Annotated in this window: 106 protein-coding genes; 54 read left to right on the forward strand and 52 right to left on the reverse strand. The window is 72.0% G+C overall.

All coding sequences use genetic code 11. From position 1 onward, the window contains the following. Positions 1 to 88: 88 nt before the first annotated feature. Positions 89 to 841 carry a YitT family protein gene (locus ACIP64_RS28375; RefSeq protein ID WP_401592108.1) on the reverse strand — a complete coding sequence of 251 codons (753 nt, stop codon included), beginning with the start codon at positions 839 to 841 and terminating at the stop codon, positions 89 to 91. 130 nt (positions 842 to 971) lie between these two features. Here ACIP64_RS28375 and ACIP64_RS28380 point away from each other — a divergent pair, with 130 nt between their 5' ends. Continuing rightward, positions 972 to 2,363 (forward strand): PLP-dependent aminotransferase family protein, encoded by a 1,392-nt coding sequence (locus ACIP64_RS28380; RefSeq protein ID WP_401592110.1) that lies wholly within the window; start codon positions 972 to 974, stop codon positions 2,361 to 2,363. A gap of 221 nt (positions 2,364 to 2,584) precedes the next feature. Here the strand turns inward: ACIP64_RS28380 and ACIP64_RS28385 are convergent, their stop codons facing one another. Continuing rightward, complete coding sequence (locus tag ACIP64_RS28385) at positions 2,585 to 3,982, reverse strand: FAD-binding oxidoreductase (RefSeq protein ID WP_401592112.1); 1,398 nt, start codon at positions 3,980 to 3,982, stop codon at positions 2,585 to 2,587. 459 nt (positions 3,983 to 4,441) lie between these two features. Between ACIP64_RS28385 and ACIP64_RS28390 the strand changes: the two genes are divergently transcribed. Both ACIP64_RS28390 and ACIP64_RS28395 read left to right on the forward strand, forming a co-directional pair. Continuing rightward, a complete protein-coding gene (locus tag ACIP64_RS28390) occupies positions 4,442 to 5,242 on the forward strand; it encodes a L,D-transpeptidase family protein (protein ID WP_401592114.1) in 801 nt (266 codons plus the stop codon). A 26-nt stretch (positions 5,243 to 5,268) separates the two neighbouring features. Continuing rightward, entirely contained in the window at positions 5,269 to 6,495 is a 1,227-nt protein-coding gene (locus ACIP64_RS28395; protein ID WP_401592116.1) for an Ig-like domain-containing protein, read from the forward strand. A gap of 230 nt (positions 6,496 to 6,725) precedes the next feature. Here ACIP64_RS28395 and ACIP64_RS28400 read toward each other — a convergent pair whose 3' ends face one another. Beyond that, on the reverse strand, positions 6,726 to 7,409 hold the full coding sequence (locus ACIP64_RS28400; protein ID WP_401592118.1) for a nitroreductase: 684 nt from the start codon (positions 7,407 to 7,409) through the stop codon (positions 6,726 to 6,728). Between the two features lie 161 nt (positions 7,410 to 7,570). Here ACIP64_RS28400 and ACIP64_RS28405 point away from each other — a divergent pair, with 161 nt between their 5' ends. Continuing rightward, positions 7,571 to 8,179 carry a TetR/AcrR family transcriptional regulator gene (locus tag ACIP64_RS28405; protein WP_401592120.1) on the forward strand — a complete coding sequence of 203 codons (609 nt, stop codon included), beginning with the start codon at positions 7,571 to 7,573 and terminating at the stop codon, positions 8,177 to 8,179. Positions 8,180 to 8,223: 44 nt separating this feature from the next. Here ACIP64_RS28405 and ACIP64_RS28410 read toward each other — a convergent pair whose 3' ends face one another. The 10 genes from ACIP64_RS28410 to ACIP64_RS28455 form a co-directional block, all read right to left on the reverse strand. Further along, the gene (locus tag ACIP64_RS28410) at positions 8,224 to 8,913 is read right to left on the reverse strand and encodes a sigma-70 family RNA polymerase sigma factor (protein ID WP_401592304.1); all 690 of its coding nucleotides are present in this window, start codon (positions 8,911 to 8,913) and stop codon (positions 8,224 to 8,226) included. A gap of 258 nt (positions 8,914 to 9,171) precedes the next feature. Then, positions 9,172 to 10,416, reverse strand: coding sequence for an ABC transporter permease (locus tag ACIP64_RS28415; RefSeq protein WP_401592121.1), 1,245 nt, complete (start codon positions 10,414 to 10,416; stop codon positions 9,172 to 9,174). A 147-nt stretch (positions 10,417 to 10,563) separates the two neighbouring features. Further along, on the reverse strand, positions 10,564 to 11,571 hold the full coding sequence (locus ACIP64_RS28420) for a YbhN family protein (RefSeq protein ID WP_401592122.1): 1,008 nt from the start codon (positions 11,569 to 11,571) through the stop codon (positions 10,564 to 10,566). Between the two features lie 65 nt (positions 11,572 to 11,636). Further along, the gene (locus ACIP64_RS28425; RefSeq protein ID WP_401592124.1) at positions 11,637 to 12,215 is read right to left on the reverse strand and encodes a hypothetical protein; all 579 of its coding nucleotides are present in this window, start codon (positions 12,213 to 12,215) and stop codon (positions 11,637 to 11,639) included. 129 nt (positions 12,216 to 12,344) lie between these two features. Next, on the reverse strand, positions 12,345 to 13,226 hold the full coding sequence (locus ACIP64_RS28430) for a patatin-like phospholipase family protein (protein ID WP_401592126.1): 882 nt from the start codon (positions 13,224 to 13,226) through the stop codon (positions 12,345 to 12,347). A 142-nt stretch (positions 13,227 to 13,368) separates the two neighbouring features. Then, entirely contained in the window at positions 13,369 to 14,757 is a 1,389-nt protein-coding gene (locus ACIP64_RS28435) for a nitrate/nitrite transporter (RefSeq protein WP_401592128.1), read from the reverse strand. Between the two features lie 71 nt (positions 14,758 to 14,828). Further along, a complete protein-coding gene (locus tag ACIP64_RS28440; protein ID WP_401592130.1) occupies positions 14,829 to 15,203 on the reverse strand; it encodes a nitrite reductase (NAD(P)H) small subunit in 375 nt (124 codons plus the stop codon). Further along, on the reverse strand, positions 15,200 to 17,779 hold the full coding sequence (gene nirB, locus ACIP64_RS28445) for a nitrite reductase large subunit NirB (RefSeq protein ID WP_401592132.1): 2,580 nt from the start codon (positions 17,777 to 17,779) through the stop codon (positions 15,200 to 15,202). The genes ACIP64_RS28440 and nirB overlap by 4 nt, the downstream gene beginning before the upstream one ends. Continuing rightward, complete coding sequence (locus ACIP64_RS28450; protein WP_401592134.1) at positions 17,776 to 19,011, reverse strand: NAD(P)/FAD-dependent oxidoreductase; 1,236 nt, start codon at positions 19,009 to 19,011, stop codon at positions 17,776 to 17,778. Before ACIP64_RS28450 ends, nirB begins: the two co-directional genes overlap by 4 nt. Then, complete coding sequence (locus ACIP64_RS28455; protein ID WP_401592136.1) at positions 19,008 to 21,122, reverse strand: molybdopterin oxidoreductase family protein; 2,115 nt, start codon at positions 21,120 to 21,122, stop codon at positions 19,008 to 19,010. Before ACIP64_RS28455 ends, ACIP64_RS28450 begins: the two co-directional genes overlap by 4 nt. Before the next feature lie 191 nt (positions 21,123 to 21,313). On the opposite strand from ACIP64_RS28455, the gene ACIP64_RS28460 reads away from it, so the two are divergent. Both ACIP64_RS28460 and ACIP64_RS28465 read left to right on the forward strand, forming a co-directional pair. Further along, positions 21,314 to 22,453, forward strand: a complete 1,140-nt coding sequence (locus tag ACIP64_RS28460) for a uroporphyrinogen-III synthase (protein ID WP_401592138.1) — start codon at positions 21,314 to 21,316, stop codon at positions 22,451 to 22,453. Further along, positions 22,450 to 23,208 (forward strand): sirohydrochlorin chelatase, encoded by a 759-nt coding sequence (locus ACIP64_RS28465; protein ID WP_401592140.1) that lies wholly within the window; start codon positions 22,450 to 22,452, stop codon positions 23,206 to 23,208. The genes ACIP64_RS28460 and ACIP64_RS28465 overlap by 4 nt, the downstream gene beginning before the upstream one ends. A gap of 15 nt (positions 23,209 to 23,223) precedes the next feature. On the opposite strand, the gene ACIP64_RS28470 is transcribed toward ACIP64_RS28465, so the two are convergent. From ACIP64_RS28470 to ACIP64_RS28525, 12 genes are all read right to left on the reverse strand, one after another. Continuing rightward, the gene (locus ACIP64_RS28470) at positions 23,224 to 24,972 is read right to left on the reverse strand and encodes a beta-galactosidase family protein (protein ID WP_401592142.1); all 1,749 of its coding nucleotides are present in this window, start codon (positions 24,970 to 24,972) and stop codon (positions 23,224 to 23,226) included. Between the two features lie 155 nt (positions 24,973 to 25,127). Further along, positions 25,128 to 26,186, reverse strand: a complete 1,059-nt coding sequence (locus tag ACIP64_RS28475; RefSeq protein ID WP_401592144.1) for a LacI family DNA-binding transcriptional regulator — start codon at positions 26,184 to 26,186, stop codon at positions 25,128 to 25,130. A gap of 158 nt (positions 26,187 to 26,344) precedes the next feature. Next, positions 26,345 to 27,685, reverse strand: coding sequence for an ABC transporter substrate-binding protein (locus tag ACIP64_RS28480; RefSeq protein ID WP_401592146.1), 1,341 nt, complete (start codon positions 27,683 to 27,685; stop codon positions 26,345 to 26,347). A gap of 111 nt (positions 27,686 to 27,796) precedes the next feature. Next, complete coding sequence (locus ACIP64_RS28485) at positions 27,797 to 28,735, reverse strand: carbohydrate ABC transporter permease (RefSeq protein ID WP_401592148.1); 939 nt, start codon at positions 28,733 to 28,735, stop codon at positions 27,797 to 27,799. Between the two features lie 2 nt (positions 28,736 to 28,737). Then, positions 28,738 to 29,658 carry a carbohydrate ABC transporter permease gene (locus tag ACIP64_RS28490; RefSeq protein ID WP_401592150.1) on the reverse strand — a complete coding sequence of 307 codons (921 nt, stop codon included), beginning with the start codon at positions 29,656 to 29,658 and terminating at the stop codon, positions 28,738 to 28,740. Between the two features lie 528 nt (positions 29,659 to 30,186). Beyond that, positions 30,187 to 30,831, reverse strand: a complete 645-nt coding sequence (locus tag ACIP64_RS28495) for a transglycosylase SLT domain-containing protein (protein ID WP_401592152.1) — start codon at positions 30,829 to 30,831, stop codon at positions 30,187 to 30,189. 322 nt (positions 30,832 to 31,153) lie between these two features. After that, on the reverse strand, positions 31,154 to 32,602 hold the full coding sequence (locus tag ACIP64_RS28500; protein ID WP_401592154.1) for a hypothetical protein: 1,449 nt from the start codon (positions 32,600 to 32,602) through the stop codon (positions 31,154 to 31,156). Between the two features lie 213 nt (positions 32,603 to 32,815). Then, positions 32,816 to 33,424 (reverse strand): hypothetical protein, encoded by a 609-nt coding sequence (locus tag ACIP64_RS28505; protein ID WP_401592156.1) that lies wholly within the window; start codon positions 33,422 to 33,424, stop codon positions 32,816 to 32,818. 32 nt (positions 33,425 to 33,456) lie between these two features. After that, entirely contained in the window at positions 33,457 to 37,122 is a 3,666-nt protein-coding gene (locus tag ACIP64_RS28510; protein ID WP_401592158.1) for a S8 family peptidase, read from the reverse strand. A gap of 116 nt (positions 37,123 to 37,238) precedes the next feature. Next, entirely contained in the window at positions 37,239 to 37,409 is a 171-nt protein-coding gene (locus ACIP64_RS28515) for a hypothetical protein (RefSeq protein WP_401592160.1), read from the reverse strand. Positions 37,410 to 37,518: 109 nt separating this feature from the next. Then, a complete protein-coding gene (locus tag ACIP64_RS28520) occupies positions 37,519 to 40,446 on the reverse strand; it encodes a helix-turn-helix transcriptional regulator (protein WP_401592162.1) in 2,928 nt (975 codons plus the stop codon). Positions 40,447 to 40,704: 258 nt separating this feature from the next. Then, positions 40,705 to 44,010, reverse strand: a complete 3,306-nt coding sequence (locus tag ACIP64_RS28525) for a GH92 family glycosyl hydrolase (RefSeq protein ID WP_401592164.1) — start codon at positions 44,008 to 44,010, stop codon at positions 40,705 to 40,707. A 309-nt stretch (positions 44,011 to 44,319) separates the two neighbouring features. Between ACIP64_RS28525 and ACIP64_RS28530 the strand changes: the two genes are divergently transcribed. Further along, positions 44,320 to 45,012, forward strand: a complete 693-nt coding sequence (locus ACIP64_RS28530; RefSeq protein WP_401592166.1) for a hypothetical protein — start codon at positions 44,320 to 44,322, stop codon at positions 45,010 to 45,012. Here the strand turns inward: ACIP64_RS28530 and ACIP64_RS28535 are convergent, their stop codons facing one another. Then, the gene (locus ACIP64_RS28535) at positions 45,013 to 46,251 is read right to left on the reverse strand and encodes a YbfB/YjiJ family MFS transporter (RefSeq protein WP_401592168.1); all 1,239 of its coding nucleotides are present in this window, start codon (positions 46,249 to 46,251) and stop codon (positions 45,013 to 45,015) included. A 143-nt stretch (positions 46,252 to 46,394) separates the two neighbouring features. Between ACIP64_RS28535 and ACIP64_RS28540 the strand changes: the two genes are divergently transcribed. Both ACIP64_RS28540 and ACIP64_RS28545 read left to right on the forward strand, forming a co-directional pair. Next, entirely contained in the window at positions 46,395 to 46,994 is a 600-nt protein-coding gene (locus ACIP64_RS28540; protein ID WP_401592170.1) for a TetR/AcrR family transcriptional regulator, read from the forward strand. Positions 46,995 to 47,046: 52 nt separating this feature from the next. After that, positions 47,047 to 47,757, forward strand: coding sequence for a class I SAM-dependent DNA methyltransferase (locus ACIP64_RS28545; protein WP_401592172.1), 711 nt, complete (start codon positions 47,047 to 47,049; stop codon positions 47,755 to 47,757). A 12-nt stretch (positions 47,758 to 47,769) separates the two neighbouring features. Here the strand turns inward: ACIP64_RS28545 and ACIP64_RS28550 are convergent, their stop codons facing one another. Beyond that, positions 47,770 to 47,985, reverse strand: a complete 216-nt coding sequence (locus tag ACIP64_RS28550; RefSeq protein WP_401592306.1) for a response regulator transcription factor — start codon at positions 47,983 to 47,985, stop codon at positions 47,770 to 47,772. Between the two features lie 38 nt (positions 47,986 to 48,023). Here ACIP64_RS28550 and ACIP64_RS28555 point away from each other — a divergent pair, with 38 nt between their 5' ends. From ACIP64_RS28555 to ACIP64_RS28610, 12 genes are all read left to right on the forward strand, one after another. Next, positions 48,024 to 48,656, forward strand: a complete 633-nt coding sequence (locus ACIP64_RS28555) for a hypothetical protein (protein WP_401592174.1) — start codon at positions 48,024 to 48,026, stop codon at positions 48,654 to 48,656. Positions 48,657 to 49,368: 712 nt separating this feature from the next. Next, positions 49,369 to 50,145, forward strand: coding sequence for an HpcH/HpaI aldolase/citrate lyase family protein (locus ACIP64_RS28560; protein ID WP_401592176.1), 777 nt, complete (start codon positions 49,369 to 49,371; stop codon positions 50,143 to 50,145). Beyond that, positions 50,142 to 50,873, forward strand: coding sequence for a CoA transferase subunit A (locus tag ACIP64_RS28565; RefSeq protein WP_401592178.1), 732 nt, complete (start codon positions 50,142 to 50,144; stop codon positions 50,871 to 50,873). Before ACIP64_RS28560 ends, ACIP64_RS28565 begins: the two co-directional genes overlap by 4 nt. Further along, entirely contained in the window at positions 50,870 to 51,529 is a 660-nt protein-coding gene (locus tag ACIP64_RS28570) for a 3-oxoacid CoA-transferase subunit B (protein ID WP_401592180.1), read from the forward strand. Before ACIP64_RS28565 ends, ACIP64_RS28570 begins: the two co-directional genes overlap by 4 nt. Further along, positions 51,526 to 52,680: a thiolase domain-containing protein gene (locus tag ACIP64_RS28575; RefSeq protein WP_401592182.1), complete on the forward strand. Its 1,155-nt coding sequence runs from the start codon at positions 51,526 to 51,528 to the stop codon at positions 52,678 to 52,680. The genes ACIP64_RS28570 and ACIP64_RS28575 overlap by 4 nt, the downstream gene beginning before the upstream one ends. Further along, positions 52,677 to 53,069: a Zn-ribbon domain-containing OB-fold protein gene (locus tag ACIP64_RS28580; RefSeq protein ID WP_401592184.1), complete on the forward strand. Its 393-nt coding sequence runs from the start codon at positions 52,677 to 52,679 to the stop codon at positions 53,067 to 53,069. Before ACIP64_RS28575 ends, ACIP64_RS28580 begins: the two co-directional genes overlap by 4 nt. Further along, positions 53,066 to 53,977 (forward strand): hypothetical protein, encoded by a 912-nt coding sequence (locus ACIP64_RS28585; protein ID WP_401592186.1) that lies wholly within the window; start codon positions 53,066 to 53,068, stop codon positions 53,975 to 53,977. Before ACIP64_RS28580 ends, ACIP64_RS28585 begins: the two co-directional genes overlap by 4 nt. A 47-nt stretch (positions 53,978 to 54,024) precedes the next feature. Further along, positions 54,025 to 55,380 carry an MFS transporter gene (locus ACIP64_RS28590; protein WP_401592188.1) on the forward strand — a complete coding sequence of 452 codons (1,356 nt, stop codon included), beginning with the start codon at positions 54,025 to 54,027 and terminating at the stop codon, positions 55,378 to 55,380. A gap of 21 nt (positions 55,381 to 55,401) precedes the next feature. Beyond that, the gene (locus ACIP64_RS28595) at positions 55,402 to 56,616 is read left to right on the forward strand and encodes an MFS transporter (RefSeq protein ID WP_401592190.1); all 1,215 of its coding nucleotides are present in this window, start codon (positions 55,402 to 55,404) and stop codon (positions 56,614 to 56,616) included. Further along, a complete protein-coding gene (locus tag ACIP64_RS28600; RefSeq protein ID WP_401592192.1) occupies positions 56,582 to 57,580 on the forward strand; it encodes a cyclase family protein in 999 nt (332 codons plus the stop codon). The genes ACIP64_RS28595 and ACIP64_RS28600 overlap by 35 nt, the downstream gene beginning before the upstream one ends. A 43-nt stretch (positions 57,581 to 57,623) precedes the next feature. Further along, positions 57,624 to 58,568 (forward strand): DUF6282 family protein, encoded by a 945-nt coding sequence (locus ACIP64_RS28605; RefSeq protein ID WP_401592194.1) that lies wholly within the window; start codon positions 57,624 to 57,626, stop codon positions 58,566 to 58,568. Positions 58,569 to 58,627: 59 nt separating this feature from the next. Beyond that, entirely contained in the window at positions 58,628 to 59,410 is a 783-nt protein-coding gene (locus ACIP64_RS28610) for an IclR family transcriptional regulator (protein ID WP_401592196.1), read from the forward strand. Between the two features lie 89 nt (positions 59,411 to 59,499). Here the strand turns inward: ACIP64_RS28610 and crcB (ACIP64_RS28615) are convergent, their stop codons facing one another. The 4 genes from crcB (ACIP64_RS28615) to ACIP64_RS28630 all read right to left on the reverse strand — a co-directional run bounded on the left by crcB (ACIP64_RS28615) (position 59,500) and on the right by ACIP64_RS28630 (position 61,480). After that, positions 59,500 to 59,874, reverse strand: coding sequence for a fluoride efflux transporter CrcB (gene crcB, locus ACIP64_RS28615; protein ID WP_401592198.1), 375 nt, complete (start codon positions 59,872 to 59,874; stop codon positions 59,500 to 59,502). Next, a complete protein-coding gene (locus ACIP64_RS28620) occupies positions 59,871 to 60,218 on the reverse strand; it encodes a DUF190 domain-containing protein (RefSeq protein ID WP_401592200.1) in 348 nt (115 codons plus the stop codon). The genes crcB (ACIP64_RS28615) and ACIP64_RS28620 overlap by 4 nt, the downstream gene beginning before the upstream one ends. Continuing rightward, on the reverse strand, positions 60,215 to 60,679 hold the full coding sequence (gene crcB, locus ACIP64_RS28625; RefSeq protein ID WP_401592308.1) for a fluoride efflux transporter CrcB: 465 nt from the start codon (positions 60,677 to 60,679) through the stop codon (positions 60,215 to 60,217). The genes ACIP64_RS28620 and crcB (ACIP64_RS28625) overlap by 4 nt, the downstream gene beginning before the upstream one ends. A 222-nt stretch (positions 60,680 to 60,901) precedes the next feature. Next, a complete protein-coding gene (locus tag ACIP64_RS28630) occupies positions 60,902 to 61,480 on the reverse strand; it encodes a DUF2218 domain-containing protein (protein ID WP_401592202.1) in 579 nt (192 codons plus the stop codon). A 189-nt stretch (positions 61,481 to 61,669) separates the two neighbouring features. Here ACIP64_RS28630 and ACIP64_RS28635 point away from each other — a divergent pair, with 189 nt between their 5' ends. Continuing rightward, a complete protein-coding gene (locus tag ACIP64_RS28635; RefSeq protein WP_401592204.1) occupies positions 61,670 to 62,416 on the forward strand; it encodes a dienelactone hydrolase family protein in 747 nt (248 codons plus the stop codon). Positions 62,417 to 62,685: 269 nt separating this feature from the next. Next, positions 62,686 to 67,497, forward strand: coding sequence for an amino acid adenylation domain-containing protein (locus ACIP64_RS28640; protein WP_401592206.1), 4,812 nt, complete (start codon positions 62,686 to 62,688; stop codon positions 67,495 to 67,497). Between the two features lie 123 nt (positions 67,498 to 67,620). Here ACIP64_RS28640 and ACIP64_RS28645 read toward each other — a convergent pair whose 3' ends face one another. After that, positions 67,621 to 68,061 carry a hypothetical protein gene (locus ACIP64_RS28645; RefSeq protein WP_401592208.1) on the reverse strand — a complete coding sequence of 147 codons (441 nt, stop codon included), beginning with the start codon at positions 68,059 to 68,061 and terminating at the stop codon, positions 67,621 to 67,623. A gap of 556 nt (positions 68,062 to 68,617) precedes the next feature. After that, complete coding sequence (locus ACIP64_RS28650) at positions 68,618 to 70,291, reverse strand: B12-binding domain-containing radical SAM protein (RefSeq protein WP_401592210.1); 1,674 nt, start codon at positions 70,289 to 70,291, stop codon at positions 68,618 to 68,620. Between the two features lie 480 nt (positions 70,292 to 70,771). Here ACIP64_RS28650 and ACIP64_RS28655 point away from each other — a divergent pair, with 480 nt between their 5' ends. The 5 genes from ACIP64_RS28655 to ACIP64_RS28675 all read left to right on the forward strand — a co-directional run bounded on the left by ACIP64_RS28655 (position 70,772) and on the right by ACIP64_RS28675 (position 91,435). Then, positions 70,772 to 77,107: an amino acid adenylation domain-containing protein gene (locus ACIP64_RS28655; protein ID WP_401592212.1), complete on the forward strand. Its 6,336-nt coding sequence runs from the start codon at positions 70,772 to 70,774 to the stop codon at positions 77,105 to 77,107. After that, complete coding sequence (locus ACIP64_RS28660) at positions 77,104 to 78,417, forward strand: ATP-grasp domain-containing protein (protein WP_401592214.1); 1,314 nt, start codon at positions 77,104 to 77,106, stop codon at positions 78,415 to 78,417. Before ACIP64_RS28655 ends, ACIP64_RS28660 begins: the two co-directional genes overlap by 4 nt. 94 nt (positions 78,418 to 78,511) lie before the next feature. Continuing rightward, positions 78,512 to 83,845: an amino acid adenylation domain-containing protein gene (locus ACIP64_RS28665; RefSeq protein ID WP_401592216.1), complete on the forward strand. Its 5,334-nt coding sequence runs from the start codon at positions 78,512 to 78,514 to the stop codon at positions 83,843 to 83,845. A gap of 97 nt (positions 83,846 to 83,942) precedes the next feature. Then, entirely contained in the window at positions 83,943 to 90,386 is a 6,444-nt protein-coding gene (locus tag ACIP64_RS28670; RefSeq protein ID WP_401592218.1) for an SDR family NAD(P)-dependent oxidoreductase, read from the forward strand. After that, on the forward strand, positions 90,383 to 91,435 hold the full coding sequence (locus ACIP64_RS28675) for a ketoacyl-ACP synthase III family protein (RefSeq protein ID WP_401592220.1): 1,053 nt from the start codon (positions 90,383 to 90,385) through the stop codon (positions 91,433 to 91,435). The genes ACIP64_RS28670 and ACIP64_RS28675 overlap by 4 nt, the downstream gene beginning before the upstream one ends. 78 nt (positions 91,436 to 91,513) lie before the next feature. Here ACIP64_RS28675 and ACIP64_RS28680 read toward each other — a convergent pair whose 3' ends face one another. Continuing rightward, on the reverse strand, positions 91,514 to 91,867 hold the full coding sequence (locus tag ACIP64_RS28680; protein WP_401592222.1) for a nuclear transport factor 2 family protein: 354 nt from the start codon (positions 91,865 to 91,867) through the stop codon (positions 91,514 to 91,516). 109 nt (positions 91,868 to 91,976) lie between these two features. Next, entirely contained in the window at positions 91,977 to 92,723 is a 747-nt protein-coding gene (locus ACIP64_RS28685; RefSeq protein WP_401592224.1) for an SDR family NAD(P)-dependent oxidoreductase, read from the reverse strand. Between the two features lie 122 nt (positions 92,724 to 92,845). Here ACIP64_RS28685 and ACIP64_RS28690 point away from each other — a divergent pair, with 122 nt between their 5' ends. Further along, positions 92,846 to 93,457, forward strand: coding sequence for a TetR/AcrR family transcriptional regulator (locus ACIP64_RS28690; RefSeq protein WP_401592226.1), 612 nt, complete (start codon positions 92,846 to 92,848; stop codon positions 93,455 to 93,457). Positions 93,458 to 94,073: 616 nt separating this feature from the next. Then, positions 94,074 to 94,535, forward strand: a complete 462-nt coding sequence (locus tag ACIP64_RS28695) for a pyridoxamine 5'-phosphate oxidase family protein (protein WP_401592228.1) — start codon at positions 94,074 to 94,076, stop codon at positions 94,533 to 94,535. A gap of 42 nt (positions 94,536 to 94,577) precedes the next feature. Here the strand turns inward: ACIP64_RS28695 and ACIP64_RS28700 are convergent, their stop codons facing one another. Then, on the reverse strand, positions 94,578 to 95,009 hold the full coding sequence (locus ACIP64_RS28700; protein WP_401592230.1) for a hypothetical protein: 432 nt from the start codon (positions 95,007 to 95,009) through the stop codon (positions 94,578 to 94,580). A 159-nt stretch (positions 95,010 to 95,168) separates the two neighbouring features. Here ACIP64_RS28700 and ACIP64_RS28705 point away from each other — a divergent pair, with 159 nt between their 5' ends. Both ACIP64_RS28705 and ACIP64_RS28710 read left to right on the forward strand, forming a co-directional pair. Further along, on the forward strand, positions 95,169 to 97,307 hold the full coding sequence (locus ACIP64_RS28705) for a HEAT repeat domain-containing protein (protein ID WP_401592232.1): 2,139 nt from the start codon (positions 95,169 to 95,171) through the stop codon (positions 97,305 to 97,307). Positions 97,308 to 97,312: 5 nt separating this feature from the next. Continuing rightward, a complete protein-coding gene (locus tag ACIP64_RS28710) occupies positions 97,313 to 98,089 on the forward strand; it encodes an alpha/beta fold hydrolase (RefSeq protein ID WP_401592234.1) in 777 nt (258 codons plus the stop codon). Between the two features lie 39 nt (positions 98,090 to 98,128). On the opposite strand, the gene ACIP64_RS28715 is transcribed toward ACIP64_RS28710, so the two are convergent. After that, positions 98,129 to 98,617 carry a cupin domain-containing protein gene (locus ACIP64_RS28715; protein WP_401592236.1) on the reverse strand — a complete coding sequence of 163 codons (489 nt, stop codon included), beginning with the start codon at positions 98,615 to 98,617 and terminating at the stop codon, positions 98,129 to 98,131. Positions 98,618 to 98,890: 273 nt separating this feature from the next. Here ACIP64_RS28715 and ACIP64_RS28720 point away from each other — a divergent pair, with 273 nt between their 5' ends. Together ACIP64_RS28720 and ACIP64_RS28725 are read left to right on the forward strand one after the other, a co-directional pair. Beyond that, on the forward strand, positions 98,891 to 99,451 hold the full coding sequence (locus ACIP64_RS28720; protein WP_401592238.1) for a helix-turn-helix domain-containing protein: 561 nt from the start codon (positions 98,891 to 98,893) through the stop codon (positions 99,449 to 99,451). A gap of 97 nt (positions 99,452 to 99,548) precedes the next feature. Then, positions 99,549 to 100,700, forward strand: a complete 1,152-nt coding sequence (locus ACIP64_RS28725) for a hypothetical protein (RefSeq protein WP_401592240.1) — start codon at positions 99,549 to 99,551, stop codon at positions 100,698 to 100,700. On the opposite strand, the gene ACIP64_RS28730 is transcribed toward ACIP64_RS28725, so the two are convergent. Both ACIP64_RS28730 and ACIP64_RS28735 read right to left on the reverse strand, forming a co-directional pair. Beyond that, positions 100,670 to 101,692 (reverse strand): LLM class flavin-dependent oxidoreductase, encoded by a 1,023-nt coding sequence (locus ACIP64_RS28730; RefSeq protein ID WP_401592242.1) that lies wholly within the window; start codon positions 101,690 to 101,692, stop codon positions 100,670 to 100,672. The two genes, ACIP64_RS28725 and ACIP64_RS28730, sit on opposite strands and share 31 nt — an antisense overlap. A 71-nt stretch (positions 101,693 to 101,763) precedes the next feature. Beyond that, positions 101,764 to 103,029 carry a cytochrome P450 gene (locus tag ACIP64_RS28735; protein ID WP_401592244.1) on the reverse strand — a complete coding sequence of 422 codons (1,266 nt, stop codon included), beginning with the start codon at positions 103,027 to 103,029 and terminating at the stop codon, positions 101,764 to 101,766. 194 nt (positions 103,030 to 103,223) lie between these two features. Between ACIP64_RS28735 and ACIP64_RS28740 the strand changes: the two genes are divergently transcribed. The 3 genes from ACIP64_RS28740 (at position 103,224) to ACIP64_RS28750 (ending at position 106,620) form a co-directional block, all read left to right on the forward strand. Beyond that, positions 103,224 to 103,541 (forward strand): hypothetical protein, encoded by a 318-nt coding sequence (locus tag ACIP64_RS28740; RefSeq protein ID WP_401592246.1) that lies wholly within the window; start codon positions 103,224 to 103,226, stop codon positions 103,539 to 103,541. Positions 103,542 to 103,727: 186 nt separating this feature from the next. After that, complete coding sequence (locus ACIP64_RS28745; protein WP_401592248.1) at positions 103,728 to 106,142, forward strand: SpoIIE family protein phosphatase; 2,415 nt, start codon at positions 103,728 to 103,730, stop codon at positions 106,140 to 106,142. Positions 106,143 to 106,224: 82 nt separating this feature from the next. Then, a complete protein-coding gene (locus ACIP64_RS28750; protein WP_401592250.1) occupies positions 106,225 to 106,620 on the forward strand; it encodes a hypothetical protein in 396 nt (131 codons plus the stop codon). A 79-nt stretch (positions 106,621 to 106,699) separates the two neighbouring features. Here ACIP64_RS28750 and ACIP64_RS28755 read toward each other — a convergent pair whose 3' ends face one another. From ACIP64_RS28755 to ACIP64_RS28765, 3 genes are all read right to left on the reverse strand, one after another. After that, entirely contained in the window at positions 106,700 to 106,963 is a 264-nt protein-coding gene (locus ACIP64_RS28755; RefSeq protein WP_401592310.1) for a hypothetical protein, read from the reverse strand. A 47-nt stretch (positions 106,964 to 107,010) separates the two neighbouring features. Then, the gene (locus ACIP64_RS28760) at positions 107,011 to 107,679 is read right to left on the reverse strand and encodes a hypothetical protein (RefSeq protein ID WP_401592252.1); all 669 of its coding nucleotides are present in this window, start codon (positions 107,677 to 107,679) and stop codon (positions 107,011 to 107,013) included. 84 nt (positions 107,680 to 107,763) lie between these two features. Beyond that, complete coding sequence (locus tag ACIP64_RS28765) at positions 107,764 to 108,411, reverse strand: hemerythrin domain-containing protein (RefSeq protein WP_401592254.1); 648 nt, start codon at positions 108,409 to 108,411, stop codon at positions 107,764 to 107,766. Positions 108,412 to 108,484: 73 nt separating this feature from the next. Here ACIP64_RS28765 and ACIP64_RS28770 point away from each other — a divergent pair, with 73 nt between their 5' ends. Continuing rightward, positions 108,485 to 109,108 carry a TetR/AcrR family transcriptional regulator gene (locus ACIP64_RS28770; RefSeq protein ID WP_401592256.1) on the forward strand — a complete coding sequence of 208 codons (624 nt, stop codon included), beginning with the start codon at positions 108,485 to 108,487 and terminating at the stop codon, positions 109,106 to 109,108. Between the two features lie 159 nt (positions 109,109 to 109,267). On the opposite strand, the gene ACIP64_RS28775 is transcribed toward ACIP64_RS28770, so the two are convergent. The 3 genes from ACIP64_RS28775 to ACIP64_RS28785 all read right to left on the reverse strand — a co-directional run bounded on the left by ACIP64_RS28775 (position 109,268) and on the right by ACIP64_RS28785 (position 112,559). After that, positions 109,268 to 109,747 (reverse strand): hypothetical protein, encoded by a 480-nt coding sequence (locus ACIP64_RS28775; RefSeq protein ID WP_401592258.1) that lies wholly within the window; start codon positions 109,745 to 109,747, stop codon positions 109,268 to 109,270. A 172-nt stretch (positions 109,748 to 109,919) separates the two neighbouring features. Next, on the reverse strand, positions 109,920 to 111,533 hold the full coding sequence (locus ACIP64_RS28780) for a peptidoglycan-binding protein (protein ID WP_401592260.1): 1,614 nt from the start codon (positions 111,531 to 111,533) through the stop codon (positions 109,920 to 109,922). Positions 111,534 to 111,716: 183 nt separating this feature from the next. Next, positions 111,717 to 112,559, reverse strand: a complete 843-nt coding sequence (locus ACIP64_RS28785) for a phosphotransferase family protein (protein WP_401592262.1) — start codon at positions 112,557 to 112,559, stop codon at positions 111,717 to 111,719. Positions 112,560 to 112,857: 298 nt separating this feature from the next. Between ACIP64_RS28785 and ACIP64_RS28790 the strand changes: the two genes are divergently transcribed. Further along, positions 112,858 to 113,532, forward strand: coding sequence for an RraA family protein (locus ACIP64_RS28790; RefSeq protein ID WP_401592264.1), 675 nt, complete (start codon positions 112,858 to 112,860; stop codon positions 113,530 to 113,532). A gap of 254 nt (positions 113,533 to 113,786) precedes the next feature. After that, positions 113,787 to 114,461, forward strand: a complete 675-nt coding sequence (locus ACIP64_RS28795; protein WP_401592312.1) for a flavodoxin family protein — start codon at positions 113,787 to 113,789, stop codon at positions 114,459 to 114,461. 45 nt (positions 114,462 to 114,506) lie between these two features. On the opposite strand, the gene ACIP64_RS28800 is transcribed toward ACIP64_RS28795, so the two are convergent. Both ACIP64_RS28800 and ACIP64_RS28805 read right to left on the reverse strand, forming a co-directional pair. After that, on the reverse strand, positions 114,507 to 116,342 hold the full coding sequence (locus tag ACIP64_RS28800) for a hypothetical protein (protein ID WP_401592266.1): 1,836 nt from the start codon (positions 116,340 to 116,342) through the stop codon (positions 114,507 to 114,509). After that, positions 116,339 to 117,400 carry an ATP-binding protein gene (locus ACIP64_RS28805; RefSeq protein ID WP_401592268.1) on the reverse strand — a complete coding sequence of 354 codons (1,062 nt, stop codon included), beginning with the start codon at positions 117,398 to 117,400 and terminating at the stop codon, positions 116,339 to 116,341. The genes ACIP64_RS28800 and ACIP64_RS28805 overlap by 4 nt, the downstream gene beginning before the upstream one ends. A gap of 338 nt (positions 117,401 to 117,738) precedes the next feature. Between ACIP64_RS28805 and ACIP64_RS28810 the strand changes: the two genes are divergently transcribed. From ACIP64_RS28810 to ACIP64_RS28820, 3 genes are all read left to right on the forward strand, one after another. Continuing rightward, the gene (locus ACIP64_RS28810; protein WP_401592270.1) at positions 117,739 to 118,080 is read left to right on the forward strand and encodes an antibiotic biosynthesis monooxygenase family protein; all 342 of its coding nucleotides are present in this window, start codon (positions 117,739 to 117,741) and stop codon (positions 118,078 to 118,080) included. A gap of 288 nt (positions 118,081 to 118,368) precedes the next feature. Beyond that, the gene (locus tag ACIP64_RS28815; protein WP_401592272.1) at positions 118,369 to 119,238 is read left to right on the forward strand and encodes a D-alanyl-D-alanine carboxypeptidase family protein; all 870 of its coding nucleotides are present in this window, start codon (positions 118,369 to 118,371) and stop codon (positions 119,236 to 119,238) included. A 214-nt stretch (positions 119,239 to 119,452) separates the two neighbouring features. Continuing rightward, entirely contained in the window at positions 119,453 to 119,902 is a 450-nt protein-coding gene (locus ACIP64_RS28820) for a peptidoglycan-binding protein (protein WP_401592274.1), read from the forward strand. 103 nt (positions 119,903 to 120,005) lie between these two features. Here ACIP64_RS28820 and ACIP64_RS28825 read toward each other — a convergent pair whose 3' ends face one another. Together ACIP64_RS28825 and ACIP64_RS28830 are read right to left on the reverse strand one after the other, a co-directional pair. Further along, positions 120,006 to 121,334 carry a VanZ family protein gene (locus ACIP64_RS28825; protein WP_401592276.1) on the reverse strand — a complete coding sequence of 443 codons (1,329 nt, stop codon included), beginning with the start codon at positions 121,332 to 121,334 and terminating at the stop codon, positions 120,006 to 120,008. A 96-nt stretch (positions 121,335 to 121,430) separates the two neighbouring features. Beyond that, complete coding sequence (locus ACIP64_RS28830; protein ID WP_401592278.1) at positions 121,431 to 121,901, reverse strand: hypothetical protein; 471 nt, start codon at positions 121,899 to 121,901, stop codon at positions 121,431 to 121,433. A 218-nt stretch (positions 121,902 to 122,119) separates the two neighbouring features. Between ACIP64_RS28830 and ACIP64_RS28835 the strand changes: the two genes are divergently transcribed. Both ACIP64_RS28835 and ACIP64_RS28840 read left to right on the forward strand, forming a co-directional pair. Further along, a complete protein-coding gene (locus ACIP64_RS28835; protein ID WP_401592280.1) occupies positions 122,120 to 122,557 on the forward strand; it encodes a hypothetical protein in 438 nt (145 codons plus the stop codon). Between the two features lie 73 nt (positions 122,558 to 122,630). Next, a complete protein-coding gene (locus ACIP64_RS28840) occupies positions 122,631 to 124,535 on the forward strand; it encodes a hypothetical protein (RefSeq protein ID WP_401592282.1) in 1,905 nt (634 codons plus the stop codon). Positions 124,536 to 124,565: 30 nt separating this feature from the next. On the opposite strand, the gene ACIP64_RS28845 is transcribed toward ACIP64_RS28840, so the two are convergent. The 3 genes from ACIP64_RS28845 to ACIP64_RS28855 are packed head-to-tail and all read right to left on the reverse strand — an operon-like array spanning position 124,566 to position 125,794. Continuing rightward, on the reverse strand, positions 124,566 to 125,045 hold the full coding sequence (locus ACIP64_RS28845; RefSeq protein WP_401592284.1) for a hypothetical protein: 480 nt from the start codon (positions 125,043 to 125,045) through the stop codon (positions 124,566 to 124,568). A 51-nt stretch (positions 125,046 to 125,096) separates the two neighbouring features. Next, complete coding sequence (locus tag ACIP64_RS28850) at positions 125,097 to 125,483, reverse strand: fic family toxin-antitoxin system, toxin component (protein ID WP_401592286.1); 387 nt, start codon at positions 125,481 to 125,483, stop codon at positions 125,097 to 125,099. After that, positions 125,480 to 125,794 carry a hypothetical protein gene (locus tag ACIP64_RS28855; protein WP_401592288.1) on the reverse strand — a complete coding sequence of 105 codons (315 nt, stop codon included), beginning with the start codon at positions 125,792 to 125,794 and terminating at the stop codon, positions 125,480 to 125,482. The genes ACIP64_RS28850 and ACIP64_RS28855 overlap by 4 nt, the downstream gene beginning before the upstream one ends. Positions 125,795 to 126,270: 476 nt before the next feature. Here ACIP64_RS28855 and ACIP64_RS28860 point away from each other — a divergent pair, with 476 nt between their 5' ends. From ACIP64_RS28860 to ACIP64_RS28900, 9 genes are all read left to right on the forward strand, one after another. Next, positions 126,271 to 129,000: a glycosyl hydrolase family 95 catalytic domain-containing protein gene (locus tag ACIP64_RS28860; RefSeq protein WP_401592290.1), complete on the forward strand. Its 2,730-nt coding sequence runs from the start codon at positions 126,271 to 126,273 to the stop codon at positions 128,998 to 129,000. Between the two features lie 149 nt (positions 129,001 to 129,149). Next, entirely contained in the window at positions 129,150 to 129,974 is an 825-nt protein-coding gene (locus ACIP64_RS28865) for an enoyl-CoA hydratase/isomerase family protein (RefSeq protein ID WP_401592292.1), read from the forward strand. Positions 129,975 to 130,579: 605 nt separating this feature from the next. Beyond that, a complete protein-coding gene (locus tag ACIP64_RS28870) occupies positions 130,580 to 131,332 on the forward strand; it encodes a thioesterase II family protein (RefSeq protein WP_401592314.1) in 753 nt (250 codons plus the stop codon). 255 nt (positions 131,333 to 131,587) lie between these two features. Beyond that, a complete protein-coding gene (locus ACIP64_RS28875) occupies positions 131,588 to 134,431 on the forward strand; it encodes an AAA family ATPase (protein ID WP_401592294.1) in 2,844 nt (947 codons plus the stop codon). Positions 134,432 to 134,460: 29 nt separating this feature from the next. Continuing rightward, entirely contained in the window at positions 134,461 to 134,961 is a 501-nt protein-coding gene (locus tag ACIP64_RS28880) for a PH domain-containing protein (RefSeq protein ID WP_401592296.1), read from the forward strand. Continuing rightward, on the forward strand, positions 134,958 to 136,559 hold the full coding sequence (locus tag ACIP64_RS28885; protein WP_401592298.1) for a PH domain-containing protein: 1,602 nt from the start codon (positions 134,958 to 134,960) through the stop codon (positions 136,557 to 136,559). Before ACIP64_RS28880 ends, ACIP64_RS28885 begins: the two co-directional genes overlap by 4 nt. Positions 136,560 to 136,811: 252 nt before the next feature. Further along, positions 136,812 to 160,193, forward strand: coding sequence for a type I polyketide synthase (locus ACIP64_RS28890; protein ID WP_401592316.1), 23,382 nt, complete (start codon positions 136,812 to 136,814; stop codon positions 160,191 to 160,193). A 75-nt stretch (positions 160,194 to 160,268) separates the two neighbouring features. Continuing rightward, positions 160,269 to 171,425, forward strand: coding sequence for a type I polyketide synthase (locus tag ACIP64_RS28895; protein WP_401592300.1), 11,157 nt, complete (start codon positions 160,269 to 160,271; stop codon positions 171,423 to 171,425). A 24-nt stretch (positions 171,426 to 171,449) separates the two neighbouring features. Continuing rightward, a partial coding sequence (locus ACIP64_RS28900; protein WP_401592302.1) for a type I polyketide synthase occupies positions 171,450 to 181,456 on the forward strand: 10,007 nt, incomplete at its 3' end.

Here is a 181,456-nt window from a genome sequence, read left to right on the forward strand (position 1 = left end):
GGTGCAGTCCTAGACAGCTCCACCACACCGGAGGTCTTCGCCGTGATCAAGACCCCGCAGATGTCAACAACGCTCGTGATCAATACAGCTAGGGCTTGCCTCGAACGATTCTGCCTGGTGGACAGAGTTCCGCCGAGGGGGAGTTCGCGCGGTCGCCGCTGCCCCGTGCCGAGTCGGGGCGGAAACGGCCGGTGCCATCGACTGGATGGTGTCCGTCGTCTGCGGCAACGGCGGGGAGACGAACCGCCACGCGCGGCAGGAAGTAGCCGACCAGGGGCCCCATGCACAGTGCGATGAGCACGGTTCCGACCCCGACGGTTCCGCCCAGAAGCCAGCCGGCGCCGGCGACGGTGACCTCGATGCCGGTGCGTACGGCCGCGATGTGCAGGCGGGTGCGCCGGACAAGTCCGGTCATGATGCCGTCGCGGGGGCCCGATCCGAATTGTGCGCCGAGGTAGAGCGCGTCGAAGAAGGCCAGTGCGACGAGGCCGACCATCAGGTATCCCATCTCGGCGAGTGTCCCCTGGGGGTGGGGGAGCACGGTGGCGGTGGCATCTGCGGCGAATCCCACGATGGCCACGTTGAGGAGCGTGCCGAGGCCGGGCAGCTCTCGCAGGGGAATCCATGCGAGGAGCACCAGCAGGGAGATCAGGTTGGTCGTCCAGCCGAACGAGATGCCCAGAACCTGGGCGGCGCCCTCCGTGAGCACGTTCCAGCTGGCCGCACCCAGCCCGGACTGGACGAGCGTCATCACGGCGACTCCGTATCCCACCAGGCCGACCAGAAGCTGAGGGATGCGACGCGCCTTTCGGCCAGCGCGAAGTTGGGCAAGTGCGTTCATATGGGTGGTGATGGGCTGGTCGTGACGCGACCGTGCGGGGGTGCGTGCAAGGGAAGCGGGAGGTGCCATTGGGTATGCCTGCGGCCCATCTGGACCTGGATTCCATAGCCAGATTGGTTAGGCTGGTCGGGTGAAAGTCTCTTCGCACGTGGTGGCAGGCATGCTGGGCCCCTGGCAGGAAGGTCCCGGGCCGACGCATCAGCGCCTGTCCGACCGGCTGCGGCTGCTGGTGCTGGACGGCCGTCTCCCCCTCGGGTCGGTCCTGCCCAGTGAGCGTGGCCTGGCCACTGCGCTGTCCACCAGCAGAACCACGGTCGGCACCGCGTACCGCACTCTGGTCGAGCACGGATACCTCGCCACACGGGCGCGCGCCAGGGCGGCGGTGCGGCTGCCTCATGACATGCCACCCGAGCGCCGCGCCGGCACGGACCCGGCGATCATCGACTTGTCCTTCGCCGCGCCCGCCGCGCCCGGCGAAATCCTGCACGCCGCCTTCGCGGCCGCTCTCGAGCAGTTGCCGCGGCACTTCGAGCGGAACGGCTACGACCGGAACGGCACCGCGGAGCTGCGCGAGGCGGTGGCCCACTGGTACGAACGGCGGGGACTGCCCACGGCGCCCGACCACATCCTGATCACCAACGGGGCGCAGCACGCGCTGGCCCTTCTTTCGCGAACGCTCCTGTCGCCACGGGACCAGGTGCTGATCGACCATCCGACCTACCCGCACGCGATCAGCACCTTCACCCAGGTGCGGGCTCGTCTCCTACCCGTCGCCGTGTCCGCTTCGGGCTGGGACACCGCGCAACTCCACGCGGCGGGCCGAAGCGCGAAGCTCGCCTATCTGATCCCCGACTTCCACAATCCGACAGGGCTGTGCATGCCCACGAGCGTCCGTCGGGGCCTCGGACTCGCGTGTCCCACGGTCATCGACGAAACCATGACCGACCTGGCCCTGGACGGCGCGAGCCCGGAGCCCTTTGCGCTCCACATGCCGACCGCCATCAGCATCGGCTCGGTCTCCAAGAGCATCTGGGGCGGCCTGCGCATCGGCTGGATCCGCGCAACTCCCTCTCTGCTGGAACGGGTTCAGCAGACTCGTCACGCCACGGATCTGGGCACCCCCCTCGTCGAGCAGCTCGCCACAGCCGTTCTCCTGAACGAGGGCAGGACCCGGCGGCCCGGCACGCTCGAGCAACTGCGGGCGCAACGCGACGCACTGCGCCAAGCGCTCACCGAGCACCTGCCCGGCCTCCATGCCCCGCGACCAACTGGCGGCCTGACGCTGTGGGCGACCTTCCCCCGGCCCATCAGCTCCCGGCTCGCCGCGATCGCCCCCGACTACGGAGTGAACATCGCGGCTGGACCGCGCTTCGGGATCGGAGGTGCCTTCGAACGCAACATCCGGCTGCCGTACGTGCTTCCACCGGACCGACTCACCCAGGCGATCCGCGGACTCGCACAGGCGGAACAGGCACTCACCCGAGGCGTCACCGGAGCTCACAGCCCCGCACCCGTCGCATGAGCGTCGACCGGTCGGGCGGTTTCGTCCATCCGAGCCCGTACTGCCGTCCCGCAGACGGAAGGGCGAAGGTCCGAGGACCGGTGTTCTGAAGCCGCACCGCTGCCCGGGCCGCGCATCGGGCCGGGCAGCGGCTCCTCGCGACCCGCGCGACGTCCCGGCGGAAGTCCTCGCGGCGCCGATACCTGCCCAGGTGCACGCACGCGCCGAGGCGGCCCCGGGCGTCAGCCGGCCGGGGTGATGTTGTGGTTGGTGCGGAAGGTGTTCCCGGGGTCGTACTCGGCCTTCAGCCGGCGCAGCCAGTGCAGCGTCGCCGCGTCGTAGGCCTGGGCCGGGCCGCCCTCCCCGGCGTCCGCGGGGGACAGGAAGCTCGGATGCTTGCCGGGCCTGAGCCAGGGGGCGAGGCGTTCGAGCACCTCCAGCCCGGCGTTCGAGTACGACTCCACCGGAAGGCCCGGAGGGACGACGGTCAGTGCGAACATCGCGAACTCGGTGTCCCTGGCCCCGACCGCGTTCCTCGTCCGGGGCGGGTTCGCGAAGGCGCCTCCCAGGTGACGGATGTCGACGATGTTGACCGAGGTGCCGCTGTCGATGCCGACGACGTCGAGCAGCGAATCGATCGTGGCCGGTTCGAAGTGCCGCAGCAGCGCGAAGTGCTCCACCGCGGCGGCGGGCTCCACGGGGTCGTTGCTGATCGAGGCGAAGTCCTCCGGGCCGATCTGGCCCACCGTGTCGGCGAGGACCGGGGCCGCGGCACGCAGCGGTGCGAGCAGGGCGTCGGCCGCGGCGGGGTCCCCGAGATAGGAGAGCCTGACCGAAACCGTCATGCCGTGCATGAATTCAGGAATGTTCGGCAAGGGGGGGAAATTGAAGATCGCGAGTGCGGAGGTGAGCTCGTCCGGAGCGTTTGCGGTGAGCTCCCGGTACGCTTCGAGAACCGCGTGGGCATCGGCGCCGGAGAAGAAGAGGGAGCCCGCGTGCAAACGCGTGACCGGGAACAGCGACATGGTCATGGAGGTCACGACGCCGAAATTGCTCTTTCCGCCCAGGAGGGCGCCGAAGAGCTCGGGCTCATGGCTGCCGGAAACCTGGTGGAGTTCGCCGTCCGCCGTGACGACGCCCATGGAGAGCACGTGGTCGCAGGCCCATCCGTGCATCCGGCCCAGGGTCAGGCTGGCGCCACCGCTCAGGGTGTAGCCGACGATGCCGACCCCCGGTGACGATCCGACCAGGGCCGCCAGACCGTACTCCGCCGCCGCCTCCGCCAGATCCCCGGAGAGGACTCCCGCCTCGACGCACGCGGTCCGAGCGGCGGCGTCGATCGCGATGCCGGACATCCGGGAGGTGTTGACGACCAGCGTGTCCTGACCGGCGGGCAGTGTGGGGCCGTGGCCCGTGCGCAGCACGGCCACGCCGAGGCCGGCCCGGCGTGCCATGAGGACGGCCTGCGCGACGTCCGCGGGACAGGTCGCGCCGACCACCACGGCGGGGTGGTGCGTGACCGAGAGATTGAAGACACTGATCTCCCTCTCGTACCCGGCGGAATCGGGCGTGAACACCGGACCCTCCATCGTGTCCGCGAATTCATCGAGCACGTCTTTCAGGTTGTTGTTCGTCTGCATTTTTTTCGTCGACCTTCGGGCGTGGCGAAATGTGTGCGGTGTCGCACATGGAGAACGCGGGAGATGAGTCGCGTCGATTCCCCCCGGGGGGTGCCTGCGACATCTCACGCCATACACCTACACCTCGTGCGGGCGCGGAGAAAGGGATACCTCGGTCCCGCGCGCCGAATCAGGTATTCGGCCGCATGGGGAACAGGTAGTTCTGCCTGTTGACGCGAGAGCCCGCCGCGGACCGTCCCACGCGTCCGGTGCGGACCCCGTCCGGGCAGGCAACCCGAACTGGAGTCCGGCCGGTTGAAGGGGTGTGCAACCGCCTCCGCGGCCCAGGACCGCCCCCACGACGTGGGCGGCGACGCCGGACATGCCGCACCGCTCCCGGACCCCTGCGGGTCCTTCGGGCCTGCGAGCCCCGCCACGGGGCCATGTCCCCGTGCCCTCCTCCCCAGAAAGCCCGCACCGATGCGCTTCCACCGGCCCTACATATCCACGACCGCCGCGGTCATCGTCTCCTCGCTGGGAGTCGCCGCGTACCAGCACGTACCCGAGAAGCTCCCCGCCCCTGCCCCAGGGACGGCATCGGCCGTCCAGGACGCCGCCGGTCCCGCGGTCCAGCAGCAGCCGGCGGCCGCCACCGCTGAGCCGCGGACCTCGGTGCCGCCGCCACCGCAGTACCCCGCCCGGCTGCCGGGGCTCGGGCCCCGGACCCTGGCGCGCATCCCGGCCGGAGCCCGGCAGGTCGTCCTGGTCACGGGAACGGGCAAGAAGTCGGCGGTCTCCCGGGTCGTGCTCTACCAGCGCGTCGACGGCGGCTGGCGTCCCGGCGAGGTGTGGGCCGCGCACAACGGCTACCGGGGCTGGACCGACGAGCACTACGCGGGCGACCTGCACAGCCCCATCGGGGTGTTCGGCCTCACCGACGCCGGCGGACGGCTGGCCGACCCCGGCACCAAGCTGCCGTACCACCGCTCGGGCGCCTTCAGCATCAGCGGTGCCGGGATCGAGGGCGAACCGCTCGCGGGCGCCTTCGACTACGTCATCGCCATCAACTACAACCGGCAGCCCGGCACGTCGCCGATGGACGGCACCCAGCCCATGGGCGCGAACCGCGGCGGCGGCATATGGATCCACGTCGACCACGGCGGCCCCACCCACGCCTGCGTCAGCCTCTCCAAGGCCCACATGCGGCAGTTGCTGCGGGCCCTCGACCCCGCAGACCACCCCGTCGTCGTCATGGGCGACGCGGCCTCTCTCGCCCGATGACCATTCCGCGGTCCACAGGAGCAAGCGTGTCCTCCCTTCCCCGTCTCACCGTGATCGCCCTCGCCGTCGCCGGCGCGTCGGTCCTCACCGCCTGCGCGGGTTCGCACACCGGCGACGCGCCCACCGCGCAAGGGGCGGCGCCCTCCCGCGCCTCCTCGACCGTGCCGCGCGCCGCCACCGCCTTCCGCCTCACCACGGGCGCCGCAGACGGCGAACGCCACGCGTCCGTCGGCGGCGCGGGCGATGTCGAGGTCTCCGGAGGGCGGATCTCGTCCGTCACCCTCACCACGGCCGACGGCCGGCCGGTGCGGGGCACCGTGGCCGGCGACCACCGCAGCTGGTCCCCGGAAGGCACCCTGGCGTACGCCACCTCCTACCGCATGGAGGTCGAGGCCTCCGACGACGCGGGTCGGTCGCAGACCCGCCGGCTGTCCTTCACCACACTCGCCAAGGACGACCGCCTGATCGGCACCTTCACCCCCGAGGACGGCTCGACCGTCGGCGTCGGCATGCCCGTGTCGCTGACCTTCAACAAGCCGGTCACCGACAAGAAGGCCGTGGAACGCGGCATACGTGTCACCAGCGACAGCGGCCAGGAGGTCGTGGGCCATTGGTTCGGCGACCAGCGACTGGACCTGCGGCCGGAGACGTACTGGAAGGCGCACGCCCACGTCACGCTGAGCCTGCGCCTGGACGGGGTGAAGGGTGCCGCGGACGCGTACGGAACCCAGGACAAGACGGTCCGCTTCACGGTCGGCCGCAGCCAGGTCTCGACGGTCGACGCCGCCGCCCACACCATGCGCGTCGTCCGCGACGGCCGCACGGTCCGTACGATCCCGATCACCTCCGGCGCGCCGGGCAGCACCACCTACAACGGGCAGATGGTGATCTCGCAGAAGCTCATCTCCACCCGCATGGACGGCGCCACTGTGGGATACGCCGGCCAGTACGACATCCCCGACGTCCCGCACGCGATGCGCCTCTCCACGTCCGGCACCTTCGTCCACGGCAACTACTGGGCACCGGACTCCGTCTTCGGGCACTCCAACGTGAGCCACGGCTGCGTGGGCCTCAACGACGTCCGCGGCGGCGGCGACCCGGGGCAGAACGCGGCGTGGTTCTACGACCACTCCCTGATCGGCGACGTGGTCGTCGTCGAGCACTCCCACGACCACACCGTCGCCCCCGACAACGGCCTCAACGGCTGGAACATGTCCTGGCAGCAATGGAAGGCGGGCTCCGCCCTCACATAGGGCTCCGCCGTCACGTGGGGCTACGCCGTCACCGACCGCCCGCGACACGTCCCGGGCGGTCGGCGGACTGTGCCGTCCCGGCTTCACAGGCGGTGAGCGTCAGGGATCGGTCGGCCCACCACTCGAGTGACGCGGGGCCTTCCCAACTGTCCGTGGCCCCAATGTGGGACGACGAAGGCGACGAAGCGATCCGCCCGACAGGGCCGTTCCGGGTCAGCAGCGTGGGGACCTCACGCTGAGGGGCCGCGGTGGTCGTCGACGAAGGTGACCGTCTCGTGGAGCGGCGCGCGGCCCGTACGGGTGCAGTCCACCGTGCCGTCCTCGAAGCCGATCGACATGCCGCAGAAGAGGATGAGGTCCTGCGGCGGTGAAAGGGTCTCCGCGACGGTCGTGCGGTACTTCGCCCATGCCATCTGCGTGCAGCTGTGCAGCCCCTCGGCGCGGAGCAGCAGCATGACGGTCTGCAGATACATGCCGAGGTCGGACCACTGGGCCAGGCCCAGGTCACGGTCGATGTAGCAGAACAGGGCGGCGGGTGCGCCGAAGAAGTCCCAGTTCGCCGCGGCGGCCCTCTGGCGGGCTTCGAGGTCCCCGCGGGCGATGCCCAGCGCGCCGTAGCGCTGCTCGCCGAACGCGGACCGGCGTTCGCGGTAGGGGGACTTCAGGGCGGGCGGATACTGCTCGTACTCCGGTTCGTCCCAGGCGCCGCCCGCGTCCACCCGCTCACCGGCGCGCTTCCTCAGCTCGGCCAGCGGGCCGCCGGTGACCACGTAGATGTGCCACGGCTGCAGGTTCGATGCGGAGGGCGCCCATGCCGCGGCGGACATCACGCGCTCCAGCACCTCCCTCTGGACGCAGCGGTCGGTGAATCCGCGTACCGCGCGCCGGGTCGTGACCGCTTCGTAGACGTCCACAGTCGCCCACCTCCCGTATGAGTGGTGTTCTGCCCTGTTGACAGCTCAAGCGCGCGAAATGTGACGAGGGGCGGTATCTCAGGGCGCTCGCCCAGGGTGTTTCGGCAGTTCAGCGCGGTAAGTCAACACGAAGATTCGTTTTTTTCGCTTAGGATGGATCCATGCCCAAGGTCACGCAGGAGTACATGGACGCCCGCCGTAAGCAGATCCTGGAGGCGGCCCGCCGCTGTTTCCTGCGCGACGGATTCCACTCGACATCCATGCAGGACCTGTTCGCGGAATCGGGCCTGTCGGCGGGCGCGGTCTATCGGCATTTCGCCAGCAAGGACGAGATGATCACGGCGATCGTCGAGGAGAACATACGCGACGTCCTCGCCATGGTCCACCGTGCCGCCGAGAAGCGTCCCAGTCATTCCGTCGGTGACCTGATGGCGGACATCCTGGATATCGTGAAGGCCAAGACGGCCGAGCAGAACATCGCCGGCCTGTCGGTGCTGGTGTGGTCGGAAGCCCTCCGGAACCCCTCGCTGGCCAGGCAGTTCGACGACCTGATGGCGCAGATGCGGTCGGCCGTCACGGGCGTGATCCGCGAGCACCAGCGGAGCGGCGGCATGCCGGTCGAGGCGTCCGCCGACGGGATCGCCGCCGCACTGATGTGCATCCTGCCCGGCTACATCCTGCAGTTGGCCATGGGCGACGCCAAGAGCATGGAGGAAGTTCCCGGCGCGTTGCGGGCGCTGTGGCCGGACTCGGCGGCGTCCGCCGACTGAGCGTCGGTGGACCGGGCAGTGGCTCGGGCGGGCCGGCGGTGCCGCTACGCCACGCGGTGGGAGCCCAGGGACGGGAACTCCGGGGCGCGGAGGGGGCCGCCGTCGGAGTGCGGGGCGGCGTCCTCGGTGAGTACCCGCTCCAGCACGGCCACGTCCCCCGTCCGGGCGGCCACCAGGAAAGCCGTCAGGAAACGCTGATGGACCTCCGCGGTCACGCGGGTTCTTTTCCTCGCGGCCAGGCGTTTGCGGGCCCGGCTGACCAGCTGGCGGGTATTGACCTCCGAATGCCCGATGAGATCGGCTATTTGCCCGTACGGATAGTCGAAGGCCTCCCGGAGCACATAAGCGGCTCGTTCCACCGGCGTCAGCCGTTCGAGGAGTACGAGCACGGCGACGGCGAGGGTCTCCCCGCTGACGAAGCCCACCTCGGGGTCGCTCAGGGTGTCGACAGGCTCCGGCAGTGACATGCCGACGTAGCTCTCACGCCGGACTCTCGCGGACTGCAGCACGTTGATGGCGAGTCTGGTCACCGTCGTGGTGAGGAAGGCCTCCGGGTTCTCGACCCGGGACCGGTCGCAGGTCTGCCAGCGGATCCAGGCTTCCTGGAGGACGTCCTCGGCTTCACTGACGTTGCACAGCATCCGGTACGCGATACCGAACATCATGCCGCGGGCGTGGAGGAACACGGCCTCTGTCTCGGGGCGGTCCGAGGTGTCCAGCGCAGGCCTGTCCATCGTGGGCACGGTGTTTTTCCTTGCTTTGCTTGCTTTGGTGCTGCGGCCGGCTCGCTGACGGCCCGAGTGGGTGACGGGGCCCGTGTTCTGACGGGCCGACGAGGATCGCGCGTGGTCCGCATGAGCCGGCCGCGGCGGCGGACGCGCGGCGCTGCCCCTCGCTTCGGGAGGGCGACGAGGGGCAGGGGGGAGCCCCCTGCGCCGCCTCGTCGGTCACCGCCGCCACGACCCCCGCAGGGCCGGCCGCCGTGGCCTGCGTCAGTCGTGGAGCGCGTGACGTGCGTGGTGCGCGTGACGGTCCTGAGGCACCCCCGACGGGGAGGCGGCGGCCGCTCCGGCCGTCGCTGCCACAAGGGCGCCCGCGGGTTCGTCCGCGGCGTGCGCGTCGGACTCGTGGGACTCGTGGGAGTCCTCCTCGACGGTGTCGCCGAGGACGGTGAGGGTCCGGCGGGCGAAGACGACGGACGTCAGGCCGAGCACGCACCACAGGACGAGAACGGCGATGTGGCTTCCGGAGGCGTTGCCGTCGAAGTAGGCGGTGCTGCGCATGAGATTGGCGCCGGCGCCCGGGGGCAGCCACTGGCCGATGTCGTCGACCGCCTTCGGGAGCAGTTCCGGCGCGGACGTGCTGCCGGAGAACGGGTTGCCCACGAAGACCATCAGCACGGCGCTGGCCCCGAGCCCCGGGTGCCCGAGGAGCCTGATCAGGCCGGCGCTGGTCGCGCTGATCGCCAGCAGGGTGAGGGACAGGGAGGCATAGGTGGCCAGGTGGTTGTGCGGCAGCGCGCCCAGGATGCCCTGGGCGACCAGGTAGGCCGCCAGGCCGCCCACGGCGCACACGGCGATCAGGTCGATGACCCGGCGCCACCCCGGCAGGTGCAGAGTCGACAGTGTGATCAGCGCAGCGATGAGGATGCCGCAGATGGTGAGCGGGAGAAGTGCCGCGGTGAAGACCACTCCCCGGGGGTCCTCCGCGGAGGTCGGCACGACGTCCACGGTCTTCACGGTGACCTTGGCCGGCGCCTTGGCGACGTCCTTGCGGCCGTTGGGCCTGTGCGACGCGTCGTGGACGTCGGGGACGAACGGCTTTTGCGGCAACTTGACCGCGTGCGCGGCCAGTTGCTGTCCGGATGTCCTGAGGAGCTGGGCCACGGACGTACTCGCCGCCGTGGCTTCCAGAACGGTGACCCTGCCGGGAGCGATGACGAAGGCGCCGTAGACCTCCCGGTTCATGATGGCGGACCGTGCCGACGTCTGGTCGGGGTAGAGGTGGAAGTCGAAGCCGCCGGGGACGTTGCGGGTCATGCCCTCGACCGCGCTCTGACTGGCCGCGCTCGTGCCCACGATTCCCACGGGCAGGTCCCGCGGGGCGATGCGCGATGCGGGCCAGGCGTATGCCAGCGCGGCAAGTGAGATCACCAGTGGCAACCCCACGATCATGAGGACGACCCGGCGCCAGGCCAGGACCCTCGCCAGCGGGTTCTTCACGGTCACGCCTCTCATAAGACGAATGATCATTTTATTTAGTAGCAGTCTGGTGCGTTTGCCGAAAATCGTCAAGACGAACATTCGTTTTCTTTCGGAGTATACCCACGACCCTGGACGCGGCCGACACGGGGCCGAGGTCGCAGCCGACCCCGGCGTCGCAGGTCAGTGAGTGGTCACGGCGGGCGTGCCGTGGGGATCTCCGGTGCTGACCAGGGGGGCCGGCTCCGGCGCCGTGCGCACGGCGCGCGCTGCCCGGCCCGGGCGCTGGCGGAACAGCAGGACCCATCCGGCGACGCTGACCAGCCCGGGGGTGATCAGCCGGTAGAGGAGATCGGCGGCGGTGGCGGGGATGGTGGAGACCCCGCCGTGGTGCAGGGTGAGCACCAGGGCCGCGTCGAGGGTGCCGAGGCCTGCGGGCAGCAGGGGCATGGCCGACGCGGCCGTCATCGCCGCGACATAGGCGAGTACCACCGTGGCGAGCGTGGGCGACGCCCCGACGGCATGGCACACGGCGAGCAGGCACACGAGGTCCGCGGACCAGTTGCCCAGGGCCAGGCCGAGTCCCCGCGCCCAGAAGCGGGCCGACGGGTCCATGGCGGCCAGCTCGTCGAGCAGCCCCTCGGCCGACTGGGGCTCCGCGCCGCTGCGGCGCAGCCGGTGCCACAGGCGGAGAAGGGCGCCCACGGGACGGCGCAGCACGGCGGGGTGGTGGACCAGCGCGAGCGCCGCGCAGGCGAGGGCGACGGTCGCGAGGACATGGACCGCGACCGGGAGAAGCTGTGAACCGTCCCCCGCCACGGTGTGTCCGACCCCGGCGAGGACGGCGAGGGCGATCGTGCTCAGGACGCCGGTGGCCGCGTGGACGAAGCCGATCTGCGGTGCGCTGGCGCCCCAGGCGCGCATGCGGCGGGTCCGGTAGGTGAGCGAGATCAGGTTCCCGCCGGGCAGGCTCGCGCTCAGGGCGTTCCCGGCGAACACCGTGGCGGCGGCCGAACCGATGGTGACCCGCAGTCCGCCGGTGCCGAGCGCGAACCGCTGAAGGCGGGCGAACGCCATCATGGAAACCGCCTCGGCGGCGAGCGCCGGCAGCAGCCATCGCAGGTGGGCGTGGGTCAGCTGTCCCGCCGCCTGGCGCGCGTAGGGGGCGACGCACACCAGCTCGGTTCCCACCACGCCCACCACGGCGCAAGCGGTCAGTACCGTACGCCGGCGCGAACGCGAGGCCGTACGCTCGCTCATCGCGCCGCGGGCCAGGCGGGCAGCAGGCGGACGGGACCTTCGAGATGCATGCGGCACCGCGTGTGCGCGGGCAGGGCCAGGCCCCACAGGCCCGCGTAGAAGTGCACGTCGACGCCGAGGCGACCGGCGAGATCGAGCCGGACCAGGGGGGCGGTGTCGGTGACGCCGTTGAGGGTGAGCAGGGCGATGAGCGGCTGGTGGGTGCCGCTTCCGCCCAGGGTGCTGGGTACCAGTCGCAACTCTCCCGCTGAACCGGCGAGTTGACGTCCCAGATCGGTCCGCTTCCACCAGGAGCGCCGCGAGGGGCCGGCTTCGTCGGCGTCGGACACCCGGAACCGGACCAGACCTCCCACCGGGCCCCGGACGGCGTCGCGGACGAGGAAGGCCTCGTCCACGCGCAGCGGCAGGTACGAGGACACATGACCGCGACGGCGGCTGCGCAGCCAGCTCCCGGTGCCGCGATGGTCACCGCTGACGCCGCTGCCGTCCGCGCCCTTCGGTGGCTTGGGCTCGACGGCCGAGCGGTCGGTGCCGTCGTTCGGGGACGGGGACGGGGGCGGAGAGGCATCGATCACGGGGTTACCTGAGGGCGTGGAGGGGGACGGGGTGGCCCGGAGAACGACCGGCGTCCGGCCGTCCGGGGTTGGTACGCGCGGCCCGGGGCCGCTGAGGGCACGGGACGCCCCGTGCGCGACGGGGCGGCTTCACGCCATGGCCGCGGGCTGCCGGGCGAGCCAGTCCCGGGTGAGTGAGTAACCGGCCCGGATCAGGCGCGGTGTGTCCCGGAAGTCGACGAGGCCGACGACCTCGGTGGTGGCCGCGGGCAGCCGGAGGACCGACCCGTGGACGGCGGCCAGGTCCCGTCTCTCACGCTCCACCAGGATCTGGCCCACCGCCCGGTAGGCGGCCATCAGTGCCGCGTGGGCGTGATGGCCGCTCTGCTCGGTGACGGCGCAGGGCAGCACGTAGATGGTGGTCGCGCCGAGCGCTTCCGCCTGGAGCACCGGCGTGTCCGCCGACACGCCGCCGTCGATGAGGCGGCGCTCCCCGACGCGCACCGGCGGGTACAGCCCCGGGAAGGCCGACGAGGCGAGCAGCGCCGGAACGGCGTCGCCCCGGGACAGGACGACGGCGGCTCCCGTGTCGATGTCGGTCGTCACGATGTGCACGGGCACGGCGGCGTCCTCGAGGCGCGCCACGCCCATCCCGTCCCGCAGCGTGCGCCGCAGCGCCGCGCTCGAGACCGCCGCCTCACCCCGGCCCAGGGCGGCCCTGATCAGGGTCCGCGGCGATATCGGTGCGACGTTCCGGCGCTTGAGGCCCAGCCACAGGGCTTCGAGCCTGTCGAGGCCCTCGATGCTCGGGTCGGCCGCGAAAGCGGCGCCGTTGAGCGCACCGGCCGAGGATCCCACGACGAGATCGGGAGTGATGCCCGCCTGGGTGAGTGCCCGCAGCGCCCCGACCTGTGCGGCGCACAGACTGCCGCCGCCCTGCAGCACGAACGCCACGGTGCCGGCCGGCGTTCCGTCGTCCCGCGGGACCTGACACGGGATCATGCCCGATCCGCCGGTGTGCACGGCAGCCATGGCACTGCGCCTCCTCCCCTTCCGGGAACGGTCATTCCAGGTGAGCGCTGCCCATCCTGCGCCTCCGGTGAAGGACGAGTCAAGACGAATATTCGTTTTTCTTTGCGTTCGGCTGCGAGGTGCGGCCGATGCCGTGCCGGTGTCAGACCCCGCGCATCGGCCCGGCCCCGGGCCGCAGATAGACCGCCCAGGTCACCACCGAGCACACGGCGTACGCCGCCAGGAAGGCCCAGTAGGCCGGGTCGCCGCTCTCGCCGTGCAGGAACGACTGCCGGAACGCGAGGTTCACCAGGACCCCGCCGAAGGCGCCGATCGCGCCGGCCAGCCCGATGAGCGCCGACGTGCGGCGGCGTGAGTCCCGCTCGGCGGTCTCCGCGTCCGCGCCTGCCGCGACCGCGGCGTGCGCCCTCGCCCGGAAGACCGCCGGGACCATGCGGTAGGTCGAGCCGTTGCCGATCCCGCTCAGCACGAACAAGGCGACGAAGCCCACCAGGAAGACCGGCAGCGACTCCCTCCGCGACGCGGCCAGCACCACGCCCACGCCCACCGCCATCGCGGCGAAGGTCCACAGCGTCACCCTGGCACCGCCCCAGCGGTCCGCCAGCCTTCCGCCCACCGGCCGCACCAGTGACCCCAGCAGGGGTCCCAGGAACGTCAGGTACGCCGCCTTCACGGGCGTGTCGAACTGCTCGTGGAACTGCACCTGGAGGACGAGTCCGAAGGCGAAACCGAAACCGATGAACGAGCCGAAGGTGCCGATGTAGAGCAGGGACACCACCCAGCTGTGCGGGTCCCTCGCCACCTCCCGCAGCGCCCGCCCGTCGTTCCTCGCCGACGCCAGGTTGTCCATCCTCAGCGCCGCGCCCAGCGCGGCCAGCACGATCAGCGGTATGTAGACCAGCGGGACCAGGCGCGGTTGCGCCGCGCCCGCCGTGGCGATCACCGCCAGGCCCACCAACTGCACCACCGGCACGCCCAGGTTGCCGCCGCCCGCGTTGACGCCGAGCGCCCAGCCCTTGAGCCGCTGCGGGTAGAACGCGTTGATGTTCGCCATCGAGGAGGCGAAGTTGCCGCCGCCGACGCCCGCCGCGCACGCCACGGCGAGCAGGGTGCCGTACGAGACCCCCGGCCGCAGCACAACCCCGGCCAGCACTGTCGGGACCAGCAGCAACAGGGCACTGAACACCGTCCAGTTGCGGCCGCCGAACCTCGCCACCGCGAAGGTGTACGGCAGGCGCAGGGCGGCGCCGACCGCCGTCGGCAGCGCGGTCAGCGTGAACTTGCCCGCCGCGTCGATGTGGTACTCGGGCCCGAGGAAGAGCAGCAGCACCGACCACATGCTCCACACCGAGAAGCCGATGTGCTCCGACAGGACCGACAGGACCAGGTTGCGGCGTGCCACCGCGGCCCCGGACCGCTCCCAGAACTTTTCGTCCTCCGGGCGCCAGTCCGTGATGGCGCGCGACCGGCTCGCGCCCGCGGCGGTGGCCGCGTCCTTGGCGGAGTCCTCTTCCGTGACGACCGTGCTCATGCGCTGTCACCCGTTCCTGTGCGTGGGGGAGTAGTGCCTCCGGCGCCGGCGGCGCGGGGCCTGTGCGTGCCTCACGCGGGAGGCCGCGAGGACGGGTCCGCGGTGCGGCGCACCGGCCAGACCCGCAGGACCGCGGGAGTGCCGTCGGGGGCGGTGGCCTCGTCCAGGCAGCGGCCGTCCCGCAGGTCGAAGACCTGCTTGTACATCGGGGAGGCCAGCGTCGGTACGTCGCCCCGGCTGCCGACGATGCCCCGCGAGAGCACGTGGGCGCCGCTGAACGGGTCCCGGTTGTCGACGGCGAACAGCTCTCCCGCCCGGTCGCGCAGGACCGCCGCCTGCTCCCCGTTCGCGAGGAGTACGGCAACGCCGCGGCCGGGGACCAGGTCCTCGTAGGCGCACGCTCGCGTCCAGGCCGTGCCGTCGAAGATCTCGACCACCGCGTTCATGCGGTCCGCACCTCCAGCCGGGGGCCGGCGACCAGCGCGGGGGCGAGCACGCGCCCGTCCTCGCCGGGGCGGGCGGGGCGGATCTGCTCGCGTTCCGGCACGAAGGTGACGGTGGGGTCGGGCGTGCCGGGCGCGTTGGCGAAGGACACGAAGCGGCGCAGCCGCTCGGGGTCGTCCAGCACGGCGGCCCATTCGTCGCGGTAGTGCTCGACGTGACGTGCCATCAGCGCGTCCAGTTCGGCGCAGATGCCCAGCGCGTCGTCCATGACGACGGCCCGTACGTGCTCCAGGCCGCCTTCGACGCGGTCGAGCCAGGTGGAGGTGCGCTCCAGCCGGTCGGCGGTGCGGATGTAGAACATCAGGAACCGGTCGATGGTCCGCACCAGCGTCTCCCGGTCCAGGTCGGACGCCAGGAGGTCGGCGTGCCGGGGCGTCATACCCCCGTTGCCGCCGATGTAGAGGTTCCAGCCGGCGGCGGTGGCGATGATGCCGAAGTCCTTGCCCTGCGCCTCCGCGCACTCGCGGGCGCAGCCGGACACCGCCGACTTGAGCTTGTGCGGCGAGCGCAGCCCGCGGTAGCGCAGCTCCAGCTCGATCGCCAGGCGGACCGAGTCCTGGACGCCGTAGCGGCACCAGGTCTCGCCGACACAGGACTTCACGGTGCGCAGCGACTTCCCGTACGCGTGGCCGGACTCGAATCCCGCGTCGACCAGGCGCCGCCAGATCGGCGGCAGTTGGTCGACGCGGGCGCCGAACAGGTCGATCCGCTGCCCACCGGTGATCTTCGTGTACAGGCCGAAGTCGCGCGCGATCTCGCCGATGGTGATCAGCCCGTCCGGGGTGATCTCGCCTCCCGGGATCCGCGGCACCACCGAGTAGGAGCCGTTGCGTTGCAGGTTGGCCAGGACATGGTCGTTGGTGTCCTGGAGGGCGGCCTGCTCCCCGTCCAGGATGTGGCCGTTGCCCGGGCCGGCCAGGATCGAGGCGACGACCGGCTTGCAGATGTCGCAGCCCTCCCCGCTGCCGTGTCCGTCGATCAACGCGGAGAAGGAGTCGATGCCGGTGACCCGGACGATTTCGTACAGCTCGGCGCGGGTGTGCGCGAAGTGCTCGCACAGGCCCCGGTCGACGACGGCGCCGCCCGCCTCCAGCTCCTCGGTGACGATCGTGCCGAGCAGCTTGACGCAACTCCCGCAGCCCGTACCGGCTTTGGTGCACCTCTTCACCTCGGTGACGGTCCCGCAGTCCGCCCGGCCGAGCGCGGCGCGGATCTCGCCCTTGCTCACGTTGTGGCAGGAGCAGACCACGGCTTCGTCCGGCAGGGAGACCTGCCCGGCGGGCGCGAGACCGGCGGGCAGGACCAGCTGCTCGGGGGGTGTCCGCAGCGGGCGGCCGCCGATCGCGAGGGGGCGCAGCACGTCGTAGGACTCGGTGTCGCCGATCAGCACGCCCCCCAGCAACTGCCCGTCGCGGCCGATGACCAGCTTCTTGTACAGACCGGAGCGGCTGTCGCTGTAAAGGACGTCGAGCGCGCCCTCGGCCGTGCCGTGCGCGTCGCCGAAACTGGCCACGTCGACACCGAGCAGCTTCAGCTTGGTGGAGGTGTCCGCGCCGGTGAACGCGGCCTCGTCGCGGTGCTCGCCCGCGAGGGAGCGGGCGGCCGTCTCGGCCATCGCGTATCCCGGGGCGACGAGGCCGTAGACCCTGCCGTCGGAAGCCTGTGCGCACTCGCCGATGGCATGGACGTGCGGATCCTCGGTGCGGCAGTGCGGGTCGACGACGATGCCGCCGCGCTCGCCGACCGGCAGACCGCTCTGCCGGGCGAGTTCGTCGCGGGGCCGGATCCCGGCGGAGAAGACGACCAGCTCGGCGGTGAGTTCGCGGCCGTCCGAGAGCTCCATGGCACGCACCCGGCCGTCCTCGCCGGTGAGGACGGCCTGGGAGCCGGCGCCGGTGTGCACGGTGACGCCCAGCTCCTCGATCTTGCGGCGCAGCAGGTGTCCGCCGCCCTCGTCGACCTGGACGGCCATGAGGCGCGGGGCGAACTCGACGACCTGCGTCTCCAGACCCAGGGAGACGAGCGCGCCCGCGGCCTCCAGGCCGAGCAGGCCCCCGCCGACGACGACGCCTGTGCGGGCGCGGGCGGCGCCCGCGCGGATCCCCTCCAGATCCTCGATGGTCCGGTAGACGTGGCAGCCGCTCGCGTCGTGGCCGGGGACCGGCGGCACGAACGGACGGGAGCCGGTCGCCAGGACGAGCGCGTCGTAGGGGTGCAGCCGGCCGGAGGCGGTGGTGACGGTCCGCGCGGCCCGGTCGATCGCGGTGACGGGGTCGGCGGGGCGCAGGTCGATGCCGTACCGGGACAGGAAACCGGCCGGGACGAGCGACAGCTCCTCGGCGCTGGTGCCGGAGAACCACGAGGTCAGGTGGACCCGGTCGTAGGCGGGGCGGGACTCCTCGGCGAGCACGGTGATCCGCCAGTCGCCGGCCCGCGGCTGCTCGACGAACGCCTCCAGGAAGCGCTGTCCGACCATGCCGTGTCCGATCAGGACGAGTTCCTTCGGGCGGTGCGTCATCGGGCGGCTCCGCGGGGGGTGAGGAGGTGGAGGGGAGGGTCGGGCATCGGGTCGTCGCGCCTCCAGGCGGAGGCGAGGTCGCCCGCGGCGGCCAGGTCGCCGAGCAGGATCGCGCCGACCAGGCGGTTGCCGCGCAGCACGAGCTTCTTGTAGCTGCCGCGGGTCGCGTCGGTCAGTCGCAGGACGTCCAGGTCGGGGTCGGCGGCCTGGTCCTCGGTGTCGAGGTGGGCCTCGCCGACGGCGGCGTACTCCAGCGGTCCCGCGCTGAGCCGGGCCGGGGTGCGCGAGCCCCGGTAGAGCGCGCCGGGGTCCGCCCCGGACAGGCGCGCGGCCAGTACGTCGGCCTGTTCCCAGGCCGGTCCGGACAGTCCGTGCACGGTGCCGCGGTGCTGGACGCAGTCGCCCAGGGCGTGCACATGGGGCGCCGAGGCGGCCAGCGCGTCGTCGACGAGGACACCGGCGGCGACCTTCAGGCCGGCGGCGTGGGCCAGGCCGGTGCGCGGCCGGACGCCGCAGGCGATCAGGACCAGGTCGGTGCCGAGACGGTAGCCGCCGGCCAGTTCGACGGCGTCGCCCTCGCCAGTGTCCACCACGGCCCGGGCGCGGTTGCCCACATACGCCTCGACGCCGAGGCGCCGCAGTCCGTCACGGAGCATCGCCGCTGCTCCGGCATCGAGTTGACGATCAATCAGGTGCGGGCCCTGGTGGACGATCTCGACGGCGAGACCGAGTGCGGCCAGTGCCCGGGCGGCACTGACGCCCAGCACGCCGCCCCCGACGACCACCGCGCGCCGCGCCGTGGCGGCGTCCTCGGCCAGCCGTGCGCAGTCGGCGAGTGTGCGCAGGGCGTGCACCCTTTCGCGCAGCCCGCCCCCGTCGGTGCGCCGCAGCCCGCGCAGGGGAGGCAGGACCGGGTTGGCCCCGGTGGCGAGGACGAGCTCGTCCCAGGGCTCGGTCCGGCCGTCGGCCAGGGTGAGGGTTCGCCGAGTCGGGTCCAGGGCGACGGTCTCGCTGCCCAGGCGCAGTTCGGCGTCGCCGGCCGGGAGCGCGATGGCCTCGGCGTCGTGGCGTCCGGTCAGCACGTCGGCGAGGAGGGCCCGATTGTAGGGCGCGCGGGGCTCGGCCCCGTACAGGGTGACGCGGCCGGTTCCGCCGAGCGCGACGTAGCGGGCGGCGAAGCGCGCGGCGGCCATCCCGGCTCCGACCACCGCGATGCGGCGGCGGCCCGTCATGGCCCTACTCCTGTAACGGACTCGGCCGAGGCGTCCCGGGCCGGCTCCACCCGTACCGCGCAGTTCTTGAACTCGGGCATCCTCGACGTCGGGTCCAGCGCCGGATTGGTCAGCGTGTTGGCGCGTCCCGCACCCGGCCAGTGGAACGGCATGAAGACCGTGTCCGGCCGGATCGTGTCGGTGATCCGTGCCGGTGCCACGGCCCGGCCGCGGCGGGAGGTGACCGCCAGCAGGTCCCCGTCCGCCACCGCCAGCCGCCGTGCGAGCAGCGGGTGCAACTCCACAAAGGGCCCCGGCGCCGCCGCGTTGAGGGCGCCGACCCGTCGGGTCTGCGCACCGCTCTGGTACTGGGGCAGCACCCGCCCGGTGGTCAGATGGAGCGGATAGTCGGCGTCGGGCACCTCGGCCGACGGGCGGTCGGTGACCGCGGCGAAGCGGGCGCGGCCGTCCGGTGTGGCGAAGGCGTCCAGGAAGAGCCGCGGTGTGCCGGGATGGTCCGTTGCAGGGCACGGCCAGAAGACCCCGTCCTCGGCCCGGATCCGCGCGTAGCTGATGCCCGCGTAGTCGGCCTGGCCCCCGGCCGAGGCGCGCCGCAGCTCCTCGAAGACCGTCTCCGGGTCGTCGGGGAAACCCCGGTCGACACCGAGCCGCGCGGCGAGTTCGCGCAGCACCCACAGATCCGTGCGGACCCCCGCGGGCGGCTCCACCGCCTTCTGCCGGAGGATCACCCGTCCCTCCAGATTGGTCATCGTCCCCGTCTCCTCGGCCCATTGGGCGCTGGGCAGGACGACGTCGGCGAGCTGGGCCGTCTCGGACAGCACGAGGTCGCTGACGACCAGCAGGTCCAGTGAGCGCAGCCGACGGGTCACCTGTGCCGCGCGCGGGGCGGAGACCACGGGATTGGAACCCATGAGCAGCAGCGCGCGCACACCGTCCGGTCCCGGCCTGCCGAGGCTGTCCAGCAACTCGTAGGCGGAACGGCCGGACCGGGGCAGCGTGTCCGGGGCCACGCCCCAGACACCGGCGACGTGCTCGCGCGCGGCCGGGTCCTCGATCGAGCGGTAGCCGGGGAGCTGGTCGGCCTTCTGGCCGTGCTCCCGCCCGCCCTGCCCGTTGCCCTGGCCGGTGAGGCACCCGTAGCCGGACCGGAGCCGGCCGGCCTTTCCCGCGGCCAGGCACACATTGATCCACGCGCCGACGGTGTCGGTGCCCTTGCTGTGCTGCTCCGCGCCGCGCGCGGTCAGCACCATGCCGGTCCGCGCGCGTCCGAAGACGTGGGCGACCTCGCGGATGTGTCCCGCGGTCACGCCGGTGAGTGCCTCGACGCGCTCCGGCCAGTGGGCCATCGCCTCGGCCCGTGCCCGCTCGAAGCCGGTGGTGCGCGTCCGGACGAACTCGGTGTCGACCAGTCCGTCCGCGATCAGGACGTGCAGCAGGCCGAGGGCGAGCGCGAGATCGCCGCCCGGCAGCGGCTGCAGATGGATGTCCGCCTGCTGCGCGGTGCGCGTGCGGCGCGGGTCGACGACGATCAGCGTGCCGCCGTTCTCGCGCAGTTCGCGGAAGTAGCGCAGCGCGGGCGGCATCGTGTCCGCGGGATTGGCGCCGACCAGGATCAGGCACTCGGTGCGGGCGATGTCCTCCAGCGGGAAGGGCAGCCCGCGGTCGAGTCCGAAGGCGATCCTGTTCCCGGCGGCGGCCGACGACATGCAGAAGCGGCCGTTGTAGTCGATGGTGGCGGTGCCCAGCACGATCCTCGCGAACTTGCCCAGCTGGTAGGCCTTCTCGTTGGTCAGACCGCCGCCGCCGAAGACCCCGACCGCGTCGGCGCCGTGCTCGGCCCCGACAGCGGCGAAGCCCTCGGCCACCCGGTCCAGCGCCTCGTCCCAGCCCGCCGCGCGCAACGTGCCGCGCTCGCGGACCAGCGGTGTGCTCAGGCGGCTCGCCGGTGCGAGCAGCGCGCCGGCCGACTGGCCCTTTCCGCAGAGCGCGCCCCGGTTGACCGGGAAGCCGGGCCGCTCGGCGACCCGCGCCCCGGCCCCGTGCGGCGCCTCCAGGCGCATGCCGCACTGGAGCGAGCAGTACGGGCAGTGGGTGTCGGTGGTGGTCGTCATGCGGACGATCCTGAACGCGGGGCGTTACACCGCTTTCACGCCCGCGTTGCGCCCGTGGTGCGCGTCGCTCACGCCGCGCCGGGGACGGGGTGCGGTCGAGGACATCTGGCGTAACACGGCACAGCACTTGTCTCACATCCGTGTGACGCCCGGGCAACCTTCCGGAAACCGCGCGGCCCGAGTCTGCACCCATGGGCACACCGGTTGAACCCACCCCGGCACCGCCGCCCGGTCCGCTGACGGGATACACCGTCGGTGTCACGGCGGCGCGCCGACGCGACGAGCTCGTCGCGCTCCTGACCCGGCGCGGCGCCCGCGTGGTGGAGGCGCCGGCGCTGCGCATCCTCCCGCTGGAGGACGACATCGCCCTCCGCCGTGCGACCGAACGCTGCCTGGCCGCCCCGCTGGACTACGTCGTCGCGACGACCGGCGTGGGCTGGCGCGGCTGGATGAGCGCCGCCGACGGCTGGGGCCGCGGTGCCGAACTGGCCGCCGCCTGCCGGAACGCCGTCGTCCTGACCCGCGGTCCGAAGGCGACCGGCGCGGTGCGCGCCAGCGGGCTCGACGAGGCATGGTCGCCCAGGAGCGAGGCCACCGACGAACTCCTCACCTGGCTGCTCGCCCGCCCCCTGGCCGGGCTGCGCATCGCGGTGCAGGAACACGGCCTGCCGCTCACCGCGTTCAGTGCCGCGCTCCGCGAGCGGGGCGCCGAGGTCGTCCCGGTACCCGTCTACCGATGGGCGCCGCCGGAGGACCCGGCACCCGTCCGGCGCCTGGTCGAGCAGACCGTCCGCCGCGAGGTCCACGCCCTGGTGTTCACCAGTGCGCCCGCGATCACCGCCTTCCTGGGGACCGCCCTGAGCGACGGGCTGCGCGAACGGGTCCTGGAGGCGATGTCCGGCGACGTGCTCCCGGTCTGCGTCGGCCCGGTCTGCGCGCGGCCCTTGCTCGACGCGGGGCTGCCGGCGGTGTGGCCCGAACGCGGCCGCCTCGGCGCGCTGGTGCGCACGCTCACCGAGACGCTGCCCGCGCGCGGCCGCCGCGAGGTGCGGATCGACGGCCGGACGCTGGTGCTCCAGGGCAGCGCGCTGCTCATCGACGGGGAGAGCCACTGGCTGTCGCCGAAGAGCGCCGCGCTCCTGCGGGCGCTGGCCGAGAAGCCCGGCTGGGTGCTCAGCCGCGCCGAACTGCTGCGCCGCGTATGGCCGGACTCCGACGCCGACGAGCACGCCGTGGAGGCCGCGGTCGCCCGCCTGCGTTCCTCGCTCGGCCCGCACGGCGACCTCGTCGGAACGGTCCCCAAGCGCGGCTACCGCCTGACGGCGACATGACGACGGCCGCCCCCGCGGCCCGGCCCGCGCCGACGCTCCTCGCCGTGGCCCACGGCACGCGGGACCCGGAGGGGGTGGCGGTGACGGAGGCGCTCCTCGCCCGGGTGCGCGCCCGCTCTCCCGGCCTGCGCGTGGAGTTGTGCTTCCTGGACCTGGTGGCGCCGTCGCTGCCGGAGGCCCTGGCGCGGCTGGACGGCGAGGTGGTCGTCGTGCCCCTGCTGCTGGGCGCGGGCTACCACCTGCGCGTCGACATACCCGCGGCCCTCGCCGCCGCGCCGCGTCTGCGGGCCCGCGTCGCGCCGGCGCTCGGCCCCGATTCCCTGCTGGCCGACGTTCTCGCCGACCGCCTCGCCGAGGCCGGGTGGCGTGCCGGCGACGGGCCGCTCGTCCTGGCGGCGGCCGGATCGACCGATCCGGCCGCCAACGCCGACACCGCGGCCATGGCCGCGCTGCTGCGCGACCGGCTTCCCGCGGTGCGGGAGGTCGTGCCCGCCTACCTCTGCGCCGCCGGTCCGACTCCCGCCGAGGCCGTCGCCGCCCTGCGCGCGGCCGGGCACGCCCGCGTGTCGGTGGCCGCGTACCTGCTCAGTCCCGGCTGGTTCGCCCGGCGCGCAGCGGACTCGGACGCCCACCTCACCTCCGCGCCGCTCGGCACCCATGACGCGCTCGTCGAACTCGTCGTGCACCGCTACCGGCAGGCTCTGGCCGAACAGGGCCCCTCGGGTCACCCGGCCCCGCATCGCGCGGCCGGGTGACCCGGTCCGGTCCGGCTACTCCTCCAGCGGTCCGAGGTCCGGGGTGTCGCACAGGTCGACGACCGCGCGGGCGGTGGCGTGCAGTTCCAGGACCACCAGCTCGTTGGTGCCGGGACGCAGGACGGGGCCGGGGACGTAGAGGCGCTTCTGCGGGCCGCGGGACCAGTAGCGGCCCAGCGCGAAGCCGTTGACCCAGGCGTTGCCCTTGGTCCAGCCGGTCAGGTCCAGGAAGGTGTCGGCGGGGCCCTCCACCTCGAAGACGCCGCGGTGGAACGTCGGCCCCACGGGCTGCGGCGCACCGGTGGCGAAGGCGAGCCCGGACAGGTCGTCCAGGGGCAGCGGCCTGCTGCGCCAGCCGGTCAGCTCGGTGCCGTTGGCGCTGACGGGGCCGGTCAGGCCCTTGCGGTCGTGGATGCCCTGGCCGTAGTTGACCCGGCCCTGGTTCTCGACCAGCACCGCCAGGGTCGCGCCGCCCGCGGGGACGGTGAGCGCCAGCGCATGCTCGTGCTGCTCGCGCTCCAGGACGCCGACCGGAGCGCCGTCGAGGAAGACCTGGGCGCGGTCCTTGACCTGGGCGAAGTGCAGCAGGGTCGGGCCCGCTTCGGTCAGCTCGGTCTCGTACAGGACGAAACCGAAGTCCTGCCCCAGTTCCTCCATGGTCAGCGGACGGGGACCGGCCACCGCCTCGCCCAGCCGGTCCGCGGAGCCGAGCAGCGACGCGGTCCCGGTGAGGGCGACGCCGAGGAGGTTGAGCTTCTTCGACGGCTCGGGCAGGGGGCCGCCGGGCACGGTGGTGTGCCGGGCGAGGACGTCGCGGAACGCGAGGTACTTCGGGGTGATGTCCCCGGCCTCGTCCAGCGGCGCGTCGTAGTCGTAGGAGGTGATGGTCGGCCGGTACGTGTGCTTGTCGTTGGCACCGTTGGTGAAGCCGAAGTTGGTGCCGCCGTGGAACATGTACAGGTTCACGCTGGCACCCGCGGACAGCAGTTCGTCGAGGTCCGCGGCGGCGCTGGCGGCGTCGCGGACGACGTGCACCCCGCCCCACCGGTCGAACCAGCCGTTCCAGAACTCGGTGCACATCAGCGGGCCTTCGGGCTGGTGCTCGCGCAGCGCCGCCAGGTTCTGCGCGGGCCGGCTGCCGAAGTTGACCGTGCTCAGGACGCCCGGGATGCTGCCGCGCGCGAGGTCGGTGGGCTGGTCGCAGGTGAACAGCGGCACGTCGACACCGCCCTGGCGCAGCTTCGTCTCCAGGTGCGTGAGGTAGGCCGGGTCCTCGCCGTAGGCGCCGTACTCGTTCTCGACCTGCACGGCCAGGACGGGGCCCCCGTTGGTGGCCAGGTACGGCGTGACGAGCGGCAGCAGCCGGTCGAGGAACGCGTCGACGGCCTCCAGGTAGCGCGGGTCGGCGGTGCGCAGCGCGATGTCGGGCGTGGCGAGCAGCCAGGACGGCAGGCCGCCGCCCTCCCACTCCGCGCAGATGTACGGCCCGGGCCGCAGCAGTACGTGCAGTCCCTCGGCCTGGGCGAGCGCCAGGAACGCGGGCAGGTCCAGCCCGCCGTCCGCGTGGAACTCGTCCGGCCGCGGCTGGTGGAGGTTCCACGGCACGTAGGTGTCGATCGTGTTCAGTCCGAGGAGGCGCGCCTTGCGCAGCCGGTCCTGCCACTGGTCGGGGTGGACGCGGAAGTAGTGCAGGCCACCGGAGATGATGCGGAACGGCTCGCCGTCGAGGCGGAATTCGTTCCCTTCTGTCCGCAGTACGGGCATGGCGGGGGCTCCTCCAGTGGAGTCGGGATCACGTGCGTGCGGTGCTGTCACGGGGTCTCGCGGACGGGCCGGCGAGGGGTGCCCGGGACGGGATGTTTGCGTTGCCATCGCGGGGCGCGACGACGAGGGGCGGGGTGGTGGAGGGGGTCAGCGGTTCACGGGCGGCGGTCTTCCGGGGGAGGGGCGGTACTGCCGCGGACCACGAGCCGGGTGGGCACCAGCGTGGTGCCCTGCTCCGCGACGTCGTCCCTGATCTGCCGCAGCACGCCGTCGACGCAGCGCCTGCCGACCTCGGCGAAGTCCTGGTGGATCGTCGTCAGGGGCGGCATGAAGGAGGCGGCCTCCGGGATGTCGTCGAACCCGACCACGCTCACGTCCTCCGGCACCCGACGGCCGTGCTCGCTCAGCGCGCGCAGCACACCGAGGGCCATCTGGTCGTTGGCGACGAAGACCGCGGTGCAGTCCGGGTCCGCCGCGATCCGCTGGCCGGCCTCGTAGCCGGACTCCGCCGACCAGTCGCCGCGCAGTAGCTCCGGGACCTCGCGGCCCGCGGACTCCAGGGCCTCCCGCCAGGCGCCGACCCGGCGCTCGGACGCGAAGGACTCCTTGGGGCCCGCGATGTGCCGGACCGTGGTGTGGCCGAGGCCCAGCAGGTGCTCGACGGCCGCGCGGGCGCCGCTGGCCTGGTCGGTGTCGACCACGCAGTACTGGTCACCTGCGTCGGAGTCGACGACGACCAGGGGTGCCGCCGGGGGCAGCGCCACCGTCATGGCGTCCAGCAGATGGACTTCCATGATCATGACGATGCCGTCCACGGCGAGCTCGCCGAGCCGCGAGAAGGCGCCGCGCACCCCGTCCTGCGTGGGCGCGGTGACCGGCAGCAGGGTGGTCGCGTAGCCCTCGCGTGCCGCGGAGGACGAGACCGCCTCCAGGGTGCGCATGTTGCCGGTGCTGGACAGGCTGAAGAGGATGACGCCTATCGTGCGGAACTCGCCGCTCTTCAGCGCGCGCGCCGCGCTGTTGGGGCGGTAGCCGAGCTGCTTCATCGCGGCGAGGACCTGCTGCCGGGTGTCGTCGAGCACCCCGGGGAAGCCGTTGGAGACCCGGGAGACGGTCTGCGCCGAGACGCCCGCCAGCTTCGCGACGTCGGCCATCGACGCGCCGCGCCGCCGTCGCTGCGCGGCGGCCACCGAGTTCTGTCCGGTCCCGTCCACGTCCGCCGTACCCTTCGTCACGCACATCAGCCGCTGAATGTCAGAAGTCTATGGGGGGCCGAACGCCGCGGATCAGCGGTCCGCGAGGCCCCGGGTGGCCGGCGCCGGCGGTTCCCCGCCGGGGAACCGCCGGGCCGGCCACGGGTGGTGCCGTTGCGTCAGTTGACGGTGAAGCCCTGGTCCTTGCCGTACTTCACCGAGGCGTCCTGCCAGTTGGAGAGGGCGTCGGGGAGCGGGGTGGAGGACACGTAGGCCTTGCCGACGGTGTCGTTGAAGATCGAGTTCGCGTACACCTGGTACGGCAGGTAGGACCAGCCGGGCGCCACGTTCTTCGCCGAGGCGGCGAAGATCTGGTTCGCCTTCTGACCGCCGAAGTAGGGGAACTCGGTGTTGAGGAACGCGTCGGAGTTCAGGTCCGCGGTCGTCGCCGGGAAGGCGCCGCCCTTGATGCGCGCCTGCACACCTGCGTCCTTGTCCGCGTACTTCACGAAGGCGTAGGCGAGGGCCTTGTCCTTGCTGGCCTCCATCACCGCCAGCGAGCTGCCGCCGTTCTCCGCGCTGGCGGTCTTGCCCGCCTCCCACTGCGGCAGCGCGGCGGCGCGCCAGTCACCGGAGGCCGAGGGGACGCCGGAGACGAAGTTGGCGGGCATCCACGCGCCGGTGTTGAGCGTGGCGATGGTGCCGTCGGCCAGTCCCTTGTACCACTGGTCGCTCCACGAGCTGATCGGGGCGAGCAGCTTCTCGGAGATGAGCTTCTGCCAGACGGCGGTGAACTCCTTGGTGCCGGGGTCGGAGAAGTCGACCTTCACCTTGGTGCCGTCCACCGTGTACGGGTGGCCGCCGGCCTGCCAGATCAAGCTGGTGACGAAGCCGGCGTCGCCGGTGTCGTTGGTGATGTACGCCTTGGGGTTCGCCTTGTGCAGCGCGCGGGCCGCGTCGAGGTACTCGTCCCAGGTGGTGGGCACCTTGATCTTGTACTGGTCGAGGACCTTCTTGTTGTAGAACATCGCCATCGGACCGGAGTCCATGGGCAGGGCGTACACGCCGTTGTTCAGAGAGACGGCGTTCCAGGGGCCGGGCGAGTAGGCCTTGGACAGGTCCTTCGCGCCGTACGGGCTGAGGTCGGTCACGGACTTGCCCAGCGCGAACTGGCTGAGCGCGTAGTACTCGATCTGCGCCACGTCCGGGGCGCCCGAGCCGGCCTGGACCGCGTTCTGCAGAGCGGTGTACTGGTCGTTGCCGGTGCCGGCGTTGACCAGCTTCACCTTGACCTTGGGGTACTTGGCCTGGAAGTCGCTGACCACCTGCTTCAGCGTCGGCTCCCATGCCCACACCGTCAGGTTGCCGCCCTTGTTCAGCGCCGCCTCGACGCTGCCCGCGTCCGCGGCCTTGGCCCCGGAGCCGGAGTCGTCCGAGGAGCCGCAGGCGGTCAGGGACAGGGCCGCCGCGCAGAGCACCGCGAACGCCTGCGCCGAACGGCGAAGTGGCTTGTTCGTCATCGCATCTCACTTCGTTGTGGTGATGAACTGCGGCGCCGCCCGACGGCCACCGCAGGGGTGTGCCGGGGAGAGGGCTGCAGGGGGGACACGGCGCCCGCCGGGCGCCGGTGATCATTCCTTGACGCTGCCGGCGCTGAGGCCGGTCTGCCAGAAACGCTGGAGGAAGAGGAAGGCCGCGATCAGCGGGACGATGGTCAGCAGCGACCCGGTGATCACGAGATTGAAGACGGGCTGCCCGCCGGCCGTGGCGGCCTGGGCGTTCCAGGCATTGAGCCCCAGCGTGAGGGGGTACCAGTCGGGATCCTTGATCATGATCAGCGGCAGGAAGTAGTTGTTCCAGGTCGCGACCACGGTGAAGAGCAGGACGGTGACGATGCCCGGCCCCAGCAGCGGCAGGCTGATCCGGAAGAAGGTGCGGATCTCGCCCGAACCGTCCACCCGCGCCGCTTCCAGCAGCTCGTCCGGGATCGCCTCGGAGGCGAAGACCCACATCAGGTAGAGGCCGAAGGGCGAGATGAGCGAGGGGACGATGACCGCCCACGGCGTGTTCGTCAGGCCCATCTTGCTGAACATCAGGAACGTCGGCACGGCCAGCGCCGCACCCGGCACGGCGACCGCGCCGATCACGACCGCGAACACCGACCGCTTGCCGGGGAAGTTGAACTTCGCCAGGCCGTAGCCGCCCAGCACGGCGAGGAAGGTCGCGCCGCCCGCGCCCACCACCACGTACAGCAGGGTGTTCAGCAGCCACCGTACGAAGATGTGGTCGTTGTAGGTGAGTGTCTGCTGGATGTTGTCCCACAGGGCGAAGTCGCCGCTGAACCACAGCCCGAAGGAGTCGAGCAGGTTCTTCTGCGTCTTGGTGGCGCTGATCAGCAGCCACGCCAGCGGGATCAGGGCGTACACCGCGACGAGCGCGGTCAGTACGGTGAGCAGGATGTTGCGCCTGGGCCGGTCGGAGGAGCGGCGCCGGCTCGCGGACCGCCCGGACAGGACGGAGCCGGAGCGCTGCCGCTTGGGCGCGAGGGTGCTGGTGCTGGACTGGGCCATCGTCACGCCTCCTTCCGCATGCCGCGCAGCTGCACGACGTAGGCGACGATCATCGTGACCACTCCCATGACGATCGCGACCGTCGCGGCGTAGTTGTGCTGCTGGCCGGAGAAGGACAGCGAGTAGGTGTAGAGGTTCGGCGTGAAGTACGTCGTGATGGCGTTGGGCGCCAGCGGCTTGAGGATGCTCGGCTCGTTGAACAGCTGGAAGCTGCCGATGACCGAGAAGATCGTCGCGATCACCAGCGCCCCGCGGATCGCCGGGATCTTGATGGACCTGACGATCCGCAGCTGGCTGGCGCCGTCGATCTCGGCCGCCTCGTAGAGGGAGTGCGGGATCACATGCAGCGCCGAGTAGAAGATCAGCATGTTGTAGCCGACGAACTCCCAGGTCACGATGTTGCCGATGCTCGCGAGCACGAGGCTCGGGGAGAGCGGGTTCGGCAGCGAGGTCCCGAAGGCGTCGTTGAGGTTGGCGACCAGGCCGAAGCGGTCGCCGTACATGAAGCCCCACATCAAGGTCGCCACGACGGCCGGGACGGCGTACGGCAGGAAGATCGTGATGCGGAAGAAGTTCCGGCCGTGGAGCCGTCCGCTGTCCAGCGCGAGGGCGATGAACAGGGCGATGCCCAGCATGATCGGCACCTGGACGGCGAGGAACAGCGCGACGCGGCCGAGTCCGGACCAGAACTGGCTGTCCTGGAAGGCCTGGGTGTAGTTGTCCAGGCCGACGAACGAGGTGCCGCCGATGAGCTGGTCGCGGAAGAGGCTCAGGTAGATCGAGTAGCCGATCGGCGCCAGGAAGACCAGCGCGAAGAAGATCATGAATGGCGCCACGAAGCCCCATCCCAACCAGCGCCGGCCCCTGCGTCCGGGCGGTGGTGCCGCCCTGCCGGTACTGGACGGCGGCGATATGGCTGCCATGATCCCATCCCTCACGTCGTCGTGCGGGGCCCCGTCGATGGGACGGAGCCCCGGATGGTTGCGTAAACATCGGCGACCGTCCGATCGCACGTTTGCGCAAACATTTTGGATGACGTGATGTTGGCACCGCTGTTCGGGAAGCGTCAAGGGGCGTTCAGGGTTTCTTCGCCGGCGGGCGGTGCGGATGGTGTCGGCGCAGGCCGGCGCGCCCCGGCCGCGCGGGTGCCGGCGGCGGGGAGGGGGCGTGTGCGTCTTTCCGGCGGCGGACGGGCGCCGGGTGCCACGGAGCCCGGGGGAACGGCCGTTCGGCGGGTGGCCGCCGTTCGGGGGATCCTCGCCTCGGGCGGGGTCGGGTGCCGCCCGGCGGGTCGCCCGTCGGGGTGGCGCGGATCACACCTTCGCCGGTGGGATCCGGCCCGTCCGCCAGGGCAACGACCCCGCCGCAGCGTGGCCGTTATGGTGAGTTATGTCCGGAATGTCGAAATGATCCGCCGCTCATGCGGCGGCAGGACCCCTCGGCGCGCCCGCTCAGTACCAGTGGTTGGTCTGCCAGAAGGACCAGGCGCCGCAGGGGCTGCCGTAGCGGCTGTCCATGTAGTTGAGGCCCCACTTGATCTGGGTGCGCGGGTTGGTGCGCCAGTCCGCGCCCGCCGAGGCCATCTTGGAGCCGGGCAGGGCCTGCACCAGCCCGTACGCGCCGGAGGAGGCATTGGTCGCGGTGAAGTTCCAGCCGCTCTCGCGGCTGACGATGTTGGAGAAGCACTGGAACTGGGCGGAGTCACCGATGATCGCCCGGGCCATGTCCTGGACCACGCCGGTCGACGACGCGGCATTCGCCATCAGCTCGTCGGCCTTGCGCTTCTCCTCGGCCTGCCGCTCGGCCTCCTTGCGGGCGGTGGCGTCCCGGGCGGCCTGCTTGCGGGCGGACTCCTCGGCGGTCTTCCGCGCGGTGGCGTCGGCGGCGTCCGTCTGCGCCAGGACCTGCTGCGTCAGCGACGCCTGCTGAACCTGCTGACCGGCGGGAATGTCCGGGAGGACGGTGATCGCGTCGGTGGCGGCGACGGGCTGCAGGCCCGGCTGCTCGCTGCCGGAGGCGACACCGACGACAGCGCCCACGGTGGTGACCGCAGTGGCCGAAGCCACCGCGAATCCCCGGACCGAGATCCGGCTCACACGGTTTCCTTCCCGCGTCGCCCGCTCGGTGACCTCACGGACGTGAACGTGCCCCTTGGTGCCGACCTGATCGTGCACCGGTCCTGGAAACCACGGAACAGCACGTCAATTCCGGGCTCCCGTAAGCCTGGTGAGCACGGACAAGCCATGGGCAGGGCCTTACAGAACCGACAGCCTGCCCTAGTCGAACACGCCGGCGCAACGTATTGGCACCTTTCCGCATCACGCTGTTCGACCGGAAGCCGTGTCGAGCGGGTCGAGCTGGGATCCGGGGGCCCGGCGGCCCGGGAGGCAGCGCTCCTGCCTCCCGGCCCGCGGGCCGTCACTCGGCGGCGGCGCCGGCGGTGATGGGGGCGGTGTTGTCGCTCAGGTCCGGGTCGAAGTCCCTGACCGGCGGCTCGTAGTGGCTGTTGACGATGGACACGGAGCCGGGGGCGTTGGCCGGGGCCAGGCTGTCGATGCGCACGGTGAAGGTGAAGTCGCTGCGGTGGTGCTCCCAGAGGAAGATCGGCGTACGGCAATGGAAGGAGCGTCCGCCGCCCTGGCAGTTGGCGGGAGCCGTGAGGGCGGTGGTGCCCTCCGGGAGGGTCACGTCGACCAGCGCGGCCGGTTCCCCGGCGAGGAGCGAGGCCACCCAGGCGGGCCCGTCGTTCTCGACTGCGACGGTGGTGGTGACGGTGTCACCGGGCTGTCCGGTCACCTCGGCGCCGACCGCCTTGAGGTCGGCGGTGTTGGCGGCCTGGATGGTCGTGACGCGGTAGTTGTCGCCCGGATCGAGGTCCGGATCCAGGTCCGCGCCACCGGTCGCGCGGCGCGCCGCCTCGGGCTCCAGGGTGAGCCGGTCGCCGGAACCGGGGACGAAGTCCTTCCCGGTCAGCGCCTGTTGGTATGCCTCGTCGGTGTACGGCTGCGCCGAGTAGTCGAATCGCTCGTACAGGGCGGCCGTTCGGGTGTGCACCGCCGCGGCCCCCGACAGGTCGTAGGTCCGGCCCGGCCGGGCGGGCTCGTCCACGACGCACACCACGCTGGTGCCGGTGGGGTTGGCGGTGTCGTCGTCGGCGGCGTAGGCGCAGTTGGCGTACCGGTTGGTGAAGTCCAGGCCGTGCGAGGCGAAGAACGTCAGCAGGGTGCGGTCGACGGTCTGGTTGCCCAGGTTGCCCAGCCGCAGCTGCTGGGGGATGTCCGTGTCCGGGGCGACGCCTTTGAGGCGGGGCAACTGGTTCAGCGACAGGTCCGGGCCGCTGCCGATGGTGACGGTCACGTCCATCGGTTCCGCGTCCAGTGGGCCGAAGTCAGTGTCGGCGCTTGCGGAGATGTGCACGAGGCCGGAGGCACCCGCGGCGGCGCCGGTCCGGGCGTGCAGGTCGAGGGAGGCGACCGTGGTGGAGGGGCCGGCGCCGATGGCTCCGAAGTCGCAGCTGGCGGTGAGCTCCGCCGTGCCGTCCGGGACGCAAGCGGCGGGCCAGGTCACCGCGGCGACGTCCGCGAGCCCGGAGGCGTCGACGGTGAGCCGGCCGCCGGTCACGTTGTTGTCGGCGTTGCCGTGGCCGACGCCCAGCGTGAGCGTTCTTGGTATCGCGGTGCCGGATTCGGCGTCCGCGGCGGGGAGTTGCAGGTCCCACGGCGCGGCGATGGTGAGGTAGTCGGTCGGTTCGGTGGCGTCGGCGTGGGCCGGGACGGCAGTGGCGGCGAGTACGACACCGCTCACGGCCGCCAGGGCGAGCCATCCGCGGCGGCGTGACGTGCGGAACGGGTTGCGCGGTTCCCGCATGGAGTGAACTTCTTTCCTCCCGGTGCGTGCGTGCGTGCCCGTCCGGGTGAGTCCGGATGGGTCGCAAGTCGCCCGGGACGTAGGGCGATTGGATCAACCGGAAGGCTATGCGGCGGCGCTGACAGAGCCCCTTGTGCGGGCTTCGGGCGGTGCCGCCCGGGACGGCCGGGGCGGGACGGCGGACCCGCCCCGGCCTTGTGTCTGTCCGGCCTCTCAGCGCAGCGTGTACGCCGAGGGGAGGGTCTGCCGGACGGTGTTGCCCTGGCTGTCGGTCGCGCTGATCCTCAGTCCGACGCCGTGGGCGGCCTGGTCCCGCCGGGGGTTCCTGACCGTCGTGGTGAAGGTGTTCTTCCCGGTGGCGCGGGTGGTCGCCGGGCGCCAGGTCCTGCCCCCGTCGAAGGTGGTCTCCGCCTTCAGGGAGGTCACCTTGGGGAGAGCGGTGAGGCGTTCCTGGTAATAGCCGACGACGGTGATGTCGTGGCTCTCCCCGGCCTTGACGGTGTTGTCCAGCGCCAGACCGAAGTCGTAGCGCAGGAAGATCAGCGGCTCCGGACGGCACGCCGCCGTGTCGCCGCCGACCACCTCGCCCATGCACGGGCTCAGCTGCGGGGCGTCGTCCTTGGCGGGTTCGGCGGAGGTGTACTGCCACACCGTGCTGACGTCGTCGGTCTTCGCCTCGAACGTGTACCGGGCCGACTTCGCCGGCAGGTCGTACGAGACGAGGTCACCGCCGTCGCAGCCGGTCAGCGCCAGCATCACCGCGGCTGCGAGCACCATGAGGGCCCCTCTGCGGCGTCGTGCCGACGGCACCGTGTTCTTCATCGCGTTGGTCTCCTTCGCGGTCTCTCGTGCCGTCACTGGGTCAGGTAGTCGACGTCGGGGAGCGGCTGCGTGTGCCGCGCGATCTCGTCACCGGACGCGTTCCGCAGCATGAAGTCGCAGGTGAAGTCGAGGTTCGGCAACGTGGTCGACGGGGTCGGCCCGCACGCGGGGACCTCGGTGAAGTCGTGCGTGATCAGCTCGTCGTCGACGATGCCCATCAGCGCCTGGCGGCCGCCGCCGCTGCCCGTCACGAAGACACTCGGGTAGAACGTGTCGCCCTGCCGGCACCCCGAGCACGGTCCGGCCGAGACGGTGAAGCCGGACGGGGTCCGCGCCTGCGACGCGGCTCCGGGCACGGAGGGTCCCGCGTTCCAGTGGATCGCGTTCCTGCCGGTCAGGACCAGGTCGTTCACCTCGGTCCGGTTGTGCGTCATGAAGGAGTCCGCCCCGTCCTCGGCCCAGGAGGCGGTGAACCGGCTGATCGCGTCGGGCTGCCGTGCGACGAAAACGGTCATGGCCTTCTGCGTGGCAGGGTGCGGCAGGGACACCTGCGACGTGACGGGCGTGGCCCGCAGGTGCTGCATCCAGCTCAGCTGGTGGACCCAACCGGGCCGTGCCCCGTGGAAGGACAGGTCGACCCGGTCCAGATCGCCCTTGCGGACCCGGTAGGCGCCCGTCCCGATCTGCCCCTCGTCGTGGTACCTGGCGACGTACGCCGTCGGCACGGCACTGCCGCCGAGAGTGATCCGGACGTGCGACCGGTCGGCCTTGATGCGCTTGATCAGGCCTTCGGCCTGCGCGTAGGGCACGGTCACGACGGGCAGCGCGGTGTACGCCTGGAGCGCCGGGCAGCTCTGCGGCCCGAACCCGCACTGGTCGAGCGTGCCGGGGCTTCCCAGCGAGGTCAGGTCCGGTGCCGCGACCAGCACACCGACGGCGCCCGCTGCCGCGGCGGCGGCCACCCGCTCGTCCCGCAGCCTGGCGAAGTCGCACGTGCCCTGGCAGATGTCGGCCGGGGTCAGGAGGACGAGCTTGCCCCGGGCGCCGGCGTCCGCGAGCTCGGCGGCGGTCCCGTTGCCCGCGTAGACCACCGGCAGGTGACCTTCGACCGGCAGCCGGGGAACCGGGATCGCGGCTTCGCGGAAGCCCGGGTCGCCGTCGTCGTTCAGCCACATCTGCGTCTCGCTCACCGTGGCGTCCGGCGTCGCGTAGCGGGCGGACAGGCCCGTGGGGGCGCCGCCGCCGGAGGCGCGCAGAGTGACGGCGGGGGTCACCCGCGAGCTGTAGAAGTCATGGGTGAAGGTGCCCATGCTCACCTTGCCGGTGGTGGGCAGCACCCACCAGTGGGGTTCGACGGCCTTGTAGTCGGCCGAGAACACCGTGCCCGTCGTCCACGCCCCGGTCGCCGAGACCCGGTTGACGGCGTCGGAGGCCGAGTAGGTCTCGGTGGACTCCGGGTACTGCACGCTCAGCGGCTTGGCCTTGCGCAGGTCGAACGTGACGGTGGTGGCCTTGGAGAGGCCCACCTCCGGGGCGATCGGCTGGGCCTGCTGCCACTCGCCGGACGCGTCCCGCCAGCTGACCGGCATCTGCACCGCCCAGGTGCCGCGGAAGAGCTGCTCGGTCATCGTGTCCCGGTCGATGTCGAGCACCGGGCCCGTGTGCAGGTGGACCTGGTCGTCGACCGGCCGGAAGGTGGCGGTGCCGTAGCTGACGTCGGTCGCGCCCGCCGGGGGGACGACGTTCAGGGTCAGCGGGAACTTCTCGGCTTCGAGGAAGGTGTGGATGCCCGAACTCAGCTTCACCGAGCCCGAGTCGTCGCGGGCGGTCAGCAGCCCGTTGTAGCCGCCGAAGGGCCCGTTGTCGCCGAGCACCCTGCCGTCGACGGTCACCGACACCTCGGCGGAGCCGCCGGCGGGCACGACGACCGTGTCCGTGCTCAGGGTGAACAGGCCCGCCTTGGTGGGCTTGCCGTCGGCGAACGAGACGGGCATCGCCAGGTGCAACGTGGTGTCGTCGTCACCGCGGTTGGTGTACGTGATCGTCTTTGTCACCGGCGCGTGCGGGAAGGCCAGGCGGCCGAAGTTCAGGGTCCCCTTCGGGACGATCCGCGGATTGGTCGCGGTCGCCAGGTCCACCCGGCCCCGGCCCTGGGCGTACATGTCGTGCCCGAGGTCGGTGGCGGTGTCCATCAGCAGCGCCTTGATCTGCTGCCCCGTCAGTTCCGGGTGCTGCTCGGCGACGATGGCCGCGGCGCCCGCCACGTGCGGGGTCGCCATCGAGGTGCCGTCGGCCGCGGTGTAGTACTGGTCCACCGGCGTGCCCATGGACGTGCCCGCGGCGCGTGCCGCGACGATGCCGACGCCCGGGGCCGCGATGTCGGGCTTGGCCGCGCCGTCCCCGATCCGCGGACCGCGGTTGGAGAAACTGGCCATCTCGTCGTTCTTGTCGACGGCCGCCACGGTCAGGGCGTCGTCGGCGGAGCCCGGGGAGACGACCTTCTGCGGGACGAAGCCGGAGTTGCCGGCCGCGACCACGAACAGGGTGCCGGTGGAGCGGCTGAGCTCGTTGAGCGCCTGGCTCATCGGGTCGGTGCCGTCGGTGGGGTCGCCGCCCAGACTCATGTTGACGACCTTGGCACCCGAGTGGGCGGCCCAGTCCATCGCCGCGATGATGCCGTCGTCGGGGCACTGGCCGCTGTCGTCGCAGACCTTGCCGACCAGCAGCTTGGCGCCGGGTGCGACGCCCTTGCGCAGCCCCTTGGAGGCGGCCCCGCTGCCCAGCACCGTGGACGCCACATGGGTGCCGTGCCCGTGGCCGTCCTTGGCCCCGGTGGGGCTGCCCGTGAAGTCGACCTGGCCGACGATGCTGCCGGCGACGTCCGGGTGGGTGGCGTCGATACCGGTGTCGAGCACCGCCACCGTCACGCCGGTGCCGTCGTAGCCGCGCTCCCAGGCGACGGGCGCGCCGATCTGCGGCACCGACTGCTCGAGGTCGACATGGGCCATGCCGTTGAGCCAGACCTTCTTGACCCCGGCCAGGGAACCGGCGGACCGGGCGGCGGCGGACGTGGCGTCCGTCTTGCCCCGCACCTGCTGCCACCAGCGGCCGTCCTCGGCGACGTTCATCGAACGGCCGTTGATGCTCGGCAGGGCCCTGCCGCCGGAGGCGCCGGCCACCTTGCGCGTCATGTCGGCCTTGGCGGTGCCGGTGTAGGTGACGAGCACCGGCACCGTGCCGCCCTTGCCCGCCGCGGTCAGTGCCACGAGCTGGCTCAGGTCGAACAGCCCCCAGTCCAGCAGCCCCTTGCCGATCAGCGCGAGGGCGTCGTCCGGAACGACGTACGTCCTGCCCTGGCGGGTGATGGTGTGGAACACCACCGGGGGAGCGTCGGGCCGCGCCGCGCTCTCGATGTCGCGGACGACCGGCTTGCCGGAGTCGTCGACACCGACGTGCAGCTTGTCACCGGTGATCAGCGTCACCGGCACGGCACCGCCGGACGCGGCGACGACCCGCGCCAGGTCGGTGTCGGCAATCGCCGTGGGGCTGTTCGTCCGTACGGCACCGGGTCGCGGCGTCTGCCGCGCCGGCTCGGCGGCGTGGGTCGCCGTGGTCGACACGACCATCCCGAGGACCGTCAGACCGACGGTCACCGTGCCCAGGCGTCTGCCGAGACGCTTCCTTGTGCTTCGCCTCATCTATGGGTCTCCTGTGGGATGAAGGAGGGGACATACCGGGGGACATGCGGCGCGACGGCACGCGGGACTCCGCACCGCGGGCGAGCCCGGTGCGGCGGCGGCCCTGGGACCTCGCGCTAGAGCGGTTCGTACTCGTCGGCGCCGCCGGCGCCGTTGGTGCCCCGGGCGGCCGGAGTGCCTGACGGGCCGTCCGGTGTCGCTGACGGCGCCGGTTCGTCCTCGGCACGGAGCGCCGGCTCGAACGGGGTGTCCGCCGGCTCCGTCGCCGGCGGTTCTGCGGTTGACATGAGCACGAGTGTGCAACCGGGCCCGGACCGGCCTCGATTGGTCAGATGCGGGATTTAACTCGTCGTTCGCGCGCGCGTCTTTTTTTCGTCCGGGACGGCGGCGCCGAATTCACTCGTCGGGCAGGGTGTGCTTCTGCTCGCCGACGAGTCCCAACTCCGCCACTTTGAGCGCGAGTCCGGTCCGCGACGTCGCCCGCAGCTTGCGCATCGCCGACTTCACCTGGCTGGCCACCGTCTGCGTGGACACCACCAGCCGGTCGGCAATCTGGCGGTTCGTCAGGCCGTCGAGCAGCAGGCGGGCGACCTCCAGCTCGCGCGGGGAGAGCTGGTCGCCGTAACCGGGCCGTCCCCGGCCGCGCGCCTCCCGGGTACCGGCGCCCTGTTCGTTCAGCGAACGTGCCACCCGGTCGGCGTCGTTGCGGGCGCCGAGTCCGGACAGCGCCCGGCGGACGTCCGACAGCACCGGCAGCGCGGCGTCGTGACGGCCCGCGGCGAGCAGGCAGCGGGCGTGGTGTTCCCGGGCGAGCAGGGCGTCGTACGGCCGCGGCAGCGCCTGCCAGGCATCGGCCGCCCGGGCGAACAGTGCCGCCGCGTCGTCCGGCCGGCCGTCCGCCTCGGCCAGCATCGCCCGGCACAGCACCAGGGACGCCTGCGGCGCCGGGGCGTCCTTGCCGCCCAGGGCCCGCTCGAAAGCGCCCACCAGGTCGGCGGCGTCGCCCGGCCGGCCCGCGGCGACCAGTGCCGCGACCCGTACCGGCGCGAACTCGGCGGCCCTGGTCCAGATCCCGCTGCCGACGGCGACCTCCGCCACCTCGTCGGTCAGCCGCAGCGCCTCGCCCGCGTCGCCGTCGCGCAGATACAGCCCCGCCAGCGCTGTCGTCGCCTCGATCCGCTGCTGGTCGTCGCGGCCGGCGAAGCGCAGCCGCTCCTCGGCCGCCGCGCGGTCCCCGGCGGCGATCTGCATGAGGCCCGCCACGAGGGAGGCCTCGCACCGGTCCTTCAACCGCACGCCATCGTCGTCGTCGACCAGCCGGGCCGCCCTGTCGGCGAGTCCTTCCCAGGCCCCGGTGAACCAGTCGAGGTGGGCCCGGGACGAGGCGATGCTGGCGAGGTACTCCAGGAACTCGTGGCGCTCGGCGATCGCGGAGGCCACGGCCAGCCGCGAGCGGGCCTCGTCGTACCGCCCCCACCGCATCGCCTCCTCCCCGACGTTGGTGTGGCCCACCGCGACCATCGCCGCCTCGCGGGAGTTGGCGACGTCGTCCGGAATGCGCCGTGCCTCGTCCCAGCCGCTCTCCTCACCGAGCATGAGCAGCGCGAAGGCACGCTCCACCGACAGGCGCATGCGCTCGTGCGGCGCGATCGACACCGTCATCGCGGGTGCCTCGTGCAGCCAGCGCAGATGCTCCGACACCGGCCGTGCGTTGCCGAGGGGGAGCGCGAGGAGAATACGGGCCCGCGCCGCCTCCAGCGAGTCCGGCGGCAGTTGCGGCACGGCTTTCAGGATCTCGTTCCGGCCCGCCTCGATCTCGCCCGCCACCATCAGCACCCGGCCGATCTGGAAGCGGACCAGGGACTCCTGTCCCGCGGTCAGGGCCTGGGTCCCCAGCGCGGACCGCAGCGAGTCGATGATCCTGGAATGGGGGTCGGAGCCCGGCAGCGACTGGAACTGGATCTTCGCCACGAGGCCCACCAACTGCTCCACCGGCAGAGTCACGCTCGTGACCAGGCTGTGCAGCAGCCGCGTCGAAGTGGCCACGTCACCCGACTGCGTGGACAGGTCGGCCGCCCGCTCCGTGTAGCGGCACGCCGACTCGACGTCGCCCGCCAGCCGGAAGTGCCGGGCCAACTGCGCCACCGGCGGCAGCGGCCAGCGCTCCATCGCGCGGCCGGCCCGCAGATGCATGGCACGCCGCTCCTCGGCCGGGATGGCCTCGTACACCGCGTCGCACGCCAGGGCATGGTGGAACGACCACTGCCCGGGCCCGGCCTCGCGCAGCAGACCGCATCCCATGGCGTCGGCCGCCAGTGCGCCGAACCGGTCCTCGGGCAGGCCCGTCACCGCCCGCACGGTCGCGTGGTCGGCCGGACCGGAGAGCACCGACACCGCGTAGAGCACCGTCCAGGTGTCGGGCCTCAGCCGCCCCACGCGCTCCAGCATGGCGTCGCGAATGGTCGGCGGCACGTCGATGCGGTCCAGCCGGCGCCGCGCCCAGCCGCCGTCCTGGCGGACCAGGTCGGCCCGGTCGTGCATCAGCCGCACCGACTCCTCCACGGCCAGCGGCACACCCTCCGTCCGCGCGTGCAGGAAGGCCGCGAACTCGGCCGACACGTGCTCACCGGCCAGCATCGACGAGACGACCGCGGCGGTGTCGTCGATCCCCAGCGGCGCCAGCACCATCCTGACCAGGTGCGCGTCGGCGGGCAGCCGGGAGGACAGCCGCAACAGCAGCGAATCGGGCGGGACATCGTCCCGCCGGTACGTCACCACCACGCTCACCGGCTGCGGGCGGCGCGACACCAGGAAGAGCAGGAACTCCAGCGTCGCCTCGTCCGCCCAGTGCACGTCCTCCACGACGAGCAGGGCCACGTCGAGCCGGCCGAGCACCTCGACGAACGCGCGGAACAACCGGTGCCGGGCCGCGGTCGCGTCCTCCAGCGGCTCCGGCGCGGGAGGCAGTTCGTCGGCCCACTCGGGGAACAACGGGCGCAGCGCGCCGCCCAGGCCGCTGAGGCGCAGCCCGGCCGCGCTTCCGACCCCGTCGCGCACCGCGTCCACAACCGCGCCGAGTGTGTACGGTACGCGCAACTCAGGGCAGGCACCGACCAGGGCCCGGCGTCCTCGTTGGGCCTCGGACGCCAGTAACTCCCTCAGCAGGCGGGTCTTTCCGATCCCCGCCTCACCGTCGATCAGCACCACGGCGGGGGGTTGACCGAGCGCCGCACCGAGCGCGCCGACCTCGCGATCGCGCCCGACGAACCGCGGCACGGAAAGCGTCGGGAGCCGACCGGCGTCGGTGGTGGGCCGTCTCTCCAACGCCTGCCCCTTCGGTCGGTCGCCCTGCGTGAGCTCGACTTTAGCCGTGAACGATCACGAGGCAAGGGGTTCGGGCCAGATGTTTGACCCGGCAAGCGATCGCTTCCCCGAACCCTGCCGGTGTGTTGATGCGCGGCACGAGGGGCATCGCGATGCCTCGGCGGTGCGGGCAGCGCCCTGAGGCGCAGCCGAGCCGGATACAGACCGGGGCGGGGTGGGCACGGCCGCGGCCGTCCCCACCCCGCCCCCGTCGCGGGATCAGGCCGTGGCCACCGCGAACACGTGGATGACGCCGCCGTCGGTCGCGCCCGGCAGGGTCACGCTCGCCAGCCGCTTGCCCGCCTGCAAGGCGATCGGAGCCGTGGCGAAGACGTCCGTACCCACCCGGTCCACCCCGCCGCCCGACACGTCGCGGTACGGGGTGTGGAGCGCCACGACGTTGCCGAAGGACGGCTGCTGGGTGCCGCCGCCCAGCGTCCAGTCACTGAACCCGATCGAGGCCTCCTGCGTCGTGCCGTCGGTGTACGTGAGCGTCACCGTGCCCGTCGTCGTGCCGTTGATGGCACTGCCCAGCAGGCTCAGCTTCGTCGCGTCCGGGGAGCCGGCCGACAGGTCGAGGACCTGCGGCGCGCCACCGCCCACCACCTCGATGTTGTCCGGGTCGCCCGGGTTCACCGCGGGCCACGTGAAGTCGAAGCCACCCGCGGAGACCGTGCCACCGGGCTTCGCGCCGGCATCCGCGAGCGCCTTCGCCGAGTAACTCCAGCCCTGGCCGTCGAAGTTGGCCTGCGGGTTGGTGTCATCGGCCGAGATACCGGTGTTGTTGAGGTTCCACATGACACTGTCCCGCGCGGCGACGGTCACCGCGAGCGACGTGCTGGGCACGGCCGCGCCGGACGCCGAGGTCAGGGTCACCGGCACCGTGTAGAAGCCGGGCCGGGTGTCGGTCGCGGCCGTGACGGTGAACTTCTCACTGGCCGAACCCCCTGCGGGCACCTTGAGGTTGCCCTCCGACGGCGTGACCGTGATTCCCTTCGGCGGTGTCGCCTTCCAGTGCACGGTGGCGGCCGCGTCCTCGATCGTCTGCACCTTGACCTGGGAAGCGGTCCCCGTGGTTCCCGGCTCGACCTTCACCTGGCCGGGCGCGGTCCCGGTGAAGAACGGCACCCCGCCCTCGCGGAAGGACGGCGGGGCGTCGGCCGGGGCACTGCCCCAGGACGTGTCCGGCGTGCTGCCCAGCGTGAAGTCCAGGGTGCCGCCGTGCGTGACGAAGGAGGCGGGCACCCACGGCTTGTCGGACTTCTTGCCATCGGTCCGCAGACCCCGTATGTACCGGTTCTCCGCCGAGGCACCCGGTGCGTTGACCGTGATCTTCTTGCCGTGTCCGGTGCGGATCACCGCGCGCGGGAACAGCGGCGCGGAGAGCACCAGGTCGGCCCGGCTGGGGACCTGCGGGTACATGCCGAGCGCGGAGAAGACGTACCAGGACGACATCGTGCCCGCGTCGTCGTTACCGGGAATGCCGCCGGGCTGGTCGGTCCACAGCTGGTCCAGCGACGCGCGCACGGTCTCCTGGGTCTTCCAGGGCGCCCCCAAGTAGTCGTACAGGTAGGGAGCGTTGATGTCGGGCTCGTTGGTGGGGTCGAAGCGCGTGGGGTCCTGCGCCGAGAAGTCGAAAGCGCCGGCCGGGGTACGGAAGAACGCGTCCAGCCGCTTCACCGCGGCGTCGTTGCCGCCCATCGCGCGGGCGAGGCCCGCCACGTCCGAGTAGACCATCCAGGTGTACCGGGCGCTGGTGCCCTCGACGAAGCCGCTCTCGGTGCTCGGCGAGAACGAACCGCCGACCCAGGTCCCGTCCGCCTTCCTGTCCCGCATGTAGCCGCCCTGCGGGGTCGCGTTCGCGTCGAACACGTACCTCCAGGCGCCCGAACGCTCCAGGAACTTCTTCTGGTTCGCGCGGTCACCGACGGCGCCGGCCAGTTCCGACAGCCCGTGGTCGGCCGCCGCGTCCTCCAGCGTCTCGGCCGCGCCGCCCCAGCAGTGGCAGCCGTCCGCCGGCACGTAACCGAGCTTCAGGTACTTGTCGAGCGCCGGGCGCTGCCCGACACACTCCACGTTGCAGCCCGCGCTGTCCGAGTCGTTCGCCGTCGGCACGGTCGCCGCGGTGATCAGGGAGCGCAGCGCGCCCTTGACGTCGAAGTCGCGTCCTCCGAAGGCGTGGATCCCGGCGAGCGCGGCGGCCGACGGATCGCCGGACATCACACTGGTCTTGCCGTTCTCCAGCAGCCAGCGGTCCCACTCGCCGTCGCGCTGGCCCGCGTAGTTGAAGAGGGACTGGGCGTAGTCGCTGCCCGCCCGCGGGTTGAGCAGCGTCATCAACTGCACCTGCGCGCGGTACTGGTCCCAGCCCGAGAAGGTGCCGTACTGCGCCTTCTGGCCCTTCGCCAGCTTGTGCGGCTTCAGGTCCGCGCCGAGGTAGCGCCCGTCGACGTCGCTGGTCAGCGTCGGTTCCAGCATCGAGTGGTACAACGCGGTGTAGAAGGTGGTGCGCTGGGCGTCGGAGCCGCCGCTCACCTTCACCTTGTCCAGCTCGTGCCGCCAGGCCGACTCCGCCTGCGACCGTACCTTGTCGAACGTCTTGCGGGGCGGGTTCTCGGCCTTGAGGTTGGCCTCGGCGTTGGCCGCGCTGACGTACGAGATCGCCACCTTCGCCTGGACCTGCGTCGTGCCCTGAGCGAACGTCACATACGCGCCCGAGCCCTTGCCCGCCGCCGGGATGCCGTTCGTACCGTAACCGGTGCCACCGGAGGCCGAGGTCGATCCCGGGTTCAGCGTGGTGTCGGTCCAGGTGCCGACCTTCGCGAACGGCTGGTCGAAGTGCGCGGTGAAGTAAAGGGTGTAGAGGTCGTGGCGGTTGTTCGCGTTCATCGGGCCGCAGAAGTTGCCGGCGGTGACCGAGCCGGTCACGGTCCGCGCCGCCTCGTCCACCCGCACGGTCGCGTCGCCGCTGCCCGTCTCGGAGTTGGACGTACGGAACAGCATGCTCGCGGGCTTGTCGGCGGGGAAGCCGAAGCGCCCCGAGCCGGTGCGGGGGGTCGTGGTCAGCTCCGCGGACGCGCCGCTGGCCAGCCCCACCTTGTAGTAGCCCGCCTCCGCGGTCTCGTCCTCGTGGGAGAACGAGCTGGCGTACTTGGCGTCGGTGGAGTCGGCCGAGGGGGAGGAGTCGACGTCGCCGACGTACGGCATCACGGGGATGTCGCCGTTGGCCCCGTAACAGCCGACGCCGTTGAGGTGGGTGAGGCTGAAACCGCGGATCTTCTTCGCGTTGTACTCGTACCCGCCGGGGGCGGGGGTCGAGATCTGGCCCCGGGTGTTCTGCGGACTCCAGGCGAGCATGCCGAAGGGCTGCACGGCGCCGGGGTAGGTGTTGCCCGCGTTGGTCGAGCCGATCAGCGGGTCGACGTACGCCGCGGTGTCCCGCACCTCGCCCCGGTCCGAGGCGGCCGGCGCGGCCGTCGCGGGGACGGCGGCGGCCAGGGAGAGGACGGTTCCGAGTGCCGCCATGAGCGCGACGGCCGCGCCACCGGGCGTCCGGCGCCGTAGGGAGCGCGGTGTCGGCCGGAGCCGCCCCGCGCCAGAACGAACTGATGGTGTGTCTGACATCGTTGTCTACCCTTCAATTCAGTTCGGACAACGCCTCGTTAGACAACGTTGTCAGGGTGCGGACAGATGCTCCTCCGGTTGATCGCCAGGTGTCAAGGGTGCGCGTGTGGCGAGATGTACCCGGCGCCGCACGTGCCGGCGCAGCCGAACGCGGCATGCGACAGGGTGCGTTGAGCCGCTGTTGTCAGACGCGTGGGCTTGAATGGCGCGGTGTCCGTCAGCGAACTCATCCGTCAACTGCCCGCGATCCCGGTCGTCCGCGACTGCTCCCGGGCCATGGCCGTCCTCGATGCCGTCATGAGCCCGGAGTGGGACTTCAGGTTCTACTCGTTCGATGCCCGGTGGTCGCCGACCGAGGAGATGGCCTCCATGCGTGACGGGTGCGGCAATGAGTACGCGATCGTCTTCTCCTCCATGGGGGCGTACGCCCGCGGCTTCGACCACGAGTCGCCCATGAGCCCGCACAAGGTCACGCCGCCGGTCCCGTGGCCGGGGCTGTTCGACGGGTTGCCGAAGGTGTTCGCCCACAACGTCTCGGAACCGGCGTTCACCGGGCACGACGGGACACCCCGCGTGACCGTGTGCTTCTGGCGTGAACAGGCGGACGCCCGGTGGACGGCCGGGACCGTCGAGGCCCTGCCCGGCGGTGTGGAGCACGACGGCGGTGCGGAGTGGTTGTTCGACGTCCTGGCGGACGGCCGCCCCGATGCCTATCAGCAGTTTGCCGAGGACTACTACGAGGTCGCGGTGGACATCGAGGCCGTCCGCCACGTCTATGCGTTGCGGCCCCTCACCCAGGGCGTCGTATCGGCGCTCAATCCGGAGGTGGGCCTTGCCGATCTTGCCGAGGACCTGAGGCGAATCGGGTATCCGGGTCCGGAAGCCGGCTGCGGGGCCGCGTGATCATTCGCTGAGCGCGCCCGCCGGGGCGGCGGCCGGGCGCCGGTCGGTGGCGGGGCGGAAAAGACGCGTGGCGAGGTGCGTCAGGAGCGCGAGCGCGAGGGCCGCGGCGCCGATGAGGAAGAGCACGTGGTGGTTCTGGCCCGTGAGGTCGAAGACGTACGAGTAGAGGTACGCCGACACCGCCAGGGAGAGGGCGCCGGCGATGGTGGCTCTGCCCCAGGCGGCCGATTGGGCCTCGGTGTTGGCGGGGACCAGTTCGTGGACGCGGCCGAGGACGACGGGTACGACCCCGGGCGGGAGGGTGCCGATGACGGCGCTGAGCACCGCGATCTCGGGGAGGGCGTGAGCGAAGGCGAGCGCGGTGAGCGCCGCCGCCTGCACGACGGTGATGAGCAGCAGGGCCCTGGCGAATCCGAGGCGGTCGCCGAGCAGCCCGTAGAGCGTGGGGCCGAGCAGTGCGCCGAGCCCGTAGACGATCCATATCAGGGAGCCGCCGCCGGAACCCCTGCCGAGGCCGCGGCTGACGAAGTCGGCCAGGAAGGACATGGCGGGGACGATGCCCATGGAGATCAGGGCGTATTCCACGAGCAGCAGCGCGAGTCGTGGCGAGCGGGCCGGCCGCTCCGCCCGCGGCGGGGGTGCGGACGGCGCGGCCGGCGAGGGCGCCGCGGGCGCGGGCCAGCCGTTCCAGCTCAGGGCGGTGAGCAGCGCGCACAGCGCGGCCAGGCCGATCCATGTGCTGCTCAGGCCCGCGGTCAGCAGGAGCGGCACCAGCGTTCCCGAGGCGGCGATGCCGATGCCGAGGCCGGCGAAGATCGCGCCGCTCGCCAGCCCGCGGCGCCGGCCGTGCAGGTGGGGCAGCACGGCGCCCGCGACCCGCACCATGATCACGCCGCCGGCCACCCCTGAGACCAGGCGCCAGGCGAAGAACCAGCCCACGGAGACCGGGACGCTGCACGCGAGGAGGCCCACTGTGGCGAGCGCCATCATCCAGCGCAGCGCCCGACGGTCGCCGAGCCGCCGGGCGACGCGGCGGGCGGCGAGTGCGCCCAGCAGGTAGCCGGCGAGGTTGGCCGAGCCGAGGTAGGCGACGGCCGACGGCGAGAACCAGTGGGCGTTGACGATCTCCGGCAGCAGGGGCGTGTAGGCGAAACGGGCCAGGCCGATGCCGACGAAGCTCGCGCTCGCGCCCGCCGCGATGGCGCGCCAGGGGGCGGGTCCGGGAGGTGTGGTGCTCATGTGCATGTGTCCGCTTTCCGGCTGGGCGCGGCGGTCCGGGGCATGGCTCGGCCCGTCTGCCCGAGCTATCTTTGACAGGCTCGTCATGTTTGACAGAGTTGCAAACTTTGACGATGGCGTCAAAAATGAATTACGGTGGCGGCATGGCTGGACGGCGGCAGTTCGATGAGCAGCACACCCTTGGCCGGATCCTGGACGTCTTCTGGCACCAGGGCTACGGCGCGACCTCCATGCAGGACCTGGCGAACGCCACCGGTGTGCAGCGCGGTTCGCTCTACAACGCGTACCAGGACAAGGAATCACTGTTCCTGCGCGTCTTCGCGGACTACGCGGACGCCTTCTTCGCCGAGGCCCGCACCGCCTTGGACCAGCCGGACGCGCGGCGGGCGCTGGAGGACTTCTTCGACTTCACCATCGCGTCGATGACGCGCGGCACCCCCGCCCGCGGCTGCCTGTCCACCAAGACCGCGACCGACACCCAGGCCGACGCGGAGCCCATCCGCGCGGCGATCCGGGGCCTGCTCGACCGCCTGGAGGACGTCATGACCGAGCGGCTGTCCCGGCCGGACGCGGCCGGCCGGCTCGCGGTCCCGCCCGCGGAAGCGTCCCGCGTCCTGATCACCATGACCCGCGGCACCGTCGTGATGGAACGCGTCTACCAGGACCCCGAGCGGCTCCGGGCCACCGCCCGCTCCATGGTCGCCATGCTCTTCGCCGGGGGCAGGGAACCCGCGACCGTCTGACGTCGCGTCAAGCAGTCGCGGGTCCCGGGCCCAACGGCTCTACCCTGGAGCGGTGTTCTCACCCGAAGGGCCCTCGCTGCGCGAGCTGGCCGTGCAGGCCCTGTCCTCCGTCGAGCACGGTTACGACCTGCTCGCCCCGAGGTTCGACCACACGCCGTTCCGCACCCCGGACCGCATCCTCGACGCGACCGCCAAGGCCCTGCGCCCGTACGGTCCTTTCGGGGACGGTCTGGACGTGTGCTGCGGCACGGGAGCGGGCCTGCGCGTCCTCCGGCCGCTGTGCCGGGGCCGGGTCGCGGGAGTGGACTTCAGCGCCGGCATGCTCGCCGAGGCGCGCCGTGCCCACCCGGACGGGGAATGGATCCGTGCCGACGCGCGGAACCCGCACTTCGCCGCGGAGTTCGACCTGGCCGTCAGCTTCGGCGCCTTCGGGCACTTCCTGGCCAAGGAGCGCCCCGGCCTCTTCGCGGGGGTGCACCGCGCCCTGCGGCCCGGAGGGCTCTTCGCGTTCCCGGTCTTCGCCCCTCCGCGCATCGCCTCGCGGGGCTACTGGGTGCCCGCCGGTTTCGACGCGGCGATGCGGATACGGAACGCGATATGGCGGCCGCGCTTCGTCATGTACTACCGCACGTTCCCGCTCCGGGCGGTGCGCGCGGAGCTGACCGCGGCGGGCTTCACCGTCCGCACCGCCGTGCTGCCCGACTTCGGCCGCCGCCCGGACGGCGCCCCCAACTCCCGCCTGGTCCTGGCCCGCAGGTCGTGACGGCGGCGCGCCTCAGTGGTGCGGTTCCCGCGGGCGCACCACGCCCGCCTCGTAGGCGAGGACTACGGCCTGCACGCGGTCCCGTACGCGCAGCTTGGCGAAGATGCGGTTGACGTGCGTCTTCACAGTCGCCTCGCCGAGGAAGAGCTCGCCGGCGATCTCCGGGTTGAACAGGCCGCGGGCCATGAGCCGCAGCACCTCGGACTCCCGGGCGGTCAGGTCGGCCAGGCCCGGGACGTCGACCGGCGGCTTCCTGCGCCGGCGTCGTGTACGGCGCGGCGAACGCCCTGTACTGGGTGACGTTCCCCGACGAGGTGAAGGAGGCCGCCGAGAACGTCACCGCCGCCGCCTCCAACCTCGCGGCGTGGCGCGCCGAGACCGTCCTGTTCGCCCTCGCCCACCTGCTGCTCCTGCCCGCGCTGGCCGGCCTGATCGTGGCGGTCGGCCGGCGCAAGCGTCTTGTCGCCACCATAGGAGGCGCCTTCGCCGTCCCGGCCCTCTACTTCTCCACCGTCCACCTGTGGCAGTACAACGCCTTCTACGGCCCGCTCGCCGCGGACGGCGTGTCCCTGGACACGGTGCGGCCCGTCGCCCACGCCCTGGAGAGCGATCCGTTCGTGGCGGCGTCCTTCGCGATCTGGATCCTCGGCTTCATGATCGGCGTCCTCGTCCTCGCCTACGGCGCCTGGCGGGCCCGCCTGGTGCCGCTGTGGGTGCCGCTCGCCCTGACCGGCGGCCAGGTCCTCGACTTCGTCACCAGCGACGTGGCGCCCAAGATCGTGGTGAGCCTGCTCATGGCCGCCGGCCTGATCGGCCTGGCCCTGGGGACCGGCCTGCGCGGCGCACGGCCCGGAGCCCCGGAGACGCCGGCGGAGACGCCTGCGGCCGTGGCGGCCTGACAGGGCATCAGAACAAGAGGGCGTGCGGAGATGTCCCCCCGGAGAGTTCCGGGGGGACATCTCCGCACGGGGTCGTCCGGGACGGCGCTTGATCGGGAGTGGCTCTGAAAGGACTCCTGCACGCGGCCCAAGGGTGCGGGGCATCGGGTGGTGCGGGGGAGTGGTTGTCGGCGGTGTCGGGCCGAGGGCGGCATGGGCGCCGAAGCTTGTGCGAACGCCGCGGAGGCGCTGCTGGCTTGCCCGCGTCGGTCTCGGCCTGCCGCACCCAATTGCGCAGCGCGGTCTCGCCCAGGGCGGCGATCACGGGTCCGTCCAAGCGGATCAAGCCCGCGGTGACCTGCGCCGATATTTCCGCACCGAGATCGATGGCATGGGTGGTGCGCCGTTCGTGGCCCGCTGCCGTCGGCCACTACCGGGCTTCCTGCTCCGGGTTCGTCATGTCCGCTGGGCGCCCGCGCCTGCGTGTCCCGTTGCGGGCGGCGTTGCCGAACCGGGGCGACCAGGGCTTACGACGTGGATACGGGAAGCCGACCGGGCGCTGGTGGCGGGTCATTGACCGGCGCAAGGCGCTGGATCGTCGGCAACTGGCAACCAATTGGATCCCGTTCCACCCCCTTGCCCGGTCGGGCGATCGATGTAATGCTGCGTATCGCGAACAGCCTGTTCGCATAATGAACCGCTCTGGTGCTGTCCATCAACGGAGATCGTGATCATGTTCCAGCAGCTGTTGAAGTCGGCCGGGCCGCCCGTGGTCGGCACGTTCGTGAAGATTCCCTCTTTGGAGATCGCCGAGATCATCGCGGCGGCGGGCTTCGAATTCGTCGTGATCGACACCGAGCACGCCCTGCTCTCGGTGCGCGACGTGTACTCCCTGGTCGTGCTCTACTCCCGGATGAACGTCGCGCCGCTGGTAAGGATCACTGACCACGGCTACGGCGATGCACAGCGATACCTCGACGCGGGAGCTGCCGGGATTCTCGTGCCGCATGTCTCCAACGCCGCGCAGGCCGAGTCGACCATGAAGCAGTTCCTGTTCCCTCCGGCCGGCACGCGCGGGATGGGACTGGCCGCGCGGGCGGGGTTGTGGGGCAGCATCAGCGGCGGGTCGGCCGAGTACGTTCGCGCCGGCCAGGAGGACATCGCGCGCATCGCGATGATCGAGGAGCGGGAGTCGGTCGAGGACATCGAGGCGATCCTCGCCGTGCCTGGTGTGGATGCCGTGTTCATCGGGCCCGGGGACCTCTCGCTCAGCCTGGGGGTGCCTGGCGGCTCACCGGACGTCCACGAGGCCGTGACGACATCGATCCGGGCCGCGGTCCGTGCCGGTGTCCCGGTCGGCACGGTGGTTCAGGGCGGGGAGCAGATCCACCTGCGCGCCGAGCAGGGCTGCCGGTTCATCCTGGTCGGCAACGACACTGGGATGATCTCCGAAGCGGCCCGGCGGACGCTGTCGCAGGCTCGCGAGGCCCTGCCGGCGGCCGTCCGATGATCGACAAGATCCGGCCGGGTGCCGCGGACTCCCTGGCCGGAGTCCGTAGCGGAATGTCCATCGCCATCGGCGGGTTCGGCCAGACCGGGGTGCCGGTCGACCTGATCGACGGGCTGTGCGACAGCGACGTGCGCGAGTTGCACATCATCGCCAACAACGGCGGCCGTGGCCTGCCGGGCGAGCGCGGGATCGGCAGGCTGCTGAAGGAGAACCGGGTCCGCAGGTTCTCCTGCTCCTTCCCCGTCAACCCCGACTTCTTCCAGCGGTACTTCGCGGGCGACGTCGAGATCGAACTCGTGCCGCAGGGCACGTTGGCCGAACGGCTGCGCGCCGGAGGTTCGGGCCTCGGCGGGTTCTACACCCCGACCGCTGCCGGGACGATGCTCGCCAACGGAGGATTCGTGGTCCGTTACGGCGACGGCGGCGTGGCTCACGAGACCATGGCGGAGAAGGAAGTCCGCGTGATCGACGGCCGCCCGTATGTGTTCGAGTCGCCGTTGCGACCGGATTTCGCCTTGGTGAAAGCACATCGGGCCGACCGGTACGGCAACCTCCGGTTCCGGCTCGGCGCCCGCAACTTCAACCCGCTGGCCGCGATGGCCGCCCGCACCACGATCGTGCAGGCCGACCGCGTCGAACGCGCCGGATCCCTTCCGCCCGATGACATCCACTTGCCGGGTCCGTTCGTGGACCACGTCGTGGAAACCGCAGGGGAGCCGGTCCGATGACCAGCGCACAGCTGAGCTTGACCAGGGCGCAGATGGCCCGCCGGGTGGCGGACGACCTCGTGGACGGCTGGTGCGTGAACGTGGGCATCGGTGTGCCGCTGCTCCTGCCGGAACAGGCAACACCCGGCAAGGAGATCGTCTACCACTGTGAGCACGGCCTGCTGGGCGTCGGCCCGGCCCCGCTGGGTGAGCCGGACCCGGATGTCACCGACGCGGGCAAGAACCCTGTCACCCTGCTCGAGGGCGCCGCCTCCATCGACTCGTCGCTCTCCTTCGCCCTTGCCAGGGGCGGCCGACTGGACCTGTGCGTGCTGGGCGCGCTCCAGGTCGGTGAGGCCGGGGACCTGGCGAACTGGCTTGTCCCCGGCGGCAATCCCGGGGTGGGCGGTGCGATGGATCTGGTTGCGGGCGCCCGCCGCGTCTGGGTGATGATGACCCACGTCGACAAGCAGGGAAACCCCAAGCTGCTCAAGCGCTGCAGCTTCCCTCTCACGGGCCCCGGTGTGGTGGATCGCGTCTACACCGACCTGGCCGTGTTCGAGTTCGTCGATGGCGTGCTGACGTTGCGCGAGTGCGCTCCCGGCGTCACCCCGGATCACGTCGCCGCGCTGACCGAGGCGGCCTACACCGTCGATCTGCGAGGAGAATCCCCATGACCAGGCAGGTGTCCGCGCGCATCGCCGGTGCCTTCGAGCATCCCTTGCGCAAGATTCCCGACCGCACCGTGCCCCAGGTGACGGCTGAGGTCGCCTACGGCGCGCTCGCCGACGCCGGGCTCGGCCCGGCGGATGTCGACGGGTTCTTCTGCTCGGAAGTACCCGGGCTCGGCTCGATCGCGATGGCCGACTACCTCGGCCTGACCGATCTGTCCTATGTGGACGTCACGGAAGGCGGCGGGGCGTCCTATCCCATGCACGTGGGACATGCTGCTGCCGCCGTGGCGGCCGGCAAGTGCCGTGTGGCGCTGGTCGCGATGGCCGGGCTTCCGCTGAACGGAGGAGGAACCACCGGCGGTGCCCGCGGCCCCGAGCACCCGTACGAGGCCGGCTACGGCGTCACGGTGCCCGCGGGATACGCCCTGGCGGCACGGCGGCACATGCACGAATACGGCACCACCTCCGAACAGCTCGCGGAGATCAAGGTCGCGGCAGCGCACCACGCGCAGTACAACCCCAACGCGCTGTTGCGCAACCCGGTCACGATCGAGGATGTCGTCAACTCGCCGATGATCTCGGACCCGTTGCACCGGCTGGACAGCTGCGTCACCACCGACGGCGGCGGGGCACTGGTCATCGTGTCGGAGGAGATCGCCCGCACGCTCCCGCGGCGCACGGTCAAGGTGCTGGGGCACGGGGAGACGGTGAAGCACAGTGCCACCGGCCGGATCGACCTCACCCGCACGGGCGCCGCGGTCTCCGGGCCACGCGCGTTCGCCGAGGCAGGACTGACGCCACAAGACGTCGACTACGTGTCGATCTACGACTCTTTCACCATCACCGTGCTGATGAGCCTGGAGGACCTCGGCTTCTGCGAGAAGGGCAAGGGCGGGGCCTTCGTCACCGGCGGCACCCTGCGCGCAGACGGCCGGCTGCCGTTCAACACCGACGGCGGCGGCCTGTGCAACAACCACCCCGATTCCCGCGGCGGCATGATCCGCACCATCGAGGCCGTCCGCCAGTTGCGCGGTGAGGCGGCGCCGGAGGTTCAAGTCCCGGACTGCAGGATCGGGCTGGTCCAGGGCCACGGCGGCAACCTCGGCTTCCGTACCGCCGCCGCCACCCTGCTACTCGGAGCGGAGGACGCATGATCCCGCACGACCAGGTCCTCACCCGCCTGGAGGAACGTCTGGCCGACGATCGGCTGGAACTTCCCCGCTGCACCGACTGCGGCACTCTGGTCTGGTACCCGCGTCCCCGCTGCCCGCACTGCATGTCGGACAGCCTCATCTGGGAGGCGCTTTCCGGTAACGGCACCGTCCACTCCTACACCGTCAATCACCGCGGTCAGGGCGAGTACGCGGGGAGAGCCCCCTTCGTCATCGCCTACGTCGAACTGGCGGAAGGCCCTCGCGTCCTGTCGCACGTGGACGCCGAGCCGGACTCGTTGCGCGTCGGCATGCCCGTGCGGCTGAGCCGTGGGCTGGACCTGGAAGGACGCCTGCACCTGCGTTTCGAACGTGCCGAGGAGAACTCGTGACCTACACCAAGGACGACCTTCGCGCCGCGCTGTCCGCGAAGACACCCAAGCAGTCGGGCGACGCCATTGCCGCGCCGCAGTTCCTCGACTTCTCCATCACCGCGCCCAGCGCCGTCACCGGGGCGGGCAGTCGGCAGTGGATCGTCCGGGGGCAGAATTTCGTGCTGATCCACACTCAGCCGGAGTCCGGCGACACCATCTTCTCGGCCGAGCTGGCATCCGAACAGGTCGTGCTGCTGATCGACGGGAACAGCGCCATCCGCGGAACCGGATCCGGCGAGCAGCACACGGTCACCGGCCCCGCGCTGGTCGTCGTCCCGCCCGGCTCCAGCGAGATCGTCAGCACAGGCGCCGGCCCGATCGTGCAACTCATCCAGTCCGACGAGGCGGAGTGGGCGAAACGGGCGGCCAACGCCGATCGGTACGCCGAGCCGCACCCACGAGTCGCACCGCTGGAGCCATGGCCGGAGCCGGTCGGGGGCTACCGCTGGCGGACCTACCTCATGGCCGACGTTCCGGAGGACCCCAAGCGTTTCGGCCGGCTCTTCCGGACCCGCGCTTTCATGGTCGGGTTCTTCAAGCCGGGCAACGGTCCCCGTGATCCGCACCGGCTCTCGCCGCACACGCACGACGACTTCGAACAATGCAGCCTGGTCGTCGCGGGTACCTACGTCCACCACATCCAGACGCCGTGGGGCCCCGACGCCACCTCCTGGCGGCCGGAGGACCATGCCCGCGTCGGCAGCCCCTCTGTGGCCATCATTCCGCCGCCCACGGTGCACACCTCGCAGGCCATCGGATCGGGTGTGAACCACCTGATCGACATCTTCTCGGGCCCACGCCACGACTTCTCCGCCCAGCCCGGCTGGGTACTCAACGCCGACGAGTACCCGGCCCCGGGCAACTGACCCACTCCGCCATACGCCGTGCCTTCAGCGCCGAAGGGACCTCAGCCATGTCCTCCATCACCGAAGTCAGTGCCAGACCCAGCGACTCCGACCTACGGGCCCGCAGACGGCGGGCGATCACCAGTGCCTGGGCGGGTTTCGCCGTCGACTCCTACTCCATCTACGTGGCATCGACGTCCCTGCTGCCCGCGATGGTCTACTTCCAGTCCAGCCTCTCGCCCAGCCAACTGTCGGTGTTCGTCGGCATGACCTTTGCCGCGACCCTGATCGGCCGCCCCGTCGGCGCCCTGCTGTTCGGCCACTTCGCCGACCAGATCGGCCGGCGAAGAGTCGGGTCGGTCACCATCTACGGGTTCGGCACGATCTCCCTGCTCATCGCACTCCTGCCGGGCGCCGAACAGGTCGGCGCCACACTGGCCACGACGCTGCTGATCGGGCTGCGGTTCATCGAAGGCATCTTCCTCGGCGGGGAGTACACCGCTGCCACGCCGATGGCCCTGGAGTACGCACCCCAGGGACGTAGGGGATTCACCGGCGCGCTCGTCCAGTGCTCAGCCAGCGGCGGCCCGTTCTTCGTGGCCGGTCTCACGACCATCGTCCTGCTGTTCGCGCCGAACGCCGGGCTGCACTCGCCGTACGTCCAGTGGGGATGGCGGATCCCGTTCCTCATCGGCGCCCTGCTGTCCTATGCGGTCGCCTGGTTCCTGCGGCGCAGGGTCGAGGACTCGGACGTCTACAAGGAGACGTCGCACTCCAAGTCTCCCTTGCGCGACATGCTCAAGGGGTCGTCCGGCCGGGCGTTCCTCCAGTCGTACGCCATCATGACCGGCGTCTTCTTCGCGGTGAACATGCTCGGCAGCGTCATGCCGCAGTTGCTTCTGTCCAACAAGGGTTACACCGCCTCCGACCTCGCCCACACCCAGCTCGTCAACGCGTGGCCGGGCATGGCGACCTACCTCTTCTACGGTTGGCTGAGCGACCGGATCGGCCGCAAGCGGGCGCTCTACATCGCCGCGACCACCACCGTCCTGCTGACGCCGGTCACGTTCACCCTGATGGGCAGCGGGAACGTGCACGGCTGGGTCCAACTGACCATCCTGGCCGCGCTGACCAACGTGTTCACCGTCGGCTCGCTCGGTGTGCTCCCCGCCTACATCAACGAACGCTTCGCCACCGCGGTCCGGTCGTCGGGCTGGGGTGTCGCCTACAGCACCGCGGTCGTCATCCCCGCGTTCTTCTCCTACTACCAGCTGTGGCTGGCTCATCTCGTGCCCTTCCACTACACCGCAGGAATCCTCTCGGCGTTCGGCGGGGTGATCATCCTGCTGGCCGTCACAGTCGGACCGGAGACACGCGGGGTCGACCTGAACACGGTGGGCGAACGGGCCGGCGCCAAGGCATGACACTCCGCACGAAGGCCAGGTATGCGCCCGGACAGGAAAGCCACGCCCGTCGCCGTCGCTGTCTTCGTCCTGCAGACCGCCGGCAGCGGTGTCGCGGTCTACGGCATCCCGATCTACATCGCGGCGTTCCTCCGCTCGGGCACAGTGAGCGCGGCGGAGCTGTCCATAGGGAGCACCGGCTTCTTCGTGGTGGGCGCACTCACGGGGCCGCTGTTCGCCCGCCTGGGACAGCGCAGCCCGAACCTGGTGATGCTGGGCGCGGTACTGGGCGGGACGACGGCCATCACAGCGATGGCCGTCCGTCCCACCGGAATCGTCGTCATCGCGGCGTTCACGACGCTGGGCGCGATCTTCAGCGGCGGAATCGTGGTGGTGGGGACCATCGTGCTGGTACGGGTCTTCAACGGCAGACCCACAGCCGGAATGGCACTGGCGACCTCCGGCTCCTCGGCCGGCGGCATCCTGGTCTCACCAGTGCTGGCCCTCCTGCTGACCACCCAGGCGGCAGCCACCCGATCGTTCCTGTTGATCGCGGCGGGCTTCCTTGTGGTCAGCTGCGGCGCACTGGCCCTCAGCACCTGGGCGACAGCGGCACGGCCGACACCGACGCGTATGCCTGTCCTGCCGGCCAGGTCGGTTCCGCTGCTCCATCACTGGCCATTGGTTGTGGCGTTCAGCCTGATCAGCGCCTCGCAGCTGGGCGCGACCACCTACATCGTGGCCACCGGGCTGTCCCGGGACTTCACCGGCGCGCGCCTGGCGGTCGCCGTCGCGACGGGGGCAGCGGTCGCGTCACGGTGGGTCGGCAGCGCCGGTATCCGCCGGCTGGGCCTGCACCGATGGACGATGACCAGCTTCTGCGCACAAGCCGTCGGGGTCGCCCTGGTCGGGTTGGCACCGTACGGCTGGGTCCTGTTCCTCGGAGCCGCACTGATCGGACAGAGCCTGGGCAACACCATCCTGATCCGATCACAGGTGATCGTGGAGCTGTTCGGGATCGACGACTTCCCCAGGAAGTTCGCCCAGTTCCAGACGTGGACCAGCCTGGGGTCCGCGGCCGGACCGCTGGTCCTCGGCCAGATCTACTCGACCACGCAGGACTACGTCCTCGCCTATCTCACCTTGTCCGTACTCAACGCGGTCGCCGTGCCGTTCCTGCTGCCGTGGATACGCACCTCACGCCCCCGACCCGGGAGAACCAATGAACTCCACCCCCGCGACCGTTCCACGGTATGACGAGTTGCTGCGCCGCACCGACGCCCCACCGGGTTCCTCGTGGAACGTGTTCGGCCCGGGCGACCAGCTCGGCACGCTGAACTTCCTCACACCGCGGACCGCCCTCGCCGGCGCCGCACTCGTCGAGCGGGGCCGGGTGTTCAACCTGGACTACCCACTGAACGCGTTCGTGCCCAGCCTGACCGGCACGCGGCCGCCGACCGCTCACCACATCTTCTCCAACAACCCGCACCACCGGGACGACTGGCTGGACTCGTTCTACCTCCAGTCCACCTCCCAAGTGGACGGCCTCCGGCACATCCGCCACCCCCGCTACGGCTTCTACGGCGGCGTCGAGGAGTCCGACATCGACGTGGGCACACCCTCCTTGGGTATCCAGCTCCTCGCCGAGAAGGGCATCGTGGGCCGGGGCGTCCTGCTCGACGCCGTGCGCTGGTTCGACAGCATCGGCGAACCCCTGGCGCCCGACGCGCCGCAGGGCATCACACCGTCCGACCTCGACGCGATGGCCCGGCACTTCGGGGTCGGGTTCCGCCCGGGCGACATCCTGCTGCTCCACACCGGATGGGCCCGGCACTGGCTGAACTCCACACCGGAGCAGCGTGCGGCCCGCACCGGCAGCCCGGGCCTGCACCAGTCGGAGGAGATGCTCGCGTGGCTGTGGGACCACCAGATCTCCCTTGCCGCGTCGGACAACGGCGGCCTGGAGTCCTTTCCGGTCGATGCCGGTTCCGGCTGGGTCGACCCGGAAGAACCGCCGCCCCCGCGCGGCCCTTCCCACAACGGCATGATGCACCGCCCGCTCATCGCGCTGCTCGGGCTGATCATCGGCGAACTGTGGAAGCTCGACGAGCTGGCCGAGGACTGCGCCGAGGACGGCGTGTACGAGTTCCTGCTGACGGCCAAGCCACTCAATCTGCGGGGCGGGGTCGGCTCACCGCCCAACGCGATGGCCGTCAAGTAGCCCGAACCGACCACAAACCTGACCACGAGACGAGGACGAACCCATGACGCAGACCGCGAACGCACTGTGGGACCCGATGCTGGACGCCGACCGGCTGCACGCCGACCCCGAGGTGGACGCGTTGCTCACCGGCGCCGTCGACCTGCACACCCACCCCGCCCCCAGCCCGTTCCCCCGTCGGATGTCCATCATGGACGCTGCGGCCGACGCCGCATCCCTCGGATTCCGCGCCCTGGTGGCCAAATCCCACCACCACAGCATGCAGACCGACATCCTCGCGTTGGAACAGGCCGGGTTGCGGGACATTCCCGTCAAGGTCTACGGGGGTATCGCGCTCAACAACACCGTCGGCGGGCTCAATCCGTACGCCGTCGAACTGGCCCTGCGCATGGGCGGCAAGGTCGTGTGGTTCCCGACCATCGCCTCGCGGGCACACCTGGACTTCCATGCGCACAACCACAGTGGATTCCCGATCGCGGGCGTGCCGCTGCGGGAGAACGAGCCGATCAGTGTGCTCGACGAGTCCGGCAAGCTCAACGCCGCCACCCGCGACATCCTCGACGTGATCGCCGCCGAGTCCGCCATCCTCAACTGCGGGCACCTGCCGGCCGCCGAGATCGACGTGCTGATCCCGGGCGCGCTCGAAGCGGGCGTCACAAGGATCGTGATCAGCCACCCCGACTTCGTCCTCGGCGCCTCCCCCTCGAGCATTGCCGACTGGTGCCGCGCTGGTGCTTTTGTCGAGCACTGCCTGGCGATGCTGGTCGGCCGGGACCCGAAGGACAAGCCGTTCGACCGGATCACGGAGTTCTACCGGGCAGCCGGCCCCGGCCGGACGATCCTCTCCTCCGACCTCGGGCAGAAAGGCAACCCCTTGCCGGTCACCGCGTACCGCAGGATGGTCCGGGTGCTCTTGGACGAGGGTGTGGCAGCGGCCGACATCACGTTGATGACCGGGGAGAACGCAGCCGGACTCCTGTCCATTTGAACCCCGTGCCGGGCGCTCGGTAGAGTTCGTTGCACGTGAAAGCAACGTGAGGAGCGGGCTTGACCAGCGGGGGCGGCACCGGCGACATCCAGGCGGTGCACCGCGTCGCGGAAATCCTGCGGTTGTTCACGCTCAACAAGCCGAAGGTGACCGTGGCCGAGGCTGCCGCACGGATCGGACTCAACCGGACCACCGTGCACCGCTACTTCACCTCGATGGTCCTCGACGAGATTCTTGAACGTGCGCCGGACGACCCGACGGCGTACGTCCCCGGGCGGCTGCTTCTGCAGCTCGGCGCCGTCGCCCAGGGCCAGCGGCGCGTGCTGGACATCGCACCTCGCCATATGGACGCCTTGTCGCTCGACACGGGCCGATCCGTGGTGCTGTCCGTGTGGGGCGCATCCGGTCCGGTGGTCTCGCTGGTGTCGGAAGCCGGCACCCACCCGATTCTGATCACCGTCCGGATCGGGTCGACCCTGGGACCCGACTCGGCGCAGACCAGGCTCTTCGTCGCGCTGTCCGGGGATCAGGAGAGGACCAAGAGGTACCTCTCCCGCATCCCGGACGAAGAACGGGCGAAGCTCCAAAACCAATTGGAGCCGTGCCGGTCCCGCGGTCTCAGCCGGATCCGGGTGCCGTCGATCGATGGCGTGGTCCTGGCCGCGGCCGTCTTCGACGAACATGACGTCGCGGCCACGGTGGCCCTGGTGGGCACCACCTCCTCGCTACCGGAGCACGCCATCGGGACCGAGTCCGCGCTCCTGCGGACAGCCCTGGCGATCACCGAGGAACTGGGCGGAACGGACACCCGCGATACTGCCCTGACCGATCCGACCACCTGAGCCGCGGACCGTTTACGGCACTTCAGGGATGCGGCAGGCCTTGAAACCGCGACACCCGCCGCTCGATGTGCAGCGGCGCTGCCCGCCGCTCAGGCCCAGATCGCCTGGGCGAGCGCGCCCCCGATGAACGCGGCCCCGAGGCCGGCGACGACACTCGCGACGACGTTGGCCGCCGCGAAGAACCTCGCTCCGGTCTCGGCCAGGCGCAGCGTCTCGTAGGAGAACGTCGAGTAGGTGGTCAGCGCCCCGCAGAATCCGGTACCGACGAGCAGTTGCACCGACCGGGAGGCGGCGCCGTAGGTGACCGCGCCGGCGAGGGTGCCCAGGACCAGGCAGCCGACGATGTTGACGGTGAAGGTGCCCCAGGGGAAGACGGTGTCGTGCCGCGTCTGGACGGCTCGGTCGGTGAGATACCTCAGGGGCGCGCCGACGATGGCCCCCGCGATGACCAGTGCCCAGTTCACGAGTGGTTTCCCCGTCCTACGTATCGGATGACCTCGACCTCGTCGAGGGTCACCAGGCCTTCGGTGACGAGTTCGTCGAGCTGCGGCAGGAACGCGCGGATGCGCTCCTCGTGGTCGACGACGGTGACGGCCACCGGCAGGTTCTCGTTCATGGAGAGCAGCCGGGCGGTGTGGATGAGCGACGAGGCCCCGAAGCCCTCGACGCCGTGGAAGACGCTGGCGCCTGCCAGGCCGGCCTTGTGTGCCCGGTGGACGATCTCCGTGCAGAGCGGCTTGTGGTGCCAGGTGTCGTTGTCGCCGATCAAGATCGTCAAGCGCATGGCATTGCCGTGCAGCCGTGTCATGTCTGCCTCCTCGCGATCAGGTGGCGTGTGCCGGTCGCGGCGCCCCACACCGCGGCGAGGGCGACGACCGGGGTCGCGGCCAGGTAGGCCAGCGCGGTCTGGGCGTGACCGTCCTGGATGAGGGTGTGGATGTCGACGGTGTAGGTCGAGAAGGTGGTGAAGCCCCCCAGGACGCCGGTGCCGAAGAAGGGGCGTACGAGCCGGTGCGCGGACCACAGTTCGGTGATGACCACCATGAAGATCCCGATCACGGCGCAGCCGACCGCGTTGACCGCGAACGTGGTCCACGGGAAGGCGCCGGGCGCGGTGGGCCACAGCAGGCCCGCGCCGTAGCGGGCGCACGCCCCCAGGACTCCTCCGATCGCGACGACACCCACGGCAGGCCCTTGCCCCCGGACCTGCGAAGCCCGCGGCGGCGCAGGAGCCGGCTGTGGGATGTCGGGATCGATCGGCTCGGTCATCGGCGCGAAGGGCTCTTGCGAGGTCATACGTCTCCTACTCGTGCGGCGCCGTGTCGCGGGCGCGGATCGTCACAAGTAGGGACCGTTGGCGGCATCCTCACCGCGGTTCGGGTACGGCGGGCCCCACCGCCGCGCGGCAGTCGCGAGGACCACCGCTGTCAGCAGTTTACCGCGGCGGGGCGAGGTGCGTCCGGGCGGGGCCCCGGCAGCGTCAGGCGCCGATCAGGACTGGGCGACCCGGCGGGCCCTGCGGCGGCGCAGCATCAGGAAGGCGGCCTTGGCCAGGACGACGGCCAGGAGGGCGCCGAGGGCCCAGTGCCTCCACGGGCCGGACGCGAGGAGCAGACCGCCCAGGCCCAGATGGGCGGCGACGACCACGGCGACGACGAGGGCGAGAACCAGCTTCCCGCCCCGTCGCGAGGGGCGGGGCGCGGCGGGTCCGGCCGGTCGCCAGGCGACGTGGGCCGCCTCGCCTCCGCCGATCTCCCGCAGGCGGTCGGAGACCAGCTTCCGGACGTGCCGGAGGCCGTCCTCGTCGGCGGCTTCGACGCGGATCGTGAGCGAGTCCGGCCCGGTCTCCAGCGTGCACCGGCCCCACGGGGTGTCGAGGGTGCCCCGCGTGCCGGACCGTTCGGCGTCCGTGCGCAGTCCTGCCAGGAGCCTGGCCGGCTGGTCGGTGTGCAGGTGGCCTTCGGCTCGCCGTGACGGCTCGACGCCCATGGTGTGGAACCTCCGCTGCGCGACTGGCGTGCTCTCCGACCATGACGACAGGGCGGCGGCGCCGTATGTGACACCGTCCACGCGACGACTTCGCGAAAACCCGTTGGCGGACCGCGGCGGCGGTTGCTAGTCTCCGCGAGGCCGTGCGAGAGAACGAGGAGGTGGTACCCGTGGACGCAGTATCGACATGGGTGCTCCCCTCCGGGGTCACGGTCGGGCGGTAGGCCGTCCGGGAGCGCCGTTCCACGAGCTCTCCCGAAAGGCACGACCGTGCACTTCACTTCCGAACAGCGCCTCGACGACGGCGTCGTCGAGCGCGAATTCACCCTCGGCGACATCCCCGGCACCTTGTGGACCCCGGGCTCCGCACCGGCCCCGCTGGTCCTGATGTCCCACAACAACGGCCTGCCCAAGGCCGATCCCCGGCTGGTGGCCCGGGCCCGCCACACCGCGGCGCGCGGCTACGCGGTGGCCACCATCGACGCCGCCGGGTGCGGTGACCGTCCCCGTTCCGAAGCCGACGAGCAGGCCCGCGCCGACCTCCGGCGGGCGATGCAGGCCGGCGAGCCGGTCGACGACATCTTCGAGTCCTTCATCGGCCCGCTCGTCGAGAACGCGGTCCCGGAATGGCGGACCACACTGGACGCCCTCCTCGAACTGCCCGGTATCACCGGCCCGGTCGGGTACTCCGGGGGATGGGCCGCCCTCGGCATCCGGCTCGCGGTGGCCGAGCCGCGCATCGTGGCCGCCGGCTTCTTCGCCGGCGGGTACGTGCCGCGTGCCCAGCGCGAGGAGGCGCGTCAGGTCACCGTCCCGCTGCTGTTCCTGCTCCAGTGGGACGACCAGGGCAACCCCCGGCAACGGGCCCTGGACCTGTTCGACGCCTTCGGCAGCAAGGAGAAGACACTGCACGCCAATCTCGGCGGACACACGGGGACCCCCTGGTTCGAACTCGAGGACGGCTGCCGGTTCCTGGACCGGCACCTGAAAGGAGCCGGGTCGTCCGCCGGGCGGTAGCCGGTAGTTCTTGGCCGCGCCGCCCGGAATGCCGTCGTCGGGGAAAGGCTCCGGCCCTTCCCCGATGCCGGTGACCGGCCGGTGCCACGTACGCGGTGTGGGCGTTCCCGGAATTCATACGCGGCCTTGACGCGGCCTTGATTTCGCCGCCCGTTACGGGTGGTGCGGCGGTGCTAACGTTCACATCCGTTTGAGAACAAGTCGAGTCGGAGAATTGCGGCGGTGCTGGGCCGCGGCATGCTCAATGCGCACGGTGGACAGTGAGCCCAATGAGAACTGATCGTCATGTGAATGCGTCCTGTGTGCACGAGGCATTCGAGCAGCAAGCGCGGAGAACTCCGGACCGTACGGCCGTGGTGGTGGGCGACATCCGGCTCGGATACGCCGAAACGGATCGCCTGGCGAATGGAATTGCCGGGCGACTGCACGCCGCCGGGGTGCGCCGCGGCGACCGTGTCGGTCTGTGCGTCCAGCGGGACCAGTGGCTGATTCCCGCGCTCCTGGGCGTGCTGAAGGCCGGTGCCGCCTATGTGCCGCTGGATCCGGCCTACCCCGAGGAGCGCATCAGGTTCATCGCGGAGGACGCCTCGCTCTCCACTGTGCTGACCTCCAGGGGCACGGAGCACATCGTGCCGCCGTCCGCCGTGTCCGTCCCCGTCGAGGACACCCGGCCGGCGGACACCCTGGGTGTGCGGCCCGATCCGCACGACGCTGCGTACGTCATCTACACCTCGGGCTCCACCGGTACGCCGAAGGGCGTGGTCGTGGAGCACCGCAATCTGTACAACCTGATCCGCTGGTTCACGGAGTTCCTCTCCGCGGACGAACTGGGCGGCATGCTGGCGGCGACGTCGGTGTGCTTCGATCCGTCGACCGTGGAGATCTGCGCCCCGCTGGCGGCCGGCGGCACCGTCATCCTGGCGGAGAACCTGTTCGCCGTGCCGACGCTCCCGGCCCGGTCCGAGGTGACCGTGCTCATCGCCGCGGCGTCCGCCCTGTCGGCGCTGCTGCGCGACACCCTGCCGCCGAACGTACGGACCGTCATCACCGGCGGCGAGTTGGTCACCCGGGCCCTGTGCGACCGGGTCTACGCCCACCCCCAGGTGCGGCGGGTGGTCAACGGCTACGGCCCCACCGAGTGCACCGTGTGCTGCACCATGACCGAGGTGGACCGGCACGGCACCGGCAACCCCTCGATCGGGAGCCCCATCGCCGGCGCGGAACTGTCCGTGCGCTCCCCGGACGGCGCGGTCCTGCCGGAAGGAGAGACGGGGGAGTTGTGGATCGCCGGGCCGGTCGTCGCCCGCGGCTACCTCGACCGCCCCGAACTGACCGCCGAGCGCTTCGGCTCCTTCGGCTACCGCACCGGCGACCTGGTGCGGCGGCTGGGGGACACCTACCACTTCGTCGGACGCGCCGACGAGCAGGTGAAGGTCGGCGGCGTCCGCCTGGAACCGGGTGAGGTGGAGGCCGTGCTCGCCGACCACCCCGGCGTCCGGCACGCCGTCGTCCTGGCCGCCGAGGACCGGCTCGTCGGATACGCCGAGTCGGACACGGCCACCGAGGCGGAACTGCGCGCCTGGCTGACCGCGCGGCTGCCGCGGCACGCCGTGCCGTGGCGCATCGCGGTGCTGCCCCGGCTCCCCGTCCACCCCACCGGCAAGGTCGATCGCGCGGCACTGCCCGTCATCACCGCCGGACGGCGGCCGGACGCCCCGTACACGGCTCCCCGCAACGACACCGAGCGGCTCGTCGCGGACGTGGTCGCCGAGGTCCTGGGCATCGACCAGGTCGGTGCCGAGGACCGCTTCGCCGACCTCGGCGGCCACTCGCTGGCCGCCGCCCGCGTCGTCAGCGAGCTCGGACGGCGGCGCGGGACGCCGGTGCCGCTCGCGACCTTCCTGAACCATCCCACCGCGGCATCCCTGGCGCTTGCCATGGAGACCACGGACGCCATCGCCGCCGAACCGCCCCCGCGCCGTACGCCCGGCCTGAGCCGCTACCCGCTCACCGCCATGCAGCGCGAGTTCTGGCTGCTGCGCCAACTGGCCCCGGACGCGCCCGTCACCACCCTGACGATGCGCATCGGCGTGGCGGGTCCGGTGAGCGGACCGGCCGTGCGCGAGGCGCTGGACGCCATGGTGCGCCGCCACGAAGTGCTGCGCGGCACCGTCCGGTTCGACACCGAGCCGTACCTGGTGGTGGGTCCCGCGGTGTCCGTGCCGGTCGTCGTGGCCGACCTGCGCGCCCTGACCGCCGACGAGCGGCAGGGGCGTCTCGACGCGCTGCACCGGGAGACGGCGGGGCACGCCTTCGACCTCGGGAGCGAAACCCCGCTGCTGCGGGCCGCGTTCGCGCGCACCGCCGACGACGCCGGCGAACTCGTCGTCGCCGTGGACCACATGGCCTTCGACGGCGCCTCCGTCGCCGTCTTCCTGCGTGAACTCGCAGCGGAGCTGGCCGGGGACCCGGTGGACGACCTCCCCTTGCAGGTGAGCGACCTCGCCCTCCACGAGCGGGAACTCGACGGCGACCGCCCGCGCCACGACGGGCTGGACGCGTACTGGCGGACCGCGCTGGAAGGCGCCGTCATCCCCGACGACCTGCCGGGGGCCGATGCGGCACCCGGCTGGGCGACGGACCGCGTGACCGTCACCCTGGAGCAGTCCCTGCCGGCCCGCCTGGCCCGCTTCGCCGCCGAGACCGGGACGACCCCGTTCGCCTGCTACCTGGCAGCCCTGGGACTCGTCACCGGCGGGCTGGCCGGACACGACGACGTGGTGATCGGCGCGGCCGCCGCCCGCCGCCACCGGACCGGGACCGAACGCCTGCTGGGCCCCCTGGTCGACACCCTGCCGCTGCGGCTGCGCATCGACGGCGCACAGACCTTCCGGGACCTGGTCCGGCACTGCGCCACGACCACCGTCGACGCCCTCGCCCACCAGGAGTTCCCCGCCCGCGAGCTGATCGACCGTCTGCCCGCCCACCGGAGCGCCGGCGCGTCGCGTACCCCGGTCGTCATCACCATGCTGCCGCTCGACGAGCCCGCGACGGTGTCCCGCGGGGCCTTCCGTCTCGACCTGCGCTCGGACCGGGGGAGCGGCGCCGCGGCCAACGAGTTCTCGGTCTTCGTCACGCGGACGTCCACCGCCGCCGAGCTCCAGATCGAGTACGCCACCGGGCGTTTCACGCGGACCGACGCCGAGGCCTTCGCCGAGCGCATGCTCAGGATCCTGCGCACCGGGCTGGCACAGCCCGGTCTGCCGCTCGCCGGACTCGAACTGGTCAGCCCCCGGGAGCGCGGCTCCCTGCTGGCTGCCGCCGCCGGACCCGCGCTGCCGGTGTCGATGCCGGCGACCGTACTGGACGCCGTCCTGGACGCCGCCCGCACCCGGCCCGGGTCGGTCGCCGTGACCGGCCCCGGCGGATCTCTCACCTACGCCGAACTGGCCGTCCTGTCCGCCCGTGCCGCCTCGGGACTGCTCGCCGCCGGGACAGGCGCCGGGGACGTCGTGGGCGTGAGCGTGCCCCGCGATCATCTGCTGCCCGCGGTCCTGCTGGCGGTGTGGCGGGCCGGCGCGGCCTATCTGCCGCTCGACCCGGACCAGCCGGCCGAACGGCTTGCGGGGCTCGCCGCGGACGGCGGCGTCAAGGCCGTGATCGTGCGCGGGCCTGCCGTACCCGGCCTGCCCGGCGCGCTCGACGGCGACGCGTTGTTCGCCTGCGACGCCGTGCGCGCGCTGCCCGGGGCGTGCCCCGACGACCTCGCCTACGTCCTGTACACCTCGGGGTCGAGCGGCCGCCCGAAGGGTGTCGAGGTCACCCACGCCAACCTGGCCGCCTGCGTCGAGGGATTCCGCGTGACGCCCGGGGTCGGACCGGAGGACGCGATGGCGGCCGTCGCGCCCCTGTCCTTCGACATCTCGGCCCAGGAGATCTGGACACCGCTGGCGGCCGGAGGCCGCTGCGTCGTCGTCGAACGGGCCTGCGCCAACGACGGGTACGCGCTGGCCGAGCGGATCACGGGCAGTGGCGTCACCCTCGTGGACCTGACCCCCACGACGATGCGCATGCTGCTCGCCGCGGACTGGCCGGGAGGCCCGGGGATGAGGGCGGTCACCGGCGGCGAGGCGCTGGACGCGACGCTCGCCCGTGAACTGCTGGCCAGAGTCGATGAGTTGTGGAACGCGTACGGGCCCACCGAGGCGACCGTGACGACCACCGTGCACCGCGTGACCGAGTCGCCGGACGGGCCGGTCCCGATCGGCCGGCCCGTGGCGGGCGCCCGCTGCTACGTGGTGGATCCGCTCGGCCGCCTGGTGCCGCCAGGGGTGACCGGCGAGCTGTGGGTGGCCGGTCGCGGCGTGGCCCGCGGCTACCGGAACCTGCCGTCGGCGGCGTTCACGGACGACCCCTTCGTGCCCGGCGAACGGTGCTACCGCACCCGCGACATGGTCCGCCGGTCGGGCGACGGGACGCTGGAGTACCGGGGCCGCCGCGACAGCCAGGTGAAGGTGCGCGGTTACCGGATCGAACTGGGGGAGGTGGAGGCCGCGTTGCGGGCCGACGCCGAGGTGGCTGACGCTGCGGTGGCGGTCTCCGGCGAGGGCGGTTCCGCCCATGTGGTCGGCCACCTCGTCCCCGACGGCGTCGACACGGCGGCCGTCGAGGCCCGGCTTCGGCGCCTGCTGCCCGACCACATGGTGCCCCGCCGATGGCTGACGTCGGCGGCGCTGCCGACCCTGCCGAGCGGCAAGGTCGACCGTGCGGCGCTTCCGCAGCCCCCGGAGAGTTCGGGGCGCGCCCGGGTGCCGCTGCAGGGGGAGGCCGAGTACTTCGTCGCCGACGTCTGGACGTCGGTGCTGGACGTTCCCCGCGTCTGGTCGGACGACCACTTCTTCGCGCTCGGCGGCCACTCCCTCGCCGCCACCCGCGTCGTCGGCCGGCTGCGCGAGGCCTTGCGGGTCCAGGTGGCGGTGCAGTTGCTCTTCGACCACCCCGTCCTCTCCGACTTCGCGACCGCCGTCGAGGCGCTGCTGATCGACGACGTGACCGGTGAGGACCGGGGCGCCCCGGACTGAGCGGCGGCGTCGACCGTGGCACGACCAACCGCCCGACCCCACTCGCCCAAGCCCTGGCGGGGCCCGCCTGCAATAAGTGCTTTGACGCGGTTTTGTGCGGCGCCCTCGACGCCCCGCCGTGCTTTACGGCTGAACGGCAGGATCAATCGCTCTTACCACGTGACCCTCTGCATTCCCTCCTGTGCATTTCCAGACCGCGGTCTCATGGAAGTAACCCACATGCAGACCGCGGTCGTGCTCGTGGCAGACGGGCCAGGTCACGCGATGGTGGCTCATGACGAATTCCTGCACTCCTTCCGCCACAGCACCCAGAACCTCTGCCGAATCGGGTGCGGAGACCTCCGCCGACTTGATGTGGACCACGCCGACCGGTCCCAGGTCCGGGTCGCGCACGTAGTCGATGCAGCAGAAGTCGTCGCCGGTGGCCCCTTTCCCGGTGTCCTGCTCCGCCGACCTGGTGACCGTCTCGAAGGCCGATCTCGCCATGGAGAAGGTTCGCGCGGTCCAGGATTCACAGAACTCCGATTCGCGAATTTCTCCACGCTCGCTGTACAGCTCGGCCATCCACGTCAGTACCTCCTCGGGGAGCTGCTCCCCGTGCCGCCAGACCGCTCGCAGCATCCGGTCCTGCCAGTCCGAGAAACTCGACATCATCGCTGCCTTCCGATGGCAAGGAAAGCCGGGGGAGAAGTGGTTGCCCACTTCTCCCCCGGCGGTGAGCAACCCGTATGGTCTCAGGTGAAGAGGCCGTGGACGTTCAGGTTCGGGTTCTTGGCGCAGATGTTCATGACGGTGAACTTTCCGCTGAATGCAACGTTGTCCGACCAGTCGAACCAGAAGGTCATGCCCATGGCCCTGTACTTCCCCAGGTGCCCGACTCCAGGTGGCCGTAGTTCTGATTCCTCTTGCCGTAGTACTGCACCAGGTCAGAGACGTGACCTTGGCCGAGGACGCCTCACCATCCACACCGGCACCGCACCCCGCGCCATGGCGACCCTCCGCAACCTCGCCATCGGCCTGCTGAGAATCCTCGGACTCGAGGAACTTGATCAAGCCCTGGCCCGTCAGGGGTGGCACCGAAGCGTCGGTGCCACCCCTGACGGGCCGGTCGGCCGGCGGGTCAGCGGAGTTGGGTGAAGATCTCCTGGAGCAGACGGCGTTCGTACGTCTCCTCGTGGTCGACGCCTCCCAGCATGTAGCCGCCGAACTTGATGTTGCCGCCGGCGTTGTCCAGGGCGATGACCCCGCGGCCGAGTTCGGTGAGGGCCGCTTCGACGTCCGCCAGTTCCACTTCGGTGTTCTCGCGGATGTACAGTTCGGAGAGCTTCCTGATGGGAAGCAGTTCGCCGTGCCATTCCCGGACCACCGCGTGCTGCTTGAACGCGTCACGGTACATGCGGGAGCCGGGAATGATCGCGGGCGCGGCGACGGATATCGTGGTGATCGATCCCGCGTAGGTCTCCGCTATGGAGAGCCAGTTGTCGACTTCTTCCTTCAACTGCCGCAATGTGGTTCCCGGAAGGCCCAGGATTCCCGAGAGGTACATCTTGTAGTCGAGGCTCTGCGCCAGGTCCAGGGCCTCGATGACCCGGTCGGGCCCCTTGTTGATGCCCTTGGAGTTGTCCTTCAGCAACTTGGGGTCGAACGCCTCGATGCCGACGTTCCAGGTCTTCACGAAGCCCTTGCACAGCTCGGCGGACTGCAGGAATTCGTAGACGAGTCCGTAGGCGAGCATGAACCGCTCGCCCCGGAGGATCTCCGACGCGGCGCAGGCCTCGGCCAGTTCGTCGAGGAACGAGGTCTGCCCGCCCCATTGCGCTTTCGACATTCCCAGGGTGGAGTCGCCGGCGGCGTAGACATTGGACTTCAGCTCGCCGACCAGGATCTCCAGAGCGGAGACGGCCGCGTTGACGTCGGTCGTCTTCGGGGTCAGTCCCTGGATGGAACAGTGCAGGCACCGGCGGGTGGGGCGCCGGCCCCAGTTGCAGCCGCCGTCGAGCGGGAAGGTGACCATGCGCTGCAATGCGTAGTGCGACGCATACCAGACCTTGAACGCGTCGTCGTAGTGGGCCTCCAGTTCGGCCTCGATGAGACGGTAGTCGGGGAGCATCCGCTCGTTCAGCGGATAGGTGGGCGCCGGCTGGTTGCGGACCTCCCCGGAGGCGTCCCGGTAGGCCAGCGACGGGATCCGGGAGAGTTCCAGCCCTCCCTCGAGCCAGGACAGCAGCCCCATCATGGTGAAAGGCCCGTTGTTGCCGGTGCAGACGAAGTCCACGATCTTCGACCCGTACGCGCCCGTCAGGACCTCGCGGTGCAGGATCCCCGGGTGGTCGTTGCCGAAGACGATCACGGCCCGCGGATTCACCCGCTTGATCTCGGCGGCGACGATGTAGGCCCACATGGCGGTCGAGGAATAGACGGTGAAGGCCGCCACGTCCGGCGGGTCCGCCTGGATCCGCGCCCGCACGTTCTCCCAGTCGAGATGGCTCATGTCCAGGTACTGCCAGCCGATTTCCGGGAAGCACGCGTTCTGATACGTGATCATCTCGACCAGCGAGGAATGCGGATAGACCGTTCCCTCATTCGCGTAGCGGGACTGGTCGCCCGCGTCGTCGATCAGGGCACCGCCGCCGGAGTGGCTGCCGCGATGAGCGGATGTGAGCGGCAGCCCGACGTACCAGACCGTCCGGACCTTTTTCTCCCGCGAGCCCGCGACGGGCTGATCGACCGGATAGGACCACACATATCGGGAGTCGGTGGCGGAGACCAGCTCTTCCACTGGCTCAAGGCTCATCATCACGGTCTCTCAGCTTTCTGAAAAGGGGAGCTCGCTGCGATCGGCGTACTCGCCGGCATCGCATTCATCGGTGCGACCAGGTCGCCGACGGCCCGGTGTCGCCATTCCGGCTCGATCGGTCAGCGGTCCCGTGCACAACAAGGAGCATCCGCCGCACCAGATCGTACGGGGGCGGCCCGTGTGGATCACGTCAAGACGGGATCGATCGCCGTCATGAAAGCGTCAATCGCCGAGTGACCGGCCGGGGTCCGATTCATGATGATCCGCGGACACCCCTGGAAACAGAAGTCCGCCCGCGTCGCGCACGGTTGGAGGACGACGGCCTCCCCGGAACCAGAAAGGGACCGTCCCAGGAATGCGTGCCCGGGTTTCCGCTCCACCGGAAGCGCAACCGGAATCGCACCCGGAAGCGCACGTGCCGCTCACTGTGCCGGGAACCCTCTGGGCGAGCCCGGCGAAAGAACGAAGAAGAGGAACATGAGCAACACAGGCGACGGCCTGCGTGAACAGCTGACGGCGCGCTTCGCGGCCGGCCGCGAAGCCGTGGCCCGGGCAACGGCGCTCCCCGCGACCGCCGCCGCGGAAGGGCCTGCCCCGCTGTCGCCCGCGCAGCGCCGACTGTGGTTCCTCTCGCTGCTGGAACCGGACAGCGCGGCGTACAACGTGCCCGTGGTCGTGCGGCTCACCGGACAGGTGGACGAGCCGGCGCTGACCGGCGCCCTGCGGGACCTGGCCGAGCGGCACCGGGTGCTGCGCGGCGTCGTCGACGCGGACGGCCCCGAGCCGCTGGTGCGGACCCGCCCGGCCGCCGAGGTCCCGGTGACCGTCACCGACCTGGGCGCGGACGAGCTGGACGCGGCGCTCGCCGAGGAGACCGGCCGCCCGTTCCGGCTCACGGCAGAACCGCCCATGCGCGCCGTGGTGTTCCGCACGCCGGGCAGCTGGGTGCTGGCCATGACGCTGCACCACATCGCCACGGACGGCTGGTCCCAGCGCATCCTCATGGCGGACCTGGCGGCCCTCTACGCCGTCCGGCGCGGGGACGGCGAACCGCTGCCCCCGGCACCGCAGTACGCGGACCTGGCGCACGACAGGCCCGATGAGCCGGGTGCGCCGGGTGCGCCGGACGGGCTCGACTGGTGGACGGCGCAGCTGGCCGGGCTGCCCGCCGTGCTCGACCTGCCCACCGACCGCCCGCGGACCCTGGAATCGGCCTGGCCGGGCGCGGCGGCACCGGTCGCCGTACCGCCCGCGACCGCGGACCGGGTGCGCACGGTCGCCGCGGAGACCGGGGCCTCCCCGTTCATGGTGCTCATGGCCGCCTGGCAGGCCCTGCTCGGACGGCTCGCCGACACCACGGACATCGCGGTGGGCGTACCGCACGCGGGCCGCCACACCGAGGCGAGCGAGCCGGTTGTCGGCTGCTTCCTGGACACCGTCGTGGTGCGCACCGACCTCAGCGGCGAGCCCTCCGGCCGCGACCTGATCGCCCGCGTGCGGGCGGGCGCGCTCGACGCCTTCGGCCACTCCCGCGTCCCGTTCGAGCACGTCGTGCGGCGGCTCCGCCCCGAGCGGATCCTGTCGGCCACCCCGGTCTTCCAGGTGCTGCTCAACCTGTACGACGAGGTAGCGCCGCCCGCGCTGCCCGGCACACGGGCCGAGTGGTCGCACGTGCCGCCCCGCACGGCCAAGTTCGACCTCGGCATGGAACTCGCCGACTCAGGCCCGGGCCTGGGGCTGAACGGCCGGCTGGAGTACCGGCGCGACCTGTTCGAGCCCGGCACCGCGGACAGGATTGTGCGCTGGTTCCTCGCCCTGCTGGAGGCGATGACCCTCGACCCGGGACGTCCGGTCGGCGACATCCCCCTGGAACCGGCGACGGGTCCCGCCCTGGCGGGCCCGGCCGCGGAACCGGCCGAAGTGCCGGTCCACGTGCTCGTCGAACGCCAGGCGGACGAGCGCCCCGACGCGACCGCCGTGACCGCGGCGGACGGCTCCCTCACCTACCGCGAGCTGGATGCCAGGGCCAACCGGCTCGCGCACCGGCTCATCGCCCTCGGCGTCGTCCCGGACCAGCCGGTGGGCATCCTGCTGGACCCCGGGACCGGCTTCGCCACGGCCGTGCTGGCCGTCCTCAAGGCCGGTGGCTCGTACCTGCCGATGGACACGGCCTGGCCCGCCGCCCGCATCCACGCCATGCTCCGCACCGCGGGCGCCCGGCTGGTCGTGACGACGGGCGAACCCGCCGACCGCGTCCGCGGGTTCGCCGACGTCGTGGAACCCGGTGCCGCCTCCGACGCCTGGCCCGACACGCGCCCCGCCGTGCGCATCGGCTCCGAACACCTGGCCCACGTCGTCTTCACCTCCGGATCGACCGGCGCGCCCAAGGGCGTGGCCGTGACGCACGGCAACCTGGCGCACTGCGTGACCGGTCTGACCGCGCGTATGCCCCATGTCGCGGGCGGGTCCTTCGCGATCGTGTCCACGGTCGCCGCCGACCTGGGCCTCGCCTGCCTCTACGGCGCCTGGCTCACCGGCGGCACCCTCCACCTGCCGGACCGGGAGACCGCCACCGACCCGCGGGCCTTCGCCGCGTACCTCGCGCGGCACCGGGTGGACGTGGTCAAGCTCGTCCCCAGCCACCTGGCCATGCTCGCCCGCCACGGCGACCTGCCCGCAGTCCTGCCCGCGAAGCTGCTGGTCCTCGGCGGGGAGGGCTGCCCGTGGTCCCTGGTGGAGGAGGTCCGCCGGGTGCGTCCCGGTCTCGCCGTGCACACCCACTACGGGCCCACCGAGGCGACCATGATGTCGCTCGTCTGCGACGTGGACGAGGTCGCCGAGCAGGGGCGCACCGAACTGGTGCCGCTCGGCCGCCCGTTGCCCAATGTGACCGGCCTGGTCGTGGACCGCGCGGGCCGGCCCCGGCCGGCGGGCCTCCCCGGTGAACTGCTGCTCGGCGGGCCCGGCGTGTCCCGCGGCTACGTGGGGCGCCCGGACCTGACCGCCGAGCGGTTCGTGGACGGCCCGGACGGCGGGCGCTGGTACCGCACCGGCGACCTCGTCCGGCTGCGCGACGGCGGCGAGGTGGAGTTCCTCGGCCGCACCGACGACCAGGTCAAGGTGCGCGGCCACCGGGTCGAACCCGGCGAGGTGACCGCCGCGCTGCGAGCGCTGCCCGAGGTCGCCGACGCCGTCGTCCTGCCCGAGGGGGACGGGGACCAGCGGCGGCTGGCCTGCTGGGTCGTGCCCGCCCCCGGCCGCACGATCCGGGCGGACGCGATCCGCTCGCGGCTGAGGGAGTCGCTGGCCGCCCACATGGTGCCGGACGCGATCGTCGTGGTGACCGGCATCCCGCTGACCCCCAACGGCAAGCCCGACCGGGCGGCCCTGCGGGAGGCGCCGCGGCCCGTCGAGCCCGGGACCGCCCCTGCGGCACCGGCCTCGCACGCCGAGCAGGCGGTGGCCCGGGTCTGGGAGGCCCTTCTCGGCCTGCCCCGGGTCGGCGCGGCGGACGACTTCTTCGCGCTCGGCGGTCACTCCTTCGCGGCCACCCGGATGGTGGGCATGCTGGCCGAGGCCACCGGTTGCAGGCTGCCGGTGCGCGTCGTCTTCGAACGGCCGGTGCTGCGCGACCTGGCCGCCGAGCTGGAGCGCCGCACGGAGGGGCCGGCGGTGTCCGGGCCGGTGCCCCGGCGCCAGGACCCCGGCGCCCCGGTCCGGTTGTCGCCCGCACAGGAGCGGCTGTGGTTCCTGTGGCGGCTGCGTCCCGACAGCGACGCCTACAACACCAGCGTCGCGCTGCGGCTGGGCGGCCCGCTCGACGTCGAGGCCCTGCGCGCAGCGGTGTGCGACCTCGGCGCCCGTCACGAAGTGCTGCGTGCCGTCGTCGCCGAGACGGAGGCGGGGCCGGTGGCCGTACCGGCCGCCCCCGAGTCCCTCGCGATGCCCGTGACCGGGGCCGCCGCGGACGAGGTCGGTGCCGCCGTGCGCGCCGAGACCTCGCGCCCGTTCGCGCTGGACGCCGAACCGCCCCTGCGGGCCCTGCTGTTGCGGGTGTCCGCCGCCGAGCACGTCCTTGTGCTGACGGTGCATCACATTGCCGTGGACGCATGGTCGTGGACGACCGTCCTGGACGACCTGTCGGCCCTGTACGCGGCGCGGCGCGGCACCGGCCCCGCTCCGGAGCCGCTCACCGTCCAGTACGCGGACCTCGCCGAGTGGCAGCGCACCGGGCGCGACCGCGCGGACGCGGACGCGCACCTGGCCTGGTGGACGGCGCACCTGGACGGCCTGACCCCGGTCGCCCTCCCGGTGGACCGGCCGCGCGGCCCGGCGGCCGGCTGGTCGGGAGCGTCCGAGCCGGTCGTGCTCCCGGCGCATCTGGCCGTACGGCTGCGGAAGGTCGCCGCGGAACTGGACTGCACGCCGTTCATGGTGCTGCTGGCCACCTGGCAGGCGCTGCTGGCCCGGCTGGCCGGCACCGAGGACGTGCCGGTCGGCGTCCCGGTGTCCGGACGCAACCGGCCCGGCACGGAACGCATGGTCGGCTGCTTCGCCAACACCCTCGTGCTGCGCGGCGACCTGTCGGGCGACCCCACGGTCAAGGACGCGCTGCTGCGCACCCGGGCCCGGGTCCTGGAAGCCCTCGACCACGCCGAGACGCCGTTCGAGGAGGTCGTGCGCGAACTCCGCCCGGAACGCGACCCGGACTCGACCCCCCTGTTCCAGGCGGTGCTCAACGTCATCGGCCTGCCCGCGGCGACCGACCGGTTCGCCGACCTGGCGGCGACGCCGGTCGACACGGCGCGCGAGGCGGCGCAGACCGATCTCTCGCTCGCCCTGGTCGACGACGGCACCGGGTTCACCGGCACGCTGACCTACCGCACCGGCCTGTTCGACCGGGCCACCGTACGGCGCTGGGCGCGCTGGTACATCGCACTGATCGAGGCCGCGCTCGGCGAGCCGGACCGGCCGATCCTCGGACTCGACCCGCTCTCGGCCGCGGACCGCGCGGAACTGCGCTCGGCCGCCACGGGCCACGCCCTGCCGGAAGGCCGCCCGGCCACCGTCGTCACCGCCGTCCTCGACCAGGCCCGCCGCCGGCCGGACGCCGTCGCGGTCGTCGCGGCCGACGGCACGGTGGACTACGCCGAACTCGCCGCCTGGTCGGGGCAGGTCGCGGCCGTTCTCGCCCAGCAGGGCCTCCGGCCCGGTGAGCCGGTCGGCGTCTGCCTGCCCCGCGGACGGCGGCTGCCGGGCGCGCTGCTCGCCGTCCTGCGCGCGGGCGCGGCCTATGTGCCGCTGGACCCCGAGCACCCGTCCGACCGGCTGGCGCGCCTGGCCGAGGACGCGGGCGTGCGGTGCGTCCTGGCGGACGGCACCGCCTCCGCGGTGGCCGGCGCCCTGCCGGGCGTCACCGTGATCGACGTGACCGACGTGGACGAAGCCGCCGCCCGGGCCCTCACCGCCGACCTGCCGGAGCCCGATCCGCGGCAGGTCGCCTACGTCCTGTTCACCTCCGGCTCGACCGGGCGGCCGAAGGGCGTGGAGGTCACCCACGCCAATCTCGCCGCCTTCGTCGCCGCCCTGTCGGCGAGCCCCGGCATGACGGAGGACGACGTCACCCTCGGTGTGGTGCCGTTCACCTTCGACGTGTTCGGCTACGAGCTGTGGGTGACGCTCGCCAATGGCGCCCGGCTCGCCCTCGCGGACCGCGACACGACCGCCGACGGCCACGCCCTGGCCGACTGGATCGAGCGCACCGGCGTGACGGTCGCGACGGCGACCCCGACCGCACTGCGCCTGCTGCACACCGCCGACTGGGCCGACCGTCCCGCGATGCGGGTGATCAGCATCGGCGAACTGCTCGACCCCGTACTCGCCCGTGAACTCGCCGGGCGCGTCGGCGCGTTGTGGAACGCGTACGGGCCCACCGAGACCACGGTCTACTCCACGATCGGCCGCGTCGAACACCCCGCCGACGAGCACGCCGTCCCCATCGGCGGCCCCATCCCCGGTACGCGCGTCCACGTGGTCGACCGGTGGGGGAGACCCGCCCTGCCCGGCAGCGCCGGCGAGTTGTGGATCGCCGGCGCGGGCGTGGCCGACGGCTACCTCCACCGTCCGGAGCTGACCGCCGAGCGCTTCGTCACCGGCCCCGGCGGCGAGCGGTGCTACCGCACCGGCGACCTCGTCCGGTGGCAGGGCCGGCAGCTGGAATTCCTGGGGCGCACCGACCTCCAGGTGAAGGTCCGCGGCCACCGCATCGAACTCGGCGAGATCGAGTCGGTGCTCCGCGAAGACCCCGGCGTCGCCGACGCGGCCGTCGTCGTCGCGGGCCCCGACGGTGAGAAGCACCTCGTGGGCTACGTCGTGCCCCGCACGCCCGGGCACACGTCGTTCGAAGGCCATCTCGCCGCCCGGCTGCCCGACTACATGGTCCCGCGCCGCTGGGTGCTGATGGACGCCTTCCCCACCACACCCAATGGCAAGACGGACCGCGCCGCGCTGCCGGAACCCGCCGAGGCGGACCGGCCGGCCACGGCCCCGGAGTCGATGATGGAGCAGCTGGTGGCCAAGGTGTGGGGCGACGTCCTCGGCACCGACGCGATCGGACGCGAGGACGACTTCTTCCGGCTCGGCGGCGACTCGTTCTCCGCGACCCGGGTGATGGGCCGGCTCCGCGAGGCCCTGGGCCAGCGGCTGCCGGTGCGGGCGCTGTTCGACCGCCCGGTGCTCGCCGACTTTGCCGAGCACGTGGAGCTGACGATGCTCGACCGCCTCGCGGCCGAGCCGGACGGTGAGTCGCGATGACGGCGCCGAACACCCTTCCCGCGTACGGCTCATCGTGCCCTCTGGTCCTGGTGGGCTTCACCTACGCGTCCCTGCTCGCCGTGGGAGGCTTCGAGCCCGACGGCTCGGTGATCGTCGTCGAGGAACCCGACGTCGTCCGCAAGCGCGGGCTCCGCGACCAGGCGCGGGCCGTGCCCGTGATCCGCGAACTGATCGAGTGGCCCTACCAACGGGAAGGTGCCGCGGACGAGTTCTTCGACGCCCACCCCGATCTGGCCCCCGCGGCCGTCGGGCCCACGGGCGAGTACGCGACGTACTTCGCCGCGCGCTTGGCCGAGCGGTACGGGCTGCCCGGGACCGGCTCCGGTGCGGCACGGCTGCTGCGCGACAAGTCGCTGCTGCGGGAGGCCGCCCGCGGGGCCGGACTGCCCAACCCCGCGTCGCAGGCCGTGGCCAGTGCGGCGGAGGTGCGGGCGTTCATGGCGGCGCACCCCGGGCCCGTCGTGCTCAAGCCGGTCGACCTGCAGGGTTCCCTCGGTGCGCGCATCCTGCGGTCCGCCGACGAGGCCGACGAGGCCTGGTCCGGCAGCCTCGCGGAGTGCGCGGCCCAGCGGGACGGAGCCTCCATGCCGGACCGGGACGTCGCCGTCCGCATGGTGGCGGAACACCACGTCGGCGGCCGGCCCTTCAGCGTGGAACTGCTGGTCTCGAACGGCCGCGTGGTGTTCGGCAACGTGACCGAGGAGGTCATGTTCCCCGGGCCCCGGCCCGTCGAGCGCGGGCAGCTCGTCCCCGCCGAGCTGCCCGCCGATCTCGACGCCCTGCTGCGGGAGCAGACCGGGCGGATCGTGACGGCCACGGACTTCGGCACGGGTGTCGTCCACTGCGAGTGGATCGTCGAGGACGGCACGCCCTATCTGATCGAGTGCGCCGGCCGCCTGCCCGGCGACAGCATCGTCGACCTGATCGAGTGGGCCTACGACATCGAACTCGTCCGCGCCTACTGGACCCTGCTCAAGGGCCGCCCGCTTCCGCAGCCGCTGCCGCGGCACCCCAAGCGGGCGGCGGCCGTCCGGTTCACCCACGCCGCACCCGGCGTGGTGGAGAGCGTCGACGGACTGACCCAGGCCTACGCCGTCCCCGACGTCATCCACTGCGAGGTCCTGGTACGGCCCGGCGCGAGGGTCGAGACGCTCCGCAGCTCCCAGGACCGCAGCGCGTACGCCCTCAGCTGCGCCGCGACGCCCGCCGAGGCGGTGCGCCGGGCCGAGGAGGCGATCGGCCGCCTCAGGATCACCACACGGCCGCCGTCCGGCACACCCGGTCCCTGAGGCCCCGGTGCCGGACCTGCCGGAAGTTCACAGCACACACGCTTGCCGAAGGATGAACGCCATGGGAGCCGGGGCTCTCGGAGAAGACGCGCGCATGACCACGACCGACGCACGGGAACGCACCCGCGCGCTGCTGGAGCAGCGGCTCGCCGCCGCCCTCGCCGAACCCGCCGCCACCCTGCCGCGCCGCACCGACCCGTCTGCGCCGGTGCCGCTCACCTCCGCGCAGGCCCGGCTGTGGTTCCTCGAACAACTCGGCACCAGCGGTGCCGCGTTCCACGCCCGCGTCGTCCTGCGGCTGCGCGGATCAGTCGACGGGCAGGCCCTGCTCGGCGCCGTCCGGGACCTGGCCGAGCGGCACGAGGTGCTTCGCGGCCGGATCGAGGAACGGGACGGGGCACCCGTCACCGTCGTGGGCGGCGCCGACGACGTGCCGGTGCTCGCCGAGGACGTCGCGCCGGAACACCTGGAGGCGGCACTCGCCGCCGAGTCCGACCGGCCGTTCGACCTGGCGCGGCGGCCGCCGATGCGCGCCGCGCTGTTCCGGACCGGCGATGTCTCGGTGCTCGCGCTGACGTTCCATCACATCGCCATCGACGGCACGTCCATGGGCCTGATCCGTGCGGAACTGCCGCACCTGTACGCGGCAAGGCTCGGACTGCGCGAGGCCCCGGAGCTCCCGGCACAGCACACCGACCACGCCGCCTGGCTGGCCTCCCGCCCCGAACCGGCCGACGACCTCGACTGGTGGGAGGAGCGGCTGTCGGGCCTCGCGCCCCAGCTGAACCTCCCCGCCGACCGCCCCCGGCCCGCCGTCGCCGGCCCCGAGGGCGGCGAGGTCGACCTGGAGATCGCCGCCGACCGCGCCGAGCGGGTCCGGGCGCTCGCCGCGCGGACCGGCTGCACCCCGTTCATGGTCTTCCTCGCGACCTGGCAGGCACTGCTGTCGCGCATGTGCGCCACCACCGACGTGCCGGTGGGCGTGGTCGAGTCGGGCCGCCGCCACCCCGGCACGGACGCCATGGTGGGCTGCTTCGTCAACACCGTCGTCATGCGCACCGACCTGTCCGGCGACCCGACCTGGACGCAACTCCTGCAGCGGACCCGGGAGGTGGCACTGGACGCGTTCGCCCACGCCGACGTGCCCTTCGAGCGGCTCGTGGCCCGGGTGCGTCCCGACCGCAGCGCCACCACCGCCCCCATCGTGCAGACCCTGTTCAACTTCATCGTCCTGGACGACGAACCGTCCGCCTTCCCGGGACTGGAGGCGGACGCCGTGAGCAGACCCGTGCTCTCCGCCAAGTCCGACCTCCACCTCACCCTGGCCGAAGGGCCCGCCGGCTTCACCGGCACCCTCAACTACCGCAGCGACCTCTTCGACGCCGAGACCGTACGGGCCGTCACCTCCTGGTACGGCAACCTGCTGGCGCGGATGCTGGACGACCCCGAAGGGCGTGTGAGCGAGGCCGCGTTGGCGCCCACCGCCGACTCGGTGCTGCGCGGCCCGGTGCGCGAGGACCCGCCCCGCACCCTGCACCCGCTCGTCGAGCGGTGGGCCGACCGCACCCCCGACGCGCTCGCCGTCGTGGCCCCCGACGGACGGCTGACCTACGGCGAACTCGACCGCGCGGCCAACCGCATCGCCCACACGCTGATCGCCGCCGGAGTCACTCCCGACCAGCCCGTCGCCGTCCTGCTGGAACACTCGGTGGCGCTGCCCGCCGCCCTCCACGGCGTCCTCAAGGCCGGCGCCGGCTACCTCCCCCTGGACGCCATGTACCCCGCGAGCCGGATCGCCTCGATCCTGGGGACCGCGGGGGTCCGCACCGTGGTGACCGTGCGGGAGTTCGCCGACGCGGTCCGTGGAGAGGGCAGGCACGTCGTCGTCCTCGACGACCCGGACGTGCTCCGGGACCGCCCCGAGCACCGGCCCGACGTCCCGGTAGGCCCCGGCCACCTGCTGCACGTCATCTTCACCTCGGGGTCCACCGGAACGCCCAAGGGCGTCGCCGTGGAGCACGGCGGCGTGACGGACTACCTGGACGGCGTCCTGGAACGACTGGGCGAGGACGTCCACGGCGGCGTCTACGCCGTGATGTCCACCATCGCGGCCGACTTCGCCCACACCTGCTTCCACGCGGCCCTCACCACCGGCGGCACCCTCCACTTCGTGGCCCGCGAGACGGCCATGGACCCCGCCGCGCTGGCCCGCTACCTCGCCGGCAACCCCATGGACGTCATCAAGCTCGTCCCCAGCCACTTCGAACTGCTCGCCGCCCACGGCGACATCGGCGCCGTCCTGCCGCGCAGGCTGCTGATGTTCGCCGGCGAGGCACTGCCCTGGTCCATCGTCGAACGCGCCCGCGCGGCCCGCCCCGGACTGCGGGTGCAGAACCACTACGGGCACACCGAATCCACCATGGTCCGCACGGTCTGCGACGTCGACGACGTACCGGAGGGCCTGCGCGCCGGCATCGTCCCGCTCGGCCGCCCGATCCCCAACACCACCGGCTTCCTCGCCGACCGGGACGGCCGCCCGCTGCCCGCCGGCATACCGGGGGAGTTCCTCGTCGGAGGCCCCGGGGTCGCCCGCGGCTACATCGGCGCACCGGAACTGACCGCGCAGCGGTTCGTGACCGCGGACGGGCAGCGCCTGTACCGCTCGGGCGACCTCCTGCGAATGCGGCCGGACGGCTGGGTGGAGTTCCGCGGCCGCGTCGACGACCAGGTGAAGGTGCGCGGCTACCGGGTGGAACCGGGCGACGTCGCCGAGGCCCTGCGCGGGCTGCCCGGAGTCGCCGAAGCCGTGGTGCTGCCCGTCGGCGAGGGGCGGCAGCAGGGCCTCGCCGGCTGGGTCGTGCCGGACCCCGGTACCCGGCTCGACTCCCGCGAGGTCCGTACCGGACTGCGCGACCGGCTGCCCGAGTACATGGTGCCCGCCACCCTCACCGTGCTCGACCGCTTCCCGCTCACACCGAACGGCAAGGTCGACAGGGCCGCCCTGCCGCGCCCCGCCGCACAGGACGCCGGGGACCGCGTCCTGCCCGGCACCCCCACCGAGCACCGTCTCGCCCAGGTGTGGGCACAGGTCCTCGGACTGCCCGCCGTCGGCATCGACGACGACTTCTTCGCGCTCGGCGGCGACTCGTTCACCGCCGTCCGTGCCGTCCGGGCCTGCGACCCCGGCCTGCGGGTCATCGACATGTTCACCCGCCCCACCGTGCGTGAACTGGCCGCACACCTCGACGCGTCCCACACCGGGCAGGGCCGTCTGCTGCACCGCCTGAGCGGGTCGCCGAACCCCAGGGCCACGGTGGTCTGCGTCCCGTACGGCGGCGGGTCCGCGGCCGTCTACCAGCCGCTCGCCGCGGCACTGCCGGACGATCTGGCGCTCCTCGCCGCCGAGTTGCCGGGACACGACCCCGCCCGCCCCGCCGAGGAGTTCCTGCCGCTCGACGAACTCACCGAACGGCTCGCCGCGGAGATCGAGGCGACCGTCGCAGGGCCCCTGGTCGTCTACGGGCACTCCGTGGGATCCGCCGCCGCCGTCGCACTCGCCCGCAGGCTGGAGGCCGCCGGACGAGACGTGCTCGGCGTGGCCGTCGCGGGCAACTTCCCGTCCGCGCGGCTGCCGGGACGCACGTCCGCCTGGGTCAACCGCGTCCTGCCGCTGGAGCGCTGGGCCTCCAGCCGGCACTACCGCGACGTCCTGCGCACGACCGGCGGAATCCTCGACGACATGGACGAGGCGACCACGCGGACCGCGCTGCGCGCCATGCGGCACGACTCGGCCGAGGCCCGTGCGTGGTACGCCAGGGAACTGGCCGCGCCGCGCGCCGCGCTGGCCGCGCCCGTCCTGTGCGTGGTGGGCGAGGCCGACCGCTCGACCGAGCTGTACCAGGAGCGCCACCGCGAATGGGGGGCCTTCGCCGACCGGGTCGAACTCGCCACCATCCCCAAGGCGGGGCACTACTTCCTGCGGCACCAGGCGACTGCCCTCGCCGCCCTGCTCGCGGCCCGGATCACCGACTGGACCGAAGGACGCCTGCCCCGGCCGCTCGCCGGGACCGGCGCCGCGCGGCCCACCGGCCTGCGGGCCTTCTACACGGTCGCCGCCGGGCAGTTCCTGTCCATGCTGGGCGGCAGCCTCAGCATGTTCGCGCTCGGGGTGTGGGCCTACCAGCGCAGCGGCCGCGTGCTGGACCTCGCGCTCGTCACCATGCTCGCCACCCTGCCCGCACTCCTGGTCACCCCGGTCGGCGGAACGGTCGCCGACCGGGTGGACCGCCGCCGCGTCATGATCGCGGCCGACGGCACGAGCGCACTCGCCATGGCCGCCCTCGCGGTGCTCCTGGCCACCGGCCGGATGTCCCTGGCGGGCGTGTGCCTCATCGTGGCCGTCACCTCGGTCGCGACCGCCTTCCACCGGCCCGCGTACCTGGCGGCCACCGCCCAGCTGGTGCCCAAGCCCTATCTGCCGCAGGCCAACGCGCTCGTGGGCCTCGAACTCGGCTTCGCCACCGTGGTCGGCCCGCTCCTGGGCGGCGTGCTCGTGGCGTTCGCGGGCGTGTCCGGCGTCGTGGGCGTGGGGGTGGGCGCGTTCGCCGCGGGCATCGCGTCCCTGCTGGCCGTCCGCTTCCCCGACCGCATGTTCCCCCGCCGGCGGGAGTCCTTCGGGCGGGCACTGACCGGGGGCTGGCGCTTCGTCGTCCGGCGCAGGCCGCTGCTGCTGCTCGTCGGCTTCGCCGCCGTGCTCAACCTCTTCGCCTCGGTGGTCTTCGTCGCGGTGCAGCCACTCGTGCTCTCCTTCGCCGGCACCGCGCAACTCGGCCTGGTGACGACGGTGGGCGGCGCGGGCGGCGTGCTCGGGGGACTGCTGATGATCCCCTGGGGCGGCACCAGGCGCCGGGCCATCGGCATGATCGCCGCCACCCTCGGCGTGGGCGCGGGCACGGTGGTGATGGGCCTGCACGCGTCCCTGCCCGTGGTGGCGACCGGCCTCGCGCTGCGGATGGGCGCCATGGCCGTGATGAACGCCCACTGGCTGTCGATCATCCAGGTCAAGGTCGGACAGGAACTCCAGGGCCGGGTCATGGCCACCAACGTCATGCTCGCGCTCGCCACCCAGCCGATCGGCTTCCTCGCGGCGGGCCCGCTCGCCGACGGCGTGTTCGCCCCCGTCCTGCGCGGCCATCCGGCACTCGGCGACGTGCTCGGCACCGGTCCCGGACGCGGCATGGCCCTGCTGATGATCGTGTGCGGGCTGTGCATCGCCGCCTGGGGCACCCTCGGCCTCGTCCACCGGCCGCTGCGGCGGCTCGAGGACGACCTGCCCGACGCGACACCCGACGCCGAGACCGAGCACGACCTGGACGCCGTCCAGGAGCGGGCGGACCGGCGGTTGGCCGTCACCCGGCGCCAGGACTGAGTCCGCAGCCCCGCCCCCGAGCCCCCAGCAGCAGTCCGGACAGCACCACTCCGCGTGGCCTCCCCGAGGCCACCCACCCAGACACGAGGAACAGACCGTGCCCGTGCACGACAAGCCCAGCCGCACACCGGAGCGGGAGCCGGCCGAACCCGTCGCCGTCATCGGCATGGCCGGCCGGTTCGCCGGCGCCGACACCGTCGACGAGTTGTGGGCGCTCCTGCGCGACGGCACCGACGCGATCACCGAGATCCCCGCCGACCGCTACGACGTCGGCCCGCACTACGACCCCACCCCGCGCACCCCCGGCCGCACCGTCAGCCGGTGGGGCGGCTTCGTCGGGCAGGTCACGGACTTCGACGCCGGCTTCTTCGGCATCACCCCGCGCGAGGCCGACAAGACGGACCCCCAGCAGCGTCTGCTGCTGGAGGTCGCCCACGAGGCCCTGGAGGACGCGGGCGTCCCGCTGTCCGCGCTGGCCGGCTCCGACACCGGCGTCTACATCGGCCAGATCGGCGACGACTACTGGCACGTGCAGCGCGCCGCACGGGACCGCTTCGACCTGTACGACATGACGGGGGCCGGCCTGCGCGCGACCACGTCGGGGCGCCTGTCCTTCGCCTTCGACCTCCGCGGCCCCAGCCTCACCGTCGACGCGGCCTGCTCCTCGGGCCTGGTGGCGGTGCACCACGCCGTGCAGGCACTGCGCTCCGGCGAATGCCGCATGGCCGTCGCGGGCGCGGCCCACCTGCTGCTCCAGCCCGACATCGGGGTCGCGTACTCCAGCGCGGGCATGCTCGCCAAGGACGGCCGCTGCAAGTTCGGCGACGCCTCCGCCGACGGCTTCGTCCGCAGCGAGGGCATCGCCGCCGTGATCCTGAAGCCCCTCTCCCAGGCCCTGGCCGACGGGGACCGCGTCCGCGCCGTCCTGCGCGGCTCCGCGGTGGGCAACGACGGCCGGTCCGGGGGCTACATGGTGGCCCCCGCGGTCGAGGGCCAGCGCGACGTCCTCGTGCGCGCGTACGCCGACGCGGGCGTGGACCCGGCCGACGTGGACTACGTGGAGGCGCACGGCACCGGGACCCCCGTCGGCGACCCGGTCGAACTCCAGGCGCTCTCCGAGGTCCTGGGCACCGGCCGGCCCACCGGCCGCCCCGCGCTCGTCGGCTCGGTCAAGACCAACATCGGGCACAGCGAGGCGGCGGCGGGCATCGCCGGGCTCATCAAGGCCGTGCTCTGCCTCGAACACCGCGTCGTCCCGGCGAGCCTGCACTTCCACGAACCCAGCCCCGCCGTCCCGTGGACGACGCTTCCGCTGACCGTCGCGACGGGGAGCACGCCGCTGCCCGACACCGGCAGGCCCGCACTCGCGGGCGTCAACAGCTTCGGCATCTCCGGCACCAACGCCCACGTCGTCCTGGAGGAACACGTGCCCGCCCCCGCGCCAGCGGACGACCCGGCGCAGGAGCGCCCGGAACTGCTCACCCTCTCCGCCGCGACCCCCGAGGCGCTCAAGGCGCTCGCCGCGTCCGTCGCACGGTTCCTGGCCGGCGAGGACGGCCGCGCGCACCGGCTCCGCGACATCTGCCACAGCGCGGCTCTCCACCGTTCCCACTTCGACAGCCGGCTGGCGCTGCCCGTCTCCTCGCACGAGGAGGCCGTACGGGCGCTGACCGCCTTCACCCAGGACGACCCCGAACCCTCCCTGTCCTGGTCGGAGTACACCGACCCCGCCCGGCGCCCCTCGGTCGCGTTCGTCTTCCCCGGCCAGGGCTCCCAGTGGATCGGCATGGGCCGTGAACTGCTCGACGGCGAGCCGGTGTTCGCCCGAGCCATGCGGATGTGCGACGCCGCGGTCCGGGCCGAGACCGGCTGGTCGGTCATCGACCTCCTGCGGAACGGCCGCGAGGAACGCCTCGCCGAACTCGACGTCGTCCAGCCCACGTTGTGGGCCATGGAGATCGCCCTTGCCGAGGTGTGGCGCTCCTGGGGCGTCGAGCCCGACGTCGTCATCGGCCACAGCATGGGCGAGTCGGCGGCGGCGTACATCGCGGGAGCCCTGAGCATCGAGGACGCCGCGGCCGTCATCTGCCGCCGCAGCCGGATCGCCAAGCGCCTGGCCGGCCGCGGCGCCATGGCCGTCGTCGCGCTGCCCGCCGACGAGGCGGCCCGGGCCCTCGCCGGCCACGAGGACACCGTCTCCGTCGCGGCCGCCAACAGCCCTTTCTCGACGCTGCTCGCCGGGGACGCGGACGCCCTCGCCGAGGTCCTGGCGGCACTCGACACGCAGGGGACACCGAACCGGCTCGTCAGGGTCGACTTCGCCTCGCACTCCCCGCAGACGGACGCGCTCCGCGACGACCTGCTGGACGCGCTGAAGGACCTCACCCCGCGCCGGGCCGTCGTCCCGATCCACTCGACCCTGCTCGGCGAGGTCGTCGACGGCACCGGCATGGACGCCGGCTACTGGGCCAGGAACCTCCGGGAACCCGTCGACTTCGTCGGCGCGGTGCGCCGCCGACTCGACACCGGCGACACCGTGTTCATCGAGATGAGCCCTCACCCCGTGCTGGTCAACGGCGTCAAGGAGACCGGTCGTGCCGCCGGCCGCGAGACCACCACCGCGGTCGGTTCGCTCCGCCGCGACGAGGGCGAACGCACCGCCCTCTTGGCGGCGGCCGCGAACCTCCACACCGCAGGAGTGCCGCTGGACCTCGCGGCCGTCGTGGACGGCGGCCGCCGCGTGCCGCTGCCCACGTACCCCTGGCAGCGCACCCGGCACTGGACGCCCGCTCCCACGGCGCCCGCGCGACCCCGGCTCGACACCGCGTCCGGCCACCCGCTCCTGGGGACCCGTACGGCGGCCGCGGGCAGCACCACCACCTGGGAGGGCCCGCTCGACCCGCACCGCAACGCCTACCTGGCCGACCACCGGATCCAGGACACCGTCATCGTGCCCGGCACGGCCTATCTCGAACTGCTCACGGAAGCCGCCCGTCAGCTCCTCGGTGACGGACCGGTGGCGCTGACCGACGTCCACTACCGCCAGGCCCTCTACCTCGACGGGAACGGCCCCGCCCCCACATTGAGGGTCAGCGCCGTCGACGGTGAGGAAGGCCTGGAGCTCCAGGTCCTCGGCCGATCCGCAGGCGAGGCCCAGTGGGTCCTGCACGCCGAGGCCACGGCCCGCGCCCTGCACGAACCGGACCAACCGGCTGCCGTCGACCTGGCGGCCGTCCGGAAGACGCTTCCCACACACCAGAACGCCGCCGAGTTCTACCCCTACAACGCCGAACGCGGCAACCAGTGGAACGGCGTGTTCCGGGGGCTGGCGGAACTGTGGCGCCGGGACGGCGAGGCGCTGGCACGCGTCGAGAGCCCCGAAGGACTGCGCGCCGCCCTTGCCGAGCACCACTTCCACCCCGCGCTGCTCGACGCCGCCTGCCATGTGATGACCGCTGCCCGTCCGCGCACGGTGGCGGACACCGAGAGCGTCTTCGTCTTCGGCGGCATCGACGAGTACCGCTCCTACCACCGGCCCGGCCGCGAGGTGTTCAGCCACGCCCGCCTGGTCCCGACCGCGCGCGAGGACTCCTTCGCCGCTGACATCCGCGTCGCCGACCCCACCGGCCGCCTCCTCGCCGAGATGCGCGGTGCCCGAATCCAGTACCTCGCCGGCCACGCCCCGGCACTCGAGGAGGCCCCCGTGAACGCCGCCCCCGTACGCTCACCCGCCCCCGCCCGGCCGGAGGACGACCTGGACAGCCTGCTCCACGAACTCCGGTGGACGCCGCTGCCCCGCACCGTCCCTGCCACCACGCCCACCGGCCGCGGAACCTGGGTGCTCCTCAGCGACAGCGGCCCCTTCGGACGCGCCGTGGCCAGGGGACTCGCCGCCGAGGGCCAGGACACCGTCGTCGTGACCGCCGCCGCGAGCTACCAGGCCGCCGGCGACCGGTACCGCATCGACCCCGCCGACCCCGCGCAGTACGCCGCGGTCCTGGACGACATCGCGGACCGCGGCCCGCTCCGGGGCATCGTGCACCTGTGGTCCCTGGACGCGACAGCGGGACGCGAGGCCACGGGGAAGGAGATCGACCGGGCCCAACTGCTCTCCTGCGGCAGCGTCGTCCACCTCGCCCAGGCCCTGACCGCCAGGGAACACCCCGGCGCCCCGGGCCTGTGGCTGGTCAGCCGCCACGCCCAGCGTGTCGCCCCCGAGGACCGCCACGTCGCCCCCTTCCAGGCGCTGCTGTGGGGCCTGGGACGCACCCTCGCCGCCGAGCACCCGGAGCTGCGCACACGCCTGGTGGACCTCGACCGCAACCTCACGAGCGTCGAGGCCCTGGTCGCGGACCTCCTCGGGCCGGACGACGAGGACCAGTTCGCGCTGCGGGACGGCACGCGCCGAGTCGCCCGCCTGGTCGCGCGCGGCAAGGCCTCCGCGGAGCCGGGACCGACGGCGGCCGTGCGGCTCTCCCTTCCGCGGCCGGGCACCCCCGGCGACCGGTGGCTGACCCCGTTCACGCCGCCCGCGCCGGGGGCGGACGAAGTCGCCGTCCGAGTCTCGCACGCCGCCCTCGACCACCCCGACGCCCCCTCCGGCGAGGACCCGGCACTGGGCACGGGCTGCTCCGGGACGGTCGTCGCCGTGGGGGCCGGCGTGCGCGACGTGGCCGTCGGCGACCTGGTCGTCGCCCTCGCCGAGAACGCGACGGCCTCGCACGTCGTTACGAAGGCGGTCCTGACCGCGCCGCTGCCCAGCGGTGTCACGCCCGCCGAGGCGGCCGCCCTGCCGAGGGCCTACCTCACCGCGTACTACGCGCTCCACGACGTCGCCCGCGTCGGGAAGGGCGACCGCGTACTGGTGCGTTCGGCGAGCACCGGAGTCGATCTGGCCGCGGTCGACGTGGCCCGATGGCTGGGCGCGGACGTCCACGCCGTCGCCACGAGCGCGGACGAGCGGCAGCGGCTGACGGAGCGTGGCGCCCGGCACGTCACGGACCGCACGGTCACCGGCGGACCCGGATTCGACACCGTCCTGAGCACGGCCGCACGCCGCCGTGCCGACCTCGCGCTGGCGGCACCCTACGGCCGCTTCGTGGAGCTCACCGGACCCGAAGACGTCGATGCCGCGCCCTTCGACCGGACCCTTCCCGCACCCAACCTCTCCCTCCACGCCGTCGACATCGCCCACCTGATGCGGTATCAGCCCGGGCGTGCGGGCTCGGTGTTGCGGGCCGTCGCCGAAGTCGTCGGCAAGGGGGAGCTCTCCCCGCTGCCCCACCGCGAGGTCGGTGCCGCCGAAGCCGGCCGGATCATCCAGCGCACCGGCACGTCCGGTCAGCGCGGCGTCCAAGCCGTCATCGCCTTCCCCGACGAGGTGCTGCCCGCCGCACCGCGCCACCGGGAACCCGTGTCCTCCGCACCCGTGCGCCCCGCGGGTACCTACCTCATCACCGGTGGCGCGGGAGGCATCGGTGCACGGCTCGCGTCCTGGCTCGCCGACCAGGGAGCCCGCACCCTCCTCCTGACCGGCCGGACCTCCCTGCCCGACCCCGGCCCGCTGCGCGACCTCGCGGGCCGGGGCGTCGACGTCGAGTACGCGGCCGTCGACGTGGCCGACCACCAGGCCATGCGGGCGCTCCTCGCCGACAGGGCCCACCGGGGCAAGGCACCGCTGCGCGGCGTGTTCCACGCGGCCGGGACCTACGACTCCGTCCCGGTGACCGACACCACCCCCGAGCACCTGAAAGCCCTCCTCAGCGCGAAGGTCTCAGGAGCCTGGAACCTCCACCGGCTGGTGCAGGACATGCCCCTGGACATGTTCGTCCTGTTCTCCTCCGGCTCCTCCGTCCTGTCATCGCCCCTGCTCGGCGGCTACGCGGCCGGCAACGCGTTCCTCGACGCCCTCGCCCACCACCGGCTCGCCGCCGGCGCCCCGGCCACCTCGGTCAACTGGGGCTACTGGGACGGCGTCGGCATGATCGCCCGCCACGAGGAGGACACCGGCCGCAGCCTCGTCCCCCACGGCATGGCGAGCTTCTCGCCCGACGAGGGGCTCGGCGTGCTGGGCGGCATCCTCGCCGAAGGCAGTTCGCACCGCGTCGTCCTGCGGATCGACTGGCCGTCCTGGGCACGCGTCCATCCCGAGGCGGCCCATGTCCCGCTGCTCGGCGAACTCCTCGACCGCGCCCCGGCGCGGCCCGCCCCGGCGCGGACGGCACCACGTCACATCACGCCTGTCCCCGCACCCCGGGACGAGACGGATCCGGGGGTCGTCGAAACGGTGACGAAGCTGGCCGCCGCCATCCTCGGCCTGAACCCGGAGCGGCTGAACGCGAGCCGGCCGCTCAGCAGGATGGGCATGGACTCGATGATGGCGGTCCAGCTCAGGAACGAGATCGACCGCCGCCTCAAGGTCAAGCTGCCGATGGTCAAGGTCCTCCGCGACAGCTCCGTCGACTCCCTGGCCCGGGCCGTCGCCGAAACGAAGGCCGCCACCACGGCCGACCACGCGCCGGAAGGAGCGTCCTCGAAGTGAAGACACCCGACCTGTACATCGCGGGACTCGGCGTCCATGTCCCCGCCGTCCTGGACGCGGGCAAAGCCGTGGAACTGGGCCTGTACGACCCCGAGGACCACGAGTTCCAGGGGTGGACCGGAGCCGCCGTCGCCGGCGACACACCGCCGCCGGACATGGCCGTGCTCGCGGCACGCCAGGCGACCGGACGCGCCGGCAGCCACCCCCACGACCTCGTCCTCCACATCCACGCCTGCATGCACAGACAGGGGCCCGGGGGCTGGTCGCCCCAGCACTACATCCTGCGCCACATCACCGACCAGGACATCCCCTCCTACCAGGTCAGCCAGGCATGCAACGGCCTGATCGGCTCCCTCGAACTCGCCGCCTGCTACCTCCGGGCCGTCCCCGAGCGCGCCGCCGCACTCGTCACGGGCGCCGACAACCTCAGCACCCCGCACTTCAACCGCTGGGCATCCCTGGAGAACGGCGTCCTCGGCGACGGGGCGAGCGCTGTCGTGCTCACCAAGGAACCGGGCTTCGCCCGGCTCCTGTCGATCAGCAGCGGCTCCACCGCCGAGGTCGAAGAGCGGTTCCGCGACGAGGAGTTCCCTCCCGTCACGGCAGTGGACGCGGACGCCGAGGACCGGCCGGCGGCGGCCGTGCCCGAGGACGAGGCGATCTCCGAGGCCGTGGGACGCCAAGGGGAACTCCGGACGGAACTCGCCCTGCGCACGATCGCCGAGGCGGGCCTCGACGTCGCCGACATCACCCGCGTGGCGCACATCTTCACCGGCCGCGAGAGCTACCTCAAGGGCATCCTCGCCCCCATGGGCCTCCGCACCGAGCAGGGGCTGCTCCAACTCGGGCGCCGACTCGGGCACATGACGGTCAGCGACCAGATCGTGGGCCTCAACCACCTCGTCGAAACACGCGAAGTCGGCCCGGGCGACCACGTGCTGATCGTGGCCCACGGCGGCGGCGTCTCGATCACGTGCGCCGTCGTCCGCATCGAGTACCTCCCGTCCTGGGCCACCGGCCGGCCCTCCGCGGTGCCCGCGGACGCGTGACGCCGCATCGCCGGCGAACGCGGATGCCCTCGGCGCAGGCCGCCGAGGGCTGGGCCGTGTTTGAGAACGTGACGGTAGTCAGGCGGTGAACATGGTCAGGATGGTGGCGATCCTTCCGTGGCGGACGGTGATGACGTCGATTCCGTGGACGGCGGAATTGCCGGGCGCACCGAAGGCCCAGGCAAGAGCTCCGGTGCGGGAGCCGGCGTAGCGCATGCCGTCCTCGGTGAACTCGAAGTCGGCCGGGGCCTCGGCGAGGAGGGTGGTGACCTTGCCCTCGATGGCGTCGCGGCCGGTGGTGACACCTTCTGGGTCGGTGAAGACGACGTCCTCGGTGTAGATGCGGTCGATGGCCGCGCGGCGGGACACGGGGTCGCGGTTGCCGAAGACTTCGTGCAGGTTGGCTGCGAGCAGGTCGGTCACGGGGTGCATGGCGATTCCTTCAAGGACGGCCGGGGCGGACGGTCGGCTCGGGGAGCTCGGCCGGCCGCCCCGGTGCGGACGTGTCAGGAGCGGAGGTTCAGGCGGTCGGCTGTGGTGGTCAGATCTGGCTGGCCCCGCCGTCGACGTATATCTCGGCACCGGTCATGTAGCTGCTGGTCCCACCGGCGAGGAAGAGGACGGTTTCGGCGATCTCCTCCGGGCGGCCGAGCCGCTTCATGGGGACTCCGGCGGCCAGGCCCTGAAGCAGTTGTTCGGCGGCCTCGGGACCGCCCGCGAGGCCGCTGAGCCCGGGCGTCTCGATCGGCCCGGGCGCGATGCTGTTGACGCGGATGCCACGGGTGACCAGCTCCGCCGCCCAGCTGCGGGTGAGGGAGCGCAGCGCGGCCTTGGTCGCGGCGTAGACGCTGAAGGAGGCGGCTCCCTTGGTGTCGATGTTGGAGCTGGTCAGGATGATCGATGCGCCGGGGGTGAGCAACGGAAGTGCCTTCTGCACGGTGAACAGGGTGCCGCCGACGTTGGTGTTGAAGGTGTCGGCGTAGTGGTCCCAGGTGATGTCGGGCAGGGCCGCGAACTCGCCGCCGCCGGCGTTGGCGAAGACGATGTCGAGGCCGCTGTGCCGCTCGATCTGCGCGAAGAGGCGGTCGAGGTCGTCGAGGTTCGCGATGTCAGCGCGTACTCCGGTGGCGCGGTCGCCGATGGAGGCCACCGCCTCGTCGATCGCTTCCTGACGGCGGCCCGTGAGGAAGACGTGGGCGCCTTCCGAGGCGAGCCGTCGCGCGGCGGCCAGGCCGATACCGGAGGTGGCGCCGGTGACGAGGGCGGTCTTGCCGTCCAGCTGTCCCATGAGGGGTTCTCCATTTCCGTACCGTTCGGTACTTAAGTCGTTCGGTAGGGGAGAACCGAGGCACCGGTACGCCTATTCCGTACCGCTCGGTTAAAATTTGGAGGGCTGACACAGGAGGCGTCATGGCGGTACGCGGCAGACCCAGGGGCTTCGACGCGGATGCCGCGCTGGAGCGTGCAGTGGAGGTCTTCTGGCGCCAGGGGTACGAGGGTGCGTCGCTCACTGACCTCACCGAGGCCATGGGCATCAACCGCACGAGCATGTACGCGGCGTTCGGTAACAAGGAGGAGCTGTTCCATCGGGCCGTCGCTCGCTATGCCGAGGCCGACATGGCCTATGCCCGCGAGGCCCTCGCGGAACCGACCGCGCACGAGGTCGTCGAATCCTTCCTCCGGGCCAACGCCGACGCGCTCACCCGTGCCGACCGCCCTTCCGGATGCCTGTCCGTGCAGGGAGGCCTGGCCGAGGGCAGCGACAGCGGCCGTATCGCCACGTTCCTGGCCGACAGCCGCCTCGCCGGCGAACGTGCCCTGGCGCAGCGACTGGCCCGCGCCGTCGAGGAGGGCGACCTGCCCGCGGGGACCGACCCTCACGCACTCGCCCGCTACGTCATGGTGGTCAGCGAGGGCAACGCGGTGCACGCTGCTGCCGGTGCGGCACGTGCGGCCCTCCATGCCACCGTCGATATCGCCCTGCAGGCGATACCTCGGACTCGCGCAGACGCGGCCGTCTGACAGTGCCGGCACCACGCCTGTGCGAATTCCGACAACACCTTCGCCGTGATCCAGCCTGATGAGGACGATCACGCCTGGTTCGCATCCATCGCTGCCCTGGACGAGGGCGGCTACGAGATCGTCCTTCGTGACACAGCTGGGCGAGGTGATCCCACGCCCACTCCGAGACGCCGCTCACCTTGGCCGCGGCTCTGGCCGGGTCACCGGTTCGGACGGGCTGGTCGACCTCGAAGTCGTAGCCGGTCAGGCCGCTTTCCTCCTCGACGATACGGGCGATGCGGTAGACCAGGTCCATCACCGCCGACGCCGCCGGCCCCGAGTAGCGGTACGCCACCTCGATGTCAGCCGTGTCCCCCGAGTAGTCGAGCTGCACGCGTCCCGGCGACCCCGCAGCTGCGGAAGGTCGGCATCGGGGTCGAAGCCGGCGTTGAGGAGGTCGAGCGTCTGCTGCAGCGTCAGGCCCGGTCGCACGCGCGCGAGCGTGATGTCGTAGGTCACCGGGGCAATCCACGCAGCGACGACCGCCGCCCGCTCCAAGGCCGAGGTGTACCTCGGTCGCCGGGAGTAGGTCCCGCGGCTCAGGCGCTGCTCGCTCCCGCCTGACTAGGGTCGGCCCATGGAGAGCACGGAAGGCATTCGGCGTCAGTCCGCGGAGCGCATGCGCGACGCGCTCGAACGGCTCGGCACCGAGCGGGACGTATGGGTGTCGACGGCTCACCCCGAACACGGGCCGCACCAGGTGCCGCTGTGGTTCCTGTGGGACGGGCAAGCCGTGTGGATGTGCACCGGGGCCACGTCCGTGACGGTACGGAACATCCGGAGGGATCCGCGCGTGCACGTGTCGCTGCCGGACACCTTCGACGTGGTCCTCCTCCAGGGCGGGGCGGAGTGCTTCCCGGACCAGGAGGTGCCCGCAAGCGCGGCGGAGGCGTTCGCCGGCAAGTTCGGCTGGGACCCACGCAAGGAAGCGGCTGCGTTCGTGTACGTACGCGTGGTCCCGAGGACCGTGCGCGCGTGGCGCGGCGAGCCGGAACTCCGCGGGAGCGTCATCATGTGCGACGGGATGTGGCTGGAATAGCCGAAGGCGTCCGCCGCACGGTCGGTGACCGGCCGGGCCGCCTCAACCGCCGCCCGTGGTCCTCTCAACTGCCGGGGCAAGGAGGGCGATCTGCTGGGGCGTGGCGCAGTCCGCCGTCTCGACGGCCGCTTCGGTACGGCAGCCGGCGCAGGCGAGGTTGGCCCCGTCCAGTCCCATAGGCCCGCAACAGCCGGCGCGCCGGCTGCCGAGGCGGATCGGTTCGAGGCGGAGTACGTCCTGCGGGCACAGCACGAACTGCACTACCGGCATCGCGCCTTGAAGACCGGGGTACTGGTCGAGGCCCGGGACGGAGAGGTACTCGACGGCAAAGGTGCCGGGAGCCATGCGCGGTGGGCAGTCGTGGCCCTCGGGCATCCTGAAGGGCAGCGGGGCGTCGTCGTACTCCGGCAGTTCGACCTCACGCACGGCGCGGCTCAGCACGGCTTGGCAATTGCGGCAGCGGAAGACGACCACGTGTTCTCTCCTGTCGCGCGAGACTGTTGAGGGACCGGCCCTCGCCGCCAGTGGGGCAGCCGCCCGAGCCCGCACTGGGCGCGCCGTCCGCCGTCCGAACGCCCCTACTCGCGGCCCGGAACAACCCCGTTGTCAGTGCCTCCTGGCATCGTTCACGACATGTTCGACGGACTTCACGACATCGACTGGGCCTCAATGGAGCACGCGTACGGCTCCGCCGAGGAGGTGCCGGGGCTGCTGAGGGCGCTGCGCTCCCCGGACGCCGAGGAACGCCGCAAGGCCCTCGACCGCTTCTACAGCGCGGTCCACCACCAGGGCAGCGTGTACCCGCCCACGGCGGCCAGCCTCCCCTTCCTGTTCGAGCTGGCCGTCGACGGCGCCACGCCCGACCGGGCGGCCGTCGTCGCGCTGATGGTCAGCATCGGCCGGGAGTCACTCGACCGGGGCTTCGAGGACGACGGCACGGAGATCGAGTACTACCCGCCGATGGGCTGCGGACAAGCCGTCGCCTTCCTGCGCGAACGTGCGGACGGGATTACCGAACTCGCCCGCGACGCCGACCCGGGCGTGCGCCTGGCCGCGATTCCCGGGCTCGGGCTCTTCCTCGACGACGCCGACCGGGCCGCCGCGGTACTGCGGGAACGGCTGGCCGCCGGGCGCGGCATGGCCGCGCGGCTGCGGATCGCGGCTGCGGCGGCCACCTTGGCCCTGCGCCTGCCGGTGGCCTCGCGGCAGGTCATGGACTGGCTCACCGGACTCGCGGCCGACCCGGACCAGGGTCCCGCGACCCGTCTGGCGGCCCTGGTCCAGCGGGCCCGGTGCGCCCCGGACGAGATCGGCGAGGACGTCGTACCGGCCGCCGTCGGCCTGCTGCGCGAGACCGCCCGCGCGATACCCGTGCGGCGCATCGCACCGGTCCCGGAGAGCCCCGCGGTGTCCACCGACGGAGTCGCGCCCCAGATCGTCGAGGCCTTCGCGGATCTCGACCGGCACACGCGCGTGCTCGCACCCACAACGGCCCTGCTGCGTACGTTCCACGAAGCCCTGGGCGCGCGGGTGCCCGAGCGCACCGCTGTACTGGCCGAGCAGTTGAGCAGCCCCGACCCCGGTTCCCGGCTCGACGCGGTCCGTATGAGCGGGGAGCTGATGCGGGCCTGGCGCGGGGACCACACCCGGCTGCTCCTGCTGGTCGCCGGCCAGCTCACCACGGCCGACGCGGAGGTCGCCGCCGAGGCCGCGGCCGTCCTGGAATCCTGCCACCCGATCGCCGCCCCGGCCCGGGACGCTCTCGCCGCGCACATCGACGCACAACTCGTCCAGTACGGCCCCGATGTGTGGGCGGCGCCGGAGGCACCGCTGCGGAGAAGCCACCAAGAGGCCGTCCGGGCGCTGGCGCGCCTCGGCGACGTACGCGCGCTGCCGTGTCTGCTGACCGCGTTGGACAGCGACGTGGACGCCTGGCGGGCGATCCAGGTGGCAGGGCATCTGCCACAGGCCGCCGACCAGTTGGTGCCCCGGCTCTGCGACCACCTGCGCCGCGTCGATCTTTCCCGGCAGTGGACCGAGATGAGCGCCTGCGCGATCCTTTCCGCCCTGGGGGCACTCGGCGACGCGGCCGCGGTTCCGGCGGTCGTGCACACACTCGTTGCCGCGCCGGGCCACGGGCAGGCCCGTGTCACGCAGTCGGCCCTGCAGGCGCTGAGGGCCTTCGGGCCGGCGGCGGCCGGTGCGCTGGACGTGATCCGGTCTCTGACCGTGGCCTCGGACGTGCACGTACGTCGTGCCGCCGTAGCCGCGCTGTGGGCCGTGGGCCGCGACCGGGCCGAGATGCTGCCGCTCCTGCTCGGCCTCCTCGACGACGACTTCAGCTTCGGCATCAGTGAAGCGGCCGACCCGCTCGCCGAGATGGGCCCGTCAGCCTCCGTGGCACTGCCCCGCCTGCGGGACCACCTGGCGGACGACTACACCTGGATCCGGGTGCACTGCGCGGCGGCCCTCTGGGGGATCGGCGGCGAGGCCGAGGCGCCGGCCGTCGTGGACGCCCTGCTGCGGGCCATGGCGGAGAACCCCCAAACCGCCAACCATGTCGTGGCCTGCCTGGACCGCATGGGTCCCCTCGCGGCGCCGGCCCTGCCCCTGCTCCGCGAGCAACTGGCCCTGCCCCGGCGCGGCGGCAGGTTCCAGAGCATCGGCAATGACGAGGAACTCCAGCGGGTCGGCCGCGCCCTCATCGCCCGGCTCGACCCCCCGCAGGAACCCACGGACCACGAGACACTCAGGGCAGGCCGACCCGTATGAAGCCGATGTTCCAACCCGAGCCGGCACGCGCGGCATTCGAGGTGGACGGGCGGCGCCTGTCCTACCTCGACTTCGGTGGCCCGGGGAGGCCCCTGCTCGCCCTCCACGGCCACTTCAGCGAGGCCCGCACCTTCACGGCTCTGGCGCGCGCACTGGCACCCGCGTGGCGAGTCGTGGCCCTCGACCAGCGCGGACACGGCTTCTCGGACCGGCCGCCGGACTTCTCGCGCGCAGGCTACGTCCACGACGCCGCAGCGCTCCTCGCCCACCTCGGCCTGCCTCAGGTGGTGGTGCTCGGCCACTCGCTCGGCGGAGTCAACGCCTACCAGCTCGCCGCGCACCACCCCGACGCGGTCGGCGCCCTGATCATCGAGGACATCGGCGTGGAGATCGACGACGACCTGTCCTTCTGCCTGGCATGGCCGCACCGGGCGCCCACCCGTGCGGCCCTGGTCGCACAACTCGGCGGCTCGGCACGCTACCTGACCGACGCCATCCGCGAACATCCCGACGGCTGGGGCCTGGCCTTCCGCCCGCAGGACATGGTCGCCTCCGTTGCCCAGGTCAACGGCGACCACTGGGACGACTGGCTCGCCGGCGACTGCCCCGCCCTGCTCGTCCACGGCACCCGGAGCGACACGCTCACCGCGGAACACGCCGCGGCCATGGCGGCCCGGCGCCCCCGCACCCGGCTTGTCACCCTGGCGACCGGGCACACCGTGCACGAGACCGACCCCGCCGGCTTCGCCGAGGCCGTGAGTGCCTTCCTCGACGGCCTGTGACCGGCCGACGCCACCGCCGGCCGGCCCGTCGCGCTCCGGCTACTCGGCCTCGTGCATCTGCTGCCAGGACGCCTCGTGGTCGTCCGGCCCTCTCGTGCCGAACCGCTCGTTGAGCTCCGCGAGCTGCCGCTCGGTGGGGTGCGGGCCGAGCTTGCCCATCTCCAGGAAGAGCTCCTCGTTCCCCGACGGCGACGACACGAACAGCGCCCGTCCGCCGGTCGGAGTGGTGAAGGTGTGCTGGCTGCCCCTGGGCACCACGACCACGGTCCCCGGTCCTCCGGAGAAGGTCGCGTCGCCGACCCGGAAGTCGTAGTGGCCCTCCAGGATGTAGATGACCTTCATGAAGTCGTGGTGGGCGTGCGGAGGGTTCTCGGCGATCACGTCATGGGTGAAGACGAACACCCCGAGGGCGTCGCCGACCTCCTTGCCGCGTACCAGCACCTCCAGCCAGTGCCGGCCGCCCGGCTCCACACGCTCACCCTCACCCGGCGCCACCGCCCAGCCGTCCGTGCCCCAGTTGCCCATCATGTCTCCCGCCCATCGGTCGTGTCGAAAAGAACGCCAGAAATGTGCGCGCTTCACCGCGGAACGTGTCGAACCATGACTGTTCGTACGAACCGCACCGCAGGCGCGCACCGCCACGATGGGCGAGCGCCAGGGAGCCGGACAAGAAGTGTTGCTGTTTCCGGGAATCGGGCCGGGGAACACCACGTTCCCCTGGACGTGGAATCTTCCGGCGCCATCACCCAGACACTGGCCGAAGTGGGCCCTCAGCTGCGACGTCTCCGCTTGCGGAGCGGCGTGACCCTGACCGCGCTGGCCAAGGCGACCGGTATCTCCAAGAGCACCCTGTCGCGACTGGAGGCCGGCCGGCGGCGCCCCGGCCTGGAACTGCTGCTGCCGATCACGCAGGCACTGGGCATCGCCCTGGACGACGTGATCCACGTCGCATCCCCGGAGGGCCCCGTCAACCGGCTCGCACCGCAGCCGTGGAACGGGATGGTGCGTCTGCCGCTCGCGCAGGAGATCGGCCCGATCCAGTCGTTCAAGCTGATCGTGCCGCCGGGCCGTACCGATCCCGTGCCCCAGACCCACGAGGGGCACATGTGGATGTACGTTCTGGCCGGCCGCCTGCGTCTCGTTCTCAACGACATGGACCTGCAGGTCAGGGTCGGCGAGTCGGCGGAGTTCAGCACGCGGATGGCGCACTGGTTCGGCAACAGCGGCCAGGAGCCCGCCGAAGTCCTCTGCCTGTTCGGCCGCCAGGGCGAGCGGATACGACGCCGCGTGGCACCGCCTCCCACGGGGAACGGTGCCACCTCCCGCGAGGAGCCCGCCGGCCCTCCCACCACGAGCGCGTGACCCGTCGGCCCTGAGGCGCCCGCGACGGACGGGAATCCCGTTGGCGCGCACGCGCGGGTCTGCGACGATGCAGTCGTTCCCCGACCGGAGAGGGCCCTTGTTCGTTTTCGTTTGCGCCCGGTGCGACGCCGAGTTGACCGTTCCGCTGTCCCAGGTCTCGCTTTCGGTCCATGCCCGCCAGGTGTACGGGAACGGCCTCCAGCTTCCGGTGCTCATGGAGCCGGGGACCTTCGCCGTCGACCCGGATCCCTGGGGCGGGCCCTGGCGGGTGTGGGACGAGCTCGATCCGGGTGAGGCGGAGGCACGCGGCATCTACGCGCCCGTGCACGCCCTGTCCGACGCCGAGCCCGGGCAGAGCGTCATCGCGCCCGGTGACATTCGCGGGGCCCGGCTGATCCCCGGGAAGCGCGGCGGCGCCTGCTGCGGCATCGACGGGGCCGACGGGCCCAACATGGCCTGCTTGGGGTGCGACCTGCCCGTGGCGGCGCGCGTCGACGACTGCTCGCTCTGGCAGTCGGTGTGGCTCGGCCCGGACGCCGTGCGCCGGGTCCGGGTCGGCGCGGACGCCGCGCCGCTCTCCTGGGCGGAACTGATGGAGGAGGCGGAGAGCGCGCCGCCGTTCGAGCCGATCACGTCGTGGGGGGAACGACGTGGGTCGGGCCGCCACTGGTCGTGGAGCCCGCAATGGACGGCGGCAGCCGGCCGGGCCCTCGCCCACCTGCTGGTGGCCTCCCAAGGGCAGCCCGTGGAGGTCCCCGACGGCATGACCGGCACGGTGTTCCAGTACGCACTCGACACCATGTTGCCCGCAAGCGGGCCGGCGCGGCACGCCGTCCTGGCAGGACCGGGACGGCCCGTCCCCGTCGAGGGCGCCGACATCCTCCTCGTGCCGGTCCATCCCGGGACCGGCCGGACCTGGGCCCCCGCCGGCCCGGCGCCCGCCGCGTACTCGGTGCCCCTGCCGTCGGCGGTGTGGCGGTGGCTGCACTCCCCCCAGCCGTACTCGTCCCTTCCCGCGTCGGGCCGTATACCCCTGGACGTCCTGCGCGACGAGTCGCTCCCGCCGCGCCGCGACGAACGCTTCCGGGCCGACTGGCGGACGTTCCAGCACACCTTGGTCCGGCTGCCGGCCGTGCGCAGCCCGTGGCTGCGCACGATCGTCGAGGCGTTCAGGCAGGACAGGGCCTATGGCCTCTTCCGGCCACCGCTGACCCGCCCTCAGCGCCAGCCGAGTTCGGGTGCCACGTAGGTGAGGATGCTCTCCAGCAGGTGCGCGTTGTAGTCGACCCCGAGCTGGTTCGGGATGGTCAGCAGCAGGGTGTCCGCGGCCTGGATCGCCTCGTCGTCCCGCAGCAGCTTCACCAGTTCCTCCGGCTCCGCGGCGTAGGAACGCCCGAAGACGGCCCGGGTCGTGTCGTCGATCATGCCGACCTGGTCCCGGGAGCCGCGGTCGCGGCCGAAGTAGGCCCGGTCGAGGTCGTTGGTGAGGGCGAAGATGCTGCGGCTGACCGACACCCGCGGCTCGCGGGTGTGGCCCGCCTTCCGGAACGCCTCGCGGTACGCCTCGATCTGCTTGCGCTGCTGGACGTGCAGCGGCTCGCCCGTCTCGTCGTTCTTCAACGTCGAGCTCTGCAGGTTCATCCCCAGCTCGGCGGCCCAGACCGCGGTCGCGTTCGAGGCGGAGCCCCACCAGATCCTGTCGCGCAGCCCCTCGGAGTGCGGTTCGATGCGCAGCAGCCCGGGCGGGTTGGGGAACATCGGCCGCGGGTTGGGCGTGGCGAAACCCTCGCCGCCGAGGACGGTGAGGAACGCCTCGGTGTGGCGGCGGGCCATGTCGGCGTCCGTCTCGCCCGGCGCGGGGTTGTAGCCGAACAGCCGCCAGCCCTCGATCACCTGCTCCGGTGAGCCGCGGCTGATGCCCAGTTGCAGCCGGCCGGACGAGATGAGGTCGGCCGCGCCCGCGTCCTCGGCCATGTACAGCGGGTTCTCGTAGCGCATGTCGATCACGCCGGTGCCGATCTCGATCTTCGAGGTCCGCGCACCGATCGCCGCGAGCAGCGGGAAGGGGCTGGCCGCCTGCCGGGCGAAGTGGTGCACCCGGAAGTACGCACCGTCCACGCCGAGTTCCTCGGCGGCGACCGCGAGGTCGATGGACTGGTGCAGGACGTCCATGGCCGACCGGGCCTGCGAGTGCTCGCTGGGCGACCAGTGGCCGAAGGAGAGGAATCCGATCTTCTTCACGCCGTGCCCAGCGCTCGGCGGCCACGTTTGATTCCCGCCGCGGAGCCCCGCGGAGCACGGACGAGAGGGCGTCAGCCTCGTGGCAGGACGGGCCCGTAACGCACCGGCAGGCTGAGCGGGCCGCGGATCATGCCGGAGGGGATCCAGTCGATCTCGTCGAGAGGGACGGCCGCCTCGAGGCCGGGGATGCGCCGCAGCAGCACTTCGAGGCCCGTGGTCGCCTCGAGCCGGGCCAGGGGAGCGCCCAGGCAGTGGTGGATGCCGTGGCCGAAGGCCAAGTGCCGGGCGGCAGGACGTGACACGTCGAGCACGGAGGGGGCCTCACCCGCGGGCATGGGTGCGTCACGGTTCGCGGACCACAGCGCGATGCCGACGATGCTTCCGCGGGGGATGAAGTGGCCGCCGAGTTCGAGGTCGCGGGCGGCATAGCGGTGGGACGCCACTTCGACGGAGCTGTCGTAGCGCAGGAACTCCTCCACGGCTCCCGGTATGAGGTCGGGCGTCCCTTCGAGCAGGCGCAACTGCGCCGGATCACGCAGCAGCCCGAGGAGGGCGTTGCCCAGGAGGTTCACGGTGGTGTCGTGGCCCGCGATGACCATGAGGATGCAGGTACCGACGAGCTCCTCGTCGGTCAGCCGTCCGTCGTCCTCGTCGCGCGCCCCGACCAGCGCCGAGATCAGGTCGTCCTGCGGGCGCGCCCGCTTCTCGTCGATGAGCCGTCGCACCAGGCCGTGCAGGCCGGCCACGGAACTGCGGTGGTCCTCGGCCGCGGTGTCGAGGGCCTTCCTGCTCCAGAGGCGGAAGCGGGCGCGGTGCTCGTCGGGGATGCTGAGCAGTTCGGCGATGACGGTCATGGGGAGCGGCGCGGTGAAGGACTCGACGAGGTCGGCGGTACCGCGTGACGCCATGGCGTCGATCAGGTCCTCCGCGATCTGCCGGACGCGCGGGGCCAGCCCGGCCGTGCGATGCGGGGTGAAGACCCCGGACACCAGGCGCCGCAGGCGGGTGTGGTCCTGCCCGTCGGCCTCCAGCATGTGGCCCCCGAGGCCCACTCCGGGCTTGTTCAGGACGAAATCGGCGGCCGCGAGGGCGTCGGCCGCGGGGGAGGGGTCCTTGAGCAGGGCCGGGTGGGTCAGCGCCTCACGCGCCAGGTCGTAGTCGACGACCAGCCAGCCGTACAGACCCGGGTACAGCTCCGCCCGATGCACCGGGCCCTGCCGCCGCAGCGCCTCGTAGCGGTTCGGCGCGTCCGCCTTGAAGGCGGCGTCCAGATGTACGGGCGAGCCACCCGCCGGGCGACCGGCGTCCTCGGAACGCGTGCGGTCCGTGCACCTCATAGATCATCGTCCTCTCACACATCCCCGAGCGGACCACTACGGGTAGTACAAGTCGACGAAAGTCAGCATTTCGTACCAAAGGGTACTACCGCGCCGTGGTGTGCGACGCGGCCTGCTTTTCCGAGCTGAGCCGGACGGGCCGGGCCGGACGGGCCGGTCGCAGTGGCCGACGGATCGCCCGCCACAATGCCGGCGTGACGAGACCGACCGGGCCTGTGATCATCTTCGATGACGCGTTCCACATGTACGTCCTCAGGGACCAGGCGTTCGCCGAGGCGTGGTGGGAGGAGCCCGGCGAGTACATCTGCGGTTTCGACGCCTTGGCCAGGCCCCTTCGGATGACGGGTGAACCCCACCGGGTCCACCTCGAACTGACCGGCGCGGAACCGGACGAGGCGGAGCTGCGCCGGCTGGTGGCCGGTCACTACCACCGCTGTCTCCGCGGTCAGAGGCCGCCCCAGGCGGCGGACCTCGCGGAATTCGTGGCGGCACTGCCCCGCGAGAGAGGGTGACCGCGGCATTGGCCGCCGAGTCGTGAGCCCGGGGGCACGGCGTCCTGGGCCGGGGCGCGGTCCGCGGAAGGGGCTCGCGGTGCCGGAGCCCGGCAGCCCGGTCGTGGATGCCGACCGGGTTGAACCCGTTCGTACCTTTTACGCCGTACAATCAGCCGACATCGCCTTGACGGGATGGGTCCGGCCATGCTTACAGGAATCGCGGAGTCGGGGGGCACGCACGGAGGGCCGGCCCTCGGTTGCCTGATCGCGGTCGTGTCCGTCGACGGCAGGGGCCGGGTGAACGGATGGAGCGACGAGGCCGAGGCCATCCTCGGCTACCACCGCGACGAGGCAACGGGCCGCCCGGTGAACGAATTCGTCGCCGACGGGCAGCCGGGTCCCCCGCCGGCCGGCCGCACCCGGCAGGACCGGCCGAACCGCACGGTGCTGCGGCACAAGGCCGGTCACGGTGTGGAGGCGAACGTCCTGGTGCAGCGGGCGGTCGCCGAAGGCGGACCCACGGTCTGGTTCCTGAGCCCGGTGTCCGCGACGGACGCGGCGGGCCGCGACGTCGGCCTGCTCGAAGGGGCGTGGACGCAGTCCAGCGCCGCCATCTGCCTCTGGTCGACGGAGCTGCGCCTGCTGTGGGCGAACGCATTCTCGTACGTGGTCTTCAAGGCGGGCACCGACGAGGTGCACGGGCGGTTGCCCACCGAGATCTTCGCGCCCGACAGCCAGCACCACGCGCTCGAGGAGGCCATGCGCCAGGCACGGGACACCGGGACCGCACGCTCCGTCCTCACCTACGAGAAGGTGCCCGGCGAGAACCGGCCGCACGAGTGGGCGATCCACATCGACCCGGTCCGCGACCGGCACGGCGGGGTGATCGCGCTGTGCACCATGGCCCGGAACAACTCCACGGAGTTCTGGGCCCGCCAGCGGCTCAGCCTCCTGGACGAGGCACGCCGCACCATCGGGCACTCCCTGGACGTGGAGCGGACGGCCCGCGAACTCACCGACCTCTCGGTGCCGGACCTTGCCGACGTCGCGCTGGTCCACCTGCTTCCCGAGACCCTGGGCAACGACCGGACGGGCGTGCACGGCCCCGTGGAGACACGGCTGGTCGCGGCGAGCGGCGAGCGGGGTCCGGCGGCGCAGGGTGCCGGCGTGAACGGCGCGCGGCACGGACGGGCCGCCGGCCGCACGGACTGGCGGGCCGTGGAACGCGACTCCCTGCCGGGCCGGGCGCTGTGGGAACGGCGTGCCGTGCGGGTCGATCTGCCCCACCCCGCCGTCGCCTGGCCCGGCTGGGGCACCGACCTGCCCGCGGGCCGGTCCGGGGGAGGGGCGATCTCCGCACCGCTGACCGCACGCGGCATCACGCTCGGTGTCGTCACCTTCCTCCGGCACGAACTGCCCTTCGACGCCGAGGACCTGCTGCTCGTCGAGGAACTGGCCGAGACCACGGCCGTGTGCATCGACCACGCCCGCCACTTCGAGCGGGAGCACAGCACGGCGCTCGCCCTTCAGCAGAGCCTGCTCCCGAGGGAGCCTCCCGCGCAGAGCGCGGTGGACGCCGCGTACGGCTACCGGCCCGCCGATCTCGCGGCCGGGGTGGGCGGCGACTGGTTCGACGTGATCCCGCTGTCCGGCGCGCGGGTGGCACTGGTCGTCGGTGACGTCGTGGGGCACGGCGTGGAGGCGGCCGCGACCATGGGGCGGCTGCGTTCCGTCGTGCGGACGCTCGCCGACATCGACCTCCCGCCGGAGGAACTGCTGACCTCCCTGGACGACATCGTGAACCGGATGGACCGCGAGAGGGAGGCCGACGCCTCCGATCCGGAGGTCGGGGCGTCCGTGCTGTACGCCGTGTACGACCCGGTGTCGCGCCGGTGCTGTGTGGCCCGCGCGGCGCACGTGGCGCCGCTGCTGGTGCTGCCGGACGGGACGAGCGAGCTGCTGGACGTGCCCGGGGGGCCGCCGCTGGGACTGGGCGGGCTGCCCTTCGAGTCGGCCGAGGTGGAGCTCCCCGAGGACTGCCTGCTCGTGCTGTTCACCGACGGCGTCGTGGAGTCCCGGGACCGCGACCTCGGCGCCGGGATCGCGCGGCTGCAGGAGTGCCTGGTCGACGCCGGCGGCTCCTCGCCCGCCGCCGTGTGCGACGACGTCCTCGCCGCGATGCTTCCGCGGCGCGGCGACGACGCGGCCCTGCTGGTGGCCCGGCCCCGCACGCTGGACGCGGCCGACCTCGCCCAGTGGGACGTTCCGCCCGACGCCTCCGCGGTGTCCACTGTGCGTGGCATGGTGACGGAGCGGCTGGCCGCCTGGGGCCTGGACGACCGGTCGTTCACCACCGAGCTGATCGTCAGCGAGCTGGTCACCAACGCGGTGCGCTACGGCAAGGCCCCCATCCGGCTGCGCCTGATCCGGGACCAGGCGTTGATCTGCGAGGTCACCGACGCCAGCGACGCCGCGCCGCACATGCGGCGCGCGCGCAGCTTCGACGAAGGCGGGCGCGGGCTGTTCCTCGTCGCCCAGTTGTCCACGAGCTGGGGCAGCCGCCACGTCACGGACGGCAAAATCATCTGGGCGGAACAGCAACTCGCTCCCGCGGAGTGACCTGCGTGGCACGGCAGTTCGTGCACATTGTCGGAAGTGACAAAGGAGGCGGCGCCCCATGCCGTCCCAGGGGGAGGGTTCTGTGAGTTACGACATTTATGTCCACCGCTTCGAGGGTGGTGAGTCGGCCCCCTTGGACAAGATCATCGTGGCCGAGGTCCTCGACCCGTACGTCGTAGTACGTGTACCCGACAATGAATTCCTTCAGCTGGACATGGGGCGGAACGAGCGGGCTGATGTCTACTTCAGCAGTGACACCAGCGTCACTTTCACTCGCTTCGGAGGGGAGAGGATCATGGACGTTGTCGCCGAACTGCTGGAACGGTTGGGGGCGTCTCTGGTTCTCCTGGGCGGGACGGTGGTCCTCCGGCAGGAGGCGGACCGCGAGCATCTGCCCCAGCTCATGCGGGACGACGACTGGTCCGTCGTCGTTGCGCGGACCGGGCAGGAGATCATGCGGGCGATCGAGGCATCGTGACCCTCCGAGGCGGCCCGTTCCGGTACCGGTTCGGGGTTCCCGCCTCTGCGGTGGCTCCGGCCGTCGTCTGTGGACCACCTCACTCGGTCGCATCCGGAGGCACGAGCACGCTCACCCGGTAGAACGGCGGAGACGGAAACCGCCCGCACCATGTGTCGACCCGCACATGACGCAGGTCGACCTCGGGTCGCTCCTCGGCCAGGGCGTGGAGCCGCGCCCGAACCTCGGCGGAGTCCTCGGTTTCGTACAGGACTTCCCAGCGCCACCCGGCTACGGCCGCGGCAGCTCGCTCGTACTCCTCGCGTACACGCCGCTTCCTCTTCCGCTGTCCGGGCACGGTCATCACCATGGCAGCGGGCGGACCCCCTGGCAACGGCGGTTCACGCCTGGTCAGGCGATGCCCAGGCGGGCCAGGACCCCACTCACGGCGGGCGTGGGGGAGCCTGAGCCGCCGCTGAGGGGCGAGTCCCACGCGGGGTCGTGCCAGGGGCTCCCGGAGGGGTGCTCAAGCAGGTGCTGTGCGGCCGTCCCGGCGGTGTCCGGAGGGGCTCCTACCGCGATCAGTGCCGCGGTGAGCGTCGTGATCGCCTCGTCGGACGGTTCGTGCGCCGTGAGCAAGGGGAGCAGCAGCAGAAGACGGGCAGCGGGGTCCTTGATCCCTCCGCCTGTCGCGCTCGGACTGTCGGCGATGCGGATGAGGTCACGCCAGGTCAGTGTCTCCCCGTGCCAGTCGCCGTCCCAGCAGGCGACTCGCTGCGCGGTGCTCCAACTGGGATGCGTCAACAAGTAGTCGACTCCGTAGTCGTCGACGAGATTGCGGTAGACCACCACGGCCTCGTAACCGCCGTCCAGCGGCATCCGGAACACCGGCCATCGCTCCGGGTCCATGAGCAGGTCGGACATGGCGTCGACGTCGGCTCCGTCATCGCCGAACCACTCGGGCTCGGCGCCCGCATCACGACAACACGGGCCCCACAGATGGTTCGACCAGAAGCCCGGGCGGTCCACCAGTGGCTCGCCCGCGACCAGCGGACCACCGTTGTATCCCTCGATCAGCACACCGTAAGCCTGCCATCTTCCTTTGCCGGACCGCCCGAACGGGGTGGGGGCGGTCCGGCCGCCCGTGTCGGCTCGGGCAGTGGGCTACGCGGCGGAGCCGCGCAGGCTTGCGAGGTCGGCGTCTGCCTGCCGGCGCATCGCGGGGACGAGCGGGCGCAGCGGCTCGGGCAGGACCGCCATCATGGCCTCGACCTCGCCGGGCGCGCCCACCTCGTCGATGAAGCCGAACATGAGGTGCGCGGCGACGGGCGGCGCGGTGGCGATCACCCGCTGGGAGAGCTCCGCCCAGTACTCGGGGGTGACGTGCGCGCGCAGGGCGGGGAAGAGGATGGGCTCCTCGTGGTCCAGGTGGCTGTGCACCGTGTCGCGCACCGCGACGGCCGCCTCGTGGAGCTCGGCCCGGGCGCCGGCCCCGGCATGGTCCTCGGTCAACGCGACGGCGGCGAGGCGGTCGAGGTCGTCCTCCAGCCGCTCGTGCTCCTCGCTCAGCCCCTTGAGCCCCTCAGCGGCGGCCGGGGCCGTCGCGACGATCTGCGGCCACAGTTCCTCGTCCTCCGTCTCGTGGTGGTGGCGCAGGTTCACCACGAGGAAGTCGCGCAGTTGCGCCAGCGTGTCCAGGGGCGCGGACGGGCGGAGGGCGGCCTCCGCGAGCAAGGTGGTCGCGGCGCGGTGGACCTGGTGGGCAAGGCGGGTCTCGATGACGGCCATGGGCTCAGCGGCGGAATTGATCATATGGTGGAACGTATTGAATATGGGTGTCTATTGTCAATATGGTCACTTGTAGTGAAGGGCGTACACTCCTCCTGTGACCAGCCGGAAGTACCACTCACCCCTGCGCACCCACTCGGCGTCAGCCACCAGGGAAGCGATCCTCGGCAGTGCCCACGAGCTCTTCTCGGCCAAGGGGTATCCGCAAGTGACGATCGGGGAGATCGCGGAGGCGGCCAAGGTCGCGGTGCCCACGGTGTACAGCACCATGGGGAACAAGTCGAAGATCCTGACGGCCCTGCTGGAGCCGGCGCTCACCGACCCCGCCATCGCCGACGCGCTTTCCGCGGTCGACGCGAGCGACGACCCGCGCGCCGTGATCGAGCTGACCGCGGAAGGCACCCGGCTCACCCACGAACGCCACTGGGACCTCGTGTACGGGCTCTTCTACCGCGACCCGCCCGGTGAACCGGCCGTCAAGGCCGTACTGGACAAGGGAGCCGACGACTACGTCCACGCCCTGACCCGCGTGGCGGACCGCCTGGTGGCACTCGGATCACTCGCCGCCGGCGTGAGCCACGCCGAGGCCGTCGACCTGCTCTGGTTCCACCTCGGCCCGCACGCCTGGATCACCCTGGTCGGTGAACGCGGTTGGCCCTTCGACCGCGCCCGGACCTGGATCGCCGACGCCGCCTGCAGGGCACTGCTCCGGAACCCCTGAATCAACTGGGGTTCACGCGGGTTCCCTTGAGCCCTCTGATGGGAGAACGGTGCAAGTGAGGAGGCGAGAGCCTCCTCGCCGACTGTCACTCGTTGCGCGTACGGTCAGTACCTCGCAAGGTCATGGGGGAAGCGGGAAGTCGCCGCCGCCTGACGTTGCTCAGGCGCTGGACGAGATCCAGTCCTCGTTGCTGCGATGGCGGTCCAGCCCCACGGCATCGAACTCGTCCTCGCCCAGACTCCTTCGGGCGCCCAGCCGCCGCAGGGCCTGGGAGATGGGGCTGACCGCTCGCGAGAACCGCTTCTTCGTCGGCTTGTCCAGCGGCCCCAGTACCAGTGCGCCGTCAGCCCAGACAGCGGCCCGTTGCTCGCCGACTCCGCCGAAGTATTCGGCCTCGACATAGGCGAGCGGCCCTGCCGCAGACCACTGAGCCAGCAACGTGTCGAAGCCTCCTGGCAGCCGCCAGAACCCCAGGCCTCCTCCGTCGCTGCCGTCCGTGACGGCATCGAAGACCTCATCGGTCATCGGCATCAGCGACAGGCCCTGGCCAAGTGGCACCACTTGTGATCCGGGAACCTCGCGCGAAGCGACGCGCAGCACCTCGTCACTTGCGATGACCGCATGCAACGCGTAACCCACCCTGAGCCCTCCCCAACCGATTGGAGTCTCATCCTGCCTGACACATCGCGCCTGAACCCGCGCGCCCCCGCCTCAGAACCCACACCCCGCAAGTTCGTCATAGGAAAGCCGGCAGGCCCCCTCCACCCCGGAGAGGACCTGCCGGCTCCGCGAAGCGTGTGCCGGAGGCCGGTCAGCGGACGCGGATGAACACCACGTCGTAGCCCTGGTTCGTGCCGCGGTTCTTGATGTAGACGCCGTCCTTGCCGCCGTTGGGGTTGCCGGTGTTGCCCTCGACGGTGGTGAAGGAGGCGCCGCCGCTCACCGTGCGCACGATGCCGATGTGCTCGTTGCCGTCGTTGAAGTTGCTCCCGCCGTTCCAGTCGAAGGCAACGATGTCGCCGGGCTGCGGGTTGGTCGTCACGGACAGGTGGTAGTTGCCGGCGCGTGCCTGCTTCACCCAGCCGGAGACATAGCTGTTGCGGTAGGAGGTGGCACCCGTCTGCTTGGCCACCCAGCTCACGAACGTCGCGCACCAGGCGTAGTTGTTGGTGGACAGGGACAGGCCCACGGACGCACCGTAGCTGTTCGCCCTGGCGCTGCCCTCGACCGTGCCGACCTCGGCGGCGGCGACGTCGAGGAGCTTGGCGTAACCACCGCCGGGCGGCGGGGACGAGGGCGGGGTGACCGCGCCGTACAGGGCGGCCTTGGTGTTCGGGCCCACCCTTCCGTCGACGCCGAGACCCTTCTCGGCCTGGAAGTCCCGCACCGCGCTGTCGGTCATCGGCCCGAAGTCGCCGTCGACGGCGAGATCGGCGCCGTGGTGGTTGAGGAGGCTCTGCAGTTCGGTGACGCAGCCGCTGCGCTGGCCCTGGACGATGTCCGTCGGGCACGAGGCGGAGTTGAGGTTGATCGGCGCGGGCGCACCGTTGCCGCCGCCACCGCCGATGTTGGAGTAGAGGGCGTTCTTGGTGTTCGGGCCCACTTCGCCGTCGACCGACAGGCCGGCCGAGGACTGGAACGACCGCACCGCCGCCACGGTCAGGGGGCCGAACTCGCCGTCGACGTCGAGGTGCTGGCCCTTGCCGTTGAGCAGCGCCTGGAGGGTCGCGACGCAACCGCCGGTCTGGCCCTCCACGATGTTCGACGGGCACGAGGACGATCGCAGGTCGAGGCCCGTCGACGGCGCCTCGTCGGTGTCGTACAGCTCCCGCTTGGTGTTCGCGCCGACCTCGCCGTCGACCGACAGGCCGTGCGAGGACTGGAAGCTGCGGACCGCGCTGTACGTCTCCGGCCCGAACTCGCCGTCCACGCTCACCGCGTAGCCGAAGTGTCGCAGCAGCCGCTGGAGTTCGGTGACGCAGCCGCCCTTGGCGCCCTGCACGATGTTCGCGGGGCACGACGAGGACGTGAGGTTCACCGGCGAGGGCGCGGTGCCCCCGGTCGCGTACAGCTTGCTCTTGGTCTGCGGACCCACCCGGCCGTCCACGGCGATCGCGGTGGCGGCCTGGAACTCCCGTACGGCGTAGAGCGTGTTGGCCCCGAACTCGCCGTCCACCAGGAGGCCCGCGCCGTGCGCGTTGAGCAGGTTCTGCAGCTCGGTGACGCAGCCGCTCACCTGGCCCTGGACGATGTCCGTCGGGCAGGACGACGAGGTGAGCTTGATGGGCGCGGGCGCGGCCATCGCCGGGCCGGCGCCGATCAGGGTGGCGGTGGTGAGGATCGCCGCGGTGGCCGCGAAGCTGACGACCCTGGCACGCCAGCCGGGTCTGGGGCGCGAGGCGGGGAGGCGTAAGGCGTTTCTCATGACGGCGGAGGTCTCCTTCGACGGATCATCTGATGAGCGTCCGGGTCGCGTGGCCGCCGGGCGGCCGCGCACGACGCTGACAGCTGCCGCCCGGGCGGGCAATCGGGTTCCGAACAACTGACCGGATTTCGCCGCCGTGTCCGGGAGGGGGGCTCCTGCTGCACCTCCTCCGGACCGCGCGCGTCAGTGGGCGTGGGCTTCGAGCCAGGGCACGATGTGGTCGACGTAGCTGTCGACGTTGGACAGCGGCGCGCCGGGCAGAACGGCGATGAGGTGTTCGATGCCGAACGTCCGGTCCCAGACCCGGGCCCGCCGGTAGGTGTCGTGGTCGACGGCGTCACGGACGGTGTGCCAGCCGTGCCAGGCCATGCAGGCCGCGTCGACGGCGGGGTCGAAAGGCAGGGCGAGATCCCAGTCCAGGACGCCGACGAGTGCGCCGTCGGGGCCCCAGTGGATGTTGGAGCCGCCGAGGTCGCCGTGGACGAGCGCGTCCGGTACGGGCTCCAGCGCGAGGGCGTCGTCCAGCCGGCGCCGGCCTTCGTCGCGCCACCGGGCGGGCAGGCGCGGGATGACATCCTCGGCCAGGACGCCGGCCCAGCCTCGTGCCGGTGCCGGTTGGTGCGCGGGGGACAGGGCGCGACGGAGTTCCGCGGTGAGGGGGACATCGCGCAGGGCCCGCAGGAGTTCCGCGATCTGCGCGGGGTCGCCCTCGCCTTGGGGGAGCGCGGTGCCGTCGATCCACGACACCGCGACAGCGGCGCGGCCGTCGAAGGCCGTGACGGGCGTGAGCGGCTCGGGAACGGCGAACGGGAGGCCGGCGGCGCCGACGGCGCGCAGCAGTTCCGTCCGGCGGGGCAGCGCCTCCGCGCCCGACGGGCGCTTGCTGATCCGTACGGCCGCGGTGCCCGGGAGGAGCACGACGTGATGGATGTTGCCGTCGGCGGCCAGCCGCGCGCCATCCAGCGGCGCACCGGGCAGGAGCGCGTCGACGATCGCCAGCAGGTCCGCGGGCACGTGGTGGCTCACGTGTGAGTCCCCTTCAAGTGTTGTGTCCGCGGTCATGGGCCCGTACGCGCTGCCTCAGCACCCCGGAATGAGGGCTCCTATGCTGCCGCAGCGCGGGAAGCACGAGAAACCGGCCGGGCCCCGGCTTCGCGGGGATGCGCGGTCCCATCGCGTGTGGTCCGATGGACGCCCGGGCCGAGGGCGCACGTCCCGGACCGGCACCGTGCCGTGCGGCGCCGGCACTCGCACCGCGGGAGGCCCTGATGCGTGGAGGATCGCGGGACCGCGCGTCCCTCGTCCGCCCGAGCGCGTGGTCCGGATGACGGAGGACCTGCGCGGCCTGCGCGCCCTGCTCGAGCAGGTTGACAGCGCGTCCCTGGTGGACGCCATGGGACGCGTCCACGGGCACCGCGCGGACATCGTCGACCTCGTCAGCCCCGACCCGTCCCGGGTCATGTTCGGACCGGCCGTCACGGTCGCGTTCCTGCCGTACCGCGACGATCTGCCGGAGAAGGACCTCGGCTTCGCCACGGTGTTCTACCGCGCGGTCGGCGACGCCCCGGAGGGCAAGGTCGTGGTGCTGTCCAGCGGTGGCCATCCCGACGTCTCCCACGCCGGTGGCACCAAGCTGTCGCGGTTGCACAACCACCATGTGGCGGGGGTGCTCGCCGACGGGCGGCTCCGCGACTTCTCCGAGCTCGCCGGCTACGGGTTCGCCACGTGGTGCCGAGGCCAGGCCACCCACTGGGGCGGAGACACCGTGATGCCGTACGCGGCCGACATCGCCGTCGAGATCGGCGGCGTCTGCGTCGTGCCGGGCGACTACGTCTACGCCGACTCCGGTGGCGCCGTCGTCATCCCCGCCGGCAGCGTGCGGCGTGTGCTGGAGGAGGCGGTCCGCATCGAGGCCGAGGACAAGCACAGCGCCGAGGTGATCCGCGCCGAGGACCCCGTCCGGCTGCGGAGCGGCGAACAGACCGCGAGCGAGACGTAGTCCGAAGAAGCGGCCGTACAGGACGGCCGTCCCGCTGCCGAATGGCTCACGGCCCGCGCGTCGCGTCGTGATCGGCTGGCGGACCGCGTGGGCGGACGTCATTCTGGCAGGAAGATCGCCGACCGCGTGGCCGCCGCCGGGCCGCTGCGCAGGGCCCGGTGACGGAGTGACGGACACCCTGGAGAGCCCACGTGACCGGCCAGCCGGAATTCGCCGACAGCCCGCCCGCCCGTTACGACGACCTGCGTGCCCTGATGATCAACTGCACGCTCAAGCGGTCGCCGGAGGTCAGCAACAGCCAGGGGCTGGTCGACCGGAGCACGAGCATCCTGACCGAACAGGGCGTCGGCGTGGACGTCATCAGGGCGGTCGACCACGACATCGCCACCGGCACCTGGCCGGACATGACCGAGCACGGCTGGGAGAGCGACGCGTGGCCCGAGCTCTATCAGCGGATCCTGCGGGCGGACATCGTCGTGCTGGCCGGCCCCATCTGGCTCGGCGACAACAGCTCGGTGATGAAGCGGGTCATCGAGCGGCTGTACGCGTGCTCCAGCCTGCTGAACGAGCGCGGCCAGTACGCGTACTACGGGCGGGTGGCCGGCTGCCTGATCACCGGAAACGAGGACGGGGCGAAGCACTGCGCCATGAACGTCCTCTACAGCCTCCAGCACCTCGGTTTCACCATTCCGCCGCAGGCCGACGCCGGATGGGTCGGCGAGGCCGGCCCGGGGCCCTCCTACCTCGACCCCGGTTCCGGCGGGCCGCAGAACGACTTCACCAACCGCAACCTCACCTTCATGACGTGGAACCTGCTGCACCTGGCCAGGGCCCTGAAGGACCTCGGCGGCATCCCCGCCTACGGCAACCAGCGCAGTGCCTGGGACGCGGGCTGCCGCAGCGGCAACGCCAACCCCGAGCACCGCTGACCGTCCCCCGGAGGCCGGCCGTCCTCCCCGTACGGCAGCGGCGTGTCAGCGCATCCGGAAGACCGGCCCGCGCGGGGTGAACGGCAGCACCGCGCGCTGCGGCACGAGGAAGGCGTGCTCGCGGCGAATGCGGAGGACGTCGCAGTCGCCGTCGGTGATCACAAGGATCGGGGCCGTGGGCGGGAAGTCCTCGGCCCGCTGCAGGAGGTCCACGGCCGGTTGCAGCACGGTGCCGCCGCGGCCCCGCACCCGTACCCGGTGGGCGATCTCGGCGACGGGCAGGTAGCCGGCGTCGAAGGGGGCCGCGTCGCAGAAGACCACGCGCGCGCCCGTCACGTCGCGGGCGGCGGCGTAGGAGGCGATCGCGCCGAGACCCTTGCCCAGCAGCGTCCTGTCCATGGACAGCGAGGTGTCCAGCAGCACGCCGAACGTGCAGCGCGCCACCTCCTCGGGCGGGAAACTCCGGCCCGCCCGGGGGATGTCCGGCGTGGAGGCCTGACGGCGTGCCGGACGGGCGTAGCTGCGCACCGCTTCGGGCCGCGGCACGTACTCGTCGAACCAGCGCGCCAGTCTGGCGTCCCAGGGCAGCGGCGGATGGGAGAGCGCCTGGATCTCCTCGACGAGTCCGGCGGGCAGGAAGCCGCGTTCGCGCCGGTGCAGGTCGAAGCCCTGGCGCAGACCGCGCCGGTAGAACTCGTCCAGGTCCACCCAGGCCGGGGCGGTCTCCCCGGGGCGCGGCAGGGGTTCGCCCAGGACGTCCCCCAGCCCCTTGCCGCGCAGCGTGGCGAGTCGGCGCAGCCTGCGCTGGTCCCGGGCGATGCGGTCGTAGACCTCCTCGGTGGACAGGCCCGCGAGCGCGGTGTCGTGGAGCAGTCCGTCCGGCATCTGCCCGACGTCCATCTCGACCAGCCACCCGTTGATCACGTAGTCGGCGGCGACATTGAACAGGTACGGGTCGCGCCCGCCGAGGCGCTCGCCGTGGCGCAGCGCGGCGTGCAGCATCTCGTGGGCGAGGACGAACCGCCATTCCTCGTCGGTGTACGCGCACAGGGGGTTGAGGTAGATCTCGCCCGCCTCGGCGTTGACGGCGGCGACCGAGATCCGCTGAGCGCGGGCGAGTTCGGCGTCGGCCACCAGGGTCATCCCCGCCGCGATGCCACCCAGCAGCGGGTAGGAGGAGACGAACCAGCTCAGCGCCCGCTCCCAGGGACGCTGGGGCCGGCGTGCCCCGGTGAGCTCCTCACGGCGGCCGCCGGCGACGTCCATGGCCGCCGACATCGTCCGGGTCAGGGCGCTCGCGAAGGCGGCGGTCCAGTCCTCGGGGCTCTGCCAGGGCCGGTGCCAGGGGCGCAGCAGTTGGTCGGGGTGCGAGCCCGCCGTGCCGCACGCGGCGTGCTCGGGCGGGATGCCGTCGCGCCGCCAGCGCGCGGCCAGTTCGTCCTCGTCGCCGCCCGGGAAGTTCTCGGGGAGGGCCACGGGTGCCCGGCCCACGGCGAAGGTGGCCAGGAAGCGGTTGACGACCGTGCAGCGCGCGGCCAGGTCGAACCGGTCGGGCTGCTCCCGTGTGCCCCGGGCCGCCGGGACATGGCCGAAGCCCAGGTGCAGGAGGCAGTGCGCCAGCACCCAGGCCCACTCCTCCGGCTCCGCGCGGCGCAGCGGGTCCGCGTGCACGACACCGTCCGAGGTCACCGCGGCCCAGCCGCCGCCGCGGGGGTGCTCCGCGCAGTCCTTGCTGCGGCACAAGGTGCCGTTGACGGCGGACAGGGCGGCCAGCGCGGTATTGCGGCGCAGCAGGTCCACCCCGGCCGCGAACGCTTGGGCCGCCGGGTCGTCCTTGACCTCGGAACGCTTGCGCGACGACGAGCCCCGCGCTCCGCTCACCGGCGCGCCTCGACCAGCCGCGGCATGTCGCGGGCGGCCTCCAGCAAGAACCAGGAAGGCAGCACAGGGTTGTCGTCGGCGCCCTCGGCGATCACGGTCTGGGCGACCTCGACGGAGATCTCGGCCAGCTGCACCAGCAGCGACTTGGCGCGGTAGGCGGTCTGGCGCACGGCCGGGGAGGCATGCTCCTTGTTCGCCGGAAGCTCCTTGATGAGGCGGCCGCGGAAGGAATCGGCGAGGTAGTAGAGCAAGTCGCGGTCCTCGACGCGGTGCGGCCAGGTCGCGTCGCCCTTGAGGATGGCCTCCAGGCCGTACGCGTGTCGGACGATCTTGACATAGCCGCAGAAGGCCACGGCGTGCGCGGGGCTGAGCATGCCGTGGGCCAGGACCTTGAGCGTCTCCTCGTCCAGGGCGGGGCCGAAGGAGTGCAGCGCGTCGGAGAGCATGTGCCAGGACCGCGGTGTGGAGAACGGCTCCTCGGTCTTCGGCGGGGCGGACCACAGGTGGTCCGGCCGGTCGGTGAGGTGGTCGGTGATCCACGGATGGATGCCGGCGGTCGCCGCCCACTCCAGCCAGTCCTTTGCGGAGGCCCGAAGATGCACGTGCGCGAGCCGGTTCACCAGGGCGGAGGCCATGGGCCGGGCCAGTGCGTTGTCGGTGGCGCGATTGCCCGCACCGATCACGATGCTTCCGGCGGGCAACTCGTACGAGCCGATACGCCGGTCGAGGATCAGGGAGTAGAACGCCTTCTGCACATCAGGGGTGGCGGCGTTCAGCTCGTCGAGGAACAGGCAGTAGGGCTCGTCTCGGGCGATCGACTCGGGCGGGCAGAACCGCGACCGGCCGTCGACGATCTGCGGGACCCCGATGAGGTCCTCCGGAGCCAGCTGGGTCCCGATGAGGCTCACGCAGTCCAGCCCCAGCGACTCGGCGAACTTCCTGACCAGCGACGACTTCCCGATCCCGGGTGCGCCCCACAGGAACACGGGCCGTACGGTGGCAAGGCCCAGCAGCAACTCGGGCACCTGGGAAGGCGAAACGGTGACAACACCCTGCAAGCGTGGGCTCCTTGGCGGACCGGGAAGGCGTGACGGGAACGGGCCCCGCGCACGGCGCGGGGGGACGTGACCAGCATTTCCCGGGAGGGCGCCCGCACGCACCTGCTTTTCGCGCAGGGGGCGCGGCAGCGGAACAAGCGGTCCGTACCCGAGTGTCCGCGGCCTCCGCCGCACTGAAGCAGGCGATTCGTGAAGCCTGTCAGGCAGAGGGGCCGAGCATGCCCCCCGAACGACGACCGGATCGTGGAACTCTCGCTCCAGCCCAACGTCGTCGACGCGCCCTGCCTCGACGTCACAAGTTCGCGACGTGCCCGGTCTTCAGGGGCATGAGTAAATCCTTGGAGTCGAAGACCGGAGTCGACGAGCCGGTCACCGTGGTCAAGAACTACGCGGTCCCCGCGGATGAGGCGGACTATTTCGTCGAGGTGTACCGGGAGAACGCCCGGATCATGTCGACTCAACCCGGTTTTGTGCGCTCGCGTTTGCACAGGTTGCTCGCGGAGGCGCCTGAGGCGCGATTCGTCCACGTCGCCGACTGGAACTCGGGCACCGCGCTCGACCGGGCCACCGCCAATCCCGAGTGGCTTGCGTCGCTGCGGCGCATGTTCGACGACCCCGGCCTTCACATCACGTCAGAACCCGCTGCGTGTCGCGTCGTCGTGGAACTTCTGCCCTCCTGACCGCGCCCCGCCGGGGCGGGTGGGCAGCAGGCGGATGGGGTCGCCCCGGGCCGCTCGTGACGTATTTCCGGCGGCAATGTACTTCGTGCCCTATGGAGCCCAAGTCTCCCGTTTATGGGCGAATTGCCATTTCTGTGCACGTACTCATGCGAGAGAAACTTAGAAAATTCTTGCGATGGGATGGGCATCCTTTTGCCTTCTTCGGGAGTCTCCATTCGGGCGGCATCGTCATGCCGTCAGCCCGTAGGAACATTTGAGGTATACACTTTGAAAAACGGCATAAAGAACATGTCCCGCGTGTCCGCGGTGACAATCACCGCGGGAGCGGTGATATCCGCCGGAGCGCTCGTGGCTCCGGCTCACGCCGCGACGATCGCGGTGCCCACGATCACCGCCAAGGGCGGCTTCGTGATGAACAACGGGACCGGCGCGACCCTCTACTCGAAGGCCGCCGACACCCGTCGCTCCACCGGCTCGACGACCAAGATCATGACTGCGCGGGTCGTACTCGCCCAGCCGCATCTGAATCTCGACGCCAAGGTCACGATCCAGAAGGCGTACAGCGACTACGTCGTCTCCAAGGGTGCGTCCTCGGCGCACCTGATCGTCGGCGACAAGCTGACTGTCCGTCAGCTGCTGTACGGCCTGATGCTCCCGTCCGGCTGTGACGCGGCGTACGCCCTCGCCGACAAGTTCGGCACCGGCACCTCGCGGGCAGCGCGGGTCAACTCGTTCATCGGCAAGATGAACTCGACCGCCAAGAGCCTGGGTCTGAAGAACACCCACTTCGACTCGTTCGACGGCATCGGGAGCGGGGGGAACTACTCCACCCCGCGCGACCTGACCAAGCTCGCCAGCAACGCGATGAAGTACGCCAACTTCCGCACGGTCGTGAAGACGAAGTCGACCAAGCAGAAGGTGACCACGAAGAGTGGCGGCTACCGCTACATGACGTGGACCAACACCAACACCCTGCTCGGCAGCTACGCCGGGACCATCGGGGTCAAGACCGGCTCTGGCGCGGTTGCCAAGTACTGCCTGGTCTTCGCCGCGACCCGGAACGGCAAGACGGTCATCGGCACCGTTCTCGCTTCCTCTTCGGTGGCCAACCGTACGGCGGACGCGACGAAGCTGATGAACTACGCGTTCAAGAAGTAGTCGCACCGGCTTGAAGGAGGGGCTGTTCACGACCGCTCGGTCGTGGGCAGCCCCTTCGTGCTGCCGGAGAGAGGTCCGGCAGGCCGGGCGGGGTGCGTCTGGGGATCCCCAAGTCACCCTAAAAATAGGGTAGTTCGAAGCACTCCGCCTGTGATCGGCGTGTTAGCCTCCCGCGTCAGTCGCCAGTGACCGTGCACCCCTCGATTGGAGTCTCATGGCCTCAACAAGGCTGGGCCGGATACGACATGCCTTCCCCGCCGTCGCGTTGGTGCTGGCCGCGGGAGGCTTTGCCGCCGCGGCTCCCACGACCGCTGTCGCGGCCGCCTCTGCTTCGATCTGCACCTCCAACGTGAAAGCGACCGGTGTGAGCGGGCTGTGGCTCGAAGTGCCCGGCACCTCGTCCGGAAGCTCGACGTGTTTTCTCGAGCAGGGCGACAACAGCGAAGCGGTCCGCGCGCTGCAGTACTCGATGAACCGCTGCTACGGCAAGGCCCTGACGCTCGACGGGGACTTCGGCCCGGCGACCAGGAGCGCACTGATCTCGGTCCAGAAGGCCATCGGCGCCGCACAGGACGGCGGGTACGGCACCGAGACGCGCGGCAAGATGCTGCACGCGGGCACCGTCAACGGCTGCCAGAAGTGGTCGCACGACGGCTGGACCTGACGGGCCGTCGCCTGGGTCGAACCGCGCCATGACCCGGCGGCACGGTGGTGTGAGGGCGCGCCGGGGCGGCTCAGCGCCGGTGCGCTCTCACACCGGCTCATGGTCAGCCGTCCCGCGTACGAAGCGGAACGGAGCGCCCGGTTGCGGAGTCGATCGCGATGACCTGTTCCGTGTCGTCACCGATTCCGGTGGGGAACAGCCAGACGGTGTGCCACGTCCCCTCCTGGTCCGCGAGCGCGAGGGTGCCCTTGCCGATGGTGACGTCCGAGGGCAGGTTGAGGTCCGCACTGCGGCGGGCGGCGGCCCTCGCCTGGGACTCGGTGAGCCGGGTAGCCGGCACGTCGACGGGGTCGGCGACCTCCCGCACACGGATGCCGTAGAGCCGGCCCGTGCGGTCGATCTTCACGTCGAGGCGCATGGGCATGAGCACGCCGCGGACGGTACGGCGCCAGCCGATGTTCCACCCCGGCCCGCCTTCGGGGTCCAGGTGGCTCTCGATCCGTGAGCCGGGCAACGCCCAGGGGAAGTGCTGCCGCGCGTAGTACGTGGCGATCGTGCGGGCGTCTTGCGCGCTCTTCGGGACGGGAAGGTTGTCGACGACCGCGATGGAGCTGATGAGAGAGGAGTCCACGCCCTGCTGGTACGGCATGAAGTCGGCGCTGAACTCTCCGTCGTCGGGCCAGTTCAGCATGATCGATCCCTTGCCTATCGCGGCCAGAATGAACTTGTCCCTGGGAACGTATTGCACCTTCCGGACGGTGAGCTGAGTCCCGAAGGCCTCGCGGGTCCTGGCCTCGGCGGCCTTGCGCATCTCGGAGCTGCCGTACTGCACGCTCGTGGCGTCGACGAAGAGCAGTTCCATGAGCAGGAATCCGGCCAACGCGTCGACGGCGAGCACGCCTGCGAGGGACCAGGCGAACGGTCGGGGGTTTCCTCGCCAGGCCGGGACACGTATGCGCGCGGCCGCAACCGTCAACGCCCAGCCCAGGGCCGCACCCAGAACCGCGCCAGTGGAGTTGGCCACCCAGTCCGAGCTGTCGCAGGTGCGCGCCACCACGGGCACGGTGCCCTGGACGACCTCGATGGTCAGGCTCAGCGCGCCGGCGCCCAGGGCCACGGCGACGGGCTGCCGGAGGGCGAGGGCGCCGAAGAAGCCCAGAGGGACGAACATGGCGACATTGAGAAGCCCTTGATCGTTGAGGAAGGCCTCGCTCACCTGGCGGTTGATCGTGCAGTGCCCCACGTACCCGCTGCCTGATCCCCAGAAGGTGAGCAGCAGGACGGCGGCGGTGCTGCCGGCGAAGCAACTGGTGGCCCACGGACGGGGATGACCGCGGCGTGCCCGCACATAGGTGGCCGCCATTGTCGCGAGGGTCAGGAATAAGGCGATGGCGACGAAGAGTCCGTGGCCGTTGAAGACTACGTGCAGCATGTGAATGGAGTTCCAGGGATTGCGGTCGGCTGATGGGTGGTGACAGTGTGTCAGTCGGCGGATCCGTGGAATTGATGCAGGTCGTGCTGTACCGGATCACGCTGTCCGGGGCGGTTGTCCCGCGCGCCATATGTGCCTGAGGGCTTCGAGTTCGACGCGGGGGAAGTTCCCGCCCCACTTGCCGTGGTATCCGCTGTCTCCGTACTTCCGCGCAACCTCGTCGAAGCACCGGATCACCGCACGGGCGACGGCATCGACGTGCTGCCGACTCGACCAGATCTCGGCGCCGGCGGCGTCGTTCTTGCCGCTGTGCGCCATCTCCAGCAGGCGAATCCGGACGTCGCTGCCCACGCGAGCGAAGATCCAGCGGAAAGCGGTGGGCTCCGCCTCGAACTGTGCACGGGTTTCCGTCTCACCGGCGAGCAGACGGGCGACCGCTGTCAGCAGATCCTCCGGCGCGGTCGTGATGTACGAGGCGGTGATGGCGGCCTCGGCTCGGTCATCGGCAACGGTGCAGTCGGCCCAGCCATGTCCGCTGAGAGTCCAGACGAGTCGCAGGTCAGCCATGATCAGTGCCGGACCTCGGCCGGCCTCACCTCGGCCACCTCGATTGGAGAGTGCTCATCCGCTGAACAGTAGGGCAGGCGGTCGCCTGCCGTCACCGTGGTTGTCGGCCGGGCAGGTGGCAGGGACCGACGCGGCGCCCCCCTTCGCCCGAGCGGTCGGGCCGATGTGCCCGCGGCAGCCATTCGGCATGGGGTGCTGCCTGCGGTTACGCTCCCGGTATGACCAGCGAGCAGGGGACCGGTCCGATACGGCGCCGACCGTGGGAGGTGGCTGCGGAGTCGGCCACGGGCATGCTCTGGTCTCTCCTTTTCCTCGGACTGCTGGCACTCGTCGCGTGGCCTCTGGGCTGGCTGCCGGACGACCTCGGCCTGATGTGCATGGCGGCTGTGGGGGGTGGAAGCGGGCCCGTCGCCGACCTGTACCGGACCCGGCCCGCGGGCCGGCGCTCCGGAGTGGCCGCGATCTTCCTCACCATGCTGGCGTCGGCAGGGGCGGGCAGCGCGGCGGCATCATGGGTGTCGCCCAGCGCCGAGGACCTCGGATTCATCCTGGGTGCGGTCATGGGGCTGCCCCTCGGAGCGGCTTTCTTCGTGTGGTGGATCAACCACGTCAGCCGGAGGGCGAGCGGGCCGCCGGATCTGGCTGGTGCTGCGTGACGCGAGGCATTCGCCTGGTGCCGTGATCCCACGGGAGGGGCGCTGTCAGAGCTTGCCGGTAGGTTCCGCCGTCATGAGACCTCCCGAGGAACTCGACATGGTGGACTGGTTCGCCCTGAAGGACGCGTACGGTCCGGCCGGCCAGGTGCCCGTATGGATCCGCGCGCTGTACGCGGAGAAGGACCCGGAGACCGAAGACGGCGAGTCGGTGATCGAGGAGCTCTTCAACAACATCAACCACCAGGGGTCGATCTACCCGGCTACGGTCGCGGCCGTACCCTTCCTCGCGCACCTTGCCATGCACACGGAATATCACCGGGCAGGTCTCCTGTACCTGCTGACCCGTCTTGCCGGAGATCCCGAGAAGGGAGTCGACCACGACTCTCTCCGCGGGCGGCTGCGAGCCGCGGTCGTGGCCGAACTACCAGCGCTGACTGCCTGCCTGACCGATCCGCACCCCGCGGTGCGGCAGCAGGCGATCCGCATGACCGTGGTCGCCCCCCAGCCACTCGATCCAGCCGTACGGGGTACCCTGAGCGATCTGTCCGCACATGATCCGGATGCATGGACCCGGGCGGATGCCATGACCGCCCTCGCTGTGACCGACCCGGACCAGGACGCCGTGCTGTGCGGGGAAGCCAGGGCACTCGCGGACGACGCACCTGAAGTCCGTCTGTCCGCCGCCCAGCTCGGGCTGGAACGCGCGCAGCGGCCGTTCCCGGCCGCGTTGGTGAACATCGTTGCCGTTGACGGCGCGAGGGACCTCGGCTGCTATTGGGCAACAGGGCGCTCAGAACCCTTTCCGTCCCCCGGCCCGCCGGACGGTCGGCTCCGCGAGGTCCTGCTCCAGGACCCGCAGGCGGCGCTCACCGTGGCCGAGGCGTGGATCGCGGCGGGCGACTTGGGCTACCGCGGCTCCCACCTGGCTGATGAGGTGGGCAAGGACTGGCGCGACCAGGAACCCCGCATCATGGCCGCCCTGGCACGCGCAGTTCCGTTGTCGCGCCCCGTGACCTACGACCACTGGATGGCACCCGTACGCGAAGCCTGGCTGCTGCGGCAACTCGCCGAATGGATGCCCCGTGCCGCCGATCCGGGCCCTCAGGTGCGGGACATGCTGCTGGACGAAGCATGCCGTGAGGCACCCGAAGCTGCCGCTTCAGCACAGCTCGCGCTCGGGCACTGCGGCGATCTGCGGCTGCTGGAATCCAACGCTGTCCCCACGAGCGAGGCGATCGCCGCACTGCTCACCCGCCACGACCCGCACCTCCCACCCCTCCTGCACCTGGCCCTTGAGGAACACCTGCCCAACGGCGACCCGGCACTGCTCGACGCACTCACCCCAGCCATGGCCCGCACCTACGCGGCCCACATCGCTGAGGCATTCCGGGCTCGCCCCACGTTCAGTGCGATGCAGCTCCTCAGCACCCTCGATCCGGCCCTTGTCGACAACGCCACCTTGGACCGCCTCGCGGCAGCCCGACGCGACAACCCGAAGAAGGCGCTGCGTGCCACCGCAGCCGTTTCCCACGCGCTGCTCACCGGCCGGCCCGGAGCCGCGATCGGTCTGCTGCGCGAGCTGATGGCGGGGGACTCGCCGGAGTGGATCCTGCCCCAGGCCGGTCGGCTCGGGCCCCTGGCCGCGCCTTTGGCCGCGCAGGTGCGGGAACTGTTCGCTGGGCGGGACGGCATGGCGCGTGCGGAAGCGGCCGACGCCTATTGGCGCATCACCGCGGATCCTGGCCCGGTGGTCCCGCTGCTGGTCGAACTGGCCGTCCCCAGCAGGGCGCCCCACGCCGGTGACTGCGCGTGGCATCGCCTGGAGGCGCTGCGCACCCTCAGAGACATCGGGATCACACCGCCGGAACTTCTGCCCCTGCTCGAAGCGTGCGCTCGCTCGCCGCGCCGGGTCGCCCGCCCGGACACGGACGAAGAACTGCGCGAGGTCGCCGTCGGACTGCTCGCGCGTGCGCAGTGAGCGGTGCACGTCCCGTGCCGGTGCGGCATGTCAGGCCCGGGTCGCACCGGGCAGCCCCAGGGCGGCCAAGAGGGCTGAGGAGAGCTCTTCCGCGAACAGGGCTGACCCGGTGAGCGCATGCCGGATGGCTTCCTCGTCGGGCGTCAGTCCGGCCGCGGCCGACCAGGCGAGTGCGCCGGCGACCGCCCGCTCGACGGGGAAGCGGTCCAGAGGGATCTCGTAGCTCTCCGCCATCTCGCGGTTGAGCAGGCCCTGCCATCTGCTGCCGTCCGGCGTGAGGGCTTCGACGAAACCGACGTCGCTGTCCAGGAAGGACACCATGATCGCCGGTGTCCGTGTGCTCTGGACGAGGTTCGCCAGGCTGCGTCGTCCGGCGTCGGCGAAGTCCGTCACCTGCCAGCCCTCCGCCCGCACCTCCGTGTCCTCAAGGTCCGTGAACCCGGCTGCCAGCATGAGCCGGCCCAGGTCTTCCGTGGTCCGCGTCGTCAATGATCCGCCTGAATTTCCCATGGCCGGAAAGCTAGCGGGTACCTCTGACAAGCCCGCTCGGCGTCCGCGGGTTCAGGCGGTGTCCCACTGGCGGAGCTGGAGGGCGATCTGCCGGACGGGCGCCTCGCCGGCGATGACGTCGCGGACCAGGATCGCGGCGTCCTTCGGCTCGTAGGTCAGGGTGTGGCCGTTCACGCGGAGGAACGCGACCGCGGCGAGCCAGCCGAACTGGCCGTTGGAGTGCTCCAGGGCCGGGAGCCTGGCCAGGGTGTGGAGCAGCGCGGCCGCCTTGAGCCAGATCGAGCCGTAGATCTCGCGCCGCATGGCCTCCGAGCGGTGCCGGGCGACCGCGGCCGGGAGGATGCCCAGGTCGTCGGCCTGCGGATCGCCCGTGATGTGCTCGGCGACCTGCAGCAGCATCGGGACGTCCGCGTAGATCACCGCGTCGGGCCGGCTCACGCGGCGGTCCCGCGCGCCTGGTCGTCGGCGTTGAGCTCGGCCAGGCGGTGGCCGGCCTCGGCGTCCGCGGCGCGGTACGCCTCGTTCGGACGGCCGTCCTCCGGCAGGATCTCGGCAAACGCGTCCTTCACCTTTGCGTGCGCTTCCATCGCGGCTTCCAGGAACGCGGTCGGGACGGCGTTGGCCTGGATGAGCGCCGCCTGCCGGATGAACTCGCGGGTGGGCAGGCCCGCGGCCGCCGCCGCGCGGCGCACCTGGTCGAGTTCGTCGTCGTCGGTGAAGGGGACGTTCATGCCCTTGGTACTCGTCATGTACTGACGGTACCGCCGGTACACCGCGCACCGCGAGGCCTTCCGTGTTTCCCGGCAGGGTGCCGGAGGGGGCGGCTTCGCCTCACCACGGCTTCTCCGCTCCCCGTGACGCAGGCGGAAGGCCGACCGCCCGGCAGATTTTGCGCTGAGTGTTGACCCGTCAAGACATCCGATGTTCACTTCCTGTGGCACGGCCATGCCAACGCCGTGACGTACCCGCACGCCGTCATTCCGCTTGTCGCAGGCGCTTCGAGAGCGAACGGCCTCGTGCGACCTGCACTGCTCTTTCCGTTACATGTCCCGCCCGGCGCGTCGCTTCGCCATGCCCTCGTACGGCACGGGGAGCAAGCGTGCCAAAGAAGCAGTCCCACCAAGTCATCCGATCAATCACGCTCCACGTCGACCGGTCGCACCCCCGTCCCAGGCTCTCCGGGCGCCGGTCGGCGCACCCCCATGACCAGCAGGGAGGACATTCGATGAGACTGCGCAGACTTGTGCGAGCGGCGCTCGCAGCCGTCTGCATCATGACCGCGACCGCCGTCGGGCTGTCGGCTCCGGCCGCGGCCGCACCGACGGAGGCCGCGTTCGACTCCGCCAACGGAGCCCTGAACGTGGATCGCGCCGCCTATATGTCCAAGCACGACCTCGTCTACAACCGGCCCAACACCAACCCCCTGCACGGGCTGACCGTCGGCAACGGCCGCACGGGCGCGATGGCCTGGCAGAACAACGGGCTGACCATGCAGGTGTCCGGCGTGGACACCTCGCAGCAGACGGCGTTCGGCGCGGGCCTGCTCAACCTGTCCACGACCCCGGCGCTCGAGAGCGGCTACAGCACCTATCAGCAACGCCTGTCGCTCTACGACGGCACCCTGACCACCAAGTACGACAGCAACCGCACGGTGACCGTGATGGGCGTGCCGAACTCCGAGGTCATGGGCGTGCACGTCGAGGACTCGCGCTCCGGGGTCTCCGCCGTCAACCTCGACCTGGGCCTGTGGGACGTCTCCCAGCTGGGCAACAGCGGTGACGTGCCCAACCTCACCACCTGGAAGACGGTCTCCACGTACGCCGACTCCACCGGCGCCGGGATCAGCCGCGGCCAGTCCGACCCGCAGAATTTCGGCTACACCCTGGCCGCCACGGTGGAGGGGGCGTCCTACAGCACCCGTGTCGTCGACGGCCGGACCGTCCGCCTGTCGATCACCCCGTCCAGCAGCTACACCATCTGGTTCACCGCCAGCACCCGGCTCAACGCGCCCTCGCACGACTCGGTGGCCGAGGCCAAGCGCGCGCTGGCGGCGGCCAAGAGCCGCGGCTACAGCGCGACGCTCGGCGACTACACGTCCTGGTGGCACAACTTCTGGGGCAAGTCGTTCGTGCAGTACTCGGGGCTGTCCGGGGACGCGGACTACCTGGAGAACGTCTACTACCTGAGCACGTACATGATCGCCGCCGGTGGGTACGGGACCAATCCGTTCCACTTCATCAACGGCGTCTTCCGGGCCACCGGTGATCAGACCAAGTGGAGCAACGCGTACTGGTTCTGGAACCAGCGCGATGTCTACAACTCCTTCCTCGCCTCCAACCACACCGACCTCATGGCCGGCTTCAACCGGCTCTACAGCGGCAACGCGGCGGCGCTGAAGGCGTACACCGGGACCCGCTACGGCGTCGACGGGCTGTGGGTGCCGGAGACCATGGGCTGGGACGGCAACGCCCGCGGCACCGTCAACAGCGACTTCACGAAGAACATCTGGTCGACGGGCACCGAGGCCGCGTACAACATGTACCTCCAGTACGCGTACACCAACGACTCCGCCTACCTGCGCAACACCGCCTACCCGTTCATGCGGGACGTGGTGAAGTTCTACGCCGCGAAGCTGTCCTTCGACTCCGCGTCCGGCAAGTACTACGTCGCGAGTTCGAACGCGCACGAGACGTACTGGAACGTGCCGAACGCGATCACCGACCTCGCCGCGGTGCGCACCCTGTTCCCCCTCGCGATCAGCACGTCCCAGTCCCTGGGCCTGGACGCGGACCTGCGGCCGCAGTGGCAGCGGATCGTGGACAACCTGATCGCCTACCCGTCCACCGCGGACGTCTATCTGCCGCACACCCCGCCGCTGGCCCAGACCCGCAACGGGGAGAACGTGGCGGCCGAACTCATCTGGCCCTACGACCGGACCGGCATCGGCGCCCCGGACCAGCAGAAGGCCGTGAACACCTTCAATGCCCGTCCCTTCCCGTACGGCAACGTCTGGGCCAATGACGCCGTGCAGGCGGCCCGGCTGGGGCTGGGGGACCAGGCGTACCAGGGCATGAAGACGATGCTCCGCAAGTACCAGACCTATCCCAACGGCATGACCGACAACACCAACGGCGTCTTCGAGTACCTCGGGGTGCACCTCGCGGCCCTCAACGAGTCGCTGCTCCAGTCCTACAACGACAAGATCCGGGTCTTCCCCGCGGTGCCGAGCGACTCCTCCTTCACGGGACGCTTCACCCTGCTGGCCAAGGGCGGCTTCACCGTCAGTTCCGAGCGTGAGGCCGGCGAGGTGAAGTACATCGGCATCAAGAGCCTGTACGGGAAGACGACGCGGGTCGTGAACCCGTGGGGGACCCAGCAGGTGAGGGTCCGCGACGTCACCGGCGGTACGACCGCGCTCACCACGAGCGCCGCCGAGTTCGACCTGCCGACGGTCGCCGGCAGGGTGTACGTGGTGGAGCGCACCGCCAAGCCGCTGTCCTCCTACACCGCCGTACGGCTCACCGGCACCGCGAACCAGGGGGAGAAGGCGCTGAGCGGCACCACCTCCACCCTGGGCCTGGCCCAGACCGCCAACCCCATGGTGAACGACAGCCAGTTGACCTACGACAGCAACTGGTACGGCACCAGCGGCCGGGGCTACGGCGACTACAACGACGACACCCACCACAGCACGACGGTGAACTCCGTGGCCCAGTACACCTTCACCGGCACGGGAGTCGGCTACATCTCCGAACGCAACGGCGACATGGGGCCCGTCGACGTCTATCTCGACGGCACCTTCCAGGCGACGGTGGACCTGCGGGTCTCCGGAGCGCGGCAGGCGCAGCAGACCGTCTGGCAGCGCACCGGACTGACCCAGGGAACGCACACCATCCGCATCGTCAACCGCAGCACCTCGGTGGGGATGGTGGACGCCTTGCGCATCACACCGTAGGAAGTCCGCGGGCCGAGGGCGCAAGCGCCCCCGGCCGGGTGCCATGGGCTGGGCCGAGGTCCGGTCCAGCCCGTGGCACCTCACGGCTCCGCGGCGCGCCGCGGCCGTCGACTTGGATTTCGTTTTTAAAGTCAGCTAGTGTGCGTCGCATGTCAGACACGCAGCAGTTCCACGTGACCGAGGTGTCGCCGTCCCACTGGGACGTGACCTTCTCCAACGGTCCGGTCAACCTCATCGACGTCGACACCATCGAGCAGCTCGCCGCTCTCGTCGACCGCATCGAGCAGGCGCCTGATCTGACCGTGGTCGTCTTCCGCAGCGACAACCCGGACTTCTTCATGGCGCACTTCGACTTCCTGGCGGACGGCGCCAGGGTGGCCGCCATGAAGCCCGGCCCGACGGGCCTCCACCCCTACGCGGACAACTTCGTCCGCCTGAGCAAGGTCCCGGCCCTGACGATCTCCGCGATCAGGGGCCGCGTCCGCGGAGCGGGAAGCGAGTTCGCGCTGGCCACGGACATACGCTTCGCCGGACATCAGGCGATCCTCGGGCAGTTCGAGGTCGGTGTCGGTGCCGTGCCCGGGGGCAACGCGACGGGGCGCCTGGGCAGGCTCGTGGGCCGGGGCCGCGCGATGGAGATCCTGCTCGGGGCGGACGACTTCCCGGCCGAGCTGGCGGCCGAGTACGGCTACGTCAACCGTGTCGTCCCCGACGGCGAACTGGACGCCTTCGTCGACGCTTTCGCCCGCCGTGTCGCGGGGTTCGACAAGACCGCCGTGTCCCGGACCAAGGCCCTCGTCGACGAGAGCGCCCCGACCTCCGACGAGGAGGCCGGATCGGCGTTGTCCGCCTACTTCCGGACGGCGGGGCGGCCGGAGAACGCAGACCGCGTCCGTCGTCTCTTCGAGCGCGGCCTGCAGCAGCCGGACGGCGTCGAACTCGACCTCGGCAAGCGGGTCGCGGAGAACGACTGAATCGCGCGGAGGTACGGGGCCGGCGGCGGCCGGACCCCGGGGCGTCCTGAGCCCCGGGGCCGGCCGCCGCGGTACCCGCGAAACCGGCCCGGTCCCGATCGCTCCGCGACGCCGTGCCGGGCACGCCCCGAGATCGAGTAAAAGGATTCAACAATGCCGAACCCGGATATCCGTGGGTTCGGCGGAGTACCGGTTGGATCGTGATATGTCGCCGTCTCGCCCGCGACCGGGAGACCCTTACCGACGGCTCCGCGGCCGTGCTTCATATCACTTCGGCCGGCGGCGTCCCCGCAGGGCAGAACGGGTGATAACGCCCAGACCCGGCGCGAACCCATTCGGGCATCACGGGCGTTCCGCCTGCTTCAAACGCCCTCTTATCCGCCGAACCCGACACCTTTTCCCGCGGGGTCGCCACCCCTGGCCGTCGATGTGTCCACCAGGGGTGTTTCAGGCGTGTAGGGGTGCCGATTAGGGGTACTCCGCCGCTCGCCGCCTCTGCTAGACATGGCGCTGTGAAGGAAACGTGTTCATGCTGCCGTCGCGGCATCGAGCGCGCGATCGCGTCCCGACGTTGAGTGGAAAGTTTCAGTCAGTTGGCAGAAAACATGGCCTCCAGCCGCTGGATCCGCCGCTACCACCCGTCGGAGGGGAGCCAGGTCCGACTGGTCTGTCTGCCGCACGCCGGTGGCTCGGCCTCCTTCTACTTCCCGATGTCGCAGGCGCTCGCTCCGGCGCTGGACGTCCTCTCGGTGCAGTACCCCGGTCGCCAGGACCGCAGGGACGAACCCGGCATCACCGACATGACCCGCTACGCCGACGAGTTGACCAGGGAACTCCTGCCCTGGCTCGACCGGCCGCTGGCCTTCTTCGGGCACAGCATGGGCGCGGTCCTGGCCTTCGAGGTGACGCGGAGACTGGAGCGCGACCACGGCGTGGCTCCCGTGCGGATCTTCGCCTCCGGACGGCGCGCGCCGTCGAGTCACCGCCACGAGACGGTGCACCTGCGCGACGACGACGGCGTCGTAGCGGAGATGCGTGAACTCAGCGGGACGGATTCGAGGATTCTCGGGGACGAGGAAATCCTCCGCATGGTGCTGCCCGCAATTCGCACCGATTACACCGCGATCGAGAACTACCGGGCCACCCCGGAGGACGTCGTGCGCACGCCCATCACGGTGCTGACCGGAGACGCGGATCCGAGAACGACCCGCGAAGAGGCGGAGTCCTGGGAAAGGCACACGACCAGTGATTTTGAAATTCACTGTTTCCCTGGGGGCCACTTCTTTTTGGCGAACCATCAGGAGCGCATCCTGAGAATTGTTTCCGAGGGGTTGACCGCGGACGCTCGGACGAACTGAACCAAGCGCTTCGGCACAACGGGGGATCGCGTCCGACAGGCCGCGAGTTCGAGTGCCCGCCCCCGCCTGACGGCGGGGGCGGAAAGCCGCCGGACATCGGTGTCCTGGCGGACGACCGTATGGGGCAGGGCCGTACAACGGCCCGGGACGCGCCCCGCGGTGCACAGATGACAGGACGGCACCGCACGGGCCCACCGGCACGGCGCGCGGTCGTCACGTCCTCCGTAGACGTGTGGTAGCGGGAGGGGAAACTCCGTGTCGGCAAGGCTGTTCGAGCGCGGGAAGCAGCTGGACACCCTGAGCGAACTCCTCGGCAGCGCGATGCGCGGCCGGGGCCGGGTCGCCGTGATCAACGGGGCCGTCGCCAGTGGGAAGACGAGCCTTCTGGAGAGATTCACCGACGAGGCGATCTCCGCCGGCGCACTGGTCCTCGAGGCCTCCGGTTCCCGCTCCGAACGCTTTCTCCCGTTCGGCATCCTGCGCAGGATCCTCGACAGCGCGGGCCACCACTCGCCGGAGGTCCACGCCTACGCCACCGAACTGCTCGACGCAGCCTCGGAGGAGACCGCACAGGCCGCGGACGGCACCGAGGCGGGCATGCGCATCATGCCGCACCTGTCCACCGCGGTGCTCCGCCTCGCCCGGAACAGGACCGTCGTCATCGCCGTCGACGACGTCCACCACGGCGACGAGCTCTCCCTGCACTTCCTGCTCTGCCTGGCCCGCCGGGTACGCCAGGCCCGGGTGCTGATCGTGCTCACCGAGGCGGTGCGGCTGCGACCGGCCCAACTCGCCTTCCACGCCGAGCTGCAGCGCCAGCCCAACTGCACCAGCGTCCGGCTCCGGCTGCTCACGCCCGAGGGCACCGCGGGGGTCCTCGGCGACCACCTGCCGGAGGCGGCGGTCGGCCGGCTCGCGCCCGAGATCCACCGGACGACCGGCGGCAACCCGCTGCTGCTGAAGGCACTGCTGGAGGACGGCACCTCCGCCGCCCCCGGTGAGACCTTCCAGCAGGCCGTTCTCAACTGCCTGCACCGCGGCGACCCCGAGATGCTGACCGCCGCCCGCGGCGTCGCCGTCCTCGGCGACGGCTGCTCCGCCGTCCAGCTCAGCCACATCGTCGACCTGCACGTCAAGCCCACCGAGCAGGCCCTGCAGGATCTCGAACGCTGCGGCGTCCTCCACAAGGGCGCGTTCCGCACCCCGGCCGCCCGCGAAGCGGTCCTGGACGCGGCGCCCCCCGCCGCGCTGTCCGCACTGCACCTGCGGGCCGCCAAGCTGCTCCACCACGAGGGCGCGGCCTCCCTCGACGTCGCCCGCCACCTCGTGGCCGCCCGCAAGAACGTCGAGGAGTGGGCCATCCCGGTCCTCAAGGAGGCCGCGGAGTACGCGCTCGTCGACGACGAGGACGAACTCGCCCAGCAGTGCTGGGAACTGGCCGTCGCCTCCTGCCCCGAGGGGCCGCAGCGCGCCGCCCTCAAATCCCGCCTGGTGAGCCTGGTGTGGCGCAGCAGCCCGGCGGCCGCCGAGAGCCACCTGCGGCAGCTGTGCCGGGAACTCGCGGCGGGCCGGCTCGCCGACCGGGACGTGATCCAGGCCGTGTCGGCGCTGGTGTGGATGGGACAGACCGAGGGCGCGGGCGAGGCCCTGCGGCACCAGATGACCGCCGCGGCCCCCGCCTATGCCCAGGCCAGCATCGCCACCGCCCGGACCTGGCTGACGACGATCAGCCCGCCGCTCACCGCGCTCTTCGCGGACACGGACGCGGAGACGGGCACCGACACCGATCCGTCCGGTTCCGTACGGCCCGGCGGCGCGCACACGCCGGCGGCGGTCGCGGCGGCGATGGCCCCCTACGACTCCGCGGACTGCGCCTACGTCCAGGCCGCCGGGGCCGTCCTGACCACCTTGCGGGAGCGCAGGACGGACGCCGCCGTCGCGGAGGCCACCCAGGTCCTCCAGCGCTACCACCTGGGCGACCGGACCATCCAGCCCCTCGTCTTCGCCCTGCTGACCCTGATCTACACGGGCCGCCTCGACCTGGCGCTCGCGTGGTGCGAACGGCTGCTGGGCGAGTGCTCCGCACGCAACGCCCCCGCCTGGCACGCCGCGCTCGGCGTCGTCCGCGCCGAGATCGCCCTGCGCCGGGGCGACCTGCCCGGCGCGGCCGCCCAGGCGCGCCAGGCCCTCTCGCGGATCTGCACGCAGAGCTGGGGCGTCGGCATCGCGCTGCCGCTGGCCATCCTGATCGAGACCGAGGTCCAGATGGGCAACCACGAGGAGGCGATGAACCTCCTCGAACAGCCCGTTCCCGAGGCGATGTTCTCCACCTTCCTCGGCCTGCAGTACCTCCGGGCACGTGGCCGCTGCCACCTGGCCACCGGGCGCTACCACGCCGCACTGCGCGACTTCCTCACCTGCGGCGAGCTGATGCAGGCATGGGACATGGACGCCGTGGAACTCGTCCCCTGGCGGCTCGACGCCGCGGAGGCCTGGCTGGCCCTCGGCAACACCGGACGCGCCCGCGAGTACGCCGAACAGCAGAACCAGCGTGACACCGGACTCGAGGGCAGCCGCTCCCGCGGCGCGCTGCTGCTCATGCTCGCCCGTACCGGAGGCGACCTCACGTACCGGCTCAAGCGGCTCACCGAGGCCGTGGACATCCTGGAAGTCGGCGAGGACCGCCTGCAGTTCGCCGTGGCCCTGGGTGAACTGGGCCGCGCCTACCGGGCGCTCGGCGACTTCAACCGCGCCCGGATCCTCGTCCGCAAGGCCTGGCACGTCGCCAAGTCCTGCGGCGCCGAGCCGCTGTGCGTGCAGTTCATGCCCGGCGGCCAGGCCGGCCCCGAACCCGCCGAGGCCACCGGCCGCGAGACGGCCGAACCGCCCAAGGAGACCGAGGTACTGTCGGAGGCCGAGGCGCGCGTGGCGCTGCTGGCGGCACGCGGCCACACCAACCGGGAGATCGCGACCAAGCTCTACGTCACCGTGTCGACGGTCGAGCAGCACCTGACCCGCATCTACCGCAAGCTGCAGGTGAAGCGGCGCCGGGACCTCCCGGCCCGGCTGTCCGACCTGAGCCTCACCGGGGCCGCCTGAGCCCGCGACCGGCCGAGGAGGCGGAAGCAGTGGACAGCACGCACGACGTATGGCTCAGGCCCCCGCGCCACCGTGTCGACCGGCGCGCCCTGGGCTGGTGGACCGTCCAGGCCGCCGTGTTCGCCCTTCCGCTGCCCCTGGTGTTCGGAGCCCTGTACCTCTTCGTCCCGCCCGCCCGCTTCGTCTTCGTGTGGCTCTTCCTGGCCTTCCTGGTGCCCGGCGTCGCGTACATGGCGGTCATGCCCGTCTGGCGCTACCGGGTCCACCGCTGGGAGGCCACGGACGAGGCCGTCTACGCGGCGTCCGGCTGGCTGTGGCAGACCTGGCGGGTCGTGCCGCTGTCCCGCGTGCAGACGGTGGAGACGCTGCGCGGCCCGATCCAGCAGCTCTTCGGGCTCTCCGGGGTGACCGTCACCACCGCGTCGTCCTCCGGCGCGGTACGGATCAAGGGGATCGACCGGCGGATCGCCCTCGATCTCGTCGAGCACCTCACGCGGGCCACACAGGCCGCACCGGGTGACGCCGCGTGAGCCCGCAGGACGGTGAGCGGGCGGCCTCCGCGCAGGACGGCGGGTGGCGCCGGCTCAGCCCCCGGCTGCTGCTGGTCAACCTCGGCATGCTCAGCGGGCCGCTCGCCCTGTTCGCCCTCACGCTGCTCCTGACCGGTGCCGACCTCCAGGCCCTCATCTCCCTCGGGTCGATGCTGACCACCTTCCTGGTGATCACCTGGATCGGCACGATGCGGCTGCTCACCACCCGCTTCCGGGTCGTGGACGGCCGCGTCGAAATGCGCTCCGGACTCCTCTTCCGCAGCCACCGCTCGCTCCCCGTCGACCGGATCCGCAGCGTCGACATCCACGCCAAGCCCTCGCACCGCATCTTCGGCCTCGCGTCCGTGCGGATCGGCACCGGCGGACAGGGCTCGCCCTCCGGCCGGGAACTGCGGCTGGGCGGCATCACCCGGAGCCATGCGGACGACCTCCGCCGGCTGCTGCTCGACCCCCACGGGCGCACCGGCGCCGGACCGGGGACACCGGGCCCCGGCGGAGAAGGCGACGGCCTCGTCGCCGAGTTGGACTGGGCCTGGCTCCGCTACGCGCCGCTGAGCCTGTGGGGGCTCGGCGCCGTCCTCGTCGGGGTCGGCACCGTCGCGCGCGTCCTGGGCGAGATGAAGATCAACCCCCTGGACCTCGCCGTCGTCGTGTACGTCCGCGACCGCTTCGGCTCCGTGCCCTGGTGGTTCGGCATCCTCGTGACCGCCGTGGCCCTCCTCGTCATCGGAGCGGCGCTGTCCACCGCCGCCTTCGTGGAGGGCTGGAGCGGCTACCGGCTGGAGCGGGAGGGGGACGACGCCTACCGGGTCCACCGCGGACTGCTCGTCCACCGTTCCGTCACCCTGGAACACCGCCGTCTGCGCGGCGTCGAGATCATCGAGCCGATGCCGCTGCGCCGGGCCGGTGCCGCCCGCCTCGACGCGATCGCCGGCGGCCTCGGTAGCAGCGAGGAGAACCGCAGCCGGCGGTCCCTCACCCCGGCCGTTCCGCGGCAGGAGGCCCTGCGGGTCGCCGCCGACGTCCTCGCGGAGGAACGGTCCCCGACGGAGACTGCGCAGTTCCTCGCACATCCCCGGGTCGCCCTGTGCCGCCGGATCAACCGCGGACTGCTGGTCCTGGCGCCCCTCGTGGCCGTACTCCTGGGGCTCGGGCCGTGGCTCGGCCCGGCCGCGGTGCACGCGGCCTGGATCACCGCGTTCCTCGGAGTTCCCGTCGTCCTCGCGCTCGCCCACGACGCCTACCGCGCCCTGGGCCACGGCCTGCGCGACCGCTATCTCGTCGTCCGCGCGGGCACGTTCGCCCGCCGCACCGCCGCCGTGCAGCGCGACGGCGTGATCGGCTGGAGGATCACCCGGTCCGCCTTCCAGCGCCGCAAGGGTCTGCTGACCCTCGGCGCGACGATCGCCGCGGGCGACGGCTGCTACAAGGTCCGGGACGTCGGGGTCACCGACGGGATCGCCCTGGCCGAGGAGGTCGTGCCGGGGCTCCTCACCCCGTTCCTCGAACGCGGCCCGGAGGGCGGGGCGGGGCCGCGGGGCGAAGGGACGTCCACCGGTAACGGAAGGCGTTCCTGAAGCCCATTTCCCCGAACCTGCGGACACGGCTCCCGGGAATTCCTGCCGCAGTTTCCATTCTTTCTTGCAATTGCCTCCCCTCTCCGCGCATCCTGGTGCAGTCGCACGTCAAAAGGCTGAGCCCAGGGCCGAGTCAACCGGTTACCGCCTAGGGGCCCGTAGGGGATTGGTAGGGGTTTCTCGCCCTTGCCCCGCATGCGAGAGTGACCCCTGGTCTTGGGTTCTTGTCCGGGGGTAATGGAGCGTGCGATGGTGAATGAGTCCGGAGAATTCCCGTCCGAGATCCACGCCGTTTCCGAATCCGTACCGGATGCCTTCGAGGATGTCTTGTCGGACGCGGGGCCGGAGGCACGGCCGGACGCCCCGTCATGGCGCGAGCGGCTGATCCTCCTGACCGACGCCGAGCAGCACACCGCCCTGCTCGAATGGGTCACCTCGCTGGTCTCCGCCGCGCTCCGCGACTCCGCCCCCGCCGTGCTCGACCCTCAACGGCCCTTCCTGGAACTCGGCTTCGACTCCCTCGCCGCCGTCGACCTGCACGCCCGCCTCACCGCGGGCACGGGCCTGCGCCTCCCCGTCACCCTCGCCTTCGACCACCCCACCCCCGCCGCCCTCACCCGGCACCTGCGCGCCGCGCTCCTCGGCCTGGACGACACCGACGCGTCGCCCGTCACCGCCGCCGTCGGCAGCGACGAACCCATCGCCATCGTCGGCATCGGCTGCCGCTTCCCCGGCGGCGTCCAGTCCCCCGAAGCGCTCTGGGACCTCGTCGCCGCGGGCACGGACGCCGTCTCCGCATTCCCCACCGACCGCGGCTGGGACCTCGACGCGCTCTACGACCCCGACCCCGAGCGGGCCGGTACGAGCTACACCCGCGAGGGCGGATTCCTCCACGACGCCGCCGAGTTCGACGCCGCGTTCTTCGGCATCTCCCCGCGTGAAGCGCTCGCCATGGACCCCCAGCAGCGGCTGCTGCTGGAGACGTCCTGGGAGGCGTTCGACCGGGCGGGCGTCGATCCCGCGGGACTGCGCGGCGGCCAAGTCGGCGTGTTCGTCGGCGCGGAGACCCAGGAGTACGGCCCCCGGCTCCAGGACGCCACCGACGGCTTCGAGGGGTACCTCGTCACCGGAAACGCGGCCAGCGTCGCGTCCGGCCGCATCGCGTACACCTTCGGCTTCGAGGGCCCGACGGTCACCGTCGACACCGCCTGCTCCTCCTCCCTCGCCGCCCTCCACCTCGCCGTCCAGGCCCTGCGCACCGGGGAGTGCTCCATCGCCCTGGCCGGCGGCGTGGCCGTCATGGCGAGCCCCGGTTCCTTCATCGCCTTCAGCCGTCAGCGGGGCCTGGCCCCCGACGGCCGGTGCAAGCCGTTCGCCGCCGCCGCAGACGGCACGGGGTGGGGCGAGGGCGTCGGCATGCTGCTGGTGGAGCGGCTGTCGGACGCGCGCCGCAACGGGCACCAGGTGCTCGCGGTGGTACGGGGCTCCGCCATCAACCAGGACGGCGCCAGCAACGGCCTGACAGCTCCGAGCGGCCCCTCGCAGCAGCGCGTGATCCGCCAGGCCCTCGCCAACGCGGGCCTGTCGGCAGCCGATGTGGACGCGGTGGAGGCCCACGGCACGGGTACGACGCTGGGCGACCCGATTGAGGCGCAGGCGCTGCTCGCGACGTACGGACAGGGCCGGGGCGACGGCGGGCCGCTGTGGCTCGGTTCCCTGAAATCGAACATCGGTCACACGCAGGCCGCGGCCGGTGTCGCCGGCATCATCAAGATGATCATGGCGATGCGGCACGGTGTACTGCCGCGGACCCTCCACGTCGACGAGCCCACCCCGCACGTCGACTGGGAGGCCGGAGCCGTCTCCCTGCTCACCGAGCCCGTCGACTGGCCCCGGGGCGACCGCCCGCGCCGCGTCGGCGTGTCCTCGTTCGGCATGAGCGGCACCAACGCGCACACCATCATCGAGGAGCCCCCGGCCGAGGACGCGGACGCCACCACCACCGGTAACGGCGTGTCCGGGGACGGCGCCTCGCGCCCGCCGGAGCTCCTGCCCTGGGTACTGTCCGCGAAGACCCCCGAAGCCCTGCGCGCCCAGGCCCGGCGGCTCGCCGGCCATGTGACCGCCGACCCGGGACTCACCCCCGCCGACATCGGCCACTCCCTGGCCACCACCCGCGGGGTCTTCGAACACCGCGCCGTCGCCCTGGGCCCCGACCGGGACGCGCTCCTGCGGGCGCTCGACGCCCTCGCCGACGGCACCGACACCCCCGCCGCCGTCCACGACGAGCCCGCCACCGGCCGGCTCGCGTTCCTGTTCACGGGGCAGGGCAGCCAGCGCCTGGGCATGGGCCGTCAGTTGTACGACACCTGCCCGGAGTTCGCCGACGCCCTCGACGACGCGTGCTGGTACCTCGACGACCAGCTCGAACTCCCCCTTCTCGACGTGCTGTTCGCGGAAGAGGGAACGCCGGAGGCCGCGCTCCTCGACGAGACCGCCTACACCCAGCCCGCGCTGTTCGCGGTCGAGGTGGCGCTGTTCCGGCTCCTGGAGAGCTGGGGGCTGCGGCCGGACCTCGTGTCGGGCCACTCGGTCGGCGAGATCGCCGCCGCGCACGTGGCGGGGGTGTTCTCGCTGGAGGACGCGTGCACGCTGGTGGCGGCCCGCGGACGGCTCATGCAGGCGCTGCCGGGCGGTGGCGCGATGATCGCGGTCCAGGCCTCGGAGGACGAGGTCCTGCCGCTGCTGGACGAGCGCGTGAGCATCGCGGCCGTCAACGGCCCCCGGTCGGTGGTCATCGCCGGTGACGAGGACGCCGCGAAGAACGTCGCCGCCCACTTCGCCGCGCAGGGCCACAAGACCAAGCATCTCGTCGTCAGCCACGCGTTCCACTCGTTCCACATGGACGGCATGCTGGACGAGTTCCGCCGCGTGGCCCAGGTGATCGAGTACGGCACCCCGACGCTTCCCCTCGTCTCCCTCCTCACCGGACGCGCCGCCGGCGCCGCCGAACTGACCGATCCCGAGCACTGGGTCCGCCACGCCCGCGACGCCGTACGGTTCCACGACGGCATCCGGACGCTCGAAGCCCGCGGCGTCACCACGTACCTCGAACTCGGCCCCGACGCCGTGCTCACCGCGATGGCGCAGGACTGCGTCGACACCCGGGGTACCGCCTTCGCCGCGGCCCTGCGCTCCGGCCGCGCCGAGGCCACCACCCTGCTCAGCGCCGTCGCCCGCGCCCACGTCCGTGGCGCGGCCGTCGACTGGAGCCGCCTCTTCACCGGCAGCGGCGCCCGGCGCGTGGACCTGCCGACGTACGCCTTCCAGCGCTCGCGCTATTGGATGGACGCGGGCCCCGGGACCGCCGCTCACGTGGCACACGGCCCGGACACCGCCGACACCGCCTTCTGGGACGCGGTCGAGCAGGAGGACGTGGCCGGACTCGCGACGGCGCTCGGACTCGACCTCGACGGCGACCGTCCGCTCAGCGAACTGATCCCCGCCCTGTCGGCGTGGCGCCGGCGGCGGCGCACGGAGTCGGAGGTGGACGGCTGGCGGTACCGGGTGGTGTGGAAGCCGCTCGCCGAGGCTTCCGGTGCCCGCCTGTCCGGGACGTGGCTGGTGGCCGTCCCGGCCGGGAGTGACGTCGACGAGCCGGTGGTGGACGCGCTGGCGGGGCGCGGTGCCGAGGTGCGCCGGGTCGAGGTCGAGCCGGACATGCACCGGGGCGCGCTGGCGGGGCTGGTCGGCGGTGAGTGGGCGGGTGTCGTGTCGATGCTCGGGCTCGCCGGCACGGTCGCGTTGGTGCAGGCGCTGGGCGACGCCGGGGTGGAGGCCCGTGTCTGGGGCCTGACCCGGGGTGCGGTGTCCGTGGGCCGGTCGGACCGGCTGGCGTCGCCGGTGCAGGCGCAGGTGTGGGGACTGGGCCGGGTCGCCGCCATGGAGGTTCCGGAGCGCTGGGGCGGTCTGATCGACCTGCCGGAGGTGCTGGACGAGCGGGCGCAGACCCGGCTCATAGGCGTGCTGGCCGGCTCCGGTGAGGACCAGGTCGCGGTGCGGTCGACCGGCGTGTTCGGGCGGCGGCTGGTGCGGGCGTCGCTGCCGGAGAGCACGGGGTCGTGGACCCCGTCGGGCACGGTGCTGGTCACGGGTGGCACGGGCGCGCTGGGTGGTCGTGTCGCGCGGTGGCTGGCGGAGGCTGGTGCGTCGCGGCTGGTGCTGATCAGCAGGCGCGGGACGGATGCGCCCGGTGCCGCCGAGTTGGTGGCGGAGCTGGGCGTCGAGGTATCGGTCGTGGCGTGCGACGCGTCCGACCGGGATGCGCTGCGTGCGGTGCTGGCCGAGCACGCGGAGTCCCTGACCGCCGTCGTTCACACGGCGGGTGTGCTGGACGACGGCGTGCTGGACGGCCTGACCGCGGAGCGCGTCGAGAATGTCGTGCGGGCGAAGGCCACGTCGGCGCTCAACCTGCACGAGCTGACGATCGAACTCGGCTTCGAGCTGGACGCGTTCGTGATGTTCTCGTCCATGAGCGGCACCATCGGCGGGGCGGGCCAGGGCAACTACGCCGCCGCGAACGCCTTCCTGGACGCCCTGGCGGAGCAGCGTCGCGCCGACGGCCTCGCGGCGACATCGATCGCGTGGGGCCCGTGGGCCGAGGGCGGCATGGCCGCCGGCGAGACGACGGACGCCCGTATGCGGCACGAAGGCGTCCCGCCCATGGCGCCCGAGTCGGCCATGGCGGCCCTGGCACCGGTCGTCGCCTCGGGCGAGGCCTCGCTGACCGTCGCGGACCTCGACTGGGACCGCTTCGCGCCCTTCATGACGTCCGTCCGGCCGCTCCCGCTGATCGGCGCCTTCATCACGCACGCGGAGACCGTCACGGGCGCCGACGTGGCAGGCACCGCGGCGCGCCGCCTCGCGGGGCTGACGGCGGCGGAGCAGGAGCGTGAGCTGCTCACCCTGGTGCGTACGCACGTCGCGGCCGTCCTCGGTCACGGCGGAGCCGAAGCGGTCGGCGCCGACCGCGCCTTCAAGGAACTGGGCTTCGACTCCCTGACGGCCGTCGAACTGCGCAACCGCCTCGGCGCGGCCACCGACCTGCGCCTGCCCACCACCCTCGTGTACGACTACCCGACCTCGACCGCGCTCGCGGCCTTCCTGCGCCACGAACTGCGGGGCGCGCAGCCGGAGGTGACGGGGCCGGTCACCGCGGCGGCGGCCGCCGACGACGACCCGATCGCCATCGTGGCGATGAGCTGCCGCTTCCCGGGCGGCGTGCGCACCCCGGAGGAGCTGTGGACGCTCCTCGCCGACGGGGCCGACGCGATCGGCGACTTCCCCTCCGACCGCGGATGGGACCTGGCCGGCCTCTACAGCGCCGACCCCGACCGCCCCGGCACCACGTACACCCTGGAAGGCGGATTCCTCCACGACGCCGCGGACTTCGACGCCGGCCTCTTCGGGATCTCGCCGCGCGAGGCGCTGGCGATGGACCCGCAGCAGCGGCTGCTGCTGGAGACGTCGTGGGAGGCGTTCGAGCGGGCCGGCATCGCCCCGTCGTCGCTGCGCGGCAGCCAGGCTGGCGTCTTCGTCGGCACCAACGGGCAGGACTACCTCTCGCTCGTCACCGGTGACACGCACGGACTGGAAGGACACGTCGGCACGGGCAACGCGGCGAGCGTCGTCTCCGGACGGCTCTCCTACGTCTTCGGGCTCGAAGGCCCCGCGATCACCGTCGACACGGCCTGCTCGTCCTCGCTGGTGGCCCTGCACCTCGCCGTCCAGGCGCTGCGGCAGGGCGAGTGCTCGCTCGCCCTGGCCGGCGGCGTCACGGTGATGTCGACGCCTGAGGCCTTCGTGGACTTCAGCCGTCAGCGGGGCCTGGCGGAGGACGGCCGGATCAAGGCGTTCGCCGCGGCGGCCGACGGTACGGGGTGGGGTGAGGGCGTCGGCATGCTGCTCGTCGAGCGGCTGTCGGATGCGCGGCGCAACGGCCATCCGGTGCTCGCTCTCGTTCGTGGTTCGGCGATCAACCAGGACGGCGCGAGCAACGGACTGACCGCTCCGAACGGCCCCTCGCAGCAGCGCGTGATCCGCGCCGCCCTGGCCGGCGCCGGTCTGTCGGCCGCGGACGTGGACGCGGTGGAGGCCCACGGCACCGGTACGCGGCTGGGTGACCCCATCGAGGCCCAGGCACTGCTGGCCACCTACGGTCAGGGGCGCTCGCCGGAGCAGCCGCTGCTACTGGGGTCCGTGAAGTCGAACATCGGTCACACGCAGGCCGCGGCCGGTGTCGCGGGCATCATCAAGATGGTGCTGGCGATGCAGCACGGGGTACTGCCCCGCACCCTGCACGTGGACGAGCCGACCCCGCACGTCGACTGGTCCGCGGGCGAGATCGCCCTGCTGACCGAAGCCGTCGACTGGCCCGAGACCGGGCGGCCCCGGCGCGCCGCCGTCTCGTCCTTCGGCCTCAGCGGTACCAACGCCCACACGATCGTCGAACAGGCCCCGGCGCCGGCGCGTGCCGACGAGCCCCAGGCCGACACGGCACCCTCGGTGCTGCCGGTCCTGCTCTCCGCACAGAGCACGACCGGTCTCCGGGCCCAGGCCGCGCGCCTGGCCGCCCACGTGGCGTCGCAGCCCGAAGTCTCCGCCCTGGGTGCGGCATTCACGCTGGCGACCGCTCGTACGGCCCTGGAGACACGCGCGGTCCTGGTCGGCGGCACCGGCAACCGCGATGCGCTGCTCGCCGGGCTCAACGGCCTCGCCGCGGGCGAATCGCCCTACGGCCTCGTGCGGGGCACGGTCACGACCGGCGCACTCGCGTTCCTGTTCACGGGGCAGGGCAGCCAGCGCCTCGGGATGGGACGGGAGCTCTACGAGGCTTACCCTGCGTTCGCGGACGCGCTGGACGCGGTCTGCGCCCACCTGGACGCCCACCTCGATGTGGCACTGGGGACTGTGCTGTTCGGCGACGATGCGACGGTTCTGGACCGGACGGAGTTCGCGCAGCCGGCGTTGTTCGCGGTGGAGGTGGCGCTGTTCCGGCTGCTGGAGTCGTGGGGCCTGGCGCCGGACTTTGTGTCGGGGCATTCGGTGGGTGAGATCGCCGCCGCGCATGTGGCGGGGGTGCTGTCGCTTGAGGACGCGTGTGCACTGGTGGCGGCGCGTGGGCGGTTGATGCAGGCGCTGCCGACGGGTGGCGTGATGATCGCGTTGCAGGCCTCGGAGGACGAGGTTCTGCCGCTGCTGAGCGAGCGTGTGAGCATCGCGGCCGTGAACGGGCCGGAGTCGGTGGTGATCGCGGGTGATGAGGATGCCGCGGTCGCGATTGTCGAGTCCTTCGCGGGGCGGAAGTCGAAGCGGTTGACGGTCAGTCATGCGTTCCATTCGCCGCACATGGACGGGATGCTGGAGGCGTTCCGCGAGGTGGTGGCTGGGCTGTCGTTCGAGTCGCCGCGCATCTCGGTGGTCTCGAACCTGACCGGCGCCGTGGTCGCCGACGAGATGGCCTCGGCGGACTTCTGGGTGCGCCATGTGCGGGAGGCCGTGCGCTTCCTGGACGGTGTGCGTGCTCTGGAGGCGGCAGGGGTCAGCACGTTTGTGGAGCTGGGTCCGGACGGTGTGCTGTCGGCGATGGCGCAGGACTGTGTGACGGGCGAGGGCGCGGCCTTTGTTCCGGTGCTTCGCAAGGGCCGTCCGGAGGCCGAGAGTGCCGTCACGGCGCTGGCGCAGGCACATGTGCGGGGCCTGGAGGTGGACTGGGCCGGGTACTTCGCCGGCACGGGTGCGCGGCGCGTGGACCTGCCGACCTATGCCTTCCAGCGGACGCGGTACTGGCCCGAGGCCCAGCAGGACGCTGCCACTCCCGCCGGGAAGACGGTCGACACCGTCGACGCACGCTTCTGGGATGTCATCGAGCACGAGGACCTGACGACCCTCGAATCCATGCTCGGCCTTGAGGACACCGCGTCCTGGGGGAACATGGTCACGGCTCTGTCGGCTTGGCGCCGACGTAGCCAGGACCAGGCCAAGGTCGACGGGTGGCGTTACCGGACCAGCTGGAAGCCGGTGAAGGCGACCGCCGAAGCGCGGTTGTCCGGCGCGTGGTTGGTGGCGGTTCCGGTCGGGAGTGACGTTGACGGGCCGGTGGTGGGTGCGCTGGCGGGGCGCGGTGTCGAGGTGCGCCGGGTCGAGGTCGCGGCCGATGTGGACCGGGCCACGCTGGCGGGGCTGGTTGGCGGTGAGTGGGCGGGTGTCGTGTCGATGCTCGGGCTCGCTGACACGGTGTGCCTGATCCAGGCTCTGGGTGATGCCGGGGTGGGTGCTCCGCTGTGGTGTCTGACGCGAGCCGCTGTCTCGGTGGGCCGGTCGGATCGGTTGGTGTCGCCGGTGCAGGCGCAGGTGTGGGGTCTGGGTCGGGTGGCGGCGCTGGAGGTGCCGGAGCGTTGGGGCGGTTTGATCGACCTGCCGGAGGTGCTGGATGAGCGTGCGCTGTCCCGGTTGGTGGGTGTGCTGGCTGGTTCGGGTGAGGACCAGGTGGCTGTGCGTTCGTCCGGGGTGTTCGGGCGGCGGTTGGTTCGGGCCTCGCTGCCGGAGGGTGCGGGGTCGTGGGTTCCGTCGGGCACGGTGCTGGTGACGGGTGGCACGGGTGCGCTGGGTGGTCGTGTTGCGCGGTGGTTGGCGGAGGCTGGTGCTGAGCGGCTGGTGCTGACCAGCCGGCGCGGGATGGACGCGCCCGGTGCTGCTGAGCTGGTGGCGGAGCTGGGGGCCGAGGTCACGGTCGTCGCGTGTGATGCCTCCGACCGTGAGGCGCTGCGTGCGGTGCTGGCTGAGCACGCCGATTCCCTGACCGCGGTCGTTCATACCGCTGGTGTGCTGGATGACGGCGTGCTGGATGCGTTGACTCCTGAGCGCCTTGAGACTGTCTTGCGGGCGAAGGCCGTGTCGGCGTTGAACCTGCATGAGTTGACGGTCGAGCTGGGTGTCGAGCTGGATGCGTTCGTGCTGTTCTCGTCGATGAGCGGCACGGTCGGTACGCCTGGTCAGGGCAATTACGCGGCTGCGAATGCCTTCCTGGACGCTCTTGCCGAGCAGCGTCGTGCGGACGGCTTGGCGGCGACGTCGATTGCGTGGGGTCCGTGGGCCGAGGGCGGGATGGCGGCCGATGAGGCGCTTGCGGCTCGGATGCGTCGGGATGGTGTGCCGCCGATGCGGGCGGATCTGGCGATCAGTGCGTTGCGGTCGGCGGTCGGTTCCGGTGGGGCCGTGTTCACCGTGGCCGACGTGGAATGGGACCGCTTCCTCGCAGGATTCACCGCCGCACGCCCCAGCTCGCTGTTCGGTGAACTGCCGGAGGTGCGTCAGGAGCACACTGCCCGGACCGCCCTGGCCGGCGTGGTCGCGGACGTCCCGGATTCCGTCTCGTTCGTCGGTCGCTTGTCCGCTCTTTCTGCGGGTGAGCAGGAGCGTGAACTGCTGGATCTGGTTCGGGGCCACGTGGCTGCTGTGCTTGGTCACGGCGGGGTCGATGCGGTGGGCGCGGGTCGGGCGTTCAAGGAGTTGGGCTTCGACTCGCTGACGGCCGTCGAACTGCGGAACCGGTTGGGTGCGGCCACTGAGCTGCGGTTGCCGGCGACGCTGGTCTACGACTACCCGACGTCGGCTGCGCTGGCGGAGTTCTTGCGGAGCGAGCTGCTGGGGACGGTCCGTGTCGCGGATGCGGATCTGCCCGCGGCGGTCGCCACCGATGACGATCCGATCGCGATTGTGGCGATGAGCTGCCGGTTCCCGGGCGATGTGCGGTCTCCGGAGGACCTGTGGCAGTTGCTGGTGACAGGGACGGACGCGGTGGGGGAGTTCCCCGTGGACCGCGGCTGGGACCTGGACCACCTCTACGACCCCGACCCGGAGCGTGCCGGCACCTCGTACACGCGCGAGGGCGGTTTCGTCGCAGGGGCGGCGGAGTTCGACGCGGACTTCTTCGGGATCTCGCCGCGTGAGGCGCTGGCGATGGATCCGCAGCAGCGGTTGCTGCTGGAGACGTCGTGGGAGGCGTTCGAGCGGGCCGGTATCGATCCGACTGTTCTGCGCGGGAGCCGGACGGGTGTGTTCGTCGGCACCAACGGCCAGGACTACCTTTCCCTCGTCGCCCGGGAGCCGGAGGGCCTGGAAGGCCACATCGGCACGGGCAACGCGGGCAGCGTGATGTCGGGTCGCGTCTCGTACGCGCTGGGGCTGGAAGGCCCTGCGGTGACCGTGGACACGGCCTGCTCCTCGTCGCTGGTGGCTCTGCATTGGGCGGTGCAGGCGCTGCGGCAGGGCGAGTGCTCCATGGCGCTGGCCGGTGGCGTGACGGTGATGTCGACGCCTGAGACCTTTGTCGACTTCAGTCGTCAGCGGGGCCTGGCGGAGGACGGCCGGATCAAGGCGTTCGCCGCCGCCGCGGACGGTACCGGCTGGGGCGAAGGCGTGGGCATGCTGCTGGTGGAGCGGCTGTCGGACGCGCGGCGCAACGGTCACCCGGTGCTCGCTCTCGTTCGTGGCTCCGCAGTGAACCAGGACGGCGCGAGCAACGGCCTGACCGCGCCCAACGGCCCCTCTCAGCAGCGCGTGATTCGCCAGGCCCTGGCCAGCGCCGGTCTGTCGGCTGCGGATGTCGACGCGGTGGAGGCGCACGGCACGGGCACCCGGCTGGGTGACCCGATCGAGGCGCAGGCGCTGCTGGCGACCTACGGCCAGGAGCGTGCCGAGGGCGGATCGCTGCTCCTCGGGTCGATCAAGTCGAACATCGGTCACACGCAGGCCGCGGCCGGTGTCGCCGGCATCATCAAGATGGTGCTCGCGATGGAGCACGGCGTGCTGCCGCAGACCCTGCACGTTGACGAGCCGACCCCGCACGTGGACTGGTCGGCCGGAGACATCGCGCTGCTCACCGAGCAGCGGGAGTGGCCGGAGACGGACCGCCCGCGTCGGGCCGGCATCTCGTCCTTCGGCATCAGCGGCACCAACGCCCACACGATCATCGAACAGGCCCCGGTCGTCGTCACCGAGGTCGGCGACGACGCCGAATCCTTGTCGCGGATGCCGGGCGACGCTCTTCCGTACGTCCTGTCGGCCAGATCCCCCGAGGCCCTGCGCGCCCAGGCAGCCGCCCTCAGCGTCCATCTGGCAGGGGCGGGTGCCGCCCCGGGGCCCGTCGACCTCGCGTATTCGCTCGCAACCGGGCGCGCGCACCTGGACCACCGTGCGGTCGTCCCGGCCCGGAGCACGCGCGAAGTCGCGGACCTGCTCGCACGGCTGGCCGCCGGTGAGCAGCTTCCCGCCGTCAGCACGGACACGGTGGATGACGGGCGCGTGGCGTTCCTGTTCACGGGGCAGGGCAGCCAGCGCCCGGGGATGGGCCGAGAACTGTACGAGGCCTACCCCGTGTTCGCGGACGCGCTGGACGCGGTCTGCGCCCACCTGGACGTGCACCTCGACAGCCCGCTGCGGGACGCTCTCTTCGGCGAGGCGGACGAGGGTCTGCTGGACCGCACGGAGTTCACCCAGCCCGCGCTGTTCGCGGTGGAGGTGGCGCTGTTCCGGCTGCTGGAGAGCTGGGGGTTGCGGCCGGACTTCGTGTCGGGGCATTCGGTGGGTGAGATCGCCGCCGCGCATGTGGCGGGGGTGCTGTCGCTTGAGGACGCGTGTGCGCTGGTGGCGGCGCGTGGGCGGTTGATGCAGGCGCTGCCGACGGGTGGCGTGATGATCGCGGTGCAGGCGTCGGAGGACGAGGTTCTGCCGCTGCTGAACGAGCGCGTGAGCATTGCGGCCGTGAACGGGCCGGAGTCGGTGGTGATCGCGGGTGACGAGGACGCCGCGGTCGCCATCGTCGAGTCCTTCGCGGGGCGGAAGTCGAAGCGGCTGACAGTTAGTCATGCGTTCCATTCGCCGCACATGGACGGCATGCTGGAGGCGTTCCGCGAGGTGGTGGCGGGGCTGTCGTTCGAGTCGCCGCGCATCCCCGTGGTCTCGAACCTGACCGGGGCCCTGGCCACCGACGAGATGCTCTCTCCCGACTTCTGGGTGCGGCACGTGCGCGAAGCGGTGCGCTTCCTGGACGGAGTCCGGACGTTGGAAGCAGCCGGGGTCACCACGTACGTCGAACTCGGCCCGGACGGCGTGCTGTCGGCTCTGGCCCAGGAGTGCGTGACAGAGGGGGCGGTGTTCGTCCCCGTCCAGCGTGCCGCCCGTCCCGAAGTCGAGAGCCTGGGCGCTGCCCTCGCACAAGCCCATGTCAGGGGCCTCTCGATCGACTGGCATGGGTACTTCGCCGGCTCGGGCGCTCGGCGCGTGGACCTTCCGACCTATGCGTTCCAGCGCCGCCGGTTCTGGTTCGAGCCCACCACCGCGGTCGGTCCTGACGCACCGGCCGCTGCCTCGGACTCCTGGTTCTGGGACGCGGTGGAGCGAGAGGACCTCGCATCGCTGGCTGCCGCTCTCGACGCGGAGGAGGACGAGGCTGCCTGGGGCAGCGTCCTGCCTGGCCTGGCGGCGTGGCGTCGGCAAGGTCGGGAGCGGTCGGAGGTGGACGGCTGGCGGTACCGGGTGATGTGGCAGCCGCTGACCGATGTCGCTGCTGGTCAGCTGACGGGCGCGTGGTTGGTGGTGGTGCCGGCCGGGAGCGGCGTTGACGGGCCGGTGGTGGGTGCGCTGGCGGGGCGTGGTGTCGAGGTGCGTCGGGTCGAGGTCGCGGCTGATGTGGACCGGGCCACGCTGGCGGGGCTGGTTGGCGGTGAGTGGGCGGGTGTCGTGTCGATGCTCGGGCTCGCTGACACGGTGTGCCTGATCCAGGCTCTGGGCGATGCCGGGGTGGGTGCGCCGCTGTGGTGTCTGACGCGAGGCGCTGTCTCGGTGGGCCGGTCGGATCGGCTGGTGTCGCCGGTGCAGGCGCAGGTGTGGGGTCTGGGTCGGGTGGCGGCGCTGGAGGTGCCGGAGCGCTGGGGCGGTCTGATCGACCTGCCGGAGGTGCTGGACGAGCGGGTGCTGTTCCGGTTGATGGGTGTGCTGGCTGGTTCTGGTGAGGACCAGGTGGCGGTTCGGTCGTCCGGGGTGTTCGGGCGGCGGCTGGTTCGGGCCTCGCTGCCTGAGGGTGCGGGGTCGTGGGTTCCGTCGGGCACGGTGCTGGTGACGGGTGGCACGGGCGCGTTGGGTGGTCGTGTTGCGCGGTGGTTGGCGGGTGCCGGTGCCGGGCGGCTGGTGCTGACCAGTCGGCGCGGGATGGACGCGCCGGGTGCTGCTGAGCTGGTTGCGGAGTTGGGTGTCGAGGTTTCGGTGGTTGCGTGTGACGCCGCTGATCGTGAGGCGTTGCGGGCTGTGCTGGCTGAGCACGCCGATTCCCTGACGGCAGTGGTGCACACGGCCGGCGTGCTGGACGACGGCGTGCTGGATGCGTTGACTCCGGACCGTCTCGAGACCGTTCTGCGGGCGAAGGCCGTGTCGGCGTTGAACCTGCATGAGTTGACGGTCGAGCTGGGTGTTGAGCTGGATGCGTTCGTGCTGTTCTCGTCGATGAGTGGCACGGTGGGTACGCCTGGTCAGGGCAATTACGCGGCTGCGAATGCCTTCCTGGATGCTTTGGCGGAGCAGCGTCGTGCGGATGGCTTGGCGGCGACGTCGATTGCGTGGGGTCCGTGGGCCGAGGGCGGGATGGCGGCCGATGAGGCGCTTGCGGCTCGGATGCGTCGGGATGGTGTGCCGCCGATGCGGGCGGATCTGGCGATCAGTGCGTTGCGGTCGGCGGTCGGTTCCGGTGGTGCCGTGTTCACCGTGGCCGACGTGGAGTGGGACCGCTTCCTCGCAGGATTCACCGCCGCACGCCCCAGCTCGCTGTTCGCCCGGCTGAGCGAGGCGCGTGCGACGCGACCCGCTGATGTTGACGTAACCTCCGACGCCAGGAATTCTGCGTCTCTTGCAGCTCGCCTGTCCGCCCTTTCTGCGGGTGAGCAGGAGCGCGAACTGCTGGAACTGGTTCGGGGTCAGGTTGCCGCTGTGCTTGGTCACGGCGGGGTTGATGCGGTGGGCGCGGGTCGGGCGTTCAAGGAGTTGGGCTTCGACTCGCTGACGGCGGTGGAGTTGCGTAACCGGCTGGGTGCGGCGACCGAGCTGCGGTTGCCGGCGACGCTGGTCTACGACTACCCGACGTCCGCTGCGCTCGCCGGGTATCTGCGGGGTGAGCTGCTGGGGACGATCCGGGTCACGGATGCCGACCTCCCCGCGGCGGTCGCCACCGATGACGATCCGATCGCGATCGTGGCGATGAGCTGCCGCTTCCCCGGTGGCGTCACCACTCCCGAGGACCTGTGGCACCTGCTGGTGACGGGGACGGACGCGGTGGGGGAGTTCCCCGTCGACCGCGGCTGGGACCTGGAGCAGCTCTACAGTCCGGACCCTGATCGTCAGGGGACGTTCTATGCCCGTGGAGGTGGATTCCTCTACGGGGCCGCCGAGTTCGACGCGGACTTCTTCGGGATTTCGCCGCGTGAGGCGTTGGCGATGGATCCGCAGCAGCGGTTGCTGCTGGAGACGTCGTGGGAGGCGTTCGAGCGGGCCGGCATCGACCCGTCCTCGCTGCGCGGCAGCCGGACCGGCGTGTTCGTCGGCACCAACGGACAGGACTACTACCTCTCCCTCCTCGCCGGGGAGACCGAAGGCCTCGAAGGCCACCTCGGGACGGGCAATGCCGGCAGCGTGATGTCGGGTCGTGTCTCGTACGCGCTGGGGCTGGAAGGCCCTGCGGTGACCGTGGACACGGCCTGCTCCTCGTCGCTGGTCGCTCTGCATTGGGCGGTGCAGGCGCTGCGGCAGGGCGAGTGCTCCATGGCGCTGGCCGGTGGCGTGACGGTGATGTCGACGCCTGAGACCTTTGTCGACTTCAGTCGTCAGCGGGGCCTGGCGGAGGACGGCCGGATCAAGGCGTTCGCCGCCGCAGCCGATGGCACGGGCTGGGGTGAGGGCGTGGGCATGCTGCTGGTGGAGCGGCTGTCGGACGCGCGGCGCAACGGCCACCCGGTGCTGGCGCTGGTGCGGGGTTCGGCGGTGAACCAGGACGGTGCGAGCAACGGTCTGACCGCGCCGAACGGCCCGTCGCAGCAGCGCGTGATCCGTCAGGCCCTGGCGAGCGCCGGGCTGGCGGCCTCGGATGTGGACGCGGTGGAGGCGCACGGCACGGGCACCCGTCTGGGCGACCCGATCGAGGCGCAGGCGCTGCTGGCGACCTACGGCCAGGACCGGTTGCCGGAGCAGCCGTTGTTCCTGGGGTCGGTCAAGTCCAACCTCGGTCATACGCAGGCCGCGGCCGGTGTCGCGGGCGTCATCAAGATGGTGCTGGCGATGCGGCACGGGGTGCTGCCGCAGACGCTCCACGTGGACGCGCCGACCCCGCACGTCGACTGGTCGGCCGGAGACATCGTCCTGCTCAGGGATCAGCAGCAGTGGCCCGACACCGGACGGCCCCGGCGCGCCGGCATCTCGTCGTTCGGCATCAGCGGCACCAACGCCCACACGATCATCGAACAGGCCACCGAGGCCGCACCGGCGGACGAGGCGGTTGCCGATCGTCCGGCGACATCGGCATGGGTACTCTCGGGCAAGTCCGAGGATGCCCTGCGTGACCAGGCGGCACGCCTCCACGCCCGCCTCGACGCCCGCACCGACCTGCGTCCGGTGGACATCGGCCGTGCGCTGGCAACCGGTCGGGCCGCGCTCGACCATCGTGCCGTCATCGTCGCCGACGACCGCGACGCGTTCCTCCAACGGCTTGCGTCCGTGGCCGGCGGGGAGTCTGTGGGTGTGGTGACGGGATCCCCGGTCGCGGGCAAGCTCGCGTTCCTGTTCACGGGGCAGGGCAGCCAGCGACTGGGCATGGGCCGGGAGTTGTACGACTCCTATCCCGTGTTCGCGGACGCCCTGGACGCGGTCTGCGCCCGGATGGACGCGTACCTCGACGTGCCGTTGAGGGATGTGGTGTTCGGGGAGGACGCCGCGGTTCTGGACCGGACGGAGTTCACCCAGCCCGCGTTGTTCGCGGTGGAGGTGGCGCTGTTCCGGCTGCTGGAGTCGTGGGGTGTGCGGCCGGACTTCGTGTCGGGGCATTCGGTCGGTGAGATCGCCGCCGCGCACGTGGCGGGAGTCTTCTCCCTGGAGGACGCGTGCGCCCTGGTGGCGTCGCGGGGGCGGTTGATGCAGGCGCTGCCGGCCGGCGGCGTGATGATCGCGCTTCAGGCGTCGGAGGACGAGGTCCGGCCGCTGCTCACCGACCGGGTGAGCATCGCCGCCGTCAACGGTCCGCAGTCCGTCGTGATCGCCGGTGACGAGGACGGCGCCACGGCGATTGCGGCCTCCTTCGCAGGGCGGAAGTCGAAGCGGCTGCAGGTCAGTCATGCGTTCCATTCGCCGCACATGGACGGGATGTTGCAGGCGTTCCGGGAGGTGGTGTTCGGGCTGTCGTTCGAGATGCCGCGTATCCCGGTCGTCTCGAACCTGACCGGTGCCGTGGTCACGGATGAGATGGCGTCCGCGGACTTCTGGGTGCGGCACGTCCGTGATGCCGTGCGCTTCCTGGACGGCGTCCGCACCCTGGAGGACGCCGGGGTCACCACGTACGTCGAACTCGGCCCGGACGGCCTGCTGTCGGCGATGGCGCAGGAGTGCGTGACGGACGGTGGCGTGGCGTTCGTTCCGGTGCTGCGCAAGGGCCGTCCGGAAGCCGAGACCGCCGTCACGGCTCTGGCGCAGGTGCACGTGCGAGGCGTGGAGGTCGACTGGCGGACGTTCTTCGCCGGGGCCGGCGACCGGTACATCGACTTGCCGACTTATGCGTTCCAGCGACAAAGGTACTGGCCGGAGCCCATCGACGCGCCTCAGCCCGGCGCCACCGCCGATGCCTCGGACGCTCACTTCTGGGACGTGGTGGAGCGGGAGGATCTGACCTCGCTGCTGGCGGAGTTGGACGTGTCCGGTGATGCGTCGCTGGGTGAGGTGCTTCCGGCGTTGTCGGCGTGGCGGCGTCAGGGTCGTGAGCGGTCGGAGGTGGACGGCTGGCGGTACCGGGTGGTGTGGAAGCCGCTCGCCGAGGCCTCCGGCGCGCGGTTGTCCGGGGCGTGGCTGGTGGTCGCGCCGGCCGAGGGCGCGGACGACGCCCCGGTCGTGGGCGCGCTGGCGGACCGGGGCGCTGACGTTCAGCGGGTCGAGGTCGGCCCGGGCACGGATCGCGCGGCGCTGGCGGGGCTGGTCGCCGGTGAGTACGCGGGTGTGGTGTCGCTGCTGGACCTCGCCGGCACTGTAAGTCTGGTCCAGGCTCTGGGTGATGCCGGTGTGGACGCCCGGGTGTGGTGTCTGACGCGGGGTGCGGTGTCGGTCGGGCGGTCGGACAGGTTGACCGCGCCGACGCAGGCGCAGGTGTGGGGACTGGGCCGGGTGGCCGCGCTGGAGGCGCCCGAGCGTTGGGGTGGTCTCATCGACCTCCCCGGGTTCCTGGACGAGCGGGCGCAGTCCCGTCTGGTGGGTGTGCTGGCCGGTTCCGGTGAGGACCAGGTGGCTGTGCGCTCCACGGGTGTGTTCGGCCGACGGCTGGTCCGCGCGGCGCTGCCGGAGGACACGGAGTCGTGGACCCCGTCCGGGACGGTGCTGGTGACGGGTGGCACGGGCGCGTTGGGTGGTCGTGTTGCGCGGTGGTTGGCGGAGGCTGGTGCCGAGCGGCTGGTGCTGACCAGCCGGCGCGGGATGGACGCGCCCGGTGCAGCGGAGCTGGTGGCGGAGTTGGGCGTCGACGTCTCGGTCGTTGCGTGTGACGCCGCTGACCGTGAGGCACTGCGGGCGGTGCTGGCTGAGCACGCCGATTCGCTGAGCGCCGTCGTCCACACGGCCGGTGTGCTGGACGACGGCGTGCTGGATGCCCTGACCCCGGACCGTGTCGAGACCGTTCTGCGGGCGAAGGCCGCGTCGGCGGCGAACCTGCACGAGCTGACGATCGAACTCGGCATCGTGCTGGATGCGTTCGTGCTGTTCTCGTCGGTCAGTGGCACGGTCGGCACGTCCGGGCAGGCGAACTACGCGGCTGCGAACGCCTTCCTGGACGCTTTGGCGGAGCAGCGTCGTGCGGACGGCCTGGCGGCGACGTCGATCGCGTGGGGTCCGTGGGCCGAGGGCGGCATGGCCGCCGACGAGGAGATGGCGGCCCGCATGCGCCGGGGCGGGGTCCCGCCCATGAAGGCCGGGTTCGCCATCACGGCGATGGGACGCGCCGTCGGCGCCGCGGACGCCACCGTCGTGATCGCGGACTTCGTCTGGGAGCGCTTCGCCTCCGAGTTCACCGCCGGGCGCCCCAGCAACCTCTTCGCCGAGCTGGTGGACGCAACGCCTGTCCCTGCGAACGCCGCCACGACCGATGCGTCGGTTGTCGTGGCGTCGACCACCCTGGCTGAGCGGCTGGCGGCCCTTCCCCCGGCTGAGCGGGAGCGTGAACTGCTCGGACTGGTGCGTGCCCAGGTCGCGGCGGTGCTCGGTCATGCCGGGGTTGATGCGGTGGGCGCGGGTCGGGCGTTCAAGGAGTTGGGCTTCGACTCGCTGACGGCGGTGGAGTTGCGTAACCGGCTGGGTGCGGCGACCGAGCTGCGGTTGCCGGCGACGCTGGTCTACGACTACCCGACGTCCGCGGCGCTGGCGGAGTATCTGCGGGGTGAGCTGCTGGGGACGGTGCGGGTCGCGGATGCCGATCTGCCCGCGGCGGTCGCCACCGATGACGATCCGATCGCGATCGTGGCGATGAGCTGCCGCTTCCCGGGCGGCGTGCGGACCCCGGAAGACCTTTGGCACCTGCTGGTGACGGGGACGGACGCGGTGGGGGAGTTCCCCGTCGACCGCGGCTGGGACCTGGAGCAGCTCTACAGTTCCGACCCTGATCGTCAGGGGACGTTCTACGCCCGCGGAGGTGGATTCCTCTACGACGCCGCCGAGTTCGACGCGGACTTCTTCGGGATCTCGCCGCGTGAGGCGCTGGCGATGGATCCGCAGCAGCGGCTGCTGCTGGAGACCTCGTGGGAGGTGTTCGAGCGGGCCGGCATCGACCCCGGCTCCCTGCGCGGGAGCCAGGCGGGCGTCTTCGTCGGCACCAACGGCCAGGACTACGCCACGGCACTCCAGTCGATCCCCGACGGCATCGAAGGATTCCTGGGCACGGGCAACGCGGCCAGCATCGTCTCCGGCCGGCTCTCCTACGCCTTCGGGCTCGAGGGTCCCGCGATGACGGTCGACACGGCCTGCTCCGCGTCCTTGGTCGCCCTGCACCTCGCCGCGCAGGCCCTGCGCAGTGGCGAGTGCTCACTGGCCCTGGCCGGCGGTGTGACCGTCATGTCGTCGCCGGGAACGTTCATCGACTTCAGTCGTCAGCGGGGCCTGGCGGAGGACGGCCGGATCAAGGCGTTCGCGGCTGCCGCGGACGGTACCGGCTGGGGTGAGGGCGTCGGCATGCTGCTGGTGGAGCGGCTGTCGGACGCGCGGCGCAACGGCCACCCGGTGCTCGCTCTCGTTCGTGGTTCGGCGGTGAACCAGGACGGTGCGAGCAACGGTCTGACGGCGCCGAACGGCCCGTCGCAGCAGCGCGTGATCCGCCAGGCCCTGGCGAGCGCCGGGCTGGCGGCCTCGGATGTGGACGCGGTGGAGGCGCACGGCACGGGCACCCGTCTGGGCGACCCGATCGAGGCGCAGGCGCTGCTGGCGACCTACGGCCAGGACCGGATGCCGGAGCAGCCGTTGTTCCTGGGGTCGATCAAGTCCAACCTCGGTCACACGCAGGCCGCGGCGGGCGTCGCGGGTGTCATCAAGATGGTGCTGGCGATGCGGCACGGCGTCCTGCCGCAGACCCTCCACGTCGATGAGCCGACCCCGCACGTCGACTGGTCGGCCGGAGACATCGCCCTGCTCACGGAACAGCAGCAGTGGCCCGACACCGGACGGCCCCGGCGCGCCGGTATCTCGTCCTTCGGTATCAGCGGCACCAACGCCCACACCATCGTGGAGCAGGCCCCGGACGACATCGCCGTGACGGCCGTGCCGGACCGGCCCGCGGTGATGCCGTGGGTGCTGTCGGCGAAGAACGGGACGGCGCTGGGCGTCCAGGCCGAAAGGATCAGGGCGCACATGGCGGCCCACCCGCTGCTGGACCCGCTCGATGTGGCGTACACCCTTGCCACGTCGAGAGCCGCGCTGGAGCGGCGCGCGGTCGTCGTGGCGGGGGAGCGGGAGGGGTTGCTGACCGCGCTGACGGCCCTGGCCGCCGGCGATGACGTGGCCTCGCTGCACCTGGGGACCGCGGCCGACGGCTCGCTCGCGTTCCTGTTCACGGGGCAGGGCAGCCAGCGACTGGGCATGGGCCGGGAGTTGTACGACGCCCACCCCGTGTTCGCCGACGCGCTGGACGCGGTCTGCGCGCAGATGGACGCATACCTCGATGTGCCGTTGAGGGATGTGGTGTTCGGCGAGGACGCCGCGGTTCTGGATCGTACGGAGTCCACCCAGCCGGCGCTGTTCGCGGTCGAGGTCGCGCTGTTCCGGCTCGTCGAGTCGTGGGGCGTGACACCGGACTTCGTGTCGGGGCATTCCATCGGTGAGATCGCTGCCGCGCATGTGGCCGGGGTGCTGTCGCTGGACGACGCGTGCGCGCTGGTCGTGGCCCGCGGCCGGTTGATGCAGGCGCTGCCCACGGGCGGCGTGATGATCGCGGTGGAAGCTGCCGAGGACGAGGTCCTGCCGCTGCTGGACGAACGGGTGAGCATCGCCGCCGTCAACGGCCCGCGGTCGGTGGTCGTCGCGGGTGACGAGGACGCCGCGGTCGCCATCGCGTCGTCCTTCGAGGGCCGCAAGTCCAAGCGCCTGACGGTCAGTCACGCCTTCCACTCCCCGCACATGGACGGGATGCTGGCCGACTTCCGCAAGGTCGCCGAGGGGCTGTCCTACGCCCCGCCCCGTATTCCGCTGGTCTCGAACCTCACCGGCGCCCTGGTCACGGACGAGGTGACGTCGCCCGACTTCTGGGTGCGCCACGTCCGCGAGGCCGTCCGCTTCCTGGACGGCGTCCGCGCGCTGGAGGCCGCGGGCGTCACCACCTACATGGAGCTGGGCCCGGACGGCGTGCTGTCCGCGATGGCCCAGGACTGCGTGACCGGAGAGGGCGCTGCCTTCCTCCCCGTCCTGCGCAAGGGCCGCCCCGAGCCGGAGACGGCGGTGACCGCCCTCGCCCGGGCCCACACCCGGGGCGCCACCGTCGACTGGGCGCGGTTCTTCGCCGGGACCGGCGCCCGCCGTGTCGACCTGCCCACCTACGCCTTCCAGCGCGAGCGCTACTGGCTGGAGGAGGCCGACGCCGCCACCTCCGGCGAGGACGTCGACCGGCGGTTCGGTGCGGCGGACGCACAGTTCTGGGAGGCCGTCGACAACGCGGACCTCGCCTCGCTCGCGGGCACCCTGGGCGTCGACACCGACCAGCCGCTGAGCGCACTGCTGCCCGCCCTGTCGGCGTGGCGACGGCAGCGCCAGGAGGAGTCCGTCGTGGACGGCTGGCGGTACGGCGTCACCTGGAAGCCACTGGGCCTTCCCGCCACCGGAGGCCCGTCCGGGACGTGGATCGTCGTGAGCACGGCGGAGGACGGGGAGGGAGCCCTTCCCGGCGTCTCCGGTGCCCTGGCGGCGCGCGGGGCGGACGTGCGGAATCTCGTCGTCACCGAAGCCGAGGCCGGCCGGGAGGCACTGGCGGGCCGCCTGCGCGAGATCGCCGGAGCGGGCGGGGCCGGCGGCGTCGCGGGCGTCGTGTCGCTGCTGGCCTTCGCCGAGCAGCCGCATCCCGTGCACGGCGCCGCGCCTGCAGGGCTGTTGCTGACGGGAGCGCTGGTGCAGGCGCTGGGCGACATCGGCATCACGGCACCGCTGTGGTGCGTCACGTCGGGGGCGGTCTCGACCTCGGCGGCGGACCGCCTGACGAGCGTCGCGCAGGCCCAGGTGTGGGGCCTCGGCCGGGTCGTGGCCCTGGAGCACCCCGACCGCTGGGGCGGCCTCGTGGACCTGCCCGGCACCGTGGACGACCGGGTCCTCGACCGGCTGGTCGGCGTCCTCGCGGGCCGCGGGGACGAGGACCAGATCGCTGTCCGCACAACTGGCCTGCTGGCGCGCCGCATCCAGCACGACCCCGACCGCGCGCCCGCGGTGGACCGCACGCCGTGGCGCCCCCGCGGCACCGTCCTCGTCACCGGCGGAACGGGCGCCCTCGGCGGGCACGTCGCCCGCTGGCTGGCGGCCCACGGCGCGGAGCACCTGGTGCTGGTCGGCCGGCGCGGGCCGCAGGCACCCGGCGCCGCCGAACTGGTCGCCGAGATCGGCGCCTTGGGCGCCCGGGCCACGGCGGTGGCCTGCGACGTGACCGACCGCCAGGCCGTCGCCGACCTGCTGGCGCGGCTGCGCGGACCGCGGACCGGCGCAGGAACGGACGGAACGGCCGGAGCCGGCCTCACCGCCGTCTTCCACACGGCGGGCGCCGGGCAGTTCGCTCCGCTGGCCGAGACAGGCCCCGGCGACGTGGCCGACGTCCTCGCCGCCAAGGTCGCCGGCGCCGCCCACCTCGACGAACTCCTCGGCACGGCCGACCTCGACGCCTTCGTCCTCTTCTCCTCCATCGCGGGTGTGTGGGGCAGCGGCGGCCAGGCCGCCTACGCCGCCGCCAACGCCCACCTCGACGCCCTGGCACAGCACCGCAGGGCCCGCGGGCTGACGGCGACCTCGGTGGCCTGGGGCCCCTGGGCCGAGGGCGGCCTCGTCGCCGACGACGGCGCGGAGGAGCAGCTGCGCCGGCGCGGACTGCCCGCGATGGCGCCGAACCGGTCCATCGCGGCGCTCCAGCGTGCCCTGGACGGTGACGAGACCACCGCGATCGTGGCCGACGTCGACTGGCAGCTGTTCGCCCCGGCCTTCACCGCCGCCAGGCCGCGCCCGCTGATCGGCGACCTGCCCGAGGTGCGCCGCGCGCTCGCCGCGGGACAGGAAAGCGTCACTGCGTCCACGGACGAAGCCCCCGACCTCCAGGCGCAGTTGCGGGGGCTGCCCGTGGCCGACGCGGAGCGGGTCGTGCTCGACCTCGTCCGTGCGCAGGTCGCGGCCGTCCTCGGTCACCAGGGCGCGGCGTCGGTCGAGGCCGGGCGCGCCTTCAAGGAACTGGGCTTCGACTCACTGACCGCCGTCGAACTGCGCAACCGGCTGCAGACCGCCACCGGGCTGCGCCTGCCGGCCGCCCTCGTCTTCGACCACCCCACCCCCTCGGCGCTCGCGGCGCACATCCGCGCGGAAGTCGTCGGCGAGGACACCACCCCCGCACTGCCCGCCCTCGCGGAGATCGACAAGCTCGAGTTCCTCCTGTCGTCCGTCCCCGAGGACACCACCGAACGCGCCCGCGTCACCGCACGGCTCGAATCCCTCCTGGCGAAGTGGAACCGGGCGGAACGAGCGGCCACCGGAGGGGGCGAGGACGAGGAGATCGAAATCGCGTCGGCGTCCGCCGACGACCTCTTCGACCTCATCAACAAAGAATTCGGAAAATCCTGAACCGATGGCTGATCCGACGACCCGACCGATGTCCGTACGGCCGCATTTCGCGATTCCCCAGGGGGTGACGTTCCGGTGACCAGCTCGAACGAAGAGAAGCTTCTGGAAAACCTGAAGTGGATGACCGCCGAGCTGCGCCGGTCCCGCCGCCGTGTCCAGGAGATCGAGGCCGACGCCGCCGAGCCCATCGCCATCGTGGCGATGAGCTGCCGCTTCCCCGGCGGGGTCAGGTCGCCGGAGGACCTGTGGCGACTGGTCGACGAGGGCGGCGACGCCATTTCCGGATTCCCCGCCGACCGCGGCTGGGACGTCGAATCCCTCACCGATTCCGATCCCGACCGCAAGGGTGCCTTCTACAACACCGGCGGTGGATTCCTCGACGACGCGACGCTGTTCGACCCCGCGTTCTTCGGGATATCGCCGCGCGAGGCGCTGGCGATGGACCCGCAGCAGCGCCAGCTGCTGGAGGTCACCTGGGAGGCGTTCGAGCGGGCCGGCATCGACCCCTCGACCGTGCGCGGCAGCCGTACCGGCGTCTACGTCGGTGCCAGCGCCATGGGATACGGGGCCGACCTCAGGGAGGTCCCGGAGGAGCTGGAAGGGCTGCTGCTGACCGGCGGCGCCACCAGCGTCCTGTCCGGCCGCCTCAGTTACGTCTTCGGGCTCGAGGGCCCGGCCGCCACCGTCGACACCGCGTGCTCGTCCTCCCTCGTCGCCCTGCACCTCGCGACGCAGGCGCTGCGCCAGCGCGAGTGCTCGCTCGCCCTGGTCGGCGGCGTGTGCGTGATGCCCAACACCGACGTGTTCGTCGAGTTCAGCCGTCAGCGCGGCCTGGCGCCCGACGGGCGCTGCAAGTCCTTCGCCGCCTCCGCCGACGGCACCGGCTGGTCCGAGGGCGTCGGCGTGCTGCTGGTCGAGCGGCTGTCCGACGCACGGCGCAACGGTCACCCGGTCCTGGCAGTGGTGCGGGGCTCGGCCGTCAACCAGGACGGCGCCAGCAACGGCCTCACCGCCCCCAACGGGCCCTCGCAGCAGCGCGTCATACGGCAGGCCCTGGAGAACGCACAGCTCTCCGCCGCCGAGGTCGACGCCGTCGAGGCCCACGGCACGGGCACCCGCCTCGGGGACCCGATCGAGGCCGAGGCCCTGCTGGCCACCTACGGCCAGGACCGCCCCGAGGGCCACCCGCTGCGCCTCGGTTCGCTGAAGTCCAACCTCGGCCACACCCAGGCGGCCGCCGGTGTCGCGGGCATCATCAAGATGGTTCTCGCGATGCAGCACGGCGTGCTGCCGCAGACCCTGCACGTCGACGAGCCCACCCCCGACGTCGACTGGTCGGCCGGCGACGTCGCCCTGCTCACCGAGCGGATGCCGTGGCCCGGGACGGGCGCGCCGCGCCGCGCCGCCGTGTCGGCCTTCGGTGTCAGCGGCACCAACGCCCACACGATCATCGAGCAGGCCCCGGAGGCCGAGGAGGCCCCGGAGCCGCCGCCCGCCCCACCGGCGTACGTGGTGCCGTGGCTGCTGTCGGCGAAGGGGCAGGAGGCTCTGCGCGACCAGGCCCGCCGCCTGTCCGCGTACGTGGGGGAGCACACCGGGCTGCGCGCGGTCGACGTCGCCCACTCGCTGGCGCAGGGACGTGCCGCGTTCGAGGACCGTGCGGTGGTCGTCGCCGAGGACCGTCCGGGGCTGCTGGCCGCGTTGAACGCGCTGGCCGAGGGCGACGCGGCCGCTGGTGTGGTGACGGGGTCGCGGGCCGAGGGCAAGGTGGCGTTCCTGTTCACGGGGCAGGGGAGTCAGCGGCTCGGGATGGGCCGGGAGTTGTACGCGGCCTATCCGGTGTTCGCCGAGGCGCTGGACTCGGTGCGTGAACGGCTCGGGCTGGACGTGCTGTTCGGCGACGACGCGGAGGCGTTGGATCGGACGGAGTTCGCGCAGCCGGCGTTGTTCGCGGTGGAGGTGGCGCTGTTCCGGCTGCTGGAGAGCTGGGGTGTGCGGCCGGACTTCCTGTCCGGGCATTCGGTGGGTGAGATCGCGGCCGCGCATGTGGCCGGGGTGCTGTCGCTTGAGGACGCGTGCACGCTGGTTGAGGCGCGTGGCCGTTTGATGCAGGCGCTGCCGACCGGTGGCGTGATGATTGCGCTTCAGGCGTCGGAGGACGAGGTCCTGCCGCTGCTGACCGACCGCGTGAGCATCGCCTCGGTCAACGGGCCGGAGTCCGTGGTCATCGCGGGCGACGAGGACGCGGCCGTCGCGATCGTGGAGTCCTTCGCGGGACGGAAGTCCAAGCGGCTGACGGTCAGTCATGCCTTCCACTCGCCGCACATGGATGGCATGTTGGACGCTTTCCGTGAGGTCGTGTCCGGGCTGTCGTTCCAGGCGCCGCACATCCCGGTCGTCTCCAACCTGACCGGTGGCGTGGTCACCGACGAGATGGCGTCGCCCGAGTTCTGGGTGCGGCACGTCCGCGACGCCGTCCGTTTCCTCGACGGCGTCCGCGCGCTGGAGGCCGCGGGCGTCACCACGTATCTCGAACTCGGCCCGGACGGTGTGCTGTCGGCGATGGCGCAGGAATGTGTGACCGGACAGGGCGCCGCCTTCGTCCCCGTCCTGCGCAGGGACCGTTCCGAGACCGAGACCGTCACCACCGCGCTCGCCCACGCCCACGTCCGCGGGGTGCCGGTGGACTGGGCGGCATACTTCGCCGGGACCGGTGCCCGCCGCGTCGATCTGCCCACCTACGCCTTCCGGCGGCAGCGCTACTGGATCGAGCCGGTAGCGGGCATCGGGGACGTGCGTGCCGCCGGGCTGGAGGCCGTCGATCACCCCCTGCTGGGCGCGACCGTCGCCCTCGCCGACTCAGACGGCCTCCTCTTCACCGGCCGCCTCTCCCTGGACACCCACCCCTGGCTTGCCGACCACACCGTCTGGGACTCCGTGATCCTGCCCGGCGCGGCCTTCGTGGAACTGGCGGTACGCGCCGGTGACCAGGTCGGCTGCGACGTGCTGGAGGAGCTCACCCTCCAGGCCCCGCTGGTGCTGCCCGAGCGGGGCGGCGTGCAGGTGCAGATCCACGTGGGCGCGCCGGACGCCGACGGCACCGGGCGGCGCACGTTCACGCTCGCGTCCCGCGTCCAGGACGGCGCCGGCGACGAGCGGTGGGTGCGGCACGCGGACGGTGTCCTCGCCCAGGGCGCGGCACGCCCGGACTTCGAGTTCACCCAGTGGCCCCCGGCGGGGGCCGAACCCGCCGAGTCGGACGACCTGTACGACGTGCTGGCCGGGCTCGGCATGGGCTACGGGCCGGTGTTCCGCGGTCTGACGGCCGCGTGGCGGCACGGGGAGAGCGTCTACGTCGACGTCGCGCTGCCCGAGGGGTCCGCCCCGGCCGCACGGGACTTCGGCCTGCACCCGGCTCTGCTGGACGCCTGTATGCACGCGCTGGCGCTGGGCGGGCTCGGCGGCACCGTGGGCGTGGGACGCCTGCCGTTCTCCTGGACCGGGGTCACCCTGCACGCCGCCGGCGCCGAGGCGCTGCGCGTCCACGTGGCGCGCACGGGCACGGACGGCATACGCCTGGAGATCGCCGACACCTCCGGCGCACCCGTCGCCACCGTGGACGCCCTCGCCCTGCGCACTGTCTCGGCGGAGCAGGTACGCGTCGCCGAAGCAGCCCACCTGGAGTCGTTGTTCGGCGTGGAATGGGCGCCTGTGACCGCTGTGCGCGGTGAGGGCCCGCAGGGACGGCGCTGGGCCGTGCTCGGCCAGGACGAACTGGGCCTGGCCTCCACGGGTGCGGAGGTGGTGGAGTACGCCGGCCTTGCCGCACTCCTCGAGGCGTTGACGGCGGGGGAGCCGAGCTTCGACTCCGTCTTCGTCCAGCTGCCGGCGACGGGTCACGACGGTGTGGCCGACGCGGTGCATGCGGCTGTGCGGGGTGCGCTGGCGACCGTGCAGGAGTGGATCGCGGACGAGCGCTTCGCGGACGTGCGGCTGGTGTGGCTGACGTCGGGTGCCGTGACGACCGTGCCCGGTGGCGCGGTGACGGATCTCCCGGGCGGCGCGGTGCGGGGACTTCTGCGCTCGGCGCAGTCGGAGCACCCCGACAGCTTCGTGATGGTCGACCTCGACGGCGACCCCGCCTCGGTGCTGGCGCTCGCGGGCGCCCTGGCCAGTGGCGAGCCGCAACTCGCCGTCCGCCGCGGCATGGTGCAGGCGCCCCGGCTGGCCCGGGTCCCCGCCACGACGGCGCTGACCCCGCCGGCGGACACCACCGCCTGGCGGATGGACATCCGGGACAGGGGTACGGTCGACAACCTCGTCCTCGTGCCGAGTCCGGAGTCCGAGGCACCGCTGGCGCCGGGTGAGGTGCGCGTCGCCGTCCGCGCCGCTGGCCTCAACTTCCGCGACGTCCTGAACGCCCTGGGCATGTACCCGGGTGACGCGGGCCTGATGGGCGTCGAGGGTGCGGGCCTGGTCGTGGAGACCGGTCCGGGTGTCACCGATCTCGCCCCCGGTGATCGTGTGATGGGCATGCTGCCGGGTGCGTTCGGGCCGTTGGCCGTTGTCGACCGCCGGATGGTCGCCCCGATGCCGGACGGTTGGACCTTCGCCGAGGCGGCGTCGGTGCCGATCGTCTTCATGACGGCGTACTACGCGCTCCACGACCTCGCCGGTTTGCGCGGCGGTGAGTCCGTCCTCGTGCATGCGGCGGCAGGCGGCGTCGGCATGGCCGCCGTCCAGCTCGCCCGTCACTGGGGCGCCGAGGTGTATGCCACCGCGAGCCCCGGCAAGTGGTACACCCTGCGCGGGCTGGGTCTGGCCGACGACCGCATCGCCTCGTCCCGCACCCTCGACTTCGAGGACGCCTTCCGCGCCGCCACCGGCGGCCGGGGTGTCGACGTCGTCCTCGACTCTCTGGCGCGGGAGTTCGTGGATGCTTCGCTGCGGCTGCTGCCGCGCGGCGGACGCTTCGTGGAGATGGGCAAGACCGACGTCCGTGAGCCGCAGGACGTCGCCGCCGCCCACCCCGGCGTCACCTACCAGGCCTTCGACCTGACCGAGGCCGGCCTCGACCGCATCCAGGAGATGCTCACCGAACTGCTCGCCCTGTTCCGGTCCGGTGCCCTGCACCTGCTCCCGGTCTCGGCGTGGGACCTGCGCCAGGCGCCCGAGGCGTTCCGTCATCTGAGCCAGGCACGTCATGTGGGGAAGATCGTGCTCACGGTTCCCCGTGACTGGGACCCGGACGGCACCGTTCTCATCACCGGGGGAACGGGTGCCCTCGGTGGTCTGGTCGCCCGGCACGCCGTCACCGCGCGCGGCGCCCGCCACCTGCTGCTCACCAGCCGCCGCGGCGAATCCGCCGCCGGAGCCCGCGAACTCGCGGACGAACTGCGAGCCCTGGGCGCCGAGGTCACCGTCGCCGCCTGCGACACCGCCGACCGCGACGCGCTGGCCGCCCTGCTGGACTCCATTCCGGCCGAGCACCCCCTGACCGCCGTCGTGCACACCGCGGGCGTCCTCGACGACGGCGTCATCGACTCCCTCACCCCGGAGCGCCTCGACAAGGTCCTGCGTCCGAAGGTCGACGCGGCGCTCCACCTGCACGACCTCACCCGCCGGCTCGACCTCGCCGACTTCGTCGTCTTCTCGGCGATCGCCGCGGCCCTCGGGGCGGCCGGGCAGGCGAACTACGCCGCCGCCAACGCCTTCCTGGAAGGCCTCGCGGAGCAGCGGCGAGCTCAGGGACTCGCGGCCACCGCCCTCGCCTGGGGCCTGTGGGCCCCGCAGGTGGGCGGAATGGCGACGCACCTGGACGAGAGCGATCTCCAGCGCATGGCCAGAGACGGCGTGGGCGCCCTCTCGAGCCAGGACGGCCTTGCCCTCTTCGACACCGCGCTGTCCGTCGGCGCGGCCGTTCTCCTGCCGATGAAGCTCGATCTCGCGGTCCTGCGCGGTCAGGCCCAGGCAGGTGCCCTGGCGCCGCTGCTGCGCGGTCTCGTGGGTGGCCCCACGCGCCGGGCCGCGGCCGCCGCCGGTGACGGCGGAGGGGAGGACGGGCTGCGGGCGCGTCTGGCGGCGCTCGCCCCGGCCGAACGCGACCGTGTCCTGCTGGATCTGGTCCGCAAGCAGGTCGCCGTCGCGCTCGGCTACCCGGGTCCGGCCTCCGTCGAGCCGGGACGCTCCTTCAAGGAACTGGGCTTCGACTCGCTGACCGCCGTCGAACTGCGCAACCTGCTGGGTGCCGCGACCGGCCGGCGCCTGCCGGCCACCCTCGTCTTCGACTACCCGACCGCCACCGCGCTCGCCGGCCACCTGCGCGAGGAACTCCTCGGCGACGTCGCGGACGGGAACGCGGACGGGGTCGGGACCGACCTCGCGCCGACCGGATCGCGAACCGCCGGCGCGGACGACGACCCCATCGCGATCGTGGCCATGGGCTGCCGCTACCCCGGCGGCGTCCGCAGCCCCGAGGACCTGTGGCGCCTCGTCGAGACCGGCGGCGACGCGATCTCCGGCCTTCCCGCCAACCGCGGCTGGGACACCGCCGAACTCCTCGCCACCGCCGACGCGCCCACCTTCCAGGGCGGCTTCCTCGCCGACGCCGACACCTTCGACGCCGACTTCTTCGGGATCTCCCCGCGCGAGGCGCTGGCCATGGACCCGCAGCAGCGGCTCCTCCTGGAGACCGCCTGGGAGACGATCGAACGCGCGGGCATCGATCCGGCCTCCCTGCGCGGCAGCCGGGCCGGTGTCTTTGTCGGAGCCGCCTACACCGGGTACGACGCCCAGCTGGAGCAGTTGGGCACCGACGCGGTCCTCGGCCACGTGATGACGGGCAACGCGGGCAGCGTGATGTCCGGCCGCGTCTCGTACGCGCTGGGACTGGAAGGCCCTGCGGTGACTGTGGACACGGCGTGTTCGTCGTCGCTCGTGGCCCTGCACTGGGCGGTGCAGGCACTGCGGCAGGGCGAGTGCTCCATGGCGCTGGCCGGCGGCGTCACCGTCATGTCCACCCCCACCACCTTCAACGAGTTCAGCCTCCAGGGCGGCCTCTCGCCCGACGGCCGCTGCAAGGCGTTCGCCGCCGCGGCGGACGGCACGGGGTGGAGCGAGGGCGTGGGCATGCTCCTGGTGGAGCGGCTGTCCGACGCGCGGCGCCACGGGCACCCGGTACTGGCGCTGGTGCGCGGTTCTGCCGTCAACCAGGACGGTGCGAGCAACGGCCTGACGGCGCCAAACGGTCCCTCGCAGCAGCGCGTCATCCGCCAGGCCCTGGCGAGCGCCGGGCTGTCGGCCTCCGACGTGGACGCGGTCGAGGCACACGGCACCGGCACCCGGCTCGGGGACCCGATCGAGGCGCAGGCGCTGCTCGCCACGTACGGTCAGGACCGCTCGCCGGAGCAGCCGCTGCTGCTCGGCTCCATCAAGTCGAACATCGGGCACACGCAGGCCGCGGCCGGTGTCGCCGGCATCATCAAGATGGTCATGGCGATGCGGCACGGCGCGCTGCCGCGCACGCTCCACGTGGACGAACCGTCCCCGCACGTCGATTGGTCGAGAGGCGACGTCGCCCTGCTCACCGAGCAGCGGGAGTGGCCCGGGACGGGCCGTCCGCGCCGGGCCGGCATCTCGTCGTTCGGCATCAGCGGCACCAACGCCCACACGATCATCGAGCAGCCCCCGGGCGACGTCGCGGAGGCCGCCGAGGCTCCCGCGCAGGCACCGGGAGTCCTCCCGTACGTCCTGTCGGCCAGGACCCGCGAGGCCCTGCGCGACCAGGCACGACGCCTGCTGCCGGTGGTCGGGTCCGGCGCCGCGCCTCTCGCCGACCTGGCCCACTCGCTGGCGACCACCCGGGCGGCCCTCGACGACCGGGCCGCGATCGTGACCGGCGACACCGATGGGCTGAAGGCCGCCCTCGTGGCGCTCGCCGAGGATCGGCAGGCCCCCGGCCTCGTCCAGGCGACGGTCACCGCCGGCTCGCTGGCGTTCCTCTTCACCGGGCAGGGCAGCCAGCGGCTGGGGATGGGACGCGAGTTGTACGACGCCTATCCGGTGTTCGCGGAGGCGCTGGACGCGATCGGTGAACGGCTCGGACCGGACGCGTTGTTCGGGGACGATGCGGAGGCGCTGGACCGCACGGAGTTCGCGCAGCCGGCGCTCTTCGCGGTGGAGGTGGCTCTCTTCCGGCTGCTGCAGTCGTGGGGTGTGCGTCCGGACTTCGTGTCCGGGCATTCGGTGGGTGAGCTTGCCGCCGCGCATGTGGCGGGGGTGTTGTCGCTGGACGATGCGTGCGCGCTGGTCGCGGCGCGTGGGCGGTTGATGCAGACGCTGCCGGGCGGCGGGGTGATGATCGCGCTGGAGGCGTCGGAGGAAGAGGTTCTGCCGCTGCTGGGTGAGCGGGTGAGCATCGCGGCCGTCAACGGTCCGCGGTCGGTGGTCGTCGCCGGTGACGAGGACGCTGCCAAGGGGATTGTGGAGGCGTTCCCGGACCGGAAGTCCAAGCGGCTGACGGTCAGTCACGCCTTCCACTCCCCGCACATGGACGGGATGCTGGCGGACTTCCGGAAGGTCGCCGAGGGGCTGTCCTACGGGGCGCCCCGTATTCCGCTGGTCTCCAACCTCACCGGTGCCCTGGTGACGGACGAGGTGACGTCGCCCGACTTCTGGGTGCGGCATGTGCGGGAGGCCGTGCGCTTCCTGGACGGCATCCGCGCCCTGGAGGCCGCAGGCGTCACCACGTACGTCGAACTCGGCCCCGACGGGGTGCTCTCGGCCATGGCTCAGGACTGCGTGACCGGTGATGCAGCCTTCGTCCCCGTCCTGCGCAAGGGCCGTCCCGAGCCGGAGACGGCCGTGACCGCCCTCGCCCGGGCTCACACGCGTGGCGTTTCGGTCGACTGGGCGCGGTTCTTCGCCGGGACCGGCGCCCGCCGCGTCGACCTGCCCACCTACGCCTTCCAAGGGCTGCGCTACTGGCCCGAGCCCGCGGCGCGGCGCACCGCATTCGACGGCACACGCGACGCGGTGGACGCCCGCTTCTGGGAGGTCGTCGAGAGCGCCGACCCCAAGGGCATCGCCGACGAGTTGGGCCTCGACGCCGACCAGCCGCTGAGCTCTCTGCTGCCCGCCCTCTCGCTCTGGCGCCGCGATCAGCAGGCGCGTACGCAGGCGGACGCCCGGCGCTACCACGTCACTTGGCACCCGTGGTCGAACGGCAACGGCACCCCCACCGGTGTCTGGCTGGTGGCCCTCCCGGCCGCCCACGCCGACGACCCCTGGGTGGGTGCCGTGACGGCGCGCATCGAGGCCGGCGGTGCCCACGTCGTGCCCGTCGTGCTCGACGCTGCCGACGCCGACCCGGGCGCAATCGCCGCTCGCCTGAGCGGACATGGTGCCGTCGCCGGTGTCCTGTCCCTCCTCGCCCTGGACGAGCGACCCCACCCGGAGCACCCCGGAGTCCCCGTCGGCCTCGCGCTGACCTCCGCGCTCGCCGAGGTGCTGACGGGCGAGGCCGCCGGGGTCGACGGGCCGCTGTGGTCCGTGACCCGCGAAGCCGTCGCGGCCGTCGCCGCGGACGGGCTCACCGGCGCCGCCCAGGCCCACGTCTGGGGCCTGGGCCGGGTCGTCGCCCTGGAGCACCCCGACCGCTGGGGCGGGCTCGTCGACCTGCCCGCCGACTGCGACGAGCGGGCGCTGGACCGCCTGGCGGCAGTGCTCGCCGAAGCGGGTGACGAGGACCAGCTCGCCGTCCGCGCGTCCGGAACCTTTGTACGCCGCCTGGAGCACGCCGCGCCCCAGGCACCGGCCGCCGGGACCTGGACCCCGCGCGGCACCGTGCTCGTCACCGGCGGCACGGGCGCGCTCGGCCGCCACACGGCCCGGTGGCTCGCCGGGCACGGAGCGCAGCGGCTCGTCCTCGTCAGCCGCAAGGGAGCCGACGCCCCCGGCGCGGCGGAGCTCGAGAAGGAACTGTCCGGTCTCGGCGCCGAAGTGACGCTCGCCGCCTGCGACGTCGCCGACCGGTCCGCGCTCGCGGCGCTCGTCGACCGACTGGCCGCCGAGGGCAGCCCGATACGCGCCGTCGTGCACGCCGCCGGTGTCTCCCAGCCCCCCGGGGAGCACACCGACCTGCCCGGCCTCTCCCACGTCGTGGCCGCCAAGACCGCCGGAGCCGTGAACCTCGACGCGCTCTTCGGCACACCGGACTCCCTTGACGCCTTCGTGCTCTTCTCGTCCATCGCGGGTGTCTGGGGCAGCGGCGGGCAGGGCGCCTACGCGGCCGCCAACGCCTTCCTCGACGCGCTCGCCGAGCGCCGCAGGGCCCAGGGCCTGCCCGCGACCGCCGTCGCCTGGGGCCCGTGGGCCGACGGCGGCATGGCGGCCGAGGGCGACGCGGAGGAGCAGCTGCGCCGCCGCGGCCTGCCGCCCATGGCCCCGGCCGACAACCTGCTGGCGCTGGAACGCGCCGTCGCCGGCAACGAGGCGGCCGTGACCGTCGCCGAGGTGGACTGGGCGCGCTTCGCACCCGTCTTCACCGCGGCCCGGCCCCGCCCCCTCGTCGCCGACCTCCCCGAGGTCCGGGACGCGCTGCGCGCCGACCCGCCGGCCGCCGCGGAGGGCACCGACGACCCGTCCTCCGCGACGCTCCGGCGCCTCGCCGAACTCACCGGCGACGACCGGCAGGCGGCCCTGCTCGACCTCGTGCGCGAGCACGCGGCCGCGGCCCTCGGACACGTCTCCGCCGACGCGGTCGCCGCCGAACGCGCCTTCAAGGACCTCGGCTTCGACTCCCTGACCGCCGTCGAACTGCGCAATCGCCTGGGTGCCGCGTGCGGGCTGCGGCTGCCCTCCAGCCTCGTGTTCGACTACCCCAACCCCCGCGCCCTCACCGGGCACCTGCTGCACAGCCTCTTCCCCGAGGCCGCCGGCACCACGACCGCCCATCCCGTGGACACCGACCCGCAGGACGCCGAACTGCGCCGGACGCTGGCCACCATCCCGCTGGGCCGGATCCGCGAGGCCGGGCTGCTGGACACACTGCTGCGGCTGGCCGCCCCGGACGACACGCCCGCCGGCGCGGCGGACACCGCCGATCCCGCGGACGCCGCGGACTCCATCGACGCGATGGACCTCCAAGCCCTCCTCGACCTGGCACTCGACGGCCACGGCGACCCCGACGGGTCCCACGGCGGCGCCACCGACGACGACAGCAACCGATCCTGACGTGCCCGAAGTGCGGAGTATGTGATGACCACCCCGAACGAAAAAGTCGTTGAAGCGCTGCGGGCATCCCTGAAGGAGACCGAGCGGCTGCGCCGCCGGAACCGGGAGCTGACCGACGCCTCGCGCGAGCCGATCGCCATCGTCGCCATGGGCTGCCGCTTCCCCGGCGGAGTCCGCTCGCCCGAGGACCTGTGGAACCTCGTCGACAGCGGCGGCGACGGCATCACCGGCTTCCCCGTCGACCGGGGCTGGGACATCGAGTCGCTGTACGACCCGGACCCCGACCACGAGGGCACCACCTACGCCCGCCACGGCGGCTTCCTCCACGACGCGGGCGACTTCGACCCCGCCTTCTTCGGGATCTCGCCGCGCGAGGCGCTCGCCATGGACCCGCAGCAGCGCCTGCTGCTGGAGACCACCTGGGAGACGTTCGAGCGGGCCGGCATCGACCCGGCCACCCTGCGCGGCAGCCGGGCAGGCGTCTTCGTCGGCGCCTCCGCCAACGCGTACGGCGCCGGCGCCGGGGACCTCCCCGACGGCGTGGAGGGCCACCTCCTGACCGGCACCGCCTCCAGCGTCGTTTCCGGCCGCCTCGCCTACGTCTTCGGCCTCGAAGGCCCCGCCGCCACCATCGACACCGCGTGCTCGTCCTCCTCCGTCGCCCTCCACATGGCCGTCCAAGCGCTCCGCCAGGGCGAATGCTCCCTGGCCCTGGCCGCCGGCGTCACCGTGCTCGCCGGGCCCGACGTCTTCGTCGAGTTCAGCCGTCAGCGCGGACTGTCCCCCGACGGGCGCTGCAGGTCCTTCGCCGAGGCGGCCGACGGCACCGGATGGTCCGAGGGCGTCGGCGTGCTCCTCGTCGAGCGCCTGTCCGACGCGCTCCGCAACGGCCATCCGGTGCTGGCGGTGGTGCGGGGTTCGGCGGTGAACCAGGACGGTGCGAGCAACGGCCTGACGGCGCCCAATGGCCCGTCCCAGCAGCGCGTCATCCGCCAGGCCCTCGAGAACGCCCGCCTGACCCCCGCCGACATCGACGCCGTCGAAGCGCACGGCACCGGTACGACCCTGGGCGACCCCATCGAGGCGCAGGCCCTCCTCGCCACCTACGGCCAGGAACGGCCCGAGGGCCGGCCGCTGCTCCTTGGCTCGCTCAAGTCCAACATCGGCCACACCCAGAACGCCGCGGGTGTCGCGGGCATCATCAAGATGGTCATGGCGATGCGGCACGGTGTACTGCCCCGCACCCTCCACATCGACCGGCCGACCTCGCACGTCGACTGGTCGTCGGGCGCCGTGTCCCTGCTCACCGACGCCGTGGACTGGCCGGAGACCGGCCGCCCGCGCCGCGTCGGCGTCTCGGCGTTCGGTGTCAGCGGCACCAACGTGCACACCATCATCGAGCAGGCCCCGGAGCCCGAGGAGTCGGACGCCCCGGCACCCGCCGCCTTCGGGGGCGCGGTGCCGGTGCTGCTCTCGGCGAAGGGGCGCGACGCGCTGCGCGAGCAGGCCCGTCGCCTCCACGCGTACGTGGAGGAGAACACCGGGGCGGGTGCGGTGGACGTCGCTCACGCCCTGGCCACGACCCGCGCCGCCTTCGAGGACCGCGCCGTCGTTGTCGCCGAGGACCGCGCCGGCCTGCTGTCGGCCCTCGCCGCCCTGTCCGAGGGCGAAGCGGCGCCGGGCGTGGTGACCGGCTCGCCCGTCGCGGGCAAGGTGGCATTCCTGTTCACGGGGCAGGGGAGTCAGCGGCTGGGGATGGGGCGTGAGTTGTACGACGCCTATCCGGTGTTCGCCGAGGCGCTTGACGCGGTGCGTGAGCGGCTGGGGCTGGATGTGCTGTTCGGCGACGACGCTGAGGCGTTGGACCGTACGGAGTTCGCGCAGCCGGCGTTGTTCGCGGTGGAGGTGGCGCTGTTCCGGCTGCTGGAGAGCTGGGGCGTGAAGCCGGACTTCCTGTCCGGGCATTCGGTGGGTGAGATCGCTGCCGCGCATGTGGCCGGGGTGCTGTCGCTCGAGGATGCGTGCACGCTGGTCGAGGCCCGTGGCCGCTTGATGCAGGCCCTGCCGATGGGCGGGGTAATGATCGCGGTGCAGGCGTCGGAGGACGAGGTCCTGCCGCTGCTGACCGACCGGGTGAGCATCGCGGCCGTCAATGGCCCCCAGGCGGTGGTGATCGCCGGAGACGAGGATGCCGCGGTCGCGATCGTGGATTCCCTCGGGGACCGCAAGTCGAAGCGTCTGACGGTCAGTCACGCGTTCCATTCGCCGCACATGGACGGGATGCTGGACGCGTTCCGTGAGGTGGTGTCCGGGCTGGCGTTCGCGGCGCCGCGCATTCCGGTCGTCTCGAATCTGACCGGCGCCGTGGTCACGGATGAGATGGCGTCGCCCGATTTCTGGGTGCGGCACGTCCGTGAGGCCGTGCGCTTCCTCGACGGTGTCCGTGTCCTGGAGGCCGCGGGCGTCACCACGTACGTCGAACTCGGCCCGGACGGCGTGCTGTCGGCGATGGCGCAGGAATGTGTGACTGGCGAGGGCGCCGCCTTCGTGCCCGTCCTGCGCAAGGGCCGGCCCGAGGCCGAGACCGTCACCTCCGCGCTCGCCCACGCCCACACCCGGGGGATCGCGGTCGACTGGCAGGCGTACTTCGCCGGGACGGGCGCCCAGCGCGTCGACCTGCCCACCTATGCCTTCCAGCGGCAGCGCTACTGGATCGAGTCGGGCCGCGGCGCCGGAGACCTGCGCGCCGTCGGCCTCGAGGCCGTGGGCCACCCGCTGCTCGGCGCGACCGTTGCGCTCGCCGACTCCGACGGCTTCCTCTTCACCGGCCGCCTCTCGCTCGACACGCACCCCTGGCTCGCCGACCACGCCGTCATGGGCTCCGTGCTCCTGCCCGGCACGGCCTTCGTCGAGCTGGCCGTACGCGCCGGTGACCAGGTCGGCTGCGACGTGCTGGAGGAACTCACCCTCCAGGCTCCGCTGGTGCTGCCCGAGCGGGGCGGCGTGCAGGTGCAGATCCACGTGTCCGCGCCGGACGCCGACGGCACCGGCCGCCGCACCTTCACGCTCTCCTCCCGCGCCGAGGGCGGCGCGGCCGACGAGTCGTGGGTGCGACACGCCGACGGTGTCCTCGCCCAGGGCGCGGCACGCCCGGACTTCGAACTCGCCCAGTGGCCCCCGGCGGGCGCCGAGGCCGTTCCGACGGAGAACCTGTACGCGGAGCTTTCCGCGCTCGGCATGGCCTACGGCCCCGTCTTCCGCGGGCTGACGGCCGCGTGGCGGGACGGGGAGAGCGTCTACGTCGAGGTCGCGCTGCCCGAGGGGAACGCCACGGCCGCCCGGGACTTCGGCCTGCACCCCGCCCTGCTCGACGCATGTCTGCACGCGCTCGGCCTCGGCGGGCTCGGCGGCAACGACGGTGAAGGACGCCTCCCGTTCTCCTGGACCGGGGTGACCCTGCACGCCGCGGGCGCCGAGGCCGTGCGCGTCCGCCTGGCACCGGCGGGCACCGACGGCGTCCGGCTGGAGATCGCCGACACCTCCGGCGCACCCGTCGCCACCGTGGACGCCCTCGTGCTGCGCGCCGTCTCCGCCGAGCAGGTGCGGGCCGCCCGTACCGCCCACCACGAGTCGGTGTTCCGCGCCGAGTGGACCCCGCTGCCGGGTACCCCCGACACCGCCTCCACACCGCGGCGTTGGGCCGTCGTGGGCGGGGCCGCCGCTGTGGCCTCGCTGCCGGGTGCGCTGCCCGGCGAGGTCGGCGTGCACGCGGACCTCGCCGCCCTCGCCGCGGCGGTCGAAGCCGGGGCGCCTGTCCCGGACGCTTTGGTGGTCGGATTCGGCCCGGCGGAGGAGCTGTCGGCCCAGGCCGTGCACGCCGCCGCCCACGACGCCCTCGCGCTCGCCCAGGCGTGGTGCGCGGACGAGCCGTTCGCGGGCGAGGCCTTTGCCGGCTGCCGTCTGATCGTCGTCACCCAGGGCGCGGTCAGCACTGGCGACGGCGCCGGGAGCACCGACCCCGTGCACGCCGCAGTCGTCGGCCTGCTGCGCTCCGCGCAGTCCGAATACCCCGACCGCCTGCTGCTCGTCGACACCGACGGACACGAGGACTCCGCCCGCGCCCTCCCGTACGCCCTCGATGCGGCCCTCGCGGCGGACGAACCCCAACTCGCTCTGCGCGCGGGCTCCGTGCACGCCCTGCGGCTGGCCCGGGTCGCCCGCCGGGACGACGACGGCGACGCCGCCGTCACCGTGTACGCACCCGACAGGACCGTGCTCATCACCGGCGCGGGCGGCATGCTCGGCGGCCTGGTCGCCCGCCGCCTCGTCACCGAACACGGTGTACACCACCTGCTGCTCGTGGGACGCCGGGGCGGTGCCACCCCGGAGGCCGAGCGGCTGCGGGACGAACTGACCGCGCTGGGCGCCACCGTCACCTGGGCGGCGTGCGACGTCGCCGACCGCGAAGCGCTCGCGGACGTCCTGCGCGGCATCCCCGCCGCACATCCGCTGGGCGCGGTCGTCCACACCGCGGGCGTGCTCGACGACGGCGTCATCACCTCCCTCACCCCGGAACGGCTCTCCGCCGTCCTGCGTCCCAAGGCCGACGCGGCGCTGCACCTGCACGACCTCACCCGGGACCTCGACCTCTCGGCCTTCGTCCTCTTCTCCTCCATCGGCGGCGTCTTCGGCGGCCCCGGCCAGGGCAACTACGCGGCCGCCAACGTCTTCCTCGACGCCCTCGCCCACCACCGGCGCGCCCACGGCCTCCCCGCCACCTCCATGGCCTGGGCCCTGTGGGCCGGCGACGCCGATGACGCCACTGGCGGCGCAGGCATGGTCGGCACCCTGGACGAGGCCGACATCAGCCGCATGCGGCGCGCGGGCCTGCCCCCGCTGACCACCGCGGAAGGCCTCGAACTCTTCGACCTCGCGCACCGCGTCGACGAGGCGACGCCCGTCCTCATGCACGCCGGCCTGGCCGCCCTGCGCAACCAGGCCGGGTCCGGCGCCCTGTCGCCGCTCCTGCGCGGCCTCGTCCGAGTGCCCGCCCGCCGGGCAGCCGCCACCACCGGCGACGCGGGAGAGGACGGCCTGCGCCAGCGGCTGGCCGGGCTCGCCCCTGCCGAACGCGACCGCGCCCTGCTCGACCTCGTCCGCAAGCAGGTCGCCACCGCCCTCGGCTACCCCGGACCGGCCTCCGTCGAGCCCGGACGCTCGTTCAAGGAGCTCGGCTTCGACTCCCTGACGGCGGTCGAACTGCGCAACCTGCTCGGCGCCGCCACCGGCCGACGCCTGCCCGCCACCCTCGTCTTCGACTACCCGACCGCCACCGCGCTCGCCGGCTACCTGCGCGAAGAACTCGTCGGCGACCTCACGGACGGCGCCTCCATCACCACCCACCGGGCCGGCGACCCGGCGCCGGCAGGCTCGCGCGGCGGGACGACCCCGGCCGGCGCGGACGACGACCCCATCGCCATCGTCGCGATGAGCTGCCGCTTCCCCGGCGGCGTCACGTCCCCCGAGGACCTGTGGGAGCTCCTGGCAGCCGGGCGCGACGGCATCACCGGCTTCCCCGCCGACCGCGGCTGGGACCTCGACCACCTCTACAGCGACGACCCCGACAGCGAGGGCACCAGCTACGCCCGCGAAGGCGGCTTCCTTTATGACGCCGCCGAGTTCGACGCCGACTTCTTCGGCGTCTCGCCGCGCGAGGCGCTGTCCATGGACCCGCAGCAGCGGCTCCTGCTGGAGACCACCTGGGAGACGTTCGAGCGCGCCGGGATCGACCCCACCACGCTGCGCGGCAGCCGCACCGGCGTCTTCGTCGGCTCCAACGCCCAGGACTACCTGCACCTGTGGCTCAACGACGCCGACGGCCTCGAAGGCCACCTCGGGACCGGCAACGCGGCCAGCGTCGTCTCCGGCCGCATCTCCTACACCTTCGGCCTCGAGGGCCCGGCCGTCACCATCGACACCGCCTGCTCGTCGTCCCTGGTCACCCTGCACCTGGCGGCACAGGCACTGCGCCGCGGCGACTGCTCGATGGCACTGGCCGGCGCCGTCACCATCATGTCCACCCCGGGCGCGTTCACCGAGTTCAGCCGCCAGCGCGGCCTGGCCGCCGACGGCCGCATCAAGGCGTTCGATGCCTCGGCCGACGGGACGAGCTGGTCCGAGGGCGTCGCCCTGCTCCTTGTCGAGCGCCTGTCCGACGCGCGCGCCAACGGGCACCCGGTGCTCGCTCTCGTCCGCGGTTCGGCGGTGAACCAGGACGGCGCGAGCAACGGCCTCACCGCGCCGAACGGCCCGTCCCAGCAGCGCGTCATCCGGGAAGCCCTCGCCGACGCCGGCCTGTCGGCCACGGACGTCGACGCGGTGGAGGCGCACGGCACCGGTACGACGCTGGGCGACCCGATCGAGGCGCAGGCACTGCTCGCGACGTACGGCCAGGGGCGCCCCGATGGCAGGCCGGTGTGGCTCGGCTCCGTGAAGTCCAACATCGGCCACACGCAGGCCGTCGCCGGAGCCGCCGGCGTCATCAAGATGGTCATGGCGATGCGGCACGGGGTCCTGCCCCAAACCCTGTACGTGAACGAGCCCACGCCATATGTCGACTGGACGGCGGGCGACATCGCCCTGCTGACCGAGGCGGTCCAGTGGCCGGAGACCGGCCGATCGCGCCGCGCCGGCATCTCCTCCTTCGGCTACAGCGGCACCAACGCCCACGCGATCATTGAGCAGGCGCCCGATGTCGTCGTGCCCGCTCAGCAGGAACCGGCCCGCGACCTGCCCGTCGTGCCCTGGCTCGTCTCCGGCCGGACGGCGGAGGCCCTGCGCGCCCAGGCCGAACGCCTGCACCCGACGGCCGCCGGCATCGCGGACACGGGCGAACTCGACTTCGCCTACTCCCTCGCCACCAGCCGCGCCGCCCTGGAACACCGCGCCGCCGTAGTCGCCGGGGATCCGGCCGCCCGACTCGCCGCCCTCGCCGCCCTGGCCTGCGGCGACCAGGCACCGGGCCTGGTGCAAGGCACCGTGACGACAGGCGCGCTCGCCTTCCTGTTCACGGGGCAGGGGAGCCAGCGACTCGGGATGGGGCGTGAGTTGTACGCGGCCTGTCCGGTGTTTGCCGAGGCGCTTGATGCGGTGCGTGGGCGGCTGGGTCTTGATGTGCTGTTCGGCGATGACGCTGAGGCGTTGGATCGTACGGAGTTCGCGCAACCGGCGTTGTTCGCGGTGGAAGTTGCCTTGTTCCGGCTCCTGGAGAGCTGGGGTGTGCGTCCGGACTTCGTGTCGGGGCATTCGGTGGGTGAGATCGCGGCTGCGCACGTGGCTGGGGTGCTGTCGCTTGAGGATGCGTGCGCTCTGGTGGCGGCGCGTGGGCGGTTGATGCAGGCGCTGCCGACGGGTGGCGTGATGATCGCGCTGGAGGCGTCGGAGGACGAGGTCCTGCCGCTGCTGAACGAGCGGGTGAGCATTGCCGCGGTCAACGGTCCGCAGGCTGTGGTGATTGCCGGTGACGAGGATGCCGCGGTCGCGATCGTGGAGTCGTTCGGGGATCGGAAGTCCAAGCGGCTGACGGTCAGTCATGCATTCCATTCGCCGCACATGGACGGGATGCTGGAGTCCTTCCGTGAGGTGGTGACGGGGCTGTCGTTCGAGGCTCCGCGCATCCCGGTTGTCTCGAATCTCACCGGTGCGGTCGTAGCGGATGAGATGTCCTCGCCCGAATTCTGGATGCGGCACGTTCGTGAGGCTGTCCGCTTCCTGGACGGTGTTCGCGCGCTGGAGGCTGCTGGGGTCAGCACGTTTGTGGAGCTGGGTCCGGACGGTGTGCTGTCGGCGATGGCGCAGGAGTGTGTGACGGGCGAGGGCGCGGTCTTCGTTCCGGTGCTGCGCAAGGGCCGCCCTGAGGCGGAGACCGCCGTCACGGCTCTGGCGCAGGCGTACGCGCGGGGCGTGGAGGTGGACTGGGCCCGGTACTTCGCCGGCACGGGTGCGCGGCGCGTGGACCTGCCGACGTATGCCTTCCAGCGGCGGAGGTTCTGGCCGGAGACCGTTCTCTGGGCGGCCCCGCAGGCCACGGCGCCGGATCAGGCGAGCGCGGTGGACGCCAGGTTCTGGGATGCGGTGGAGCGGGAGGACCTGGTCTCCCTGGCCGCCGAGTTGGACGTCTCCGGCGATGCGTCTCTGGGTGAGGTGCTTCCGGCGTTGTCGGCGTGGCGTCGGCAGGGTCGGGAGCGTTCGGAGGTGGACGGCTGGCGGTACCGGGTGGTGTGGAAGCCGCTGGCTGAGGTTTCCGGCGCGCGTCTGTCCGGTTCCTGGCTGGTGGTCGTGCCGGTCGGGAGTGACGTTGACGGGCCGGTGGTGGATGCGCTGGCGGGGCGCGGTGCGGAGGTGCGCCGGGTCGAGGTCGAGCCGGGCACGGACCGCGCCACCTTGGCGGGTCTGCTCGCTGGTGAGTACGCCGGTGTGGTCTCGCTGCTGGGGCTCGTCGACGCGACGAGTCTGATCCAGGCTCTGGGCGATGCAAGGGTGGATGCGCCGCTGTGGTGCCTGACGCGAGGCGCTGTTTCCGTTGGCCGGTCGGACCGGCTGGTGTCGCCGGTGCAGGCGCAGGTCTGGGGTCTGGGCCGGGTGGCGGCGCTGGAGGTGCCGGAGCGCTGGGGTGGTCTGGTGGACCTCCCGGAGGCGCTGGACGAGCGGGCGCTGTCTCGGCTCATAGGCGTGCTGGCTGGTTCGAGTGAGGACCAGGTGGCTGTGCGTTCGTCCGGGGTGTTCGGGCGGCGGCTGGTTCGGGCTGTGCTGCCGGAGGGTGCGGGGTCGTGGATCCCGTCGGGCACGGTGCTGGTGACGGGTGGCACGGGTGCGCTGGGTGGTCGTGTTGCGCGGTGGCTGGCGGAGGCTGGTGCCGAGCGGCTGGTGCTGACCAGCCGGCGCGGGATGGACGCGCCGGGTGCTGCTGAGCTGGTGGCGGAGCTGGGGGCCGAGGTCACGGTCGTCGCGTGTGATGCCTCCGACCGTGAGGCGCTGCGCGCTGTGCTGGCTGAGCACGCCGAGTCGCTGACCGCAGTCGTTCACACGGCGGGCGTCCTGGACGACGGCGTCCTCGACTCGCTCACGCAGGACCGTCTTGACACCGTCCTACGGGCGAAGGCGACCTCCGCCCTCAACCTGCACGAGCTGACGATCGAACTCGGCGTGGAGCTGGATGCCTTCGTCCTGTTCTCGTCGATGAGCGGCACGATCGGCACCGCGGGCCAGGGCAATTACGCTGCCGCGAACGCTTTCCTGGACGCCCTTGCCGAGCAGCGTCGTGCGGACGGCTTGGCGGCGACGTCGATTGCTTGGGGTCCGTGGGCCGAGGGCGGCATGGCGGCCGATGAGGCGATGGCCGCCCGGATGCGCCGTGGCGGGGTTCCGCCGATGCGGGCAGACCTCGCCATGGTCGCGATGCACCAGGCCGCCGGATCTGCGGAGGCGGCCCTCCTGATCGCCGACTTCGACTGGGAGCGCTTTGCGCCCGGTTTCACTTCCGCGCGTCCCAGCAGGCTGCTCGTAGAGCTTCAAGGGGCGGCCACCGCCGCGCACGGGGAGAGCGCGAACGATGCCTCCGATTCGGCTGGTTCTTCGTTTGCTGTGCGGTTGCGGGGGATGGCGGAGGGGGATCGTGCGCCGTTTGTCCTGGAGTTGGTGCGTCGGCTGGTTGCCGAGGTTCTGGGGCATGGGGGTGTGGGGGACGTCGAGGCGGGTCGGGCCTTCAAGGAGCTGGGCTTTGACTCGCTGACGGCCGTCGAACTGCGGAACCGGTTGGGTGCGGCGACGGAGCTGCGGTTGCCGGCGACGCTGGTCTACGACTATCCGACGTCGGCTGCGCTTGCGGATTATCTGCGGGGTGAGGTGCTGGGGACGGTTCGTGTTGCGGATGCGGACCTGCCGGCGGTGATCGCCACGGATGATGATCCGATCGCGATTGTGGCGATGAGTTGCCGGTTCCCGGGTGGTGTGCGGTCGCCTGAGGATCTGTG

The organism is Streptomyces sp. NPDC088733, from assembly GCF_044751185.1.
Lineage (GTDB): Bacteria > Actinomycetota > Actinomycetes > Streptomycetales > Streptomycetaceae > Actinacidiphila.

What these genes read in the sequence shown, in the direction of transcription:
- ACIP64_RS28795 (WP_401592312.1), top strand. Translation starts at nt 113,787, where the DNA reads ATGATCAACTGCACGCTCAAGCGGTCGCCGGAGGTCAGCAACAGCCAG.
- ACIP64_RS28430 (WP_401592126.1), bottom strand. Translation starts at nt 13,226, where the DNA reads ATGGCTGCCGTGCACACCGGCGGATCGGGCATGATCCCGTGTCAGGTC.
- ACIP64_RS28710 (WP_401592234.1), top strand. Translation starts at nt 97,313, where the DNA reads ATGTTCCAACCCGAGCCGGCACGCGCGGCATTCGAGGTGGACGGGCGG.
- ACIP64_RS28840 (WP_401592282.1), top strand. Translation starts at nt 122,631, where the DNA reads ATGAGACCTCCCGAGGAACTCGACATGGTGGACTGGTTCGCCCTGAAG.
- ACIP64_RS28835 (WP_401592280.1), top strand. Translation starts at nt 122,120, where the DNA reads ATGACCAGCGAGCAGGGGACCGGTCCGATACGGCGCCGACCGTGGGAG.
- ACIP64_RS28580 (WP_401592184.1), top strand. Translation starts at nt 52,677, where the DNA reads ATGATCCCGCACGACCAGGTCCTCACCCGCCTGGAGGAACGTCTGGCC.
- ACIP64_RS28505 (WP_401592156.1), bottom strand. Translation starts at nt 33,424, where the DNA reads ATGAAGAACACGGTGCCGTCGGCACGACGCCGCAGAGGGGCCCTCATG.
- ACIP64_RS28565 (WP_401592178.1), top strand. Translation starts at nt 50,142, where the DNA reads ATGATCGACAAGATCCGGCCGGGTGCCGCGGACTCCCTGGCCGGAGTC.
- nirB (WP_401592132.1), bottom strand. Translation starts at nt 17,779, where the DNA reads ATGACGCACCGCCCGAAGGAACTCGTCCTGATCGGACACGGCATGGTC.
- ACIP64_RS28735 (WP_401592244.1), bottom strand. Translation starts at nt 103,029, where the DNA reads ATGAGGTGCACGGACCGCACGCGTTCCGAGGACGCCGGTCGCCCGGCG.
- ACIP64_RS28515 (WP_401592160.1), bottom strand. Translation starts at nt 37,409, where the DNA reads ATGTCAACCGCAGAACCGCCGGCGACGGAGCCGGCGGACACCCCGTTC.
- ACIP64_RS28480 (WP_401592146.1), bottom strand. Translation starts at nt 27,685, where the DNA reads ATGACGAACAAGCCACTTCGCCGTTCGGCGCAGGCGTTCGCGGTGCTC.
- ACIP64_RS28415 (WP_401592121.1), bottom strand. Translation starts at nt 10,416, where the DNA reads ATGAGAGGCGTGACCGTGAAGAACCCGCTGGCGAGGGTCCTGGCCTGG.
- ACIP64_RS28465 (WP_401592140.1), top strand. Translation starts at nt 22,450, where the DNA reads ATGACGACGGCCGCCCCCGCGGCCCGGCCCGCGCCGACGCTCCTCGCC.
- ACIP64_RS28405 (WP_401592120.1), top strand. Translation starts at nt 7,571, where the DNA reads ATGCCCAAGGTCACGCAGGAGTACATGGACGCCCGCCGTAAGCAGATC.
- ACIP64_RS28560 (WP_401592176.1), top strand. Translation starts at nt 49,369, where the DNA reads ATGTTCCAGCAGCTGTTGAAGTCGGCCGGGCCGCCCGTGGTCGGCACG.
- ACIP64_RS28645 (WP_401592208.1), bottom strand. Translation starts at nt 68,061, where the DNA reads ATGGCCGAGCTGTACAGCGAGCGTGGAGAAATTCGCGAATCGGAGTTC.
- ACIP64_RS28460 (WP_401592138.1), top strand. Translation starts at nt 21,314, where the DNA reads ATGGGCACACCGGTTGAACCCACCCCGGCACCGCCGCCCGGTCCGCTG.
- ACIP64_RS28830 (WP_401592278.1), bottom strand. Translation starts at nt 121,901, where the DNA reads ATGGCTGACCTGCGACTCGTCTGGACTCTCAGCGGACATGGCTGGGCC.
- ACIP64_RS28525 (WP_401592164.1), bottom strand. Translation starts at nt 44,010, where the DNA reads ATGGCGGCACTCGGAACCGTCCTCTCCCTGGCCGCCGCCGTCCCCGCG.
- ACIP64_RS28705 (WP_401592232.1), top strand. Translation starts at nt 95,169, where the DNA reads ATGTTCGACGGACTTCACGACATCGACTGGGCCTCAATGGAGCACGCG.
- ACIP64_RS28855 (WP_401592288.1), bottom strand. Translation starts at nt 125,794, where the DNA reads ATGACGAGTACCAAGGGCATGAACGTCCCCTTCACCGACGACGACGAA.
- ACIP64_RS28820 (WP_401592274.1), top strand. Translation starts at nt 119,453, where the DNA reads ATGGCCTCAACAAGGCTGGGCCGGATACGACATGCCTTCCCCGCCGTC.
- ACIP64_RS28865 (WP_401592292.1), top strand. Translation starts at nt 129,150, where the DNA reads ATGTCAGACACGCAGCAGTTCCACGTGACCGAGGTGTCGCCGTCCCAC.
- ACIP64_RS28570 (WP_401592180.1), top strand. Translation starts at nt 50,870, where the DNA reads ATGACCAGCGCACAGCTGAGCTTGACCAGGGCGCAGATGGCCCGCCGG.
- ACIP64_RS28390 (WP_401592114.1), top strand. Translation starts at nt 4,442, where the DNA reads ATGCGCTTCCACCGGCCCTACATATCCACGACCGCCGCGGTCATCGTC.
- ACIP64_RS28450 (WP_401592134.1), bottom strand. Translation starts at nt 19,011, where the DNA reads ATGACGGGCCGCCGCCGCATCGCGGTGGTCGGAGCCGGGATGGCCGCC.
- ACIP64_RS28755 (WP_401592310.1), bottom strand. Translation starts at nt 106,963, where the DNA reads ATGACCGTGCCCGGACAGCGGAAGAGGAAGCGGCGTGTACGCGAGGAG.
- ACIP64_RS28535 (WP_401592168.1), bottom strand. Translation starts at nt 46,251, where the DNA reads ATGAGCACCACACCTCCCGGACCCGCCCCCTGGCGCGCCATCGCGGCG.
- ACIP64_RS28575 (WP_401592182.1), top strand. Translation starts at nt 51,526, where the DNA reads ATGACCAGGCAGGTGTCCGCGCGCATCGCCGGTGCCTTCGAGCATCCC.
- ACIP64_RS28490 (WP_401592150.1), bottom strand. Translation starts at nt 29,658, where the DNA reads ATGGCAGCCATATCGCCGCCGTCCAGTACCGGCAGGGCGGCACCACCG.
- ACIP64_RS28485 (WP_401592148.1), bottom strand. Translation starts at nt 28,735, where the DNA reads ATGGCCCAGTCCAGCACCAGCACCCTCGCGCCCAAGCGGCAGCGCTCC.
- ACIP64_RS28510 (WP_401592158.1), bottom strand. Translation starts at nt 37,122, where the DNA reads ATGAGGCGAAGCACAAGGAAGCGTCTCGGCAGACGCCTGGGCACGGTG.
- ACIP64_RS28715 (WP_401592236.1), bottom strand. Translation starts at nt 98,617, where the DNA reads ATGATGGGCAACTGGGGCACGGACGGCTGGGCGGTGGCGCCGGGTGAG.
- ACIP64_RS28860 (WP_401592290.1), top strand. Translation starts at nt 126,271, where the DNA reads ATGAGACTGCGCAGACTTGTGCGAGCGGCGCTCGCAGCCGTCTGCATC.
- ACIP64_RS28455 (WP_401592136.1), bottom strand. Translation starts at nt 21,122, where the DNA reads ATGACGACCACCACCGACACCCACTGCCCGTACTGCTCGCTCCAGTGC.
- ACIP64_RS28825 (WP_401592276.1), bottom strand. Translation starts at nt 121,334, where the DNA reads ATGCTGCACGTAGTCTTCAACGGCCACGGACTCTTCGTCGCCATCGCC.
- ACIP64_RS28385 (WP_401592112.1), bottom strand. Translation starts at nt 3,982, where the DNA reads ATGCAGACGAACAACAACCTGAAAGACGTGCTCGATGAATTCGCGGAC.
- ACIP64_RS28600 (WP_401592192.1), top strand. Translation starts at nt 56,582, where the DNA reads ATGAACTCCACCCCCGCGACCGTTCCACGGTATGACGAGTTGCTGCGC.
- crcB (WP_401592308.1), bottom strand. Translation starts at nt 60,679, where the DNA reads ATGACCGAGCCGATCGATCCCGACATCCCACAGCCGGCTCCTGCGCCG.
- ACIP64_RS28655 (WP_401592212.1), top strand. Translation starts at nt 70,772, where the DNA reads ATGAGCAACACAGGCGACGGCCTGCGTGAACAGCTGACGGCGCGCTTC.
- ACIP64_RS28590 (WP_401592188.1), top strand. Translation starts at nt 54,025, where the DNA reads ATGTCCTCCATCACCGAAGTCAGTGCCAGACCCAGCGACTCCGACCTA.
- ACIP64_RS28375 (WP_401592108.1), bottom strand. Translation starts at nt 841, where the DNA reads ATGAACGCACTTGCCCAACTTCGCGCTGGCCGAAAGGCGCGTCGCATC.
- ACIP64_RS28765 (WP_401592254.1), bottom strand. Translation starts at nt 108,411, where the DNA reads ATGATCAATTCCGCCGCTGAGCCCATGGCCGTCATCGAGACCCGCCTT.
- ACIP64_RS28870 (WP_401592314.1), top strand. Translation starts at nt 130,580, where the DNA reads ATGGCCTCCAGCCGCTGGATCCGCCGCTACCACCCGTCGGAGGGGAGC.
- ACIP64_RS28595 (WP_401592190.1), top strand. Translation starts at nt 55,402, where the DNA reads ATGCGCCCGGACAGGAAAGCCACGCCCGTCGCCGTCGCTGTCTTCGTC.
- ACIP64_RS28790 (WP_401592264.1), top strand. Translation starts at nt 112,858, where the DNA reads ATGACGGAGGACCTGCGCGGCCTGCGCGCCCTGCTCGAGCAGGTTGAC.
- ACIP64_RS28435 (WP_401592128.1), bottom strand. Translation starts at nt 14,757, where the DNA reads ATGAGCACGGTCGTCACGGAAGAGGACTCCGCCAAGGACGCGGCCACC.
- ACIP64_RS28780 (WP_401592260.1), bottom strand. Translation starts at nt 111,533, where the DNA reads ATGAGAAACGCCTTACGCCTCCCCGCCTCGCGCCCCAGACCCGGCTGG.
- ACIP64_RS28845 (WP_401592284.1), bottom strand. Translation starts at nt 125,045, where the DNA reads ATGGGAAATTCAGGCGGATCATTGACGACGCGGACCACGGAAGACCTG.
- ACIP64_RS28745 (WP_401592248.1), top strand. Translation starts at nt 103,728, where the DNA reads ATGCTTACAGGAATCGCGGAGTCGGGGGGCACGCACGGAGGGCCGGCC.
- ACIP64_RS28620 (WP_401592200.1), bottom strand. Translation starts at nt 60,218, where the DNA reads ATGACACGGCTGCACGGCAATGCCATGCGCTTGACGATCTTGATCGGC.
- ACIP64_RS28650 (WP_401592210.1), bottom strand. Translation starts at nt 70,291, where the DNA reads ATGAGCCTTGAGCCAGTGGAAGAGCTGGTCTCCGCCACCGACTCCCGA.
- ACIP64_RS28680 (WP_401592222.1), bottom strand. Translation starts at nt 91,867, where the DNA reads ATGCACCCCGTGACCGACCTGCTCGCAGCCAACCTGCACGAAGTCTTC.
- ACIP64_RS28660 (WP_401592214.1), top strand. Translation starts at nt 77,104, where the DNA reads ATGACGGCGCCGAACACCCTTCCCGCGTACGGCTCATCGTGCCCTCTG.
- ACIP64_RS28500 (WP_401592154.1), bottom strand. Translation starts at nt 32,602, where the DNA reads ATGCGGGAACCGCGCAACCCGTTCCGCACGTCACGCCGCCGCGGATGG.
- ACIP64_RS28410 (WP_401592304.1), bottom strand. Translation starts at nt 8,913, where the DNA reads ATGGACAGGCCTGCGCTGGACACCTCGGACCGCCCCGAGACAGAGGCC.
- ACIP64_RS28440 (WP_401592130.1), bottom strand. Translation starts at nt 15,203, where the DNA reads ATGAACGCGGTGGTCGAGATCTTCGACGGCACGGCCTGGACGCGAGCG.
- ACIP64_RS28605 (WP_401592194.1), top strand. Translation starts at nt 57,624, where the DNA reads ATGACGCAGACCGCGAACGCACTGTGGGACCCGATGCTGGACGCCGAC.
- ACIP64_RS28690 (WP_401592226.1), top strand. Translation starts at nt 92,846, where the DNA reads ATGGCGGTACGCGGCAGACCCAGGGGCTTCGACGCGGATGCCGCGCTG.
- ACIP64_RS28470 (WP_401592142.1), bottom strand. Translation starts at nt 24,972, where the DNA reads ATGCCCGTACTGCGGACAGAAGGGAACGAATTCCGCCTCGACGGCGAG.
- ACIP64_RS28815 (WP_401592272.1), top strand. Translation starts at nt 118,369, where the DNA reads ATGTCCCGCGTGTCCGCGGTGACAATCACCGCGGGAGCGGTGATATCC.
- ACIP64_RS28685 (WP_401592224.1), bottom strand. Translation starts at nt 92,723, where the DNA reads ATGGGACAGCTGGACGGCAAGACCGCCCTCGTCACCGGCGCCACCTCC.
- ACIP64_RS28540 (WP_401592170.1), top strand. Translation starts at nt 46,395, where the DNA reads ATGGCTGGACGGCGGCAGTTCGATGAGCAGCACACCCTTGGCCGGATC.
- ACIP64_RS28665 (WP_401592216.1), top strand. Translation starts at nt 78,512, where the DNA reads ATGACCACGACCGACGCACGGGAACGCACCCGCGCGCTGCTGGAGCAG.
- ACIP64_RS28640 (WP_401592206.1), top strand. Translation starts at nt 62,686, where the DNA reads ATGAGAACTGATCGTCATGTGAATGCGTCCTGTGTGCACGAGGCATTC.
- ACIP64_RS28695 (WP_401592228.1), top strand. Translation starts at nt 94,074, where the DNA reads ATGGAGAGCACGGAAGGCATTCGGCGTCAGTCCGCGGAGCGCATGCGC.